This is a genomic window from Pengzhenrongella phosphoraccumulans (assembly GCF_045689905.1).
Taxonomy (GTDB): Bacteria; Actinomycetota; Actinomycetes; order Actinomycetales; family Cellulomonadaceae; genus Pengzhenrongella; species Pengzhenrongella phosphoraccumulans.
In genome coordinates this window covers 2796256-3026941 of sequence record NZ_CP144210.1, presented here as the reverse complement: position 1 = coordinate 3026941, position 230686 = coordinate 2796256, and the positions used below count along the sequence as shown (strand labels likewise).

Annotated in this window: 199 protein-coding genes, 1 tRNA gene and 2 pseudogenes (2 of these 202 running past the window's edge); 94 read left to right on the top strand and 108 right to left on the bottom strand. The window is 71.4% G+C overall.

Annotated features, from left to right (window positions below; translation table 11 throughout):
* Positions 1-663 carry the start of a bifunctional proline dehydrogenase/L-glutamate gamma-semialdehyde dehydrogenase gene (locus VTA80_RS13975; RefSeq protein WP_407341703.1) on the bottom strand. It extends 2631 nt beyond the left edge of the window, so only the first 663 of its 3294 coding nucleotides appear in the window; its start codon is at positions 661-663; its stop codon lies off the left edge, out of view.
* Between the two features lie 103 nt (positions 664-766).
* Between VTA80_RS13975 and VTA80_RS13970 the strand changes: the two genes are divergently transcribed.
* Together VTA80_RS13970 and VTA80_RS13965 are read left to right on the top strand one after the other, a co-directional pair.
* The gene (locus VTA80_RS13970; protein ID WP_407341702.1) at positions 767-1597 is read left to right on the top strand and encodes a helix-turn-helix domain-containing protein; all 831 of its coding nucleotides are present in this window, start codon (positions 767-769) and stop codon (positions 1595-1597) included.
* A 39-nt stretch (positions 1598-1636) separates the two neighbouring features.
* Positions 1637-2062 (top strand): type II toxin-antitoxin system VapC family toxin, encoded by a 426-nt coding sequence (locus VTA80_RS13965; RefSeq protein ID WP_407341701.1) that lies wholly within the window; start codon positions 1637-1639, stop codon positions 2060-2062.
* Here the strand turns inward: VTA80_RS13965 and VTA80_RS13960 are convergent.
* A pseudogene (locus tag VTA80_RS13960) lies at positions 2031-2546 on the bottom strand (SRPBCC family protein); the annotation flags it as partial. The gene VTA80_RS13965 and the pseudogene VTA80_RS13960 sit on opposite strands and share 32 nt — an antisense overlap.
* A gap of 115 nt (positions 2547-2661) precedes the next feature.
* Here VTA80_RS13960 and VTA80_RS13955 point away from each other — a divergent pair.
* From VTA80_RS13955 to VTA80_RS13935, 5 genes are all read left to right on the top strand, one after another.
* Positions 2662-3498 (top strand): M15 family metallopeptidase, encoded by an 837-nt coding sequence (locus VTA80_RS13955; RefSeq protein ID WP_407341700.1) that lies wholly within the window; start codon positions 2662-2664, stop codon positions 3496-3498.
* 125 nt (positions 3499-3623) lie between these two features.
* Positions 3624-4898: a Glu/Leu/Phe/Val family dehydrogenase gene (locus VTA80_RS13950; protein WP_407341699.1), complete on the top strand. Its 1275-nt coding sequence runs from the start codon at positions 3624-3626 to the stop codon at positions 4896-4898.
* A 132-nt stretch (positions 4899-5030) separates the two neighbouring features.
* Entirely contained in the window at positions 5031-8465 is a 3435-nt protein-coding gene (locus VTA80_RS13945) for a hypothetical protein (RefSeq protein ID WP_407341698.1), read from the top strand.
* Positions 8466-8611: 146 nt separating this feature from the next.
* Positions 8612-8797: a hypothetical protein gene (locus VTA80_RS13940; protein ID WP_407341697.1), complete on the top strand. Its 186-nt coding sequence runs from the start codon at positions 8612-8614 to the stop codon at positions 8795-8797.
* An 18-nt stretch (positions 8798-8815) separates the two neighbouring features.
* Positions 8816-10210 carry a recombinase family protein gene (locus tag VTA80_RS13935; RefSeq protein ID WP_407341696.1) on the top strand — a complete coding sequence of 465 codons (1395 nt, stop codon included), beginning with the start codon at positions 8816-8818 and terminating at the stop codon, positions 10208-10210.
* A gap of 188 nt (positions 10211-10398) precedes the next feature.
* Here VTA80_RS13935 and VTA80_RS13930 read toward each other — a convergent pair whose 3' ends face one another.
* Both VTA80_RS13930 and VTA80_RS13925 read right to left on the bottom strand, forming a co-directional pair.
* Positions 10399-11196 carry a hypothetical protein gene (locus VTA80_RS13930; RefSeq protein WP_407341695.1) on the bottom strand — a complete coding sequence of 266 codons (798 nt, stop codon included), beginning with the start codon at positions 11194-11196 and terminating at the stop codon, positions 10399-10401.
* Between the two features lie 40 nt (positions 11197-11236).
* Positions 11237-11638, bottom strand: coding sequence for a hypothetical protein (locus VTA80_RS13925; RefSeq protein ID WP_407341694.1), 402 nt, complete (start codon positions 11636-11638; stop codon positions 11237-11239).
* Between the two features lie 323 nt (positions 11639-11961).
* Here VTA80_RS13925 and VTA80_RS13920 point away from each other — a divergent pair, with 323 nt between their 5' ends.
* Positions 11962-12774: a hypothetical protein gene (locus VTA80_RS13920; protein WP_407341693.1), complete on the top strand. Its 813-nt coding sequence runs from the start codon at positions 11962-11964 to the stop codon at positions 12772-12774.
* A 56-nt stretch (positions 12775-12830) separates the two neighbouring features.
* On the opposite strand, the gene VTA80_RS13915 is transcribed toward VTA80_RS13920, so the two are convergent.
* Entirely contained in the window at positions 12831-14063 is a 1233-nt protein-coding gene (locus VTA80_RS13915) for a DUF222 domain-containing protein (RefSeq protein ID WP_407341692.1), read from the bottom strand.
* Between the two features lie 317 nt (positions 14064-14380).
* Here VTA80_RS13915 and VTA80_RS13910 point away from each other — a divergent pair, with 317 nt between their 5' ends.
* The gene (locus tag VTA80_RS13910) at positions 14381-15421 is read left to right on the top strand and encodes an LLM class flavin-dependent oxidoreductase (RefSeq protein ID WP_407341691.1); all 1041 of its coding nucleotides are present in this window, start codon (positions 14381-14383) and stop codon (positions 15419-15421) included.
* A gap of 149 nt (positions 15422-15570) precedes the next feature.
* On the opposite strand, the gene hemQ is transcribed toward VTA80_RS13910, so the two are convergent.
* Genes hemQ through VTA80_RS13895 form a run of 3 tightly spaced genes read right to left on the bottom strand, consistent with a single transcriptional unit; the run spans position 15571 to position 18108 of the window.
* Positions 15571-16296, bottom strand: a complete 726-nt coding sequence (gene hemQ / locus VTA80_RS13905) for a hydrogen peroxide-dependent heme synthase (protein WP_407345776.1) — start codon at positions 16294-16296, stop codon at positions 15571-15573.
* A 44-nt stretch (positions 16297-16340) separates the two neighbouring features.
* Positions 16341-17534, bottom strand: coding sequence for a ferrochelatase (locus VTA80_RS13900; protein ID WP_407341690.1), 1194 nt, complete (start codon positions 17532-17534; stop codon positions 16341-16343).
* 58 nt (positions 17535-17592) lie between these two features.
* A complete protein-coding gene (locus tag VTA80_RS13895; RefSeq protein WP_407341689.1) occupies positions 17593-18108 on the bottom strand; it encodes a flavodoxin domain-containing protein in 516 nt (171 codons plus the stop codon).
* Between the two features lie 215 nt (positions 18109-18323).
* Between VTA80_RS13895 and VTA80_RS13890 the strand changes: the two genes are divergently transcribed.
* Both VTA80_RS13890 and VTA80_RS13885 read left to right on the top strand, forming a co-directional pair.
* On the top strand, positions 18324-19367 hold the full coding sequence (locus tag VTA80_RS13890) for an LLM class flavin-dependent oxidoreductase (RefSeq protein WP_407341688.1): 1044 nt from the start codon (positions 18324-18326) through the stop codon (positions 19365-19367).
* A gap of 51 nt (positions 19368-19418) precedes the next feature.
* A complete protein-coding gene (locus tag VTA80_RS13885; RefSeq protein ID WP_407341687.1) occupies positions 19419-19988 on the top strand; it encodes an NYN domain-containing protein in 570 nt (189 codons plus the stop codon).
* A 43-nt stretch (positions 19989-20031) separates the two neighbouring features.
* Here the strand turns inward: VTA80_RS13885 and VTA80_RS13880 are convergent, their stop codons facing one another.
* The 6 genes from VTA80_RS13880 to VTA80_RS13855 all read right to left on the bottom strand — a co-directional run bounded on the left by VTA80_RS13880 (position 20032) and on the right by VTA80_RS13855 (position 23659).
* A complete protein-coding gene (locus tag VTA80_RS13880; RefSeq protein WP_407341686.1) occupies positions 20032-20691 on the bottom strand; it encodes a copper resistance protein CopC in 660 nt (219 codons plus the stop codon).
* A 9-nt stretch (positions 20692-20700) separates the two neighbouring features.
* On the bottom strand, positions 20701-21492 hold the full coding sequence (locus VTA80_RS13875; protein ID WP_407341685.1) for a sirohydrochlorin chelatase: 792 nt from the start codon (positions 21490-21492) through the stop codon (positions 20701-20703).
* Complete coding sequence (locus VTA80_RS13870; protein WP_407341684.1) at positions 21492-22211, bottom strand: ABC transporter permease; 720 nt, start codon at positions 22209-22211, stop codon at positions 21492-21494. The genes VTA80_RS13875 and VTA80_RS13870 overlap by 1 nt, the downstream gene beginning before the upstream one ends.
* An 8-nt stretch (positions 22212-22219) precedes the next feature.
* Positions 22220-22987 (bottom strand): ABC transporter ATP-binding protein, encoded by a 768-nt coding sequence (locus tag VTA80_RS13865; protein WP_407341683.1) that lies wholly within the window; start codon positions 22985-22987, stop codon positions 22220-22222.
* A gap of 67 nt (positions 22988-23054) precedes the next feature.
* Positions 23055-23324: a hypothetical protein gene (locus tag VTA80_RS13860; RefSeq protein WP_407341682.1), complete on the bottom strand. Its 270-nt coding sequence runs from the start codon at positions 23322-23324 to the stop codon at positions 23055-23057.
* Positions 23246-23659, bottom strand: a complete 414-nt coding sequence (locus VTA80_RS13855; RefSeq protein WP_407341681.1) for a TetR/AcrR family transcriptional regulator — start codon at positions 23657-23659, stop codon at positions 23246-23248. The genes VTA80_RS13860 and VTA80_RS13855 overlap by 79 nt, the downstream gene beginning before the upstream one ends.
* Positions 23660-23915: 256 nt before the next feature.
* Between VTA80_RS13855 and VTA80_RS13850 the strand changes: the two genes are divergently transcribed.
* From VTA80_RS13850 to VTA80_RS13835, 4 genes are all read left to right on the top strand, one after another.
* The gene (locus tag VTA80_RS13850) at positions 23916-24551 is read left to right on the top strand and encodes a hypothetical protein (RefSeq protein WP_407341680.1); all 636 of its coding nucleotides are present in this window, start codon (positions 23916-23918) and stop codon (positions 24549-24551) included.
* A 1-nt stretch (position 24552) separates the two neighbouring features.
* Positions 24553-27042, top strand: a complete 2490-nt coding sequence (locus tag VTA80_RS13845; protein ID WP_407341679.1) for a hypothetical protein — start codon at positions 24553-24555, stop codon at positions 27040-27042.
* 164 nt (positions 27043-27206) lie between these two features.
* A complete protein-coding gene (locus tag VTA80_RS13840) occupies positions 27207-28862 on the top strand; it encodes a DUF222 domain-containing protein (protein WP_407341678.1) in 1656 nt (551 codons plus the stop codon).
* Positions 28863-29107: 245 nt separating this feature from the next.
* Complete coding sequence (locus tag VTA80_RS13835; RefSeq protein WP_407341677.1) at positions 29108-30739, top strand: molybdopterin-dependent oxidoreductase; 1632 nt, start codon at positions 29108-29110, stop codon at positions 30737-30739.
* 43 nt (positions 30740-30782) lie between these two features.
* On the opposite strand, the gene VTA80_RS13830 is transcribed toward VTA80_RS13835, so the two are convergent.
* Complete coding sequence (locus VTA80_RS13830) at positions 30783-31430, bottom strand: hypothetical protein (protein WP_407341676.1); 648 nt, start codon at positions 31428-31430, stop codon at positions 30783-30785.
* A 132-nt stretch (positions 31431-31562) separates the two neighbouring features.
* Between VTA80_RS13830 and VTA80_RS13825 the strand changes: the two genes are divergently transcribed.
* Positions 31563-32132, top strand: coding sequence for a molybdopterin-dependent oxidoreductase (locus VTA80_RS13825; protein WP_407341675.1), 570 nt, complete (start codon positions 31563-31565; stop codon positions 32130-32132).
* Positions 32129-34564, top strand: coding sequence for a putative bifunctional diguanylate cyclase/phosphodiesterase (locus VTA80_RS13820; protein WP_407341674.1), 2436 nt, complete (start codon positions 32129-32131; stop codon positions 34562-34564). The genes VTA80_RS13825 and VTA80_RS13820 overlap by 4 nt, the downstream gene beginning before the upstream one ends.
* Here VTA80_RS13820 and VTA80_RS13815 read toward each other — a convergent pair.
* The 5 genes from VTA80_RS13815 to VTA80_RS13795 all read right to left on the bottom strand — a co-directional run bounded on the left by VTA80_RS13815 (position 34542) and on the right by VTA80_RS13795 (position 39684).
* Positions 34542-36164 (bottom strand): NAD(P)-binding protein, encoded by a 1623-nt coding sequence (locus tag VTA80_RS13815; protein WP_407341673.1) that lies wholly within the window; start codon positions 36162-36164, stop codon positions 34542-34544. The genes VTA80_RS13820 and VTA80_RS13815 overlap by 23 nt on opposite strands.
* Positions 36164-37162 carry a thiamine pyrophosphate-dependent enzyme gene (locus VTA80_RS13810; RefSeq protein ID WP_407341672.1) on the bottom strand — a complete coding sequence of 333 codons (999 nt, stop codon included), beginning with the start codon at positions 37160-37162 and terminating at the stop codon, positions 36164-36166. The genes VTA80_RS13815 and VTA80_RS13810 overlap by 1 nt, the downstream gene beginning before the upstream one ends.
* A gap of 13 nt (positions 37163-37175) precedes the next feature.
* On the bottom strand, positions 37176-38411 hold the full coding sequence (locus VTA80_RS13805) for a hypothetical protein (RefSeq protein ID WP_407341671.1): 1236 nt from the start codon (positions 38409-38411) through the stop codon (positions 37176-37178).
* Positions 38395-38976, bottom strand: coding sequence for a 2-oxoacid:acceptor oxidoreductase family protein (locus VTA80_RS13800; protein ID WP_407341670.1), 582 nt, complete (start codon positions 38974-38976; stop codon positions 38395-38397). Before VTA80_RS13800 ends, VTA80_RS13805 begins: the two co-directional genes overlap by 17 nt.
* Before the next feature lie 207 nt (positions 38977-39183).
* The gene (locus VTA80_RS13795; RefSeq protein ID WP_407341669.1) at positions 39184-39684 is read right to left on the bottom strand and encodes a flavodoxin domain-containing protein; all 501 of its coding nucleotides are present in this window, start codon (positions 39682-39684) and stop codon (positions 39184-39186) included.
* Between the two features lie 100 nt (positions 39685-39784).
* On the opposite strand from VTA80_RS13795, the gene VTA80_RS13790 reads away from it, so the two are divergent.
* Positions 39785-40252 carry a hypothetical protein gene (locus VTA80_RS13790; RefSeq protein ID WP_407341668.1) on the top strand — a complete coding sequence of 156 codons (468 nt, stop codon included), beginning with the start codon at positions 39785-39787 and terminating at the stop codon, positions 40250-40252.
* Positions 40253-40299: 47 nt separating this feature from the next.
* Here VTA80_RS13790 and VTA80_RS13785 read toward each other — a convergent pair whose 3' ends face one another.
* Both VTA80_RS13785 and VTA80_RS13780 read right to left on the bottom strand, forming a co-directional pair.
* On the bottom strand, positions 40300-41004 hold the full coding sequence (locus VTA80_RS13785; protein ID WP_407341667.1) for a hypothetical protein: 705 nt from the start codon (positions 41002-41004) through the stop codon (positions 40300-40302).
* A 136-nt stretch (positions 41005-41140) separates the two neighbouring features.
* The gene (locus VTA80_RS13780) at positions 41141-42853 is read right to left on the bottom strand and encodes a GAF domain-containing sensor histidine kinase (protein ID WP_407341666.1); all 1713 of its coding nucleotides are present in this window, start codon (positions 42851-42853) and stop codon (positions 41141-41143) included.
* An 85-nt stretch (positions 42854-42938) separates the two neighbouring features.
* On the opposite strand from VTA80_RS13780, the gene VTA80_RS13775 reads away from it, so the two are divergent.
* Positions 42939-43547, top strand: coding sequence for a response regulator (locus tag VTA80_RS13775; protein WP_407341665.1), 609 nt, complete (start codon positions 42939-42941; stop codon positions 43545-43547).
* Here the strand turns inward: VTA80_RS13775 and VTA80_RS13770 are convergent.
* Positions 43544-44707 carry a N(5)-(carboxyethyl)ornithine synthase gene (locus VTA80_RS13770; protein ID WP_407341664.1) on the bottom strand — a complete coding sequence of 388 codons (1164 nt, stop codon included), beginning with the start codon at positions 44705-44707 and terminating at the stop codon, positions 43544-43546. The genes VTA80_RS13775 and VTA80_RS13770 overlap by 4 nt on opposite strands.
* Positions 44708-45028: 321 nt before the next feature.
* Between VTA80_RS13770 and VTA80_RS13765 the strand changes: the two genes are divergently transcribed.
* The 9 genes from VTA80_RS13765 (at position 45029) to VTA80_RS13725 (ending at position 55391) form a co-directional block, all read left to right on the top strand.
* Positions 45029-46039: a LacI family DNA-binding transcriptional regulator gene (locus tag VTA80_RS13765; protein ID WP_407341663.1), complete on the top strand. Its 1011-nt coding sequence runs from the start codon at positions 45029-45031 to the stop codon at positions 46037-46039.
* 82 nt (positions 46040-46121) lie between these two features.
* A complete protein-coding gene (locus tag VTA80_RS13760; protein ID WP_407341662.1) occupies positions 46122-47411 on the top strand; it encodes an extracellular solute-binding protein in 1290 nt (429 codons plus the stop codon).
* 12 nt (positions 47412-47423) lie between these two features.
* Positions 47424-48386 (top strand): carbohydrate ABC transporter permease, encoded by a 963-nt coding sequence (locus tag VTA80_RS13755; RefSeq protein ID WP_407341661.1) that lies wholly within the window; start codon positions 47424-47426, stop codon positions 48384-48386.
* A 2-nt stretch (positions 48387-48388) separates the two neighbouring features.
* Positions 48389-49270: a carbohydrate ABC transporter permease gene (locus tag VTA80_RS13750; RefSeq protein WP_407341660.1), complete on the top strand. Its 882-nt coding sequence runs from the start codon at positions 48389-48391 to the stop codon at positions 49268-49270.
* A 5-nt stretch (positions 49271-49275) separates the two neighbouring features.
* Positions 49276-50343, top strand: coding sequence for a glycosidase (locus tag VTA80_RS13745; RefSeq protein ID WP_407341659.1), 1068 nt, complete (start codon positions 49276-49278; stop codon positions 50341-50343).
* A 52-nt stretch (positions 50344-50395) separates the two neighbouring features.
* On the top strand, positions 50396-51607 hold the full coding sequence (gene manA, locus VTA80_RS13740; RefSeq protein ID WP_407341658.1) for a mannose-6-phosphate isomerase, class I: 1212 nt from the start codon (positions 50396-50398) through the stop codon (positions 51605-51607).
* Positions 51608-51734: 127 nt separating this feature from the next.
* Positions 51735-53807, top strand: coding sequence for a hypothetical protein (locus VTA80_RS13735; protein WP_407341657.1), 2073 nt, complete (start codon positions 51735-51737; stop codon positions 53805-53807).
* Positions 53808-53997: 190 nt separating this feature from the next.
* On the top strand, positions 53998-54849 hold the full coding sequence (locus tag VTA80_RS13730; RefSeq protein WP_407341656.1) for an NAD-dependent epimerase/dehydratase family protein: 852 nt from the start codon (positions 53998-54000) through the stop codon (positions 54847-54849).
* A gap of 74 nt (positions 54850-54923) precedes the next feature.
* Positions 54924-55391 (top strand): methylglyoxal synthase, encoded by a 468-nt coding sequence (locus VTA80_RS13725; RefSeq protein ID WP_407341655.1) that lies wholly within the window; start codon positions 54924-54926, stop codon positions 55389-55391.
* Between the two features lie 100 nt (positions 55392-55491).
* On the opposite strand, the gene VTA80_RS13720 is transcribed toward VTA80_RS13725, so the two are convergent.
* Positions 55492-57126 carry a threonine/serine exporter ThrE family protein gene (locus VTA80_RS13720; protein ID WP_407341654.1) on the bottom strand — a complete coding sequence of 545 codons (1635 nt, stop codon included), beginning with the start codon at positions 57124-57126 and terminating at the stop codon, positions 55492-55494.
* Between the two features lie 145 nt (positions 57127-57271).
* Between VTA80_RS13720 and VTA80_RS13715 the strand changes: the two genes are divergently transcribed.
* The gene (locus tag VTA80_RS13715; RefSeq protein ID WP_407341653.1) at positions 57272-57580 is read left to right on the top strand and encodes a NifB/NifX family molybdenum-iron cluster-binding protein; all 309 of its coding nucleotides are present in this window, start codon (positions 57272-57274) and stop codon (positions 57578-57580) included.
* 7 nt (positions 57581-57587) lie between these two features.
* Here VTA80_RS13715 and VTA80_RS13710 read toward each other — a convergent pair whose 3' ends face one another.
* The 5 genes from VTA80_RS13710 to VTA80_RS13690 form a co-directional block, all read right to left on the bottom strand.
* A complete protein-coding gene (locus VTA80_RS13710) occupies positions 57588-58217 on the bottom strand; it encodes a response regulator transcription factor (protein WP_407341652.1) in 630 nt (209 codons plus the stop codon).
* A complete protein-coding gene (locus VTA80_RS13705) occupies positions 58214-59389 on the bottom strand; it encodes a sensor histidine kinase (protein ID WP_407341651.1) in 1176 nt (391 codons plus the stop codon). Before VTA80_RS13705 ends, VTA80_RS13710 begins: the two co-directional genes overlap by 4 nt.
* A gap of 97 nt (positions 59390-59486) precedes the next feature.
* Positions 59487-59747, bottom strand: a complete 261-nt coding sequence (locus VTA80_RS13700) for a hypothetical protein (protein ID WP_407341650.1) — start codon at positions 59745-59747, stop codon at positions 59487-59489.
* A complete protein-coding gene (locus VTA80_RS13695) occupies positions 59747-62308 on the bottom strand; it encodes an ABC transporter permease (RefSeq protein ID WP_407341649.1) in 2562 nt (853 codons plus the stop codon). The genes VTA80_RS13700 and VTA80_RS13695 overlap by 1 nt, the downstream gene beginning before the upstream one ends.
* Positions 62308-63141, bottom strand: a complete 834-nt coding sequence (locus tag VTA80_RS13690; RefSeq protein ID WP_407345775.1) for an ABC transporter ATP-binding protein — start codon at positions 63139-63141, stop codon at positions 62308-62310. Before VTA80_RS13690 ends, VTA80_RS13695 begins: the two co-directional genes overlap by 1 nt.
* A gap of 519 nt (positions 63142-63660) precedes the next feature.
* Between VTA80_RS13690 and VTA80_RS13685 the strand changes: the two genes are divergently transcribed.
* Positions 63661-64002, top strand: a complete 342-nt coding sequence (locus VTA80_RS13685; protein ID WP_407341648.1) for an S-adenosylmethionine decarboxylase — start codon at positions 63661-63663, stop codon at positions 64000-64002.
* A complete protein-coding gene (locus VTA80_RS13680) occupies positions 64002-64730 on the top strand; it encodes a hypothetical protein (protein ID WP_407341647.1) in 729 nt (242 codons plus the stop codon). Before VTA80_RS13685 ends, VTA80_RS13680 begins: the two co-directional genes overlap by 1 nt.
* Here the strand turns inward: VTA80_RS13680 and VTA80_RS13675 are convergent.
* The 6 genes from VTA80_RS13675 to purT all read right to left on the bottom strand — a co-directional run bounded on the left by VTA80_RS13675 (position 64707) and on the right by purT (position 74169).
* Positions 64707-67034: a putative bifunctional diguanylate cyclase/phosphodiesterase gene (locus VTA80_RS13675; RefSeq protein WP_407341646.1), complete on the bottom strand. Its 2328-nt coding sequence runs from the start codon at positions 67032-67034 to the stop codon at positions 64707-64709. The genes VTA80_RS13680 and VTA80_RS13675 overlap by 24 nt on opposite strands.
* Positions 67035-67162: 128 nt before the next feature.
* Positions 67163-68890 carry an ABC transporter ATP-binding protein gene (locus VTA80_RS13670; protein ID WP_407341645.1) on the bottom strand — a complete coding sequence of 576 codons (1728 nt, stop codon included), beginning with the start codon at positions 68888-68890 and terminating at the stop codon, positions 67163-67165.
* On the bottom strand, positions 68887-69921 hold the full coding sequence (locus VTA80_RS13665; RefSeq protein WP_407341644.1) for an ABC transporter permease: 1035 nt from the start codon (positions 69919-69921) through the stop codon (positions 68887-68889). The genes VTA80_RS13670 and VTA80_RS13665 overlap by 4 nt, the downstream gene beginning before the upstream one ends.
* Positions 69921-71030 (bottom strand): ABC transporter permease, encoded by a 1110-nt coding sequence (locus VTA80_RS13660; protein ID WP_407341643.1) that lies wholly within the window; start codon positions 71028-71030, stop codon positions 69921-69923. Before VTA80_RS13660 ends, VTA80_RS13665 begins: the two co-directional genes overlap by 1 nt.
* 107 nt (positions 71031-71137) lie before the next feature.
* Complete coding sequence (locus tag VTA80_RS13655; RefSeq protein WP_407341642.1) at positions 71138-72757, bottom strand: ABC transporter substrate-binding protein; 1620 nt, start codon at positions 72755-72757, stop codon at positions 71138-71140.
* A gap of 179 nt (positions 72758-72936) precedes the next feature.
* Positions 72937-74169 carry a formate-dependent phosphoribosylglycinamide formyltransferase gene (gene purT / locus VTA80_RS13650; RefSeq protein WP_407341641.1) on the bottom strand — a complete coding sequence of 411 codons (1233 nt, stop codon included), beginning with the start codon at positions 74167-74169 and terminating at the stop codon, positions 72937-72939.
* A 158-nt stretch (positions 74170-74327) separates the two neighbouring features.
* Here purT and VTA80_RS13645 point away from each other — a divergent pair, with 158 nt between their 5' ends.
* The 6 genes from VTA80_RS13645 to VTA80_RS13620 all read left to right on the top strand — a co-directional run bounded on the left by VTA80_RS13645 (position 74328) and on the right by VTA80_RS13620 (position 80073).
* Positions 74328-75329 (top strand): ATP-binding cassette domain-containing protein, encoded by a 1002-nt coding sequence (locus tag VTA80_RS13645; protein ID WP_407341640.1) that lies wholly within the window; start codon positions 74328-74330, stop codon positions 75327-75329.
* Positions 75329-76135 (top strand): hypothetical protein, encoded by an 807-nt coding sequence (locus VTA80_RS13640; protein WP_407341639.1) that lies wholly within the window; start codon positions 75329-75331, stop codon positions 76133-76135. Before VTA80_RS13645 ends, VTA80_RS13640 begins: the two co-directional genes overlap by 1 nt.
* A gap of 17 nt (positions 76136-76152) precedes the next feature.
* Complete coding sequence (locus VTA80_RS13635; RefSeq protein ID WP_407341638.1) at positions 76153-76752, top strand: TetR/AcrR family transcriptional regulator; 600 nt, start codon at positions 76153-76155, stop codon at positions 76750-76752.
* A 13-nt stretch (positions 76753-76765) separates the two neighbouring features.
* Positions 76766-77524, top strand: a complete 759-nt coding sequence (locus VTA80_RS13630) for a DUF429 domain-containing protein (RefSeq protein WP_407341637.1) — start codon at positions 76766-76768, stop codon at positions 77522-77524.
* A gap of 85 nt (positions 77525-77609) precedes the next feature.
* Positions 77610-79250 (top strand): diguanylate cyclase, encoded by a 1641-nt coding sequence (locus VTA80_RS13625; RefSeq protein ID WP_407341636.1) that lies wholly within the window; start codon positions 77610-77612, stop codon positions 79248-79250.
* Positions 79251-79275: 25 nt separating this feature from the next.
* Positions 79276-80073: a sulfite exporter TauE/SafE family protein gene (locus VTA80_RS13620; protein WP_407341635.1), complete on the top strand. Its 798-nt coding sequence runs from the start codon at positions 79276-79278 to the stop codon at positions 80071-80073.
* A 176-nt stretch (positions 80074-80249) separates the two neighbouring features.
* Here VTA80_RS13620 and VTA80_RS13615 read toward each other — a convergent pair whose 3' ends face one another.
* A complete protein-coding gene (locus VTA80_RS13615; RefSeq protein WP_407341634.1) occupies positions 80250-81758 on the bottom strand; it encodes a sugar porter family MFS transporter in 1509 nt (502 codons plus the stop codon).
* A 311-nt stretch (positions 81759-82069) separates the two neighbouring features.
* Between VTA80_RS13615 and VTA80_RS13610 the strand changes: the two genes are divergently transcribed.
* Complete coding sequence (locus VTA80_RS13610) at positions 82070-82819, top strand: GntR family transcriptional regulator (RefSeq protein ID WP_407341633.1); 750 nt, start codon at positions 82070-82072, stop codon at positions 82817-82819.
* A gap of 37 nt (positions 82820-82856) precedes the next feature.
* Here the strand turns inward: VTA80_RS13610 and VTA80_RS13605 are convergent, their stop codons facing one another.
* The gene (locus tag VTA80_RS13605; RefSeq protein WP_407341632.1) at positions 82857-83246 is read right to left on the bottom strand and encodes a tautomerase family protein; all 390 of its coding nucleotides are present in this window, start codon (positions 83244-83246) and stop codon (positions 82857-82859) included.
* Between the two features lie 165 nt (positions 83247-83411).
* Here VTA80_RS13605 and VTA80_RS13600 point away from each other — a divergent pair, with 165 nt between their 5' ends.
* Entirely contained in the window at positions 83412-84746 is a 1335-nt protein-coding gene (locus VTA80_RS13600) for a transaldolase family protein (RefSeq protein WP_407341631.1), read from the top strand.
* A gap of 47 nt (positions 84747-84793) precedes the next feature.
* Here VTA80_RS13600 and dhaK read toward each other — a convergent pair whose 3' ends face one another.
* The 5 genes from dhaK to VTA80_RS13575 all read right to left on the bottom strand — a co-directional run bounded on the left by dhaK (position 84794) and on the right by VTA80_RS13575 (position 90704).
* On the bottom strand, positions 84794-85789 hold the full coding sequence (gene dhaK, locus VTA80_RS13595; protein ID WP_407341630.1) for a dihydroxyacetone kinase subunit DhaK: 996 nt from the start codon (positions 85787-85789) through the stop codon (positions 84794-84796).
* A gap of 78 nt (positions 85790-85867) precedes the next feature.
* Positions 85868-86521, bottom strand: coding sequence for a dihydroxyacetone kinase subunit DhaL (gene dhaL / locus VTA80_RS13590; RefSeq protein WP_407341629.1), 654 nt, complete (start codon positions 86519-86521; stop codon positions 85868-85870).
* Positions 86522-86526: 5 nt separating this feature from the next.
* Positions 86527-87309 carry an HAD-IA family hydrolase gene (locus VTA80_RS13585; RefSeq protein WP_407341628.1) on the bottom strand — a complete coding sequence of 261 codons (783 nt, stop codon included), beginning with the start codon at positions 87307-87309 and terminating at the stop codon, positions 86527-86529.
* Positions 87306-88178: a class II fructose-bisphosphate aldolase gene (locus VTA80_RS13580; RefSeq protein ID WP_407341627.1), complete on the bottom strand. Its 873-nt coding sequence runs from the start codon at positions 88176-88178 to the stop codon at positions 87306-87308. Before VTA80_RS13580 ends, VTA80_RS13585 begins: the two co-directional genes overlap by 4 nt.
* 87 nt (positions 88179-88265) lie before the next feature.
* Positions 88266-90704, bottom strand: coding sequence for a TIM-barrel domain-containing protein (locus VTA80_RS13575; protein WP_407341626.1), 2439 nt, complete (start codon positions 90702-90704; stop codon positions 88266-88268).
* 105 nt (positions 90705-90809) lie between these two features.
* Between VTA80_RS13575 and VTA80_RS13570 the strand changes: the two genes are divergently transcribed.
* The gene (locus VTA80_RS13570; RefSeq protein WP_407341625.1) at positions 90810-92030 is read left to right on the top strand and encodes an EAL and HDOD domain-containing protein; all 1221 of its coding nucleotides are present in this window, start codon (positions 90810-90812) and stop codon (positions 92028-92030) included.
* A 68-nt stretch (positions 92031-92098) separates the two neighbouring features.
* On the opposite strand, the gene VTA80_RS13565 is transcribed toward VTA80_RS13570, so the two are convergent.
* Positions 92099-93508 carry a DUF222 domain-containing protein gene (locus VTA80_RS13565; protein WP_407341624.1) on the bottom strand — a complete coding sequence of 470 codons (1410 nt, stop codon included), beginning with the start codon at positions 93506-93508 and terminating at the stop codon, positions 92099-92101.
* 309 nt (positions 93509-93817) lie between these two features.
* Between VTA80_RS13565 and VTA80_RS13560 the strand changes: the two genes are divergently transcribed.
* Entirely contained in the window at positions 93818-95185 is a 1368-nt protein-coding gene (locus VTA80_RS13560) for an ISL3 family transposase (protein ID WP_407341623.1), read from the top strand.
* Positions 95186-95518: 333 nt separating this feature from the next.
* A complete protein-coding gene (locus VTA80_RS13555; RefSeq protein ID WP_407341622.1) occupies positions 95519-96592 on the top strand; it encodes a winged helix DNA-binding domain-containing protein in 1074 nt (357 codons plus the stop codon).
* A gap of 48 nt (positions 96593-96640) precedes the next feature.
* Here the strand turns inward: VTA80_RS13555 and VTA80_RS13550 are convergent, their stop codons facing one another.
* Positions 96641-97987 (bottom strand): 6-phospho-beta-glucosidase, encoded by a 1347-nt coding sequence (locus VTA80_RS13550; protein WP_407341621.1) that lies wholly within the window; start codon positions 97985-97987, stop codon positions 96641-96643.
* Positions 97984-98736, bottom strand: coding sequence for a DeoR/GlpR family DNA-binding transcription regulator (locus VTA80_RS13545; RefSeq protein WP_407341620.1), 753 nt, complete (start codon positions 98734-98736; stop codon positions 97984-97986). Before VTA80_RS13545 ends, VTA80_RS13550 begins: the two co-directional genes overlap by 4 nt.
* Before the next feature lie 166 nt (positions 98737-98902).
* Between VTA80_RS13545 and VTA80_RS13540 the strand changes: the two genes are divergently transcribed.
* The 4 genes from VTA80_RS13540 to VTA80_RS13525 all read left to right on the top strand — a co-directional run bounded on the left by VTA80_RS13540 (position 98903) and on the right by VTA80_RS13525 (position 103107).
* Positions 98903-99979, top strand: a complete 1077-nt coding sequence (locus tag VTA80_RS13540; protein WP_407341619.1) for a PfkB family carbohydrate kinase — start codon at positions 98903-98905, stop codon at positions 99977-99979.
* Between the two features lie 29 nt (positions 99980-100008).
* A complete protein-coding gene (locus VTA80_RS13535) occupies positions 100009-101382 on the top strand; it encodes an extracellular solute-binding protein (protein WP_407341618.1) in 1374 nt (457 codons plus the stop codon).
* Positions 101383-101461: 79 nt separating this feature from the next.
* Positions 101462-102295 (top strand): carbohydrate ABC transporter permease, encoded by an 834-nt coding sequence (locus VTA80_RS13530; RefSeq protein WP_407341617.1) that lies wholly within the window; start codon positions 101462-101464, stop codon positions 102293-102295.
* Positions 102292-103107 (top strand): carbohydrate ABC transporter permease, encoded by an 816-nt coding sequence (locus tag VTA80_RS13525; RefSeq protein WP_407341616.1) that lies wholly within the window; start codon positions 102292-102294, stop codon positions 103105-103107. Before VTA80_RS13530 ends, VTA80_RS13525 begins: the two co-directional genes overlap by 4 nt.
* Before the next feature lie 6 nt (positions 103108-103113).
* On the opposite strand, the gene VTA80_RS13520 is transcribed toward VTA80_RS13525, so the two are convergent.
* The 3 genes from VTA80_RS13520 to VTA80_RS13510 all read right to left on the bottom strand — a co-directional run bounded on the left by VTA80_RS13520 (position 103114) and on the right by VTA80_RS13510 (position 105790).
* A complete protein-coding gene (locus tag VTA80_RS13520) occupies positions 103114-103377 on the bottom strand; it encodes a three-helix bundle dimerization domain-containing protein (protein ID WP_407341615.1) in 264 nt (87 codons plus the stop codon).
* Positions 103378-103619: 242 nt separating this feature from the next.
* The gene (locus tag VTA80_RS13515) at positions 103620-104855 is read right to left on the bottom strand and encodes an ABC transporter permease (protein WP_407341614.1); all 1236 of its coding nucleotides are present in this window, start codon (positions 104853-104855) and stop codon (positions 103620-103622) included.
* 2 nt (positions 104856-104857) lie between these two features.
* Positions 104858-105790 carry an ABC transporter ATP-binding protein gene (locus tag VTA80_RS13510; RefSeq protein WP_407341613.1) on the bottom strand — a complete coding sequence of 311 codons (933 nt, stop codon included), beginning with the start codon at positions 105788-105790 and terminating at the stop codon, positions 104858-104860.
* A gap of 205 nt (positions 105791-105995) precedes the next feature.
* Here VTA80_RS13510 and VTA80_RS13505 point away from each other — a divergent pair, with 205 nt between their 5' ends.
* Both VTA80_RS13505 and malQ read left to right on the top strand, forming a co-directional pair.
* Entirely contained in the window at positions 105996-107126 is a 1131-nt protein-coding gene (locus tag VTA80_RS13505; RefSeq protein WP_407341612.1) for an EAL domain-containing protein, read from the top strand.
* A 311-nt stretch (positions 107127-107437) separates the two neighbouring features.
* Complete coding sequence (malQ, locus tag VTA80_RS13500; RefSeq protein WP_407341611.1) at positions 107438-109324, top strand: 4-alpha-glucanotransferase; 1887 nt, start codon at positions 107438-107440, stop codon at positions 109322-109324.
* A gap of 33 nt (positions 109325-109357) precedes the next feature.
* On the opposite strand, the gene VTA80_RS13495 is transcribed toward malQ, so the two are convergent.
* Positions 109358-110785 carry an NAD-dependent malic enzyme gene (locus VTA80_RS13495; protein WP_407341610.1) on the bottom strand — a complete coding sequence of 476 codons (1428 nt, stop codon included), beginning with the start codon at positions 110783-110785 and terminating at the stop codon, positions 109358-109360.
* Positions 110786-110964: 179 nt separating this feature from the next.
* Here VTA80_RS13495 and VTA80_RS13490 point away from each other — a divergent pair, with 179 nt between their 5' ends.
* From VTA80_RS13490 to VTA80_RS13475, 4 genes are all read left to right on the top strand, one after another.
* The gene (locus VTA80_RS13490; RefSeq protein ID WP_407341609.1) at positions 110965-111654 is read left to right on the top strand and encodes a hypothetical protein; all 690 of its coding nucleotides are present in this window, start codon (positions 110965-110967) and stop codon (positions 111652-111654) included.
* An 11-nt stretch (positions 111655-111665) separates the two neighbouring features.
* Positions 111666-112055: an ArsR/SmtB family transcription factor gene (locus tag VTA80_RS13485; protein ID WP_407341608.1), complete on the top strand. Its 390-nt coding sequence runs from the start codon at positions 111666-111668 to the stop codon at positions 112053-112055.
* Entirely contained in the window at positions 112052-112540 is a 489-nt protein-coding gene (locus VTA80_RS13480; protein WP_407341607.1) for an SRPBCC domain-containing protein, read from the top strand. The genes VTA80_RS13485 and VTA80_RS13480 overlap by 4 nt, the downstream gene beginning before the upstream one ends.
* Before the next feature lie 120 nt (positions 112541-112660).
* Positions 112661-114043, top strand: coding sequence for a chloride channel protein (locus tag VTA80_RS13475; RefSeq protein WP_407341606.1), 1383 nt, complete (start codon positions 112661-112663; stop codon positions 114041-114043).
* A 14-nt stretch (positions 114044-114057) separates the two neighbouring features.
* Here VTA80_RS13475 and VTA80_RS13470 read toward each other — a convergent pair whose 3' ends face one another.
* The 4 genes from VTA80_RS13470 to VTA80_RS13455 all read right to left on the bottom strand — a co-directional run bounded on the left by VTA80_RS13470 (position 114058) and on the right by VTA80_RS13455 (position 119206).
* Positions 114058-116016, bottom strand: coding sequence for a glycoside hydrolase family 127 protein (locus VTA80_RS13470; RefSeq protein WP_407341605.1), 1959 nt, complete (start codon positions 116014-116016; stop codon positions 114058-114060).
* A 65-nt stretch (positions 116017-116081) separates the two neighbouring features.
* A complete protein-coding gene (locus tag VTA80_RS13465) occupies positions 116082-116897 on the bottom strand; it encodes a carbohydrate ABC transporter permease (RefSeq protein ID WP_407341604.1) in 816 nt (271 codons plus the stop codon).
* Positions 116894-117841, bottom strand: coding sequence for a carbohydrate ABC transporter permease (locus tag VTA80_RS13460; protein WP_407341603.1), 948 nt, complete (start codon positions 117839-117841; stop codon positions 116894-116896). Before VTA80_RS13460 ends, VTA80_RS13465 begins: the two co-directional genes overlap by 4 nt.
* Positions 117842-117916: 75 nt before the next feature.
* The gene (locus VTA80_RS13455) at positions 117917-119206 is read right to left on the bottom strand and encodes an extracellular solute-binding protein (protein ID WP_407341602.1); all 1290 of its coding nucleotides are present in this window, start codon (positions 119204-119206) and stop codon (positions 117917-117919) included.
* Between the two features lie 299 nt (positions 119207-119505).
* On the opposite strand from VTA80_RS13455, the gene VTA80_RS13450 reads away from it, so the two are divergent.
* From VTA80_RS13450 to VTA80_RS13440, 3 genes are all read left to right on the top strand, one after another.
* On the top strand, positions 119506-120540 hold the full coding sequence (locus tag VTA80_RS13450; RefSeq protein ID WP_407341601.1) for a LacI family DNA-binding transcriptional regulator: 1035 nt from the start codon (positions 119506-119508) through the stop codon (positions 120538-120540).
* Positions 120541-120696: 156 nt separating this feature from the next.
* Complete coding sequence (locus VTA80_RS13445) at positions 120697-122310, top strand: methyl-accepting chemotaxis protein (protein WP_407341600.1); 1614 nt, start codon at positions 120697-120699, stop codon at positions 122308-122310.
* A gap of 92 nt (positions 122311-122402) precedes the next feature.
* Entirely contained in the window at positions 122403-122759 is a 357-nt protein-coding gene (locus tag VTA80_RS13440) for a zinc ribbon domain-containing protein YjdM (RefSeq protein ID WP_407341599.1), read from the top strand.
* On the opposite strand, the gene VTA80_RS13435 is transcribed toward VTA80_RS13440, so the two are convergent.
* The 6 genes from VTA80_RS13435 to VTA80_RS13410 form a co-directional block, all read right to left on the bottom strand.
* A complete protein-coding gene (locus VTA80_RS13435) occupies positions 122731-123993 on the bottom strand; it encodes an endo-1,4-beta-xylanase (protein ID WP_407341598.1) in 1263 nt (420 codons plus the stop codon). The genes VTA80_RS13440 and VTA80_RS13435 overlap by 29 nt on opposite strands.
* Before the next feature lies 1 nt (position 123994).
* On the bottom strand, positions 123995-125602 hold the full coding sequence (locus tag VTA80_RS13430; protein WP_407341597.1) for a glycoside hydrolase family 43 protein: 1608 nt from the start codon (positions 125600-125602) through the stop codon (positions 123995-123997).
* On the bottom strand, positions 125599-128022 hold the full coding sequence (locus tag VTA80_RS13425; RefSeq protein WP_407341596.1) for a beta-glucosidase family protein: 2424 nt from the start codon (positions 128020-128022) through the stop codon (positions 125599-125601). The genes VTA80_RS13430 and VTA80_RS13425 overlap by 4 nt, the downstream gene beginning before the upstream one ends.
* Before the next feature lie 64 nt (positions 128023-128086).
* A complete protein-coding gene (locus VTA80_RS13420) occupies positions 128087-128974 on the bottom strand; it encodes a carbohydrate ABC transporter permease (RefSeq protein WP_407341595.1) in 888 nt (295 codons plus the stop codon).
* Positions 128974-129954: a carbohydrate ABC transporter permease gene (locus tag VTA80_RS13415; protein ID WP_407345774.1), complete on the bottom strand. Its 981-nt coding sequence runs from the start codon at positions 129952-129954 to the stop codon at positions 128974-128976. Before VTA80_RS13415 ends, VTA80_RS13420 begins: the two co-directional genes overlap by 1 nt.
* Before the next feature lie 45 nt (positions 129955-129999).
* Entirely contained in the window at positions 130000-131292 is a 1293-nt protein-coding gene (locus VTA80_RS13410; RefSeq protein ID WP_407341594.1) for an ABC transporter substrate-binding protein, read from the bottom strand.
* A gap of 236 nt (positions 131293-131528) precedes the next feature.
* Here VTA80_RS13410 and VTA80_RS13405 point away from each other — a divergent pair, with 236 nt between their 5' ends.
* A complete protein-coding gene (locus tag VTA80_RS13405) occupies positions 131529-132527 on the top strand; it encodes a LacI family DNA-binding transcriptional regulator (protein ID WP_407341593.1) in 999 nt (332 codons plus the stop codon).
* Positions 132528-132573: 46 nt separating this feature from the next.
* Here the strand turns inward: VTA80_RS13405 and VTA80_RS13400 are convergent, their stop codons facing one another.
* From VTA80_RS13400 to VTA80_RS13370, 7 genes are all read right to left on the bottom strand, one after another.
* Positions 132574-133566, bottom strand: a complete 993-nt coding sequence (locus tag VTA80_RS13400) for a helix-turn-helix domain-containing protein (protein ID WP_407341592.1) — start codon at positions 133564-133566, stop codon at positions 132574-132576.
* 5 nt (positions 133567-133571) lie between these two features.
* Entirely contained in the window at positions 133572-134528 is a 957-nt protein-coding gene (locus VTA80_RS13395) for an oxidoreductase (protein WP_407341591.1), read from the bottom strand.
* 109 nt (positions 134529-134637) lie between these two features.
* The gene (locus VTA80_RS13390) at positions 134638-136179 is read right to left on the bottom strand and encodes an MATE family efflux transporter (protein WP_407341590.1); all 1542 of its coding nucleotides are present in this window, start codon (positions 136177-136179) and stop codon (positions 134638-134640) included.
* A 121-nt stretch (positions 136180-136300) separates the two neighbouring features.
* Positions 136301-136747 (bottom strand): cupredoxin domain-containing protein, encoded by a 447-nt coding sequence (locus tag VTA80_RS13385; protein WP_407341589.1) that lies wholly within the window; start codon positions 136745-136747, stop codon positions 136301-136303.
* Between the two features lie 54 nt (positions 136748-136801).
* Complete coding sequence (locus VTA80_RS13380) at positions 136802-137485, bottom strand: class F sortase (RefSeq protein WP_407341588.1); 684 nt, start codon at positions 137483-137485, stop codon at positions 136802-136804.
* Positions 137485-138249, bottom strand: coding sequence for a hypothetical protein (locus VTA80_RS13375; protein ID WP_407341587.1), 765 nt, complete (start codon positions 138247-138249; stop codon positions 137485-137487). The genes VTA80_RS13380 and VTA80_RS13375 overlap by 1 nt, the downstream gene beginning before the upstream one ends.
* A 118-nt stretch (positions 138250-138367) precedes the next feature.
* Positions 138368-139363 (bottom strand): SDR family oxidoreductase, encoded by a 996-nt coding sequence (locus VTA80_RS13370; RefSeq protein WP_407341586.1) that lies wholly within the window; start codon positions 139361-139363, stop codon positions 138368-138370.
* 75 nt (positions 139364-139438) lie between these two features.
* Here VTA80_RS13370 and VTA80_RS13365 point away from each other — a divergent pair, with 75 nt between their 5' ends.
* From VTA80_RS13365 to VTA80_RS13325, 9 genes are all read left to right on the top strand, one after another.
* The gene (locus tag VTA80_RS13365) at positions 139439-142510 is read left to right on the top strand and encodes a DEAD/DEAH box helicase (RefSeq protein WP_407341585.1); all 3072 of its coding nucleotides are present in this window, start codon (positions 139439-139441) and stop codon (positions 142508-142510) included.
* 115 nt (positions 142511-142625) lie between these two features.
* On the top strand, positions 142626-144674 hold the full coding sequence (locus tag VTA80_RS13360; RefSeq protein ID WP_407341584.1) for an FAD-dependent oxidoreductase: 2049 nt from the start codon (positions 142626-142628) through the stop codon (positions 144672-144674).
* Positions 144671-145054: a hypothetical protein gene (locus VTA80_RS13355; protein WP_407341583.1), complete on the top strand. Its 384-nt coding sequence runs from the start codon at positions 144671-144673 to the stop codon at positions 145052-145054. Before VTA80_RS13360 ends, VTA80_RS13355 begins: the two co-directional genes overlap by 4 nt.
* Before the next feature lie 3 nt (positions 145055-145057).
* Positions 145058-145510: a hypothetical protein gene (locus VTA80_RS13350; RefSeq protein WP_407341582.1), complete on the top strand. Its 453-nt coding sequence runs from the start codon at positions 145058-145060 to the stop codon at positions 145508-145510.
* Positions 145511-145523: 13 nt separating this feature from the next.
* Positions 145524-146279: an AmmeMemoRadiSam system protein B gene (amrB, locus tag VTA80_RS13345; protein WP_407345772.1), complete on the top strand. Its 756-nt coding sequence runs from the start codon at positions 145524-145526 to the stop codon at positions 146277-146279.
* Positions 146272-146853, top strand: coding sequence for an AmmeMemoRadiSam system protein A (amrA, locus tag VTA80_RS13340; protein WP_407341581.1), 582 nt, complete (start codon positions 146272-146274; stop codon positions 146851-146853). The genes amrB and amrA overlap by 8 nt, the downstream gene beginning before the upstream one ends.
* 5 nt (positions 146854-146858) lie before the next feature.
* Positions 146859-148001, top strand: a complete 1143-nt coding sequence (gene amrS / locus VTA80_RS13335) for an AmmeMemoRadiSam system radical SAM enzyme (protein ID WP_407341580.1) — start codon at positions 146859-146861, stop codon at positions 147999-148001.
* A 72-nt stretch (positions 148002-148073) separates the two neighbouring features.
* The gene (locus VTA80_RS13330) at positions 148074-148361 is read left to right on the top strand and encodes a DUF4287 domain-containing protein (protein ID WP_407341579.1); all 288 of its coding nucleotides are present in this window, start codon (positions 148074-148076) and stop codon (positions 148359-148361) included.
* A 117-nt stretch (positions 148362-148478) separates the two neighbouring features.
* The gene (locus VTA80_RS13325) at positions 148479-149108 is read left to right on the top strand and encodes a hypothetical protein (protein WP_407341578.1); all 630 of its coding nucleotides are present in this window, start codon (positions 148479-148481) and stop codon (positions 149106-149108) included.
* Positions 149109-149177: 69 nt separating this feature from the next.
* Here VTA80_RS13325 and VTA80_RS13320 read toward each other — a convergent pair whose 3' ends face one another.
* Genes VTA80_RS13320 through VTA80_RS13310 form a run of 3 tightly spaced genes read right to left on the bottom strand, consistent with a single transcriptional unit; the run spans position 149178 to position 152190 of the window.
* Complete coding sequence (locus VTA80_RS13320; protein ID WP_407341577.1) at positions 149178-149960, bottom strand: triose-phosphate isomerase; 783 nt, start codon at positions 149958-149960, stop codon at positions 149178-149180.
* Positions 149957-150424: a ribose-5-phosphate isomerase gene (locus VTA80_RS13315; RefSeq protein WP_407341576.1), complete on the bottom strand. Its 468-nt coding sequence runs from the start codon at positions 150422-150424 to the stop codon at positions 149957-149959. The genes VTA80_RS13320 and VTA80_RS13315 overlap by 4 nt, the downstream gene beginning before the upstream one ends.
* Positions 150421-152190, bottom strand: a complete 1770-nt coding sequence (locus VTA80_RS13310) for a dihydroxyacetone kinase family protein (RefSeq protein ID WP_407341575.1) — start codon at positions 152188-152190, stop codon at positions 150421-150423. The genes VTA80_RS13315 and VTA80_RS13310 overlap by 4 nt, the downstream gene beginning before the upstream one ends.
* A 189-nt stretch (positions 152191-152379) precedes the next feature.
* Here VTA80_RS13310 and VTA80_RS13305 point away from each other — a divergent pair, with 189 nt between their 5' ends.
* On the top strand, positions 152380-153084 hold the full coding sequence (locus tag VTA80_RS13305; RefSeq protein WP_407341574.1) for a GntR family transcriptional regulator: 705 nt from the start codon (positions 152380-152382) through the stop codon (positions 153082-153084).
* Between the two features lie 41 nt (positions 153085-153125).
* On the opposite strand, the gene VTA80_RS13300 is transcribed toward VTA80_RS13305, so the two are convergent.
* The 5 genes from VTA80_RS13300 to VTA80_RS13280 form a co-directional block, all read right to left on the bottom strand.
* Positions 153126-153803 (bottom strand): aspartate/glutamate racemase family protein, encoded by a 678-nt coding sequence (locus tag VTA80_RS13300; protein WP_407341573.1) that lies wholly within the window; start codon positions 153801-153803, stop codon positions 153126-153128.
* A gap of 117 nt (positions 153804-153920) precedes the next feature.
* Positions 153921-155291, bottom strand: coding sequence for an MFS transporter (locus VTA80_RS13295; protein WP_407341572.1), 1371 nt, complete (start codon positions 155289-155291; stop codon positions 153921-153923).
* Positions 155292-155656: 365 nt separating this feature from the next.
* Positions 155657-156622, bottom strand: a complete 966-nt coding sequence (locus tag VTA80_RS13290) for a 3-hydroxyacyl-CoA dehydrogenase family protein (protein WP_407341571.1) — start codon at positions 156620-156622, stop codon at positions 155657-155659.
* 74 nt (positions 156623-156696) lie between these two features.
* Entirely contained in the window at positions 156697-157617 is a 921-nt protein-coding gene (locus VTA80_RS13285; RefSeq protein ID WP_407341570.1) for a sugar phosphate isomerase/epimerase family protein, read from the bottom strand.
* A 49-nt stretch (positions 157618-157666) separates the two neighbouring features.
* Positions 157667-158437, bottom strand: coding sequence for an SDR family NAD(P)-dependent oxidoreductase (locus VTA80_RS13280; protein ID WP_407341569.1), 771 nt, complete (start codon positions 158435-158437; stop codon positions 157667-157669).
* Between the two features lie 222 nt (positions 158438-158659).
* On the opposite strand from VTA80_RS13280, the gene VTA80_RS13275 reads away from it, so the two are divergent.
* On the top strand, positions 158660-159742 hold the full coding sequence (locus VTA80_RS13275; protein ID WP_407341568.1) for an alpha/beta hydrolase: 1083 nt from the start codon (positions 158660-158662) through the stop codon (positions 159740-159742).
* A 22-nt stretch (positions 159743-159764) separates the two neighbouring features.
* Here VTA80_RS13275 and VTA80_RS13270 read toward each other — a convergent pair whose 3' ends face one another.
* The 5 genes and pseudogenes from VTA80_RS13270 to VTA80_RS13250 all read right to left on the bottom strand — a co-directional run bounded on the left by VTA80_RS13270 (position 159765) and on the right by VTA80_RS13250 (position 162934).
* Positions 159765-160097 carry an SDR family oxidoreductase gene (locus VTA80_RS13270; RefSeq protein WP_407341567.1) on the bottom strand — a complete coding sequence of 111 codons (333 nt, stop codon included), beginning with the start codon at positions 160095-160097 and terminating at the stop codon, positions 159765-159767.
* A complete protein-coding gene (locus VTA80_RS13265; RefSeq protein ID WP_407341566.1) occupies positions 160094-160522 on the bottom strand; it encodes a hypothetical protein in 429 nt (142 codons plus the stop codon). Before VTA80_RS13265 ends, VTA80_RS13270 begins: the two co-directional genes overlap by 4 nt.
* A 157-nt stretch (positions 160523-160679) precedes the next feature.
* A complete protein-coding gene (locus VTA80_RS13260) occupies positions 160680-161492 on the bottom strand; it encodes an MFS transporter (RefSeq protein ID WP_407341565.1) in 813 nt (270 codons plus the stop codon).
* A 67-nt stretch (positions 161493-161559) separates the two neighbouring features.
* Positions 161560-161763: pseudogene (locus tag VTA80_RS13255) on the bottom strand (MFS transporter); the annotation flags it as partial.
* Positions 161764-161917: 154 nt separating this feature from the next.
* Positions 161918-162934, bottom strand: a complete 1017-nt coding sequence (locus tag VTA80_RS13250; protein WP_407341564.1) for a zinc-dependent alcohol dehydrogenase family protein — start codon at positions 162932-162934, stop codon at positions 161918-161920.
* A 150-nt stretch (positions 162935-163084) separates the two neighbouring features.
* Here VTA80_RS13250 and VTA80_RS13245 point away from each other — a divergent pair, with 150 nt between their 5' ends.
* A complete protein-coding gene (locus VTA80_RS13245) occupies positions 163085-164011 on the top strand; it encodes a helix-turn-helix transcriptional regulator (protein ID WP_407341563.1) in 927 nt (308 codons plus the stop codon).
* 58 nt (positions 164012-164069) lie between these two features.
* Here VTA80_RS13245 and VTA80_RS13240 read toward each other — a convergent pair whose 3' ends face one another.
* From VTA80_RS13240 to VTA80_RS13230, 3 genes are all read right to left on the bottom strand, one after another.
* On the bottom strand, positions 164070-164558 hold the full coding sequence (locus VTA80_RS13240; RefSeq protein WP_407341562.1) for an SRPBCC family protein: 489 nt from the start codon (positions 164556-164558) through the stop codon (positions 164070-164072).
* Entirely contained in the window at positions 164555-164974 is a 420-nt protein-coding gene (locus VTA80_RS13235) for an ArsR/SmtB family transcription factor (RefSeq protein WP_407341561.1), read from the bottom strand. Before VTA80_RS13235 ends, VTA80_RS13240 begins: the two co-directional genes overlap by 4 nt.
* A gap of 181 nt (positions 164975-165155) precedes the next feature.
* Complete coding sequence (locus VTA80_RS13230) at positions 165156-167744, bottom strand: carbohydrate binding domain-containing protein (protein ID WP_407341560.1); 2589 nt, start codon at positions 167742-167744, stop codon at positions 165156-165158.
* 572 nt (positions 167745-168316) lie between these two features.
* Here VTA80_RS13230 and VTA80_RS13225 point away from each other — a divergent pair.
* Positions 168317-168691, top strand: coding sequence for a hypothetical protein (locus VTA80_RS13225; RefSeq protein ID WP_407341559.1), 375 nt, complete (start codon positions 168317-168319; stop codon positions 168689-168691).
* Positions 168649-169206: a tyrosine-type recombinase/integrase gene (locus VTA80_RS13220; RefSeq protein ID WP_407341558.1), complete on the top strand. Its 558-nt coding sequence runs from the start codon at positions 168649-168651 to the stop codon at positions 169204-169206. Before VTA80_RS13225 ends, VTA80_RS13220 begins: the two co-directional genes overlap by 43 nt.
* A gap of 164 nt (positions 169207-169370) precedes the next feature.
* Here VTA80_RS13220 and VTA80_RS13215 read toward each other — a convergent pair whose 3' ends face one another.
* Positions 169371-170048 carry a hypothetical protein gene (locus VTA80_RS13215; protein WP_407341557.1) on the bottom strand — a complete coding sequence of 226 codons (678 nt, stop codon included), beginning with the start codon at positions 170046-170048 and terminating at the stop codon, positions 169371-169373.
* A gap of 601 nt (positions 170049-170649) precedes the next feature.
* Between VTA80_RS13215 and VTA80_RS13210 the strand changes: the two genes are divergently transcribed.
* Positions 170650-172704 (top strand): hypothetical protein, encoded by a 2055-nt coding sequence (locus VTA80_RS13210; protein WP_407341556.1) that lies wholly within the window; start codon positions 170650-170652, stop codon positions 172702-172704.
* Positions 172705-173220: 516 nt separating this feature from the next.
* On the opposite strand, the gene VTA80_RS13205 is transcribed toward VTA80_RS13210, so the two are convergent.
* The gene (locus tag VTA80_RS13205; RefSeq protein WP_407341555.1) at positions 173221-173739 is read right to left on the bottom strand and encodes a hypothetical protein; all 519 of its coding nucleotides are present in this window, start codon (positions 173737-173739) and stop codon (positions 173221-173223) included.
* 225 nt (positions 173740-173964) lie between these two features.
* On the opposite strand from VTA80_RS13205, the gene VTA80_RS13200 reads away from it, so the two are divergent.
* Positions 173965-174087, top strand: a complete 123-nt coding sequence (locus VTA80_RS13200; RefSeq protein ID WP_407341554.1) for a hypothetical protein — start codon at positions 173965-173967, stop codon at positions 174085-174087.
* A gap of 131 nt (positions 174088-174218) precedes the next feature.
* On the opposite strand, the gene VTA80_RS13195 is transcribed toward VTA80_RS13200, so the two are convergent.
* The 9 genes from VTA80_RS13195 to VTA80_RS13155 form a co-directional block, all read right to left on the bottom strand.
* Positions 174219-175202 carry a glycoside hydrolase family 43 protein gene (locus VTA80_RS13195; protein WP_407341553.1) on the bottom strand — a complete coding sequence of 328 codons (984 nt, stop codon included), beginning with the start codon at positions 175200-175202 and terminating at the stop codon, positions 174219-174221.
* A complete protein-coding gene (locus VTA80_RS13190) occupies positions 175195-176517 on the bottom strand; it encodes a family 1 glycosylhydrolase (RefSeq protein ID WP_407341552.1) in 1323 nt (440 codons plus the stop codon). Before VTA80_RS13190 ends, VTA80_RS13195 begins: the two co-directional genes overlap by 8 nt.
* The gene (locus VTA80_RS13185) at positions 176514-177350 is read right to left on the bottom strand and encodes a carbohydrate ABC transporter permease (protein ID WP_407341551.1); all 837 of its coding nucleotides are present in this window, start codon (positions 177348-177350) and stop codon (positions 176514-176516) included. The genes VTA80_RS13190 and VTA80_RS13185 overlap by 4 nt, the downstream gene beginning before the upstream one ends.
* Entirely contained in the window at positions 177340-178266 is a 927-nt protein-coding gene (locus VTA80_RS13180; protein ID WP_407341550.1) for a carbohydrate ABC transporter permease, read from the bottom strand. Before VTA80_RS13180 ends, VTA80_RS13185 begins: the two co-directional genes overlap by 11 nt.
* 74 nt (positions 178267-178340) lie before the next feature.
* Positions 178341-179618 (bottom strand): ABC transporter substrate-binding protein, encoded by a 1278-nt coding sequence (locus VTA80_RS13175; RefSeq protein ID WP_407341549.1) that lies wholly within the window; start codon positions 179616-179618, stop codon positions 178341-178343.
* A gap of 34 nt (positions 179619-179652) precedes the next feature.
* Positions 179653-180666: a LacI family DNA-binding transcriptional regulator gene (locus VTA80_RS13170; protein WP_407341548.1), complete on the bottom strand. Its 1014-nt coding sequence runs from the start codon at positions 180664-180666 to the stop codon at positions 179653-179655.
* Positions 180667-180998: 332 nt separating this feature from the next.
* Positions 180999-181430: an SRPBCC domain-containing protein gene (locus tag VTA80_RS13165; protein WP_407341547.1), complete on the bottom strand. Its 432-nt coding sequence runs from the start codon at positions 181428-181430 to the stop codon at positions 180999-181001.
* A gap of 289 nt (positions 181431-181719) precedes the next feature.
* A tRNA-Met gene (locus VTA80_RS13160) sits at positions 181720-181793 on the bottom strand.
* Between the two features lie 82 nt (positions 181794-181875).
* Entirely contained in the window at positions 181876-184866 is a 2991-nt protein-coding gene (locus tag VTA80_RS13155) for a UPF0182 family protein (RefSeq protein ID WP_407341546.1), read from the bottom strand.
* A gap of 113 nt (positions 184867-184979) precedes the next feature.
* On the opposite strand from VTA80_RS13155, the gene VTA80_RS13150 reads away from it, so the two are divergent.
* The gene (locus VTA80_RS13150; RefSeq protein WP_407341545.1) at positions 184980-185600 is read left to right on the top strand and encodes a PPA1309 family protein; all 621 of its coding nucleotides are present in this window, start codon (positions 184980-184982) and stop codon (positions 185598-185600) included.
* A 13-nt stretch (positions 185601-185613) separates the two neighbouring features.
* Here VTA80_RS13150 and VTA80_RS13145 read toward each other — a convergent pair whose 3' ends face one another.
* Positions 185614-186828 carry a PDZ domain-containing protein gene (locus VTA80_RS13145; RefSeq protein ID WP_407341544.1) on the bottom strand — a complete coding sequence of 405 codons (1215 nt, stop codon included), beginning with the start codon at positions 186826-186828 and terminating at the stop codon, positions 185614-185616.
* A gap of 7 nt (positions 186829-186835) precedes the next feature.
* Positions 186836-187930, bottom strand: coding sequence for an NAD-dependent epimerase/dehydratase family protein (locus tag VTA80_RS13140; RefSeq protein WP_407341543.1), 1095 nt, complete (start codon positions 187928-187930; stop codon positions 186836-186838).
* A 78-nt stretch (positions 187931-188008) separates the two neighbouring features.
* Here VTA80_RS13140 and VTA80_RS13135 point away from each other — a divergent pair, with 78 nt between their 5' ends.
* Positions 188009-189415, top strand: a complete 1407-nt coding sequence (locus tag VTA80_RS13135; RefSeq protein WP_407341542.1) for a zinc-dependent metalloprotease — start codon at positions 188009-188011, stop codon at positions 189413-189415.
* A gap of 35 nt (positions 189416-189450) precedes the next feature.
* On the opposite strand, the gene VTA80_RS13130 is transcribed toward VTA80_RS13135, so the two are convergent.
* Positions 189451-190101: a M48 family metallopeptidase gene (locus VTA80_RS13130; protein ID WP_407341541.1), complete on the bottom strand. Its 651-nt coding sequence runs from the start codon at positions 190099-190101 to the stop codon at positions 189451-189453.
* Positions 190102-190423: 322 nt separating this feature from the next.
* Between VTA80_RS13130 and VTA80_RS13125 the strand changes: the two genes are divergently transcribed.
* A complete protein-coding gene (locus tag VTA80_RS13125; RefSeq protein ID WP_331955647.1) occupies positions 190424-190582 on the top strand; it encodes a DUF5679 domain-containing protein in 159 nt (52 codons plus the stop codon).
* Between the two features lie 163 nt (positions 190583-190745).
* A complete protein-coding gene (locus VTA80_RS13120; protein WP_407341540.1) occupies positions 190746-191834 on the top strand; it encodes a ThiF family adenylyltransferase in 1089 nt (362 codons plus the stop codon).
* Here the strand turns inward: VTA80_RS13120 and VTA80_RS13115 are convergent.
* The 3 genes from VTA80_RS13115 to VTA80_RS13105 all read right to left on the bottom strand — a co-directional run bounded on the left by VTA80_RS13115 (position 191831) and on the right by VTA80_RS13105 (position 194651).
* Positions 191831-192199, bottom strand: coding sequence for a WhiB family transcriptional regulator (locus VTA80_RS13115; protein WP_407341539.1), 369 nt, complete (start codon positions 192197-192199; stop codon positions 191831-191833). The two genes, VTA80_RS13120 and VTA80_RS13115, sit on opposite strands and share 4 nt — an antisense overlap.
* Before the next feature lie 166 nt (positions 192200-192365).
* Positions 192366-192515 (bottom strand): hypothetical protein, encoded by a 150-nt coding sequence (locus VTA80_RS13110; protein WP_407341538.1) that lies wholly within the window; start codon positions 192513-192515, stop codon positions 192366-192368.
* Positions 192516-192653: 138 nt separating this feature from the next.
* Positions 192654-194651 (bottom strand): ATP-dependent helicase, encoded by a 1998-nt coding sequence (locus tag VTA80_RS13105; protein WP_407341537.1) that lies wholly within the window; start codon positions 194649-194651, stop codon positions 192654-192656.
* A gap of 227 nt (positions 194652-194878) precedes the next feature.
* Between VTA80_RS13105 and VTA80_RS13100 the strand changes: the two genes are divergently transcribed.
* Complete coding sequence (locus VTA80_RS13100; protein WP_407345770.1) at positions 194879-195112, top strand: mycoredoxin; 234 nt, start codon at positions 194879-194881, stop codon at positions 195110-195112.
* Positions 195113-195224: 112 nt separating this feature from the next.
* Here the strand turns inward: VTA80_RS13100 and nudC are convergent, their stop codons facing one another.
* Entirely contained in the window at positions 195225-196193 is a 969-nt protein-coding gene (gene nudC / locus VTA80_RS13095; protein WP_407341536.1) for an NAD(+) diphosphatase, read from the bottom strand.
* A gap of 78 nt (positions 196194-196271) precedes the next feature.
* Between nudC and VTA80_RS13090 the strand changes: the two genes are divergently transcribed.
* A complete protein-coding gene (locus tag VTA80_RS13090; RefSeq protein WP_407341535.1) occupies positions 196272-197225 on the top strand; it encodes a phosphotransferase in 954 nt (317 codons plus the stop codon).
* 72 nt (positions 197226-197297) lie between these two features.
* On the opposite strand, the gene VTA80_RS13085 is transcribed toward VTA80_RS13090, so the two are convergent.
* Together VTA80_RS13085 and VTA80_RS13080 are read right to left on the bottom strand one after the other, a co-directional pair.
* Positions 197298-200666, bottom strand: a complete 3369-nt coding sequence (locus tag VTA80_RS13085; protein WP_407341534.1) for an ATP-dependent helicase — start codon at positions 200664-200666, stop codon at positions 197298-197300.
* Positions 200663-203983 carry an ATP-dependent helicase gene (locus tag VTA80_RS13080; protein ID WP_407341533.1) on the bottom strand — a complete coding sequence of 1107 codons (3321 nt, stop codon included), beginning with the start codon at positions 203981-203983 and terminating at the stop codon, positions 200663-200665. Before VTA80_RS13080 ends, VTA80_RS13085 begins: the two co-directional genes overlap by 4 nt.
* A gap of 164 nt (positions 203984-204147) precedes the next feature.
* On the opposite strand from VTA80_RS13080, the gene VTA80_RS13075 reads away from it, so the two are divergent.
* The 4 genes from VTA80_RS13075 to VTA80_RS13060 all read left to right on the top strand — a co-directional run bounded on the left by VTA80_RS13075 (position 204148) and on the right by VTA80_RS13060 (position 206544).
* Positions 204148-204804 (top strand): TetR/AcrR family transcriptional regulator, encoded by a 657-nt coding sequence (locus VTA80_RS13075; protein ID WP_407341532.1) that lies wholly within the window; start codon positions 204148-204150, stop codon positions 204802-204804.
* Between the two features lie 69 nt (positions 204805-204873).
* Positions 204874-205251, top strand: coding sequence for an ArsR/SmtB family transcription factor (locus tag VTA80_RS13070; protein ID WP_407341531.1), 378 nt, complete (start codon positions 204874-204876; stop codon positions 205249-205251).
* A gap of 1 nt (position 205252) precedes the next feature.
* The gene (locus tag VTA80_RS13065; RefSeq protein ID WP_407341530.1) at positions 205253-206164 is read left to right on the top strand and encodes a cation diffusion facilitator family transporter; all 912 of its coding nucleotides are present in this window, start codon (positions 205253-205255) and stop codon (positions 206162-206164) included.
* Between the two features lie 155 nt (positions 206165-206319).
* On the top strand, positions 206320-206544 hold the full coding sequence (locus tag VTA80_RS13060; protein WP_407341529.1) for a DUF3107 domain-containing protein: 225 nt from the start codon (positions 206320-206322) through the stop codon (positions 206542-206544).
* Positions 206545-206623: 79 nt separating this feature from the next.
* On the opposite strand, the gene VTA80_RS13055 is transcribed toward VTA80_RS13060, so the two are convergent.
* Positions 206624-207331, bottom strand: a complete 708-nt coding sequence (locus VTA80_RS13055; protein WP_407341528.1) for a ferritin-like fold-containing protein — start codon at positions 207329-207331, stop codon at positions 206624-206626.
* 246 nt (positions 207332-207577) lie between these two features.
* Here VTA80_RS13055 and VTA80_RS13050 point away from each other — a divergent pair, with 246 nt between their 5' ends.
* A complete protein-coding gene (locus tag VTA80_RS13050; protein WP_407341527.1) occupies positions 207578-209356 on the top strand; it encodes a DEAD/DEAH box helicase in 1779 nt (592 codons plus the stop codon).
* Between the two features lie 86 nt (positions 209357-209442).
* Here the strand turns inward: VTA80_RS13050 and VTA80_RS13045 are convergent, their stop codons facing one another.
* On the bottom strand, positions 209443-210069 hold the full coding sequence (locus VTA80_RS13045; protein WP_407341526.1) for a MarC family protein: 627 nt from the start codon (positions 210067-210069) through the stop codon (positions 209443-209445).
* Positions 210066-210908, bottom strand: coding sequence for a PHP domain-containing protein (locus VTA80_RS13040; RefSeq protein WP_407341525.1), 843 nt, complete (start codon positions 210906-210908; stop codon positions 210066-210068). Before VTA80_RS13040 ends, VTA80_RS13045 begins: the two co-directional genes overlap by 4 nt.
* An 85-nt stretch (positions 210909-210993) precedes the next feature.
* On the opposite strand from VTA80_RS13040, the gene VTA80_RS13035 reads away from it, so the two are divergent.
* The gene (locus tag VTA80_RS13035; RefSeq protein WP_407341524.1) at positions 210994-212526 is read left to right on the top strand and encodes an aminopeptidase P family protein; all 1533 of its coding nucleotides are present in this window, start codon (positions 210994-210996) and stop codon (positions 212524-212526) included.
* 32 nt (positions 212527-212558) lie between these two features.
* On the opposite strand, the gene VTA80_RS13030 is transcribed toward VTA80_RS13035, so the two are convergent.
* Entirely contained in the window at positions 212559-213230 is a 672-nt protein-coding gene (locus VTA80_RS13030; RefSeq protein WP_407341523.1) for a general stress protein, read from the bottom strand.
* Between the two features lie 78 nt (positions 213231-213308).
* Here VTA80_RS13030 and VTA80_RS13025 point away from each other — a divergent pair, with 78 nt between their 5' ends.
* From VTA80_RS13025 to VTA80_RS12985, 9 genes are all read left to right on the top strand, one after another.
* On the top strand, positions 213309-214631 hold the full coding sequence (locus tag VTA80_RS13025; protein WP_407341522.1) for a magnesium transporter MgtE N-terminal domain-containing protein: 1323 nt from the start codon (positions 213309-213311) through the stop codon (positions 214629-214631).
* Entirely contained in the window at positions 214624-215205 is a 582-nt protein-coding gene (locus VTA80_RS13020; RefSeq protein WP_407341521.1) for a DUF1003 domain-containing protein, read from the top strand. The genes VTA80_RS13025 and VTA80_RS13020 overlap by 8 nt, the downstream gene beginning before the upstream one ends.
* Before the next feature lie 75 nt (positions 215206-215280).
* On the top strand, positions 215281-216441 hold the full coding sequence (locus tag VTA80_RS13015; protein WP_407341520.1) for a P-loop NTPase: 1161 nt from the start codon (positions 215281-215283) through the stop codon (positions 216439-216441).
* Positions 216442-216666: 225 nt separating this feature from the next.
* Positions 216667-217527, top strand: coding sequence for a DeoR/GlpR family DNA-binding transcription regulator (locus VTA80_RS13010; RefSeq protein ID WP_407341519.1), 861 nt, complete (start codon positions 216667-216669; stop codon positions 217525-217527).
* Positions 217524-218711, top strand: a complete 1188-nt coding sequence (gene galT, locus VTA80_RS13005; protein WP_407341518.1) for a galactose-1-phosphate uridylyltransferase — start codon at positions 217524-217526, stop codon at positions 218709-218711. Before VTA80_RS13010 ends, galT begins: the two co-directional genes overlap by 4 nt.
* A complete protein-coding gene (gene galK, locus VTA80_RS13000; RefSeq protein ID WP_407341517.1) occupies positions 218708-219973 on the top strand; it encodes a galactokinase in 1266 nt (421 codons plus the stop codon). The genes galT and galK overlap by 4 nt, the downstream gene beginning before the upstream one ends.
* 106 nt (positions 219974-220079) lie before the next feature.
* Positions 220080-221114, top strand: a complete 1035-nt coding sequence (locus VTA80_RS12995; protein WP_407341516.1) for a secretion protein HlyD — start codon at positions 220080-220082, stop codon at positions 221112-221114.
* Complete coding sequence (locus VTA80_RS12990; RefSeq protein ID WP_407341515.1) at positions 221114-221887, top strand: ABC transporter ATP-binding protein; 774 nt, start codon at positions 221114-221116, stop codon at positions 221885-221887. The genes VTA80_RS12995 and VTA80_RS12990 overlap by 1 nt, the downstream gene beginning before the upstream one ends.
* Positions 221884-223083, top strand: a complete 1200-nt coding sequence (locus tag VTA80_RS12985) for an ABC transporter permease (protein WP_407341514.1) — start codon at positions 221884-221886, stop codon at positions 223081-223083. Before VTA80_RS12990 ends, VTA80_RS12985 begins: the two co-directional genes overlap by 4 nt.
* A 6-nt stretch (positions 223084-223089) precedes the next feature.
* Here VTA80_RS12985 and VTA80_RS12980 read toward each other — a convergent pair whose 3' ends face one another.
* Both VTA80_RS12980 and VTA80_RS12975 read right to left on the bottom strand, forming a co-directional pair.
* Complete coding sequence (locus VTA80_RS12980) at positions 223090-223884, bottom strand: exodeoxyribonuclease III (protein ID WP_407341513.1); 795 nt, start codon at positions 223882-223884, stop codon at positions 223090-223092.
* A 91-nt stretch (positions 223885-223975) separates the two neighbouring features.
* Positions 223976-228961, bottom strand: a complete 4986-nt coding sequence (locus VTA80_RS12975; protein ID WP_407341512.1) for an ExeM/NucH family extracellular endonuclease — start codon at positions 228959-228961, stop codon at positions 223976-223978.
* Between the two features lie 604 nt (positions 228962-229565).
* On the opposite strand from VTA80_RS12975, the gene VTA80_RS12970 reads away from it, so the two are divergent.
* Positions 229566-230686: the 5' portion of a DUF222 domain-containing protein gene (locus tag VTA80_RS12970; RefSeq protein ID WP_407341511.1), read on the top strand. 421 nt of this gene lie beyond the right edge of the window; 1121 of the gene's 1542 nt are visible here — the first part of the coding sequence; its start codon is at positions 229566-229568; its stop codon lies beyond the right edge, outside the window.

Below are 230686 nucleotides of genomic sequence, written 5' to 3'. Positions count from 1 at the left end.
GAGGTTGAGGAACGTGCCGTGGCGCGCGGCGGCCAGGTACAGCGGTCGCAGCTGGGCCACGACCCGGTCGCGGCTGCCCGCCGTGTCCCACGTCGACAGCTGGCTCGCGACCGCCGAGACCTTGATGGACACGTAGTCGACGTCGGGCCGCTCGATGATCGCGCGGACGCGCGCCAGGCGGCTCGCCGCCTCGCCCTCACCGAGCACGGCCTCGCCGAGCAGGTTGAGGTTGAGCCGGAATCCTTCGGCGCGCGCGGCGGCGATGTGCGCGGTGAGCCCGCGCCCGGCGTCGGCCACGAGGTGCCCGATCAGCTGGCGCAGGCGGATCCGCGCGGCGGGCACGACGACGCGCGGCAGCAGCGGGGCCGCGCGCGTGCCGAGCCCGAGCAGCGTGCGGTCGACCGGTCCGAGGAAGCTCCCGGCGGCGTCGGTGTAGGCGGCCAGCCCGGCCAGCTCACGGGCCGCGACCGCGATGTCCTGCGGCCGCGCGACCCGGTCGACGAACCGGACGGCCAGCTCGAGGCCCGCCGGGTCCGAGACGAGCGCGGCGAGCCGCCCGGTGGTGCGCTTCTCGCGCGGCGTCTCACCGGCGGCGGTGGACTCGACCCACCGGTTCGCCAGGGCGATGGCGGCGTCGGTGAGGGACACAGTGCTCGTAGTCATACTCCAGATCATCGGCGTCGATCGGCCTTCGTGTCTTGTATTCGTTGGGCGCCCCACCCGACACAAACCCACCGATCGCCCGACGGGTACTCTCTCGGCTGACATGGCATCACGACCCGCGATCACGATGACGACCGCCGGCGCGCGCGAGGCCGCTCCCTCGTGGCCCGCCGCCGTCGTCGTCCTGCGCGCCCTGGGCCCGGAGATGCTCCAGCTCATGAACGAGCTGTCCGCGACGCTGTTCTGCGCGAAGGACTCGGGCGGTCGGTACGTCGCGGTCAACCAGGCGTTCGTCGACCGCACCGGCGAGCGCTCGCGCCGCGGGGTGCTCGGCCGACGCTCCGAGGACCTGTTCGTCCCCCAGCTCGCCGAGCACTACACCGCCCAGGACCGCGCGGTGCTCGACCTGGGCAAGCCGCTGCGCAACGAGCTCGAGCTCATCCGGCGGCCCGGCGGGCTGCCGGGGTGGTACCTCACGGCAAAGCTTCCGGTCCGGGTCGACTCGGTCGTCGTCGGCCTCGTGAGCATGTCGCAGGACCTGCGCACCTACGACACGGCCGACGTCGCCGTGCACTCGCTCTCCCGAGTCGTCGCGCTCGTGCACGAACAGCTCGCCGAGCCGATCACCGTGGCGCACCTCGCCGCGGCGGCCGGCTGCTCGCCGTCGACCCTGGACCGGCGCATGCGCAAGGTGTTCTCGCTGTCCCCGCAGCAGTTCGTGCTGCGCGCCCGGATCGACCACGCCGCCGCGCTGCTCAGCTCCTCGGACCTGTCGATCGCCGAGGTCGCGACGCGGTCGGGGTTCTACGACCAGTCGGTGCTCACTCGCACGTTCGGGCGACTGACCGGCGACACCCCGGCGCAGTTCCGGCGGCGCGCGCTGCCGGACCGCGGCGTGACGGCGAGCAGAGCGCACGCCGTCCCCCTACCGTGAGGCGGGTCGTCCAGCCCTGACCCGGTGAAGGTGATCTCCATGACGAGATTCGTGATCGGACCGGATGTCGCCCTGCTCCTGGCCCGCGACGAGGCGGTGATCCCCGACGAGCACCAGGTCCTGGCCCCGACGCTCGTGCGCTCCCAGGTCCTGGCGCTGGCGTATCGCGCGGTGCGCAGCGGGGAGATGACCCGGGCGGACGCCGAGCACCACCTCGCCTACGTGCGCGGGCTGCGGCTTCGGCTGCTCGGGGACCGCGTCCTGCAGCGCGTCGCCTGGGACGTCGCCGACCGGCTGGGCTGGCCCGACACGCTCGACGCGGAGTACATCGCCCTGACCCAGCTCCAGGCCGACGCGTTCGTCACGCTCGACCCGGAGCTCGCCGTCGCCGTGCGGGGCCTCGTGCGGGTGGCGCCCCTCGAGGACCTGCTCGTCAGCCGTACAGCAGCGACCCGGGGGTCGTGAGCACCTCGCCGGTCTCGAGCCACGTCTTGAGCCCGGACAGGATCATCGGCCAGCCGCCGTAGAGCTGCTCGTTGGCGCCGTCGCGCAGCTGGTCGTGGGTGACCGTGAGCCGGCAGGAGTCGGCGACCTGCTCGATCTCCCAGGTGACCCGCGAGGGGCCCTCGCTCAGCACGTCCTCGCCCCAGCGCGCGACCAGGGTGTGCACGAGGCGCCGCGGCGGATCGATCTCGAGCACCTCACCGTCGCCGAGCAGGCCGGGCGACCTGGGGTTCGTCATCTCGATGCGCGAGCCCGGCGTCCAGTCGGACGCGATCGTGCTGCCGAACTGGAACTTGCCCCGGATCTCCGGGTCCGTGATCGCGTGCCACAGCGCCTGGGGGGTGGTGCGGATGTAGATCTCGAACACCTTCTCCATCGAACTCTCCATTCGGGTCTTGAGGTCCGTGAGCCCGGCGGCCCACGGTTCGGCGTACTTGCTCACCCACGGGGCACCTGAGGCTTGGCGACGGCTGACCGACGGCAGACCCGCACAAACCGACCGCAGGCCGTGGGTCATCATGGACCGGTGACACCCGCCCCGATCGCGCCTCGATGACCGGATGACCCGCCACCGCAAGGCCCGACGGCGTCCCTCGCGCCGGGTCGCGATCGCGTGCCTGAGCGTCGCGCTCGTCGCGCTCGTCGCGGGGGCCGAGCTCCGCGCGGAGCGCGCCGCGGCCGCCGAGCGCACGACGGCGATCGCTCTCGAGCACCGGGCCCGGGCCGAGGCGGACCTGCACGAGGTCGAGCGCGCCGAGGCCGTCCTGCTGGCCGCGGCCCGCCGCGAGCACTCCCGGTCCGCCGAGGTCGCCCTGCGCGAGGCCGCGACCGCGCAGGCGGCCGCAGCGGCGGCTGATGCTGCTGCGGCGGCGGCTGATGCAACAGCGCCGACCCCCGCGCCCCGATCGCCGTCGGCCAGCCCCGCGCCCGCCTCCCCCGGCGTCCCGGTGTGGGTGACGTCGATCCCGACCGCCGACGGCGACGGCTCGAACGGTCACATGCCGGCGTCGGCCATGTGCCTGATCGGCTGGGGAACGGACGAGATCGGCAGCCCGCAATACCTGCGCTGCGACGCCGCCGGAGCGCTGACCCGGCTCAACGACTCGTTCCGCGCGCAGTTCGGCGAGTCGTTGGCGATGGACCTCACCTACCGCTCGTACGAGGAGCAGGTGGCCATCCGGGCGTACTTCGGCGGCGTGGCAGCCGAGCCCGGCACCTCGAACCACGGCCTCGGCCTCGCGCTGGACGTGCAGGAGTGGCCGGACGTGTACGGGTTCGCCACGCCGCGGTACGCCTGGCTCGTGGCGAACGGCCCGGCCTTCGGCTGGAGCGCGCCCGCGAGAGCGCGCGCCGACGCCGCCTATCCCGAGTACTGGCACTTCGAGTACGCCCCGTAGCGCTCGGGCGGCCGCGCGCCGACCCGGCGCGCGCGGGAGGGTGGCAGGGTGGGGGCGCGGAACCCGTTCGACCGGTCGGCAACGGCGCCGACCACCCCATCCGCCCACCGTGGAGGTTGATCTGCATGACCGAGTCCGGCACTCCCCCCGAAACCCCCACCGCCACTCCCCTGGAGACCGCGCAGGCCCAGCTCACGAACGCGGTGGAGATCCTCGGGTACGACGAGGGGCTGCACGCGATGCTCGCCACCTGCCGGCGCGAGATCAACGTCGCGATCCCGCTGCGCCGCGACGACGGGACCACCTCGCTGTTCCGCGGCTACCGCATCCAGCACAACATCTCGCGCGGTCCGGGCAAGGGCGGGCTGCGCTACGCCCCGAACGTCGACCGCAACGAGATCCGCGCGCTCGCCATGCTCATGACCTGGAAGTGCGCGGTCGTCGACCTGCCGTACGGCGGGGCCAAGGGTGGCGTGACGATCGACCCGCGCGCGTACTCCAAGCTCGAGCTCGAGCGGGTGACCCGCCGGTACACCAGCGAGATCATGCCGATGATCGGCCCGGAGCGGGACATCATGGCGCCGGACATCGGGACCAACGAGCAGACCATGGCCTGGGTCATGGACACCTACTCGGTGAACAAGGGCTACACGATCCCGGCCGTGACGACCGGCAAGCCGCTCGCGATGGGCGGGTCGCTCGGTCGCGCGACGGCCACGTCCCGCGGCGTCGTGCACGCGACCCGCGCGACCCTGGCCGACGCCGGCGTGGGCCTCGACGAGGTGCGCGTCGCGGTGCAGGGGTTCGGCAAGGTCGGTTCGCACGCCGTGCGGTTCCTCGCCGAGGCGGGCGCGAAGGTCCTCGCCGTGAGCGACCAGTACGGCGGGATCTACGCCTCGGGCGGGCTGGACGTCGCCTCGCTGCTCGCGCACGTCGCGGCGACCGGCAGCGTCGTGGGCTTCGCCGGCGCGGACCCGATCGACAACGCCGCGCTGCTCGCGCTCGACGTCGACGTGCTCATCCCCGCCGCCGTCGAGGGTGTGCTGACCGACAAGACCGCCGCGACCGTCAAGGCGCGCTGGGTCGTCGAAGGCGCCAACGGGCCGACGACGACGGCCGGCGACCAGGTGCTCGCCGACCGCGGCATCGTGGTCGTGCCCGACATCCTCGCCAACGCCGGCGGCGTCGTCGTGTCCTACTTCGAGTGGGTGCAGGCCAACCAGGCGTACTGGTGGACCGAGCGCGAGATCGAGGAGCGCCTCGAGCACCGGATGCTCAGCGCCTACTCGACGGTCGCGCAGGTCGCGCGCGCCGACGGGCTCACCCTGCGCGACGCGGCCCTGACCATCGGCGTGCGGCGGGTGGCGGAGGCCCACCAGATCCGGGGTCTGTACCCCTGATCGACGCGGTGCGGCCGGGTCCTCGCCCGGCCGCACCGATCGGCTCTGCCTCCCGAGCGGGACGGCACGCCGGCGGGTGGATCTGCGCTACTGTGAGAGCGCTCCCACCGCACCGATGCAGAGGACCTCGCCGTGATCAACACCTCCGGTAGCACGCCGTCGAACCCGGCCTCGGACGGCCCCGAGGGCAGGCACGTCGATCTCGACGGGCGCCGGTTCTACCGGATCTCCGACTACGAGCAGATCCCGCCGTTCTTCATGACGATCGTCAGCGCGAGCGACGTCTGGCTCTTCATCTCGAGCACCGGGGGGCTCACCGCCGGCCGCACCGACGCGGGCCACGCGCTGTTCCCGTACTACACGGACGACAAGGTCACCGAAAGCGCCGGCCGCACGGGCGGGCTGAGCGTGCTGCACGTCGAGCTGCCCGGCGGCGCCGGCGCGACCTGGCAGCCCTTCGCCACGCTGCGCCCGGGCGACCCGCACGCCGAGCGAGTCCTGTACAAGGACGTGCTGGGCACGACCCTGGTGTTCGAGGAGACCCGGCCCGACCTCGCCCTGCGCCTGCGGGTGTCCTGGCAGGTCAGCGACCGGTTCGGGGTCGTGCGCACGTGCGAGCTCGCCTCGTCGTCGACCGACCCGGTGGAGATTGACCTGCTCGACGGCCTGCTCAACCTGCTCCCGGCGGGCGCGACGGTCCAGCTGCAGAACGAGTTCAGCAACCTGCTCGACGCCTACAAGCGCTGCGAGGTCGACCCCTGCGGGCTGGCGATGGTCTTCCTGAACTCGAAGCTCACCGACCTCGCCGAACCGAGCGAGTCGCTGGAGGCCAACGTCGCGTGGCAGGTCGGGCTGAGCGACACCAAGGTCCTGCTCTCCGCGCGACAGGTTCCGGCCTTCGTGCGCGGGACCGCGATCACCGCCGAGACGGACGTCCGCGGGGAGCGCGGGGCGTACTTGGTCAACGCCCGGCTGACCCTGGCGCCCGGCGAGCGTCGCCGCTGGCGCATCGCGGCCGACGTCGACCAGGACGCCGCCCAGGTGGTCGCGCTGCGGGCTCGGCTGCGCGACCCGGCCGTGCTCGCCGCGGAGCTCGACGCGGACCTCGACCGCACCCGCACGGACCTGACCGCGATCCTCGACGCGGCCGACGCGGCGCAGCACACCGGCGACGAGCTCGCCACGGCCCACCACCTGGCCAACGTCCTGTTCAACACCCTGCGCGGCGGCCTGCCCGCCGACGGCTACTCGGTCAGCGCGGCCGACGTGCGCGCCTTCGTCGCCCAGCGCAGCCGCCCGACGGCGCTGCGGTGCGCCGCAGTCCTGGCCGCCCTGCCGCCGCGCCTGCGCGCCGACGAGCTCGTCGCGATCGCCCGGGCCGACGGCGACGTCGACCTCGTCCGCCTCGCGACGGAGTACCTGCCGCTCACGTTCAGCCGTCGCCACGGCGACCCGAGCCGCCCCTGGAACCAGTTCCGGATCGCGCTGCGCGACGCCGCCGGTGCGCCACTGCTCGAGTTCCAGGGCAACTGGCGCGACATCTTCCAGAACTGGGAGGCGCTCGCCTGGTCGTTCCCCGAGTACGTCGAGTCGATGGTCACCGTGTTCCTCGACGCGACCACCGCGGACGGCTACAACCCGTACCGGATCTCGCGCGCGGGCATCGACTGGGAGGTCCCGGAGCCCGGCAACCCGTGGGCGAACATCGGGTACTGGAACGACCACCAGATCATCTACGCGCTCAAGCTGCTGGAGACCTCGCACCGCTTCCACCCGGGCCGCCTCGACGCCCTGGTGAACGCCGCGACGTTCACGCACTCCGACGTGCCCTACCGGATCGCGACCTACGACGCGATCGTGCGCGACCCGTACGAGACGATTGCGTACGACGTCGAGCAGGCGGCCGTGATCGCCGCACGCGTCACCGCCGAGGGCGGGGACGGCCGGCTCGTGCACGACGCCGCGGGCGGGTTGGTCCGGGTCACGCTGGGCGAGAAGCTGCTGCTGCTCCTGCTGGCCAAGCTGGTCAACCTCGTGCCCGAGGGCGGCATCTGGATGAACACCCAGCGCCCCGAGTGGAACGACGCCAACAACGCCCTGGTCGGCAAGGGGCTGTCGGTCGTGACGCTCGCCTACCTCGACCGGTACCTGCGCCGGCTGCGGGACCTGCTGATGGTCGACGTCGAGGTCACCGGCGAGCTGCGGGACCTGATCACCGGGGTACGCACCGCGCTCGCCGACCACGCGGGCAACCTCGCCGTCGGGTTCGACGACGAGGACCGCAAGCGCGCCATGGACGACCTTGGCGAGGCCGGCACCGCATACCGCAAGCGCGTCTACGACGGTTTCAGCGGCGAGCGCACCACGGTGCGCGCGGACGAGATCACCGCCCTGCTCGACGTGGCGCAGCGCTACGTCGACGCGGGGCTGCGGGCCAACCGGCGCACGGACGGGCTCTTCCACTCGTACAACGTGCTCGCGCTGATCGGCGGCGAGGCACGCATCGAGCGGCTCGCACCGATGCTCGAGGGCCAGGTCGCGATCCTCTCGAGCGGGCTGCTCGACCCGGCGCAGGCCGTAATCCTGCTCCGCGGCCTGCGCGCGAGCGCGCTGTACCGCGCCGACCAGAACAGCTACACGCTCTACCCGGACAAGGTGCTGCCGGGCTTCCTCGCCCACAACACGTTCGATGCCGCGGTGGCGGCGGCGTGCCCGTTGGTCGGTCTGCTGGTCGCGGCCGGGGACCGGAGCCTCGTGGTGCACGACGTCGACGGTGACTTCCACTTCGCCGCGCACCTGCACAATGCCCACGACGTCACCGCCGCCCTCGACGCGCTGGCCGCCGACCCCGCCTGGGCCGTCGCCGCCGAGCGCGACCGCGCCGCGATGCTCGACCTGTTCGAGGGCGTGTTCCACCACGCGCAGTTCACCGGGCGGTCCGGGTCCTTCTTCGCGTTCGAGGGCCTGGGCAGCATCTACTGGCACATGGTGTCCAAGGTGCTGCTCGCGGTGCAGGAGAACGTCGAGCGCGCGGTCGCCGAGGGCGCCGATCCCGCCACGGTCACGGCCCTGGCCGGGATCTACGAGGAGGTCCGCGCGGGGCTCGGGTACTGCAAGTCGCCCGAGGTCTACGGTGCGTTCCCGACCGACCCGTACTCGCACACCCCGGGCGGGCACGGTGCCCGGCAGCCGGGCATGACCGGGCAGGTCAAGGAGGAGATCCTCACCCGCCTCGGCGAGCTCGGCCTGCGGGTCGAGGACGGCCGGATCGCCATCCGCCCCGTTCTGCTCCGCGCCACCGAGTGGACGACGACGCCCGGGTCGTTCGCCTACCTCGACGTCACCGGGACGCCCCGGTCGATCGACCTGCCCGCGGGCTCGCTCGGGTACACGTTCTGCCAGGTCCCGGTCGTGTACCACCGCGGCGATTTCCTTGAGGTCGTCGCCTACCTCGACGATGGGTCGTCGGTAAGCGGTGCGGGCGGGGTCCTCGGCGCCGACGTGAGCGCGAGCATCTTCCGGCGCGACGGCCGGGTCACGGCTCTCACGGTCCAGATCCCGGGGTAGCCCGAGAGAGGGACTCCGACGCGGGCACGAGGGATCCGAGCTCGGGCAAGCCGCCGAGGCCGTTAGGCGACGAGGAAGTCGAGCAGATCCTGCTGGTCCGCCGAACCCGGGGGTTCTGCTCCGCCGCCTGGATTCCGACTCGCGTCTTGCTCGGGTTCGCGATCAGCTGTGGCCCAGACCGCTCGGCCACGTCGGTCGCGGAACTCGTACCGGACCCGGGCGAGAGTGGCGCTGCAGCGGCCGGTGTCGACGACATGTCGGGTGATCGTGAGGTCGAGGCGGTGAACCTCGTGATGGTGGAAGTTGCAGAGCAGGACGCCGTTGCTCGCTGATCGCTAATGTGACCCCTTGTGAAGACAGCCGCGATCTACGCCCGGATCTCCTCCGACCCGACCGGCCAGGCGCTCGGCGTCGCGCGCCAGGTCGAAGACTGCCGCAGGCTCGCCAAGGAGAAGGGCTGGACGGTCGCTGAGGAGTACATCGACAACGACCTGTCCGCGTACAAGGGCAAACCGCGCCCGGCTTACGAGCGGATGCTGGCTGACCTGCGGGACGGGTACCGGGACGCGGTGATCGTCTACAACCTGGACCGCCTGACCCGCCAGCCCATCCAACTCGAGGAGTTCTCCGCTCTGTGCGAGCGCGCCGGGGTGCGCCACGTCGCTACGGTCACCGCCGACATCGACCTGGGCAACGACGACGGGTTGTTCATGGCGCGGATCTTCGCGGCGTTCGCGGCCAAGGAGTCCGGGCGCAGGTCCCAGCGGATCCTGCGCAAGCACCAGCAACTGGCCGAGCAGGGACTACCCAACGGCGGCAACCTGCGCCCCTACGGGTACGCCGCGGACCGGATCACCGTGGTCGAGTCCGAGGCCGAGGTCATCCGTGCGATCGCGCTGCGCTACCTGGCCGGAGAGTCCGTGCGGTCGCTGGCGATGTGGCTGAACGCCCAGCACGTGCCCACCGTGACCGGCGCCGGGGAGTGGCGCACCCCGACCCTGCGCCGCATCCTGTGCAACCCGCGCACGGCGGGCCTGCGCGAGCACAACGGCCAGGTCGTGGGCGAGGCGGTGTGGGACGCGATCTTGACCCCGGCCCAGCGGACCCAGGTCCTTGCGATGTTCGCGGCGAAGAAGGTCTCCGGGCGTCGCGCTCCGCGCCGGTATCTGCTCTCGGGGATGCTGCGGTGCGGCAAATGCGGCAACCGGTTGTACTCCTCGGCGCGCGGCGAGCGCCGCCGGTATGTGTGCCTGTCGGGTCCCGACCACGGCGGGTGCGGGCGGTTGTCGGCGGTCGCGGAGCCGGTGGAGAAGTTGATTGCGGCGATGGTGCTGCACCGGTTGGACAGCCCCGAGGTGGCCGATGCCCTGGCGGGGCGCGCGAGCGTGGACGACCGGCAGGTGGCGCTGATGGGCGAGTTGGAGGCTGACCGCACGCAGATGGACGAACTGGCGTTGATGTACTCGGCGCGGGAGATCTCGGCGGCGGAGTGGCGCACCGCGCGCGAGCCGATCGACAAGCGCATCCGGGACACCGAGCGGCAACTGGCGCAGTTCGCCGGGAGCAGCACCCTGGCGGGCTTGGTCGGCAACGGCCAGGAACTAGCCGAAGGCTGGGCGGACCAGAATCTCGAACGCCAGGCGTCGGTCGTGGGCGCGCTGCTGGACTACGCGACCATCGGCGCGGGTGTCTCCGGGGCGCGCAGGTTCGAGCCGTCCAGGGTGCAGCCCGTTTGGCGGCTGTGAGGCCACGGCGGGGGCTGGCGTGCTCGGGGCTGGCGCCCCGTGCGCGCGCCTGCCATCGGTCGTGACCCCCAACAGGGCGCCCACCCGAGCCAGCACGACCGGATCAGTGATCTTGACCGCGAGGCCCTGCGCGTCGCAGGACGCCTTGACGAACGCGGCCAGCCAGACCGGATCGAAGCCCATCGAGATCATCCGGCCCACGCGGCCCAGATCGCCGGCGGACCGGACCAGCCCTCAACGTCCGCCGAGGACCACCGGTAGGCCGGCGCCATCCCGAAGATCTCCGACGCCTGCCCGATCACGTCGTCCGAGCTGCGGCCCCGCAAGCGGACGACCTGGGGCTGGAAGCCCTGGCCGACGTCGTAGCGGTGCAAGCCCTGGACCCGCGCGGTGTCGTCGGTGAACGTCTTGGTGACGTACTTGGACAGGTACCGAGCGGCCATGCGCGCCTCGGCGAGCGACCCCGATCCCACCGGCAGGTCTCCGAGCAGTTTGATGTGGACGAAGCCCCGGCCCCACGCCGCTTTGATCAGCGAACGAGGCACGAAGCGTCCGACCGCGAAGTGCGCGTGCAGACCGTGGCCGGTCTTGTGCCACTCGGGCACCCACACGTAGGCCAGCGGGTCGCCGCCCAGCCCCTCGCGCAGCGCCCGGAAGAACTCCCCGACGTCGGCGCGGATCTGGCGTGGGTCGTGGCACCCGGCTCCGGCGTAGGTGAGTGTGCCCAGCCGGTTCAAGCGGTTGGCCGCGCAGTACTGGCGCAGGCTCTTGCGTGCTCGGCGCCCGGCCTCTTCAGCGGCCCGCTGCGGGTCGTGGGCGTTCCCGCGAGCGACGTAGGCCGAGCGCTTGGGCGGAAGGGACGACACGAAGCAGCCGCCGCCCTCACCGGCTCGCGGCACCAAGGAGAGGACCCACCCCGCCGAGCGGGGAGTCAACGCAGGCAGGACAGCAACGTCGCTGCTCACCGTCCCCGCGTCTAGTCCCATGTTCCGGGACTATAGAAGACCCAAGCGCGCTAGTCCCGCATTACGGGACTACGGGTTCCGGCGTGTCGTTCGCCGCCTTCACCGCGGCGCTTAAAACTGCGTTCAGGTCGACGTCGACACCGGGGAACCGGTAGACGTCCGGGTGCTCGCCGAACACACGGCGGAACATCGAGATCCGACGGTAGATGGCCGACCGGCTCATCCCGGTCTGAGCCTGCATGTTCTCGAACCCGCCGCAGGTGTGCCAGACGAACCAGAACCCGATCAGGTCGAAGGTCGCCCCGCGAGCGATCGGCATGAGCAGCGGCGCGAGCGGCTTGGCGAGTGGATCAGTGAGAGGGCGCACAGCCTTGACGTAGCCGTCCCATGCCCGTTCCCACTTGCTCTTGGCGATCCCCTCGCCGTCAGGCGTCGGCATGCGCTGCGATCGGAAGTCAGTCACGAAGGCCTCCTCTAGTCCCGGAATCCGAGACTAGCGCAGTTGTCACGACACCCGAGGCACAACACGCTCCGCGGGGCTGCCGCGGACCGTTCGTCCTCGCCCCTGCGGGGCTCCGGGCGCTGCGTCCTTGCCACCGAGCCCCGCGGTTGGCTCGCGTAGACCCGCGTCAGGCCCGCCCGAGTTATGTTGCTACTTCAAGTCAAGAGCGCGGCTGCGCCGCGCCATCAGGCTCACCAAAGCCTGGGGACCCCAGGACAAGGACCGATTGCATTGGCCCCAGCAGAGTCCCGAATGCTGAGGGCGTCGAGGACTAGGCTCCTCACGTGTTCACCAAAAGCCACAGTTGGCAGCGCTGGTCCGGTCCGAGCTCGGAACTGACAGCAGCGATCGATCTTGCATCGACGGTCTTGTCGCAGTGGAGCGGCATTCGATCCAAGGTCGAGGTGCGCATCTCATACGCGAACAAGTTGACCGAGACCTCCAACGATCCTGCAGCGCTTGACGGACTTCACGTCAAAGATTTGCGCCGAGTAAGGGACGTCTGGGTAGACATTGATGTCGACCGGGAATGGTGGCTAGCGGAGACGAACAAGTACAATTCGCATGAGATCAACATGCGCTACGGCACCGACGACGGCAGCACTGCACCCCTCGTGAAGCCGCCTGAGTTGGTCCACGCGTCCGCATCGTTCCGGCTCGCCAGCGGGCTCTCGGCCGGAATCGAAGTAGACGTCCGCGGGCCCGACCGGACAAGCGTTGAAGGTCTTATGGCGAGGATCGTGGACGTTCTAGATCGATCGACGACAGGCCCGACAAGGGTCCCAGCCCAAGTCGGATTCGTCTTGCTTGCGCCCGTAATGGTGGCCGCCACCTACTTTGGCGGACGCATGGTGCATTTCCTCAATTGGGCACCAAAGGACAATCAGTATCAATGGCAAGAGATCCTCATACCGACACTTCTCTCGGTGGTCTCAGTTGGAATTCTCGCCACATTCATGTGGGCGTTCCCAACGCTAGAACTTCTCGGATTGGGTGAGCGTTCAAGATTCGTGCGGTATCGCTCGCTTTTCCTCTCGGGCCTCGGGGCCGTAGTTGCTGGCCTGATCGCGACGGCGCTTTGGACTCGGCTCGCCTGAGTGCTCAGTCGCCCGGGGACTGCCGCCCTGAGGACCGTGCAGCAGATCGGGGTGTATTAGCGACTTGTCGGGTTGTCGACAGAGGTAAAACCGCCATCGCGGGTCCACCAGTTGATGTGGTGGACGTTGCACCAGCGGGCGTGGGCGGAGCAACCAGGCACGGCGCACTCGCGGTCGCGGGCGATGACGGCCTTGCGTTGAGGTCCGGTGAACAGTCGCTCGGTGCGGCCCAGGTCCAGCGGGATGCCGTCTGCGTTCACCACGATGCGGGTCAGCTCGCAGTCGCACATCATCTGGCTCAGTTCGCTGTCCGGGACCGGGGTGCCGTCCTCGAGGGTGGCAGGTTCGTAGCTGGCGGGTACCCAAGCGGCCGGCGCGCTCGGCGCGTGGCCGTCGCACTCGTGCGCGGCGTCACTGTCTGCCTCCAGCGTCACGGGGAAGCCGAAGGTGGTCAGCGCAGCGCGCCGTCGTTCGCGGTCGGCCTGGGCTGCGATCCAGGTCGCTTCCGTCAGGATCAGCGAGATCTGCGGGGGGACGTGGGCGCCGGGCTTGATGGTCGGATCACCCAGAGCGGCGGTCGCCAACGAGGTGAGGGCATCGGCGTTGCGCTGGCCGAAGTCGCGGTCGTCGTCGACGCCCGGGCGTCCGGTGACGGCCTCCAACGCGAGGGTGAGCTTTCGTCCGGTGATCGTGTCGAGGAACCCCCGCAGGTGAGACCCGCCCGGGCCGGTGGTGACCTGGAAGTAGCGCTTGCGGTATTGGGCCTGGTGGTCGCGTTCCAGGCCCTCGGGGTCCAGGGTGGCGGCCCACCGGTCGGCGGACTTCTCGAACGTACCGGCGTCTTGAGTGGTGGCGAGCTCGACGAGGGCCTCTTGGCCGGCAGGTGAGGTGGCTGCTTCGCGCTGCGCGGGGGTGCCGGTGGCGGCGATCTTGGCGATGATCTTGGCGTGCTCCAGCGGGATGCGCCCGTGCGTGACGGCAACCACGACCTCCGGGACCGCGTCGAGCTCGGTGGCCTGGCGTACCTGGGCGGTGCCGCCACGTTTGCCCAGGCGGGTCACGCGCCCGGCCCAGCCGCTGAGGTCGGGGTCACCGTGGCCACGCCAGGTGTCCGCGTCGCGCTCGGCGATCAGCACGGCGGCCCGGGTCGCGGTCAGGGTGTCGATGGTGCGGGTCAGGTCAGCGAACACCGCGTGCCGGTCCGGGCCGGACCATTCCTTGGCGTCGGAGCTGTCAGCGGCAAGCAGCACGGCGGCGGCTTGGAGATCGGCCACACGCCGACGCGCCACGCACTGAGCAGTCGTGCTGCCCCCGCCAGTCGCGTCCACCGCTGCCCCCTCCCGCTTTCGAGCCGCATCGCGCGGAACTCGAGTGGTGATCGTCGTCGAACACCTGTGCTAATGCTACGCTGATCCGAGGGAACCGGTCAAGGGGTTCGGCCGAGCTTCTCGCCGGCAGTTTCGAGACGGAGCACCGGAAGCAGCCGGCCGGGGAGGAGCACCGGGCCGCTGGCACGGGAAGCATTCCGATGCAGGTGCGCGTTGGCCCTGGCGTGCCCGCTACCCGTGTTGCCCCGAGCTCCAGTCCCGACGCCACCCCCGATCCGATGACCCGGAGCGCACAGCCCCACCGGGTCCCGCTGTCCGTCCTCGACCTCTCCCCGCTGAGCGCGGGCGCGAGCAGCGGGGATGCCCTGACGGCGAGCACCCGGCTCGCCCGGCACGCGGACGAACTCGGATTCGCGCGCTTCTGGGTGGCCGAGCACCACAACATGCCGGCCGTCGCGTCGACCAGCCCCGCCGTCCTGATCGCGCACCTGGCCGCCTCGACCACCCGCATCCGGGTCGGCTCGGGCGGCGTGATGCTGCCCAACCACCCGGCGCTCGTCGTCGGCGAGCAGTTCGCGATGCTCGAGGCACTGCACCCGGGGCGCATCGACCTGGGGATCGGGCGCGCACCCGGCACCGACCCAGCGACCGCCGCGGCCCTGCGGCGCACCACCGACGGCCTGGGCGCCGAGGAGTTCCCGGCCGAGCTGCTGGACGTGCTCGGCCTGCTCGGCCAGCAGTCGGGGCGCGCACCGTCAGCGCTGGTCCGCCGGTTCTCGGCCACGCCGGCGCCGTCGTCGTCCCCTGAGGTCTGGCTGCTCGGCTCCAGCACGTTCAGCGCACGGCTCGCTGCGGCGCTCGGCATCCGGTTCGCCTACGCGCACCACTTCGGCGCGACCCAGACCCTGGCCGCACTGGCCGCCTACCGCGCGGAGTTCCGTCCGTCGCCCGAGCTCGCCCAGCCGCACGCGATGGTCAGCGCGTCCGTGATCATCGCGGACTCCGACGAGGAGGCGACCTACCTGGCGGGCCCCAGCCGGGTGATGGCGCTCAGCCTGCGCACCGGCCGGCTCGCTCCGATCGTCACGCCCGACGCCGCCGCCGCCACCCTCGCGGGCCTGCGCGGCACCGCTGCAGAGGAGGTGCTGGCGCAGCTGCCCGGCACCCAGATCGCCACGACCGCCGAGGCCGCCGTGGAAGAGCTGGACCGCCTGATCGAGACCACCCGGGCGGACGAGCTCCTGATCACGGCAACCACCCACGACGTCCGGACAAGACTCGACACTCTCACCCACCTGAATTCGGCCTGGCGGGCGTAACCCCCAGCCCCACCGCCCGCGAACTCGGAGGTTTGCCTCGAACTCGGACACCGCAGTGTCCTATCTCGAGGCAAACCTCCGAGTTCGCGGGGCCGTGCCGGCCTTACGGAGGTGGTGCGGGTGTTGGTGCGGGGGTGATGAGTAGGGGGTCAGTCGTCGAGGGGTTGGCGGTCGGACCAGTCGCTCAGGCTGACGCGCGGGCCCGTGTAGAACGGGAGCTCCTCGCGGACGTGGCGGCGGGCGGTGGTGTTGCGCATCTCGCGCATGAGGTCGACGATCCGGTGCAGCTCGTCCGCCTCGAACGCCAGGATCCACTCGTAGTCGCCGAGCGCGAACGCGGCGAGCGTGTTGGCGCGCACGTCCGGGTAGTCCTTCGCGGCCTGGCCGTGCTCGATGAGCATCTGCCGGCGCTCGGCCTCGGGCAGCAGGTACCACTCGTAGGACCGGACGAACGGGTACACGCACAGGTAGTCGCGCGGCGCCTCGCCGGACAGGAACGCCGGCAGGTGGCCGCGGTTGAACTCGGCCGGACGGTGCAGCGCCGCGACGGACCAGACCGGCAGCAGGTGCCGGCCGAGCTCGCTCTGGCGCAGGCGCTGGTACGCGCCCTGGACGGCCTCGATCGAGTCGCCGTGCCACCAGACCATCAGGTCGGCATCGGCACGCAGGCCGCTGACGTCGTACCAGCCGCGCAGCACGAGGTCTCCCCCGCCGGTCACGACGGCGGCCTCCGCCTCGGCGACCATCAGGCCGCGCGCGACGTCGTCGGCCGGCAGGGCCTCCTCGATCGCGAACACGGACCACATCGCGTACCGGATCTGGTCGTTCGGGTCACCCGCGGGCTGCTTCGCGTTCGCCGCCCGGGCCGCGCTCACGGCGTCGGCCGCGCTGATGATGCCGCCGGATGTCGGGTTGTCCGTCACTGAGCACTCCACTGGGTCGGGTTCGAGTCTTCGCCGCACGCGGCCGGGATCCCGCTGTCGACGCCCGCGCGCTGCCGGCAGCAGCCGGGACGGCAGACATCTGGCCAGGCACCGAGCGCACCGGTCGTCACGCGCTCGACGTCCTCGCCGCGTTCGGCAGCGGCCCGCTCGAGCACGAGGTCGATGAGCCCCGACACGAACGCGGGTCGGGTCGAGACAGTACCCGCCCGCACCGCCTTGAGGCCAAGCTCGCGCGCGGTCTCGAGCGCCTCGACGTCGAGGTCGAAGGCGACCTCCATGTGGTCCGAGACGAACCCGATCGGCGACAGCACGACCGAGCGCGTGCCGGCCCCGGCAAGGTCGCCGAGCAGCGCGTTCACGTCGGGCTCGAGCCACGGCTGGTGGGGCGGTCCGGAGCGCGAGCAGTAGGCGAGGTGCCAGGCGACCGGGTGGCCGAGCCGCTCGCCGACCTGCGCGGCGACGAGCGCGGCGACCTCCAGGTGCTGCGTGCGGTAGCTCGGCTGCGCCATCCCCGACGCCTCCTCCATCACGTCCGGGATGGAGTGGGTCACGAAGACGAGCGGCGCCTGCGGGCCGTCGCCACCGAGCTCGGCGTAGGCCTCGACGACGGCGTCGGCGTTGGCCTGCACGAAGCCGGGGTGGTTGAAGTAGTGCCGCAGCTTGTCGACCGCGAGCACGGTGCCCGGCGTGACGTCGCCACCGACCCGGTCCGCGAGCTCGGCGAGCGAGTGCGCGAGGTTCTCGCGGTACTGCCGGCAGCCCGAGTACGAGCCGTACGCGCTGGTCACGAGCGCGAGCACGCGGTGCGCGCCGGCGGCGCGCAGCTCGGCGAGCGCGTCGGTGGTGTACGGCTCCCAGTTGCGGTTGCCCCACGCGATCGGCACGTCGAGGCCACGGCTCGCCAGCTCGGCGCGCAGGGCGTCGAGCAGCGCGAGGTTCTGGCCGTTGATCGGGCTCCGACCACCGAAGAGGTCGTAGTGCGCGCCGACCGTCACCAGCCGCGCCTCGGGGATGTTCTTGCCCCGGGTCACGTTGCGCAGGAACGGCAGCACGTCGTCGGGCGCGTTGGGCCCGCCGAACGAGTAGAGCAGGATCGCGTCGTACGGCCGGGCTGCGTCTGCAGCCAGGCCGGGGCGCGCGGGATCAGGGTGCACTGTCTGGGGGGGCACCGACCGATCATCCCATCGACGCGGGCAACCCCGCACGCCCTTGGGCGCGCGAGCCTCGTCAGGCGGTCGCGGTGGTGGTCCCGGCGTCGGCGTCGAGCCGGTCCGCGATCTCGCGGGCCCATTCGACGACGGCGACCAGGTCGCGGTGGTCGCCCTCCTTGCCACGCGCGGCGGCGATGATCGCGCGCTCCGCGAAGTTGAGGACGCCGCGGTCGAGCTGGCCGCCGAACGCCCGGTGGTTCGTGGCGCCGATGGCCTGCATGAGCGCAAGGGTCTCTGCGGGCGAGTTCGCCGCGGCGGCGGGCGCCGTGGCCAGGCCCGAGGAGAACAGCCAGACCGGACGCGCCAGCAGCTCGGCCTCGAAACGCTTGGCGAACTCGCGCGCGGCGGGCATCCAGTGCGCGGAGTAGACGGCGGAGCCGATGACGACGGCGCCGTACGCGTCGATCGACTCCACGCTCTCCGGGTCCCGCACGTCGGCGTCGTACCCGCGCGTGCGCAGCTCGGCTGCCACGAGGGAGCCGATCTCCCGCGTGCCGCCGTGCCGGGAGGCAACCGCTACCAGAACTCGCATGACCTTTTCCTCTCACCGCTCCGGCGCGCGCCGGACCTGTCGCTCCATGGTGGCCGTGGTCCGCGCGATCCCTGCAGGTCAGAGGTCCCGACGAACCATGGCGCACATCCCCACCTGCGAGCACGATGGAGATGACGTCGCCAGCATGACCCACCGGGGCCCGACGCCGGACCACTGTCCACCGACTGCTCACCCACGAACCAGGAGGCACCGACGTGGAGCTGGGGATCACGACGTTCGCCGAGGTCTACCCCGATCCGACGACCGGAAAGGTCACGACCCACGGGGAGCGCCTGCGGGACGTGCTCGAAGAGATCGAGCTCGCGGACCAGGTCGGGCTCGACGTGTACGGCATCGGCGAGCACCACCGCGCGGACTTCGCGGCGTCGGCGCCGGCGATCGTGCTGGCCGCTGCGGCCGGCCGCACGACGCGCATCCGGCTCACGAGCGCCGTCACCGTGCTCAGCTCGGCCGACCCGGTGCGCGTCTTCCAGGACTTCGCGACGCTCGACCTGATCAGCGGCGGGCGCGCGGAGATCCTTGCGGGCCGCGGCTCGTTCATCGAGTCGTTCCCGCTGTTCGGCTACTCGCTGGACGACTACGACGCCCTGTTCGCCGAGAAGCTCGACCTGCTGCTCGCCATCCGGGACCACGAGCGCGTCACCTGGCAGGGCGAGCACCGCGCCGCCCTGCGGGATCAGGGCGTGTATCCGCGCCCCGAGCCCGGCCCGCTGCCGATCTGGGTCGGGGTGGGCGGCAGTCCCGAGTCGGTCGTCCGCGCGGCGTCGCGCGGGCTGCCGATGGCGCTCGCGATCATCGGCGGGCAGCCCGACCAGTTCGTCCCGTTCGCGGACCTGCACCGGCGCGTCGTGCTCGAGAGCGGGCACGACCCGGCGTCGGCCCCGATCGGGGTGCACGCGCACGGGTACGTCGCCGAGTCGAGCGACCGGGCAAGCGCCGAGTTCTACCCCTCCTACGCCGCGGCGATGTCCTTGCTCGGGCGCGAGCGCGGGTGGGGTCCGATGACGCGGCCGGCGTTCGATGCGGCCCGCTCACCGGCCGGGGCCCTCGTGCTCGGCGACCCGAGCGAGGTCGCCGGGAAGATCCTGCGGATGCGCACGAGGCTCGGCATCGACCGCTTCCTGCTCCACATCAGCGTCGGGACGCTGCCGCACGAGCAGGTCCTGCGGTCGATCGAGCTGCTCGGCACGCAGGTCGCGCCGCTGGTCCGCGCGGGGCTCGACGACCTCGCGGGATAGGCGTCGCCGGTTCATCCGTCGCACCGCTCTCCACGGCTTAGGCTGGAAGCCGTGCAAACCGAAGCTCCGCGCACCACCTATGTCCTGATCGACGGCGAGAACATCGACGCGACCCTCGGCTCGGCGATCCTCAACGGGCGCCCGACCCCCGAGCAGCGTCCCCGGTGGGAGCGGGTGCTCGAGTTCGCGGAACGGCGCTGGGGACAGCCCGCGAAGGGGCTCTTCTTCCTCAACGCATCCTCGGGCACCATGCCGATGGCGTTCGTCCAGGCGCTGATGGCCCTCGGCTACCAGCCGATCCCGCTGGCGGGCGAGTCGCACGAGAAGGTCGTCGACATCGGCATCCAGCGCACGCTGGCCGCGCTGGTCGACCGGCCGGGCGACGTCGTGCTCGCGAGCCACGACGGCGACTTCGCCGCCGACATCGAGAAGCTGCTCGGCGGCGACCGCCGGGTCGGCGTGATCGCGTTCCGTGAGTTCACGTCCGGCGTCCTCACCCAGCTCACCGAGCAGGGCCTGGAGCTCTTCGACCTCGAGCACGACGTGCTCGCGTTCAACGTGCACCTCCCCCGCCTGCGGATCATCCCGCTCGACGAGTTCGACCCGCTGCTCTACCTCTGACGCCTCTGACGCGCGCGCGGTCTCAGTCGCGCTCGGTGCGGCCTCACTGCGGCGCGCCCGCTCGCCGACGTCGCCACCAGTTCGCGCTGACGACGGCGAGCGCGAACGCACACACCCCGGCGATGATCGCCCCGACCGAGAGCCCGCGGGCGCCGTCGGACGCCTCGGTCGGCGGCGTCGCCTCGCCCGTAGGCCCGACGGCGGTCCCCTCGCTCGCGGACGGGGTGGCCGACGGCGTCTGGGGCGGCGAGGTCGGCGTCGGCGCCACGGCGGGCGGTGCGGTCGCCGGCACGACGGCGGCCGTCGCGGTGAACGTGAACCCGCCGGTCGTGGGGTGCCCGTCGGACGACGTCGCGCGCCACTGCACCGTGTACGCCCCGGCGGGCCGGTCGGCCGCGAGGTTCTGCGTGACGACCGTGCCCAGCACCGCGACCGGACCGTCGTTCATCGGTTGACCGGCGGGGCCCACGACCTGGACCTCGGTACCGAGCGCGACGACCTCCTGGGAGAAGGTGAGCACCACGGCGGCGGGTGCGGTCTCGACGGTCGAACCGTCGGCGGGGTCGGTCGCCTCGAGCACGTCGTGCGCCGAGGCGGGCGCGGCAACCGCCGACACGACGACGAGCGCGGTGAAGGCCAGGGCGACGAGGCGGGCCACCGCCGCCCAGGGACGGACCGTCGCGCGGGCAGGATCAGTGGTCATGGACGGAGCCTAGGTCCCGAGCTGCGCCGCCCCGGCGTCGTAGCGGTCGAGCACGATCTGGGCGAGGAGCGGGTCGGGTGCGAGCGGCGCCGTCACGATGTCGGCCCCGGCCTGGTGCAGCCGGTCGAGGAAGAACCCGGGCGCCAGCAGGTAGGACGCGATCACCACCCGCCGCGCGCCGGCGGCCCGGGCCGCGACGACGGCGTCGGGCACGCGCGGCGTGGAGCCTGAGCCGTACCCGACGGTGATCGGACCGTCCGGCCAGGCTGCTCGCAGGGCGGCAGCGACCTCGTCGACGGCGACCGCGGCCCGCGGGTCGGTCGAGCCGGCCGCTGCGAGCACGACGGCGTCGTCGGGGGCGGCCCCGGCGGCCACCAGCCGGTCGACGAGCATACGGACGAGCCGCGCATCGGGCCCGAGGGGCGCGGTGGCCACCGCGAGGTGATCATCAACCGCACGGTCGCTCGCAACCGCCGCAGCGATGTCGACGTGCACGTGGAAACCCCCGGACAGGAGCAGCGGTACGACCACCGCGGCCCGACCCTGACCCACGACCGCCGCGACGGCGTCGGCCACCGCGGGGCTCTGAAGATCGACGAAGGCCGCGCGGACCTCGAGGCCCGGCCGGGCCGCGCGCACGTCGGTGAGGATCGAGGCGATCGCGAGCCGACCGTCCACGCTGTCGGTGCCGTGCGAGCAACCGATGAGCACCGGCTCTCGCGACAGCGCACCGGACGGCGCCGCACCGGACGCCGGCGAGCCGGACGGCGACGGACCGGACGCCGTCGGGCCCGTCGCCATCAGGGCGTCCGGCGCCGGAGCGTCGTGGCGGCCACGGCGACCACCACCACGATGAAGCCCGCGATCACGCCGACGTCGCCCCAGATCGCGCTCACGTCGGTGTCGGTCGAGAGCACCTGCATCGCGTCGACCACGTAGGTCAGCGGCAGCACCACGGAGATCGCCTCCAGCACGGCCGGCATCTGGTCGCGCGGCATGATCAGCCCGCACAGGATCAGCTGCGGGATGATGATCACCGGCAGCATCTGGATCGCCTGGAACTCGGTGCGCGCGAGCGCCGACGAGGCGAGCCCGAGCGCCGTGCCGAGAACGGCATCGAGCACGGCGATCAGGATGACCGCCCAGAGCGGCCCGGCGACGTTCATCCCGTAGAGCCCGACGGTCACGGCCACGAGCACCACGCCCTGCAGCGCCGCGAGCAGCCCGAAGGCGAGCCCGTAGCCGACGACGACGTCGCCCCGCCGCATCGGCAGCGTCATGAGGCGCTCGAGCGTGCCGCCCAGCCGCTCGCGCAGCATGGTCACGCTCGTGACCAGGAACATCACGAACAGCGGGAACACGCCCAGGAGCAGCGGCCCGACCGTGTCGAGCACCGGCGTCCCGTTGAACATCCACGCGACCAGGCCCAGCAGGAGGCAGGGCACCACCACGATCAGGGCGATCGTGCGCGGGTCGTGGCGGATCTGGCGCAGCACGCGGGCCGCGGTGGCGAGGCTCATCCGCGGGCTCATCGGGCCGCTCCGTCCACGAGGGTGAGGAACGCTTGCTCGACGTCGGCCGCCCCGGTGCGCTCGAGCAGCTCGGGGAGCGTCTCGTCGGCGAGCAGGCGGCCGTCGCGCATCAGGAGCAGCCGCTCGCACCGGACCGCCTCGTCCATCACGTGGCTGGACACGAGGATCGTGACGCCGCTCGCGACCAGGCGCGTGAACAGGCTCCACAGGTCGCGCCGCAGCACGGGGTCGAGGCCGACCGTCGGCTCGTCGAGGACGAGCAGGCGCGGCGCGCCGAGCAGGGCCGCTGCCAGCGAGACGCGGGACAGCTCGCCGCCGGACAGGTTCGAGACGCGGCGCCGGGCGTTGGTGGTGAGATCGACCGCGGCCAGGACCCGGTCGACGTCGTCGGCCCCGGTGCCGAGGAGGGTGGAGAAGTAGGTCAGGTTCTCGACGACGGTGAGGTCCGGGTACACGCTCGGCGCCTGGGTCACGTAGCCGACCTCGTGCCGCAGGCGCGGGTCCCCCGCGGGAAGGCCGAGCACCTCGACCGTGCCGGCCTCGACGATCTGGACGCCGACGATGGCGCGCATGAGGGTCGTCTTGCCGCTCCCGCTGGGGCCGAGCAGCCCGACGAGGCGGCCGGTCGGGACCGTCAGGTCGATGCCTGGCAGGACGACGTTGCCGCCCCGCACGACCCGCAGACCGCTGACGGCGATCGCGGGGGCCGCGGGATCGGCGTGCGCCCCGGGGGATCGAGGTTCCGCACCGCTTGATTTCTTCATGTGAGGAATCCTCCTCTCCGAGAGCCCAGACCGCAAGGGACTGCGTGGATCCGCCCGGCCCCGATCCTCATGGACCGCCGTCGATCAGCCGCTGCACGTTGGGCGCGAGCCAGACCGCGATCTCCTCCTCGCTGGCCGACGCGATCGGCTCGAGCCCCAGCACGAACCGCGCCATCGCCAGCCCGACGACGTGCGAGGCGATGAGCTCGGCGCGCAGGTCCGGGTCCGGCCCGGTCAGTCGCGGCGCGATCGCGCCGGTCACCTCCGCGGCGATGAACTCCGCCAACCCCGAGCCCACCGGCTCGCGGGACGACGCCGCTGCGATGAGGGCACGCATGCGCTGCCGCCCCTCGGGGTATCCCAGAGAGTGAAGAACAGGGCGACCATGCGGCGACCGACGCCATCGGTGCCGGCGTCGAAGAGCGCACCGAGGATCTGTCCGGGGCGCTCCGGCAACCCGTTCAGCGCGACGAAGAGGTCGCTCTTGCTGCCGAAGTAGTGGCGCACGAGCGCAGGGTCGACCCCTGCGCGTCGAGCGACCGCGCGCACGCTCGTCGCATCGAACCCCGACTCGGCGAACTCGACCTGGGCCGCGACCAGGATCGCCGCGCGCGTGTCCTCGCCGGCGGGACGTGGCCCGCGGGACCGCGGGGTCGGAGTGCCGGTGCTCATCCCCGCACCGTAGCGCTGGTCGGGGCAGTGCCCTCGCGGTGGCCTCCCACCCGGCAAATATCACGGAATGGTAACGATGTACCTGATACCGGGACCAAAGTACCTAGTACTGCCTGTCCGAGGCGTCTTGGCCCTGGTAGAAAACGCCAGGCCGCCTCACGCAAGGTCAGACGAATCGGGACAAACACCCCGTCGTCGTCCCGTGGGACGCGGACGACCCCGCAGCATCCGCGCTTGTCACCACAACGAGGTGGTCATGAAACAACACGTGCCCGCAGGCATCTTCCTCGCGGTCCTCGCTTCCCTGCTCGTCCTGATGTCCGACACCCTGGGCCTCGAGGTCCAGTCGATCACGCTCCTCGGCGCGGGGATCGGCGGGGCGCTCGGGCTGGTTCCCGACCGGTCCCCGGGCGCACGGCTCGGGGCGTTCGCCGTCGGGTTCGGCGCCGCCTGGCTCGGCTACCTGCTGCGCGCGGCCGTGCTCCCTGACGCGACCAACGGCCGCGCGGCGGCCGTGTTCGTCGTGCTGCTCTGCTGCCTCGCGCTCGCGATGCTCACCCGTGGACGGCTGCCGCTCTGGGCGACCCTGCTCGGCGCCGCCGCGATGGCGGGCTCCTACGAATCCGTGTACGCGGCCGACCCGACGGCGTTCCTCACGACGTCGCCGACGTCTGCGAGCGCGGTGCTCCTGGCCGCCGGGGCGGGATTCCTCGCCACCGCGCTGCTCGCACCGCGGATCGAGCGGGACCGCGCGACCGAGGCGGGACGCGGCGCCCACGCCGAGCCGACCGCTGTCGTCCCCGCGTCCGTCCCCACGCACGCACTGTCCATCCAGGAGGAAGCGGCCCTGCTGTACCGCGAGCTCCCCCTCGAGCCCACCACGGAGGCCTGACGTGCGCCGCACCCTCATCCCGATCGCCCTGGTCCCGCTGCTGCTCGGCGCAATGGCCGCCCCTGCCCTGGCCGCCGGAGGCGACGCCGCCGGTTCGGGCGACGTCGTGGTCACGAACACCGAGACCGTCCAGGCCAAGCTCGATGCCAGCGGCAAGCTCCGCGAGGCGCGGGTGTACGAGCAGGTCGCGCTGACCGGTCACGGCACGGCCAAGGTCGTCAACCCGGTGTCGACGAAGAACCTGCGCAACCTCGACGGCTTCGGCCGCTTCGACGTGTCGAACGGTGACCTCGTCACCACGGTCAGCGTCGACGGCGAGCGCCGGCTGCGGTCGGTCAGCGACTACGACAAGAAGTTGCCGCTCGGGGTCGAGGTCACCTACCTGCTCAACGGCAAGGTCATCTCGCCGGAACGGGTCGTCGGCCGCTCCGGCACGCTCGATGTCCACTACAAGATCACCAACCTCACCGGCCGCCAGCAGGACGTCACGTACGACGACGGCACCGGCAAGCAGGTCACGACCCAGGCCGAGACCGTGATCCCGATGATCGGGCAGCTCGTCACCACCCTGCCGGCGTCGTTCACGTCCGTGACCTCGGGCGAGGCGGGCATCGCGGGCGACGGGCACGGCGGCACGCGCATGACGTACCAGATGACGCTCTTCCCGCCGATCGGTGCGCCCACGATCGAGTTCGGCTACACCGCGCAGGTGTCCGACGCCGTCGTGCCGTCGGCGTCGATCACGTCGCTCCCCGTCTCGCCGCTGACGTACCCATCCTTCAAGGGCGGCTCGGCGAGCTACCAGGCCGGTGCCACCAGCGGCGTCTCGCTGACCTCGGGTGCCATCGAGATCGACGCGAACCTGCTCAAGCTGCGCGACGGCGCCGCCCAGCTCCTCGACGGGCTCGTGCAGCTGCGAGCAGGGGCGGACAAGCTGTCCACGGGGCTCACGGACGACGCCGTCCCCGGAGCGAACCAGCTCGCCACCGGCGCGGGGCTGGCCAAGTCCGGCGCCGACAAGCTGGCGGCGGGCGCGGTCTCGGCCCAGAGCGGAGCGACCCAGCTGGCGGCGGGCGCAACGGCCGCACAGGTCGGCGCGACGCAGCTGACCGCCGGGAGCACCCAGCTCGCGGACGGACTCGCCTCGGCCGGGAGCAAGGCCCCGGCACTTCTCGGCGGGCTCAAGCTCGTCGACGGCGGTCTCGCCGACATCGATGCCGGCCTCACCCAGCTCTCGGGCGCGATCGGCACCCTGCCGGCGCAGTCGGACCCGCTGCACGCGGGGATCGCCAAGATGCGCACGTCGATCAGCACCCAGCTCCTGCCCGGCGTGACACTGCTGCACTCCAAGCTGCTCGAGGCCGCGACCGGGGCCGGCGGCCTCGCTGCAGCGGTCGACGGCACCTCGGCGCAGGTCGCCTGCGCTGCGGACAAGCTGACCCAGCTCGCCAACGGATCCGGCGGCGCCGGGGGTAGCTGCGACGCCGCGGCGGGCATCCCGGCCACCGATCCGCTGGTCGCGGCCGAGCTCGTCAAGGTGATCACCTCGCTCCGCACGAGTCAGTTCACGCTGGCCAACCCGACGGCCGGGTCGCCGTCCATCAATGCGAGCCTCGTCGGGCTGCAGGGATCGCTCGGGGCACTGGCCGCAGGCAGCCAGGCGGTGATGTGCGGCATCAGCGTGGCATCGTCGCCGTCCTGCCCGACGACGGACGCCAACGGGGCTCCCGTTCTGGGGCTGCTCGAGGGCATCAACCAGATCGACGGCGGGATCACCCTGCTCGTCACCAGCACCGTCGGCAAGGTGCAAGGGGCGGTCGGGGGCGCGACCGACACCAAGAAGCAGGGCACTCTGCGGGGCGGGATCCACTCGGTCCAGGCCGGGACGGGCGAGATCGCAGCCGGCGGCACGACGCTCGTGACCGGGCTCGGCCAGCTGAGCTCGGGTGCGGTGGCACTGCGCGCCGGTGCGGGCAAGCTCACCGACGGAACGGGTCAGCTCGCCACGGGCGCCGGTGCGCTGGCCGCGGGTACGGGTCAGCTCGCCACGGGCGCGGGATCGCTCGCCGAGGGCAACGGGAAGATCGCGATCGGGGCGGGCTCGCTCGCTCGCGGCCTCCGGGACGCCGCGGATGGGTCGGAACTGCTCGCCGCCGGGCTCGGCACAGCGGCCACCTCCGCACCAGGCCTGGTCGATGGCGCTCAGCGGCTGTCAACCGAGGGCACGTCGAAGCTCGTCACGTCGGGTGAGGCGACGGCCGCGGACTACGGCGTGAAGTACGCCGTCATCGCCGCGGGCGCCGACCGGGCCGCGACCGAGGGCATGGCCTACGGCGCACCCGACGGGGCGGCCGGGGCCACTGCGTACTCGATCGACATCGCCGGGGCCGACGACGCCGGGGTCAACAGCGCCGGCCGAGGTCTGGCCGCCGTGGCGTTGTTCGCGGGAGGAGCCGGGCTCGCAGGCCTGGTCCGACGCCGGCTGACGTGATCGCCGGCTGGGGCCGCTACGTCCGTTGCCTCGGACCTGCTGCCCACGGGTGACCGAAGAAGTAGGCAGGCCCCGCGGGGGATTCCAACCCGCGGGGCCTGCCGCATGCAGGGGGTGTGGATCGACGGGACCGGATGTCGGAGGGTCGAGACAGCGTAGTACACATGTTCGAGAGCGGGGTCGACGCGGCGGGGGCTGGCACGCCCGCGCCGCCGCGTGGGCCCGTGGCGGAGCCGGAGCCCCCGAGCCGGTCGGTCGCCCTGGCGGGGGTCGGCTCGAGCGTGGACGTGGTGTTCGCTGCGATGGTGGCGGAGCTTCTCGTCCGGCCGTCCGCGACCGCGGATCCCGGTGCCTCGTGGCCGGCCGCGCAGAGAAGCTTGCGCCTCCCGCCCGCCTCGGGGGCGGGCGACTGGGCTCCGAGCGGGATCGCGCGAAGCCTCGACGCGGCGGCTCCCGGTCTGCGCCTGGTCGCTCTGCTCGACGATCTGGAGCCCGCGCAGGTGTCCGACGCGGCACTGATCGAGCTGGTTGCCGGCTGGGAACGCACCGGTTCGTGGGTCGCGGCCCGCCAGGCCGACGCGATCGCCGAGCTCGCCCGGCGCCGGTCCACCGGCCGGACCATCGAGTTCACCGGCGACGAGATCGCCGCTCGCCTGGCGATGACCCGAAGCGTCGCCGAGGGCAAGGTGGTGCTCGCGCAGGGTCTGGAGTTGGCGCCCGAGGTCCGTGCTGCCCTGACCGCCGGGGTCATCGACACCCGCAAGGCGCTGGTGCTGACCGAGGACACCGCCCACCTGGGCATCGACGACGCCCGAGCGCTGCAGGTCGCCGTCCTGCCTGCGGCTCCCGACCTGACGCCACCGGCGCTGCGAGCCCGCCTTCGCCGAGCGGAGCTCACAATGAACCCGGCGGCAGGGGCTGAGCGACGCACGCGCGCCGCTGCCCGCCGACGCGTCAGCCTGACCCCGGCCGCCGATGCGATGGCCTGGCTCACCGCGTACCTTCCCGCCGCCGACGCCACCACCATCTACGAGGCACTGACCGCCCTGGCCACCACGACCGAACCCCGCCCCACCCCGGGCACCGGCACTACGAGCTGCGCCGACTCCCCCGGAGCACCCGGAGACGATCGCGGTATCGACGCGCGACGCGCCGATGCCCTCACCGACCTGTTCCGCAACGTCCTGGACACCGGCCTGACGCCCACCGGGACCCCGTTGTCCACCACCCACGGACGCCGCCCCCACCTGCAGGTCACCGCCGCGGCCACGACGCTGCTCGGCCTGGACGAGCTCCCCGGCGAGCTCGCCGGGTACGGACCGATCCCGGCTGACCTCGTGCGCGAGATCGCCGCCGACGCCACCTGGCGCCGCCTCTTCACTGATCCCGCCACGGGCAACACCCTCGCTGCCGGATCGTGCACCTACCGCCCGGGCGCCGACCTGACCCGCACCGTGATCGCCCGCGACGCCACCTGCACCTTCCCCGGGTGCCGCACCCGCGCCTGGCGCTGCGACCTCGACCACCTCGACCCCTACGACCACACCCGCTCGAGCGACGACGGGGGCGGCGGGGGCGGTGGCGAACCCCAGACCCGGTGCGAGAACCTGCACTCCCTGTGTCGTCATCACCACCGGCTCAAGACCCACACCGGCTGGAAGGTCACCCGTACCCCCGGCTCCGGCGACACGCACTGGACTGCGCCCACCGGGCACAGATACACCCGACCGAGCAGCCCGGCCGCACCGCACGACCCGCCGACACCACACCCTCGACCCGGCGCGAGCCCGCCCGTCGACCTCGGACCCCCGCCGTTCTGACGTGCGGGTCCCTCGTGACGCGCTGTCCTTCCTGGCGTGCAGTCACACCTGGCGTGCAGTCACACCTGACGTGCCGTCCGTCCTGACGTGCCGTCCGTCCTGACGCGCAATCCGTCCTGACACGCAATCCGTCCTGACACGCAGTCCCCCGACCGGCGGCGCCCCACCGATCAACGTGCCGAATCACTGGGCCGCCGTGGCCCAAAATGGGACTTTGGTCCGTGGCGTGACCGATACTCGACCGCATGACCTCATCCGCATCTCGGATCCCGGCGGCACCCGACGGCGCCGGCGAGCCCGGCCCTCCCCCGGCGGGCATCCGCCGGGGACCGAGTCCGAGCCCGACACTGCTCGCCGCCCTCGCCGGGATCCTGGCGGCAGCCGTCACCCTCGGCGTCGCGCAGCTGGTGGCCGTGGCGGTCTCCCCCGACTCCGCGCCTCTGGTCGCCGTCGGCGGCGCGTTCATCGATGCGACCCCGCCCTGGCTGAAGGACTTCGCGGTGTCGACCTTCGGCACGGCGGACAAGGCGGTCCTGCTGATCGGCATGGGCCTGGTGATCACCGCCCTCGCGGCCCTCGCAGGGATCCTCGGCCGCCGTAGGTGGTGGCTTGGCGCCACGCTCGTGCTGCTCCTCGCAGCGGCCGGCGCAGCCGCGGCAGCGCTGCGACCGGGCGCCGGCACGTTCGCGCCCCTGCCGAGCATCGTCGGCGCCGTCGCCGGGCTCTACGCGCTGCGGGAGCTCCTCGCCCGCATCCCCGAGGGGACCGAGCCGTCGTCGGGCACGGCAGCCGCGCGCCGCACCAGCGGGCTCGACCGGCGCTCGTTCCTCACCGCTGCAGTCCTCACCGCTGCGGTGGCCGCTATCGCCGCAGCGGGCGGACAGCTGCTGGGGCAGGCGACGCGGACGGTCCAGGCAGCGCGCGCCGCCATCCGGCTGCCGCGCGCCACCCGGAGCGCGCCGCCGCTCGCCGCCGGGGTCGAGCTAGAGGTCCCCGGGGTGGTGCCGTTCGTGACCCCGAACCAGGACTTCTACCGGATCGACACCGCCCTCCTGATCCCCCAGGTCGACGTCGAGACGTGGTCGTTGCGCGTGCACGGCCTGGTCGAGGAGGAGGTCGTCCTGACCTTCCAGGAGTTGCTGGACGCCCAGCTCGTCGAGTCGTGGGTCACGCTCACGTGCGTGTCGAACGAGATCGGCGGCACCCTCGCCGGCAACGCGAAGTGGCTGGGCCTGCCGGTGCGCGACGTCCTGGCCCGCGCCCGCCCGACGGCGGGCGCCGACATGGTGCTGTCGACCAGCGCCGACGGCTTCACGGCGTCCACCCCGCTCGGCGCCCTCACCGACGATCGCGACTCCCTGCTGGCGATCGGCATGAACGGCGAGCCGCTGCCGATCGCCCACGGCTTCCCGGTCCGCATGGTCGTGCCCGGGCTGTACGGCTACGTCTCGGCCACGAAGTGGGTCGTCGACCTCGAGGTCACGCGCTTCGCCGACCGGCGCGCGTACTGGACCGATCGCGGCTGGTCGGCCGAGGGCCCCGTCAAGACCGCGTCGCGGATCGAGGTGCCGCGGTCGGGCGCATCGGTCGCCGCCGGCCGGGTCGCCGTCGGCGGTACGGCCTGGGCCCAGCACCGCGGGATCACGGCAGTCGAGGTCCGGGTGGACGACGGCGACTGGGCGCCCGCCACGCTCGCGATCGAGGCGTCGGTCGACACCTGGCGCCAGTGGTCCTACGCCTGGGACGCGACGCCGGGAGAGCACACCCTCACCGTCCGCGCCACGGACGCGACCGAGGGCGTCCAGACCTCCGAGATCGCCGATCCCGTGCCCGACGGCGCCACCGGCTGGCACTCCGTCGACGTCCGGGTCACCTGACCGATTCCGCTGACGGGTCACCCGACCGGTCACCCGATCGGCGTCACCTGATCCCGGTCGGCTCCGCGGTCGCGACGTCACGGACCCAGGTCCCGCCGTCGGGCCGGAACCCGACCCGCGCGTAGTAGTCCTGCGGGTCGGCGATGTCGGGCGGCGCCACGAGCCGCCGGAACCCGGCCTTCGCGAACACGCCGCTGCGCCGGTACACGAACTCGCCCGGCGTGAAGTCACGGAAGCGCCGGGTGACGTAGTCCAGCTCCACCTGACCGATGCCGTTCCCGGCATCCCGCACGACGACGACCCCGACCGTCTCGTCGGCGCGCAGCACCAGGAACGCCAGTCGGCCTGGCAGGGTCGCACCCCACTCGAAGCTCGGCTGGAACGTGCGGATGTCCTCAAGGTTCACCCGCAGCACATGGGCGAGATAGCTGTCGGTCGGTTCGACCTCCACCACCTCGTAGGTCGCCTCGTCGTGGCGCTCGCGCTGCAGCCGGATCAACCAGTACGCGTCGATGACGGCGATCGCGCCGTTCATCGCCACGAACGGCCAGATGCCCAGCACCGCGTTGTACCCGGTCGCGAGCACGGCCCCGACGAGGTTGAGCACGCGGAACCGCAGGACCCTGGCCTGGGCGAGGGACGCGACCACGAGGGCGCTGCCCAGCCAGCCGATGACCTCTAGCCACACCATGCCTGAGAGCCTAGTGCGCGCACCGGAGCGAGCCGAAGCGCGAGCCGAGGCCACGAAGCTGGCAAATCCTCAACACGACGCCCGAATTGTCGATGTTGTTCCCGATAGCCAACGAGTCCCCGGAAGGTCCTCATGCCACGTCATCGTCGGCACCTCGCCGTCGTCACCGCCACGCTCGGCGCCGTCGGCATGCTCACAGTCGGCATGCTCGCGGGCTGCAGCGGCGCCTCCGACCAGAGCCCGGTCACGGTCGTCCACGAAGCGACGATCGACACGGTAGCGAACCTCGCGCGCCCCGTCGCGGCCGACGTCGCGCTCACGATCGAGCATGCCGACGGGACAACCGTTCAGCTGAGCATCGCCCAGATCGAGTCGCTCCGCACCGTGTCCGCGACGCTGCACGAGCCGTTCGTCGATCAGGACATCACGTTCGAGGGCGTCCCGCTGCGCGACTTCTTCGACTTCCTCGGGATCCCGAAGAGCGTCACGACGCTGCACACGGTGGCCCTCAACGAGTACGCGGTCGACCTGCCGACGTCGATCGCCGACGTCGAGGGTGCGATCCTCGCCACACGAGCCGACGGCAAGCTCATCCCGGTCGATCAGGGCGGGCCGACGCGGGTCGTCCTGACCGACGACCACCCTCAAGCGAAGGACGAGTCGCTCTGGATCTGGAGCCTGCAGACTCTCTCGGTCCCGTGAGCAACCGGACCACAGGGTGGATCCGACGTCAGCACCTGTCACCCCTCCAAGCACTCCTCGGCATCAGCCTGACCCTCGTGGTGTGCGCGACGCCCGTCCTCGTCCTGTGGGAGTACTCGTCTCTCGCATCCACGGTCGGCGACTTCGGCCTCGCCCAGAACGTCACGGGCGTACTCGCCGACAGCCAGCGGGACTCGCTCCTCACGGTGATCGCCGTCGACCGCCTGGAAGGCGGCGGCTCGACGGTCAGTGCGACTCAGGAGCAGGCCTCGTTCCTTGGGCAGCAGCTACGCATCCTCGACGCGCAGGTCCGCACGACGGCGAGCGAGCCGAAGATCCGCGTGGCAGTCGAGGCGCAGAAAGACCTCAGCACCCGGCTCGACGGTCTGCTCGCGGTCGACGCGACGCCCGAGCGGGCCGCCGTGCTGGACGCGCTCCCGGAGCTCAAGCAGGACGCCGCGGTGGCTCAGACCGCCTTGCACGGCATGTACGCGGTGTATGAGAACGCCTTCTTCGAGGACCTCTCCGCCCAGCTCAGGTCGGGGCGGGACCTACAGGTCCTGATCCTCGGGTTCGCCCTGCTCTCGCTGACCCTCGGGGCGACGCTGGGGTGGTCACTTCGGCAGAGCGTGCGCCGGGACTTCGGTCGGGCATACGACCTGCTCGCACGCGAGGCGGCCGAGCGCGAGCTGGCGCAGGGCGCCGTCGAGCAGAGCGAGCGACGCTTCCGGGCCCTGGTCCAGCAGAGCACCGACATGACCCTGATGCTCGACGGCGACCACCGGGTCACCTACGCGAGCCCGTCCGCCGAGACGCTGCTGCGCGCCACGCAGCTCGAGCCGATCGGGGCGAGCATCAGCGGATTCGTGCACCAGAGCGTGCGCCCCCTCGTCGCCGCGGCGTTCCGCGAGTGCATGGCCAAGCCGGGCCGGACAGTGCAGTTCGACCTCCCTGCGCAGCTCGACCAGGCCCCTGACGTCGGGAACGCGGCCGGGATGAAACCCGACCACTACTTCGCCGTCCAGCTGACCAACCTCCTCGACGACCCGGCGATCGCGGGGATCATCGTCAACGCGCACGACATCACGGAGCTCACCCGGCACGCCGCGGCGCTCGAGCACCTGGCTTACCACGACCGACTGACCGGCCTGCCGAACCGGCTCAGCCTCGAACGCGACCTCGACGCCCTGGGTACCCGGTCCACCGAGGCGACCATCATGGTGCTGGAGCTCGACGGCTTCCGCGCCGTCAACGAGCGGGTCGGGGAGCAGCGGGGCGACGACCTCCTCCGTGACCTCGGCTCACGACTGTCCGGTCTGGCGGGATCCGCCGCGTTCCACCTCGGCGGCGATGAGTTCGCTCTCCTGTGCGACCGCGCGCTCCACGGTGCGGGCGTGGCCGGCCTGGTCGTCGACGTGCGCCGCGAGGTGGCGGCGACCGCGCCTTACCCGCACGGGATCCCGCTCAGTGCCAGCATCGGGGTGGCGATGGGATCGCTCGGGACGATGAGCGGTCATGAGCTGCTGCGGCACGCCGACTCGATGGTCCACCAGGCCAAGCAGCAGGGAGACGGCAAGCTCGTGGTGCTGGATGAGGGCCGCACACGGGCGGCCGCCGAGCGGGGGGCCATGATCGACCAGCTGTCGCACGCGCTGGAGCGCGCCGAGTTCGAGCTGCACTTCCAGCCGATCGTCAGCGCGCAGAGCGGCACATGGGTCGCGGTCGAGGCGCTGCTCCGGTGGCGCTCACCGGACGGTCCGGTCCCACCGGCGGCCTTCATCCCGATCGCCGAGCAGACGCGACTCATCGTGCCGATCGGCCGGTGGGTCCTCGCGACCGCCGCACGCGAGATCGTGCGCATCCGGGAGCTGACCGGCCTGCCGTTGCGGGTCAACGTCAACGTGTCGTCGTGCCAGCTCCAGGAGACCGACTTCATCGAGCACGTCCTCGAGGTCCTCGCCGAGACCGGTCTCGATCCGGATGCCCTCGTGCTCGAGCTCACCGAGTCGGCCGTGCTCGAGGACCCCGACCTCGCCGTCTCCGTCCTGCTGCAGGCCCGCGGCGCAGGCATGCACGTGGCGCTCGACGACTTCGGCACCGGGTACTCCTCGCTCAGCTACCTCCTGCGTCTCCCGGTCGACATCGTCAAGGTCGACCGGTCGTTCTTGCGCGACGTGACGACCTCGGTCCGCACCCGCAAGCTGCTGCACGCGCTCGTCGACCTCGCCCACCAGCTCGACATGCGGGTGACGGTCGAGGGGGTCGAGACCGAGGAAGAGAACGACGTCGTCGTCCAGGCCGGCTGCGACACGATCCAGGGCTTCCTCCTGGCCCGCCCGATGCCGGTCGCTGCCCTGGTGGAGCGCGCGACCGAGGCCTTCCCCTTCCCGCGGCCGCGCTCCCGGGCGACTACCTCGACTCAGGCACCATGAGGATCGACCCCGACGGGCACTCGGCCGCGCAGATCCCACAGCCCTTGCAGTAGTCGTAGTCGACCTCGAAGCCCTTCCCTGTCCCGAGCTTGATCACGGCGTTGTCCGGGCACACCCCGTAGCAGTTGTCGCACTCGAAGCAGTTGCCGCACGACATGCAGCGTCGGGCCTCGTAGGCGGCCGTCTCGGAGTCGAGCCCCTGGACGACCTCCTCGAAGCCGGTGGTGCGCCGCGCCGCCTCGAGCCGCGGGCGAACGGCGTGCGGGGCGTCGGAGTAGTACCAGGTGTTGAGCGAGGAGAACTCGGCGAGCGCCGGCTCCTCCGGCTCGGCCGCCGCGGTCTTGCGCAACCAGGCATCGATCGCGTGGGCGGCCTTGGCACCATGCCCGACGCCGACCGTCACCGTCCGCTGGGCGGGCACGGCATCGCCCCCGGCGAAGATCCCGGGGTGCCCGGTCATGAAGGACGAGTCGACCTCGACGGAACCGTTCGTGACCGTGAGGTCCGAGACGCCGTCGAGCAGGGACAGGTCGGTCTCCTGGCCGAGCGCGAGCACCAGGGAGTCCGCCTCGAGATCCTCGAACTCGCCGGTCGGCTGCGGGAAGCCCGTCTCGTCGAGCTCCATGCGCTCGACGCGCAGGTGCCCGGCGTCCGCGTGGGCGACCGTCGACAGCCACTTCACGACGACGCCCTCCTCGATCGCCTCGGCCATCTCGGAGTCGTGCGCCGGCATCCGGTCCCGCGTGCGGCGGTAGACGATGATCGACTCGCTCGCCCCGAGGCGCTTGGCCGTGCGGGCGGCGTCGACAGCGGTGTTCCCGCCGCCGTAGACGACCACCTTGCGGCCGAGCATCGGCGGCTCACCCTGCGCGACGTCGTGCAGCAGAGAGACGGCGTCGACGATCCGCGCGGCCTCGGCCGCCGGCACGTACGCCCGCTTGCCGATCTGCGCGCCCACCGCGACGAAGACGGCGTCGAACCCCTCGGCGAGAGCCGCGGCCATGTCCTCGACCCGGGTGCCGAGCTCGAGCGTGATGCCCGTGGCGACGATCCGGTCGATCTCCGCGTCGAGCACGCCACGCGGCAGCCGGTAGGCCGGGATGCCGTACCGCATCATGCCGCCGGCCTGCGGCGACGCGTCCCGCACGACGACCTCGTGACCGAGGCGGCGCAGCTGGTACGCGGCGGAGAGCCCGGTCGGCCCGGCGCCCACGACAAGGACGCGCCGGCCGGTCGACGTCGACGGCACGGGCAGCGACCAGCCCATCTCGATGGCGTGATCACCGAGGAAGCGCTCGACGGCGTTGATGCCGACCGCCTCGTCGAGGAAGCTCCGGTTGCAGGCCGTCTCGCACGGGTGGTAGCAGACGCGACCCATGATGGCCGGGAACGGGTTGGCCTCCACGAGCGTGCGCCAGGCCGTCTCGTACGAGCCGTCCTCGGCCGCATACAGCCATTTCTGCGGGTCCTCCATGGCCGGGCACGCGTGCGCGCACGGCGGCGTGAGGTCCACGTAGACGGGACGCTCGACGCGCCAGGCGCCGGTGTGGTTGGCCAGGCTCGAACCGACGTCGAGCGTGATGGCGAACGGCTTTTCCATCAGAGCACCTCCTCCACGAGCCCGTACCGGGCGATGTTGCGGTCCGCCAGCGCCTGGAGGCGGTCGATCACGTCGTCGGCCCGGGTGGGCGAGAACAGGTGCTTGTACCGGCCCTGCAGCTTGAGGTACTCCTCGACCGGGACCTGGTGCCGGATCTTGCGCACGCTGGTCACCTCGCCGCGCTCGGCCTCGAACACCGGGAAGTGCCCGCTCTCGGTGGCGAGCCGCGCGATCTTGACGGTGTCCTTCGACTGCGAGCCCCAGCCCAGCGGGCACGGGACCAGCACGTGCAGGTAGCGGGCGCCGTGCATGCCCATCGCCTTCTCGACCTTCGCCTCGAGGTCGCGCAGGTCCGCGACCGTGGCCGTGGCCACGTACGGGATCTCGTGCGCCATCGCGATGCGGGGCACGTCCTTGCCCTGGCCGAACACGTTGCCCGGGTGAAGGCCGACGGCTTGCGTGGTCGACGTGCGGGCGGCCGGCGGGGTGGCGCCGGAGCGCTGCACGCCGGTGTTCATGTAGCCGCCGTTGTCGTAGCAGATGTAGAGCACGTCGTCGTTGCGCTCGAACATCCCCGACAGGCACGCGAAGCCGATGTCGACGGTCGCGCCGTCACCGCCCTGCGCGACGACGCGCACGTCGTCGCGACCCGTCGCACGCAGCCCGGCCGCGACGCCGGTCGCGACCGCCGGGGCGTTGCCGAACAGCGAGTGCAGCCACGCGACCCGCCAGGACGTCTCGGGATAGGGGGTCGAGAAGACCTCCAGGCACCCGGTGGCGTTGACCGTGACCATGCGCCCGTTCGACGCGCGCATCGCGGCGTCGAGGACGTACCGCGCACCGAGGGCCTCGCCGCAGCCCTGACAGGCGCGGTGACCGGAGGTCAGCGAGTTGGCGCGACCCTCCTCGGACTGCGCGCTGCGCAGCTCGGGATCGAGCAGACGGTTGCCGACCGCGAAACTGCCGACCTGGTAGAACTTCACGGGAGTGGCGCTCATGTCCGCACCTTCCTTAGATCTGGGGCACGACGTCGGCGAGGGCGTCGATGGTGGGAGCGCCGACGGCGGGGTGGAGCCGTTTCAGCTCGCGTTCGACGACTGTCGTGTCGAGGTCGAGGAACGTCAGGGCCGGCAGCTCGTCGCGCACCGCGCGGCGGAGCATCTCGCGCAGCGATGTCGTGGTGATGGGGCGACCGCCCAGGCCCGCGATCACGGTCCGCTGGCCGATCCCCGTACCCGTGAGCGCGATCCGGACGTCGCCGGCCACGATCCCGCCGGCTCCGACGGCCAGCGCCCGTTCGATCACGACGACGCGGCTCGCACCCGCGAGCGCGGCGTGCACCGCCTCGTACGGGAACGGCCGGAAGCTCGTCACGCCCAGCAGCCCGACGCTCACGCCCTGGGCGCGCTCGCCGTCGATCACGTCCTGCAGCGTGCCGAACACCGAACCCAGCGCCACGACGATCGTCTCGGCACCCTCGGTCCGGTACGGCCGGACGAGCCCGCCGGAGTCCCGGCCGAACTGCGCCGCGAACTCGGCCGCGACCCGCGGGATGACCTCGAGCGCCTCGAGCTGGCGCATGTGCGCGAGATAGCGGACCTCGGTGAACGCCTCGGGCCCGACCATCGAGCCGATCGACACCGGGTCGTCCGGGTCGAGGACCTGACGGGGTGAGTAGGGCGGCAGGAACGCGTCCACCGCCTCCTGCTCGATCACGTCGACCCGCTCGGTGGCGTGGGTCAGGACGAAGCCGTCCATGCAGACCATCACCGGCACCGAGAGCTCCTCGGCGATCTTGAACGCCTGGACGTGCAGGTCCGCGGCCTCCTGGTTGCTGGTCGCGAACAGCTGGATCCAGCCCGAGTCGCGCTGCGACATCGAGTCGCCGTGGTCGTTCCAGATGTTGATGGGCGCGCCGATCGCGCGGTTGGCCACGGTCATCACGATCGGCAGCCCCATGCCCGACGCGTTGAAGACCGCCTCGACCATGTAGAGCAGGCCCTGGCTCGCGGTCGCGGTGTACGCCCGCGCGCCGACCGCGCTGGCGCCGATGACCCCGGACATCGCGGCGAACTCCGACTCCACGTTGACGTACTCGCACCCGGTGAGCTCACCGGTCTTCACCATGCGGCTGAGCTCTTCGACGATGTGCGTCTGGGGAGAGATCGGGTAGGCGCAGATCACCTGGGGCCGGCATGCGGCGATGGCGACCGCGACGGCCTTCGAACCCTCAACCTGCTGCAGCATGCGCCGCCTCCTTGATGACGAGCTCATATGCGGCCTCGGCGGCCGCCGAGTTGGACCGGGCGAGCGGTCCGGCGAAACGTTCTTCCAGGGCCACGATCACGCTCTCCAGCGAGATCAACCCGGTCAGGGCGGCGAACGCGCCCAGGAGCGGCACGTTCGGGACGGGCCGACCGACGTGCTCCATCGCGAGCTCGGAGGCGTGGACGGTCACGAGGTGGCCAGGGGGCAGGGCCGCCGCTGCGGACCCCAGGCCCAGCTCCTGCGGTGTGCGCAGGGTGTTGAGCAGCAGGTACCCGCCGGGAGCCAGACCGTCGAGCACGTCCACCTGCCCGAGCAGGGAGACGTCCTGGATGATCAGCGCGTCCGGTGACGCGACCGGCTCGTGCGATCGGATGGGGGTGTCGGCGATCCGACAGAAGGACACGACCGGAGCACCCGTGCGCTCCGAGCCGAAGCTCGGGAACGCCTGCGCGTGCTTGCCTGCGCGGAATGCGGCCACCGAGAGCAGTTCGGCAGCAGTGACCACACCCTGTCCGCCCCGCCCGTGGATGCGTACTTGGAACATGCCAGATCACCGGCCCCTTCGCCTCTTCCAGAAAACTCCTCCGGAGCAGCGGGTAACCGGGACGAACGTCCCCCACCCTCCGCTCAGCGCGATGCATCCTGCGCGCGAGGTGGAACACGCCGATCGGCGCGGCCGCTCGGCGGGGTCATAGAGGTCAGACGGCGAGATCAGATGCCAGGTCAGAGGCCAGTTCAGTCGGCCCGCACATCAGCGCGTATCGGTCGTCCAGAGCTTCGTCTCGATGCTCCGGGTCCAGTCGGCGATCGCGTCCCAGTCCCGGAAGTCCCCGACCGCGGCATGCAGGGCACGCACGATCGCACGCTCGCCGAACGAGAGCCGCTCCTTGTCGATCCGGCCGGCGAACGTGCGGTGGTCCTTCGCGCCCGTCGCCGCGAGCGCCGCCGCGACGTCGACCGACTCCTCCGCGGGCGACGGCGGGTCTCCGATGGGTCCGGACGAGAACAGCCAGACGGGACGCGTCGCCAGGTCAGGCCCGAGCCGCGTGGAGAACTCGCGCGCCTCCTTGAGCCAGTGCCCCGCGTAGACCGCGCTCCCCAGGACCACGGCCTCGACCCCGTCGAGCGCGCGTACCTGCTCGGGTTCCCGGACCTCGACCTGGTGCCCCGCCTCGGTCAGGTGGCGGGCGATGGCCTCGGCGATCTCCGCGGTGCCGCCGTGCTTGCTGGCAGCAGCAACCAGGATCTTCATGGCTTACCTCCTTGAGGGCAGTTCTCAGCACCACGCTCTCAGGTGCAACGCCACCGCGCGAGCGGCTCGCGGACGCTCCCTGCCCGTCCTAGGCTCGAGCATGCTCAGCTCCCCCGCCCTGCAGGAGATCCGCACCGCGTCCCGACCGGGTCCGACCGATCGCCCCTATCCCCACCGGGCGATCCTCGTCGGCGCCGAGGCGCTCGTCGCGCTGGGCGGCGTCGCCGGGGCGGCGCAGTTGCTCACCGGCACCTCCACCCCACCGGTCGCGGACCTGGAGCCGCTCGGGCTGTCGAGCTGGGCCCTGCCGGGCGTCTGGCTGTTCGCCACGGTCGCCGTCCCGTCGGCGGCGGCCGCGTGGCTGGCGTGGCGGCGGGCACCGCTCGCCCCGGCGGCGGTGCTGGTCGCGAGCGGCACGCTGGCCGTCGAGCTCGTCGTGCAGATCCCGTTCGTCGGCCCGAGCGCGCTGCAGGCGGTGTTCGGCACGGTGGCCGTGGGCCTGGCCGGCCTGGCGGTCGACGCCCGCCGCGGGGGCTGGTGGCACACCGGCGGCCCAACCCGCCGCTAGATCCAGCCGCTAGATCCAGCCGCTAGACGACCTACCGGCTGGGCGACCTACCGGCTGGGCGACCGCACGCTGCGCGGGGGCCAGGCGGAGCACGTGTGCCACGCGCGGACCGCCTCGGCCGACAGCTCGGGGCAGGCGACGCCGACCCGCCAGGCCATGTCGAGCTCGGCGGGCGTGGTCGCCCCGTCGTCGCGCGCGCCGGACCGGTCGAGCTCGTGCTGCAGGGCGAGCCGGTAGCCGAGCCGCAGCCCGTCGCTGCCGGCACCGGCGTCCCGGGCGCCCCCAGCGTCCCGGGCGCCCCTGGCGCCCCTGGCGCCCCCAGCGTCTCCATCTCCCCCCACGGTCACGAGCCGGCACAGCAGGACCGCGGCCGACGGCGGCCGGTTGGCCGCGACGACCTGGCGCGCCACGTCCCGCGACGACACCAGGATCTCCGCGTGTGCCAGCTCGGGCCGCAGCTGGGCGCTCTGCCCCCACGGGAGGCTGAGCACGCTCGCCTCGACCCCCGGGACCAGGTGCGCCACGGCCAGCGCTCCGTGCCCGTACTCCTTCGCGCCCGCGCCGACCCAGGGGGTGGGCGCCTCGTCCACCGATCCGTACAGGTGCACCAGGCGAAGCCCGCGCCCGCGAGCCACGCAGGCGGCGAGGGCGGCATCGACCACCCGGGCGTCGTCGGCACCGCCGTCCAGGAGCGCGACGACCACCTTGCGGGCGCGAGTACGCACGCGCTGCGGCGGGGGCGCTCCGGTCACGACACGCGGAGACGCCCGTCCGCGCTTCATTGCGGCGGTTGCGATCATGTGCCCAGTAAACTGCCCACCCCCGGGGGTGCGAACAGGGACAAACGTCCCAGACGAAGATCCCGCACAGGGTGGTGCAGCTGACGCGTCACTCGGCTGGGGCTGCCGGTTCCCCGACTCCGAGCGGTACCCGCCAGGTCAGCACGGTCCCCCCGAGCGGGGCGGGATCGAGCCGCAACGAACCACCCAGGCGCGTGGCCCGCGCCTCGAGGTTGGCCAGACCGCTGCGCCGGGTCGCGCCGTCGGGCAGACCGATGCCGTCGTCCTGGATCTCGAGGACGAGCTCCTCGCCGACGCTCACCCGCACGATCGCGGACCGCGCCCGCGCGTGCCGCGCCGTGTTGGCCAACGCCTCCCGGACCACGGCGACGGCGTCCTCCCCGATGTCGCGCGGGACGACCGCCGTCACGCCGTCGGTCCGCAGCCGGGGCAGGAAGCCCAGGTGCGCGCGGGCGTGCACCACCTCGCCGTCGATCTGGTGCCGAAACCCGAATCCGTCCGAGCTCGGACGCGCGCCGAGCCGGAAGATCGTGGCGCGGATGTCCTTGATCGTCTCGTCGAGCTCGTCGACGGCGCTGTCGAGCCGATGGGCGACGTCGTCGCTCACCGCGTCCTGCGCCGTGGCCTGCACGGACAGTCCGATCGCGAACAGGCGCTGGATGACCATGTCGTGCAGGTCCCGGGCGATCCGCTCGCGCTCCTCCAGGACCGCCAGCCGTGCGCGGTCGGCCTGCGCCGCCTCGACGTCGAGCGCGAGGGCGATCTTGTCGGCGAAGCCCGCCACCATCGCCAGCTCGACGGGCGGGCTCGTCTGCCCGGTGTCCCGCGGCCAGCCGAGCAGCAGCCCCCCGACCCAACGGTCCCCGCTGCGCAACGGGATCGCGAGGAGCCACGCGCCACCGGTCACCGACGCCTCGGCGCCGTCGGCCACCGGGAACATGACGGGGCGCGTCCCGCGCAGGGCGGCACCCGCGCCGTCGGGCAGGTCGGCCGCGTGCGTGTTGAGCCCACCACCCACCGCTCCGGCGGCGTCGCGCACCCGGCTGAGGACCTCCTCGGCCGCCTGCGCGAGCGGGAGGTCCCCGGTGAGCGCGGACGTGCACGCCGCGGCTGCTTCGAGCCACCGCTCGTGCTGGCGGGCGAGGCGATAGGTGCGCGCGTGGTCGATCGCCACCCCCGCCGCGGTCGCCACGGCCATGACGATCTCCTCGTCCGCCCGCGTGAAGTCCACGACCTCGCCGTCCGGTCCGAGCTTGTCCGTGAGGTAGAGGTTGGCGTAGACACCGCTCGATGCGCGCACCGGCAGCCCGAGAAAGCTCCGCATCGGTGGATGGTGCGCGGGGAAGCCGACGAAGGCCGGGTGCGCCGTGAGGTCCGGCAGCCGCAGCGCGCGGGGGACGTCGATGAGGTGCCCGAGGAGGCCCCGTCCCTTGGGCAGCGCGCCGATCGCCCGTTCGGTCGGCGGGTCGACACCGACGCTGACGAACTCGCGCAGCGCGCCGGAAATGGCACCGCCCTCCCCGTCGAGGACTCCCATCGCGCCGTAGCGGGCGCCGGTGAGCCCGCACGCCGCCGTGACGAGCCGCTCGAGCACGGTGGCGATGTCGAGCTCAGAGGAAACCGAGACGATGGCGTCCATGAGGGGACGCAGGCGCCCGTCGGCCAGCGGTCCGGGTCCGGCAGCAGACTCGGTGGCAGCAGACTCGGTGGCAGCAGACTCGGTGGCAGCAGACTCGGTGGCAGCAGACTCGGTGGCAGCAGACTCGGTGACCGGGAAGAGCTGGGGCGTGCTGGGCTCCATTCTCGGAGCATAGGGTCACCGGGCCCGTCCGGTGGTGACCTTCGACTCTGTCGCCGTTCGCGGGCGCCCCGCCAGCATCGGTCAGATGAATCTCCCGAGGAGCCCCGTGCGGGTCTTCATCGTGGACGACCAGGAGGTCGTGCGCACGGGTCTGCGCCAGCTCGTCGAGCGGGCCGACGATCTCGTGCTCGTCGGCGAGGCCGGCACCGCGGCCGAGGCGGTCGCACGGATGCCCGCGCTGCGACCGGACGTCGCGATCCTGGACGCGCGGCTCCCCGACGGCTCGGGCATCGAGGTCTGCCGTCGGGTGCGGTCGCTCGAGCCCGCGATCCGCGCGCTCCTGCTCACGTCGTACGACGACGACGACGCCGTCCGCGCGACCATCCTGGCCGGTGCGGCGGGCTACCTGCTCAAGGACATCCGGAACCTCGACCTCGTGGCGAGCATCCGAGCCGTCGCTGCCGGCCGTCCCGTGATCGACCCCGAGAACCTCGTGAGCGCGCGGGCTCGTCTGGTCCGCGAGCGCGGCGCTCCCCACGGCACGACCCTGACGAGAGACGAGCGGCGGGTGCTTGCGCTGATCACTGCCGGCCGCACGGACCGGGAGATCTCCGCCGAGCTCGACCTGAGCACGCCGAGCGTGCACGAGCACGTCCACGCCGTGCTCGCCCACCTGGGGACCAACCCCGGCTAGACCAGACCACTCACGGGCCGGACCTGCAGGTGCGGGTACTCGGGCGAGCGGTGCTGGAACGACAGGATGTGCGGGTTGTGGATCCTGCCGCCCTGGATCTCGAGCGCGCGCCGGATCGTCTCGTCGGCCTGCCATGCCGCGGGTCCCGCCAGGACGGGGCGCAGGAACGGCAGGATCGCCTCGCTGATCTCCCAGGTGGCCGAGTCCCACAGGTACGACGGACTGTGGTCCACGGCGTAGTAGTGCACGTGGTGACCGAGGTCGACAGTCGGCTCCACGAACGTCGTCGGCTGCGCCCAGCTGAAGCCCATGGCCACGTCGCACGAGACGTCGATGATCAGGCTGCCGGGGGCGAACGCGCCCAGGTCGGCCGTGTCGAGGAAGACCAGCGGCGCATCGGTGTCCTGGAGCACGCAGTTGACGACGATGTCGTGCTCGGCGAGGAACGCGCTCACCGGCACGGCGCCCGCGGCCGTGAGCGCGATCGCGCGTCCGGGCCGAGACGCGTCCCGCTCGAAGTGCACGATCCGCGCCGAGTGGATCGGGGCAGCGACCGCCGTGACCCCGCGATGAGTGAGGACGTCGACGTCGTGCACGCCGTGCGCGTTCAGCGCCGTGACCGCTCCACGCGCGGTGGCTCCGAACCCGATCACGACAGCGCGGAGCCGGCGCCCGTAGTCCCCCGTCGTCCCGACGGTCGACAGGGCGTGCAGCACCGAGCAGTAGCCCGCCATCTCGTTGTTCTTGTGGAACACGTGCAGGTTGAACGAGCCGTCGTCGGTCCAGTAGTTCATGGCCTCGAAGGCGATCAGGTTGAGCCGTTTGTCGATGGCGAGCTGGGTGAGGGGCGCGTCCTGCACGCAGTGGGGCCAGCCCCACAGCGTCTGGCCCTCGTGCAGCTCGGCGACGTCCTCCAGCAACGGCTTGGCCAGCACGACGACGTCGCACCGGGCGATGAGCTCAGAACGCGACAGCAGACCCGCGACCCGAGGGGCGATCTGCTCGTCGGGCACGCCGAACGTCTCGCCGTAACCGCGCTCGAGATAGATCCGATCCCGCAGGTCAGGGGCGATCCGGTCCAGGTGCGCGGGGTGGATGGGCAGGCGCCGCTCGTCCGCTTTCCGGAACCGCGAGACCACTCCGAGGGTGAGCTGTTCCATCGGTCTGCCTTCGCTCGGGGCCTGCGTCGTTCGCCGGTGAACAGCCGCGCCGCGGAGCCGCAGGGAGAGTCCCGAACCTAGGACAAGGCGGGACAGATCGACCTCGGGCGTCCCCTCGGTCACTTCGGACCTTACTCCGCGAGTTGTTCCAATTTCCCAACTAAACCGGTTTGACAGAACGGAACCTCGGGGCGTCTACTGAAGTCAGCAACGGCGCTCGGGGACATTTCTCGAACGCCGACGACCTCGCTAAGGACATAGGCGATGCCAGAAATTCTCGAGCCCATTTCGCGGAAATCTCCGCGACCCACGATCAATGACGTGGCCACTCTCGCCGGCACGTCCAAGGCGACCGTCTCGTTCGTGATGAACGGGCGCCACAACGTGGCCGCCACGACGCGCGACCGGGTGCTGGCCGCCGCCGCCGAGCTGGGCTGGACCCCGAGCCATCAGGCAAGGTCGCTGTCGACCTCGCGGGCGTACGCCCTCGGCCTGGTCTTCGCCAGGTCCTCCCGCACGCTCGGGTCGGACGCGTTCTTCGCCCCCTTCATCGCCGGTGTCGAGTCCGCGCTGGCCGACGCCGACCAGTCGCTGCTGCTCCGCTTCGTGGCCGACCCCGCCGCCGAGCAGGACGCGTACCGCAAGCTGCAGACCCAGGGCCGGGTGGACGGCGTCGTGCTCACGGACGTGCGCCACCACGACTCGCGGCTCGAGTTCCTCGCGGGCCTCGGTCTGCCGGCGGTGACGCTCAACCAGACCGATGAGGCCTCCGCGTTCCCTGCCGTCACGCTCGACGACGAGCAGGGCACCCGGGACGCCGTCGACCATCTCGTCGCGCTCGGTCACCACCGCATCGCCTACGTCGGCGGCCCCGAGATCTACCTGCACAGCACCCGGCGCCGCCTCGCGTGGCGGGCCGCGCTCGACGCCCACGGCCTGGCACCGCACGTGTGCCTCGAGGCCGACTTCTCCGCATCGAGCGGGGCACGCGCCGTCCGGGAGCTCCTCGCCCTCCCCCGGCACCAGCAGCCCACCGCGATCATCTACGCGAACGACTCGATGGCGATCGCGGGCATGGTGGCTGCCCGGCAGGCGGGGGTGCGCATCCCCGAGGACCTGTCGATCATCGGGTTCGACGACGCCGAGCTGGCCTCGCACGTCAACCCGCCGCTCACCACGATCCGGTCCGACTCCTCCCTGTGGGGCCGCAGCGCGGCCGAGGTGCTCCTGCAGCTCGTGCAGACCGGCGTCAAGCCCGCCGAGCGGACGCTCCCCCCCGCCGAGCTCGTCCTGCGCAAGTCCACGGCCCCCTGCCTGGGGGGTGGCGGCTGACCCGACGGCACCATCGCGCCGCTCGCCGCCGAGGCCGCCAGCGCGTTCGATCTCCACGTTTGACCTCTCAAGAAGGTGCGCAATGAAGCGACCATTCCTCGTCCTGACCGCCACGCTCGCCGCGGCAGGCATGCTCGCCGCCTGTGGCGGCGGAACCGCCACCCCGAAGGCCGGTGACGCCACCGCAGCGACCGGCCCGATCAAGATCTGGTACTCGAACAACCCCAACGAGGTCGCGTGGGGCGAGCAGGCCGTCAAGGCCTGGAACGCCGACCACGCCGACGAGCAGGTCACCGGCCAGGAGATCCCCGCCGGCCGTTCGTCCGAAGAGGTCATCGGCGCCGCGATCACCGCAGGCAACACCCCGTGCCTGGTCTACAACACGGCCCCGGTGGCCGTGCCGCAGTTCCAGAAGCAGGGCGGGCTCGTGGACCTGTCCACGTTCCCGGACGGGGCCGAGTACATCGAGGCCCGCACCGGCGAGGCCGCGTCGCAGTACAAGTCCGCCGACGGCGACTACTACCAGATGCCGTGGAAGAGCAACCCGGTGATGTTCTTCTACAACAAGGCGATCATGGCGAAGGCCGGGATCGACCCGGAGAACCCGCCGCTGGCCACGTACGACGAGTTCCTCGCCACCGCGCGGACCATCGTGAGCTCCGGTGCGGCGCAGTACGCGATCAACCCGTCCCCCGCGTCGGAGTTCTACCAGTCCTGGTTCGACTTCTACCCGCTGTACGCGGCCGAGTCGGCGGGCTCGCTCCTCGTGGCGGACGGCGCCTCGACGTTCTCCAGCAAGGAGGGCACGGCGGTCGCCGACTTCTGGCGGACCATCTACGACGAGAAGCTGGCCGGCAACGAGCCCTACACCGGTGACGCGTTCGCCGACGGCATCACCGCGATCGCGAGCGCGGGACCGTGGGCCGTCGAGTCCTACGGCGACCTCGACTGGGGCGTCGTCCCGGTCCCGACGTCGACCGGTACCCCGACGGACGAGACGTACACCTTCGCGGACTCGAAGAACGTCGCCATGTACAGCTCCTGCGAGAACACCGGCACCGCCTGGGAGTTCCTCAAGTTCTCCACGAGCACGGAGCAGGACGGCACGCTGCTCGAGACGACCGGGCAGATGCCGCTGCGCGCCGACCTCACCACCGCGTACCCCGAGTACTTCACGGCCAACCCGGACTACACGACCTTCGCCGACCAGGCGAGCCGGACCGTCGACGTCCCGAACGTCTCGAACTCGGTCGAGGTGTGGCAGACCTTCCGGGACGCCTGGACCAGCTCGGTCATCTTCGGTGAGGACGAGATCGCGCCCTCGCTGAAGAAGGCGGCGTCGGACATCGACGCGCTCGTCGCGAAGAAGTAGGCCGGCGACCTCATGACCGCCGGAACGCAAGTCCGGGCGCCGGGCCCGCAACGCACTGTCGCTGCGGGCCGGGCGCCCGGCGGGCGGCGCCGCTCACGTCTGGAGCGCGCGCTCGGCCGGAACCCCATGGGCCTGCTGCTCTCGGCCCCCTACGCGCTGTTCGTCGCGGCGGTCTTCGTGTACCCGCTCGGGCTCGGGATCTGGATGTCGTTCCACGACTTCTACTTCACCGCTCCCGGCGTGGACGTCCCGAAGCCGTTCGTCGGGCTCGAGAACTACGTCACGGTCCTGTCGGACCCGGACGTCCGCGCCTCGTTCGCGCACGTCGCCGTGTTCCTGGTGATCAACGTGCCGCTCACGCTCGTGCTCTCGCTCGCGCTCGCCACCGCACTGAACAGCGCGATCCACTGGCGCGGGTTCCTGCGCGTGGCCTACTACGTCCCGTACATCGCGGCGAGCGTCGCGATGGTGACCGTGTGGATGTTCATGTTCAACTCCGGCGGCATCGTCAACCAGGTCCTCGGGCCGCTCGCCCCGGACCCGGCGTGGCTCGTCAACAAGGGGTGGGCGATGCCCTCGATCGCCCTGTACGTCACGTGGAAGCAGCTCGGGTTCTTCATCCTGCTGTTCCTCGCGGCGCTGCAGAACGTCCCCAAGGAGCTCAACGAGGCGGCGGCCATGGACGGCGCCACCCGCTGGCAGTCCTATCGCGCCGTCACGATCCCGGCCGTGCGGCCCGCGACCACCCTGGTCGTCCTGCTCGCCATCATCACCGGCGCGAACCTCTTCACCGAGCCCTACCTGCTCACCGGTGGCGGCGGCCCGAACGGCGCCTCGACCACGCCCGTCTTCCTGCTGTACCAGCAGGGGATCCAGCAGGGGAACCCGGACGTCGCCTCGGCGATCGGCGTGCTCCTGGTGATCGGCGTGCTGCTGGTCACCTACGCCAGCCGCAAGCTCACGGAGAGGGACTGATCATGGCCAGCACCACCACCAGCACCGAACCGCGCCCGACCGGAGCGCGACCCGCGCTCATCCGCCGGATCCTGCCGATGACGCTGCTCACGATCGGTGCGGTCGGCTTCCTGTTCCCCTTCTACTACATGATCGTCGGCGCGCTGCAGGAGAAGCGGGACCCGACGATCCTCGGCGCCATCCCGTGGCCGTCGAACCTCACCCTCAGCAACTTCACCGACATCAACGCGTCGATCAACCTCGGCCGGTCCCTGCTCAACTCGGGGATCTTCACGGGCGCCGTCGTGCTCTGCACGCTGTTCTTCGGCGTCCTGGCCGGGTACGCGCTCGCGACCCTGAGCTTTCGGGGACGCGGCCTGCTGTTCGCCGTCGTCATCCTGCTGCAGGCGGTGCCGTTCCAGCTCCTCATGGTGCCGCTGTACGTGCTGCTCGTGCGCGGGTTCGGGCTGGGCGACTCGTACCTGGGCATGATCCTGCCGTTCGCGATCAACTCGGTCGCGGTGCTGATCTTCCGGCAGTTCTTCCTGCAGGTCCCGCGGGAGATGTTCGACGCCGCCCGGATCGACGGTGCCGGGGAGTTCCGCATCCTGCGGTCGATCGCCGTCCCGCTCGTCCGCCCCGCCATCCTCACGGCCGCGCTCGTGACGTTCATCGGTCCGTGGAACGAGTTCCTCTGGCCGTTCCTCATCACCAAGCAGCAGGAGCTGCAACCCCTTGCGGTCGCCGTCGCCAACTTCACGCAGACCGGCGCGGCGTTCCATGAGAACCCGTTCGGCGCCATCCTCGCCGGATCCACCGTGCTCGCCGTCCCGGCGGTCGTGCTGTTCATCGTGTTCCAGCGGCACTTCACCGCCACGGACGCCTCCACCGGAGTAAAGGGCTGAATCCCATGCGCACTGACATCCTCGTCCCGTACACCTTGACGCGCCTGGGCGTGATCATGGCGCCCGAACCCGGCAACGAGCTCGAGGCCGAGGGAGTGCTGAACCCCGCGACCGGGCACACGCCCGACGGCGAGCTGTACCTCCTGCCGCGGCTCGTCTCGGCCGGCAACGTCTCGCGGGTCGGGCTCGCCAAGATCGTGCTCGACGACGGGGTGCCCGTCTCGGTCGTGCGCGAGGGCGTCGTCCTCGCGCCCGACGCCGGCTGGGAGCGCGGCACGAGCTCGGCCGGGACCGAGGACCCCCGGGTGACCTACGTCGCCGCGCTCGGGCTGCACATCATGTCCTACGTCGCCTACGGCCCGCTCGGGCCGCGGCCCGCGCTGGCGGTGTCCGAGAACCTGCGCGAGTGGCGCCGGCTCGGGCCGCTGCACTTCGTCTACCAGAGCGAGCTCGACCTCGACCTCAACCTGTTCCCGAACAAGGACGTCGTGTTCTTCCCGGAGCCCGTGCCCGGGCCCGACGGCGTCCCCTCGTTCGCGATGCTGCACCGCCCCATGTGGGACCTCGGCTGGGTCCGCGACGGTGAGGGCGTCCACCTCCCGGCCGGCGTCACCGACGACCGGCCCGGGATCTGGATCTCGTACGTCCCGGTGGCGGACGTCCTGGCCGACCTCGGCAACCTCGTCAACCAGCACTCCAGCACGCTCGTCGCCATGCCCGAATTCGCGTTCGAGGAGCTCAAGATCGGCCCCGGGCCGGCCCCCATCCGGGTCCCGGAGGGCTGGCTCCTCATCCATCACGGCGTGCGCGGCATGCTCGTCAAGGGCGTCGACCAGCAGGCGGGCGTCAACTACGCCGCCGGCGCGATGATCCTCGACGCCGACGACCCGTCGAAGGTGCTGGCACGCACGAGCGAGCCCATCCTGGCGCCGGAGACGGCCGACGAGACCGCCGGGATCGTGCCGAACGTCGTCTTCCCGACCGCGATCGAGGAGATCGACGGCGTGCGGTACGTGTTCTACGGCATGGCCGACAGCAAGATCGGCGTGGCGCGCCTGGACCGCCAGGTGTAGTCCTGCCCTGAGACCCCTCAGCCCGATTCGTGCTCACGAAGGAGAACCGACCGTGTACCTGCTCACGAACCCGTGGCTGCGTTACGCCTGGGGATCTGTCGACCTGCTGCCCGCCCTGCTGCACCAGCGCCCGGACGGCCGACCGGTCGCCGAGATCTGGATGGGCGCGCACGAGGCACTGCCGTCGTCGATCGAGGTCGACGGCCGGGAGGTCGGGCTCGACGTCTTCGTCGACGGGGCGCCGGACACGGTGCTCGGCGCCCGGACCGCCACCACGGCCGAGGGTCACCTCCCGTTCATGCTGAAGTTCCTCGCCGCCGGCCAGCCGCTCTCGCTCCAGGTCCACCCGACCCGCGAGCAGGCGGAAGAGGGCTACGAGCGCGAGGACGCCGCCGGGATCCCCCTTGGCGACCCGAGGCGCAACTACCGCGATCGTGCCCACAAGCCCGAGATGCTCTACGCGCTGACCCCGTTCGAGATGATGTGCGGGTTCCGGTCGACGGACGCCATCCGGGTGCTGCTCGGGGAACTTCAGGTCCCCGAGCTCGCGCCGATCCTCGCCCGGCTGGGCAGGGCCGACGACGCCGCCATCACCCCGGAAGGCGCGCTGAAGTCCTCCTTGACCGAGCTCCTCACGATGGCGCGTCCGGCGCAGCAGGACCTGATCCACGCCGTCGTGACGAGCGCTCGGGCGCGCCGGGAGGATCGGCCGGAGTACCGCTTCGTGGGCGAGCTGGCCGAGAACTTCCCGCAGGACGTCGGGATCGTGGCGGCCCTGTTCTTGCACTACGTGAAGGTGGAGCCCGGCGAGTCCGTCTACATCGGCGCGGGCATGGTCCACTCCTACATCGGGGGCCTCGGCCTGGAGCTCATGGCGACGTCGGACAACGTGCTGCGCGCGGGCCTGACGGCGAAGCACGTCGACATCCCGGAGCTGCTGCGGCTGGTGGTCTTCGCGCCCGGTGGCCCCGAGCGCCTGGAGCCGACGGCGACCGGCGGCGCATCGGTCTACGCGCCACCGATCCAGGACTTCGCGCTGTGGGCGTACCTGCCCCCCACGCCCGGCGATTTCGGCACCAAGGTGAACCTCGCTCCGCCCGCGGCGGGCGCCCGGATCGCCGTCTGCTGCGCCGGGCACTGCACGTTGAGCCGAGGCACCGAGCGGCTCGTGCTGCAGCCCGGTGAGTCCGCGTTCATCCCCGACTCGGACGGGCCGTTCGAGATCTCGGCCACCGGAACGGTCGCCGTCGCCTACGCGCCCTGACCGCTCGGCCACCCCACCCGCCCCCGACACATCCCCGCAGTTCCCCCGCACCTTTTCGTTCCGGACAGGTGAGGATCCGCCACGCCTGGCGGGTCCCACGTCGCGCACGCCCACCAGAAGGTCAACGATGACCGCACCGACAGGCACGACCCTCCGCACCCTCACCGCCCTCGGGCTCGCCGTGGCGGTGAGCGCCTCGCTCGCCACGTCCGCGAACGCTTCTCCCCCGCCACCCGTTCCACCGGCGCCAGCGGCCGAGCAGCTGACCAACCTGGCCCACCTGGACTTCCTCGGTGACACCGTCACCCCGCCGACGCTGGCCGACCACACGACCTACCAGCTCCAGCAGCAGCCGGACCTCGGCGTGCTGTGGACCTACGCCGACCGCCGCGACGGCGGGGTGTACGAGCGCGTCGGGGGCGGACCCCACGACGTGGCGACCGACACCTGGGCCCAGGGCGCCTACAACACCGACGACCTGGCCCGCGCGGCCGTGGTCTACCTGCGCCACTGGCAGCTCGACGGCGACTCGCACAGCCGCGACGCGGCCTACCAGCTGCTGCGCGCCGTGACCTACATGCAGTCCGCCACCGGGGCCGACGCCGGCAACGTGGCGCTGTGGATGCAGCCGGACGGTTCGATCAACCTCAACCCCACCCCGGTCGAGCTGCCCAGCCCGAGCAGCTCCGCGGAGTCCTACTGGCTGGCGCGCTCCGTCTGGGCGCTCGGTGAGGGCTACGCCGCCTTCGCCGACGACGACCCGGAGTTCGCCGCGTTCCTCGGCGACCGGCTCGACCTCGCCCTGGGCGCGCTCGAGCGCCAGTCGCTGAGCCAGTACGGGACCTGGGACGTCGCCGACGGCGCCCGGGTGCCCGGCTGGCTGATCGTGGACGGCGCGGACGCCACCGCGGAGGCCGTGCTCGGGCTGTCCGCGTTCGTCGAAGCCGCCCCGGCCTCGGAGCTCACGGCACGTGCCGGCACCGCCGTCGCGCGATACGCCGAGGGGATCGCCGCGATGTCCAGCGGCGACTCGACCACCTGGCCGTACGGCGCGATCCTGCCGTGGACCCACTCGCAGTCGATGTGGCACGCCTGGGGCGCCCAGATGCCCGCCGCCCTGGCGCGCGCGTCCGCCGCCGTCGACCGGCCGGACCTGCTGCGTGCGGCGGTCGAGGACACCGCCGCCTTCACGCCGTACCTGCTCACCGCGACCGGCCCGATCAACGGGTGGATGCCGTCGCCGTCGGACACGACGCAGATCGCCTACGGCGTCGACTCGCGCGTGCAGTCGCTGCTCGCGGTGTCCGACGTGACCGACCGCCCCGGGCTGTCGCAGCTCGCGGGGATCGCCGCGTCCTGGTACTTCGGGGCCAACCGCGCCGATGCGCCGATGTACGACCCGGCCACCGGGCGCACCTTCGACGGGCTCAATGCCGACGGCGTCGTGAACCAGAACTCCGGCGCCGAGTCCACGATCCACGGGCTGCTGTCGATGCTCGCGCTCGATGCCCACCCGGACGCCGCCGCGACGGCTCAGGCCGCGACCTCGCTGGTCGACCTCGACGGCGTCCAGGTGGTCGAGGCCGAGGCCGCGACGCTGACCGGCGCGATCGTCGCCCCGGCCGCGTCGGCGTGGACCGGGGAGTCGCTCTGGAGCGGTGGGAGCTACCTCGAGCTCGCCACCAGCACCCGCGCCGACTGGACGCTGACCGCGTCCGACCAGCCGCGGACCGTCCAGGCAGTCGTCGATCTCGCCGACACGCGCGGCGCGGCCCGGCTCGACTGGTCGACCGGTCGGCTCGCGCTCGGTCGCGTGGATTCCGGCGACGGCGGCGCCCAGGGCGTCACCGAGGCGCCCGGCGCCCTGACGCCCGTGAGCCTGGAGCACGAGCTCCCGGCCGGCGCCACTGCGTTGAGCGTGTCGGTGCGGGGCAGGGCGACCACCCCCGCGCACGTCGACTCGCTGCTGCTCAAGCCGCGCGTGTCGCACCTCGTGCTCGACGGGCCCGACGGCGGCACCGCGCTGGTGCAGAACGCCGGGATGCGGACCGAGACGGCCACGATCGCGCTGCCCGGCGACGGCGACGTCGTCGTGCGGTCGTACGACGCCTCCGGGGTGCTGCGCCGGACGCTGCACGCGACCGGGGCCACGATCTCGGTCCAGGTCCGGGCGGGAGGCTTCACGGTCCTGACCCGCTGAGCCACCGATCGCCCGGCCCCGCTCCCCCTCCGCCTTCGGGACGGCGTCGCTGGTGGAGGGCGGCGGCGGGTACCGTCGGGCCAGGCGGGGACCGACTCCCGCTCCACCATCCCTTGGGAAGCGGGCCACCGGCGTCGACGCCGGGCGTCCTGCGTTCTTGGCGATGGTCTCGAACCTGCTTGGGGGAATCGTGACGACCGTTGCCGTGACCGGGGCTTTTGGTAAGGCGGGGCGGGCCATCGTGGCCGACCTGCTCGCACACGGGTACGACGTCACCGCGTCCGACCTCGTCGGGCCCGCCGGGGGCGACGGCACGCTCGGCGTCGAGATGGTCCGCGCGGACCTCACCGACTACGGGCAGGCGATCGAGGTGCTGGCGGGGGCGGACGCCGTCGTGCACGTCGCGAACATCCCCGCACCCGGCCGCGCGACCGCGCCCGAGACCTTCACGCAGAACGCGACCATGAACTCGAACGTGTTCCTGGCGGCGCAGCGGCTCGTTCTCCAGCGCGTCGTGTGGGCCTCGAGCGAGACGACGCTCGGGCTGCCGTTCGACGTCCCGCCGCGGTACGCGCCCGTCGACGAGGCCCACTTCCCGCTGCCGACGTCGACCTATGCGCTGTCGAAGGTCATCAGCGAGCAGCTGGCCGAGCACATCTCCGCGTGGTCAGGTATCCCCTTCGTCGGGCTGCGGCTGTCGAACATCTTCCGGGTCGAGGACTACGCCCAGGTCCCGTCGTTCCAGCACGATGCGACCCTGCGCCGCTGGAACCTGTGGGGCTATATCGACGTGCGCGACGCCGCGACGGCGTTCCGGCTCGCGCTCGAGGCCGACGTGACCGGCTCGCACAACGTCATCATCGCCGCGGCCGACACGATCATGGACCGCCCGTCGGCGGACCTGCTCGCCGAGGTCTTCCCCGGCGTCCCGCTGACCCGCGAGGTCACCGGGTTCGAGACCCTGCTCGCGATCGACGCCGCGCGTGCGCTGCTGGGCTTCTCCCCGGCGCACTCCTGGCGCGACCACACCCCCACCGCCTGACCCGTTTCGCTACGGGTCGATTGCACCGCGAGTTGATTCAATGGGGAGGTAGCTGCCGCCTACGGAGGGTCCCCATGATCACCACCCGTCGACACATCGCCCTCGTGGCCCACGACAACAAGAAGGTCGAGCTGCTGCGCTGGGCCGAGTTCAACCGCGGCACCCTGAGCGACCACGAGCTGTACGCGACCGGCACCACCGGCACGATGATCGAGTACGAGCTCGGGCTGCCGGTCACGCGCTTCCTGTCGGGGCCGATCGGCGGTGACCAGCAGATCGGTGCCCGGATCGCCGAGGGCACTATCGACATGCTGATCTTCTTCTGGGACCCGCTGGAGCCGCAGCCGCACGACCCCGACGTGAAGGCGTTGCTGCGCATCGCCACGGTCTGGAACGTGCCGATGGCCTGCAACGTTGCCACGGCCGACCTGATCATCTCCTCGCCGCTGCTCGCCAGCGACTACGAGCGCGCCCGCCCGGACCACAGCCCGCGGGCGTGGGACGGCACCGTCCCGGTGGAAGAAGAGCCTGCCCCGTCCTGAGTCGGGTCCGCTCGACCGGGTTTCTCCAGCGTGCCAGCCTCGGGTGCCAGGCCTGCTCGCGTGAGGTCGGCGAACCGCTCGGTGAGGTGCGCCCGCGGGTTCACGACGACGCCGCCCTGGTCAGGTCACCGTCGGACAATCCCGGCACGGCGACCTGCCCGGCCGACGCCTCCCGGGCGCGCACGTCGAGCCCGGCAGCGGCCTCGGCCACCACGACCGCAGCCACAGCGCCGGCCTCGGCGGCGGTCGTCGCACGAACATCTGCCTCGGCGGCGGTCGCCGCGCGGTGCGGCCGGTGCGCGCGCCGCAGGAACACCCCCGGGACGTGGGCGCGCTGCCGGGTGCCGCGACGCAGCGGAGCGGCGAGGAACTCGCCGAGGGTCACCCCGGCGGCGAGACCGAGGCCGATCATCGCGGCGCCGAGCATGTCCACCGCACCGGGCCCGAGGGCCGACGTGGGTTCGTTGACGAGCTGGAACAGCGCGCGGTAGATGGCCATGCCGGGCAGCAGCGGCACGATGCCACTGACGGAGATCACGATCGGCGGCACGTGCAGGCGTGGGCCGATCCACTCGGCCAGGAAGCCGATCACGAGCGCCGCGGTCGCGCTCGCCACGGCCGGTCCGACGCCGACCTCGCGCACCACGTAGTAGACCGCCCAGGCCAGCCCGCCGGCGAGCGCCGCGATGCCCGCCGCGCGCGGCCGGGCGTAGGACGCGATGCTCCAGGCCCCCGCGATCACGGCCGACGCACCGACCTGCATGGCGAACGAGGTCGAGTTGACCGGGGCGACGCTCATAACGAGCTCGACCCCGGCACGCCGCGCGACGTCGAGCACGCCACCGACGCCGACGACGATCCCGAGGGTGAGCACGACCACCTCGAACGTCCGCCCGCCGGCCGTCACGGGGAAGCCGCTGATTGCGTCCTCGGCCGCGCCGACGAGCGAGGTCCCGGCCAGCAGCACGACGATGCCCGAGGCGACGACGAGCGACGGCGGGAAGGCGAGCAGATCGACCGACAGGTGCGGGACGATGGCGTACAGCGCGACCGCGACGAGCGTCGCGATCGCGGCACCGATGCCCTGCAGGAAGAACGGCGGCAGCCCCCACCGGTCGAGGGCCCAGATCACCCGGTCGACGAGCGCCGTCGTCGCCCCGGCCAAGACAGCGACACCGAGCCCCCCGCCAAGCAGGATGGCGACCGCGGCGGCGAGCACCGCGAGGACGACGGTGACGACCCAGCGGCCGTACGGGTGCGGCGCCGAGACGATGTCGTCGAGCGTGGCGTGCAGCGACTTGAGCCGGCCGAGGGCCTCGTCGATGGGGATCCGCTCGGCACCGATGTCCCGGCTGACCTGCATGACCCGTCCGAGCCGGCCGTAGTCGAGCCCCCCGATGCGGGCGACCCGCATGAGCGTGATCGGGAACGTCCCGGGCCCGCGGTCGTACGAGATGGTGATCGAGGTGAAGGTGACGTCGGCCTGGCACCCGAGCAGCCCGAACGCGCGGGCCGTGCGGTGGATGGCCGAGGTGACGTCGGCGGCCGACGCGCCCAGCGCCAGCATCGCCTCACCGAGGCGGAGCGCGAGCTCGAGCGCGCCCTGGACGACGGCCTCGTCCAGCCCGGCGTCCGTCGCGCGCATGCCCACCTGCGTGCTGGGAAGCTTGCCGAGAACCTGCCGGGTGAGCCGTCTGACACCTGCGGCGCCGAGCATCCCTCCGGCGATTCCCACGGGGCAAGCCTAACCGGGCTGCGGCGGGGAACCGCCGGACGCGAGAACGGGCGGACACTGGAGGCGTGCCATGGCGCCCCGACGCGATTCGCGCTGTCGGAGCCACGACGAGAGGCTCTTCCCCACCATGATCCTGTGCGTACCAGTGACGACCGACGGCCAGGTCGACCCCCGCTGGGGGAAGGCTGACCGGATCGCCGTGGCCGATGTCATCGAGGGAGAGATCAAGGCCTGGCGCGAGTTCGAGGTCTCGTGGAGCACGCTGCACGACGAGGGCACCCCGGGCTCGCACCACGCCCGTGTGGTCCGGTTCCTGAAGGAGCACCACATCGAGATCGTCGTCGCGAACCACATCGGCGACGGCATGGTGCGCATGCTCGCCACCATGAGCCTGCCGACCCACCTCGGCGCGACCGGGGACGCGCGCGCCGCGGTGCTCGTCGCGGCTCAGTAGCGGCTGGTCAGCCGCCCCCGCCGAGGAGCCACCCGTTGCGCTGGGCGATGCGGACCGCGTCCGCGCGATTGCGGGCGCCGGTCTTCCCCATGGCCGCGGACAGGTAGTTGCGCACCGTGCCCTCGCCGAGGCACGTGTCCCGGGCGATGTCGGACACGGTGCCGCCGTCGGCCGCGGCGACCAGCACGTCCTGCTCGCGCTCGGTGAGCGGGCTGTCGCCGACCATGAGCGACTCGACCGCCAGAGCGGGGTCGACGACGCGCAACCCCGCGGCGATCCGACGGACGGCATCGGCGAGCTCAGCGGCCGGGGTGTCCTTGACGAGGAAGCCGGAGGCCCCCGCCTCCATCGCACGGCGCAGGTAGCCGGGCCGCCCGAAGGTCGTCACGACGAGCACGCGGCACGACGGCACCGCGCGCCGCAGGTCACGCGTCGCGGTGATCCCGTCCAGCCCCGGCATCTCCACGTCGATCAGTGCGACGTCCGGGTGGTGCGCGACGGCGGCCGCGACGACCTCGTCCCCGCGGCCCACCTGGACGACGACCTCGAGGTCCGGCTCGAGCTCGAGCAGCGCGGTGAGCGCCCCGCGCACCAGGGCCTGGTCGTCGGCGAGCAGCAGCCGGATGACCCGGGTCACGAGGGCTCCCCCACGCACACGGTCAGCTCGTAGCCCCCGCCGGGCACGGGGCCGACGGCGACCTGTGCCCCGCGAGCGGCCGCCCGCTCGCGCAGCCCGATCAGCCCGTTGCCGACCAGGGGGTCGTCGTTCCAGCCGGGACCGCGCCCGTCGTCGCGCACGCTGGCCGACTGGGCGGTCAGCGTGATCTCGCAGCGTCCGGCCCCGGAGTGCCGGATCACGTTGGTCGTGCCCTCCCGCACCGTCCACGCGAACAGCTCGCGCAGCTGTTCGGGGACCTCGGCCGTGGCGCTCGGCAGGGTCGGGACGATCCCGGCGGCGCGCAGCGCCGAACGGGCCGACGCCAGCTCGCTCGCGAGCCCGACCTGGCGCAGCCCGGAGACGGTCGCGCGCACGTCAGCCAGCGCGGCGCGCGCGAGCGACTCGACGTCGGCGATCTCGGCCGTGGCGCGGTCGAACGCCCCCGCCGCCAGGAGCTTGCCGGCGAGCTCGGACTTCACGGTGATCACGGTGAGCGAGTGCCCCAGGATGTCGTGCACGTCCCGGGCCATGCGTTCGCGTTCGCGCGCCACCGCCACGTCCGCGAGCTCCTGGCGGGCCCGGACCAGCTCACGGTTGCGGGCGACCAGCTGCCGGTACCCGTAGATGGCCATCCCGGCCAGAGCGCACTGCACGGCGAGCCCGTTGAGCGAGTGCCACCCCGGGACGAGCACGGGCACAACCTCACCGACGACGGCGACCACTGCGACCAGCGCGAGCGCGGGCCGGGTCGTCAGGACGAAGACCCCCGTGACCGCGACGAACACCAGCCCGGCCAGCCCCGCCCCGTGTGCAGCCAGCGTCATCACACCGACGAGGGCGAGCTCCGCCGTCAGGAACCGCCACGCAAGCCGGGGCGGAAGGTGCCCGCCCCACCCATGGGCGGCCCCGAGCGCCCAGAGGTACACCGCGCCGAAGACGACGACCGCCCCCAACGATGCGACGCGAGCGGTGCTCGCCGGAGCGGCCCAGGCCTCGGCGAACGGGTACGCCAGTCCCACGAGCCACGCGGCGCTGAATGCGACCCAGAGTCGCCCTCGCACCCAGCTGCCGGCCCGACTCCGCGCGTCGGTGACGACCAGCCCGCCGCCGACGTCCGGCAGGCCGCCCTCGACGACCGGCACGGTGCTCACGGCGCTCACGGTAGTCCCGCCCGGACCCGTGGTCTGACGATTGCGCGCCCCCGGGCCGAGCCGCCCGCGGCCCACGCCACGGCGCCCACCCGGCGACTCACTTCGCGGAGCTGGCAGGCGCCAACGGTGAGCGCGACCGCCGCGCGCTGGTGCGGTCCCACATCCCGGCCGCGAGGAGTCCGCCGCCGAGGAGGTCGGCCACCAGGATCCCCGGCAGCCGCCAGTCGCCGAACGGGCTGCCCCCGAGCATCGCCGCGTCGAGCGCGAGCAGCGACCCGTCGGGGGCCGCGACCAGCAGCGCCCCGCCGGCGACGGCCACCACACCCGCGGCGAGCTCGAGAACGACCCGGGCGCGCATCAGTCGGACGCGACGGCGTCGAGCACGGGCAGGCGGGCGGCCCGGGACGCGGGCCACAGCGCGGCCAGGACCCCGACGACGGCGGCCATGGCCACCATCCCGGCGAGCTGGGCCCACGGGATCGCGAGCGTGGTCAGGCCGATCCCGGTGAACACGGTCGGCATCGCGGCCGCCACGCTCACCCCGACCACGACGCCCACGACGGTGCCGAACACCGCGGTCAGGACACTCTCGATGGTGATGATCCCGGCGAGCTGCAGCCGGCCCAGGCCGACGGCGCGCATGAGCCCGATCTCCCGGGTCCGTTCGATGACGCTCAGCGCCAACGTGTTGACGATGCCGAGGACCGCGATCACGATCGACAGCCCGAGCAGCGCGTACAAGATCACCAGGATCTGGTTGACCTGGTCGGCGAGCTGCGCGGCGAACTCCTCGGCGTCCAGCACCGAGAGCACGACGTACGGCGAGGCGGCGGCGACGAGGTCGGCGCGCAGCGCGACCGGGTCCGTGCCGGGTGCGGCAGTGATGAGCAGGTCCTCGACCGTGGTCTGGGCGGGCTCGACGACCGCGGCCAGGAGCTCGTCCGACGCGATGATCCCGGTGCCGATGATCGCCGTGTCGACGATCGCGCCGATCCGGGCCGAGGTGGTCCCCGCCGGGGAGGTGAACGTCACCTCGTCGCCGAGCAGCCAGCCGCGTTCGGTCGAGGTGTCCTTCTGCACGGCGACCTGGCCGTCCGCGAGGGTGTCGAGCGACCCGCTGACCGTGTCGATCTTGATGCTGCGCCCGAACGCGTCGGCAGGCAGGCCGACGACGAGCATCGCGTCCTGCGGCGAGGCGGTCTCGCCCGGGCCGGCCACCATGGTCGGCCCGTAGCTGAGCACGTCGACGGCGCCGACCGAGTCGAGCGCGCGGACGTCCGCGACCGCGCCGATCGGCACGGCACCGGTGGCGGACTGGATGGAGAAGTCCGAGGTCCAGCCGTCGTCGACGATGGATCGGGTGGAGGCGGTGGCGGAGGCGGCCAGGACGGACGCGGCACCCACCAGGGCCATGCCGATCATCAGCGCGCCGGCGGTGTTCGCAGTGCGCCTCGGGTGGCGGATCACGTTGCCGCGGGCCAGGCGGCCCAACGGTTTGACGCCCGCCACGAAGACGGCAGCCAGGACACCCAGGGTGTACCGGGCGAGGATCGGGGCCAGCAGGAGCACCCCGATCACCAGACCGCCGGCGCCGAGGCCGAGCATCGTCGACCCGTTGGTGTCCGGGGCGACGAGCGCGACGACCACGCCGACGACGCCGGCGACGGCGAGGAGCGAGCCGGCGATGGTGCGGTTGCGCAGGGACTTCTCGGTCCCGGTGGCGTCGCGCATGGCCTCGACCGGGGCGGTCAGAGCGGCGCGACGGGCGGGCAGGGCCGCGGCGACGACGCTCACGATGGTGCCGATGAGCAGCGAGATGACCACGGTGGACGCGTCCAGCGGGATGGACCCGGACAGGTCCATGCCCATCTTCTCGAACCCGACGCGCAGCAACGAGACCAGGCCGAGGCCGGCGGCGATGCCCAGGGCAGACCCTGCCAGGCCCACCACGGCGGCCTGGATCAGGATCGAGGCGAACACCTGGGTGGGGGACGCCCCCACGGCGCGCAGCAGGGCGAACTCCCGCATCCGCTGGCGCACCGACATCGAGAACGTGTTGGAGATGATGAACGCGCCCACGAACAGCGAGATCCCGGCGAACACGAGCATGAATGTCTGCACGAAGCCGAGCTGGCCGTCGATATCGGTCTGGGCCTCGGCGCGCATCGCCTCCCCGGTGAGCGCTTCGGCAGCGGCGGCGCTGTCGCCGGCCAGGATCGGGGTCACCTGGGCGACGAGGTCACTCTCGGAGACGTCCGGGTTGCCATAGACGCTGATGGTGGACACCATGCCGTCCGGGGAATACATGGCGGTCGCGGTCGCGACATCCAGGTACACGATGGTGGCGCCGGCCATCGGGCCGTCGAGGGACACCTCGCCGACCACCTGGACGTCCTGGATCACGCCGGCCACCACGGCCGTCGTACGGTCCCCGACGGACAGTCCGGAGGACTGGAGGGTCGCGGACTCCAAGGCGATCTCGCCGGACGTGGCCGGCGCTCGGCCGGCCACGATCGCGACGGTGGTGTCGTCCGGGTACAGGGCCAAGGCAAAGCTCGGTGCGCGGGTGGACTGGACCGCTGTGCCGTCCGCGCCGACCAGCACGATCGGGCCGGAGATGTCCGCGAACGCCTTGTCCACGCCGTCGACCCGCGCGAGCGTGCCCGCCAAGGACGCCGGAATGGTGTTGCGGTTCTGACCGGTGGTGCCGGTCGTGCTCAGCCCGGCGGCGGGCTCGGCACCGCGCACGTAGGCGTCGGCGGGCATGGACGACTCCACGATCCCGTCGAAGGTGGAGCTCATCATCGTGCGCAGCGAGAACGTGCCGGCCACGAACGCCACCCCGAGGGTGACGGCCAGGACACTCAGGATGAACCGGACCAGGTGCTCGCGGATCCCCCGCAGCGCGACGCGGCCCATCAGGCGCCGACCACGGCGGGAACAGCGGCGGGAACAGCGGCGACTGCGTCGTCGACGGCACTGAGGGACCCGAGGACCTCCAGGACAGACGCCTGGGTCGGGTTGGTGAGCTCGGCGACCAGCTTGCCGTCGGCGAGGAACAGCACCCGGTGGGCGTAGGCGGCGGCGCGCGGGTCGTGGGTGACCATCACCACGGACTGGCCCAGGTCGTCCACGCTGCGGCGCAAGAATCCGAGCAGCTCGGTGGCGGACTTCGAGTCGAGGTTCCCGGTGGGCTCGTCGGCGAAGATCACCGCGGGCCGCGCGACCAGGGCGCGGGCGCACGCCACCCGCTGCTGCTGCCCGCCGGACAGCTCCGACGGGCGGTGGTTCAGCCGCTTCTCCAGGCCGACGGCGGCCACGATCGCGTCGAACAGGGTGCGGTCGACCGGGCGACGCGCGATGTCCAGCGGCAGCGTGATGTTCTCCGCCGCGGTCAGGGTCGGGACCAGGTTGAACGCCTGGAAGATGAACCCCAACCGGGTCCGGCGCAGCTTGGTCAGCTGGCGCTGGTTCATCGACCCGACGTCCTCACCGTCGATCACGACGGTGCCCGCGGTGACCGTGTCCAGGCCGGCCATGCAGTGCATCAGGGTCGACTTGCCCGACCCGGACGGGCCCATGATCGCGGTCAGCTCCCCGCGGACGAAGTCCACGTCGATGCCCGCCAGGGCCTGCACCGCGGTGTCACCGGTGCCGTAGGTCTTGACCAGCCCCCGCGCCGAGGCGATCACGCGATCGACGAGCTGGCTGCTCGACCGGATCTCGCTGTCGATGAGTGCGCTGCTGTGCATGGTCATGCTCGTCCTGTCAGGTTCGGTGGGGTGAATCGGCACGAGGCCGAAGTGGTGTCGTCAACGAGCATGTCGGGTGACCGGTGGCCAGGGCATCGGGGATAGCCCTGACTCGACCCTGAACTCTCCCTGAGTGCCACCTGATTGATTGCTGAGGACCTTTCGCGCGGGGCACGAGGCGACGCGAGACAGGTCCATGACGACGATCGTCCGGGTACAAGGCTCGTCATCCACCAATTGGTGTCACCTTTTCGAGATGACAGATGTCATCGTCCGGCGCCGCCCGGGTCAGCTCGGAGAACCGGGAACGGGGCGCACGAATCCACACCGGATCAGCACGGCAGAATTCGACGGCTGAACGGGTGATAATTTCCACGCAGGCGCCCGGTTAATCCCTTTTGGTACCCCAGGGTCGGGATTTGTGCCTTGGATTCCAGAGCACCGAAACAATGGAAGGATTTGTCGCATCCCCCGGTGCCCACCTGCGCGTGGTCCCGCCTTGAGCAACTGGAGAAAATCGTGCGAGATCTGGCTCCTGAGATCTGCCGACAGCGGCTCGTGGTCGAGGGGTTGTGCAGCGCACCCATCGATGCCGCCGCCATCACGGCGTACCTGTCCACCCTGTCGAAAACTATCGAGATGGTGGCGCTCATGGAGCCCGTGACCCACCAGTCCCCGCTGTACGGCTGGGCCGGCTGGATCCATTGGGAGACCTCCGGGGCGCACTTCTACGCGTGGGACGTCCCGCGGTTGTTCTTCAGCGTCGACGTGTACGCCTGCAAACCGTTCTCCGCCGCGGCCGTGGTCGACCTGACCCGGGACTGGTTCGCCGCGACCGACGTGGTTTTCAAAGAGTTCTGATGTCCGTCGACACCTGGATGCACTTCGACGCCCAGGGGGATCTGCTCGAGTCCGCGCGGGAGTGCGAGGCCGAGGTGTTCCTGCGCTGGTTCGGCAACACGCGCCAGCAGCTCGACGAGGAGTACGGGCCGTACGAGGACAGCTCCGTCTTCCTGGTGCTCGCGGACGACCACGGCGAGGTCCTCGGCGCGGTCCGGCTCCTCGTCCCCGGCGGTCGCGCAGGGCTCAAGACCCTGGTCGACGTCGGCCAGGACCCGTGGGGCGTCGACGGCACCCGGGCCTCGGCCGCCGTCGGGATCGATCTCGGGTCGACCTGGGAGATCGCCACGCTCGGGGTCCGCCGCGGCAGCGCGGCCAGCGGCCTGCGGCTCTCCCTCGCGCTCTACCACGGCCTGATCACCGTCGCCCGGGCCAACCGGATGACCTCGTTCGTCGCGATCCTGGACGAACGGGTCCGGCGATTGCTCGGGTCGGTCGGGATCCTCACCCGGCCGCTGCCCGGGACGGCCCCGGCGCCGTACCTCGGCTCGGCCTCGAGCACCCCGATCTACGCCCACTGCACCCCGTTGCTGGAGAACCAGCGCCGCCAGTTCCCCGACTCGTACCGGCTCGTCACCCTGGGGATCGGGCTCGACGGCGTCGCCGTGCCGAGCCTGGACGCGTTCCGGCTCCAGAGCGCCGCCCCCCAGCTGTCGACGGCGCGGTCAGCGCTGGTCGGGCTCCGGTAGCAGGCGGGCCAGCGGCTCGGCGGGCACTCCGCCGAACGTGGACTGACCGGGGACGCTGTTCCCGGTCGACCACCCGCGCACCCACGCCTCGACCTCCGCCGCCGGCATCGGCCGGGCGAGGTGGTAGCCCTGAAACGCGTCCACGCCGAGCGGGATGAGCTCCGTCGCCGTCGCCGCGTCCTCGACCCCCTCGGCGACCAGGCGCAACCCGAGCGCATGTGCCATGTGGGTCGTGGTCTGCACGATCATCCGGCTGCGTTCGTCGGTGACCACCGTCGAGACGAAGGACCGGTCCATCTTGAGCTCCTGGACCGGGAGGTCACGCAGGTACGCGAGCGACGAGAAGCCGGTGCCGTAGTCGTCGATGGAGACCTGCACGTCGTGCGCCCGCAGGTCGTACAGCGCCTCGCGGGCACGCTCGGGCTCGGACAGGAACGAGTCCTCGGTGACCTCGATGAGCAAGCTGTCACCCGGCAGGCCCGACCGGTCAAGCGCCGCGAACAGCACGGGCAGGAACTGCTCCCCGATCAGCTCGGGCGGGGCGCAGTTCATGGCCACCCGGAACGAGAGCCCGGCGTCCACCCAACGCCGGGCGTCCACCAGGACGCTGCGCAGCACGGCCTCCGTCACGGCGGGCATGAGGCCCGACCGGCGGGCGTCGGGCAGGAACGCGATCGGCGAGAGCAGGCCCTCGGTGGGGTGGCGCCAGCGCACGAGCGCCTCGACGGCGACGACCTGCCGCGTGCGGGCGTCGACCTGCGGCTGGTACCAGACCACGAGCTGGTTCTCGGCGATCGCCTGCCGCAGATCCTCGCCGCGGCGCAGCCGCTGGCGCGAGAACCCGTCCTGGGACGTGTCGAAGTGCAGCACGCCCGAGCGGGACTGCTTCGCCTCGTACATCGCGATGTCGGCGCGACGCAGCAGCTCGGTGGACGAGGTGTCGGCGGCCTCGCGCACCGTGATGCCGACGGAGGCATCGATCGACAGGTCGATCGAGTCGACCCGGAGCGGCGCCTGCAGAACGGCCCGCACGCGCTGCGCGATCTCGAAGAAGCGCAGCTCGTCCTGCCCGGGCACGAGGAGCGCGAACTCGTCTCCGCCGAGGCGCGCGACCAGGATCTCCTTGTCGAGCGCGGTGCGCATCCGGTTCGCCAGGCTCTTGAGCACCTCGTCGCCGACGGCGTGACCGAGGCTGTCGTTGATGTCCTTGAACCCGTCGAGGTCGAGCAGCATGAAGCCCAGCGGCTCACCCTCGCGCAGCGCCTCGTCGGCAGCGGCGAGCAGGGCCCGCCGGTTCGGCAGGCCGGTCAGCTCGTCGGTGAGCGACAGCCGCATCGCTTCGGCGGCCCCCTGGGCCTCACGCAGGGCGAGCATCATGCGGGCACCAGCGCAGGCCAGGGTGACGATGGCGGGGGCCATGACGTAGACCCCGGTCGGCCCCGCCGGGTGCAGGACCAGGACGATCACCGCGAGCGCTCCGGCGACCGGCAGGGCGCCGATGTTCTGCCGCTCGATCGGCCGCGCGACCGCCGGCGTCGGCCGCGAGATCGCGCCACCGACGAGGGCGATGAAGCTCAGGCCCCAGACGGCGTCGAGCACGAGGCTCGAGGAGTAGTCCCCGTTCGACAGGGTCGCGATGAAGGTGCTGTCGGCCACGGCGAGCCCGAGGAAGCCGAGCGCGAGTGCGGCGGTGCGCCGCGAGTAGCCGCGCATCCGCAGCGTCGCCTGCGCCAGCACGAGCGTGGCCAGGATGAGGTCGATCAACGGGTAGAGGATCGCCAGCAGCAGCTGCAGCCCGCCGCGCGGGGAGGTGTCGGCCAGCGGGGTGAGGACGGCAAAGCCCGCCAGGCAGACCGCCGCGCCGCACACCACCGCGGCCTCGAGCCAGATCGCCGCGGTCGGTATCCCGCGCCGCGGCACGTCGAGCAGCAGATACCCCGCCATCCCCAGGTAGGAGGCGAGGAAGAGGGCCTCCCCCGGCGCGGGGAAGGTCACGACGGTCTGGGTCTGGCTCATGCTCACCATCGCGGCCCCGGCCGCCCACAGGAGCACGCCCGCCATGAGGAACCACAGCGAGAGCCCACGCCCCGGGAACGTCACGGCCGCCACCGCGAGCCGCGCGCACAGCACCACGAAGAAGACGGCCAGGGTGATGGCCACCACGGTCCGGATCAAGACGCCGTCGGCCGGGCCGGGAAGCACGAAGGTCAGCAGCGCGCCGAGCGCGATGATCACCCACGCAGCGATCCCGAGCAGGCGGATCACGCGGATCGGGGCCGGCGGGTCGACGCCTCGTGAACTCAACGTCTCACCTTCGTCGTCTGCGGCCTTGCGAATCAGGCTCGTGCAGTCGACGCGGACGCGGCAACCAACAGATACATCGGTAACCGAGACATCAACTTGAGCAGATGACGCATCCTACCGGCGGCGCCTCAGGCGACGGTCGACACCTCGAGGCCGGACCGGGCCAGACGGCGATCGCGCTGCTCGGCCGGGTCCGGGACCGGGACGGCCGCGAGCAGCGCACGCGTGTACGCGTGCTGGGGCGCGTTGAGCACGTCGGCGGTCGTGCCGACCTCGACGAGCCGACCGGCCCGCATCACCGCGACGTCGTGCGCGACCAGGTCGACGACGGCGAGGTCGTGGCTGATGAACAGGCACGCGAACCCCATCTCGTGCTGGAGCTGCTGGAACAGCGCGAGCACGGTCGCCTGGACGGAGACGTCGAGCGCGCTCGTCGGCTCGTCGGCGATGAGCAGGTCGGGGCCGAGCACGAGGGCGCGGGCCAGGCTCACGCGCTGGCGCTGCCCGCCCGAGAGCTCGTGCGGGAACCGCCGCGCGAACGACGCCGGCAGCTCGACCGCCTCGAGCAGCTCGGCCACCTTGCGCCGGCGGGAGGCGTCCGAGCCCACGCGGTGCACCGACAACGGCTCGGAGATCGCCGCCCCGACGCTCGCGCGCGGGTTGAGCGAGGCCGAGGGGTCCTGGAACACGAAACCGAAACGCCTCCGCAGGTCGCGCAGCACGCCCGGCGAGGCGGTGCGCAGGTCGGTGCCGAACACCTCGATGGTGCCGCTCGCGGCGGGCACGAGGCCCACCGTGGTCCGCCCGACCGTCGTCTTGCCGGAGCCGGACTCACCGACCAGCCCCAGGACCTGCCCCGGGGCGATCGTGAACGAGACGCCGTCGACCGCGCGCACGCGCGGGCTGCCGAGCCGGCCGGCGAACTCCACGACCAGGTCGCGGACGGCCAGCGCGGGTACGACCAGGGGCAGGTCGACCGCGGGGTCCGGCTCCACCGTCCGGACGTCGATCTGCGACCGGCCCTGGCCCAGGTGCGGGACGGCGGCCAGCAGCCGGCGGGTGTACGGGTGCGCGGGCTGCGCGAAGAGCTGCGCGACGGGGGCCTGCTCGACGATCTCGCCGCGGTACATCACGACGACCCGGTCGGCGAGGTCGGCCACGACGCCCATGTTGTGCGTGATCAGCACGATCGCCGTGCCGAGGCGGTCGCGCAGGTCGCGCAGCAGCTCGAGGATCGCGGCCTGGACGGTGACGTCCAGGGCCGTGGTCGGCTCGTCGGCGATGATCAGCTCCGGCTCGCACGCGATCGCGATGGCGATCATGACGCGCTGCTTCTGGCCCCCGGACAGCTGGTGCGGGTAGCAGTGGCTCCGGCTCTCGGCGTCGGGGATCCCGACGAGCTCGAGCAGCTCGACGGCGCGCGCGTGCGCGGCCCGCCGGGACATCCGGCGGTGCACGCGCAGCGACTGCACGACCTGCCAGCCCACGGTGCGCACGGGGTCGAGCGAGGTCGCGGGCTCCTGGAAGATCATCGCGATCCGGTCCCCGCGCACCCGGCGCAGCGCCTCGCCGCGCAGCCCGGTCAGCTCGACGCCGTCGAGCCGAGCGGAGCCGTCGACGCTCGCGGTGCCGGGCAGGAGCCCGAGCAGCGCGCGCGAGCTCACGGACTTGCCGGAGCCCGACTCCCCCACCACCGCGACGATCTCGCCGGGCGCGACGGTGAAGCTCACGTCGCGGACCGCGTGCACGGGGCCGGCGTCGGACGCGAACGTCACGCTGAGCCCCTCGATGGCCAGCACGGGCTCGATGGCGACCGGGGTCGAGGACGACGGGGTCGGGACGGTCGAGGCGCTCATCGGACCTCCTCCTGCGTTGCGGTTGCCGGCGGTTCGTCGAGCGCGAGCTCCGCCTCGTCGGCCGTGGTGGTGCCGCCGCCGCGCGTGCGGAGCATCGGGTTGAGGATGTCGTTGAGGCTCTCGCCGACCAGCGTGACGCCCGAGACGACGAGCACGATGGCCAGGCCGGGGTACACCCCGGTCCACCAGATGCCGTTGGACGCGTCCGAGAGCGCCTTGTTGAGGTCGTAGCCCCACTCGGCGGCCGACGACGGCTCGATGCCGAACCCGAGGAAGCCGAGCCCGGCCAGCGTGAGGATCGCCTCCGAGGCGTTCAGGGTCGCGAGCACCGGGATGGACTGCGAGACGTTCGGCAGCACGTGCCGGAAGATGATCCGGCGCGGGCGGGCCCCCGTGATCCGGGCTGCATCCACGAACGGCTCGTTCTTCACCGAGACGGTCTGGTTGCGCACGACCCGGAAGTACTGCGGCACGAACACCACCGTGATGGACAGCGCCGCGGCGAAGATGCCCCCCATCGGGGTCGAGCGGCCGCCCGTGATCATGATCGACACGACGATCGCGAGCAGCAGCGACGGGAACGCGTACAGCGCGTCGGTCACGAGCACGAGGGCCCGGTCGACCTTGCCGCCGACGTACCCGGACACGACGCCCAGCGGGACGCCGACGACCAGCGAGATGGACACCGCCAGCACGATGACCACGAGCGCGGTCCGCGCCCCGAAGATGACGCGCGAGAGCACGTCCTGGCCGCCGACGGTCGTGCCGAACCAGTGCGCGGCCGACGGCGCCTGCTGGGTGCCGAACACGACGCCGTCGGCCCCCCGGTCGGCGTTGAACCCGTACGGGGCGATCAGCGGCGCGAAGATCGCGACGACGACGAAGACCACGATGACCGCGAGCCCGGTCAGGAGCATCCCGCGCTGCAGCCCGTGCGTGGACCGCAGCAGCGCGAGCCCGGGCAGCGAGCGGCGACGGGTCGGCGGGAGGGACGCGACGCCCTCGGCCTCGGTGACGACCAGTGCACTCATCAGTACCTCACCCTCGGGTCGACCAACGCGTTGATGACGTCGATCAGGAAGCTCGAGATCGCCACGACGACGGCGATCGCGGTCACGACCCCCTGGACGGCGACGAAGTCGCGCGCCAGCAGGTAGCGCGAGAGCACGTAGCCCAGGCCCTGCCACTCGAACGTCGTCTCGGTGAGGATCGCGCCGCCGAGCATCATCGCGATCTGCATGCCCATGACGGTGACGACCGGCACGAGCGCGTTGCGGAACGCGTGCTTGCGGACCACGACCCGCTCGGACACGCCGCGGGCGCGGGCCGCGGTGACGTAGTCGGTGCGCATCGTCTCGAGCAGGTTGATCCGGATGAGCCGGATGAACACCCCCGCGGTGAGCAGGCCGAGGGCGAGCGCGGGCAGCACCGCGTGCTCCAGGACGTTGACGATGTAGCCGGGATCGCCGTAGAGGATCGCGTCGACGATCATGATGTTCGTCTTCGGCTGCACGTTCTGCAACGCGATCTCGACCGAGGCCGAGGCCCGGCCCGACGCCGGCAGCCAGCCGAGGGTCGCGGAGAACAGCAGCTTGAGCAGCAGGCCGACGAAGAACACCGGCGCCGCGTAGACGAGCACCGCGAAGATCCGGATCGACACGTCGGGCAGCCGGTCGCGGTAGCGCGCCGCAAGCCGCCCGAGCGGGACACCGACCGCGAACGCGACCAGCAGCGCCCACATCGTGAGCTCGAGGGTGGCCGCGCCGTTGGTGACCAGCACCTCGCTGATCTTGCGGTGATCGGTCAGCGCGGTGCCGAAGTCGCCGCGCAGCAGGCCGCCGAGGTACTCGACGTACTGCTGCAGGATCGGCCGGTCGAAGCCGGCCGCGGCCTTGCGCTCCGCGAGCTGCGCGGCCGAGAGCCGGCCGCCCTGCGAGGCCGTGATCGGGTCGCCGATGACCCGCATGAAGAAGAAGACGACCGTGACGAGGATCCACACGGTCGGGACGATCAGCGCGAGGCGCACCAGCAGGTAACGGACCAGCGGGGACCGGACCAGGGGGCCGCGCGGGGCCCGTGGGGGGCCGGCGTCGGGCTCGGCGGGTGCCTGCGGGGTGGGGGGAACAACGGTGACTGCCATGGGGTCCGTTCGTGGGGGCCGGATCCCGGGTACCCGTCAGGTACCCGGGACGAAGCCACGCGCGGGGGCCGCCGGTCTCGGCGGCCCCCGCAACGCGGTGCGGTGCGTCAGCCCTTGCTGAGGACCGAGTACCGGAACTGGAACGACGCGTTGAGCGTGTCCTTCACTCCGTTGACGCCGTCGGCGGCCACGGCCACCTGCGAGCCCTGGAGCAGCGGCACGGTCGGCAGGTAGTTCGTCGCCAGCTCGGTCTGGATCTTCTCGATCGTCGCGGCCCGGGTCGTCGGGTCGGCGTCGGTGCGCTCGGCGGCCAGCAGCGCGCTGATCTCGGGGTTCTCGAAGTGGTTGCCGAGGAAGTTGCCCACGTCGAAGAACGGCGTCAGGTAGTTGTCGGCGTCCGAGAAGTCCGGGAACCAGCCCAGCTGGTAGGCGGGGTAGGCGTCGGCCGTGCGCTCCTTGGCGTACGTGACCCACTCGGTCGACTCGAGCTGGACCTTGAACAGCTTGGTGGCCTCGAGCTGCCGCTTGACGGCGTTGTACTCCGCGTCGGAGCTCGTGCCGTAGTGGTCCGGGTTGTACTGCAGGTTGAGCTCGACCGGCGTGGTGACCCCGGCGTCGGCGAGGACCTTGGTGGCCGCAGCGACGTCGGGCTTGGTGCCGTAGAGGTCCTTGAACGGCGTCGCCGCACCCGGCAGGCCGGACGGGACGTAGGAGTACAGGGGCGTGTAGGTGTCCTTGTAGACGGCCGTCGCAATCTCCTGGCGGTCGATCGAGAACGCGAACGCCTTGCGCACCGCGAGCTTCTGCTCCGGGGTGCCACCGGGCTGGGTGTTGAGGTTGAACACGACGTACCGGATCTCACCGCCGGGGCCGGTCACGACGTTGACGCCCTTGGTGGTGCCGAGCGACTCGATGTCGGTCGGCGTGAGGCTGCGCGTCGCGACGTCGATCTCACCGCTGGCGATGTCGAGCTTGAGGTTGTTCGAGTCGGCGTAGTACTTGAGCGTGATGCCGTCGTTCTTGGCGGCGCCCTGGATCCCGGCGTAGTCGGCGTTCTTGGCGAACTCGACGAGCTCGTTCTTCTTGTACGAGGAGATCGTGTACGGACCGGCGAACGCCTTGGCGGTCACGATCGCGTCGTCGGCGAGCAGCGCATCGGCCGGGAACGACTTCTCGTCCACGATCGGCCCGGCCGGGGACGCGAGGATCTGCGGGAACGTCTGGTCGTTCGCGCCCTTGAGAGTGAACGCGACGGTCTTGGCGTCGACCGCGTCGACCGAGGCGAGGTTCCCCAGCAGCGACGACGGCCCGTTCGGGTCCGCGATCGCGATCTGGCGGTCGAAGCTGAACTTGACCGTCGAGGCGTTGATCGGGTTCCCGTTGGCGAACGTCAGCCCGTCCCGAAGGACGCAGGTGTAGACCGTGTCGGCGGTGTACTCGCAGCTCTCGGCCGCGTCGGGCGCGAGGTCGGCGCCGCCCGGCTTGAAGCTCATCAGGAACGGGAAGACCTGGGTCTCGATGTTGAAGGACCCGTTGTCGTAGGAGCCGGCCGGGTCGATCGCGGTGACCTTGTCGGTCGTGCCGACCAGGAGCGTCCCTCCGGCGGCGGCGGCAGTCCCGCTCGCGGCGGGATCGTCGGTGCGACCGGCGCCGCAGGCGCTCAGGGCCAGGGCGGCGACCGCGGCCGTCGCGACCGCGCCGACAAGGCGTTGCGTGCTGTTCTTCACAAGAGTCCTCTCGCAGGATGTCTCAGCCCGCCCCGGATTCCGGGGGGTCGGCGCGAACGCCGTGGTCGGAAGTTTGGCAGCGATTTGTTACCCGCGAGTAACTATTTGGTCACACCTTGGTCTCGATTGCTAAGAATCGAAGTCCACTATGTGAGACGGGCTCTCCGTAGGACCCTGCGTCAGGCCTCTCGCGGCCGTACCCGGGAGGCCGCGAGCTGGGCCTGCGCCCGGGCGACGTCGACGTCGTCGTCGTGCACGAGGACGACGCCCATGCGGCGCTTGGCGAAGCTCTCTCCCTTGCCGAAGAGCCGGATCTCGCTGCGGGGCACGAGCAGGGCGTCGTCGACGCCGTCGAACACGATCCCCGACGCCTCGACCCCGCCGTAGATCACCGCGCTCGCGCCCGCGGTGTGCAGCGAGGTGTCCACGGGCAGCCCGAGGATCGCCCGGGCGTGCAGCTCGAACTCGTTCTGCCACTGCGTGACCATGGTGACCATGCCGGTGTCGTGCGGGCGGGGGCTGACCTCGTTGAACCAGACCTGCTCGCCCGAGACGAACAGCTCGACCCCGAACACGCCCTCGCCCCCGAGGTTCTCCGTCACCGCGCGGGCGATCTCCTGGGCGCGCTCGCGCGCGACCGGCGGCATCGGGTGCGGCTGCCAGCTCTCGACGTAGTCGCCCGCGACCTGGCGGTGCCCGATGGGCTCGCAGAAGGAGGTTCCGACCTCGCCGTCGGCCCCGCGCGCGCGGACCGTGAGCTGCGTGATCTCGTAGTCGAAGTCGACGAACGCCTCGACGATCACGCGCCCGCCGGCGACCCGGCCGCCGGACATCGCGTGGTCCCACGCGGTGCGCACCCCGGCCGCGTCGTCGATCCGGCTCTGCCCCTTGCCGGAGCTGCTCATCACCGGCTTGACCATGCACGGGTAGCCGATCCCGGGCGCGCCGACGCCCGAGGTCAGGCCGTCGCCGTCGATCGCCGCGACGAGCTCGTCGAGCGAGTCGCAGAACCGGTACGGGCTCGTGGGCAGCCCGAGCGTCTCGGCCGCGAGCCGGCGGATGCCCTCGCGGTCCATCGTCAGCAGGGTCGCGCGGGCCGTCGGGATCACGCGCACCGCGCCCTCGGCCTCGAGCTCGGCCAGCACGGACGTCGCGATCGCCTCGATCTCGGGCACGACGACGTCGGGCCGTTCCGCGAGGATCAGCGCGCGCAGCTCGGCGGGATCGCTCATGTCGATCGTGCGCGCATGGTGGGCGACCTGGTGCCCCGGCGCACGCGAGTACCGGTCGACCGCGATCGTCTCGACCCCGAGGCGCTGCAGCGCGATCACGACCTCCTTGCCGAGCTCACCCGCACCCAGGAGCATCACGCGCGTGGCCGACGTCGAGTACGGGGTACCCAGGGGCTTCATGGTGGCTCAGGCCTGACTTTCTTCGATCGCTGCGGTGCGCGGGGGCTCCGTTGCCGCCCGCCTGCGGTCACCTTGCCACGGGTTTGACACGGAGCCGATCCGGCTGGCAATGTGAGCGAGCGCTCACATTGGTGCACTCCTCTCTCGAAAGGCCTCCCATGGCAGTCATCCGCACGTCGGGCCTGACCCGACGGTTCGGCTCGCTGGTCGCGGTCGACAGCCTCGATCTCGAGCTGCCCGCCGGCGGGGTGATCGGTCTCGTCGGCCCGAACGGGTCGGGCAAGAGCACCCTCATCCGCATGCTCGTGGGCCTGATCCGCCCGAGCGACGGGACCGCCGAGGTCCTCGGCGCCCCGATCACCCACCCGGCGCGGTACGCGGCCCGGGTCGGCGCGCTCATCGAGAGCCCCGCCTTCGCCCCGAACCTCTCCGCGCACGCCAACCTGCTCTCGCTCGCGCACCTGCGGGGGCTCGGCGTCGGCCGCGTCGATCAGGTGCTCGACGTCGTCGGCCTGCTCGGCCGGGATCGGGTGCCGGTCCGCACGTTCTCCCTGGGGATGAAGCAGCGGCTCGGGATCGCGGCCGCCCTCCTGCCCGACCCCGAGCTCCTGCTGCTCGACGAGCCGACCAACGGTCTCGACCCCGCCGGGATCGCGGAGATCCGCGCCTTGCTGCGCACGCTGGCATCGCAGGGCCGCACGGTCGTCGTCTCCTCCCACCTGCTGACCGAGATCGAGGCCGCGTGCGATCACGTCGTGGTCATCACGCTCGGCCGGCTCCTCTTCGCGGGCCCGATGGCGGACCTGCTGGCACGCACGTCCGAGCACATCGACGTGAGCCCCGAGAACCCCGACGACTCCGCGCGCCTGCGCGACGTGCTGACCGCCGGCGGCTGGGTCGTCTCCAGCGGGGTCGTAGCCGACGACGGGCCCGGCCTGCGGGTCGACGGCCCGGCGGACCAGGCCGCCGCCGTGAACCGCACTGCCATGGCCGCCGGGATCACGCTCGGCCTGCTCGTGGCTCGCCAGGAGACCCTCGAGGACGTGTTCCTGCGCCTGACGGGCTCCGCCGACGGCGATCTCGCCCGGCAGCGAGCCGCCCAGGCTCACCCCACCCGGCCCGCAGCCCAGCGGGTCCACGCCGTCGAGGAGACGATCTGATGCTGCGCGCGACCCGTTCCGAGCTGACCCGCCTCAACCACCGCAGCTTCCGCGTGGGCTGGTTCGGCCTCACCGCGCTCCTGGCGGCCATGTTCACCACCGTCGTGTTCCAGGCGGCCTCCGGCGGGACGCCGATCCCGACCTCCGCTCCCGGCGGGTCGTTCCCGTCCGTGGCCGAGCTCACCGGCCCGGACGGTCAGGTCGCCGGCCTCGGCGCGGCGGCCACGATCCTCGGCGTGGTGACCCTGGCCTACTGGGCGATCTCGACCGCCAGCGACTACTCCACCGGCCTCATCCGCCTGCTCGTGCAGGCGGAGCCCCACCGGCTGCGGCTGCTCGCCGGCAAGGTGCTCGCGCTGACCTGCTGGACCGCGGTCGCCGCGACCGTCGCCACCGTCGTGAGCGTCGCGCTCAGCCCGGTGATCGCCCGGGTCACCGACCTGCCGACCTCGGGGTGGCGGTCTGAGGCGGGCGACATCGTCGCGATGGTCGCGAGCACGTGGCTCAACACGTTCCTCGCGCTCGTCGTGTGGGGCGTCGTCGGGCTGGTCATCGCCCAGCTCACGCGGAGCGCGGCGGTGGCGATCTCGGTCGGCGTCGGCTACGTCCTGGTCATCGAGGGCGCCGTCCGGCTCGTCGCCAGCGACCTGGCCGATCGGCTCCCCGGCGCCACGCTCACCGCGCTCGCCGGCGGGGGGTCCGCGAACCTCGACTACGGCTCCGCGATCGGGCTCGCTCTGGCCTATGCCACGATCGGGCTCGGTGCGGCCGCGGTCGTGCTCGCCCGGCGCGACGTCGTGGAGTAGCTATCGAAGGAGTCGGCATGAGCGCACGCGGGGAGCGCACCCGCGCGAAGCTGATCGAGGCGACGACGGACGTCGTCGGCCAGGTCGGTTACGCGCGGGCCACCACGCGCGCGATCGCCGCGGCCGCGGGCGTCGCCGAGGGCACCATCTACCGGCACTTCCCGGACAAGCGACAGCTCTTCTTCGCCGCCGTGCTCGAGCGCAACGCGCCGATCCTCGACTGGGTCGAACGCCTGCCCGCTCTGGCCGGCACCGGCACGGTGCAGGCGAACCTGGTCGAGTCGCTGATCCGGCTCGGACGGCTGCGCGCGGACCTCCTGCCGCTCGAGCTGTCGTTGCGCGCCGACCCCGAGCTCGCGCAGAGCCTGCAGGAGGCCGCCTCGACCGCCGGACCGCTGCCCGGCCCGCCGGCCTACCTCGCCGCGTACCTCGCCGCCGAGCAGCACCAGGGCCGGATCCGGCCCGAGGTCGACGCCGAGCGGGCCGCCGTCGTGCTGCTCGCGATGCTGTTCGGGCTCGCGATGCTCCCCGGCGACGACGACCACGATCTCGACGCGGGGCTCATCGACGCCGCGGTCGCGGTCGTGCTCACCGGGATCGCGCCCCGCGCCGCATGAGCGGACTCACCGCATGACCAGCTACCTCGGCCTGGACCTTGCGTGGGGCCGGACCGCCCGGACCGGCCTGGCGGCGCTCGACCGCGACGGCCGGCTGGTCGCGTCGGGGGCCGTGCGGACCGACGACGAGATCGCGGACTTCGTCGCCGAGCACGCCGCCGGGGAGCTCGTGGCCGCGATCGACGCCCCGCTCATCGTGCCGAACCTGACCGGGCGCCGGGCCTGCGAGGCGCTCGTCGCCGCCGAGTTCGGCCGGTTCCACGCCGGGGCGTACCCCGCCAACCGGTCGCTGCCGCACCTCGACCCGCCGCGCGCGGCGACGCTCGCCACGCGGTTCGGCTGGGACCCGGACCCCGGGACGGTGCCGCGCACCGGCACGTCCGTGGCGATCGAGGTGTACCCGCACCCGGCCATGGTGATCCTGTTCGACCTCGAGCGGGTGCTGCCGTACAAGGCGAAGAAGGGGCGCGACGTCGACTCGCTCCGCGCCGCGTTCGCGCTGCTCCTCGACCACCTCGAGCGCACGTGCGAGGACCCTCTGCAGCTGTCGCGATCGCCACGGTGGGCGGCCCTGCGCCGGGCCGCGGCCACCGCCGAGCGCAAGAGCCAGCTCGGCGCGATCGAGGACGAGATCGACGCGATCTTGTGCGCCTACCTCGCGTGGCTCTGGGGCGGTCGGGACCCCCGCATGCGCGTGCTGGGGGACGTGACCGGCGGGTACATCGTCGTCCCCGGCACCGCCCGCGTGCCGCCGCCCACCGTCATGGGATGACCAATTCCTCAACCTCGCGCGCGTACGGCCGATGAAGTGAGCAACCGGTGACCCCGGAGGGGCTCCACGACGAATCGAGAGGGCGATGGTGCTGCACGACCCCGTCGGTCTTTCGTATGCGATCGCGGCCCTCGTGTTCGCGGCCGTCGCGCACGTCGCCTGGCGCCGTCGGGCGCACAACCCCACCCTGGCCGCCTCGCTCGTCGTCGTGATGCTGGCCCTCACGGTCGCCTCGGGCGCCGCCGCCATCGCCCTGTTCTCGGCCGACGAGACGACGGCGGCGGTCGCCTCGTTGGTGATCCTGCCGGCGATGTCGATCGCTGCCGGCGCGTTCGGATGCGTCGCCCTCGCGTGCACCTTCCCGCAGTGGACCCCGCCCGGCTGGCTGATCGCCATCCTGCTCGTCGAGCCGGCGATGGTCGCCGCCGCCGAGCTGGCCAGCCCGTGGCGCCGCTGGTTGTACGGCGGGTCGGGCGTCGCGGAGCTGACCGGCTCGGCCGGGTGGCTCCACACCCCTGGCTACTGGGCGCACACCGGGTACTGCTACCTCGCGTTCGGGATCGGTGCCGTGGTGATCGCGTGGGGCTGGTGGACGGCGTCGCCGGCCTTTCGGCGGCAGCGGCTCGCCTTCCTCCTGGCGACCGCGATCCCGATCGTCGGCAACGTCGTGTACATCTTGGGCGGCTTCAACGAAGCCCTGGACCCGACGCCCTTCTGCCTGGCCGCGACGGGCGTGATCATGACCTACGCCTTGGTCAAGCAGGACCTGATCACGTTCTCACCGGTCGCCCGCGCGCTGATCGTCGACCAGATCGGTGATGCTGTGATGGTCGTCAACCCGGCCGGTCGGATCCTCGACCTCAACGCGGCCGGGACCTCGCTGGTCCGTGCGATGCGCCCGGGCGCGCCGCAGGATCTCATCGGGCTCTCGTGCGAGGACCTGTTCGGCCGGACCATCGGCGCCGACGAGACGCACCTCGCGCTCGCCGTCCAGCTGCCCGAGGGGCCCGCCGAGTTCCAGGTGCGCACCTCGCCCCTGCTCGACGCGCGCGGGGGCGTCCTCGGTTTGGTGTTCGTCGCGCGCGACGTGACCGAGGCGAACGCGTTGGCCAGGAGCCTGATCACCGCGAACACCCGCCTGGTCCGGCAGGTGGACACCATCGAGCACCTGCGCGCCGACCTCGCCGAGCTGTCCAGCCGGGACGCGCTGACCGGGCTGCACAACCGGCGCTTCATGGTCGAGCGGTTCGGCCAGATGGTCGCGGCGGCCGAGGCCTCCGGCGCAGCGCTCGCCGTCGTCCTGCTCGACATCGACCGGTTCAAGGCCATCAACGACGTGCACGGCCACCTGGTCGGGGACGAGGCGCTGGTGGTGCTCGCCCAGCGGATCCGCGTGCACGCCCCGACCGGGGCGCTCGTGGCCCGCTGGGGCGGCGAGGAGTTCTTCGTCGCCATCCCCGGGGCCGACGCCGCCACCGGCCTCGCCTTCGCCGACGACGTGCGCGCGGTGTGCGAACGGGACGGGATCCCGGTCTCCGGCCGGGTGATCCCCTGCACCCTCAGCGGCGGCGTGGCCCTCTACCCGAGCTCCGGCACCACCCTGAACGAGCTGTTCCACGCCGCCGACGTCGCCCTGTTCGAGGCGAAGGACGCCGGCCGCAACCGGATCCGGCTCTACGCCCGGCACACCGGCCCGATGATCGACGACCTGCTGACGAGTCCCTGAGCGCGGTCGGCCTAGGCTTCCGGTCGTGCCCGAGCTCACCCCTTTGGACCTCTCGCTCCTCGCGGCCGCCGCCGCCCTGGTCGGGCTGAGCAAGACGGCGCTGCCCGGCGCGGGCACGATCGCCGTGGCGGTGTTCGCCGCCGTCCTGCCCGCGCGCTCGTCCACCGGCGCCCTGCTCGTCCTGCTGATCGTGGGTGACCTGTTCGCGGTCTGGAGCTACCACGCGCACGCCGACTGGGCGACGTTGCGCCGGATGGTGCCGGCCGTGCTCGCGGGCATCGGCGTGGGCGCACTGTTCCTCGCGATCGCCGACGACGCCGCCGTCCGCCGCGTCATCGGCGTGATCCTGCTCGCGCTGGTCGCCGTCACGCTGCTGCGCCGCGCTGGCGCCCGCCGCCGCGAGCGCCGGACGGGGGCGCTCGAGACCGGCGCACGCGATGCTGCCGGCGCTCCGATCACGTCCGGTGCGGGTCGCCGGGTCGACACCGGCGCGTACGGCGTGCTCGCGGGGTTCACCACCATGGTCGCCAACGCGGGCGGCCCGGTGATGTCGCTCTACTTCCTCGCCTCGAGGTTCTCGATCAACCAGTTCCTCGGGACGGCGGCGTGGTTCTTCCTCGCGGTCAACCTCGCCAAGACGCCGTTCTCGATCTCGCTCGGGCTGATCAGCGCCGGGTCCCTACGGCTCGACCTGGTGCTCGCCCCCGCCGTCGTCGTCGGCGCCCTGATCGGCCGCCGCCTGGCCCGCCGGATCAACCAGAAGCTCTTCGACCGCCTGGTCCTGACCCTGACGATCCTGTCGGCGTCCTACCTCCTCGTCTAACCCCGATCCCCACCCGCCACCCCGACCCGCAAACCCGACCCGCAAAAGCAGCCCGCGAACTCGGAGGTTTCGTTCGAACTAGGACACCGCGATGTTCGAGTTCGAGGCAAACCTCCGAGTTCGCGGGCCGGGTTGGGGCTGGGGTGGGGGGTGGGGGGGTGGGGGGATTCGGGTGGTCAGGAGAGGGTGCGTTGGAGCTCGGTCTCTAGCTCTTCCAGGGTGAGGTGGGCGGTCTCCGGCACCGTGCGCCAGGTGAACGCGAGGGTTCCTACGTTGACGGCGGCGAACACCAGGAACGTGCCGGCGCCGCCGAAGGTGTCGATCAGCACCGGGAAGCTGAACGAGATGATGGCGTTGATGATCCACATCGCGAAGACGGCGACGCCCATGCCGAAGCCGCGCATCCGCAGCGGGAAGATCTCGGACAGCATGACCCAGGTGACCGGCGAGACGGCCCCCTGCTGGAAGAGCAGGAAGAGCAGCATGAAGCCCAGGACGGTGTACGACCCGACCGTCGACGGCGTCGTGCCGGCCTCGAGACCGGGCTGCACGAGCAGGCGGAACGTGGTGCTGATGGCGATCAGGGACACGATGATCCCGACCTGGCCGGTGATCAGCAGCCGACGGCGCGGCATCCGACCCACGAGCCACAGCCCGACGGCGCTCGCGGCCACCGAGACGACGCCGTTCGCGATCGTCGCGGTCAGGGCGGTGTCGGTGCCCAGCCCGGTCGTGGTGAGGATCGTCGGCGCGTAGTACATCAGCGTGTTGATGCCGGTGAGCTGCTGAACCATGGCGATGCCGACACCGATCACGACGACGCGCTTGATCCAGGGGGTCGCGAGATCCGCCCAGCCACCCTTGGCCCGGCCCGCGGACTCCGCGGCGACGGCGAGCACCTCACCGAGCTCGGCGGTGATGTCGGCGCCGACGGGCCGGGTGCCGGTCAGCACGGCGGCCGCCTCGGCGAACCGGCCCCGGCCGGCGTACCAGCGCGCGGTCTCCGGCACGAAGTGCATCCCGATCCACATCGCGATGGCCGGCACGGAGGCGACCAGCAGCATCCAGCGCCACATCGAGTGCCCGTCCCACAGATTCGCCATGACCGCGTTCGTGGTGAACGCGAGCAGCTGGCCGGTGACGATCATCAGGGCGTCCACCGCCACCAGCCGCCCGCGCAGATCCTGCGGCGCGATCTCGGCGAGGTAGACCGGCACGGTCGACGACGCGCCGCCCACTGCCAGCCCCAGCACGATCCGCGCGGCGATCATGACCGCGATGCTCGGCGCGAACGCGGTCCCGACGGCGCCGACGATGAAGATCCCCGCGAGGCCGAGCAGGTTGTGCCGGCGACCGTACCGGTCGGAGAGCCGGCCGCCGTACAGGGCGCCGAACGCCGCCCCGAACAGCAGCGACGAGGTCACGAGGCCTTCGGTGACCGGGCTCAGCCCGAGCCCGCCGCTGGCCACCGAGTCGGTCATGAACGGCAACGCCCCCGCGATCACACCGGTGTCGTAGCCGAACAGCAGCCCGCCGAGGGTGACGACCGTCGCGATGGCCCGCATCGAGTACCGCGGGGTGGTGCTCGCCTGCGCATTCGCGTCGGCAACGAGCGAGTCGAGCCGGTCCGGGGAGATTGGTCCACCGATCGGGGTGGGTTCGAGCTGATCGTTGATCGCCGACACGGGCGTCCTCTCCGTCGCGGGGCGGCGCACGCCGCCTCGGCAGCGGCCGCCCGGCCGTGGGGCCGAGTCGCGCTGCGTGCCGCATTCTGGTCCCTGCGGGCTCGGGGTCGTCCCCGCGAGGGCACGGGCAGGGCAATGATGTGCGGAGGATCGGTTGAGATATCGGCCGAATGTCCGCACAAGAGGGAAGGTCAACCGCCGCCGTGCCGAACAAGACCCACGAGCCGACCGAACCCCCCGTGTCTACTGAACCCGCAGTGCCCACTGAACCCGCAGTGCCCACTGAACCCGCAGTGCCCACTGAACCCGCAGTGCCCACTGAACCCGCAGTGCCGCTGCGGATCGACCTCGACCATTCGAGCCCGGTGCCGCTGTACCACCAGCTGGCCACGGCGATCGAGGCCAGCATCGAGTCCGGCGAGCTCGCGGCGGGCGCGCGGCTGGAGAACGAGGTCGCGCTCGCGGCTCGGCTCCGGGTCTCGCGCCCGACGACGCGGCGCGCGCTGCAGGAACTCGTGGCACTCGGCCTGCTCGTGCGTCAGCGCGGGGTCGGTACCCAGGTCGCACCCGTGCGCGTGCGCCGCAAGGTGGCGCTCACCAGCCTGTTCGACGACCTCGCCGCCAGCGGGCGCGCCCCGGCCACGACAGTGCTCAGCTACGCCCGAGGGCCGGGTTCGCCCGAGGTGGCCCGGCTGCTCGAGATCCCGCCCGGGACGGACGTGGTCACGATCCGGAGGCTGCGCACGGCCGACGGCGAACCCCTGGCGCTCATGACGAACCACCTGCCGACGGGGCTGGCGCCCACCGAGTCGGAGCTCGGCGAGCTCGGCCTCTACGCCGCGCTGCGCACCCGCGGGATCGAGATCCACATGGCGCAGCAGCAGATCGGGGCCCGCGCGGCGACCGCGGCCGAGGCGCGCGTCCTCGGCGAGAAGCCGCAGGCGGCGCTGCTCACGATGGAGCGCACGGCGTACGACGCCGCGGGCCGCCCGATCGAGCACGGCCTGCACCTGTATCGAGCATCGCGTTACAGCTACGCGACCACTCTTTTCGCCCACTGACTTTCTCCCACTGACTTTCGCCCGCTGACGCAGGCCGCTACAGCTCGCCCGTGAGAAACTGCGCGCGACCGCCGGCGAAGCTCCAGTCCTCGCGCGTGTTCTCGACCATCGACACGATGAGGTCGCCCGAGGCCAGCCCGGTCCGCTCGGCCAGCACGCGGTACAGCTCGCCGTAGGCCCGGGTCTTCTGCTCCGTGGTACGCCCCTGGTGGAAGACCTGGATGATCACGAGCTCGTCGCTGCGCTCGATCCCGAGCCCCGAGCCCTCCGCGATGACGTGCCCGACGGGGTGCTCGGTGACGATCTGGTACCTGTCCCCCGGGGGCGCCGCGAAGACGTCGAGCATGACGTCCTGGACGGCGTCGGCGATGGCGCGGACCTGGTCGGCGGACCGCCCCTGCTGCAGGTCGATGCGGACGAGTGGCATGGGCGGGGTCTCTTCTCGATAGGTTCTCTTTGTCTTAATGTCCTAACATACTCTGCCGCGCGGTCTCGAACGGCAGCCCACCAGCCAGCCCGCGCGCGGACCGCAGCGGCGGTGGACGATGAGAAGGCAGCACCCGGCCCACGACCCGCGGCCCAAGGAGCCACCATGAGCACCCGAACCGAGGTCCCCGCCAGTGCACCGGCGTACCGCGTCCGCACGCTCGACCTGCACCCGGTCATCGGCGAGGAGCCCTACGTCCGGCGAGTGCTCGACCAGCCTTTGACCTCGACGGCGTTCGCCGAGCTCGGCACGATCTCGCGGCATCTGGGCGTCACCGCCGAGTTCAAGGCGGTGATCGACTACTTCGGCACCCCTGAGGGCCACACACCGCCGGGTTTCCGCGTCGGGTGGAACGTCGAGCCGGGCGGGCTGCTCGAGGCGGACCTGATCCGGGACATCTCCTACGACGCCGACGGCGCCCTGCGGCCGACGAACCTGCTCTTCTCGGCCGACAGCGCCAACCCGTACGAGATCGCGCCGATCGCGGGTCTCGTGGCGAACCTCACCTGCAACCCGGGGATCATCTACGACCTGTTCCTGAAGAACCCCGAGGCCAACGTGGGCGGGCTCTTCAAGGACCGCGACGAGGTGATGGCCGAGATCGGCCGCGTCCTGGGTCCGGGGTGCGACATCAGCGTGGAGCTCAACAACCCGTTCGACCCCGACTTCGGCCGGATCCTGGCCGAGGTCGAGAAGTTCCGGGAGATGCTGTCGCGCTGGCGGGTGGTCATCAAGGTCCCGCACACCGGCCCGGTCAACGCGGACAACGTCGGTCAGCTGCTCTCCGGCGACAAGCACCTCGACCGCCGGTGGTGGCAACCCGCCACCGTCGACGCCTTCCGCGGGCACAACCTGGCCCTGCGCCTGCGCGAGCAGGGCATCCGCGTCAACTTCACGCTGATGTTCGAGCCGCACCAGGCCCAGCTCGCCCTGCAGGCCCGGCCGTACTTCATCAACGCCTTCATCCGGCACCGCCTGCTCCAGTCGACGCGGCTCGCGGGCCTGCTCGACGACTACGCGGCCACCGAGGACCCGAACGTGCTCGCCTCGCTGCGCAGCTACCTGATCGAGCAGGACTACCTGGCCCGCACGGACACGGACTTCGACCTCACCGAGGCACGCCGGATGGCCGAGCAGATCGTGGCCTACCGCCAGGTCAGGACCCCCGCGGGCGCCGACGGACTGGACACCGTCCGGCACAACCTGCGCGCGCTGCGCTCGGCCAACCTGCCCGAGACGCGCCTGATCGTGTGCTCGATGGAGGGTGACCGCAACTACCCGGACATCGACCGCCTGCTCGCGAGCGACGAGTTCGCGGACATGTCCCGTCGGCTGGTCCTCACCGCCGAGCCCGGGTACCTCGCCCGCTTCGCCTCGGCCAACCAGGTCGTGGGCTACCAGCGCCGGTTCATGACGGCCGCCCAGGGCCAGACGATCTGACCCTGGGCGGAGGTGTCGCGCGCGGCATCGCGGGTGGGCGGGCCCCTCTAGAACACCCGGTACGCGATCTCCGCCGGAGCGGCGAGCAGCTCGTCGATCTCCGGGTCCAGCTTGACCAGCGTCAACGACGCGCCGGCCATGTCGAGCGAGGTGCAGTACTCCCCCACGTAGCTCCGCGTGACGACGATCCCCCGATCGGCGAGCTTGCGGTGCGCGATGCCGTACAGCAGGTACAGCTCGCTGATCGGCGTGCCCCCGAGCCCGTTGATCATGAGCGCGACGTTGTCGCCCTCGGCGTACGGCAGGTCGCCGACGACGGCGGCCAGCATCTCGTCGACGATCTCGTCCGCCGAGACGAGCTTGGCCCGACGGCGGCCCGGCTCGCCGTGGATCCCGACGCCCACCTCGATCTCGTCGTCGCCCAGCGCGAAGAGCGGCGACCCCTTGGCCGGCGGCGTGCACGCGGTCAGCGCGATCCCGATGGTCCGCGTCACGGAGTTGACCTTCTCGCCGATCCGCACGACCTCGTCGAGGTCGGCCCCGGCCTCGGCCGCGGCGCCGACCGCCTTCATGACGAAGAAGTTGCCCGCCACCCCGCGCCGCCCGACCGTCCAGGTGGAGTCCTCGACCGCGACGTCGTCGTTGATGAACAGGGTGCGCACCGTCATGCCGTCCGCTGCCGCCATCTCCTGCGCCATCTCGAACGCCATCTTGTCGCCGGTGTAGTTGTTCACCAGAAGCAGCACGCCCTTGTCGGAGGCGAGCAGCTTGACCGACTCGTACACGTAGTCCATCGGGGGCGCGGCGAAGACGTCGCCGGGGCAGGCGCCGTCGAGCATCCCCTTGCCCACCGTCATCACGTGCGCCGGCTCGTGCCCGGAGCCCGACCCCTGGATGATCGACACCTTGTCGTGGCGGGGAGCGTCGGCTCGCATGATCAGGTTGTACTCGGGGACGTACTTGAGCGTGTCCGGGTTGGCGAGCGCGATCCCCTGGAGCATCTGGGGGACGAACTGCTTCGGGTCGTTCACGAACTTCTTCACGGCTTCCTCCACGACGGTGTGATGGGTTGGGTTCCTTGCTGTGAAACTCGTGAGCGACCGATCGGGCGGGTCGCGGTGCTAGCTCGTGCGAGCGGCCTCGTGCTCGGGCCAGCGGGCCGCGATCTGCTCGGTCAGGACTGCGACGGCCACCGCTCCGGCGTCCGGCGAGCCGATGCTGCGCTCCCCGGTGTAGCTCGCGCGGCCGCGTCGGGCCTGCATCGGGGTCGTCGCCTCCGCGGCGGCGCGGGCGGTGACGGCGGCGTCGTCGAGCACGGTCTGCGCCCCGGCACCCTGCGCGGCGAGCGCGGCGACGCGGTCGCGCACCGGCACGAGCGCGTCGAGGAGCGTCTTCTCGCCGACCTCGGCGCCCCCGCGGGCCTTGATCCCCTCGATCGCCCCCGTGAGCATCTCCACGCAGGCCGCAGCATCGAGGACGTCGTGGGACTTGGCTACGGTCGCGGCGCGCAGGAACGCGGTCCCCCAGAGCGGACCGGACGTCCCGCCGGTCCGACCGGCGATGATCATCGCGACCCGCTGCAGGAACGCGCCGACGTCGGAGCGGTCGATCGAGTCCCAGTGCTCGAGGACGATCTCGAACCCGCGCGCGAGCGAGTAGCCGAAGTCGCCGTCGCCGACCACCGAGTCCAGCTCGCCGAAGTAGGTCTCGTTCTCCACCGCCGTCTCGGCGATCACGCGCACCACGAACTCGATGTCGGCAACGTCTGTGGCCATCCGTCTCACTCCTTCGGTGGGTTGATCAGCCGGGCCAGGTCGGCAAGATCGACCTGGTCGCCGATGTCGAGCCGGTGCGGGTCCTGCAGCACCCGCGTGATCTCGTCGGGCGCGTCACCGAGGCTGGAGACGACGAGCGCCGCTCCGGTGAAGTCCTCGCTCGCGGTGTAAGCGCTCACCGTGACGACGGTCGTCAGGCCGGCCGCGAGCGCGGCCGCGAGGCCGTTCGCGCTGTCCTCGATCACGACGGCGTCCTGGGCCGCGACCCCCAGCCCGCGCAGCGCGAGCAGGTAGATGTCGGGCGCGGGCTTCTTGTGCCCGACGACGTCCCCGGCGAACACGGCAAAGTCGGCCGCGCGCTCGCGCCCGACGACATGCTCGAGGACCGCGCGCACCGACGGCTCGGCCGACGTGGACGCCACCGCGAGCGACCAGCCAGCTGCAGCGGCCTGCTCGACCAGACGGGCCACGCCCGGCCGGGCGGGCAGCACGCCCGCGGCGACCTTCGCGGTGTACTTGGCCGTCTTGAGCCGGTGCCAGAGCGCGATCATCGACTTGCGGCCCTCCTCGTCGCGGGGCAGGCCCTCGCGCGCGATGAACTCGGGGGTGAGCAGGCTCGCCATGCGCTCCTTGCCGCCGCCGATCGTGACGACCCGCGCGTAGTCCTCGTCGCTCCACCGCACGCCGAGCCCCACCTCGGCGAAGGTCTCGTTGAAGGCGGGCAGGTGCCCGTACCGCTCGGTGTCGGCCAGGACGCCGTCGCAGTCGAAGATCAGCGCCGGGCTCATCGCGGGACCAGCGCCTCGGCGCGACCGGCCGAGCCGAAGATCTGCAGGTACCGGGCGACCTCGGCGGTGACCGCGCGCGAGATGTCCGCGAACATCGACGGTGGGTCCCACTTGCCGGTGACCTCGGCCCGCTGGGTGTGATCCCGCGCCGCGTGCATGTAGGCGAGCTTGAGGCCGGTCGAGATGTTGATCTTGGACACGCCCGCGTCGATGAATGTCCGGAAGTCGGCCTCGCTCAGCCCCGTCCCGCCGTGCAGCACGATGGGCCGGTCGGACAGCCGGGCGAGCGCCCGGACCCGCTCGGGCAGCAGCACCGGCAGCCGCGTGTAGCTGCCGTGGGCGGTCCCGAGCTGGGGTGCGAGCAGGTCCGCCCCCGTCCGCACGGCCACCTCGGCGAGGACCTCCACGGAGTAGGCGTGCAGGGCGGTGTCCGACCCGACCCCGTCCTCGACCCCGATGATGTTCTCGATCTCCGACTCGACGTCGACACCCGCAGCGTGCGCCAGCGCGACCACCTCGCGCGTCTCGGCCTCGGCCTGGTCCAGGTCCCTGTCGGAGGCGTCGAAGAGCACCGAGGACCAGCCGGCCGCGACGACGGCGGCTATCAGCTCGCGATCGGGGCAGTGGTCGAGGTGCAGCGCGACCGGCACCGGCGCCGGACCGGCCGCGGAGACGAAGGTCGTCGTCATGAGGTCGACGCCGATCGCGCGGGCCGTCTTGACCGAGACCTGGATGATCAGCGGGGACGACAGCTCGACCGCCGCGGCGATCGCAGCACGCAGGCTGAGATCGTCGAGGATGTTCACGGCGGCGACGGCGTACCCGTGGGCCTGACCGTGACGGGCGAGCTGGACCGTCGACTGGATCATGCCTCGATTAGACGCCCAAACCGGGCGTCGCGCCCGTCGCACGGCGCCGATCGAACCCGACCGCAGCGGGCCGGGTCCGGTGGGCGATCAGCGCTCGGCGGTGGCCGAGATCAGCTCCACGAGCGCCCCGTAGAGGTTCCCCGCCAGGCCCAGCGGGTGCAGCGCACCCAACAGCTCCGTGCCACCCGACGAGAGGGTCAGAGCCATGACGCGCTCCTTGTCGTCGTAAGCGATCTCGGCGTCGTCGAGCAGGGCGAACACGGCCGCTGCGAGGTCCGCCGCGCGAGTCCGCACCCCGTCGAGCCGCACCTCGAGGCCGCGCGCGAGATCCACGGAGCCCAGCTCGACGCGCGTCGGCCCGGTCGCGTCGGCCGGCACGACGACGGCGTCGACCTCGCGCTCCCCGGTGCGCGCCGCGGCCCCGGCGACCCGGTCCACCCCGACCAGCTCGATCGTGAGGATGCGGACCGTGCGTACGCCCGGCCCGGTCGGCGGCTCGATTCGGAGCACGACCGACGCCGCCTCGGCGCCGTCGGGACGGCCCGTATCGCCGCCGTGCCAGGTCAGGGAGATCGCGGTCTCCTGGCGGTCGGCCACGTCGGGATCGCCGCGACCGTCGTCCTCCAGCAGGACGCAGCCGCCGTCGGCCCCGGGGAAGACCCGGAGCACGAGCGCCGCCGGGTTCGCGCCGGCGTCGGCCAGCGGGTCGGCGGCCAGGGGCACGACGGCGCCCGCCGGCGCCAGCACCGGCATCTGCGCGATCGACCGGTGCAGCGCGAGGCGACGACCGCCGTCGTACCGGCGGCCGGTGAAGAAGTCGAACCAGGTGCCCTCGGGCAGCCACGCGGTGACCTGACCGAGGTGGGTGCCGGCGTCGACCGGCGTCGTGATCGGAGCCACGAGCAGGTCGGGGCCGAACAGGAACTGGTTCGGGACCTCGTACGCCTCGGGCGCGGTCGGATGGTCGTGGTACATCGGCCGGACCGGCGCGACCCCGTCGGTGTGCGAGACCCACATCGCCGAGTACAGGTAGGGCACGAGCTGGTGCCGCAGCCGCAGGAACCGCGCCATGATCCGCTCGGCCTCGGGGCCGAAGTGCCACGGCTCTTTGGAGGTGAACGGGCTGCTCGTGGAGTGCAGCCGGTTGATCGGGGAGAACACCCCGAGCTGGAACCACCGGGTGGTGAGCTCGATGTCCTTGGCGCCGCCGAGGTGGCCACCGATGTCGTGGCTCCACCAGAAGTAGCCGACGTTCGCGGCGGTGGCGGTGAAGTACGGCTGGAAGTCCAGGGAGGCCCAGGTCGTGATCGTGTCCCCGGAGAAGCCGACCGGGTAGCGGTGGCTGCCGAGCCCCGCGTACCGGGACAGGATCAGCGGGCGCTTCCCCTCGCGCCCCGAGTCGAGGTAGTGCACGCGGTTGAGCATCCACAGCGGGTCGAGCCCCGGCACCCGCGTATGCGTCCCCGACTGCCAGTCGAGCCACCAGAAGTCGACGCCGATGCGCTCGTGCGGGTGGTGCAGGCGCTCGAGGTAGGCGCGCACGAACTCTCGCGAGGAGATGTCGAAGCCGATCTCGGTGCCGTCGGCCGGGTCGAGCCCCAGGTCGCGCGCGACCTCCGCGTAGGCGGCCTCGTGCCGGCGCACGCCGTCGGCAGGGTGGACGTTGAGGGTCACGTGCAGGCCACGGTCGTGCAGCGCGGCGAGGAAGGCCGGCGGGTCGGCGAACAGCTCGGGGTTCCACGTGTACCCGGTCCAGCCGCTGCCGAGCGACGGATCGATGTCGACCAGGTGCCAGTCCATGTCGAGCACGGCCACCGAGAGCGGCACGCCGGCCGCCGCGAACCGGTCCATGAGCGCGAGGTACTCCTGCGCCGAGTACCGGTGGTAGCGGCTCCACCAGTTGCCGAGCGACCAGCGCGGCAGGATCGGGCTCGGGCCGGTGAGCCGGAAGAAGTCCCGCAACGCCCCGCGGACGTCCGTGCCGTACCCGAAGAAGTACAGGTCCTCCTCGGTCCCCGCCCGCGGGGCGACCCAGCCGTCCTGCGTCACCTCGAGCGTCGCGGAATCGTCGACCACGGCAAACCCGTGCCGCGAGAGCAGCCCGGGCTCGAGGGCGACGGCGCCGTCGACGTCGTCCAGGGTGCGCGCGGTCCCGCCGAGGTTGCTCTGACGCCCGTCCTGCCAGTCGACCGGGTCGCCGTGGTGCCAGGTCGTGCGGTGGGCGGCCTGCGAACGCGTGCGCATCGAGACCGACAGGCCGGCACCGCTGAACGCTGCGAGGTCGTACCGCACGTGCAGGTGCTCGGTCCACAGGTCGAGCGACTCGGCCGTCCGGGCGACGGTGAACTCCGGCACGTCGAACTGGCGGCGCACGACGAGCTGGGTGGGTCCGTCCACGAACGCATCGCTCTCGCTGCGCTCCATCCGGATGAGCCTGCTGGTCAAGACGGTGAACCGGTACCCCGGCCCCTGGACGACGGCGAGCGGGTCGGGCGCTGCGGACGAGGTACCACCACGGGGAGTCACCCCCCGAGCCTCCTCCACGAACGAGCAAAGCCTCACACCGCGCCCGGCCCGGTCGATCAATCCGCTGACCCCACCGGGCCAACCAGAGTGACGAGGAAGTCGACGATGACCGATCCCCGGAACCAACCCACGAGCCTGCTCACCGCGCGCAGGATCGACGTCACCGTGCACCGCCAGCCCGTGGTGCACCCTGACCGGACCGTGCACGGCTACGCGGTGAGCGTGCAGGTCCGCGCGCCGATCACGAGCGCCCACCTTTCCGATGAGCTCGACGCACTGGTGCACGCGACCCACCGCGACCTCGACTTCACCCTGCTGGCGAACCAGGACGTCGTCTTCCTGCGGGCCACCACGGGGATGCTCACCGGCGAGGTGCCTCTGCCGCGGCCCGGCGGCGGGCTCGTGCTCGAGGTCCCGCACCACTTCGCCGCGGTGCCCGACGCCGCCGCACACATCGACCGGATCCGCGACGACGGCGTGGGGATCGCCCTCGCGGACTACGTGGCCGGCGGCGACCAGGACGCGCTGCTCGCGCTGGTCGACTTCGCCAAGATCGACCTCGGCCGCGGACTCGACACCGCGCTCCTCGGCATCGCCCGGGCGCACGAGCTCGGCATCGCGGTGATCGCCGAACGCGTCGCGAGCGAGGCTGCTGTCCGGTTCTGCCTGTCCCACGGGATCGAGCTGCTCCAGGGCCCGCTGTTCCAGCGCGACGCCCCGCCGCAGGCCCACGAGTTCACCGCGGGCCAGGTCCAGTGCCTCGAGCTGCTCCAGCTCCTGCACCTCGAGCACGTCGACCTGGACCGGGTGATCCAGCTCGTGGACGCCCACCCGGAGCTCGCGATCCGCGTGCTCGGGCTCGTCAACTCGAGCGCGAACGGGATGCGCCACCGGATCGACTCGGTCCGCCAGGCGATCCTGCTCGTCGGTCCGCAGCCGCTCACCGCGCTCGCGGCCGCCTCGCTCGTCGATGCGAGCAGGCTGTCGATCGCCGGTCTGTGGTTCGTGCTCAGTCGCGCCCTCGCCTGCCGGACGCTCGGGGGCGACGACGTCGCGTACACCGTCGGCCTGCTGTCGGCCGTCGCTGCACAGCTCAGGGTCGACCCCGCCGACCTCATCGCGCGCACCGGGGTGTCCGACGACGTCGCGGACGCGCTGCTCACGAAGTTCGGGCCGTACGGGGCGGTCCTGGGCGCCGTGCTCGCGCACGAGGAGAACGACGCGACGGCCGTCGAGGCCACCGGGTTCGGCACGGTCGAGGTCGCGAATGCCTACCTCGTCGCGGTCGCCGAGGCCCTCGCGATCACGAGGTCGCTCGCGGGCTGACGTCAGGCCTGGGTTCGTCCGGTCAGCAGTGCGTCAGGTCAGCAGTGCATCGGCGTGGCGCGGTGGGTTCAGCGGCGGATGACGGTGCCGTGGCGGTCGGTGAATTGCCAGCCGGCGGGTGTCCAGGTGATCTCGATGCCGTGGTCGTGGGTGTGGTCGTGGTGGTGCCAGCACAACAACACCCCGGTGGTGGCATCGGTGTCACCGTGATCGCGGAACCATTGAATGGAGTGGTGGCATTCACACATGCGCGGGGGCGCGGTGCAACCGGGGTATTGGCAGTGTTTGTCGCGGGCGATGATCGCGCGGCGCAATTGGCCGGTGAAGGTGCGTTTGGCGCGGCCGATATTGATGAGCTGTGAGTCCGGGCTGAACATGAACCGGCTGATCTCCGCGTCGCACAACAGTCGGTCCAGCACCTTGCGTGAGACTAGTTGCCCGTCCTCGAACACCGCCGGACGCAGCACCTGCGGGACCAGCGGCGACCCGTGGGTTCGTGCAGGGTCGAGCACACCGGGAACGTGCCCCGCGGGGTCGAGCACGCCTTGGTCGAGCGGACCTTGGTCGAGCAGTCCGCCGGGTGCGGGGGGCGGGAACAGCAGGGCCGGGTCCACCCGACCGCAGTCGGTGGGGCGCAGGGTGGGGTCGAGCAGGTGGGTCACCCCGGCGCGGGTGGTCATGGCGATCAGGGTCGGGTAGTCCACCAGCACGCTGATGTGCGGGCGTACCGAGGAGCCTTTGCCGGTCAGGCCCTGGTCCAACGTCAACCGGGCCAGGTCCGACAACGCACCCGCGCGACGCTGCGACGCGGTCCGGTCATCACCGGCCGCCGGCACGCCTTGCACGGCCTGCAGGGCGACCAGCAGCCCTTGGCCGTGCTCAGTGGTCAAGAACCCGGACAGGTGACAGCCGCCGGTGGTGGCGGAGATGTCGAAGAACTCCCGCTCGGTGGCGTCTTTGTATCCCCGCTCGTCCGCCTCGGGGTCGGCGGCGGCGGCCCACCGGCGGGCGAGCATGCGCAGGGTGTCGGCGCTGACCTGCACTGCCTGGTCCAGCAGGAACCGTTCCCCCACCGGCGCGTCCGGGTCCGCCAACACCGCCCGGCGCACCTCGCTGGTCGCCGCCGCGGTGGTCAGGATCTCGGCCTGCTCCACACTGACCCGCCCCTCACCCCCGGTGACCACCGCCGCCGCGGTCAACGGCAGCTCGTCGCGCAACGCGTGGGCCAGGCGAGTCATCCGCTTGGCCTTCGCATAGGTCAGGTGCGCCCGCCGGGCCAGCCACGTCGGGAACGTCCGCGCCCCGCTGGCGTTCCACGGCACGTCGGACTCCACCACGGGCAGCGCACGGGTGGCGATGGCCTGCAACCGGTCCGACAGCTCAAACACCCGGTCGAACAACTCCAACGCCCCCGCCCCGTCCAGATCCCGCGGAGACAGGGCAGCCAATGCGTCGACCTGCGCCTCGATCACCGCCACCCGATCCGCCAACGACACCCGTGACGCAGGCGTGGCCGGCGAAAGCGTGGGCGGCTGCGACGGACCTTCGCCGAGCGGAGAGGTGGGCGAGGGCGTCGACTGCTGCGGGGATGGCGGCGTGGACGCAGGCGGACCGGCGGCAGGCTGCACGGGCGTTGGCGCCTGCGACGACGCGCGGTCGTCCTCGTCAAACGGGCTCTACGAAGTTAACCGGGCAACGGTGGGGTGGGTCGTGGACGTAGTGGGCCCGTGACCTCGGTGATCATGGCTGTATCGAGCAGGACATGGTCATAGAGCGAGGTCACGGGCTTGGTTCAGGGTACGCATGTGCAGGGGGTCCCTCCGGTCGTGGTTTCGGGGGTGTCGCGGTTGTTGGACCTGGAGGGGTTGGCGGTCCGGGAGATCACGGCGGACGGGTGCGGTGGTCGGGTCGTGCACGTGGTCACGGCGGACCTGGCGGCGTCGGCGTGCCCGTCGTGCGGGGAGTTCTCCACCGCACTCAAGGGCCATGTGACCACGAGGCCGCGGGACATCCCGTATGGGACCAGGCCGCTGCGCCTGGTGTGGCACAAGCAGCGGTGGCGGTGCGTGGACCAGCGGTGCGCGCGGGGCTCGTTCACCGAACAGGTCCCCGCCGCGCGGCCCGGGGCGCGCCTGACGCGGCGGTTGCGGGCCGAGCTCGCCGACGCGGTCGCAGTCCAGCACCGGTGCGTGGCCGAGGCCGCGGAGTTCTACAAGGTGGGGTGGTCCACGGTCCACGACGCGTTCGTCGCCCGCGTCGACCCGGTCCTGGCGAAGCCCCTGCCCCTCGTGCGGGTACTGGGCATCGACGAGACCCGACGTGGCAGACCGGTCTGGGCCCACGACCCCGACACCGGCCGGTGGGTGCTGGCCTGCGACCGGTGGCATACCGGGTTCGTGGACGCGGACGGCACCGGCGGGCTCCTCGCGCAGGTCGAGGGCCGCTCAGCAGCCTGCGTGTCGGGGTGGTTGCTCGCTCAGCCGGCGTCGTGGCGGGCCGCGATCACGCACGTGACCATCGACTTGTCCGCGTCGTTCGCCAAGGGTGCCCGCGACGGCCTGCCGGGCGCCATCCAGGTCGCCGACAGGTATCACCTGGTCCAGCTCGCCAACGACACCACGACCGCGGTCCGTCAACGCACCGTGCGGGAGGCCACCGGGCGTCGGGGCCGCAAGATCGACCCGGCCTGGCAGGTCCGGCGCCAGCTGCTCACCGCACACGAGCGGCTGCGTCCGGCGAAGTTCGCCACGATGTGGAACGCGCTGCTCGACACCGGCGAGGCGGGCGTGGAGATCCTGGGCGCCTACATCGTCAAGGAGGACCTTCGTGCGTTGCTCGCTCTGGCCGGGACCCATCCCGAGCGGGCCGTGATCTGTCGGCGGCTGACCACGTTCTACGAGCACGCCGCCGCGTCGAGCGCACCCGAGGTCCACCGACTCGCCGCGACCGTCGACCGGTGGTGGCCGGCCGTGCTGGCGGGCCTCGAGACGGGGTACTCGAATTCACGGTCGGAGGGCTACAACCGCCTGGCCAAACACGTGGGAAGAGACGCTTTCGGGTTCAGAAACCCGGTCAACCAACGCCGCCGCATACGCTGGGCATGCACCCGTCAGCACCGACGGGCGGCAGCCGTGAAAACCCCGCTGCCCGGCTAACTTCGAAGAGCCGTCAAACGTCATCTCACACCCCCACATCGCTGCGTTGTCAGGAATACCCCTGCTGCCTCAGGGCCGGAAACTCGCCGTTTCCGATGCAACCCACACTAAACGGGGCCACTGACATTCACCGCCCCGTCGTCGGGCAGGGGATGTGGACAGAGAAGACCACACCGAAATCTGTGAATAAGCATTCGTGAAAGCAGCCCTGGGGGCGGCTCGCCGCCACAATTCGCGGGTCCTTCTACTCCGCAGCGCGACTCGTGGTGGACCGACGTGTGCTCGACCGCGGCGAGGAGCCGAGTGTCCTGCCCCACCCCTACGGTGGTGAGCGTGACGAGCCAGCGCCCCGACGTGCAGCACCCGGTACCCGACCTCATTGCTCGGCGGCTGGCCGCCCAGCTGCTGGCCGGCCAGCCGGCCCGCAGCACCGTGGACGTGGTGCGGCACCTGCTCGCGGTGCAGGCCCAGGACCTGCGCGGCGCACGCCTGAGCATCCGCTGCCGGTCGACGGGCCTGACGGTCGAGGACGTCGACCGCGCCCTCACCCACGACCGGTCCGCGGTGATCACCTGGGTCAACCGCGGGACGCTGCACCTCGTCGCCGCCGAGGACTACTGGTGGCTGCACCCCCTCACGACCCCGCAGCTCGTGACGGCGAACGCGCGGCGGCTCGAGCAGGAGGGCGTCAGCCCCGCACAGGCCGACGCGGGGGTCGACGTCGTCCGCGGGGCGGTCGCGTCCGGGCCGCAGACCCGCGCACAGCTCCGGGTGCAGCTCGACGCCGCCGGAGTCCCCACGGCCCGGCAGGCCCTCGTGCACGTGCTCATGGCCACGACCCTGCGCGGGCACGTGGTCCGCGGGCCGATGATCGCCGGCGAGCACGCGTTCGTCGGGGTGCGCGACTGGCTCGGCGAACCGCCCGACCCGCTCGACCGGGCCGAGGCGCTGGCGCTGCTCGCGCGGCGGTACCTCGCCGGGCATGGGCCGGCCGATGCGCGCGACCTCGCCAAGTGGGCGGGGATCACGCTGGGCGACGCCCGGCGCGGGATCGCGGGGCTCACCGCGGAGCTCGCGGACGCAGGCGACGGCCTGGTCGATCTAGCCGACCGGGAACCGGTGGCCGACCTGCCGGGGCCCCGGCTCCTGGGCCCGTTCGACCCGTTGCTGCTCGGCTGGGTCTCGCGCGAACAGATCGTCGGTGCCTACCACCAGATCGTGACGAGCAACGGGCTGTTCCGCCCGTTCGCCCTCGTGGATGGCCGCGCCGTGGCGACCTGGGGCCTGGCCGCGGGGGTCGTGTCCGTCCGGCCGTTCGAGCCGCTGTCCCGCACCGTGACGCGGGCGCTCGACCAAGAGGCCACGGACGTGCTCCGGTTCCTGCGCGGGGCGGACGTCGACGACTGATGCCGGGCACCCGGCGGGTGCCCAACGGTGCGGCCGACCGACCGCGGGTCAGCCGTCGAGGGCCGCGCCGACGCCCGGGATCTCCTGGCGGTACCGCTCGAGCAGGTCGCGCCCCACCCCGACGGAGTCCACGAGCGGGTGCAGCGCGATGGCCTTCCACGCGAGCGTCGCCGACCGCTCGACGACCGCCTCGATCGTCAGCTGCTCGACCGCCTTGACGGACTGCATGAGCGCCAGCATGTGCCCGGTGACCGGCGCGATGCGGTGGGGGTGGATGCCGTCGCCGTCGACCGTGCAGGGCACCTCGACGACGGCGTCCGCGGGCAGGCCGGGGACCACGTCGCCGTTGCGGACGTTGAGGATCATGGTCGACGGCGTGCCCAGCGCGAGAGCCGCCATGAGGTTCAGCGCCACCTGCTGGTAGCCGCCGTCCTCGAGGTCGGCCTCCTCGCGCGCGCTCTCCTGACCCTTCGGGCGCCCCTCGGCCATGTAGGTGGCCTCGCGCTCGTGCTTGGTGACCTCCCAGAGGTTCAGCGCCAGGTCGGGCCGCCCGGACGCGCGGTCGTAGAACGTCGCCTGCTGACGCATCAGGAACTCGCCGCGGGTGGCCTCGTTCGAGCGGATGCGATGCACGGCCTCGCGGCCGTAGTAGTAGTAGTAGAGGTACTCGTTGGGCAGCGCCCCGAGGGCCCGCACCCAGTCCAGCCCCATCAGCCGGGCCTCCTCGATGCCCTGCAGCCGGTCGGTGTCCGCGAGCAGCTCGGGGAGCCGGTCGCGGCCGTCGACCTCGAGCGAGCGGAGCCAACCGAGGTGGTTCAGGCCGACGTAGTCGAACGTGTCGACCGCGGGCGTGCCGGTGATCGCGAACGCCGCGCGGCGCATCAGGCCGATGGGGGTGTCACAGATCCCGACGACGCGGTCCCCCAGCACGCGACGCAACCCCTCGGTGACGATGCCCGCAGGGTTCGTGAAGTTGATGAACCAGGCCTGCGGGGCCAACGTCTTGACGCGCTCGGCGATGGCGAGCATGACGGGCAGCGTACGGATGGCGTAGGCCAGACCACCGGGCCCGGTGGTCTCCTGGCCGAGCACCCCCAGGTCGAGAGCGATGCGCTCGTCGAGCGTCCGACCCGCAGCGCCGCCGACGCGGATCGCGCAGAACACAAAGTTCGCGCCGGTCACGGCCTCATCGAGGTCGGTCGTCGCCGTCACGCGGGGCGGGTGCGCGAAGGTGCCCTCGAGCCGGGCGATGACGGCCCGGATCGCGCCGAGGCGCGACGCGTCGGTGTCGTAGAGCACGAGCTCGTCGATGCGCACCACGGCGTCATCTGCCGCGATCGCCGCGTACACCTGCGGGACCCGGAAGCCCCCGCCGCCAAGGATCGTGAGCTTCATACCGTGATGACCTCCGTACCTGCTGCCTGGAACGTGCTCAAGGTCGCGGGGTCCGCGCCCTGGTTGGTGACGAGGACCGCGATCCGGTCCGGCCCGCAGACGCCGAGCAGTCCGGTCCCGGGGAACTTCGTGCGGTCGGCGAGCAGGATCGTGCGCTCGGCAGCGGCCAGCATGGCCCGCTTGACCGGCACCTCGATGCCGGTCGTGTCCATGACGCCGCCGTCGGCCCGGATGCCCGAGCCGGACAGGAAGCAGAGGTTCGCGCGCAGCTGCCCGAGCGCCTGCTCGGTCAGCATCCCGACCAGCGACAGGTAGTTGGTCCGCAGCACGCCGCCGAGGACGATGAGCTCGATCTGGTCCTCGTCGCGCAGCTGGTCGACGACGGCGAGGCTCGAGGTGATGACGGTCAGCCGGCGCCCGCGCAGATGATGGGCGAGGCGCGCCGTCGTCGTCCCGATGTCGATGACGACGACGGAGCGTTCCGGCACGAGGGCGGCGGCCCGGATCGCGATGGCCTCTTTCTCGGCGCTGGCCTGGTGGGCGACCTCGCGGAAGCCCGTCGCGTCGGACTCGACGCTGCTCCCCCCGCCTCGCACGCGGCGCAGCAGGCCGTCCTGGCTGAGCACGTCGAGGTCCCGGCGGATCGTGGACGCGCTCACCCGGAGGTCGTCCACCAGCGCCTGCACGGAGACCTCACCATCGTGGCGCAGGCGCTTGAGGATCGCGTCGTGACGCGTCGCAGTGAGCACGAAACGACGCTAGCACGCAAGATGCGTCAACTTCACGCATTGTTTGGGCGAAGGTCCGTTGTACATTGATCCGTGTCCGGGCAGAACTTCGTCAAGGACGCGACAACAGGCCGGCATCACGCAGAATGCGTCATTTCGGTGCACGCAGGAGCGAGCAGGAGATCGGGTGGGCAGCGCAGCGACGCCAGACGGCTGGGACTTCGACGTCCTCGTCTCCGGCATGGTCTTTCTCGACATCGTGTTCACCGACCTGCCATGCGCCCCGACGCCCGGCACCGAGGTCTGGACCGGAGGCATGGGCTCGTCCCCGGGCGGGATCGCGAACCTCGCCGTGGCGACCGCGCGGCTCGGCCTGCGCACCAGCCTCGCCGCCGGGTTCGGCGACGACGGCTACGCCGACTGGTGCAGGCGCGTGCTCGCCGACCAGGAGGGCGTCGACCTGAGCCTGTCCCGGACCTTCGAGCACTGGCACACCCCGGTCACCGTCTCGATGGCGTACGACGGCGACCGCGCGATGGTCACGCACGGGCATCCCGCGCCGCTGACGTCCGCCCAGATGATCGGGACCGCGCCGCGCGCGCGGGCCGTGGTCGTCGAGCTCGAGGACGACCCGTGGTGGCTGCAGGCCAAGGCGGCCGGCTCGCTCGTGTTCGCCGACGTCGGCTGGGACCCGAGCGGCGCGTGGGACCGGAAGGTGCTGGACCGGCTCGACGGCTGCCACTCCTTCATGCCGAACCATCTCGAGGCTCAGGCCTACACGCGCACGGCCACGCCCGAGGCCGCCCTCGCCGCGCTGGCGGACCTCGTGCCGCTGGCCGTGGTGACCTCCGGGTGCCGCGGCGCGATGGCGGTCGACGGCTCGACCGGCGAGCAGGCGTCCGTGCCCAGCGTGCCGGCCACCGCGCTCGACCCCACCGGGGCCGGGGACGTGTTCGGCGCGTCGCTCGTCGTCGGGACGCTCGCCGGCTGGCCGCTCATGCACCGGCTGCAGTTCTCGGCGCTGTGCGCCTCGCTCGCCGTTCGGCAGTTCGGCGGCGCCCTGGCCGCACCCGGCTGGGGCGACCTGGCCGACTGGTGGACGACGACGGCGGCGCAGGCCGCGGCAGGCGATCCGGCCGCTCGCGCCCTGCGCGAGGCGTACGGCTTCCTGCCCGACATCCTGCCGGCCGAGCCGGCCAAGGCCCTGCGGCGCGCGGAGGCCACGATCGCGCGCCTGTCGGACCTGCACCCCACGAACCCTTGATGACCGATGCGCACCACGATGGAGGACGAATGAGTACCCCCCGCCTTTCCCCGGCTCGCCTGCTGGCGGCCACGGTCGCCGCGGCGACGCTGCTGCTGACCGCTGGTTGCGCCCCAGGCGCGAACACCGCGACGACCACCCCGGGGGCGACATCGTCCGGCACGGTCGAGACCGACGCGAGCAAGCTCGGCGACGTGACCCTGACGGTCTGGGACCAGGAGGTGCGCGGCAGCCAGAACGACGAGATCGAGGCTCTCAATGCGGCCTTCCACGAGAAGTACCCGAACATCACGATCAAGCGGAACGCGCAGTCGTTCGACGACCTGGGCAAGACGCTCCGGCTCGCCCTGAGCGGCTCGGACGCGCCCGACGTCGTCGAGGCCAACAACGCGCGCAGCCAGATGGGCGCGTTCGTCGGCGCCGGCCAGATCACCTCGCTCGAGCCCTACGCCGAGGCCTACGGCTGGCGCGACCGGTACCCCGCATCGGTGCTCAACCTGTCCTCGTACTCGGCCGACGCGAAGACCTTCGGCTCCGGCGACCTGTACGGGCTGCCGCAGATGGGCGAGATCGTCGGGGTCTACTACAACAAGGCAAAGCTCGCGGCGCTCGGCCTGGGCGTCCCGGCGACGTGGGCGGAGTTCAACTCCCAGCTCGCCGCGGTCAAGGCGAGCGGCGAGACCCCGCTCATGCTCGGCGACCTGGAGAAGTGGCCGGCGATCCACGTGTTCGGCCCGATCCAGGGCGCGCACACCGCCGCCGACCAGATCCAGGCGCTCGCGCTGGGCAACCCGGGCGGCGACTGGACCGATGCGACCAACACCGCTGCGGCCACCGAGCTGAGCGACTGGGTCAAGGCCGGTTACCTCAACGAGGACGTCAACGGCTCCAAGTCCGACGACGTCGTCGCCAAGTTCGGTGCCGGGACCGGCGCATTCCTGCTGGCCGGGTCGTGGAACACCGCGGCGCTCGACCCCGTGATGGGTGACAACCTCGGCTTCTTCGCGCCGCCGCCGGCCGTCGCCGGTGACGCGCCCTCGACCACGGGCGGGACCTCGCTGCCGTTCACGATCACGAGCGCGAGCAAGAACCCCGAGGCGGGCGCGGCCTACATCAACTTCCTCACGACCGACGAGGCGATGAAGGTCATCGCCGAGACCGGCAACCTCCCGGTGCTCGGCAGCGCTGCCCTCGCCCCCGCCACGGGCGGCGGCAAGGACGTCTACGCGGCGTACGAGCAGGTCACCACGACGGGCAACCTGCTGCCGTACCTCGACTACGCGACGCCCACCTTCTCCGACACGCTCGGGGCTGCGCTGCAGGACCTGATCGCCGGCAAGCAGACGCCGGCGCAGTTCACCCAGACGCTGCAGGCCGACTATGGCGCGTTCGTCGGCAAGTAGGGCCCCCGGTTCTGCGCGGCGTGGTGGCAGCAGCCACCACGCCTCGCGGGGCCACGGCCCCCTCACCCCGTACCTGTTCGTGCTGCCGGCGTTCCTCATCTACGGCGCGTTCCTGCTCTACCCGCTCGTCCGGTCGGCGCAGTTCTCGCTGTTCGCGTGGGACACCATCTCCCCCGCGGTGTTCGTGGGGTTCGGCAACTACGTCGACCTGGCGCGCGACGACGTGCTGCGCAGCTCGTTCGCGCACGCCTTCGTGCTGATCTTCTTCTACGCGGTCCTGCCGATCGCCGTCGGCCTGGTGCTCGCGGCGATCCTCAACCGCGCCAAGGTGCGCGGCCTGACGTTCTTCCGGACCGTGATCTTCCTGCCGCAGGTGATCGCGATGGTCGTGGTCGCGGTCGCCTGGACCCGGCTGTACTCGACCGACGGCTCGATCAACGACCTGTTGAACCTCGTCGGCCTCGGCGAGCTGTCGCGCGCGTGGCTCGGTGACTACCTGTTCGCGCTGCCGGCCGTGGGGCTGATCGGCTCCTGGGTCGAGACCGGGCTCGTGACGATCCTGCTGCTCGCCGGCATGGGACGGACGCCCCTGGACCTGTACGAGGCGGCGCGCCTGGACGGCGCCGGCGCGGTCCGGGAGTTCTTCGCGATCACGCTGCCGTCCGTGCGCGGCGAGATCGCCGTGGCCCTCACCCTGACGATCGTCGCCGCGCTCAAGACGTTCGACCTGATCTACATGACGACCCGCGGCGGGCCGGGCACGAGCACCACCGTGCCCTCGTACCAGGTCTACTACCAGGCCTTCCAGCTCGGACAGGTCGGCACGGCTGCCGCGATCGGCGTGACGCTCACCGTCCTCATCTTCGGCATCAACGTCGTCATCACCCGCTTCGCCGACCGGGCCACGGCATGACGTCGCGGCGCGAGCGGTCGCTCAACTACCTGATCCTCGTGGTGTTCTCCGTCGTCGCGCTCTGGCCGGTCGTCACGATCCTCACGGGGGCGTTCGGGGCGTCAGGCCCCGCGGCCGGGAACGGGATCGCGGGCCTGCACCCGGAGAACTTCGCGACTGCGTGGCGCGAGGGCCACTTCTCGCAGTACATGACCAACTCGGTGCTGGTCTCCGCGGTGGTCGTCGTGCTCGCGGTGACGTTCTCGGTCCTGGCGGGCTACGCGTTCGGCACGATGACGTTCCGCGGGAGCGGCGTGCTGTTCTACCTGTTCCTGCTCGGGATCATGGTGCCTGCCGAGGCGATCGTCGTACCGCTCTTCTTCGACCTGCGCCAGCTCGGCCTGATCGACACGATCTGGGCGGTCGCCCTGCCGCAGGTCGCCCAGTCGATCGCCTTCGGGACGTACTGGATGCGCACCTACTTCCGCTCGAGCAACCGCTCGATCGCCGAGGCCGCCCGCATCGACGGCGCCGGCACGGTGCGCTCGCTGTGGTTCATCCAGCTGCCGATCGCGCGCCCCGCCGTCGTGACGCTCGTGGTGCTCGTGTTCATGTGGACGTGGAACGAGTTCCTCATCCCCCTGGTCATGTCCCCCAGCGGGGCCATGCGCACCGCCCCGCTCGGGCTCGCGTTCTTCCAGGGCCAGTACTCGACGGATACCGCCCTGATGGGGGCCGCGGCCGTCCTGGTCGCGCTGCCGGTCGTGGTCGTCTACCTGTTCCTGCAGCGGCACTTCATCCAGGGCATGGTCGACGGCGCGGTCAAGGACTGACGGCGGCTAACGGACCTGCTGCGTGGACGTCAGCGGCTGGTGCGTGGACGTCGGTGCAGGCCGGGGTGCGGCAGCCGCGGGGAGGTCGCCGAGCTTCTGCCGGGCCTCGCGCTCGACCAAGATCGGAACATAGTCGCGCACACGCCCGTCGAAGCGACGGTGGACCTCCTGGACGGTCTGCTTCACCACCTGCCCGGGCACGTCGGGGAACTGCTCGGCCAACCGGGCGGTCACGTGTTCGAGGGCCCGGAGCTCATCTCGGGGGTGCATGGAAAAACGATGCCCGAAACACGCGAATGTGACAAGTAGAACGAATGGGGCAACTGCGGCGACCCGGGCGCGCACGCGGGGCCCTGCACCCCCCAAACGCGCCGACGCCCCCGCACTCCACTCCGGAGGACGGGGGTCTTATCAATCGGCGGCGCCATGCAGGGGATGCGCAACGCCTGTTGTGACGGTAACGGGTTCGGCGACACCGCACCGCGCTTTCGGCGTCCGCGAGGTGCCGGGTTTCAGCGGACGGCGTCGACGTTGCGGCGGGCCAGGGTGTTGCGCAACGAGAGGCGCTTGGAGTATTCGATCGAGCCGTATCGAAAGAGATAGACCGCCAGGCGCAGGGCGAGGATCCCCAGGGCGAACAGCTCGACGATCACGATGCCGGCCTCGAACGCGGTCAACGAGCCGAAGCTGTTGCGCAGCATCGCGGTGACGGGGGCGGTGTACGGGAAGTACGTGAAGATCTGCACGATCAGCGACCGGGGGTCGGAGACGACGAGGCTGACGACGTAGAACGGGACGAAGATCATGATCATCAGGGGGGCGAAGAACGTGCTGGCTTCCTTCGCGGTCGGGACCATCGCGCCGATCGCGACGAGCGTGCCGGTGAACAGGATGAAGCCGCCGAGCAGCAACAGCGCCCCGACGAACATCGGTCCCGGCTCGAGGCTGAGGTGGGACAGGTCGACGTCGGGCAGGGCCAGGTTCTCCCGGAAGAACACGTACCCGATGACGACCGGCAGCGCGAAGGTGAGCAGCTGCACCAGGCCGACCATGAACAGCGACACGACCTTCCCGACGATCAGGGTCGTCGGGTCCATGGTCGTGAGGATCATCTCGGTGACCCGGTTCTCCTTCTCCTCGAGCGTGCTGTTCAGCATCTGATTGCCCAGCAAGATGATGCTCATGTAGAAGATCACCAGGAACAACAAGGGTGGGATGACCGCATTCAGCCCGCCCGAGACCAGCCCGTTCTTGTACGTCTGCGTCGTGATCTTCACCTCACCGGAGCTGACCGCGGTGAGGTCCGGCGAGCCGATCTTCTCCTGCGCGCCCGTGACGAGCATCTGTTTCGCGACGGCGTCGTACGTGCCGTTCTCGAAGATCCCCTTGTCCGCGCCGTACACCCGGACGGGCTGCGTCGAGGGGCTGGCCGGATAGGCGAAGTAGGCATCCACGCTGCCGTTGCGCACGGCGGCGATCGCCGCGTCGCCGGCGGTGACCTCGACCCCCCCGAAGGCCGCCGCGACGTCGTCGGTCACCAGGCCGGAGGCGTCCGAGTAGGTGAACTTCAGCTGCGCGTTCTTCTGGGCCTTGGCCGTCTGGTCCGTGCTCGAGTTGCTCACGAACACCAGCACGAACACCACCGCGATCGCGAGCGGGACCGCGAGCGACGTGAGCCAGAACCGCTTCTTGCGCACGACCCGGAAGAATTCGAAGCCGATGACGGTGCCGAGATTGTGCTGCGCCATGTTCAGGCCCCCACCAGTTCGGACTGCGTCCCGTAGACGCGCAGGAAGATCTCTTCGAGGGACGTGCGCGCGGTCGTGAAGCTGCGCACCTCGACCCCGTGCCGGACGAGCTCACGCAGGATCTCCGCGTCGTCGACCCCCGCCCGCGGCACCAGGTCGGCCCGGTTTCCCTCGACGAGCACGACGTCGAACAGGTCCGAGTCGGGGAGCTGGCCGGAGAAATTCACCCGCACCACGGTGCCGCCGTACTGATTCTGCACCTCCTCGACGGTGCCGTACGCCTCGGCCATGCCGTCCTTGAGGAGGATGACCCGGTCGCACAGGCGCTCCACCTCGTCCATCTGGTGGGTCACCATGATCACGGTCGCCCCGGCGCGCTTCTGCTCCTCGATGATGTCCATCAGCAGCCGCCGGTTGACCGGGTCGAACCCCTGGGTCGGTTCGTCGAGGATGAGCAGCTCGGGCGAGTTCATGATCGTCACGCCGAGCTGGATCTTCTGCTGCTGCCCGCCGGAGAGCTTGTCGAGCCGGACCGCAGCCTTGTCCGCCAGCGCGACCCGCTCGAGATAGGCGCGGGACCAGTCCTCGGACGCCTTGCGGGTCAATCCCTTGAGCCGGCCGAAATAGACCATGACGTCCAGGACCGACTCCTTCTTGTACAACCCGCGCTCCTCGGGCAGATAGCCGAGCCGGACACCGTCGCCCGGCTCGAACACCTTGCCCCCGATGTGCAGCACTCCCGCCGTGGGCTGGTAGATCCCGAGCAGGGCCCGGAGCGTGGTCGTCTTGCCCGAGCCGTTGCTGCCGAGGAAGCCGAAGGTCTCCCCCGCAAACACGTCGAACGACAGGTCCCGGACCACCGTCTGGCTACCGAAGTCCATGCGGAAGTTCCGGATGTGCACCAACGGCTCGGCCGCGGCGGCGCCTGTATTCATGCCAGTCACCCTAACGCGATGAGGACCGCCGGATTCACCCCGAACAAACGCTCACGCGTCACCACAAATGCACGCGCGGAATGCCGGTAATGACCGCATCCCCGAGGGCCGCTCGCGCCCCGCGCGCGGAGCTCACGGCGGAACCCTCATGGACGTGCCGCCGGTGCCGATCTCACAGACAAGAGTCGAACGGGGCCGGGGGAAAATGAATCAGCGCACGTTCGGTCCGTTCGTGGTGCTCACCGGAGGCCTCGCCTTCGCGCTCTTCATCGGGCTCTCCCTCGACGAGCTGCGGCAGCTGTGGTCCTCCGGCGCAAGCGGGCACCTGTTCCGGGCGGTGGGCTACTTCGGCGCGTTCCTCCTGCTCGGTGCGGCGTCCGCCGCGTTCTGGTCCGGCTTCCGGGCCGAGGGCCGCACCGCGCACGAGCTTGCGGTCCGAGCCGAGGCGGAGCGCGAGGTGGTCGACCGGCTCGCGGAGCGTCGCGACGCGGTTCGCGCCCTCATGGTTCCCGGCGGGATGCACATGGTGTTCCAGCCCATCACGTCCTTCGACACCGGGCAGGTCCACGGCTACGAGGCGCTCGCACGCTTCCCGGTCCACGGCCCGGACTTCTGGTTCCCCGAGGCCGGCCACGTCGGGCTGCTCAAGGAGCTCGAGCTGCATGCGATCGCGCTCGGCCTCGAAGGGCTCGACCACACCCGCTCGGACCAGTACATCTCGGTGAACCTCTCCGCCCAGACGCTGCTCGACCCGGCCCTGCTCGACCTCATCGGTTTCGACGCTGGCCCACGGGTCGTCATCGAGCTGACCGAGCACACCCCTGTCGAGGTCTATGCCGACGTGGTCGCCGCGCTGACCGTGCTGCGGTTCCGGGGGGTGCGCCTCGCCATCGACGACTTCGGCACCGGCTACGGCTCGCTCAACCACGTCGTCCTGCTCTCGGCCGACCTCGTGAAGATCGACCGGTCGCTCGTCTCCGGGATCGCCGACGACCCGATCCTCACCAGCCTCGTGGCGGCCATGGTGGCGTTCACCGCCGCCATGGGGATCTCGCTGCTGGCGGAGGGGGTCGAGACGAGCAGCGAGGCCACCTGCCTGCGCAATCTCGGCGTCGAGCTCGCGCAGGGCTGGCTGTTCGGGCGTCCGGGTGACCTGAGATCGATCCCGCGGCACGCCTCGGCGGGTGAACTTTCGACTGCCCCGCGAGGTCGTGGCCCGGGGCCGTTGCCGTCGTTCCTGAGCGTGAATCCACCGTGGAAGTCGCTCGCCAGCCCAGCTGGCGGGGTGAGATCGTCCACGATCTGGGAGGTACCACGCCAATCCCCGCCGCCCTGACACTATGCGTGGTATGTACGGTGTGGACGCCTGTGGGAGTGCTCCGTCTTGCTTGACCGAGACGGTCCATCCCCTCGGTCCAGAGTGCGCAGTCCCGCAACCGCGGTTCGTCGGCACGCTAGATTGACGTCTGCAAGGGCTTGCAGAGAATTACGAAGACACCTCGTCTTGCGTCTCGCAGTCCCGGTGAAGACCCCGTTCCCCGGGGCCTACCGTGTGGCTCGACCTCGGCCAGCCCGTGGAGCACCGCCCGTTCGCCAAGTGGCCTCGACCCTGACGAGTCGGCGTGCTCGAAGCTAAGGAGTCCTACCGTGCGTGCAGCACCGAACAACTGTCGCCCCGAGTCCCGCGTGGGCGCTGCCGACGCGCCCGCGACGGACGTGCTGGCCACCTTGGGAATCCCGGCGACCTACGTCGACGCGCTCGGCCAGGTCCAGACCCCGCCCGCGGCGACGCTCGCTGACCTCGCCGCCGCGATCGGCTCCGGGCTGACGGCGGAGCACCCGCTCGTGTGCGTGCCCGGACAGCCGCACCCCGAGCTCGTGGGCGCCCTGCGCCACCTCACCGGGAACCTCGTCGAAGGGCCGCTGGGCGTCGCGCCGGCCGCCGGCTACTACCACCAGCGCACCTCCGACGGCCGCAACCGGCTCGTGATCAGTGCCCCGCCGCGCCTCCCGCAGCCCGCCCGCGGCTGGGGCTGGGCCGTGCAGCTGTACGCCGCACGCTCACGCGCATCGTGGGGCATCGGCGACTTCGGTGACCTCACCACGATCACCCGCGCCGCCCAGGCGGCCGGGGCGACCACCGTGCTGATCTCGCCCGTGCACGCCGCCGCGCCCGTGCCCGAGCAGCAGTCCTCCCCGTACTCCCCCACGTCCCGCCAGTGGCTCCAGCTGCTCCACATCGCGGTCGAGGACGCGCCGGGGGCCGACATCGTCGACCTGTCCGACCTCGCCGCGTCCGGTCACGCCCTGAATGCGGTGCGCAAGATCGACCGCGACACCGTCTGGACGCTCAAGCGTGCTGCGCTCGAGCGCATCTGGGTCGCGACCCGCGACCACCTGCCCGTCGCGCACGACGCCTGGGTCGCCGAGCGCGGGCAGGACCTCACCCGGTTCGCGACCTGGTGCGTGCTCGCCGAGACCTACGGCACGAGCAACTGGCGCGAGTGGGACGAGGTCGACCAGCACCCCGACACCGCGCTCGAGCTCGCCGCCAGCCGTGCCGGCCGCGTCGCCTTCTACGCCTGGGCTCAGTGGGTGGCCGACCTGCAGCTCGCCGCGGCCTGCCGCGCCGGCGACGGGGTCGACGTCGTGGTGGACATCGCCGTCGGGTTCGACTCCTGCAGCGCAGATGCCTGGGCCAACCAGGACCAGGTCTGCTTCGACTTCGAGGTGGGCTGCCCGCCCGACGGGCACAACATCGACGGCCAGAAGTGGGGCCTGCCGCCGCTCAACCCGGTCGCGCTCGCCGCCACGGATCTCGATCTGTTCATCAAGATGGTCCGCGTCGCGCTCCGGCACGCCGGCGCGCTGCGGATCGACCACGTCATGCAGCTGTGGCGGCTGTTCTGGGTCCCCGCCGGCGCCTCCGCCAGCCAGGGCGCCTACGTGACGTACCCGACCGAGGCGATGCTCGCCGTCCTGCGCGTCGAGGCCGGCTGGACCGGCGCGTGGGTCGTGGGCGAGGACATGGGCACCGTCGCCGACGGTGTCCGCGAGACCATGGCCGAGGTCGGCATGCTCGGCTACCGCGCCGCGCTGCGGATGTCGGTGGACAAGTTCCCCGAAGCCGTCATGGGCGCCTCCTCCACCCATGACCAGGCCACGATCGCGGGCACGCTCAGCGGTTCGGACACCGCCGACCTGCGCGCCATCGGCAAGCCGTCGAACTTCGACGCGCTCGACAAGGTCCGCCGCGAGCTGGCCGCCGCGGCCGGCGTCGACCCCGACGGACCGATCGGGCCCGACGAGATCCATCGCGCCATCCTTGCCCAGTACGGGCGCCTCGCCGCGTGCAAGGCCCGCGTCGTGCTCGCGTCGATGGACGACGTCGGCGCGGTCGCCGAGCGACCCAACATGCCCGGCACGGTGGCCCAGTGGCCCAACTGGTGCCTCAGCCTGCCCCGGCCGATCGAGGACATCCTGGCCGAGCCCCTGGCGCACGACCTCGCCCAGGTGCTGAACGCGCGACTCTGATCTGACCGCCAACCGACCGAGGCCGGACGTCGGTCAGATCAGGACCGGCTTCGGCCCGGCCGTGCCCAGACCCGCCGCGACCGCGGCCGCGCGAACCGCGCCGGCCACCGCGGGGACCACCCGGGCATCGAAGATGGACGGCACGATGTGGTCCGGGGCGACGCCGTCGTCGGCCACGATGGCGGCGATCGCCCGCGATGCCGCCAGGTTCATCGACGGGTCGACCGACCGCGCCCGACCATCGAGCAGCCCGCGGAACATGCCAGGGAACACGAGCACGTTGTTGATCTGGTTCGCGTAGTCGCTGCGGCCGGTCGCGACGACGGCGACGTTGGCGGGCATCTCCTCGGGCATGATCTCCGGCACCGGGTTGGCCATCGCGAACACGATGGCGTCCTGGGCCATGGTCGCCAGCCACGCCGGGCGGACCAGCCCGGGGCCGCTCACGCCGACGAACACGTCGGCTCCCGCGAGCGCGGCCTCGAGGCCGCCGCGCCGTCGCTCCGGGTTGGTCGTCTCCGCGATGTAGCGCTTCTCGCCCGTGAGGTCGTTGCGGTCCGCCGAGATGATGCCGCGCCTGTCCACCCCGATGAAGTGCCCGACGCCGGCGTCCTGCCACAGCCGCACGCACGCGACCCCGGCCGCGCCCATACCGAGGAACACGACGTTGAGATCGGCCAGCCGCTTGCCGACCACCTCCGCCGCGCCGTACAGGGCCGCGAGCGAGACGATCGCCGTGCCGTGCTGGTCGTCGTGGAACACCGGGATGTCGACCTCGTCCTGGAGGCGCCGTTCGACCTCGAAGCACACCGGCGCGGCCACGTCCTCGAGGTTGATGCCGCCGAACCCGGGCGCGATCGCCTTGCCCACCGCGACTAGCTCGTCGACCCCCGAGGTGCGCACGCAGATCGGGTAGGCGTCGATGCCGGCGAGCTGCTTGAAGAGCATCGCCTTGCCCTCCATCACGGGCATCGCTGCCTCGGGCCCGAGGTTGCCCAGCCCGAGGACGGCGGTGCCGTCGGTGAGCACGGCGACCGAGTTCGACTTGATCGTGTAGTCCCAGACGAGCTCGGTCTGCTCCGCGATCGCGGTGCACACGCGGCCGACGCCCGGGGTGTAAGCCATCGACAGGTCGTCGCGGGTGAGGACCGGGAACCTCGGGGTGACCTCGATCTTGCCGCCGCGGTGGCGGTCGAAGACTCGGTCGGTCACCGACAGCAGCTCCACGCCGTCGACCCGGCGGACGGCCGCGACGACCTCGAGCCCGTGCTCCTCGCCGCGGGTCTCGACCTGGATCTGCCGGACGATGACGTCGCCGTGATGCTCGATGATGTCGATGGCATCGACGAGTGCGCCGGCGGCGCCGAGAGCCGAGGTCAGCTTCCCGAGGGTGCCCGGGATGCGCTGCAACGACACACGCAGGGTCAGCGTGTTTCCCGCGGACGGTTGGATCGTGACCATGGAAGCACGCTCTCAATCAGGTCGCCCGGCTATCGCCTGCGACCTCGTCGTCGCGGGCAAGGAGGCTGAGGGTGCTCAGTCGCCGGGCCGGTGGTGCCATCTTAGGCGAGCGCGCCGGCGACACCTCGCCTCGACCCGTCTCGACCCGTGGGACCCGCGTGAGGTCGTAGCCTGCGGTCATGGAGCAGGACACGACAGTGGTGGAGCGGGTGGACGGCTGCTGCGGCGAGCTGGCACTACGGCACGTCGACGAGCACTTCGAGATCGTGGCGAACGGGGTCTTCCTCATGGACACCCGGTCCGGCGGGTCCGAACGACTGCACATCACCGCCGCTGCCGACTGCATGCCGTCGCCCGGACGGATGATGGTCGGCGGGCTGGGCGTGGGGTTCTCGCTGGCCGCAGCGCTCGCGCATCCCGGCGTCAGCGAGGTGCACGTCGTCGAGCGGGAACCGGCCGTGCTGCGGTGGAACCGCGGGCCGCTGGCCGCCCTGAACGGCGACGCCCTGCGCGATCCGCGCGTCCGCGCGCACGAGGCCGACGTCGTGGCGTGGCTCGCCCAGGCGCCGTCGTCCGGGCTCGACGCGATCTGCCTCGACGTCGACAACGGACCCGAGTGGCTGGTGACCCCGGGGAACGCGGCGCTGTACACCGGTGCCGGGCTGCGCACCGCCGCCCGGGTGCTCTCGCCGGGCGGCGTGCTGTCGATCTGGAGCGCGACCCGCCCCTCCGACGCCTTCCTCACCCTGGCGAACGAGCACTTCGCCACGGTCGAGATCCGCGAGGTCAGCGCGGCGCGGGGCGAGCCGGACGTCGTCGTGCTGGCCCGCTCACCGCGGCCTCTTGCCCTGGGCGAACCCCGCGGGTAACGTACAACCACATGGTTGTAGGACAGCTCGAGCGCGAGGCGGCGGACCAGATCTTCGGCGCCCTGGCCGACGCGACCCGACGCGACATCGTCACGCGGGTCCTGCGCGGCGAGGAGTCGGTGTCCGCGCTCGCGCGGCACTACGACATGAGCTTCGCCGCGGTGCAGAAGCACGTCGCCGTGCTCGAGCGGGCTCACCTGGTGGGCAAGCGTCGCCGCGGCCGCGAGCAGATCGTGTCCGGCGACGTCGCCACCATCCGCTCGGCGGCACTCCTGCTCGACGAGTTCGACCAGATCTGGCGCGGCCGCATCGCCCGCATCGACGAGCTGCTCGCGGCACCAGCCCCACCCACCGCAGCCCCACCCACCGCAGTCCCACCCACCGAAGGAGACTCACCATGACCGTCATCAGCACCGTGCCCGACACCGCAACGTTGACCATGACCGTGGTAGCCGAGCTCGCCGCCCCGCCGAAGCGCGCCTGGCAGCTCTGGGTCGACCCGCGCCAGCTCGAGCGGTGGTGGGGCCCGCCCACCTGGCCGGCCACGTTCGAGCGGCACGACGTCGCCGTCGGCGGCGGGTCCAGCTACTTCATGACCGGGCCCGACGGCGACCGGGCGCGCGGCTGGTGGCGCTTCGTCGCCCTCGACGAGCCGCACTCGCTCGAGTTCGAGGACGGCTTCGCCGACGCGACGGGCGCGCCGGACCCCACGATGCCGATGACCAACGCCCGGGTCGACCTGGTGGAGACCGCCGAGGGCACGCGCATGACCGTGACCACCCGGTTCGCCTCGCTCGAGCAGATGGAGCAGCTCGTCTCGATGGGCATGGTCGAGGGGATGACCGCGGCCATGGGCCAGATCGACGGGATTCTCGCCGACCGCTGAGAACCCCGCGCTGACGGCCGGGGGCAGGTCCGCTATGTTCGGAAAACTGAGCAGGAATCAGCGGGCCTGCCCCGGCTCTCGACCGGCCGGGACGGCCCACGGCAGCCCGAGGGGGCAACCGTGGACGGACGCCTGGGACACCAGTCAGCGCCATCGGAGTCGCCGGAGTCACCGGAGTCACCGCAGTCACCGCAGTCACCGGCCGCTCCGCCGACCGACCCGCTCGCCCTGGTCCGCTCGCGTGCCTACGTCGGTGCGCTGCTGCTGGCCGCGCTCGTGGGCGTCCCGGTCGCCGCTGTCTCCTACGGGTTCCTCGCGCTCGTGTCCTGGCTGCAGGAGTACCTGTTCACCGAGCTGCCCGGCGTGGTGGGCTTCGCCAGCACCCCGATCTGGTGGCCGTTGCCCCTGCTGGGGCTCGCCGGGCTGCTGACGGCGCTGTGCATCCGGACCCTGCCCGGCACCGCCGGGCACTCCCCCGCGGACGGCCTGCACACCGGTGGCGCCCCGGCACCGATCGAGCTGCCCGGGGTGGCTCTGGCCGCACTGGCCACCCTGAGCCTCGGCGCCGTGCTCGGTCCCGAGGCACCCCTGATCGCCCTCGGCGGCGGGCTCGGCGGGCTCGCCGTGCGGCTGCTCAAGAAGGACTCCCCGCCGACCGCGATCGCCCTCATCGCGACCGCGGGGAGCTTCGCCGCCATCAGCACGCTCCTCGGTTCGCCGCTCCTGGGGGCCTTCCTCCTCATGGAGGCCGCGGGCCTCGGCGGCGCGATGCTGACCGTGGCCCTGCTCCCGGGACTGCTCGCGGCGGGGATCGGCTCGCTGGTGTTCGTCGGTCTCGACTCCCTGACCGGCCTGGGCACCTTCTCCCTGGCCATCCCGAACCTCCCCGCCTTCACGACGCCGACCGGCGCCATGTTCGGGTGGGCGATCGTCTTCGGCCTGGTGACGCCGCTGATCGCCTGGGCCACGCGCGCGCTCGCGCAGGCGGTCCGCCCGGCGGTCCACGCCCACCGGGTCCCGGTCACCACGCTCCTCGGCCTGGCCGTCGCCGCCCTCGCGATCGGCTTCGCCCAGCTCACGGGGAAGGGCACCGACCAGGTGCTGTTCTCCGGGCAGGACGCGCTGCCCGCCCTGATCACCCAGGCCGGGACGTGGTCGATCGGGGCGCTGGCAGTCCTCGTCGTGTGCAAGGTGCTCGCCTATGCCCTGTCCCTCAGCGCGTTCCGCGGCGGCCCGATCTTCCCCAGCATGTTCATCGGGGCGGCGCTCGGCGTCCTGGCGGCGAACCTGCCCGGCCTGTCCCTGGTTCCCGCCGTCGGGATGGGGATCGGTGCGATGTGCGTATCGATGCTCGCGCTGCCGTTCACGTCCGTGCTGCTGGCCACCGTCCTGCTGACGAGCGACGGGTACGCCGTGATGCCGCTGGCCATCGTCGCCGTCGTGGTCGCCTACGTGGTGGGCCGCTGGCTGCCGCCGGTCCCCGTCCCGGTCGGCCACACCTGAGCCAGCTGGCGGGGTCAGTCCGCGACGGGGATCCACACCCGCATGGTCGACGGTCCGCGGTTGGCCCACCGGTGGTAGGGCACGAGCGCGACGAGCCCGTGGTCGACGTCGGCCCGGCCGTCGCCACCCGGGTCCTGGGTCGCGACCCGGTACGGCCACGGCCCGTCGCCCGGCTCGCGCGTGGCGGCGGGCACCCGCACGACGCCGTCGTGCTCGACCGGCGGGACGTCGATCCGTGTCTGCGCGGTGTTGACGCTCGACCCGAGATCGGCCGACTCCAGGCACAGCACGATCGGGCCGCGTTCGACGGCGACCTGCCCGCGCAGCGCGTCGATCCGCGGATCCGGCAACGTCCACCGCGGGGCCATCGGCAGGTGCAGCATCACGACGTCGCCGGCCGTAAAGACCCGGGTAACCGACGTGTAACCCGGCGCCACGGTCCGCCGGATCACCCCGGCGGCCAGCTCGGCCCCGTCGGCCCAGGCCGGCACCCGCAGCGTGAGGGTCCAGGGAACCTCCGGGCTCCGGAGCACCGTGACCCGCACGCTCCCCTCGTCCGGGTACGCCGTCTCCACCCGCAGGACGACCTCGTCGCCGGCGCCGATCCGGGTGGCGATGGTGGCGCCCGCGTACTGGTGGATCTGGACGCCGTCGTCGTCGGCCGTGGCGAGGTAGGCGCCGAGCGACGCGATCGTGCGGGTCACGTTGGTCGGGCAGCACGAGACCTCGAACCAGGGCGCCCGCAGGCTGGAGGACGCCCGCGCGCTGGCGACGTCGGCGCTCGGGACGCTGCCGGGGGTGCGCTGGTGCAGCGTGTTGGTGTAGTAGAACGCGTTGCCGTCACGCGCCGGGGAGGTCGCCACCACGTTGTACAGCGTGCGTTCGACGGCATCGGCGTGCAGCGCGTCACCGGTCGCCAGGAGCAGCCGGTGGTTGAGCATGACCGAGGCGACCCCGGCACACGTCTCGGAGTAGGCCCGGTCCGGCGGCAGCTCGAAGTCCTGCCCGAACGACTCGCCCTCGTGGTGCGCGCCCATGCCGCCGGTGAGGTAGGTGCGCCGGGCGAGCGTGGTGGCGGTCTGGAGCCTGATGGCGGCGAGCAGCTCGGCGTCGTCGTCCTCGACGGCGAGGTCGGCGGCGGCGGCGGCGAGGTAGAGGGCACGGACTGCGTGCCCGGCCATGACCGTGGTCTGGCGGACGGGCTGGTCGTCCTGGAAGTACTCCGGACCGAGCTCGATGTCACCGAGCACGCCGTGCCCGCGGCGTTCGACGAACAGGCGCGCCTGGTCGAGGTAGCGGCGATCCCCCGTGAGCCGGAACAGCTCGACGAGGGCGACCTCGATCTCCGGGTGCCCGCAGACTCCCGGGTTGGCATCGACGCCGAAGGTCGCGCAGACATGGTCGGCCGCGCGGACAGCGACCTGCACGAGCTCGTCGTCGCCGTGGGTGCGCGCCCGGGCGACCCCGGCCTGGATGAGGTGGCCGAAGCAGTACAGCTCGTGGCCCCACTCCAGGTTGCTGTAGCGGGGATCCTGCCCGGGGCGACCGAACTTGGTGTTGAGGTACCCGTCGGGCTCCTGCGCGGCGGCGACCCGCGCCACCACGGCCCGCAGCCGCGCGTCCATCCCCAGGTCACCGGTGCGCCCGACCTCCCAGGACATCGCCTCGAGCAGCTTGTAGATCTCCGAGTCGGAGAACTCCCGGCCCCGCCGGTCCTGCGGAAGCCGCCCCTCGATCGCGGCGTCGAAGTTGCCCAGCCACCCCATGGTCTCGATCCACGCCTCGCAGTGCGGAATCATCGTGGCGGCGTTGAGGGCTTGCCGATCGGCCCAGAAGCCGCCGTCGATGGTGACCTCGCCGAGGCCGAGCGGGCTCCAGCGGCCGCTCGACGGGGCGACGGGCCGGCCACGGTCGGTGCGGTCGGCGGATACCAGGAGTCCCGGTCGGGACTCGGCGTGAACGGTGGCAGGCATGGGGATCTCCTGGTCATGGCGGTGCACGGTACGCGGACGGGACGAGTTCGGGGTGAGCGGGGGGCTCACTTGACCGCGCCGACGGTCAGGCCGTCGCGCAGCAGGCGGTACGTCCCGGTGAAGACGATGAGGATGGGGATGGACGTCAGGACGGCGAGCGCCATCAGACCGGGCCAGTTGATGCCGAAGGCGGAGACCTGTTGGGCGAGCAGGGCGCTCAGGGGGTAGCTGCCGGGGGCGAGGAAGAAGTTCACCGCGTACAGGAACTCTCCCCAGGAGAGCAAGAAGATCAGGGTCCCGACGGTGAACACCCCGTTGCGGGCCACGGGCAGGACGATCGAGAAGAACGCCCGCAAGATCGAGGCGCCGTCGATCGACCCGGCCTCCTCGAGCTGGGGTGGCACGGCCCGGAAGAACGGTCGAAGGAGCAGCGTCGCGAACGGGATGAGCAGCGCCGTGTCGGCGATGATGACGCCCAGCGTGGAGTCGAGCAGCTGCCAGTTCCCGAAGATCTGGAACATGGGGATCACTGTCGCGGTCTGCGGCATCATCTGGAGCACGATGAGCAGCCCCAGGCCGATGGTGCTGATGCGGCCGGTGGTGCGGGCCAGTCCGTAGGCGGCCGGGACCGCGACGAGCAGGGTCAGCGCGGTGGTGCCGGTGGAGATGAGCAGGGACTGGCGCAGCGCGGTCAGCAGGGCGCCGTCGAACGCCTCGACGTAGGCGGTCGTGACAGGGCGGAACGCAAAGGACGACTGCGATCCGAAGACGTCGGCCGAGCTCTTGAACGACGTGAGCACGATCCACAGGATCGGCACCCCGTACATGAGCGTCAGCAGCGCCTTGATGAGGTTGGTGGCGGGACCAGCGGTCTGCTTCACGACTCCGACTCCTCTCGGCGGATGCTTCGGGCGTACACGGCGGCCAGGACCAGGACGCCGAGGACGGCGACGACGGACGTGGCCGAGCCGAGCCCGAAGTCGTACCGGACGAAGGCCTGGAGGTAGCCCAGGAACGGCAGGGTGTTGGTGGCCGTGCCCGGGCCGCCATACGTCATCACGTAGATGAAGTCGAAGCTGCGGAACCCGTACACGATGGTCAGGACGAGGAGCACGAGCGTGGTCGGGCGGACCGACGGGAGCATGATGTGGCGGATCTCCTGCCACTTGCTGGCGCCGTCGAGCGCGGCCGCCTCGAAGGTCTCGGGCGAGATGTTCATCAGCGCGGCCCGGAAGACAAGGGCGTTGAACGGGATGACCACGAACGCGTTGACGAAGGCCACGGACATCAGGGCCCAGTACTGGTCGTAGAGGAACGGCAGCGGCGTGTCCCGCAGCCCGCTGGTGAGCAGGAGCGTGTTGAAAAGCCCGGAGTCGCCGAGCAGGAACTTCCAGACGCTGCCATTCACGACCGGCGGCAACGCCCACACGAAGACCATGAGGGCGAGCAGGAAGCCGGACCACCGGCCCGTGGTGCGCAGGGCGATCGCCGCGGCGAGCCCGCCGACCATGCCCAGGAGGGTCACGATGAGCACGAAGACGCCCGTGCGGTAGAGCGCCTCGGTGCTCTGCCCCGAGGAGAACCCGGCAGTGAAGTTGTCGAGCCCGACGAAGTCCCACGTCCCGTTCAGGGTCGCGGCGGTCACCTTGCTCACGCTCATCCGCAGGAGCTGGACGAGCGGGAAGAAGCTGAACAGGCCGAGGAACACGACCGCCGGCAGGAGGAAGAGCAGGCGGACCTGGGGTGGGCGCCGCCGTCGGGCCCGACGTTGCCGCGGTGCGGGGGCGAGGTGCGGGGCGGCCGCCGGCGCCAGTCGTGCTGTCATGTCGAGGATCTCTCTCGTCGAAGTGACTTCTGGCGCCGGCGACGCCGAGACGGCGGGCCGGGTACCGGGCTGAGGTCAGCCCAACAGCTTCTGCAGCGCCGTCATCGCGGTAGCGGTGGCGTCGGCCGGTGAGCTCTGGCCGCTCAGGGCAGCGCTCCAGGCCTGGCCGATGGTGAGCTGCACGTCGGCGACGGCCTCGGGCGGGATGACGGCGGCCGGGTAGTTCGCGCCGTACGTGGCGATGGACTCCGCGAACGGCTTGAGCAGCTCGTCGCTGCTGACGGCGACGTTCTGGGCAGAGTCGAGACGGGACGGGATGGAGCCGACCAGGGTGACGGGCAGGATCTGACCGTCCTTGTCGAAGTACGTCTCGCTGAGGTACTTCCACGCCAGGTCGGGGTTCTTGCTGAACGCACCGATGCCCTCCCCCTCGCCGCCGAGGTAGACCTGACCGCCGTCCCCGAGCGGGAGCGGAGCCACGCCGTAGGCGAACTTGGCGTCGGACTTGGCGGTACCCATCTGCCAGTTGCCGTTCTCGGCGAACGCGACCTTGCCGGCGGCGAACTGCTGGAACGGGACGGTCTGGTCCCAGGTCACCGACTCCTGCGAGAGCCAACCCTTCTCGACCCAGCTGCGAGCGCGGGTCAACGCGGTCTCGAGCGCCTTGGCGTCGGGCTTCGTGTAGTCGAACCCGGCGGCCGACAGCCACGGGTAGGCCTGCCACTCGCCCTGCGACTGGGGCAGGCCGCTGAGCGTGATGCCCGCGTAGCCCGCATCCTTGGCCGCGGCCATCGCGGTCTCGAGTTCGTCGAGGGTCGTGGGCGGCTGGACGCCGATCTCTTGGAGGATGTCGGCGTTGTACCAGAGGCCGAGCAGGTTCACGTAGCCCTGGACGGCGTACGTCTTGCCGTCGATCTTGTGGATCACCGAGTCGGGGAACTGCGCGGCGTCGGCGAACGAGGCCCACTGGTCGTCGATCGGCGCAAGGGCACCACCGAGGGCGAGCGTGGCGGCCTCGGCGCCGTTGAACACGACGACGTCAGGACCGGTCTTCGCGCCGGCCGCCGAGATGAGCTTCGAGTTGAGCTGGTCGTACGGGACGAAGACGTTCTCGACCGTGACGTCCGGGTGGGTGGCCTGGAACTTGGCCCCGAACTCGTCCATGAGCTTGACCTGGTTCGCGTCACTGAAGTAGTGCCACACGGTGAGGGTCCCGCTGTCCCCGCCGGCACTAGCACCACCGCCGGCAGTGTCGGCGGCGGACCCACCGGAGCACGCGGCCAGGGCGAGCACGCCCGCCATCGCGACGGCCGTCAGCGCGGCTGGCCGAACTCGACGACTGCGGGGACCGGCATGCTGCCGCATGCCCCTGATGCTCTTGATTCTCAACGGGACTCCTCAGGTGGGTTCTGGCCAAGGACCGCGTTCGCCCGGCATCCTTGCCGTGCGTCGATCCTCGTTGATGGATTGCACAAACTCTGACGTGCTCGTCCTGCTCGCCACGGTGCCGGCGTGCGACGGTGGACATCTGCTGTGATGTCTCCCGCTGAACGAAACGTTCCGAAACGGTTTTCTGGACGCTAGCACCGTGCGGACGTGGTCGTCAACAGCACTACGATGTAGCAACGGTTTCGTGATCTAGCTGGCGCACACGAGGGGGCCTCATGAGTGGGATCGAGAGCACGGGCGCACGGCCCCGGGCTGCGACGCTTCGGGACGTGGCCACGCTCGCGGGCGTGTCGGTCGCGACCGCGTCCAAGGCCCTCAACGGGCGCGCGAACGTTCACCCCGACACCCGCCGACGCGTCACCGAGGCGGCCGAGCGCATCTCGTTCACGCCGAACACGCTCGCCCAGGCGATCCTGGCGGGGCAGACCGGGACGGTCGGCCTGTTGACGAACGACCTCGAGGGGCGGTTCAGCCTGCCCATCCTCATGGGGGCGGAAGACGCGTTCGGCGCCGGGAAGATGTCGGTCTTCCTGTGCGACGCTCGCGACGACACCATCCGCGAGCAGCACCACCTCCGGGCCCTGCTCGGACGCCGCGTCGATGGGCTGATCGTGGTCGGGAGCAACACGGACCCCCGCCCGACCCTGGGGCGCGAGCTCCCGGTCCCCACCGTCTACGCCTACGCCCCCTCGACCGACGAGCAGGACTGCTCGGTCATCCCCGACAACGTCCACGCGGGCGGGCTCGCCGTCGAGCACCTCGTCGCCACGGGGAAGCGCCGGATCGCGCACATCTCCGGCGACGTCCGGTACGCGGCCGCGCGCGACCGCGCCGAGGGAGCCCTCGCGGCCCTCGAGACCGCGGGCCTGGCCCTGGCCGGCGACCGCGTCCGGTTCGGCGACTGGACCGAGTCGTGGGGCCGCGCGTCGACCCACACGCTCCTGGACCAGGTCCCCGACCTGGACGCGATCCTGTGCGGCAGCGACCTGATCGCCCGCGGCGCTCTCGACGTGCTCCGCGATCGGGGGGTCAGCGTGCCCGCTCAGGTCTCCGTGATGGGCTTCGACAACTGGGAGATCCTGACCTCGGGCGCCCGCCCACCGCTCACCAGCATCGACATGAACTTCGAGATGCTCGGCAGACGAGCAGCCCAGCGCGTGTTCGACGCGATCGACGGCCGGTCGGCGGTCGGCGTCGAGATGATGCCGTGCCGGCTGGTCGTCCGAGGCTCGACCGCGCTCGGCGCCTAGCCCGGCGGCCGGTCAGCACAAACGGCCGGTCAGCGCGGCGGCCACGGGTGATCCGCGGGCGTCGGCCAGAAGTAGGTATTACTTGTCTCACGTTTCTCGCTCGTCGGTCGATGGGACGCCGGTACACCCTGTGTCAGCGAGCCAGAGGAATCGACGATGGCGTCCACCCGCACGAACAAGACCGCCCGTGGCGCCTCGGTGCGCGTCAAGCTCCTCGCGCTGGCCGGCGTCGGGCTGGCCGCGACCGTGCTGGCGAGCGGCGTCGGGTTCCTGGGGCTGGCCGCGATCGATGCCGACGTCGTGACTCTCGACCGGCAGGTGGCCCGGCCGCTCGCCGACTTCGCGCAGCTGCGCGACGCCGAGGGCGACAGCCGGGTCAACGTGTGGGCCTACCTCGCCGCCGAATCGCCACGCGAGCGGATCGGCATCACCGATGACATTGCGATCTCCGACGCCGCCGTTGCGGAGGCCGTCGCGGCGTACCTGGCCGATCACGGCAGCAGCAGCGACGCGCGCGGGACGGCGATGACGACGTTCGAGGCGAACTTCGCCCTGTGGAAGGGCGTGCGTGACTCGAAGATCCTGCCGGCCGCGGACAGCGGCGACCTCACGGCGGCGTACGCCGCGGTGGGCGGCCCGCTCTCGGCGGCGGACGAGGCCATGGGCGGGCCGCTGGACGAGCTCTTCCGGGCCGAGGCCGCGGCGGAGCAGGTCACCGCGGACGGGGCAGCCGCGACCTACTCCCGGGCACGCGTGCAGCTGATCGCTGTCACCGCGCTCGCCGCCTTGCTGTCCCTCGGAACGACGCTGTGGCTCACGCGCCGGATGCTCGGGTCGATCGCCGTCGTGCGCACCGCGCTGGAAGCGATGGCCCGGGGCGATCTCACCGTCGCGGCCGAGGTCGGGAGCCGCGACGAGATCGGGCAGATGGCGGACGCCCTGGCCGAGGCTCAGCGATCGCTGCGCGCCACGTTGACCGAGGTCGGCGAGACGGCAGAGCTCGTCGCCGCGGCGGCCCAGGAGCTCTCCACGGCCAACACCCAGGTGACCTCGAGCTCGAACGAGACGAGCGCCCAGGCCGGGGTCGTGGCGTCGGCGGCCGAGGAGGTCAGCCGCAACGTGCAGACCGTCGCGGCCGGGGCGGATCAGATGAGCGCGTCGATCCACGAGATCGCGCAGAACGCGAACGAGGCAGCGAAGGTCGCCCAGCAGGCGACCTCCGTCACCTCGACGACGAGCGACACCATCGCCCGGCTGGGGCTCTCCTCGACCGAGATCGGCAACGTCGTGGCGTCGATCACCTCCATCGCGGAGCAGACCAACCTGCTCGCCCTCAACGCGACGATCGAGGCGGCGCGCGCGGGCGAGGCGGGCAAGGGGTTCGCGGTCGTGGCCGGCGAGGTCAAGGAGCTCGCCCGCGAGACCGCCCGGGCGACCGAGGAGATCACCCGCCGCGTGGAGCTGATCCAGCTCGACACCGCGGGCGCGGTCCACGCGATCGGCGAGATCGGCGAGATCATCGCGTCGATCAACGACTACCAGGCCACCATCGCGAGCGCGGTGGAGGAGCAGACGGCGACGACCAACGAGATGTCCCGGTCCGTCTCCGAGGCCGCGATGGGCTCCGGGGAGATCGCGGCCAACATCACCGGGGTCGCCTCGGGGGCCGCGACCGCGAGCGCGGTGCTCGCCCAGATGGGCCGGTCCGTGGAAGAGCTGGCCCGCATGTCGTCGGACCTGCGCGAACGCATCGCGGGCTTCACCTACTGAGCCACCCGCTGAGCCACCCGCTGAGCCCGGTCCTCGCCTTTGTCGGCGCCCTCCGCCTGGCCGGTGGCGCGTCGTCGCCTATCCTGACCCCCGTGACTGACACCCTGCCCCCGTGCCCCGAGTGCTCCAGCGAGTACACCTACGAGATGGGTGCGCTGCTGGTCTGCCCCGAGTGCGCGCACGAGTGGGAGGCCGGGTCGACGGACGGACAGTCGTCGGCCGACGAGGACACCGTCATCAAGGACTCCGTCGGCAAGGTCCTGGCCGACGGCGACACCGTGACCATCGTCAAGACCCTCAAGATCAAGGGCAACCCCACCGCCATCAAGGCCGGCACCAAGGTCCGCAACATCCGCCTGGTCGACGGCGTGGACGGCCACAACATCGACTGCAAGATCGACGGGTTCGGCGCGATGCAGCTCAAGTCGTCCGTGGTGAAGAAGGTCTGACGCCGCCCAGCGCGCCACCCAGCGTGCAGGCAACGACGCCGTCGGCCCCGGTCAGCACGAAGGTCGCGGTGCTCCCACCGGCGCTGACGTCGTAGTCGCCGAGCCAGCCGCGCACGGTGATGCGGCCGGCGTCGTCGGTGCGCAGCACCGTCGGGCCGAGCCACCACTCGTCCTTGACCAGGTGGCGCAGGGCGTCGTAGGCGGGCTTGGGGGTCCCGTCGGCGCGCACGAGCCCGCCGGGCGCGCCCAGCCACGCGCCGTCGTCGGTCAGGCCCCAGTAGGTGACCGCCTGGACGGCGGGGTGGGAGGCGAGCGTCGTGTAGTGGCGCACGATCTCGTCGGCCTGCCGCGCCTCGCCCTGCGGCGTCGAGGGCCACTGCGCGAGCTGGTAGTCGTTGAGGTCCTCGATCTCGGGCGGCATCAGGTGCCCCGAGAGCAGCGTGGACTCGGTGAAGTGGATCGGCAGGCCGAACCGCGCGAACCGGTCGAGGATCGCGAGGGTCTTCTCCTCGCCCCAGTACCCCTGGTGCATGTGGCTCTGCAGGCCGAGGACGTCGATCTGCACCCCGGCCTCGAGCACGTCCTCGATGAGGCGCTCATAGGCAGGTGACAGGTCGAAGTCGTTGAGCAGCAGGGTGGCGCCGGGGTTCGCCCCCCGCGCCTCGTCGAACGCGAGCCGCACGGTGGGCACCCGGCCGAGCCGGCGGCACAGGCGGGTGATGCCGTTGTCCTCCTTGTCGAAGACCGGCATGATCACGGCCTCGTTGATCGCGTCCCAGGTGTCGATCAGCCCGGCGAAGTCGCCGACGTCTCGCCGGATGCGCTCGCGCTGCACCCGCTCGACCTCCTCGGGCGGCAGGCCGAGCAGCCAGGGCGCGGTAACGGTGTGCCACACCAGCGGGTGACCCTTGAGCGCGACCCCACGATCGGCGAACCACTGCGCGGTGCGCCGCAGCCGCAGCGTGTCCGGCTGGCCGCGGTGCGGCTCGAACCGGCCCCAGTAGAAGGGCAGCGTCGCGGTGTTGAAGACGTCCAGCCACAGGTCGGCGAGGGACTCCAGCGCCTCGGGGTGGGCACTCTCGGCGTTGGCGAGCGGGATGAGGTCGAACCCGATGTTGCCGAACCCGAACGCGTGGCGGCGCTGCGCGACCGTCACGTCGAGGCCGGGCAGGGGGCGGCCGTCCGCACCGAGCACGGTGAGCGTCGCCGCGCCGAGGCGGTGCGCGAGGGTCATCTCACACCGCCGGGACGTACTCGAACCGCTGCACGTGCGCGACCGTCGTCGTCGGACGCCCGTTGCTCGTGGCGTACACCCCGATCCACAGGCCGAGGAACCCGCCGGTCGCGACGCTCTCGAGCGTGCGGCCGTCGACCACCGCGACGGTCTCGGGTTCGGCGCCTGCGGTGTTCTCCGTGCCGGCCGTGCTGGCGAGCAGGGCGTAGTCCTGCCCCCGCGCGCGCACGGTCAACGTCACGCTCTCGTCCGGGCCGCCCGCGAGCGGCAGGTCGCCGAGCGTGGTCTCGACCCCGCCCTGGCGATGCACGACGACGACCCGGCGTCCCGGCGCGCTGTGGCCCCCGGCACCTTCCGAACCGTCCGAACCGGTGACGAACAACCGCACGTGGTCCTGCTCGGACTGGCGCACGGTCAGGCCGACGTCCTCCCCTGCGGCGAGGTCCACCGTGAAGGTCACCTGCACGTCGACGTCGATGTGCTGCTGGCGGACCCCGAGGAACGCCGGGGTGACCGGGTCGACCAGCGTGCTCGGTCGCATCGCCAGGTCCCACCCCTCGCCCCGCGGCGTCGCGAACTCGGCCGCCGGTCGGCGCAGCGACGTCCACCGGAGGTCGTCGGGGCCGACGACGCCCGAGGCGGCGCCCTGGGCGACGCCGAGCCGCGCCGGTCCAGCGAACGGCACCTCGACCTCGGCCGGGACCCTCCCCTGCCCCGGGGCGAACACCGGCCAACCGTCCTCCCACCCGACGGGCACGAGGAACGTCTCGCGGCCGAGGTTGTAGTGGTACCCGCCGTACGGGCGCATCCCCAGGGCGAGGGCCCACCAGCTGCCGTCCGCGGCCTGCACGAGGTCGGCATGCCCGACGCCGACGACGTCGGAACCGCGGCCGAGGTGCCGGTGGGTGAGGACCGGGTTGCCCTTGCTGCCGACGTAGGGCCCGGTCACCGAGTCGGCCCGCGCGACCGAGACGGCGTGGTGGAACTCGGTGCCCGCCTCGGCGGCCAGGAGGTAGTAGGTGCCGTCGACCTTGTACAGGTGCGGCGCCTCCGCCCAGACGACGTTGCGGAGCGCGCCGTTCCAGATGAGGTGCTCGGGCCCGACGAGCTGCCGCGTCGCCGGGTCGAGCTCCCGCACCCACACCTCGGTCTGGTCGTGCCACTGCGGCGTGGGCGCCAGCCGCGTGCCGTGCACCCAGATCCGGCCGTCGTCGTCGAAGAAGATCGACGGGTCGATGCCGTCGACGTCGAGCCACACCGGGTCGGACCACGGGCCGGCGGGGTCGGTCGCGGTCATCAGGAAGTTGCCGCCGCGGGCGGCGTCGTGCTGGTCCACGAGGGTGCAGACCAGCCAGAAGACGCCGTCGTGATGGCGCAGCGTGGGCGCGTACAACCCGCCCGACGAGGCGATGCCGTCGTAGTCGAGCTGGCCGGGCCGGTCGACGACGTGCCCGAGCTGCTCCCAGCTGACCAGGTCGACGCTGTGGAAGACCGGCAGGCCGGGGACGTACTCGAAGGTCGAGGTGACGAGGTAGAAGTCCGCCCCGACGCGGCAGATCGTCGGGTCGGGGTAGCACCCCGGCAGCAGCGGGTTCGCGACGACCGTCACGAAGCCACGACCTTGACCTCGACCCAGCGGGCGTCGGACGTCGAGACCCGGTGCACCTCGCCCGTGATCGCGACGACGGCGCGTGCAGTGGCGGTACCCGGGAGCTCGCGCGCGCCGGCGGGCCTGCCGTTGGAGATCACGCCGCCGGTGGACTCCGTGACGCTCGTCCCGACGTGCGAGGCGCCGGCGTGCGAGCCGACCCAGACCTCGACGTCGCCCGGCTCGACGATCCTGACCAGCTGTCGACTTGCGAACGCGAACCGCGTGGTCGGCACCGTCAACGTCACCCGGCTGGACGCGCCGGGCTCGAGGTCCGCCCGCGCGTAGCCGAGCAGCGCCACCACGGGCCGCGGCAGGCTGCCCTGCACGTCGTGCCCGTAGAGCTGCACGACGTCGGTTCCCGCGACGGTCCCGGTGTTGGTCACGGTCACGGCGGCGCTGAACGTGCCGCCGGCCGCCACCGAGGCGTCGACCACGAGGTCGCTGTACGCGAATGCGGAGTACGACAGCCCGAAGCCGAACGGGCGCAGCGGGGTCGGGTCGGTCGACGTCACGTCGGACGGCCCCCCGAGGATCGGGTGCAGGTAGGAGTACGGCTGCGCCCCGGTCGAGCGCGGCATCGACACGGGCAGGCGGCCGGACGGGTTCACGACCCCGGCCACGACGTCGGCGATCGCCAACCCGCCACCCTCGCCGGGGAAGAACGCCTGCAGCACCGCGCCGGGACGCGCGCCGGACGCGTCCAGCGCCCAGCCGATCGCGTAGGGACGACCGGTCAGCAACACCATGACCACGGGCGTGCCGGTCGCCAGCAGCGCCTCGACGAGCTGGCGCTGGACGCCCGGCAGCTCGAGCGACTCGCAGTCGTTGCCCTCACCGACCGTGCCCCGGCCGAACAAGCCGGCCTGGTCGCCGACGACGACGACCGCGACGTCCGCACCCTGCGCGGCGGCGACGGCGGCGGCGAACCCGGCGGTGTCCTCGCCCTCGACCCCGCACCCCTCGGCGAACACGAGCTCGGGCAGCGGCAGCCCGGCGGCGGCGAACGCGGCGGGGAGCGCGTCGACGACCGTCGGGATCTCGATGCCGAGCGGGAACTCGGGATGGTGGGCCAGCACGTGGTTGGCGAACGAGTAGCAGCCCATGAGCGCCTCGGCGCGGTGGGCGTTGGGGCCGACGACGGCGACGCGCACCGGGGCCGACGCCCACGCGTTCAGCGGCAGCACGCCGTCGTTCGACAGCAGGACCACCGACTCCTGCGCGAGGTGGCGAGCGAGCGACTGGTGCCGCGGGGAGTTGAGGTCGATCGCCTGCGGCGGTTCGTCCTCGAACGCCTCGGGGTCGAGCAGGCCCAGCTCCTCCTTCTGCGTCAGCGCGCGCAGCACGGCCCGGTCGACGAACGCGACGTCGAGCGCGCCGGCGCGGACCCGGTCCGCCAGCGGCTGCAGATAGGCGTCCCCGGTGGGCAGCTCGATGTCGATGCCGGCCTCGAGCGCGAGTGCGGCGGCCTCGCCGCGGTCGGCGGCGATGGCGTGCATGACCTGCAGGAACGCAACCGCGAAGTAGTCGGCGACGACGACGCCGTCGAACCCCCACCGCTCGCGCAGGACGGTGGTGAGGTACTCGGTGTTCGACGCCATCGGCACGCCGTCGACGTCGTTGTAGGAGTTCATCACCGACCAGGCGCCGCCGTCGAGCACCGCCATCTCGAACGGCGGGAGGTAGACGTCGGCGACCTCGCGCGGACCGGCGCTCACGGGTGCGTGGTTGCGACCCGACTTCGAGCCCGAGTAGCCCACGAAGTGCTTGAGCGTGGCGTGCACGCCGGCCGCCTGGAGCCCGAGCACGTAGGAGGTGCCGATCGTGCCGACCAGGTACGGGTCCTCGCCGATGCACTCGTCGACGCGACCCCAGCGCGGGTCGCGCACGACATCGAGCACGGGCGCCAGGCCCTGATGGATCCCGAGCTGCCGCATCGAGTCACCGATCGCACGCGCCGCCTGCTGGACCAGCTCGGGGTCGAACGACGCGCCCCATGCGAGCGGCGTCGGGTACGTCGCGGCCTGCCACGCGGCGAGGCCGGTGAGGCACTCCTCGTGGACGAGGGCGGGGATGCCCAGGCGCGTGGTGCGCTTGAGCCGGCGCTGCTCGGCCCACAGCCACGCCGCGCGCTCGACCGGGTCGACCGGGCGGGTGCCGTAGACCCGGGTGTAGTGCCCGATGCCGTGACGGGTGATCTCGCCGAGCTCGGCCGAGCCCTGCTGGCCCGCGGCCATCTCGGACTGCATCGGCGCGACCGTGCCGTTCTGGTCGAGCCAGTAGCCCACGAGCTGGGCGAGCTTCTCTTCGAGCGTCATCTGGGCGTGCAGCGCGCGCACGCGCTCGGACGCGCGGGGCAGTACGGGGGCGTCGTCGAACACGTCGGGTCCTTCTCTTGATACGTCGTGACGCAGGGGGGTCCAGCGGGAGCAGCTCGAGGGGCGCTCAGCCCTTGACGGCTCCCGACAGGCCGCCGATGATGCGGCGCTCGAAGAGCGAGAAGAACACCAGGGCCGGGATCATCGACAAGGACGTGAACGCGAGCACCCGGGCGGTGTCCACCGAGTACTGCGACGCGAACGCCTGGACGCCGAGCGGCAGCGTGTACATCGACTCGTTGTTGAGGATGAACAGCGGGAGCATGTAGCTGTTCCAGCTCGCGATGAACGCCAGGATGCCGACCGTCACCACGCCCGGGAGCGAGAGCGGGACGACCATCCGGAAGAAGAAGCCGAGCCGGCTCGCGCCGTCGATCGCAGCGGCCTCCTCGAGCTCCTTCGGGATGGCCCGCAGGAAGGGCACCAGGATGATGATCGTGGTCGGCAGGGCGAAGGCGATCTGCGGCAGGATGATGCCGGCCAGGCTGTCCGTGAGCCCCAGGCCCCGGATCATGATGTACAGCGGGGTGATCGCGACCGTCATCGGGAACATCAGCCCGGCGGCGAAGAGCGAGTACATCGCCGTCCGCCCCGAGAAGTTGTAGCGGGCGAGCACGAAGCTGGCCGCCACGCCCAGGACGACGACGCCGATGGTGGTGAAGAGGCCGCAGATGACGGAGTTGGTGACCTGGCGCCAGAAGATCGAGCTCTGCAGGACCTCGGAGTAGTTGACGAACTGCCAGCTGGTCGGCCACCCGGCCGGGTCGAGGGTGATCTCGGCGTTGGTCCGGAAGCCGCCGATGATGATGTAGAGCACCGGCCCGATGCAGATCCCCACCAGGGCGAACGCGATGACGTAGGTGAGCCAGCCGGCCCGGTTCAGGCTGGGCCGCTTGCGGGCGGCCCTCGCGGGCGGGGCCGTCGGGCTCAGGGGAGGTGCGGTGATCGTCGCCATCACTTCTTTCCTTCCGTGAGGGCACCCTCGGTGTCGCGCTTGAGCACGTACCGCTGATAGGTGAGAGCGAGGACGAGCGAGATGAGGAACAGGACCACGGCGACGGCGTTGCCGAAGCCGTAGTTCCCGGCGTTGCGGCCGTTGACCACCATGTAGGTGGCCATCGTCGAGGTCCCGGCCGTCGCGGCGACGTACTGGCCCCAGATGATGTAGACGAGGTCGAACAGCTGCAGCGCGCCGATCATCGACAGGAACGCCCAGATCCGGATCGTCGGTCCCAGCAGCGGCAGGGTGATGCGGCGCTGCGTCTGCCAGTAGGAGGCGCCGTCGATGGCCGCCGCTTCGAAGAGCTCGGTGGGGATGCTCTGCAGGCCGGCCAGGAAGAGGATCACGGCGAAGCCGATGTACTTCCAGGTGATGATGAGCATCAGCGACCAGATGGCGATCTTGGGGTCGGACAGCCAGTCGACCGTCCAGCCCGGCAGCCCCGCCTTGATCAGCAGATCGTTGATGGCGCCGTTGGTCTGGAGCATGAGGCTCCAGCCGGTGCCGACGATCACCTCGGACACGACGTAGGGCACGAAGATCAGCACCCGCACGAGCGAGCGGCCGCGCATGTTCTGGTTGAGCAGGAGCGCCAGCAGCACCGCCGCCGGGCCCTGCAGCGCCAGGGACAGCACCACGATGACCGCGTTGTGCTGGAGCGCGTCCTGGAACGTCGAGTCCTGGAAGATCGTGAGGTAGTTGTCGAGACCCACGAAGTTGGTGGGGGGCCCGAAGCCCTTCCACTTGAAGAATCCGTAGTACGCGGCCAGCACGACCGGGAACATCACGAAGGTGACGAAGAGCGCGATGGCGGGACCGGCCAGGAGAAGGATCTCCAGGCGTTTGCGCCAGTCGGCTCCCCGGGGCCGGCGGCGCGGGGACGGCGTAGTGCGGGCACCGTCCCCGGTAGCCGAGGGGCCCTCGGGCGGGGACATCACGGCGAGCTTGCCCTCGCCCGAGGAATCACTCATGGCTGGTGACTACTCCTTGGCCGCGGCGTCGACCACGGACTTGACGATCGCGGCCGAGTCGCCCTGACCTGCGAGCAGGTTGACAACTCCGGCGTTGAGCGCGTTGCCGACGTTCTGGCCGTACAGCGTGTCGAGCCACAGCGAGACGTAGGGCGCCTTGTTGTAGGTCGCCAGGACGTCCATCAGTGCCGGTGTGGTGACGACGCTCTGCGCGTCCTTGCTGGCGGGCAGCGTCTGGAAGGCAGTGGCGTAGCCCTCCTGGTACTTCTGCTGCATCGCGAAGTTCAGGAACTGCGAGCACTCCTTCGGGGCTGCCTTGGAGCAGGCGTAGCCGTCGAGGCCACCCATCATGGCTCCGGCCTCACCGGCGCCGCCGCTGATCTCCGGGAAGGGGAACCAGCCCAGGTCGGCCAGCGGCTTCTTGTCAGGCGTCAGGGACGCGATTACTCCCGGGTCCCAGGCACCCATGAGCTCCATGGCCGCCTGGTGGTTGGCCAGCAGGCCGGCCGACGAGCCGGCACCCTGCTGGGCGGAGGTGGTCAGGAAGCCCTCGTTGAACGGGTTGGTCGCGGAGAAGGCCGCGAGGTCGTCGCCCGCCTTGGTCCAGCACTTGTCGTCGAACTTCTTGTCGGCGGTCGCCTTGTCCAGGGTGTCCTGCGAGCAGGCGCGCAGCGCGAAGAAGTAGTACCAGTGCGCAGCGGGCCAGGCGTCCTTGGCTCCGAGGGCGATCGGGGCGATCCCGGCGTCCTTGAGCTTCTGCACGTCGGCCTCGAGGTCGGCGATGGTCGTCGGCGTGCCGGTGATCCCGGCCTGCGTGAACAGGTCCTTGCTGTAGTAGATGCCGCCCGGGAGGATCGACATCGGCATGCCGTAGACCTTGCCGTCCACGGTGAAGGCGCTGAACGCCGCGTCGCCGACGGCGGCCTTGGTGGCGTCGTCGACCGTGATCTCCTGCGCTTGACCGGCCGTGACGACGTCGGACAGCTTGCCGCCGCCGCGAGCCATGAAGATGTCGGGCGCATCGCCCGAGTTGAGCGCGGTCTGGAGCTTGCCGTCCATGTCCTCGTTCTGGATGGCCTGGATGGTGATCTTCACCCCCGGGTTCGCCGCCTCGAAGTCGGCAGCCGTGGTTGCCCAGAACGCCTTGCCGTCGCCGGTGGTCGAGTTGTGCCAGAACGTCATCGCCACGTCGCCGCCGGCGGAGGCCGTGTCGCTTCCGCTGTCGCCGCCGCCGCAGGCGCTGAGCCCCACGACCCCCATCGCCATGGCGGCCGTGACCGCCAGGATCTTCCGAGCATTCATCAGATCTGTCCTCTTCGTTGAGTTAGCCAGAGTGAAGGTGGCCCCTCGCGGGGCGAACCAGGGACCGCAGCCGCCACCGGTTCGTCAACCCGTGCCCGCCGTGCCATGCCTTCCGTCACTTCGTCGCTGCCGCCCCGTCGTCGTCGACAGTGGGGCGCAGTCGTCACTCTGGCAGACGAAACCGTGCGTCGTCAATCGATATCGATAACGTTTTCCTAACGGGTAGTCTTCCTCCTATGACACGCCGAGCGACGATCACCGACGTCGCCCTCGCGGCCGGCGTCTCCGTCTCGACCGTGTCCAAGGTGATCAACGGGCGGTACGGGATCGCGGTGGGCACCGCGCTGCGGGTGCAGACCGTCGTCAAGGAGCTCGCCTACGAGCCGAGCCTCGTCGCCCGTAGCCTGCGCTCGCACCGGACGCATGTCATCGGCATCCTCGTGGCCGAGTTCGAACCGTTCAGCGCCGAGATCCTCAAGGGGACCGCGGCCGCCCTGGCCGACACCGACTACGAGCTGCTCGCCTACACCGGGAGCCGCCAGAGCACTGGACCGGGGTGGGAGCGGCGCAGCCTGTCGCGGCTCAGCGGCACCCTCATCGACGGCGCGATCATGGTCACGCCGACCGTGGTGGACGCCGACGCGGGCGTGCCGCTCGTGTCGATCGACCCGCACGCCGGGCCGGCCGGGCTGCCCACGGTCGACGCCGACAGCCTCGGCGGGGCCGTGCTCGCGACCCGGCACCTCATCGAGCTCGGTCACCGGCGCATCGCCTTCCTGGCCGGCCGCGCGGACCTGGAGTCGTCCATCCTGCGCGAGGCGGGGTTCCGGCAGGCGCACGCCGAGGCCGGGCTCGAGGTGGACCCGGACCTCATCCGCATCGGCGCTTACCGCCGCGACGCCGCCCGCTCGCCCGCCATCGCCCTGCTGTCCCTGCCCGACCGCCCGACCGCGGTCTTCGCCGCCAACGACCAGTCCGCGATGGGGACCATGGACGTGGCCCGTGAGATGGGCCTCGACGTGCCGGGCGACCTGTCGGTCGTGGGCTTCGACGACATCCCCGAGTCCATCCGGACGAGCCCCGCGCTCACCACCGTGCACCAGCCGCTGCAGACGATGGGCGCGGCCGGCATCACGATGCTGATCGCGCTCATGGACGGCGCACCCGTCGAGCAGACGCACGTGCGGCTGCCGACGTCGCTCGTCGTGCGGGGGTCCACGGCCCCACCGCGCTGACCCGCCACAGCGCGACCCTCAGGCGGACGAGGTCAGGTGGACAAGGTCAGGCGGACAAGGCCGCGCGCACGCGTCTCGGCGTCTGGCCGGTCCACCCGTGGAAGGCCCGGTAGAAGGAGTTGGCGTCCTCGTACCCGAGCAGGAACGAGATCTCCGCGGCGGGCATGGCCGGCTCCGCGAGATAGTGCCGCGCCAGCGCCTCCCGGGTGGCGGTGAGCACCGCCTGGAAGGTCGTCCCCTCACCGTGCAGGCGCCGCTGCAGCGTGCGGGTGCTGACCCCCAGGCGGTGGGCGACCGGCGGCATCGTCGACTCTCCCGCCGGCAGCAGCTCGAGGAGCGCCGCCCGGACCCGATCGGCCGCCGTGGCCCTCGCGTCCAGCTCCCCCAGGCGCCGGCGCAGCTCGGGCTCGAAAGAGCGCCACATCCCCTCGTCCGCCGTCAGGAACGGCCGGCCGGCGTCGAGCAGCGAGAAGGTCACCGCCGGCACGCGACCGCGGCCGACCTCGATCCCGAGGTAGTCCCGGTAGGCGTCGTGGTCCGCGGGCGGCCGCGGGACGGTGAGCTGGATCGGCTGGACCTGCACGCGGGTCGCGAGCCGCGCCAACGCCACCCAGAACAGCAGCTCGAACAGCACGAACCCGTCGTCGACCGGGGCACCGGGCGGCCACCGGGGTGTCAGTCGCAGCCCGTGCGCGGAACGGTCGACCACGACCCGCAGGGGGCCGACGAGCCGCTTGTGGGTCGAGATCCGCTGTGCCGCGACCTCGAGGTTCGGGCTGCACAGGGCCGCGAAGATGGGCGGCTGAAAGACCTCGACCCGCAACGCCCGGGCGAGCGTGATCGGCAGGTTCGGGTCGCCCGACTCGTCCTGGATCGCGGCCCAGAACGCGGCGTGCTGGGCCGGGGTCACGGACACCGGCGTCCGGGCGAGCAGGTCGGCGGGCAGCGCCGCTCGGCCCAAGACGTCTGCCGGTGACAGCTCGAGGTCGACCAGCAGCGCCCGCACGCCGGGGTCGAGGATGTAGTCGTCCGAGCTCATGGCGCTCAGCGCTGGACCGGGCCCGACGTCGGCCGGGCGCCGTCGACGTCGAGTGCGAGGCCGGTCTCCCGCTCGGACACCTCCCACAGGGTCGCGATCGCCTTGTCCAGGCCGATCCGACGCAGCACCGGGCGACGGACCGGCACGCCGTTGTTGATGAACCGCGGCGCGTACAGCTCACCGCCGGTGGCGTGCGGGTCGGTCGCCGCGCGCAGCTGCGGCAGCGCCCCCTGGTCGGCCGGCATCCCGGTGCGCGCCGCCAGGGACTGGAAGAACGGGCCGGACCGACCGACGCCGCCCTCGCGGACCGTGCGGACCTGCAGATCCGTGTGCGACAGGCCCGGGTGGGCCATCAGGCTCTGCGCGCTCAACCCGCGGCTCGCGAACTCTCGCTGCAGGCCGAGGGCGAAGTGGTAGTTCGCCAGCTTCGACTGCCCGTAGGCCTTCCACGGCGAGTAGGTGCCCCGCAGGTGCGGGTTGGCCGGGTCGAGCGCGCGCCCGGCATGGTGCGCGGTGCTCGTCACCGAGACCACGCGCGCGCCGTCGGCCCGCAGCAGGGCGGGGAGGAGCCGCGCCGTCAGCGCCCAGTGACCAAGGTGGTTGACCCCGAGCTGCATCTCGAAGCCGTCCTCGGTCCGGGCCTCCGGCATCGCCATCAGGCCCGCGTTGTTCACCAGCAGGTCGATCTGCTCGTGGCCGGCCAGGATCGCCTTCGCCGCCGTCTCGATCGAGGCAAGGTACCCGAGGTCGAGCCGCACGACCTCGACCGACGCGGCGGGGAAAGCCGCAAGGATCTGCGCCCTGGCCGCGGCGGCCTTGTCCTGGTTGCGCGCCGCCATCACGACGTGCGCGCCCTTGCCTGCCAGGGCCTTCGCCGTCTCCAGCCCGAGTCCGCCGTTCGCGCCGGTCACGACCGCGACCCGGCCGGTCTGCGCAGGGATGTCATTGCTGGTCCACGCCATGGTGAGGCCTCACGAGGGTGTCGTCGGGGCGAGGTGCTGCCTCGTGGTTCGAGGCGACCTCGCTGGGTCCGGGAGCACACCACGCTAGGGCGTCATCACGCGATCCGCACTAGCGATACGTGCCAGAAAACTTGCAGGATGCGCCAGTCGCTCGCTCGCCGGATCCGTCAGCGCGTGGGGCCCCGGACGCGAACTCGAGTCGGGTCGATTCGTGGACGCCGTCGCCGAGCGGGACCAGCACGACGGCGTCGAGGACGACGGAGCCCACTGTCGGCCCCTCGGACACGAGGACCTCGGGCAGCGGACCGGCAACCGGAGCGGGCGAGGCCGCCAAGCGCCGTTGGGCCCGCAGGTACGCGGGGACGAGCACGACCACCGCGCCGACCCAGGCGAGCGGGTTGCCCCACACGACCCCGCTGAATCCGAACGCCGCGCCGAGCACGACGGCGGCACCGACCCGCATCGCGAGCTCGATGACCCCCGTCAGCGTCGGGATGAAGGTGTCCCCGAGCCCCTGCAACGCGCCACGGAGCACGAAGAGCACACCGAGGAGGAGGTAGCAGGCGCCGTTCGCCTGGAGGTAGAACGACGCCATCGCGACGACCTGCTGCTCCCCCGGCCCGACGAAGAGCCCGATGATCGAGCTGCCGGCCGTGATGAGCACCGCGGCGAGCAGCAACGCGCCGACCACCGCCATCCCCGCGGCCTGGCGTACGCCGAGCCGGATGCGGTCCGGTCGCCCGGCGCCGTAGTTCTGCGCGACGAACGTCGACACCGCGAGGCCGAGCGAGGCGAGCAGCGCGACGGCGAGCCCGTCGACCCGCACCGCCGTCGTGTAGGCGGCGACCGCCTCGGCCCCGAGGCTGTTGAGGCGCACCTGCACCGCGAGCGCTCCGATCGCGATGATCGATGCCTGGAACCCCATCGGCAGCCCGATCCGCAGGTGGCGGGCGACGTCGTCCCGGGTGACCCGCCAGTCGTCGTGGTGCGGGTGGAGCACCTGCACCCGGCGCTGGACGTGCACGAGGCACAGGCCGACGGACGTGGCCTGCGAGATCACGCTCGCGAAGGCCGCGCCACCGACGCCGAAGCCGAGCCCCGCCACGAGAGCGATGACGAGCGCGATGTTGAGCAGGCAGCTCAGGGTGAGGAAGACCAGCGGGGTCCGGGAGTCGCCGATGGCCCGCAGGATCGCCGCGAGGAAGTTGAACGACATCATCGTGCTCGCGCCGAGGAAGCTGATGACCGCGAAGGTCGTGGCCTGCGGCACGAGCTCGGCCGGGGTCTGCATCAGGCGCAGGGCCGGGGCGGCGAGCAGGGGCGCGAGCACCGTGAGCAGGACGCTCGCCGCCGCCGTCAGCACCGTGCCGGTCGCCACCGAGCGGCGCACGGCCGCGGCGTCGCCCGCGCCGAAGGCCTGCGCGGTCGGGATCGCGAACCCCGACGTCATGCCCCACGCGAAGCCCAGCAGGAGGAACAGCAGGCTCCCCGTCGCGCCGACCGCGGCGAGGGCGTCCACGCCGAGCACCCGCCCGACGACGATCGCGTCGACCACCTGGTACAGCTGCTGCACGACGTTGCCCACGAGGAGCGGGACGGCGAACGAGAGGATGACGCGCCAGGGCGGTCCGGCGGTCAGGATCTTGGGCATGGCGGTGCGGGTCCTTCAGGAGGGGATGGGCAAGGGGCTGCGTGGGGCTCGAATCGCAGGGTCCCGTGCCCGTGAATCGTATCGTTCCGATCCGCCCGGGGTCGAAGCCTTTTTCGCGTCCCTACGTCACAACGAGCGTGCCCGTCATGTTGCCGTGAAAGCTGCACACGAAGCCGTACGAGCCCGGCGTGGACGGCGCCCTGAACGTCGCGGTTGCACCGCCCGCCAGGGTCACGTCGAACGCACCGGCCTCGCTCGAGGTCACGGTGTGCGACATCGCGTCCTCGTTCGTGACGGTGACCATCGATCCGGCCGGGACGGTGGCGGGAACCTCGAACGCGAAGTCCTTGATGGTGATCGCGACCGCGGACGCTGCAGGCGACGCGGGCGAGGGCGAGGGCGAGGCGTCCGGCGACGGCATGGTCGCCGTCGTCGATGCCGGAACCGGCGGGACTGCTGGATCTGCGGCAGGCGTCGAGCTGCAGGCGGCAGTCAGTGCCACGATCGTGGCCCCGACCAGCAGGGCGCGAGCGCGGAGGCCGATGGTGCGTGCGGGCGATGCGGACATGGTCGTCTCCTGGTGCGGGATCGGGTCGAAGGATCTGGGCGGTGGGCCCCGTCGTCAGCCGACGAGGTGACCGAAGGCGATGACGTTGTCGACGTAGTGGCCGGTGGTGCGGTCGTACGCGCCGCCGCACGTGATCAGGCGCAGCTCGGCGCGGTTCGTCGAGTTGCCGTAGACCCGCGAGGTGGGGAACTCCGCCTTCGCGTAGCTCTCCACGGTGTCGATGGTGAACGTCGCCACGGTGCCGTCCTCGCGGGTCACGGCCACCTCGGCCCCGGCGGCGAGCTCGCCGAGCCGGTAGAAGACCGCCGGCCCGTCTGGGCCGTCCACGTGCGCGGCGATGACGGCCGGGCCGAGCTGGCCGGGCGTCGGCCCGCCGGTGTACCAGCCCGCCGTGGCGTAGTCGGTCGGGGCGGGCAGGACGCCGTCGGCCCCGACGCTCAACGGGACCAGGCCGGTGGTGTGCACGTCGATGCTCGGGATGTCGACGGCGATCGGCGGCGAGGCGGCCAGCAACGGACCGAGGTCGCTGACCGGCGCCACGGGTGCCACGGGCGCCGTCGTCGGGGATGACTCCGGCGTCGAGACCCGGGCGTCCGCTGTCGCGACCGGGTCGGGTGCGGGCGGACCGTCCCGCCCGACCAGCCCGACGGCGACCGTCAGTCCCCCGGCGAGGGCCAGCACGCCGGCCGCCGCGGCGAAGATGCCGCGGCGGCCGAGGTGCTGCAGGGTGTCGCGCACTACGCCTTGGCGCGGGCGCGCCGCGCGGCGAAGACCCCGGTGCCCGCGGCGGCCAGGAGCAGGCCGGTGCCAGCGACGAGGAAGCCGGAGTTCGTGTCCATCGGGGCCGCCCCGCCCGCACCGGTCGCCATGGAGCCGGACGGCGCGGCCGTCAGGACCCCGCACAGGGCCGGGTCGGTGGCCTCGGTCGGCAGGCTCGGGTCGAGCTCGGACTTGACGTCGCCGTCGTACGAGCCGTTGTGGTTGTGGTCGACCCCGTGGATGACGACGACCGACTTGCCGGCCGCGATGGCCTCGGCCTCCGCCGGGGCCACCGTGATCGAGCCACGCTCGTAGGAGAGCTTGCCCCCCGGCGCGGTGTCGAACCGGTCGACCGCGAGCGCGCTGGACGGGCTCGTGTCCCCGGTCTTGGTGAGCGAGACGATGATCGGCCCGTAGGCCGGGCCGCCCTCGGTGGTGTTCAGGGTGCCGTCCGCGCTGGTGTCGTCCGCCGCCGCGGGGCACTCGTGGCGCGCCTCGGCGCCGAAGTGGATGTGGGCGGCATGCGGGGAATCCGCGAGCAGTCCGGTGGCGGCCATGGTGACCGTGATCGTGTTCCCGGTGACCTTGACCATCGCGGTGCCCGAGCCCTCGACGCCGTTCAGCGCGACGGGGGCGAGGTTCGCGTTGACGTCGCCGTCGGCCGCGAAGGCCGAGCCCATGGACATCGGGAGCAGGAACGCGGCGCCGAATGCCGCGGTGGCGAGCTTGTGACTCGTACGCATGAGAACTCCAGTACCGGCGGGCTGTGTGCCGCCTCGTGTCGGGATGCTGCTGACACGGGTAGTTCGGAGCCCCCGACCGCCGGATGGGTCCGGATCGGGACGAGTTCTGACCGGGTTCTTACAGGGCGCGCGGCCGGTAGGTCTCGATCAGCGAGTCGAAGAGTCGGTTCATCCGAGGGTCGACCACGCGGCGCGCGGCGTCGGCGTCGTGCCAGGCGACGATGTCGCGGGCGCCCTGGGCGAACGACACGACGGGCGCGAACTGCGGGACGACGCTGCGGATCTTCGCGTTGTCGAAGTACATCGAGTGCGACTTGTCGCCGAGGATGCCCGCCCCGAGCGCCGGGTCAGCCGCAGCGATGGCGTCCGACGCGACATGGACGAGGCGTGCCGAGACCCCCGCCGCCTGGGCCACCAGCGCGAAGATCTGGTTCCAGGTCAACGCCTCCTCGCCGGTGATGTGGAACGCCTCGCCGATCGCCGCGGTCGCCCCGAGCAGTCCGACCAGCCCGACCGCGACGTCGCTGCTGTGCGTGATGGTCCACAGTGAGGTGCCGTCGCCGGGCACGACGACCTCCTGGCCCCGGCGCATCCGGTCGACCACCGTCCACCCGCCGTCGAAGGGGACCAGCGTCTGGTCGTAGGTGTGGGAGGGCCGCACGATGGTCATCGGGAAGGCTCGCTCCCGGTACTCGCGCACGAGCAGGTCCTCGCAGGCGATCTTGTTCTGGGAGTACTCCCAGAACGGGTTGCGCAGCGGGGTGGACTCCACGATCGGCAGGTGGGTGGGCGGCGTCTGGTAGGCGGAGGCCGAGGAGATGAACACGTACTGACCGGTGCGTCCGGTGAACAGGTCGATGTCCTGGCGGACGTGCTCGGGCGTGAAAGCGACGAAGTCGACGACGGCATCGAACTCGAGGTCGCCCAGGGCCGCGCGAACCGCCTCCGGATCGCGCACGTCCGCGCGGAGCACGTGCGCGGCGGGCGGAGCGGGGTGGTTCGCGGACTCCCCCCGGTTGAGGAGGTAGAGCTCGTGTCCCTGGTCCAGGGCGCGGCGAGCGCACGCCGAGCTGATGACTCCGGTTCCACCGATGAAAAGCGTTCTGAGCGACACAGCAGAAAGGTAGCGCTACTTCGCCACCGCGCCGCACGGTCGTGACCACGGGCGGCGCAGTGACAGGATCGGCCGATGCCCACGCAGGAGCCGGACGGAGCACGCGGCGCCGCCGACGAGCAGTGGCGCGACGTCCTGCGCGGCCTGGTCGCACCCGGGGACGAGCCGCCGGCCGAGCGGGCCCGCGGCCTGGGGCTGGCCCTGCAGTTCGAGCTGCGCGAGCTGACGCCGCACACCCGGGAGCGCTGGAACGGCCCGACCTCGCGCACGGTCGGGGGGCGCGGCCAGGAGCTGGTCGGGCGGGGCGAGTACCGGCTCGGCGTGCGCCCCGTGGTGCGCGCGGCGCGCGGCTGGACCCGCGGCAGCGTCACGTGGTCGAACATCGCCCAGCTGCGTGGCCGGCTCGACCTGGATGCGGATCAGCACCGGTGGTTCTGCCAGTTCGGCGCGCTGCACCGCGCGGCCGGCCCCGCCCTGCCCGACGGCGATCTCGCCTGGGTGTACCTCGACGAGTTCGTCAACCCGGTGCTGTGGGACCTGCTCGCCCAGGCCCGGGCGATCGGCATCGTCTTCGTCGGCTCGGGCGCCGGCGCCACCGTGCGCGTCGCCGACGGTGCGCACCTGGGCCTCGATGCCGCCCGATCGGCGCAGGGCATCCGCGTCAGCGCGCGGCTCACGGTCGACGGCGTCCCGGTCGAGGTGCGCGACGGCCACGCGATCGGCACGCACGGGATCTACGTCGTCGACCTCGCCCGGCCGCGGCAGGTCGTGCTCGCCCCCACGCACGCGCCGCTCGGGGCCCCCCAGCTCACGCTGCTCGGCGCGCGGGGCGGCCGCACCGCCACGGACGCCCTGCGAGACACGCTCGGCGAGGGCGTCCTCGTGCCCGCGGACCACGCCCAGGACTTCCTGCGCGAGCACGTGCCGGTCCTGCGCGCCGCGGTCGACGTCGAGAGCGCCGACGGCACCGTGGACCTGCCCGCGCCCGCCCCGCCGACCCTCGTGCTGACCGCCCGGCACGGGCCGCGCCACACGGTCGACCTCGCCTGGCACTGGGACGGGCACGCCCGCTCCGGGCCCACGCCCCTGCCCCGCGCCGTGCTGCCCGACGGCTCGCTGCCCGGCAGCTGGTGGCCGGACGGTGACGGGCTCGACCTCCCCCTGCCGGTCACGCTGCACGACCTCGAGGCCGCCGAGTTCGTCGCGACCACGGTGCCCCGGCTCGCCGCCCTGCCCGGGGTGCGGGTCGACACCGTCGGCACCGCGCCGCTCTACCGCGAGCTGACCGGCACCCCTGTCTTAACGGTCACCGCTCAGCCCACCGAGACGAACGACTGGTTCGACCTGGGCGTCACCGTCACGGTCGACGGCCGCACCATCCCGTTCGCCCCGCTGTTCCGCGCCCTCACGAAGAAGCGGACCAAGCTGCTGCTCGTCGACGGCAGCTACCTGGCGCTGACCCATCCCGCCCTCGGGCCGCTGGCCGCCCTGATCGCCGAGGCCACGGAGCTGACCGAGTGGCGCACCGGGCCGCGGATCAGCCGGCACCAGACCGCCCTGTGGGCCGACCTCGTCGACCTTGCCGACGAGGCGGTCGCGGCGCCGCAGTGGCGCGACCTGCTCGCCGAGGCCGGCGACCAGACGCCCCACGCCACCCCGCTGCCCCGCGGGCTGAACGCCGACCTGCGGCCCTACCAGGTCGAGGGGTTCGGCTGGCTCGCGTTCCTCTGGCGGCACCAGGTCGGTGGGATCCTCGCCGACGACATGGGGCTCGGCAAGACGCTCCAGTGCCTCGCGCTCATCGCGCACGTCGCCGAGCAACGCGCGCCCGGCGAGCCGCGGCGCCCGTTCCTGGTGGTCGCCCCCACGTCGGTCGGGCCGAACTGGGTCGCCGAGACCGCTCGCTTCGCCCCCGGACTGACCGTGCGCCGGCTGTCGTCGACCGACGCCGCGAGCGCCACGTCCGTGGCCGAGGCCGCGGCGGGCGCCGACATCGTCGTGACCAGCTACGCGCTGCTGCGCCTCGACTTCGACGCGTATCAGGCGATCGCGCAGAGCACCGGGTGGGCGGGACTCATCCTCGACGAGGCGCAGAACGTCAAGAACGCCTCGTCCCGCGTGCACGAGTGCGCGCGCGACCTCGAGGTGCGCTTCACGCTGGCGGTGACCGGCACGCCGATGGAGAACTCCCTGACCGAGCTGCACGCGCTGTTCTCGATCGTCACACCCGGGCTGCTGGCCTCCGTGCGCAGCTTCGGCGAGCAGTACGTCAGACCCATCGAGGGAGTGCGCGCCGGGATCACGACCGGGCGCGGCGCCGGCGACGCGCCCGCCGACTCCGCCCAGGTGCGCGCCGTGAGCCTCGATCGCCTCCGGCGGCGGATCCGGCCCTTCATGGTCCGCCGCACCCGGGACCTCGTCGCCGCCGACCTGCCCGACAAGCAGGAGCAGACGCTGACCGTCGAGCTGGACCCCGACCACCGCCGGCTGTACGACCTGTACCTGCAGCGGGAGCGCCAGAAGGTCCTCGGCCTGGTCGACGACCTCGATCGCCAGCGGTTCATCGTGTACCGGTCCCTGACCCTGCTGCGGATGCTGGCCCTCGACGCCTCGCTGATCGACCCGGAGCACGCCGGGCTGCCGTCGAGCAAGCTCGATGCCCTGCTCGAGCAGCTCGACGAGGTCGTCGCCGAGGGCCACCGCGCCCTCGTGTTCAGCCAGTTCACGTCCTACCTGACGCTGGCCGCCGACCGCCTCACCGCCGCCGGTGTGCCCTTCGCGTACCTCGACGGATCGACCGTGCGCCGCGCCGAGGTGATCGACGAGTTCCGCACCGGCACCGCCCCGGTCTTCCTCATCAGCCTCAAGGCCGGGGGCACCGGCCTGAACCTCACGGAGGCGGACTACGTCTTCCTGCTCGACCCGTGGTGGAACCCCGCCACCGAGCAGCAGGCGATCGCCCGCTCGCACCGGATCGGGCAGCGCCGCAACGTGATGGTCTACCGGCTCATCGCGGCCGACACCATCGAGGAGAAGGTGATGGCGCTCCAGGCGCGCAAGGCCGCGCTCGTGGACGCGGTCATCGACGACGGCGACCTGTTCGGCTCCGCGCTCACCGCGGACGAGGTGCGCGAGCTCCTCGGCTGAGCGCGGCCCCTCCCGCGAGCGCAGGCGTGCTCAGCCCCACGTCGCTAGGGTGGAAAGTGCCAGTGCACGAGTTCTTGCTCGACCGATTGCGTCACCTCATCGGGAGGTGAGGGTAGTGACTGCAGGCGTCCCGTCTGATCGACCGCACGTCATTGTCATCGGGGGAGGCGGGACGGGAGGCGCGGTCGCGCACGACCTGGCTCTCCGCGGGATGCGGGTCACGGTGCTGGAGCGAGGTGAGGTCACCTCAGGGACCACCGGACGCCACCACGGTCTGCTGCACAGCGGCGGGCGCTACGCGGTGGGCGACGCGGAATCCGCCGTCGAGTGCATCACCGAGAACATGATCCTGCGCCGGATCGCGCGCGGCTCGTTCGAGGAGAACGACGGGCTGTTCGTGGCGATCACGGACGAGGACATGGACTACCTGCCGGGCTTCGTCGAGGGTTGCCGGGCGTCCGGGATCGCGGCCACCCTGCTCACGGCGGACGAGGCGCTGCGCCTCGAGCCGGGGCTCACCCCGTCGCTGAAGGCCGCCGTCCGGGTCCCCGACGCCACGATGGATGCGATGCGGCTGCCCCTGCGGTTCTTCGCGACCGCGCAGCGCAACGGCGCCGTCGTGCGGACCTTCACCGAGGTCGTCGGGCTGCGTCGTACGAACGGCGCGGTCACCGGCGTCGCGATCCGCGACTACGTGAGCGGCGAGGAGTCCGAGCTGACCGCCGATCTGGTCGTCAACGCCTCCGGCCCCTGGGCCCAGCGGATCGCCGAGATGGCCGGGGTCGAGGTCCCGCTGCGATGCTCCCCCGGCGTGCTCGTGGCCGTGCGCGGGCGCCTGTGCGACATGGTGATCAACCGGCTGCACCCCTCCGGCGACGGCGACATCGTGCTGCCCCAGCGCGGCCTGTGCGTGCTCGGCACCAGCTCGTGGGTCGTCGACGACCCCGACGAGCTGCACGTGCCCGAGGACCACGTGCGCACGATCCTCGAGCAGGGCGCCCGGCTCATCCCCGCCGTGGCGGACGTCGAGGTGCGCGCGTCCTGGTCCGCCGTCCGGCCCCTGATCGGCAGTGCCGGCAGCCAGACCGGGCGGGAGCTGTCGCGCACGTTCAAGTGCTTCGACCACGCGGAGCAGGACGGCGTCCGGGGCTTCGTGACCATCTCCGGTGGGAAGGCCACGACCCTGCGCGCGATGGCCGAGGCCGCGGCCGACGTCGTGGCCCGCAACCTCGGGGTGGACGCGCCGTGCCGCACCCGGGACTACCCGCTGCTGGCGCACACGGCGTACTACACGGCGCGCAACGAGCGGCGGCGCGGATCCGTCGTCCCGGCCCGGCGGCACCCGGTCGCCACTCCCCCGGTCGCCACTCCCCCGGAGGCCAAGACCGCCCCTGCCGACCCGTCCGCACCGACCCGCGAGCTGAAGGTGTTCCGGTGGAAGCCCGGCTGGCCGGAACCGGCGATGTCGGACTACCTCGTGCTGACCGAGCCGAGCACGACAGTGCTCGACGCGCTGCGCAGCGTCCGCTGGCACACCGATCCGACGCTGACCCTGCGCCACTCGTGCTGCCACTCGTCCTGCGGCGCCTGCGGCGTCCGCGTGAACGGCGCCGAGGTGCTCGGCTGCGTCACCGCGCTGGCCGACCTGCCGCCCGGCGTGGTCACGATCGAGCCGATCGAGAACGCCCCGGTGGTCAGCGATCTCGTCGTCGACATGGCCAAGCTCTTCACCCGGTTCGAACGCACCGGCCGCCCGCTGATCCGCGCGAGCAGGGACGTCCCCCGGGCCGGCAACCCGCTGACCGTGCGGCTCGAGGACTGCGTCGAGTGCGGGCTGTGCGTGTCGGCCTGCCCGATCGCGTCGACCGATCCCGACTACCTCGGACCGGCCGCGTTGGGCGCCGCCTGGCGGGTGGTCACCGAACCGCGCGGGACGGATCCGCGGCCGGTCCTGGACTGGGTCGACGACTACCAGGGCTGCTGGCGCTGCCACCTGAGCTTCGCCTGCAGCGAGGTCTGCCCGACGGGCGCCGACCCCGCGGGCGGGATCATGCACCTGCGGGGCGCGCTCACCCGTCGGACCCTGACCCGCGGCTGGCGGGTCGATGTTCACGACGACGCGACGCCGTCGGGCGATCGCGTGGAACGGACGGCGCCACGATGAAGACGGAAGAACGCCGCGGGCTGCGCGGCTGGCTGGGCGGGCCCGGCAGCGGGACCGGCAGCTGGGCCTTCGTGGCCAACCGGGTGTCGGCCCTGATCCTGGTCGGCTACCTCTACGTGCATCTCACGGTGCTCGCCCTGCTCGTGCACGGGCCCTCGACGTGGGACGCGTTCCTCGCCATCGCGGGGAACCGGGCCTTCATCGCCGTCGACCTGGTGCTGTTCCTCGCCGTGATCTACCACGCGGCCAACGGCGTCCGGGTGGGTCTGGTGGGCACGGGCATCGCCGTGCGGCGGCAGCGGGCGCTGCTGGTCTCGGTGGCCGCGGTGAGCGTCCTGGTGCTCGGGGCGGCTGCCGTGGCCCTACTGACGGAGGGTTGACCGGTGACGGCGGACGTGCGGAGCAAGAGTGAGGCGCCGGTCCCGGAGCGGGGCCCGCGGAGTCGGCAACGGGACCGGCAACGGCAGCAGGTCGCGCGCCCGGCCCGGCCGGAGCACGGCGGCTGGGGGTGGATCCTGCAGGTGTTCACCGGCGGCGCCCTGCTGGTGCTCGTGATCGTGCACCTCGTCGCCCAGCACTTCATCGTGGACGCACCCGGCGGCCTGCGGGACTACGACAGCGTGCTGAGCTACCTGAACAGCCCGGTCATCATCGTGATCGAGTCGCTCTTCCTCATCGCGGTCACGTGGCACGCCATGCTCGGCGTGCGGTCCATCCTGTTCGACCTCGGGTTCGGTCATACCGGTCGGCGTCGGGCGACCACGGGCGTCACCGCGCTCGGCGTGCTCACGCTCGCCTACGGGTTCTGGATGATCGCGGTGCTCGCCGCGAAGTGAGCCCCATGCGCTCCTGGCTCGTTCGCGAAGCTGCCGTCGACGGACTGTTCTACCCGGACGATCCGCAGGTGCTCCTCGCCACCGTCGATCGGCTGCTCGCGGACACGCCGGCTACCTCTACTCCGGCTCCACCGCTGCCCTGGCCTACGCACGCGTGGCGCGAGGCAGGGACTCGATCCGCCGGGTGGTGCTGATCGGTCCGACGCACCACGTGCCCGTGCGTGGCGTGGCGCTGCCCGGGGTCGACGCCTTCCGCACGCCGTTGGGGGTGCTCCCCGTCGCGGAGGCGTGGGCCGAGGAGCGCCTGGCCGGCGACCCCGCGGCGTGCGTCGTCGCCGAGACCCACCGGCCCGAGCACTGTCTCGAGGTCCAGCTCCCGTTCCTGCAGCGCGCGCTCGGCGACGTGGAGATCGTCCCGCTGCTCGCCGGGTTCGCGACCGGCGACGCGGTTGCCGACGTGCTCGACGAGCTGTGGGGTGGGCCGGAGTCCCTCGTCGTGATCAGCTCGGACCTGTCGCACTACCTGCCCTACGACGAAGCACGGCGCGTCGATGCAGGCACGATCGCGCAGATCAGCGCCCTCGACGGTTCGCTGGACCACACGCAGGCGTGCGGCGCCACGCCGGTCAACGGGATGCTCGTCGCCGCCCGCCGGCACGGCCTGCGCCCGGTGCTGCTGGGCGCGTGCAGCTCCGGGGACACCGCCGGCGGCCGGACGCGGGTCGTCGGGTACTGCGCCTTCGCCTTCGAAGGGGACGACGATGCCTGACCTGCCCGACGACGCGGGCGAGGTGCTGCTGCCCGCCGCCCGCGCGGCCATCGCGCGGGAGCTCGGAATGACGACCGTCCCCGGTGAGAGTCCCCCCGCCTGGGCGCAGGAGCCGGGGGCGACCTTCGTGACCCTGACCGAGAACGGACGGCTGCGCGGCTGCATCGGCTCGCTCGCCGCCCGGCGCCCCGTCCTGGACGACGTGCGGGTCAACGCGGTCGCCGCCGCGACACGCGACCCGAGGTTCGCCCCGATGACGCCGGACGAGCTTGGAGTCGTCGCGATCGAGGTCTCCGTCCTGACCCCTCCCCGGCCGCTGCGCGTGTCCGGCCTGCGCGAGGCCTGCGCCGCGCTGCGCCCGGGCGTCGACGGCGTGATCCTGACGACCCGCGCCGGCCGCCGGGCGTCGTTCCTGCCCCAGATGTGGCGGAGCATGCCGGACCCGGCGCAGTTCCTCTGGCACCTGTCGCTGAAAGCGGGCGTCGCGCCCGGCGTCTGGCACGAGGGCATGACGCTGCAGACGTACACGGTCAGGGCGTGGTCCGAGGTACCCGACCCCCTCGAAGTGGAGTGAGCGCCGTGCGGGACGACAGCACAGCGCCTGCCCCGGGCGCGGCACCCCCCGAGGCAGCGACCTGGCCCGACGCTCCGACCGCCCGGTGGTGGTCCGAGCTGGACGACGGGCGGCTGCAGTGCGACCTGTGCCCGCGGCGCTGCCGGCTGCACCCGGGACAGCGCGGGTTCTGCTTCGTGCGCGCCCGGGACGGTGACCGGATGGTGCTGACCACCTACGGCCGGAGCTCGGGGTTCGCCATCGACCCGGTGGAGAAGAAGCCCCTCGCGCACTTCCACCCGGGCACCGCGGTGCTGTCGTTCGGCACCGCGGGCTGCAACCTGAACTGCCGGTTCTGCCAGAACTGGGACATCTCCAAGTCCCGCGAGCGGGACCGGCTGACCGCCGTCGCCACCCCCGACGGCATCGCCCAGGCCGCCCGAGCTGCGGGGTGCGACTCGGTGGCGTTCACCTACAACGACCCCGTGATCTTCGCCGAGTACGCGATGGACACCGCCCTCGCGTGCCACGAGCTCGGCCTGCACGCCATCGCCGTCACCGCGGGATACATCACCGCGCCGGCCCGCGCGGAGTTCTTCGGTGCGATGGAAGCCGCGAACATCGACCTCAAGGGCTTCACCGAGGACTTCTACTGGAAGGTGACCGGCGCGCACCTGCGCGACGTGCTCGAGACGATCGCCTGGGTGCACGAGCACACCGGCACGTGGATCGAGCTGACCACCCTGCTCATCCCCGGCCACAACGACGCGACGCACGAGGTGGAGCGCATGTGCCGGTGGATTCTCGCCGAGCTCGGCCCCGACGTGCCGCTGCACTTCTCGGCCTTCCACCCCGACTTCAAGATGCTCGACGTGCCGCCGACCCCGCCCGCCACGCTGCGCATCGCGCGGGCCACGGCGCTCGAGGTCGGCCTGCACTTCGTCTACACCGGAAACGTGCGCGACCCGGCGGCCGAGACGACGTCGTGCCCGGTGTGCGGGCGCGTGCTGGTCGAGCGCGACTGGTACGCGGTCTCGCGGTACGACGTGACCACCGACGGCCGGTGCCCGGGGTGCCGCACAGCGGTGCCGGGCCGGTTCGGCGACGCCGTCGGGCACTGGGGCCGGCGCTCGATCCCGGTGCGGATCGAGTCGTCGCCCGAGCGGTAGCCGCGCCTGAGCAGGATCCTGCACGATGGACCCTTCCGCAGCGGCAAAGAACGTGACCGAAGGGACAGGCAGATGTCGTTCCAGGCGTACCTCGACACGATCGAGGACAAGACGGGCTTGACCCCTCGCCAGTTCATCGCGCTGGCGCACGAGCGCGGGTTTGACGAACCCGGCACCAAGGCGGGCCCGATCATCGAATGGCTGGCGACCGACTACGGGCTCGGGCGAGGACACGCGATGGCGCTGGTGCACGTGTTCAAGAACGGGGCGACGATCGACAGCAAGCACGTCGGCTCGCAGGGGAGCCACCGCGACGCCTCGAACGAGCTCTGGCTGGACGGCAAGAACAATAAGCCGTAACCGACCCCGAGATTCAGCAACTGCATCTCGGAAAACGGTCGGTTCGTTTCTTTTGGGTAGCTCCTGGGACAATAAGTGTAGCAGATCCCAAGGATTCCCATAGAAACGGTTGAATCGATGAACCGCAGATTGCTTTTGTTTTCCCGAAGTGTTTGGGCCGCCTACGCCACCACGGCGGTGTGCCTTCTCCAGGCCGGCCTGTATTCCAGCACGACCCATCAGATCGGCGTGGAGGCCAGCGCTCAGAGCGCCGATGAGTGCCTCACAAGAATGGCTGCGCCGGTACTTTCCCGTCTGGGCCTTACCGGGGTTGACGTGGTGGTGGACCCGGTGATCTCGGACAATCACAGCACCATCGGCGTCGTCACCTCCTGGCAACCGAATGTCATTGTCTTGAGCGGCGCCGTGGCGGGGTGGTGCAATCAAGACGAGAAGACCAACACGTCCGTTGAAGTGGCGGTCGCGCATGAGGCGGCGCACGTCGCGCAAAGGCGCCTCATCGGCGCTATCGACGGCCCGGGGACCAATACCGTTGCGGGCGTGCCCTCGCTGGTTCGCCGGGCCTGGTTGCAGCACGAGCTCGGTAGCGGTTCCGGCGAGGTGAGCGGTGTCGAGCGGAGCGCGGACTGCACCGTCATCGCCTTCGGGTACCCGAGCCCGGCCGAGCTGGGCCAGGGGTATGGCGTCGAGTGCTCGGCGGCCGACCTGGCGGCGTCCCGCGCCGTGATGGCGGGACGGTGGCCCTGAGGCAGAGACGCGCAGCGGGCGCCTCGACTACGAGGCTGTGCGCGCCGGCCAGGCCGTCAGCTCTTCCTCTCACGGGCGGGCAACAGCCGCGCCCACCTGGTCCAGGAGGGCGATGAAGGCGCCTACCTGCCAGGCCGCACGACCGATGAACAGCCCGCCGACGCCATGGACGCCGAGCGTGGCGAGCGCATTGCCGGGGGTCACCGAACCACCGAACAAGACCCCGCGCACCGAGTCGCCGCAATCGGCCGCCAGCGCCGCGAACACGCCGGCGATGTCCGACGGCGCCGCCGACCGCCCGCCCGACCCGATCGCCCAGATCGGCTCGTAGGCGAGCAGCACCTCGCTGGCATCCGCCACACCGTCAAGGGCGGCGCGCACCTGCCGGAGCACGTGCGCGACCGAACCGCCGGCGGCAAACACGTCCCCTGGTTCGCCGACGCACACGAGCGGTGTCAGGCCGTGGCGCAGGACCGCCTTGACCTTGAGATTGACGGTCTCGTCGGTCTCCCCGAAGTACGCCCGCCGCTCGGAGTGACCGATCTCCACGATCTGCGCCCCGGCGTCGGCCACCTGGGGCACCGAGACCTCGCCGGTCCAGGCGCCGTCGTCCGCCCAATGGGCGTTCTGCGCCCCCATCAGGACGTGCGACCTCGGTCCGAGCTCGGCGCTGACGGTCGCCAGGGCCGTGGCCGGCGGCAGGATGAACGGCTGCACGCCGGGCCAGCGCCCGGGGTCGGTGGCCGCAAGCGCGCGCGCATAGCTGCGCGCCTCGGCCAGCGTCTTGTTCATCTTCCAACCGGTGCCGACCCAGACCGTCGCCGGTGGACCAGAAGGTCGGGTCGCGGTCATGTGGCGATCAGGTCCGGCTCGTACGAGCAGATCGCGGCGACGTTCGCCGCGGAGTGCGACGTCTCGTCGAACTCGTAGCCGAGCCACTCCTGCGCGAGCCGCCGGGCGAGCTCCAGTCCGACGACCCGCTGCCCGAACGTGAGCACCTGGGCGTTGTTGGACATGACGGCGCGCTCCACGGAGTAGCCGTCGTGCGCCGTGACCGCCCGGATCCCCGCCACCTTGTTCGCGGCGATCGCCATCCCGAGCCCGGTCCCGCACACCAGCAGGGCACGGTCGGCCTCCCCGCCCGCGACCAGCCGCGCGGCCTCGACGGCGACGTGCGGGTAGGCGGTGTCTCCGCCGGCGCCCACGCCGACGTCGATGACCTCGCTCACGCGGTGGTCCGCCAGCAGGTCCTGCTTGAGGGCCTCCTTGTACTCGTACCCGGCGGAGTCGGACCCGATGGCGATGCGGAAGGTCATGAGCGCGCTCCGGTCACTGCAGCTGGTTGGGGGATTTCGGTGTGGTCCGGGCCTTTCGGTCCGGGCACGACGGCGGCCATGAGCAGGACGAACGAGGTGGCACCCGGGTCGGCATGACCGAGGCTGTGCTCGCCGTGCGTCCGGGCACGCCCGCGCTTGGCGGTGATGAGCGCCGTCGCCTCGGCGGCCGCACCCGCCACCTCGGTGGCTGCGGCCCAGGCCGCACGGAGCGACGCGCCCTGCGAGCGAGAGGACCGCAGGGTCGCGATGAACGGGACGATCGCGTCGACCATCGTCTTGTCCCCCGGGGTTGCGCCACCGAGCCGAAGGATCGCGTCGGTGCCGGCGCTGACCGCGGTCACGAGCTCGTCCGGGCAGGCACCGGCGCGGTCGCTCAGACAGTTGCCCATCGCCGCGAGCGCGGAACCCCAGAGCGCCCCCGACGTGCCACCGGCACTCTCGGACCACGCCTCGCCTGCCTTCACAAGAAGCGTTCGCGCGCCGGCGCCGGCGCCCAGGGCCCCGTGCGCTGCCGCCGCGGCGCCGGTGGTCCCCAGCACCATGCCTTGACCGTGGTCGCCGTCACCGGCGACGGCGTCCAGGTCACCGAGCCGCTGCTCGTTCTTGGCGGCGCAGGCCACCATCGCGTCGATCGCCAGGCTGAGCCGGGCGGCCAGCTCCTGCGAGACGGGCAGCCCGGGCACGATCGCTGCCTCCTCGTCGACGGCGACGCGCTCGACCCGGGGCGCACGGTGGGACGAGGCGCCCCGCCGGAACGCCGGGGTGTCGACCGGTGCGGTCCAGTACCTCTCGAGCTCGGCGTCGAGGAACGTGAGCGTCAGGGACAGCCCCTCCATGTCGAGGCTTGTGACGTGCTCCCCGACCTCCGGCTCGACGACGGTGATCCCGAGCCGCGCCAGGCGATCGGCGATCCGCGCGTAGACGACGAACAGCTCCTCGTACTTCGTGGCGCCGAGGCCGTTCACGAGCACGGCGACCCGCCCGTCATAGCCGTCGACCCCGCGCTCCGGCGCCTCGGCCAGGATGCCGTCGAGCAGCGCATCGGCGACGTCGTCGGCCGTGCCGAGCGGAGCGGACGAGATCCCGGGCTCGCCGTGGATCCCGAGCCCGATGGCCATGGTGGCCTCCGGCACCTCGAAGAGGGCGTGATCGGCGCCGGGCAAGGTGCACCCGCCGAACGCCATGCCGAGAGAACGGGTGTGCGCGTTCGCCTTGCGCGCGACCCGCTCGACCTCGTCGAGGTCGCAGCCCGCCTCCGCCGCCGCACCGGCGATCTTGACCACGAGGAGGTCGCCGGCGATGCCGCGGCGCAGCAGCGAGTTCTCCGCCGTGTCCGACGCGATGTCGTCGGTGACGGTCACGATGCGGACGTCAACACCCTCCGCCCGAAGCCGATCGGCGGCCTGGCCGAAATGCAGGACGTCGCCGGCATAGTTGCCGAAACCGAGAAGCACTCCCCCGTGATTGTCGGCCGCGCGCACCACGGAATGCACCTGGGAGGCCGACGGGGAGGCGAAGATGTTCCCGCACACCACCCCGTGCGCCATCCCGGGACCGATCCAGCCGGCGAATGCCGGGTAGTGGCCAGACCCCCCGCCGAGCACGACCGCGACCTGGCCCGACGGCGACTCGGTGGAGCGGACTACGCCGCCGTGCACCTGCTGCACGTACCGCGGGTTCGCGACGGCAAAACCGTGCACCGCCTCGGCGGGGAAGTCGTTCGGGGCGTTGAGCAGGCGCGTCATGACTGCCACCTGGACTGTGTCGGGCTAGACATGCGGACTCCTCAGACGTTCGACGACGTTGTCTCCGTTCCGTCATCCTATAGGATGTTTGCAGTACGATCAACCGTCTACGAAGTTGGGTAACATTCAGGTATGAACGATTCGGTCCAACTCGGGCGCGCTCCCTCACGAGTTCAGATTCAGCGCAAAGTGCTCCGCGATGGAGTATTCGACCGGCTCGTCGAGATGTTGCTGGGCGATTCATTCGCTCCCGGAGCGAACCTCAACATTGACGGTCTCGCCCGCGAGCTCGGTGTCTCCCCCACCCCGGTGCGCGAGGCCCTCGTCCAGCTCGAGCACACGGGCCTCGTCTCGCGAGTTGCCCTGCGTGGCTACCGCGTCTCGGCTCCGCTCACCGCGGACGAGATCAGCCAGCTGAACGACGCGAGGCGGATAGTCGAGCTGGGTGCGCTCGAGATCGCGCTCCGCCAGCCCGACACCCTCAAGCCGTTGCTCGGTGAGGCGCAGAAGCAGCACCTCGAGGTGGTGGCCCTGATCACTCAGGCACCGTCACCCGACCACGAGGTCGACCGGATCGCTGCCTACCGCCGCTTCTACGACGCGGACTGGGCCTTTCACTTCACGATCATGCAGCACGCGAACAACCAGTACATCTTGCAGATGGCCGGTCTGCTGGGGTCCCACATCCACCGCATGCGCCAGTCGGTCGAGCTCGGCCTGAGGGACATGACGGAGGCGACGCTCGAGCACGGGCGAATCCTTTCCGCCCTCCAAGAAGACGATCCCGCCAAGACGTTGCAGGCGATGCGCGACCACCTCGACGCGGTCCGGTTGCGGTCGCTCGCAGACGGTGCCGCCGAACAGCTGCGGCACCCGGTGAACGAGCGCGAGTAGTCCGGCGGGGTCGCCGCGCGCGACCCCGCGACCTCAGGGCGCTACGGCGCCGCCGTCTGGGCCTGGACGACGCGCGCGAGGTGCTCCACCCCCGAGCGCGGGCTCGACAGCACGCGCAGGCCGGTCTCCTTCTCGAGCCGCGGGACGAGCCGCTGCATGGATGCCTGGGCGAGCACGATGACGTCCACCTCGGCCGCGAGGCCTGAGGCCTGCGCGGCCACCAGGCCGTCGTGACGCTCGCGATCGCCGGCCAGGAGGATGTCGAACGCCCCGGGGCACAGCCGCTGCACGATCCGCACCGATCGACCGGCCGCGCGCGCCTTGCCGGCGATGAGGTCGCTCGTCGGGCCGAGCGTCGTGGGCACGGTCGCGAGCACGCCGATCCGGTCGAAGCGGGCGGCGTCGTTCGCCATGGCCTCGTCGATCTTGACCACCGGGATGCCGACGGCGCGTCCGGCCGCATCGAGCGTCGGCCCGAGCGACGAGCAGGCGGAGAAGATCACGTCGGCGCCGGCGACCTCGGCGGCCCGCGCCATCAGGACCATCCGCTCCTCGCTGCGGGCCGAGATGCCCTTCTCGCGCACCACGGTGGCGAGGACGTCGGAGTCGACGAAGTGCAGGATCTCGACGTCGGGAACGAGCTCGGTGATCAGGTCGGTGATCACCGGCTCGACGGTCACGAACACGAGGCTCGTGTGCAGCACTGCGACCTTGGGCATGAGGCCCTCTCTCTCATCGTGCGGGGAATCAGGGGTGACGAGCGATGCCCCGCCGGAGGTGCCGACCGTCCCGGAGGGACAGATCGACCGGCCCGGCGGGGCATCGAAACGCGGCGGTCAGGAGACGAGGGCCTCCGCACGGGCCTCGACGTCGAGCAGGTCATCGGCAGTGGTCCGAAGCCTTCTGGTGCCGTACATGAGCAGCGCGGCGACGAAAGGCAGCACCCCGAGGGCGTAGACGCCGGCGGAACCGGTCGACGAGTCCATGAAGAGGTTCACCTGCGTCCGCAGGATCGGCGCCACGAAGCCGCCGAGGTTCCCGAGCGAGTTGATCAGACCGATCCCTGCGGCGGCCGCGGTGCCCGTGAGGAACGCCGTCGGGTACGACCACGTGATCGGTCCGACCGCCAGGAAGCTGCAGACCGCGAGGGTGATGAAGATCAGGCCGATGACGGGCAGGTGGTTCGTGCCCGCCCAGGCCGAACCGAAGATGCAGACCCCGGTGGAGACGAACAGCCAGACCCCGAGGTTGCGGCGGCGAGCCATGGTGGTGGCGGCGCGACCGATGAAGTAGGTGCTGAAGATCGCGAAGAACCAGGGGACGGCGACCAGCAGGCCGACCGTCAGCCCGACCTTCTGTCCGGTGAGCTCCGCAACCTGCTGCGGCAGGAAGAAGGTGACGCCGTAGACGGCGATCTGCAGGCAGAAGTAGACGGCGGTGAAGTACCAGACCCGCCCGTTGCGCATGGCTGCCCAGACACCGGAGGGTCCGGCCTCGACCCGCACCGTGTCCTCGAGCGCCATGATCTCCTGCAGCGCGGCCTGCTCTTCATGGGTGAGGAACTTCGCATCTTCCGGTCCGTTGATCAGGAAGAAGAACGCGGCGATGCCGGCGAGCACGGCCAGCACGCCCTCGGAGGCGAACATGAGCTGCCACCCCTCGATGCCGGGCAGCTTCTCGCCGATGTTGATGAGCATCCCCGACAACGGGGCACCCACCATCTGCGAGAGCGGCTGCGCGAGGTAGAAGATCGCGAAGATCTGCACCCGGACCTTGTTGGGGAACCATGCGGCCAGGAACATGATGACGCCGGGGAAGAGTCCGGCCTCCGTCACGCCGAGGAGGAACCGCAGGGCGATGAAGGACGACTCCCCCTGCACGAACGCGAAGCACGCCGCGACGATGCCCCAGGTGATGGCGATGCGCGCGAGCCAGAACTTGGCACCGACGCGCTTGAGCATCAGGTTGCTGGGGATCTCAAAGATCGCGTAGCCGATGAAGAAGATCCCGGCGCCGAGCGCGAACGCCCCCGCGGAGACGCCGCGGTCCGCGCCGAGCCCGGTCTCGGCGAAGCCGACGTTCGTACGGTCCAGGAAGGCGATGACATAGAGAATGATGAGCATAGGCAGGAGACGACGTACAGCCTTCTTTATCGCCGATTTCAGGACCGGCGATTCCAACAAGTCGTTGCTAGTTGCGGACGACATCAACACTCCTCTTTGAGTATCTACTGTTCTTGTGCCAAGGCGAACAACGTTGAAACGGCTGAGCTTTTTCCGATCAGGGCTTGAAGATGAGGTAAAGACCGATGAGACAGATGACGACGCCGGCCGCGAGATAGAGGCTTCGCGATCGGTCCAGCTGGGCTCGCCTGACGATTGCCATGAAGATGATCTTTCTGCTCTGGATCTCACACGAGCTGTCTTTGGTCGAGGATTGACGCACCGTCGCGCTCTCCGCATTGAGAGCCGTTGATGGGCAGCCGAAGTCGACCCCTGCCGCTCCGCGGTGCGCGGATCACCCGGAGGTGAACCGCGCCCCGCGCAAAGTTCCTCGAAAAGCTGTTCCGGCGCTACTTGCCCTTGGGTGCCGGGCCGAGCTCGCGCAGGAGGTCGCCCATGCGCGAGTAGGCCTTGTTCCGGTACGCGATGAGCTTCGCCTTCGTCTCGTCGTCGAAGTCGCCCGTCAGGCCCTTGCCGTTCTTGGTGCCCTTGCGGTCGGCCGCGACCGCGTCGGTGAGCAGCGCAGGAGTCGCGAGCCGGGGCCCGTACGCGTCCTCGAACGTCTTGAAGCAGTTCTTGTAGACGTCCAGCCCGGCTTGGTCGGCGATGGCGAACGGCCCGAAGAAGCCGAGGCGGAACCCGAACGTCGTGCGGACGATCGTGTCCACGTCCTCGACGGTGGCGACGCCTTCTTCGACGATGGCGGTCGCTTCCTTGAGCAGGACGTACTGCAGACGGTTGAGCACCATCCCGGGGGTGTCCGCCACCTGTGCGCCCTGGCGGCCGGCACGCACGAGCAGGTCCTTCACGGCATCGATGACCTCGGGCGTCGTGGTCGTGCCGGCGACGAGCTCGACACCCGGGATGAACGGGGCCGGGTTGGAGAAGTGCACCGTGAGGAAGCGCTCCGGGTGCGTGACCGCGGGCACCAGGACGTTGACCGGGATGGTCGACGTGTTGGTGCCGATGATGGCGTCGGGGCGGGCGTACTGGGAGATCGTGGCGAGCACGGCCTGCTTGACGGCGAGCACCTCGAACACGGCCTCCTCGATGAAGTCAGCGTCCGCAACGGCTTCCTCGATCGGCTTGCCCGCGCTCAGGTTCGCCCGGATGAGCTCCGTGCTGCCGGGCTTGTACAGGCCCTGGTCCTCGAACTCCTGCGCCTCCTGGAGCAGGCGTTCCAGCCCCTTGAGCGCGGCGGCGACGTCGACGTCGGCGATCTGGACGGTGAATCCCGAGAGCGCGAGGCTCTGCGCGATCCCGCCGCCCATGTAACCGGCGCCTACGACGGTCACGCTGTTGATGGTCTTGCTCATGGCTCTTGCTCCACTCGTAGCGGTGCGTTGATCGTGCCGTGCGTTGTCTTAGCGGTGCGTGGTCGTTCGAACCGTCAGGCCATGGCCGACGAGAGCACCTGCTTGATGTAGTCACGGTTCTCCGCGCAGACTCCGAGCGAGTCGCTGCCGTAGTGCTCGCAGCAGAACGGGCCGGAGTAGCCGAGCTCGAGGGCGCGGCGGATGACGTTGCGGTAGTTGATGATCCCGGTCTTGAGCGGCATCGGCGCCGACGCGTAGGAGCCGGTCTGGGGGTCCTCGTCGCGGAAGTAGTTCTTGATGTGCCAGAAGTTCGAGAACGGCAGGACCTTCTCGAACATCTCCATGAACGCCGGCATCGGCCGGTGCAGACGGACGAGGTTCCCGATGTCGGGGTTCAGCCCGACCGCCGCATGGTTGACGTCGGTGACGAACGAGACCGCGTCGTCCGCAGTGCCCACGTAGGTGTCCTCGTACATCTCCAGGCTGAGCTGGATGCCGTTCTGCTCGGCGTGGTTGCCGAGCTCGCGGATGCGCTCGATGGCCAGCGGGCGCAGCGCCGGGTCGTCGTGGTGACCCTCGGCGAGCCAGAACCACAGCGCCTTCTGCTGCGCGGGGGTGACTGCCTGCATGAAGCCGGTGTTCACGATCGTCGCGCCGAACTCCGGCGCCAGGTCGATCAGCCGGTGCGCCATCGCGAGGTTCGCCTCGCCGTTCTTGAGGTCGACCACGCTGTTGCGCGTCATCGAGATCGAGGAGACAGCAAGTCCCTCATCGGCGAGGACCGTGTGGAACTCCTTCACGCGCACGTCGTCCAGCGCCCCCAGGGGCACCCAGGCATCGGTCGGATCGATGAAGTCGAAACCGAGCTGGCGCACCTGGCGCAGCTGCCCGGCCCACACCGACGCGGGCGCGTCCTTGAGGGGAGTCCCATCCGGGGCCGTGCTCCCGAACGACAGCATGTTGCACGCGATTGGCCAGTCCTGAGCAGTGAACATCAGTGTCCTTTGATCCTCGTCGTTGAAGTTCCTATAGGATATACCCTCGCTAGTGCATGTACTTCCCGCCATCGACCTGGTAGGTCGCGCCGGAGATGAAGCCCGCCTCCTGAGACAGCAGGAACGAGACGATCGCGGCGATGTCCTGGGGCCGACCCACGCGCCCCACCGGGATGTCGGCGGCCATGCCTGCCTTGCGCTCGTCGGTGAGCCTGCCGCCCATGATGTCCGTGTCGATCGGGCCGGGAGCGACCGTGTTGACCGTGATCCCGAACCTGCCGAGCTCACGCGCCCCGCCCCGAGACAGCCCGAGCACGGCGGCCTTGGCCGCCGCATAGGCGCCCTTCGAGAACGTGCCGCCGCCGTCGAAGGCCGTGATGGAGGACGTGTTCACGATGCGTCCGACGCCGGTCGTGACCATGCGCTGTGCGGCGGCCTTCAGCATGAGGAAGGAACCGGTCACGTTGACAGCGAGCACCCGGTTCCACTCCTCGAGGGACAGGTCGAGCAGCGCGGTAGGGCACGGGATTCCGGCGAGGTTCACCAGGCCGACGACGGCCGGCAGCTCCTTGTCGATGAGGGCGAAGGCCGCGTCGACCGACTCGGCCGAACTGATATCCGTGGGGATCGCGACGACGTTCTCGAATCCTTCTGCGTCCAGCTCCTTCTTGAATGCCGCGACCCCGAACTCGTCGATGTCGATCAGGGCAAGGCTCCAGCCTTCCGCTGCGAGCCGGCGGGCCACGACGCGGCCGATGCCGCGCGGGGCGCCGACCCCCGTGACGATGGCGGTCCGCTCGACGGGGAACTCAGTAGACATGGGGTGCATCTCGTTTCCTCGTGATGATTCGCTCGAGATCTGGGCTTCATTGCCGTCTCGGTTGTCGTATCCTAGATAATATAGGATAGACGCTAGCACGCCGGGTAGGAAAGACACGCCGTCGCACCACCGTGCGAGGTCGCGGCGCGGGAACGGGATGATGGCTGATCGAAGGCAGCCGATCGGCTACCCGGAGGTTCGCGTGAAGGGCTCGGCGTCGTCATGCTGACCGCAGCTTCGATCGTGCTGGTTCCACTGCTCGCCCTTGTCGGGGTCGTGCTGAGGTGGAGCCCCGGACGGCCGACGCCGTTCCTGGATGCCGGCGGAACGGTGGTGCCGGGGAGCATCTCGGAGAAGCTCCACGTCACCATCAACGGCGTCGAGCAAGGCATGTTCATCAAGGGCGGGGACTCGAGCAACCCCGTGCTGCTCTACCTCCACGGGGGCATGCCCGACTACTTCCTCACCCAGGACTTCCCCACCGGCCTGGACGAGCACTTCACCGTGGCCTGGTGGGAGCAGCGCGGTTCGGGACTCTCCTACCGCTCTGACGTCCCGCCGGAAAGCGTCAACCCGGATCAGCTCGTGGCCGACACCGTGGCGGTGGCGAACTACCTCCGCGAGCGCTTCGGGAAACAGAAGATCTACCTCATGGGGCACTCGGGCGGCACCTTCATCGGGATCCAGGCCGCCGCGCAAGCCCCGGAGCTGTTCCACGCCTACATCGGCGTGGCCCAGATGACGAACCAGCTCGCGTCCGAGAAGCTCGCGTCCGCCTACATGCTCCAGACGTTCAACGACGACGGCGACGCGAAGATGGCACGGAAGCTCGAAGACGCGCCCGTCACCGACGCGGTCCCGCTGCCCAAGGGCTACCTCGCGGTTCGCGACTCAGCCATGCACCGCCTCGGGATCGGCACGACCCACGAGATGACCTCGGTTGTCACCGGGCTGCTGCTGCCGTCCTTCCGGAACCGGGAGTACACGCTGGGCGAGAAGCTCAACCTCTGGCGCGGCAAGATCTTCTCCGGTGACGGCTACTGGAACGCCCAGCTCTCGACGGACCTGACCACGACGGTCACCCAGCTCGAGATCCCCGTCTACTTCTTTCACGGGGTCTTCGACTACACGGTCTCCTACCCCTTGGCCCGGTCCTACTACGAGGAGCTGGCCGCGCCGGTGAAGGGCTTCTACACGTTCACCGAATCCGCGCACAGCCCCCTGTTCGAGGAACCGCAGAGGCTGTGCACGATCATGCAGACGGATGTCCTGACGGGCGGGACCGGGCTGGCGGACCCGGCATAGCTGCCCTCCCCGGCCGCTCGAATCACCAGGGGTGGGGCTGCCCGTCGCGGAAGAGGCCGCCGCGGGGGCCGTCGTCGGGCAGGGTCGCCGCCCAGACCACGCCGGGCACGCTCTCGCCGATCGGACGGGCGCCCATCGACTGCGCCCCCGGCCACGTCGCCGTGAGGCCGGGGTCGACGGCATTGACGACCACCGGCGTCCCGGCGAGCTCGGCCGCGAGGGTTGCGGTCAGGGCGTGCAGGGCCGCCTTGCTCACGCCGTAGCTCGCGGCGGCGCCGTGGCGGTGCGCCAGCCCGAACTGGGGATCACCGTGCGAGCCGCCTCCGCTGCCGACGTTGACGCGTGGCTCGATCACTGCGTAGCGGCGACGGAATCCAGGCGCTGCGGCACCGGCGCGTGACCCACAGCTGGGTGCCACGCCAGCACGACGACCAGCACCCCGGCGAGCAGGTACACGCCCTGAAGCCAGCCGAAAGCCCCGATGATCGCCGTCTCGGCCACGATCGAGCCGATCAGGATGACTCCGGCCGCACCGCTGAGATGCAGCGACCTGCGCGTCTGCGCCAGCGACGTCGCCGCTGCGACCGCCGCGCTGCCCCCCACCACGATGCCGAAGAACAGCCCGGGCAGAAAGTAGTTCCCGACCGAGGTGTTCCGGAGCAGGTACTGGGGTACGGGCAGCATTCCGGTCGCCAGACTCAGCCCCCCTCCGATCGCCGTGAGCGAGTTGAAGAGAAGCGTGGCCGTGAGGATGCTGCGCGCGCGTGACACCAGTTCCATCCCGATTCCTTGTGGGTTGCGTCCCGTCCCAGCTGGTCACCGAGATTTCGACGGCGCCCAGACGCAACCGATGAAGGCTATCGGGATAGCGGACCCTTCGTGGGCTCGATGGTGACGGCGGTGCCGTCGGTGAGGTGCGACGCGAGCTGGTGAGGTTTCATCTGCCCGCCGGGAACGCCGCACGCCGCGCGACTGCGGCGATCGCCAGTGCCACGAGGGCGAGGGCGATCATTGCGGTCGGAAGCATGAGCCCGTCGCCACCGCTGACGAGCAGGGCCCCGACGACGCCGGCGGTGAAGATCGCGAGGTTGAAGGAAACCCCGACGAGCGCGTTGGCGACGTCGGCGTTCGCACCGCTCGCGTCACCGATCGCGGTCTGCACCTGCGCGGCCGCGCCGCCGAACGCGACGCCCCACACGGTGATCGCGGCGAGCACCGCGATCAAGGAGCCGTGCCCGAGCAGGAGAATGCCGCCCGCGACCGCGAACAGGGCGATGCTGGCGAGCACGAGCGGACGCAGCGCCCGATCGACGACGGCGCCCGTGATCCAGATCCCGACCAGCGCGGCGGCTCCGAAGACGACGAGCGCGGCGTCCACCGTCAGCCCCACGCCCGCGGTGCGCAGGTAGACCGAGATGTAGGTATAGGCGGTGTTGTGCGCGAGCATCCACACGAAGATCACCGCGAGGATCGCCGCGACCCCCGGGATCGCGAGCACGCAGCTCAGCGGCATCCGTGTCTCGGCGCGCTGGCTGGGCGCGTCCGGCACGAGCGCCGCGATCAGCGCGAGCGTGATCAGGGTCAGGATCGACAGCGCCCCGAACGACCACCGCCAGTCCAGCGTCGTGCCGAGCCAGGACCCGAACGGCGTGCCGACCGCGAGCCCCACCGGGGTGCCGAGCGAGGCGATCGACAGCGCCCGCCCGGCCAGCTCGGGGGCAGTGATCCGGCGGGCGTAACCGGCGAGCATGGCCCCACAGCAGCCCGGAGAACGCCCCGGCCAGGAACCGCGTCGCCAGCGAGAGCACGAGGTCGGGCGACAGCGCGGTGATCGTGTTCGCGACCAGGAACCCGGTGAGCGCTACCAGCAGCAGCGGCTTGCGGCGCAGACCCCGGGTGAGCGTGATCGCCGGGATAGCCGCGATCACGGTGCCGAGGGCATAGGCGCTGACGTAGAGCCCCACGGCGGGTTCGGTGATGCCCATACCGACGGCGATCTGCGGCAGCAGACCCGCCGGCATCGTCTCGGTCGCGATCAGGAGGAACCCCGTCAGCGCCATCACCAACAGCGCCGCCCACGGGAGCGGAAGGCTCCCCGGGGTGAGGGCGGGGGGCTTGCTCAGGGTGGTGGCGCTCACGGCACGGTTCCGTCCGGGGTGTCGGGGCGATCGAAGGTCACGGCTGCAGGAGGACCTTGATCGCGCGGCGCTCGTCCATCGCCGTGTAGCCGTCCGCCGCCTGGGCGAGCGGGAGCGTCAGGTCGAAGACCTTGCCCGGGTTGATCTGGCGCGTCCACACCAGGTCGATGAGCGCGGGCAGGTACTGGCGCACCGGGGCCGGCCCGCCGTGCAGGTGCACGTGGGAGAAGAAGAGCTCCTGGCCGGGCAGCTCGACCCCGTGGGAGACACCGACGTAGCCGACCGAGCCACCGGGACGGGTCGAACGGATGGCCTGCATCATCGATTCCTGGGTGCCGACGCACTCCAGGACCGAGTCCGCGCCCAGCCCACCGGTGAGCTCCTTGATCCGGGCCACGCCCGCATCGCCGCGCTCCTCGACGACGTCGGTCGCGCCGAAGTCGCGCGCGAGCGTCTGCCGGGACGCGTGCCGGCTCATCGCGATGATCCGGCCGGCGCCCATCTGCTGGGCGGCCAGGACGCCGAGGAGGCCGACGGCGCCGTCGCCCACCACGGCGACGGTCCCGCCCGGGCGCACATTCGCGGCGACCGCAGCGAACCAACCGGTCCCCATCACGTCGGACAGGGTGAGCAGGCTCGGGATGAGGTCGTCGTCGGGCATCCCGGGGGTGGCCACGAGGGTGCCGTCGGCGAGCGGGACGCGCAGCAGCTCGGCCTGGGAGCCGGACATGAACTGCCGGTGCACGCACGAGGTCTGGTACCCCGCCAGGCAGTTCGGGCAGGTGTTGTCGGAGGCGACGAACGAGCCGATCACGAACTGGCCGGGCTTCACCGTGGTGACTGCGCTACCGACCTGCTCGACGACGCCGACGTACTCGTGTCCCATCGGCGTCGGCTCGGTCACGGCGTCGGCGCCGCGGAAGGGCCACAGGTCCGACCCACACACGCACGCCGCCGTGATGCGGATGATCGCGTCGGTGGGTTCGAGGATGGTCGGGTCCGGGCGTTCTTCGACGCGGACATCACCGGCGGCGTAGATGATCGTTGCGAGCACGGGGGGCTCCTTCGGGGCTGAGGGGTTGTCGCGGTCCAGGACCGCGGTGCGAGACGAGTCAATCCCGGTCGCACTCGCCGGGAAAGACCCTGACGGAGCGTGTACTGACAGGGCATCCCTGAGCCGCGAAACGCCCCGTAGCGTGGTCGCATGGACAACAGGGACGAGGTCAGAGACTTCCTGGTCACGCGACGCTCGAGGCTGACGCCGGCGCAGACGGGGCTGATCACCGGATCGAACCGGCGGGTACCCGGGCTACGCCGCGGCGAGGTCGCGACCCTGGCCGACATCAGCGTCGAGTACTACGCGAAGCTGGAACGCGGAAACCTGGCCGGCGTCTCGCAGTCCGTCCTGCACTCGGTCGCCCGGGCCCTCCAGCTCGACGACGCCGAGGCGGCCCACCTGCTCGACCTGTGGAGCGCCGCGAACGCCGCACCGACCCGGCGCACGCGCCACAGCCCGCGCAAGACCGAGGTGCGCCCCGGGCTGCAGCAGACCCTCGACGCGATCGTCAACAGCCCCGCCATCGTCCGCAACGGCCGGATGGACCTCCTCGCGGCGAACGTGCTCGGTCGCGCGCTCTACTCCGACGCCTACCTCGACCCGCAGCGACCGCCGAACTTCGCCCGCTACACGTTCCTCGACCGCGAACGGTCCGAGCTGTTCTACCCGGACTGGGACGGCGCCGCGGACGTCGCCGTGGCGATCATGCGCACCGAGGCCGGCCGCGACCCCCACGACCGCGATCTCCAGGACCTCGTCGGCGAGCTCTCCACCCGCAGCGCCGACTTCCGGCAGCGCTGGGCCAAGCACGACGTCCGCCTGCACTCCGCCGGCGCGAAGAGCTTCCACCACCCCGTCGTCGGCGACCTGACACTCACCTACGAAGCGCTCGAGCTGACCGCCGACCTCGGCCTCAACCTCACCATCTACACGGCCGCAGCAGGATCAGCATCGGACGACGGGCTCCGCCTCCTGGCGAGCTGGGCCGCCACGCAGGACGAACCCGCGACGGAGCCCGCCGGCACGTCCGGTGCCGATCCTGAGACGCGCGCCAGGCCAGCGACTCCGCGGTGAACCGGATCGGGCTGCCTCTCTCGGGAGCTCCTCGATTTCCTGGCGGTTCCCCGCTGCCTCACCCCACCCGCAGGCCCGTCACGACCGTGTCGAGCCGTTCGTACCCTTCGGTGATCCCCTGGGCCTGGCCCGCCGCGACGATCCCGTCGCGCGCTTCCTGACTCGGGTAGACGGCGTGGCCGGACAGTCGCGTGCGTCCGTCGCCGAGGTCCTCGAAGCGGAGATACTCGATGCTCACGACGTCCGGGAACCCGTCGAACTCGAACGTCTGGACGATCAGGTCGCGCGGCCGGGCGACGTGGAAGACGCCGGTGAAGCCGTACGACCGGCCCGCACCGTCGGTGTGGACGTAGCGGTAGCCACCGCCGGGTCGCAGGTCCCAGCGTTCGATGCTCATCTCGTAGCCGTGCGGCCCGAGCCACTGGCGGACGAGCTCGGGGTCGTGGTGGGCGCGGTAGACGGCCTCGACGGGGGCGTCGAACTCGCGCGTGAAGTCGACGAACGGCAGGCCCTCAGGCGCGGTGATGGTGACGGGGTTGGTGCTCATCTCTCTACTCCCTTGTCCGGGGTTCCTTGCGATGGGTTGTCCGCCCGGTCGTGATCGGACCGGGCGCGGTCGGGCCGGTCGGCGGTGGCGAGCACCGCGTCCAGGCGCCGGAACTGCTGCTCGTGGAGCAGGCGGTAGGTGTCGATCCACGCGGTGAGCGACTCGAGGGTCCGTGGGTCCAGGTGCACCGGCCGGCGCTGCGCGTCGCGCGTGCGCGTCACGAGACCGGCCTGCTCGAGCACCTGGATGTGTCGGGACACCGCCTGCTTCGAGATCGCGAACGGCGCGGCAAGGTCGTTCACCGAGGCCGGGCCGCGACTGAGGCGCGCGATCAGCCGCCGTCGGACCGGATCGGCCAGGGCCAGGAAGGCCCGGTCGAGCTGGTCGTCCGCGTCGGGATCGTTGGCGGGCTCCACTAGTCAATCTCCCCGTTGATCAACAATGTTGTTGATCAAGGCTAGGTCTGGCGCCCAGGACTCGTCAAGACCCTGGCGCGGCGGGATGGATCGGGGCTCCCCGTCGGCTAGTTGCTGACGGAGAGCCCCGATCCGGGTCCTGCGATCTTTCTCGACACGCCCGTTGAGGGGCTGTTCGAGGCTAGGGCGCCGGATAGGCGGTGATCGAGTCGACCAGCAGGGTCCCGGTGCCCGAGCTGCCACCGAGGTAGAAGCCGAACTGCGACACCGACGTCAGGTCGAGAGTTCCATCCTGCGGAGCCCAGGGCGGCGGTGCGAACTGGCTAAAAGGAATGGTGACGAACCGGGCGTCAGTACCCGTCGGGGTGATGCTCGTCTCCCAGTAGCCGGTGCTCGTCAGGAACTGCACCAGGACGTCACGGCCGCTGCCGTCGGGCTGCAGCCATATCCGCAGACCCGCCGCGGAGCTCCAGTTCTGCTCGATGGTGCGGGTGAGTCCGGCGTAGCCCTTCGATCCGAGCGTGTAGGTCAGCAACATGCTCGAGCCGAACCCGTCCGCGACACTGCTGAGCGTCGGGGTGATCGGGTCTCCGCCGCCGTTGCGGACGTAGGCCTCCTGCAGCGCGGCGTCGGAGGCGTAGCCGTCGTAGTCCTCGACGAGGACCCCGACGACCGGTGGCCGGGTGGTGAACGACGCCGGTGAGCCCGTGGCGGTGGTGGTCCCGGCAGCATTGACTGCCTGGACCTGCACGAAGTACGTCGTCGACGCATCAAGGGTGGCCGGCGGGCGGTATGACGTCGTGCGCAGGCTCGTGGCCTGGACCACCGGTGAGCTGAGGTCGGCGTTCTTCGACACGAGGATCGAGTAGTACGCCGCGCCGGCCGAGGCCGACCAGGAGATGGACGTCTCGGGGCTGACTTCGGTCGGCCCGGAGGGCGGAGCCGTCACGGCGAACGGACCCGGGATGGCCGTCGCGAGCGATTCGGCGGTCGACGTGAGCGACACGCCGGTCACGGCCGCGTGGCTCCCGGATGGCCAATCCACCCGGACCCCGCCGACGTCGGCCAGCCCCGTCAGGCTCAGGGTGACAGCGTCCCGTCCGGCGTCGACCGTGCGAGGTTTGACGGTCTTCCAGTTCGTGGTGCCGTCGGCCGAGACCTGGAGACGAACGCCCGCGCGGTCCCTCGGATGCGCCAGAGTCACGGCCGCCGAGGTGATCCCCGGCCGCGCATACGTCAGCGTGGCCGGCTCGCCCCCGTCGGGGCCCACCCGCACACCCCGCTCTGTCGGGGTCCGCTGCAGGTTCGCCCTGTGCTGGGAGGCCACGAACCAGTCCTCGAGGGGATCGGTGACGGCGTCCTCGGTCGCACCCGCACCCATCGGCGCAGAGACGTCGATCTTCGCCCCGGAGGCATCCAGCGCGACCACCCGATACTGCGCGGCGCTCGTGGGCGTGCTCAGGTCGAGCCAAGGCGTGTCGTTGTCGGTGAGTCCGGTGCCGATGACCGACCAGGATCTGCCTGTCGCGCGTTCGACCCTGTACGACCAGGCGCCCGCGGTGCCGCGCCAGGTCAGCAGGTTGACGCCCTGGGTCTTGACGATGCTCGTGAGCATCGGGGCGTCGCCCACCGGCTTCACGCACCCGGTGCAGGTGCCCATGACGTCAGCGAAGCGGGTGATCGCGGAGACGGCGGTGCGCATCGCCGCCGTGTCACCCGGGTAGTGAATCGTGTATCCGTCCGAGTGCTGCACCAAGCCGTAGTGGTCGGCGTGCGGGAAGGTCGACCAGAAGAGCGCGCCGTCGACGTCCTGATTGGCGGCGACCGCGTCCATCAGGGCGTCATTCGCCTGCCCGCTGCCGTACTCGCCGGTGATGTAGGCCTTACCCGCCGCCTTGGCCGCTGCTGCGTCGGTCGCGATCGCGTTGGCGCTCGGTGGGTAGTAGTGAGCGTCGACGATGTCGACGTCCGGCGACGCGAGGACACCCGTGTCCGTACCGGACTGGGCGCCCGCGGCGACGAGCTGCTTCGGGGCAAGGCCCGAGATGTACGACGAGATGTCGTTGATCCACTCGGGCGTCATGCCGTTGAGCTCGTTGCCGAGCTCCCACGCCATCACCGTCGGGTCGTCGACGTATCGCTTACCGGTATACGGGTTGACGTGCGTAAGGACTTCCGAGATGTACTCCTTGAATGCGGCGCGCACTGTCGGATCGGTGAAGAACGCGGCCCCGTCGTCGGCCGTGCTCACACCAAGCCAGCGCAAGAACGTGTACTTGCCACCGTGGTAGTAATCCCAGTTGTCCGTGAGAGGCACGATGAGCTTGAGACCAAGACGACCGGACTCGGCGACCGCGTAGTCGGCAGCGGCGAACGCATCCTCGTTGAAGTGACCAAGGGTCGGCTCGAAACTGTTCGGGCTCCCAAGATTGGTGCCAACAGTGTGCGTCCGCACGACGCGCGATCCCATCGTTCGGGCGGTAGTCAACCCGTCACGGATGCGGAAATTCGTGGGAAGGTCGACGGCGCCTGGGTCATCGGGGTTGACTCCACCGACGTTCTCATCGAGCCCTAGCCAGTATTGGTTGTCACCTCCGAATCGGAACCGCGTGCCCCCGAGCATCAACTGGTTGCCGCTCTTGGTGACAAACTCGCTCGCCGGCGGTGCTGGTTTGCTCCTCGAGGCGGCTGCCGCCGGGAGGGTGAGGGGAGCAGCAAGGCCGGTGCTGGCCGACGCCGTCGCCAGCAGGACGAGGGCGGAGGCAAGCATCAGTGCCCCCCATCCCAAGGTCCTGCGAAGAACCACTGGGCTCGTGGTTGCCCTTCGGGCCGGCGGGCGCGGCGAACTCAGATGGAAGTCTCGGAACATCAGTGGTCCTCTCGACGAGGCGGCACATCGTCGTGCCACGCGCTGATCGCTCTAGGCCGATCGGGCGATCCAGGAGCCAACTTAGGTAGATGAACAAAGAAAGTCAAAAGGGGGTGAGGCGTTGCGCCACTCCGCCCCGCGCGGATATTCGGCACGACGCGCACCGGCACTGGGCGACGAAGTGGCTGCACTGTTGCGCTCCCGCGCGCATTCAATCGGGAGTGAGCTCCTCCACTTTCACAAGAAGCGCGAGTGGTTCGTTTCTGAATCCGCGACCTCTGGGTTATGAGCGGTACTAAAGTCGTTTTCCAGGGCTTTCGCTTGAGCGCGAACCGGGGTATCTTGGGTATGTCACCGCAGGTCAGAGGCACTATCTAGTCCACCAGCGTCCGCACGAATCCATCGCCATTTAGCGACGTATGCGGTCACCTGGCGGTCATAGAAGAATGTCTCGAAAGAATGGGAGGCACCCCATGGCGTGGACCCGCAAGCACGTCGCCATCAACGGCACGGTGACCTCGCGGGGATACTACCGAGACCCCGACGGACGCACCCGATCCGCCGGCACCTTTCCCTCGACCCGGGCTGCGCTGCGGGTGGCGAACCGGGAGCAGGTCAAGGTCGACGAGGGCTGTTGGCTCGACCCGTTCCTCGGGAAGATCACCTTCCGCGAGTACGTCGAGACCATCTGGTTCCCCAGCCGTCACATCGAAGCCACCACCAGCGTCTCCTACCGGTCCTACCTCGACAAGCACTTCCTGCCCGCGTTCGGCGTCCGCCCCGATGGCGAAGATACGAGGAGCTTGTGGTCACCGACATCGAGACAGGCCTGCGCTGGGGTGAGCTGATCGCGCTGCGCCCCCGACACATCGACTTCCTGCGCCGAACGGTCACGATCCACGAGACGGTCGTCGAGGTCTCCAAGAAGCACTCCCCCACCGGCCAGCGCATGATCTTCAAGCCCTACCCGAAGAACAACAAGCCGCGCGTGCTGGGCGTACGTCAGGAGCTGATCGACATCCTCGCCGCCCGGATCGCCCGTCTCGGCCTGGCCCGCGACGACCTGCTGTTCCCTTCGAACGACCTCGCGGGCGGCAACCCGCTGTCGCGCAACACGTTCCGGACCCGAATCTGGCTACCCGCGGAGGAGAAGGCCAACATCGGCTTCCACATCCGGCCCCACGACCTGCGCCACGCCCACGCGTCCTGGCTCCTCGCCGGCGGCGCCGACCTCAAGGGCGTCATGGACCGCATGGGCCACGCCCAGATCATGACCACCCAGAAGTACCTGCACGCCCTGCCCGATGCCGACGAGAAGAACCTCGCCGCCTTCGACCGAACCCTCAACCGCGGACGAACGTAGCGAGCGATCAAAGGCCTGGATATCGCCCGTGCTATCCAAGATTGCCCGACCAACTTTGGATAGCGGGTGCGCATCAGCCCGTGCACGCGACAGTCCGCAGGACCCCCACCAGCCTGTTCGCACTCCGAGTGCAACCGACCGAGGATCAACTATCGCTCCATCGGCTATTTGGGCCACGGTTTCCGCTCGGCAGTCAGGTCATGCTTCTTTCGGAACTGTGCCTGCTCGTCCGCACTTTCCTGGATTTCCGGTGCGAATTCGTCCGAGAGTTCTTCGTTACGATCATCCGTGGCAAGTTCGTACTCGATGATCACGTCCGGCTTCAGCGGCTGGGTATCGCGCCGCAGGTAGGCACTGAGTATTTCGGAGCCATATCGAGCAGCGTTGTCACCGATTGTGACCGCCGAATCTGGGTGCCACCCAAACCTACCCATTCGCGATCTCTCATAGGGAAGGTCATGTGCATATTTGAGGATCGAGGCCAACACGGTGAGGGATGCCCGCAATTCTTTCGGGAGCAATGCGCTGTGCGCCTCGAGGGTTGCAACGGAATCTTCTAAGTGACGACGCGCGGATTCTTTGTCCTGAGCCTCTTCGCGATCGATGACAGCTCGATGAAAGACCGAATAGTCCCGAATGGCTATCTTCGCAAGGGACAGATCTCTGAGGCACGCATCGGCCGCCGCGTCGGCTCTCGTCTCGATGATTTCAGCCTTCTTCTCACGCCTCTTGAACGTGCCAGCAACGAATTGATCCGTCAGGGTCTTAACGGAGGGCGCGACCAGGCCCAGCAGGAAGATCCCCGCGGAACCAAGGTATGAAGGCAGAGAATCCCATGGCATGCATTGATCATGCCACCCGAAGAGCCTGCGCGTGTTTCCGGAGGGTCGCTGAGTCGCCGACAGGTGACGTGTTGGTCGCGATCGAGCCATGGATCCACTGCCCGAGACCGACACGCATCTGAGCTTCCGCTGGCTGGTCGGAGTCTGAGTCTCATGCGTGCTGGGGACGTCGGCAAAGGCGAAATTGACGTACTCGGGCTACTCGCTCGCCACGTCAGCCGGCATGTCATGAACTCAGTCGTGGAACCTCCCTCTTGCCAGTCGTCATCGGCAAGGCCGATGACAAGGTCATCTGGATAGCGCACGACCTGACCGCCATCACCGCCGACCAACCGCGGCCCACGCTTGATGAGCGCGCCACGGCATCACGGAGAATCGAGATTCGCAAAACGCCCATTTCCACCGCATGTCCGACGAATTGTGTCATAAGAGTATCTCTGGGCAAGAAATGAGACGCGACTCTGGGTCCTTGTGGCACCAACCCGTCGCTCTGCCGGTACCTTGACATGCCGGGATAATCGATGAACACGGATCGGTACCAGATGCATCCTTGAGTTCTTGAACAAGATTGCACGGACCGATCGGCAACTGGGAGCGATGTGTGAATCAAGCCACGAGCGCGTTGATAGGCTACGCAGTTCTGCGCGCAAACTTTGACGCCGCTGCTCCGAGTTACTTGGACAATTTTAGCCCCTACGTGCTGGACGTGCTCGACCAACGCTTTCCCGAGTCAATTGATGAACACAAGGCCGCGGCCGAAGTTCGGGAGAATTTCGGCTTTGGTATACCCGACCGCGTAGTTGGTGTTCTGCTTAAGCGTGCAGTAAAGGCTGGCTACGCCCAACGCTCGAGCGGCCCGCACGGGCGATTCGTAGCTACCGAGAAGCATGCGCACGCGGCTGGAAGCATCTCCGCCGATATCGCGCGCTTCAGTCGGAGGCAAGCGGAGTTAGTCGAGAAGTATCGGGCCTTCATCGAGGGGACGCTTAGCAGTTCTAGCGAGTTACTCGCGGGAGATCTCGTCGCTCAGATTGACGGATTCATCGAGTCTCACGCCGTGCCTTTGCTTCGGCAAGCACTCAAAGGGGGACCTGGTTCCGATTCGACGGAACTGCGGGGATCAAACTACGCGGTCTCGAGATTTGTTGCACATCTCGCCGAACAGGACAACACTGCTTTTGGTTATGTCGAGGAAGCCGTCAAAGGCGCGATCCTTGCCGCCGTTGTGGGTTTGGACACGTCCCGATTCAAGGAGTCACTAAAGAACGTCACTGGATTCCTTGACACTCCGGTTCTGCTTAAGGCGCTCGGCTATCAAGGTGAGACGCAAGAGCGCGCCGTCCTCGAGACGCTTGAACTTGCGCGTTCACTTGGCATGAAGATCTCATGCTTCCAACATTCGGTGCGTGAGGTCGACGGGGTGCTGCTTTCGGCACAGGCAGCGATTAGAGCTGCAGGTCGACGGTCCGGTGCTCTCCGCGAGGTTGACGTGTACTTTCAAGACGCCGGCATGACGGCTGCAGACATTGAGATCGAACGCGCAAAGATTGACAATTCGCTAAAGGTTATCGGAATTAGGTCACAGTCAAAACCGGACGGCTATTATTCGTACGGCCTAGATGAAACCGCGCTCGATGCACTGCTCGCACACCACATCAACTACAGCAACGCAGGTGCGCGCCGATATGACGTCGACAGCCTCTCCGCGATCCATCGACTCCGCGAGGGTTCGTCGCCGGAGGCTTTTGAGCGCTGCGGATTCGTTCTCGTGACCGACAATGCAGCGGTCGCAAGGGCGTCCCGTCAGGTCGATGAGCGGCACGGCTGGCCGCTCGCGATGGTTGATGGCGACCTGGCAGCATTCTTGTGGGCTCGAAGCCCAGGAGTTGCCGACGACCTTCCCCGCCGCCAACTCTTGGCAACTGTGTACGCCGGAGTGCAGCCCGGCCGACACCTCTGGACGAAGTACCTCGCCGAGATCGAGCGACTCCAGGAGCGGGGAGAGATCAGAGAGGATGAGGCGATCGTCCTGCGGTCGCGCCCCGAAGCGCGCCAAGCGCTCATGGACCTCACCCTTGGAGAGGAGGACGTCGTACTCGACTCAGCTGCCGCAGTTCTCGTGCGTGTCCGCTCGGATTTGGAGAACCCTCTTCTCGAACGACTAGGCGCGGAGCAGGAGGCTCGGCAAAAGGCTGAAGATCGGGCGCACGCGGACGCGGAGTCTGCAGAATCGTCGCAGCGCCGACTGAGCGCTCAGGTGGCCGAAGCAACCAGGACCGTCGAGGATCTGATGCATGACCGTTCTCAACAGGACCACAGAATTCGGGTGCGTGCAGGGGTGAACTCTCGGCGTATTCTAGATATACCCGTCATCATTGGTGCCGTGATCGCAATTGGATTCGCGATGGTGTATTTCTTCGCACCTCCTTGGCTTTCCGGTGCACCTCGCTGGATGGGCCACGCGGTCTTCTGGGGGGCGGCTCTTGTCTTCGTTGCCGCCGCCCTCCAGCCGTTCACGCCGGGAACGGTTCTTGATTGGATCGGCCCAATCAGAGTCCGTGTCGCGGCCAAGCTCGAGCGAAGATATCGGCGAACTGCCGGGCTCCCAGCAGCATCTTCGGAAGTCCCGACTCAGCCACAGGCGAACACCCCATAGGTAGTGCCATCCGGGGGTGCGGCACTCAATCCTGACGCGGCGCCGCCTGCCCTTCCCCGAACCGGCTAAGCGAGCGTTCCCGAAGCAGCCCCGGCAAAGGTGGCAACGACACGCGCCTCCGTCGAACGGCGTATCCGGCGGGGCGGTCTGCTTGCCGTCTGTCGTTGGGCACGCCGCCGTGGGACAGGGGTCTCGCGAAAGGCCGCCGCAGCGGTGGTGACACCCGGCACTCCGGAGCACGCAGCCTCCCCGACTGCACCATGCGAAGCCGAAGGCGAGCCACGACCCGCGCCAGGGAAGCCAGGAGGCGCTGACCGGCGCGCAGCGAGCCGTGCCGCTTGGACCTCGCACCGCTTACCGGCGTGGATTTTCGTTGTTGATCGTCACACGGGTCACGGCTCAGACTGCACCTCTCTACGGCAGGCCAGGCCTCAGGGCGAAGAACCAAGATGGGCGAACATGACTCCTCTGGCTCTTAGGGTTCTGTCAGAGGTCCAGCCCGGCAGATCGGGCCAATCAGGGGGCTGCCGCAAGGGTGATTGCGGTCTCGCAGGACGGGCCGCTCGCGTGGATCATGCGCCGCGTAATCGGGTAGCCGTCCGGCGTGAGCGGCATTACCAGTTGGGTCTGTGGGGCGGCGGGAAGGGCCACGGCGACGTCGCTGCGGGCTTCCTGGAGGCGCCGCCAGTCGGCGATCCAGGCGGCGCTGGGCTCGTCCCCGGCGAGGACGCAATGTCCCAGAGCGTTCATCGCGTTGACCAGTTCTTCGATGGCGGCGTTGCCGGCGGTGATGCGTTCGGGCCGGCTGAGCCCTTCCGTCGCAGACAGTGCTGTGCTGAGGGTGGCGCAGGCTCGGTCGGCAGTGTTCCCGACGGCGGGGTCGTCGAGAAGGTCGATGTGGTCGTGGATTGCGAAGGGCCACAGGCTGACAAGCCAGCCCACGATGAGCAAGCCGGGGATCGCGACGAGCCAGTAGGCGGGGTGAGGTCGGCGACTATCGTGACGTTCGCCCACGAGGATGTCGGGGTCGACCATCGGCGCCTTGGGGAGGTCACGCGGACCAGAGGTGGGCTGCGTTGACATCACCAACACAGCCTCCCCGTTCGTGCAGCCGGCCGAGTTGATCAGTGGGGTGAAATCAACTCAGCGACAACCGTCCAGCAGACGACCCGGAGGCAGGGTCCCCGGCCATTCACCAAACACGCGTCGGAGGCCAGCCGCCTGGACTAGGACCCGCCTGCGTGGCCCTGTGTCGTCGTCTTGCACCCGCACTGGGGCAACGACTACGCCGCAGCGGCTACGTCCGCCGGCGTCGCGGTCCCGTTCGACGACGCCGTCACCACGGTCGACGTCTGGGTGTGCCCGATCGCGGCGGCGCGGTAGCTCCGGCGAAACCACAGCGTCCCTATTGCCAAAACCCTGACAGTTGTCGGCAGCCTCGCTCGCCGCCACAACTGTCAGGGTTTTGGCAACCCGTCTGTGCTAGCGGGCCGCGGCAGAGTCCGAGGGATAGCTCACCCTCGCTCCGGAGGTTCGCCTTCTGGGAAACCGTCAGCCCGTGGGCCATCCACCGTCCACGTCATGATCGAGAGGTGGAGTTGCCGGGCTGTGGGGGGCCAGTTCCACGCGTGGTACACAATCACGTCCTCACCGTGGGGGCCCACGGTGATGCTGTTGTGTCCCGGGCCGACGACGTCGGTTCCAATGGTCCACAGGATTCGCGGGGTGGACGATCCTCGGCGCCACGGGCCGAGTGGGTGATCGGCTTCGGCCCAACTGACGCCGTAGCTGGCGTCTTTCCAGGATCCGCCGGAGAACAGGCAGTAGTAGCGCGCGTTGTGACAGACAACTGAGGGGCCTTCGAGCGTGTGCCAGTCGACCGTGCGGCCGTACATCTCTCGGCTTCGTTCGTAGATCTGCCAGTCGGCGTCGGGGCGCACGATGGTTGTCGCCTCACCGGCAAGAGCGGTCGCCGCGATGAGGCGGTCGACGGCGAGCATGGTTCCGATCCGCGGTCCGGTCAGGACGTCGTGGGCGTAGAACAGGTACCAGGTTCCGTCGGTGTCGCGGTAGGGATGGGCATCGATGGCGAACCGCTCCCCTGGCGTGAGGTTAACGCCGGTGTCCTGGAACGGGCCGGTGGGGTCGTCGGCGACGGCCACGCGGAGGTGGTGGCCGTGGTCGCCGTGCCCTAGCGAGTAGTACAGCCAGTACCGGCCGTCACGGTGGGCGACCTCGGGGGCCCAGTAGTCGGTGCCCAAGGAAGTGGGCACTGGGACGAGTGCTCCCCCTGCGTCTGACCAGTGCACGAGGTCGGGTGAGGTGAGCATCTGGAACTGGCGTCCGTCGTCGGGCGGGTGGGCGCCGGGGGTCGCTGCCGGCACGGTGCCGTAGGCGATGTATCCGGTCGCCGTCCGCAGGACGAAGGGGTCTGCGAAGTACTCGGGGTACGCAGCGGCGTGGGCAGCGCCGGCTTGCACCGAGACCGAGTCAGGCATCGTCGCTCACCACACGGAATGCGTGGGCACTCGGTGTGAGCAGGCGATCAAGCACGCCGTCGGGACCCGCCTCGAGGCGGATGAGGCCCATGCGGCGCAGGAAGGGTTCGACGCCGTCGGCGGGGTCTCCGAGTGGCTGTTGGACCGTGTAGCTCTCTTGCGGGGTCTTGGCGTTGGGGATGAGGAACTCTTCGACGCTCGATCCCCCCGCGGTGAACGACCAGTCGACGAAGTCGAGCAGTGGCCACCAGGTCAGTCCACGTAGGTCGATTCCCTCGCCGCGGAGCTGCTTGGCGCAGTCGACGGACTCGTGCAGCCAGCTGGACCGTGTGGCGTCGTCTCCTTCGATGCTGGTCTCGGTGATGGCCAGCGGTAGGCCGTAGCGCGCGGCCAGGGCGCTGAGCACGTCGTGAAGGCCGTTGCGTCCGCGATCCACGGCAACTTGGGCGGGCGATTCGTTGTGGATGACGAGTTTTCGCGGGGAGAGGTTCGGGTAATAGTTCACGCCCAGGACGTCGATCCGGGCAGGCCCGTCGACCAGAACGGCCAGCCGCTCCGGGTCCGCTCCGTGGGCGAGCATCCAGGGGTAGAGCGGGTGGTCGTGGGCGACCCGACCAGTGGTGAGATCGAGCGGGAGTTGCGCCAGCTGGGTCAGGTGGTCGACCTCGGTGCAGAGCGTGGGTTCGTCGGTCTCGTAGAGCAGGGCAGCTTCAACGTGCACGACGACGCCGTCGGGGTTGGCTGTGTGGATTTCCTGCTCGGCGAGGACGACGGCCTCGGCGATGTTGAGAGTGACCGCGACCCAGGCGTCCCAGCCGCGACCGTAGGGCGGCCAGACGCCGCGCAGCCCGCTGAACGACGCGGTCGTGATGGGTTCGTTCAGTGGGGTGATGTGGTTGACGCGTCCGCGGTAGCGGGCCGCGAATGCGCCGGCGAATTGCCCGAGCGCCGCAGGGAAGTCTTCGGCCAGGAAGGACTGGGGCAGCCAGGTCGGGCAGCCGTAGTGGACGAGGTCGGCAATGAGCGTGAGGCCCAGTTGGCCGGCGTAGTCGACCACCTCGTCCAGGTGCGCCCAGTCGTACGTTCCAGGGGCGGGATGAACGAGCGGCCAGGAGGCGCCGTACCGGACGGCTGAGGCACCGAGGCTGGCCGCGAGGTCCAGGTCATGACGCCAGTTGCTGTCGTGCTGAGTGAGTGCGTGCTCGTCCAGGGGAGGCGTCGGGTCGTCGGCGGCGGGGTACACGCAGGTGTCTTCGATGCCGAGCGCCCAGGTGAAGGCGCCGGCATCGAAGGCTCTGGGTCGGTGGGGGCTCACTTGATTCCTGTCGTTGCGACGCCGTGCACGAAGTACTTCTGGGCGAGCGCGAAGGCGACGGCCAGGGGAATGAGGGAGATGGTGGCCCCCGCGAGGAGCACCGCGTGGTCGGTGACGTGTTGACCACCGAACAGGGTGAGGCCGGCGGGAAGCGTGCGCATGTTCGTCGTCGTCGTCATGACCAAAGGCCAGAGCAGGTCGTTCCACAGGTTCATGAAGTGCAGGACGGCGAGGGTGGCCAGCGCCGGCTTGGCCAGGGGAAGGACGATCTGCCAGTAGATGCGCAGGTGACTGGCACCGTCGATGCGGGCCGCTTCGTCGAGCTCGCGGGGGATCTGCATGAAGAACTGCCGCAGGAGGAAGATCCCGAAGGCACTGGTGGCGCGCGGGATAATCAGGCCTTGGTAGGTGTTGAGCCAGCCGAGGTTGAACAGCGTCATGAAGACGGGGACCAGGGTGATCTGGACGGGGACCATGAGCGTGGCGATGACGAGCCAGAACGCGACGGTCTGGCCCTTGAACTTCAGCCGGGACAGCGCGTAGGCGGCCATCGAGTCGAAGAGCAGGCACAGCGCGGTGGTGACTCCCGCGAAGATGAAGCTGTTCGCGACGAGCCGCAGGAACGGGAGCTGGGTCCAGATCTCCCGATAGCCGTGCAGCGTCCAGGTGGCGGGAAGGATCCGGGACGGGTCAGCGAACAGGTCTGCTTCGCTGCGAAACGAGCCGCCGAGCATCCACAGGAATGGGATGACCGCGATGACTGCACCGACCAGTACGACGGTCCAGATCGCGCCTCGGCTCAGGCGCGCGGGCAGGGTGGGGTTAGTCGACATCGTTGTACCTGAAGAATCGGAGTTGGAGCGCGGAGACGATGACGATGACGAGGAAGAGGGACCAGGCGATCGCGGAGGCGTAGCCAAAGTCGAAGTTCTCGAACGCCTGGCGGTACATGAACGTCACCAGCGTCTCGGTGGAGAACAGCGGTCCCCCATGGGTCATCGCGAAGATGAGGTCGAACATCTGCAGCGATTGGATGGTCAGGATGACCGCCGCGAACAGGAGCGTCGGCCGCATCGCGGGCAGAGTGACGTGGCGGATGAGCTGGAGCGAGTTCGCCCCGTCGAGGCGTGCGGCTTCGTACTGCTGCTCGGGCACGCCCAGGAGCCCGGCAAGGAGCAGGATCATCGTGAATCCGAGGGTCTTCCAGATCCCGACGGCGATGACGGTCGGCAGCGCCAGCGTGGTGCTGCGCAGCCAGGCGACCGGGTCAAGGCCGAGGTTCTTCATCACCCCGGCGACCAGGCCGATGTCCGGGTCCAGCATGAAGCGCCACACGATGCCGATGGTGGACAGCGCGACGACGGTCGGGAAGAAGTAGACCGAGCGGAGCGTACGGCTGAGCAGATTGGTCCGCTGGAGCCAGTAGGCGAGCAGGAACCCGAGCACGAGCAGCACAGCGACCGTGACGGTGGTGAAGATGATGGTGATGCGCAGCGCGTTGAAGAACTGCGGGTCGGAGAGCAGGCGGGTGTAGTTGCCCAGGCCCACCCAGGGCTGCACGTCGGCTCCGATGCGCCACTCGTGGAAGCTCATCCACAGGGACTGGAAGATCGGGAAGATGACGAACGTGCCGAGGATGAGCGCGCTGGGGAGCAGGAACAGAACCGCGGGTTGAATCCGGATACGTCGCCTGCGCTGGGGTGGGGTGACCTGCAGGGCAGGTCGCCTGAGGTCAATCTGCGTGGTCATGCGCTTTCCGTTCTGGTCAGGGGCCCGGGAGGCTTCAGGGAACCTCCCGGGCCCCGAGATCTGAGTTGCTCGGCCTACTTGGTGCAGCCGGTCAGAGCGTTGATGTCACCGGCTGCGGTCTTGACCGATGCCGCGACGTCAGCGCCGCGGGTGATCTCACCGATGAGCGGCACGTAGACCTCGGTGTCGACCTTGGTGGCATTGGGCACGCCGGGCAGGTAGAGCCGCGCGCTGGGCAGGGCGGACGCGAAGGCCTGGACGACCTCGTTCTTCATCAGCTCAGGGTCCGACGCCATGTCGGTGCGCACCGGCGGGAAGCCGGAGGCGAGGGCGAACTGGCGCTGGGCGTCCTGGCCGGTCCACCACGACAGGAACGCAGCAGCTTCCTGGGGGTGCTTGGTGCCCTTGCCGATCATCAGTGGCACGGTCGATGAAAGGGTCACTGGGCCGGCGCTCCCGACGGGGACGCTGACCACACCGAAGTCCACACCCGCTGCCGCGTAGCCGGCGGCCGCCCATGGGCCGTTGATCTGCATGGCGGCCTTACCGGCGGAGAACAGGGAGTCCGACTCCGCGCCGGTCAGTCCGACCGGGCTGATGCCGTCCTTGATCACGAGGTTGGTCCATTCCTTCAGACCCGCGACGCTCGCGTCGTTGTCGATGACGGCGCAGCCGTCCTCACCGACGATGTCGCCACCGTCCATCCACTGCAGCACCGGCCACATCTGGATGGTTTCGTGGTCAGCCAACGTGAGGCCGTACACACCGTCGGCGGCGTTGGTCAGCGCGACGGCGTCGGCCTTGAACTCCTTGCTGGTGGCGGGCGGTGTGGCGATGCCTGCGGATTTGAAGAGTGCCTTGTTGTAGTACAGCTCCAGGGTGGCCACGTTCGCCGGGACTGCGTACAGGGTGTCCTTAATCGTGAACGCGCCGATAGCTGCCGGTCCGAGGTTCGCGGTGTCGATCTTGTCGGCGCTGGCGCCGGTGAAGTCGTTGAGCGCGAGCGCTGAACCAGTTTCAACGTACTTCGCGACCACGCTCGGGTCGAAGTTCGGGGTAGCCACGTCGGGCCCCTGTCCCGTACCCCAGGCGGCGGGCAGAGTCTGAGCGATCGTGTCCCACGGCTGGATCTCCATCGTCACCTGAATGTTCGGGTGCGTGTCGTTGAAGGTCTTGACCAGGCCCTCGTACGCGGCGCGGTCACCGCCAGTGAAGCCAGCTGTCATCGTCAGGGCGACGACCCCGTCGGCGCTGGTCCCCGGCGACGAGCCGTCGGCAGCTCCACCGGAACTGCAGGCTGTGAGGAGGAAGATGCCGGCTATGGCAGCCGCACCCAGTGGGCGAATTCTCATGGCGATGTCTCCTTTGACGTGGCGTTCACTGTGGTCATTTCGCGTTCTGGTCGGGCACGGTGCAGCCGCATGACTCGCGGACGATGAGTTCCACCGGCAGGGTCGTTCCCGCAGGGGTGGGCTGGTTACCTGCCAGGAGCTCGAAAAGTTGGGCGGCCGCGTGGCGCCCGATCTTCTCGGCAGGTACGCGAATGGTGGTGATCCCCGGCGTGGTCACCCGCGCCAGACCGAAGTCGTCGAAGCCGACGATCTTGACGTCCTGCGGTGTCCGGTGGCCGCGCCGCCGCAACTCACACATCGCGCCGTAGGCCATCTCGTCGTTGGCGGCGAAGATCGCGTCGAAGGACTCGTCCAGGGCCAGGAGCATCCGAGCGGCTTTGGCACCGGACTCTTCGCTGTAGTCCCCCTGGACGACGATCGGCTCGGGCTGCGCGGAGGCACGAAGTGCGGCGCGGCAACCCTCGAGGCGGTCGAGCGAGCTCTGGTGGTCGAGCGGACCGCTGATGTGGGCGATCCGCCGCACGTGATGGGTCTCGAGCAGGTGGCTGGTCGCTGTCCTGGCCGCCTTGACATCGTCGATTCCTACCCAGATCGAGCCTGGGAGCGTGGGGGTGCGGCCGATGAGTACGACCGGGAGGCCCGAGCGGACCAGGCTCTCCAGGTCGCGGTCATCCGCTGCCGCCGAGGCGACGATTGCGCCATCGGCAACCTGGGAGCGCAGAAGTCGTTCGTAGGCGGTGACCCCGTGTTCCTGTTCCGCCCCGGTGGAGATGATCACCGGCGCGCCCTGCTCATCACTGATCGCGCTGACGCCCACAAGCAGGTGCATGAAGTAGGCATGACCGAAGACGTGCTGGCTCGTGTTCGGCACCACCAGTGCGATCGACCCGGACTTCTGCGCGCGCAGAGCGCGTCCGGCGGTGTTGGTGACATAGCCGAGGTCGCGAGCGGCGGTCTGGATCCGCGCCGCCGTCTCCTTGCCGATACGTGGGTTGCCCCGCAGCGCCATCGAGACCGCCGACGGGGTCACTCCGACCAGGTCAGCCACATTGCGTAGCGTGACCCGACCGCGTCCGACTGACTTCTCCTTCGCCACAACAACCTCCTGGTCCTGGGAATGCTTCATCGTTGAAGCAAGATCGCCGATCGCACCGATGATCCGCAACTCCACCAGCCGCCCTCGGTTAGATCAGGGGAGGTGGCGGGAGTTGCTTTATCGTTAAAGCAGATGCTGATATGAGTGTAACCCTGGACGATGCGTGCTTGTCAAACCGCTGTGCCGTCGCTGCCCGCCACGGCCGGCAGGGTTGTGACAACACCTCGGTGCTAGCGGGGCGCGGTGGTCACACCCGAACCGACGTCGTCATCATCACGTGGGAGTCAGGCCTGCGACTCCGCGACGGTCCTGAGCTCGATCAGCACCGGGTTCTCGGCACCCTCGTCCGCCTCCGCCTCGCCGGCGCCAGGGCGCGGATCGTGCTGCGTGATCGACACCCGTGTGCCGCCATCCTCCAGCGGCGTCAGCAGGTACGTCATCGTGAAGTAGTTCTCCGGCGCGTCCGCCAGATCCGGGCGCGGCGCGAACAGCGAATACGACAGCTGACGCGGGCGATCGAACTCGAGGACCGTCCCCCACTGCTCGAACCGGCCGCCCTCCCACTGCACGGTGAACCGGATTGGGCTGCCGACGGCCCAATCGGTGACCAGGTCGCTGCCGTACTGCCAGCGCTTGACGAGCGCGGGAACGGTCAGCGTCTCCCACACGGCTGCGGGGCTGGCAGCGACGTCGATCTCGGAGACGGAGTCAGACATGGCGACACCCTAGCGACGGGCGCCCGCACCGCGGTCGACGACGACCGGAAGTGTCAGGGTTTTGGCAACCCCCGTGTGCTACCGGGACCGGCCGAATCCCCGACACGTTAACCAGGGAGGCGCCCCTGACGCCCGGCGCTAGAGCTCTGTGACCCGCGCAACATCCGCCCAAGTCCCCCGCGCTCCACTCAGATCCGGAGGCAAGGTCTGCGGTCACCGCGCGGTCACGCACGCAAGAGGCCCTCTCTCCCCGAAGGAAGAAAGGGCCTCTGACCTGCACTTTCATAAGTAGCGGGGGTAGGATTTGAACCTACGACCTCTGGGTTATGAGCCCAGCGAGCTACCGAGCTGCTCCACCCCGCGCCGCTGAAAGCAACCCTACGTCACCCGGGCCGACCCTCCTAATCGAGGGCCGAACCGAGTGCCCGCAGGGTGCTTTCAGGTCCTATCCGAGCTCAGCCTCAGCAGCGACTGCCGCCTCCAGCGCGGACTGCAGCTTCTTCTGCGACTCCCCGTACGCGGCGAAGTCGTTGGCTGCAAGCGCCGCCTGACCCTCCTGGATCGCCTGGTTGGCCGCGGTCAGGGCCGAGTCGAGCCGCTCGCGCGCCGTCCCGACAGCCGTGCCCGAGGTCGCACTCGGAGCGGGGGTAGGCGAGGTCGCGGACGGCGTCGGCGTCGGTGTGGCCGTGCCGTCGGGGGTATCCGTCGAGGGCGCCGTCGGGCCGGTGCTCGGCGCGGTGCCGTCCACGTTGGCCCCGGAGCTGCCGCCGAACACCTGATCCAGCGCCTCCCCGAGCGTGTCGGCGAAGCCGATCGAGTCACCGAAGGCGACGAGCACCTTGCGCATGAGCGGGATCTGCGTGCCGCTCGACGACTGCACGTACACGGGCTGCACGTACAGCAGGCCGCCACCCACGGGCAGGGTCAGCAGGTTGCCGTGGATCACCGTCGAGTTCCCCTGGGCGAGCAGGTTCAGGGTCGTCGAGACGTCCGGGGAGGCGTCGAAGTTGTTCTGCACCTGTCCCGGTCCGGGAACCGTCGAGTTGCGTGGGAGCTCGAGCAGCCGCAGCTTCCCGTAGCCCGCCGCGGGTTTACCCGCCACACTGCCGGCCTCGGCATCCGCCGCCAGGAAGCCGGTGAGCACGTTGCGCGTGCCACCCTGCGGGATGTAGGTCGACGTGAGCGAGAACGCCGGGGTGTCCTGACCGGGCATCTTGAGCGTCAGGTAGTACGGCGGCTGGGCGACCGGCGCGGACTGCGTCGGGTCGTTCGGCGAGGACCAGAAGTCCTGGCTGGTGTAGAAGTCGCCCGCGTCGCTGACGTGGTAGTTCGACAGCAGCGTCCGCTGGACCTTGAACAGGTCCTCCGGGTACCGGATGTGGCTCATCAGGTCGCCACTGATCGAGGAGAGCGGCTTGAGCGTGCCGGGGAAGACCTTCTGCCATGCCCGCAGCACCGGGTCCTTGGGATCCCACGCGTACAGGGTGACCTCGCCCGTGTAGGCGTCGACGGTCGCCTTGACCGAGTTGCGGATGTAGTTCGCCGTCTGCGGGGCGAGCTCGGTGACCGTGGACGACCGCTGCGTGAGCGAGTCCACCGTCGCGTCGGCGAGCTGCGCCGAGGCGGAGTACGGGTAGCCGGCCGACGTCGTGTAACCGTCGACCATCCACACGACCTTGCCCTCGACGACGGCGGGGTAGACCCGACCGTCGACCGTCAGGTACGGCGCGACCTTCTGCACGCGATCGCGCGGGTTGCGGTCGTACAGGATCTGGGAGTCGGAGGTCACGCGATCGGAGAACAGGAGCTCCTCGTCGCCGAACTTCAGCGCGTAGAGCAGCTTGTTCCACGGGTTGCCGACGCTGGGGCCGGCGTTGATCTTCGACGTCGGGAAGCTGGTGTTCTTCTGGCCGCCGGACGCGTCGTCCGGGTAGTCGAGCTCCCAGGCCTTCTTCGTGTCGGGCGCGCCGACGATGGAGTACGTCGGCGAGTTCTGACCGAAGTAGATCCGCGGCTCGTAGTCGCCGAGCTCACCGGTCGACGGGATCCCGCCCTCGAAGTAAGCCGGCTGACCGTCGGAGCTCGTCGTGTTGCCGTACGCGGCCACGACGCCGAACCCGTGGGTGTAGACCGTGTGGTCGTTGACCCAGGTGCGGGCGCTCGTCCCGAGGCCGCCGAGGTTGAGCTCGCGCACCGCGATCACGGTGTCGCGCTTCTCGCCGTTGATCGTGTACCGGTCCACCGACAGCGTGTCCGCGAAGTTGTAGTACTGCTTGTTCTGCTGCAGCTGCCGGAACGACGGGCTCACGATCGCCGGGTCGAGCAGCCGGATGCTGGCGGCGGTCTCGGCGTCCTTGCGCAGGGCGCCGGCCGCGGCGTCCGTCGTGGCGGAGTACGGCGTGACCTCGATGTTGTCGAGGCCGAAGGCCGTCTTGGTCGCGTCGATGTTGCGCTGGATGAACTCGGACTCGAGCTCCTGCGCGTTCGGGACCACCTGGAAGCGCTGGACGACGGCGGGGTAGATCCCGCCGATGGCGATCGCGGAGACCACCATGAGCCCGACGCCGATCGCGGGGATCCGCCAGTTGCCGCGCCGCGCGGTGACGATGAAGAGCACCGCGACGACGATCGCGACCACGGCGAGGATGCCCTTGGACGGCATCACCGCGTTGACGTCGGCGTACGACGCGCCCTCGAACTTCTCCCCCGCCTTCGTCAGCAGCGAGTACCGGTCGAGCCAGTAGTTGGCCGCGATGAGCAGGAAGAAGATCGCCGCCACGATGGAGAGCTGGACGCGGGCAGCCTTGGTGGTGCGCGGGCCCTCGCCGCCGATCCGGATCCCGCCGTACAGGTACTGCGTGGCGAGCGTCGCGATGGCCGACAGGAACACGACAGCCATGAGGAACGAGACCACGAACCGCAGGCCGGGCAGCGTGAAGACGAAGAACGAGATGTCCAGCCCCCACTGCGGGTCCACGGCGTCGAACTTGACCGCGTTGAGCCACAGCTGGATGGTCTCCCACTGCTGCGAGGCGGCCGCGCCGGCGAACACGCCGAGCAGCGCCGGGCCGGCGATCATGACGAGCTTGCGCAGCGGCTCGACGGCCTCGCGGTACTGGTCGAGGTTCGCCTGCTCCGGGGTCGACGGCGCATACACGGGCCGCGAGCGGTAGGCCACGTTCAGGCAGGTCGCGACGGCACCGGCCATCAGCACGAAGCCGGCGACGAACAGCAGGCCACGGGTGAGCCACTCGGTGCGCAGCACGCTGAAGAACCCGACCTGGCTGTACCAGAGCACCTCGGTCCAGACCTGGGCCAGGATCAGGGTCAGGACGACGATCGCCCCGAGCACGATGATCGTGGGACCGAGCGCACCCCGGCGCTTGCGCGCTCGCGGTGGGCCGGAGGGGCGGCGGGGCGGGGCAGGAAAGCTCACAGCAGTGGGTTCCTCGTCTTAGGCGATACGTTGCCCGGCACGCAACCGGGTCTCCCCCGTGAACGCCCCGGCGTGGTCTGAGGTTCCCACACCTCGATGCGACGATATCCCCCATGACCACAGAGCCGACCGGAACCTCAGAGCCCGCCGGAACCCCAGAGCCGACCGATCCCGTCACCCCGCCCGACCTCCCGGTCCTGGCCCCCACCCAGATCGCCCTGGCCGACGCCGTCCGCGAGATCGAGCGGCACGTGGCCTCGGGCGGCTGGGACGGTCCGGTCCGCGTGTTCGCGCTGGTCGGCACCGCGCGCGCGCTCGACGCCTCGCCCGAGCTCGCCGACCAGCTCACCGCCGACGTCGTCGCAGCCGCCCGCAAGGACGACGCGCACCTCACCTCGATCGAGCAGGAGGGCCTGCCGTCGGCGGCCGATCTCGAGGAGCTCCTGGGCGGGATCACCTGGCCGCCCAGCGTCGAGGGCGCGGCGATCACGGTCGAGCGGGTCATCCTGCCGCCGGCCGCCGAGGAGGGGATGCCGGCCGACCCCGAGGAGGCGCTCGCCTACCTCATGGGCCACCCGGACCGTCAGGACGTGCGGATCGCCGTCGGCGCGCTGCGCTCCGGCGAGTCGTGGTCGGCCATCCGCACCCGCGCGAACGACGACGACGCCTCCGTCGCGATGGGCCCGAACCTGGTCCCGGGCCTGCTCGACGCGCTGTACGCGACGCTGGACTGACCGAAAGGGTTCCTCAGCCCGCGGCCGCGGCCGCCGCCGCCGTGCAGGTCGGCAGCGATGCGCCGTCGCCCGCCCCGATGGCCTCCATCGCGGTCCGCGCGCTGTGCAGGGTGTCGATCTTCGCCACGTGCAGCCCGGCCGGGATGTGGCCGACCACCTCGTCGCAGTTGTCGGCGGGCGCGAGGAACCAGGTCGCGCCGTCGCGCTTCGCCCCCGCGAGCTTCTGCCGGATGCCACCGATCGGCCCGACCGTGCCGTCCACGTCCATCGTGCCGGTGCCGGCGATGGTCACGCCGTTGACCTCGTCCTGCGGGGTCAGCTTGTCGATGATCCCGAGCGCGAACATGGTGCCCGCGCTCGGGCCGCCGATGTCCTCGATCTGGATCTTCACGTCGATGGGCAGGTCGAACGAGGGGTCGATGAAGACCCCGAGCTGGCTGCCGCCGCTCTCGCGCTGCCCGGTGACGATCTCCACCTCGAGCGGCTTTCCGTCCCGCTCGATCCCGAGCGTGACGTGCTCCCCGGGCTTGATCTGGCCGAGAGCCTCGACCAGGTCGGTGTACGTCGTGATCGCCGTGCCCTGCAGGGACACCACGACATCACCCTCCTGCACGACGCCGACCGCGCCGGTGCCGTCGACCGTGCCTGCAACCACGAGCGTGGCGGGCACGGTGTAGCCGAGCTCCTCGAGCGCGGCGACGGTGGCGTTCTCCTGCGAGGACACCATCTCCGCCTGGTTCTCCTTGTCGATCTGGTCCTGGCTCCGGTCGGTCGGGAACACCGTCTCGACGGGGCTGACGATCTTGTCCCCGGAGATCCACGCGCTGAGCACGGACGGCAGCGTCACCGGGTACCCCGGTCCGCCGGAGTACGACACCGTCGTGAGCCGCAGCTGCCCGGTCGACTCGTACGTCGGCGCGCCGGTGACCTCGATCAGCGGGGTGCCCTTCTCCTCGCCGAGCGTGTCCTTGGTCGGCCCGGGGCCGCCCACGGCGTACGGCACCGGCACGAGCACCATCACGGCGAACAGCGCCATCGTCGCGAGGGCCGCGATCGTCAGGGTCACCGAACGTGGGGACTGCGCGGGCGGCGCGTCCAGCTCGCCGTCGGCCAGGTCGCCGTCGGGCAGGTCACCGTCGGGCACAACAGGCTCGGGCAGATCGCCGTCGGGCAGGTCAGCGGGGAGATCGCCGGGGTCGGCGTCGGGTCCAGTCAGCTTCTCGGGCACCGCACGATCATCCCCTACCCCGTCCGCGCGACTGCCTCCAGATGGCGGCCGTGCCAAGAAACGCGACGGCCGCACCGGCCGCACCGAGGGCCGCGGCGTCCCGGGGGCCGACCCGGCGGCCGGCGACCGCGAGGCGGCCCGACCCGCTCTGCAGCAGCACGTCCAGGCACGCGGCACTAGACCAGGTCGGCTCCCAGCCGCCGGCCCGCAACCGGTCGCTGGCCACCGTCCACGAGTACACCGTGTACGCGAGCTCGCTCGACGGGGTCGGCAGCACGCCCACCCGGTGCAGCCGCTCGGCGGTGCCGAACGCGGTCACCGCGGCGAGCTCGATCCGCCGCAGGCCGGACGCCTTCTCGACCTGGGTCGGGCTCAGCACGTCGCTCGCCCCGACGGTCAGCGCGCCGGCGAGCCCGGACCGAACCGCGTGCTCGGCCGCGGACGCGAGGTCTTCCACGTGCACGAACTGCCACTCGCGGATTGCCCCGCGCACGGTCAGCAGCCGCGGCGCCTCGAAGTGGCGCGTGATGATCGTGTCGATGCCCGGCCCGACCAGCGCGGCCGGGCGCAGCACGGTCACGATCGGGCCGCGCCGCCGATGCCCCCGGGCCAGCACGGCCTCGACCGCGAGCAGGTCGCCCACCAGGCCGTCCTCGGTGCTGATCAGCGGGGTGTCGTCGGTGCTGACCGGCTGCTCGGGCACGGCGCCGTAGACCATGGCGGAGCTGATCACCACGACGTGCCGGACGCCGGCGGACCGCGACGCCGCGATCGTCCGCTCGGCGTGCGCGACCCCGCCCGCGCGGCGCTCGACCACCGGGGTGCGCACATAGGCGGCGAAGTCGGCGTCGTGCATCACCAGGACGACGACGTCGGCCCCGGCGACCGCGTCCTGCGGTGCGACGACCGGGACCTCCTCGGTCACGCGCACGTCCCAGGTCGGGGCACCGTCGCCGTCGGGGCGGGCGAACCAGGTGGCGATCGCGCTCGCCACCGCGCCGCGCCCCGCGACGACCACCACGTCACCCGGACCGGGAGGGGTGGCCCGGCGCCCTCGGCCCGCGACAATGCTGCGCCGTGAGCGAACCCCGCCTGCTGCCATGCCGCTGCGCACCCTTCTGCGTCGCCCGATGTGGTTACCGTGGACGCACCCGCGCCGGCCATTGTCCCAGGAGTCACCATGAGCAGCGAACCCCCGACCGGATCCAGCGACGAGCAGCCCCCCCAGTGGGAGGCGCTCATGCGTCAGATGTTCGGTGCCGACGCCGACGACGCGATGCGTGAGCTGCGCGAGCGCGGCATCGACCCGGCCGCCATGGCCGCCGCCGCCGGGCTCCCCGACGATCCGCAGATGCTCGGCGTCGTGCTCGGGCAGGTCCAGAAGATGCTCGCGACCACGGGCACGGGCCCGGTGAACTGGGACGTCGCGCACGACGTCGCCCGGCAGGCCGCCGTGGCCGAGGGCGACCCGTCGCTCACGCCCGGCCAGATCCGCGCCGCGACGGAAGCCCTCTCGGTCGCCGAGCTCTGGCTCGACGTCGCGACCGATCTGCCGCCCGCCGGAGGGAAGGCCCAGGCCTGGAGCCGGTCGGAATGGGTCGAGCACACCCTGCCGACCTGGCACGCGCTCGCCGAGCCCGTGGCGTCGTCGCTGTCGGCGGCCCTCGTGCGGGCGCTCGCGGACCAGCTGCCCGAGCAGCCCGACGGCGGCGCCTCGATCGACCCGGCGCAACTCATGCGCCAGCTCGGCTCTGCGGTGTTCGGGATGCAGGTCGGCCAGGCGGCGGGCACGCTCTCGCGCGAGGTCTTCGGCGCCACGGACATCGGGCTGCCGCTGCTCACCGAGGCCGCGACCGTGCTCGTCCCGACGAACCTGGCAGCCTTCGCCGAGGGGCTCGACGCCCCGCTCGAGGAGGTCCGGCTGTTCCTCGCCGTGCGCGAGGCCGCGCACGCCCGGCTGTTCACGCACGTCGCGTGGCTGCGAGGCCACCTGCTCGGCATCGTGGGCGCGTACGCGCGCGGCATCACGATCGACGTCGACAGCCTCGAGGAGGCGGTCAGCGCGATCGACCCGACCGACACCGCCGCGCTACAGGGCGCGCTCTCGGGCGGGGTGTTCGCACCCCAGGCGACCGACGACCAGAAGGCGAACCTCCTGCGGCTCGAGACGGCCCTGGCGCTCGTGGAGGGCTGGGTCGATGAGGTCAGCACCGTCGCCACGCTCCCCCACCTTCCGCACGCGGTCGCGCTGCGGGAGATGATCCGGCGTCGCCGCGCCGCGGGCGGGCCCGCCGAGCAGACGTTCGCGACGCTGGTCGGGCTCGAGATGCGTCCCCGCCGCTCGCGCGACGCCGCGGCACTGTGGGCCGAGATCACCCGGGTGGCCGGACGCAGCGCGCGCGACGCCGTCTGGGGTCACCCGGACCTGCTCCCCACGACCGAGGACCTCGACGACCCGACCGGCTACGCCGCCCGGCGCACGGCGGCCGCGGACGAGAGCGCCGAGGTCGACCGGGCGCTCGCGGAGATCCTGGGTGAGGATCCCGGCACCGCCGGCGACGAGCCCGAGAGCGACCCGCGGGGCTGACCGGACCTGGCTGACCGGACTCTGGCTGACCGGGCTTACGCGCCCGCGGCGTCCAGCACGTCGTCGGCCGCCAGGGCCGCGGCGGTGTCCGCACCGTCCTCGGCTGCGATCTCGTCGTCCGGCAGGTCCTTTGCCACATCGCCGTGCGCCGACACGTCCGGATCGGGGTTCGCGAGCCGCTCCTCGCCGAAGGTGACGCCCTCGAGGAAGCCGCGTGCGCGCTCGGTGCGCGGGTAGGACTCCAGCGCGGCCCAGAACTCCGGGCCGTGCCCCGCGTGCAGCAGGTGCGCGAGCTCGTGGAGCAGCACGTAGTCGATCACCCAGCGCGGCATGCCGCGCACGCGCGTCGAGATCCGGATCGTGCCCTCGGTCGGGGTGCACGACCCCCAGCGCCGACCCTGGTTGCTCGACCAGTTCACGCTCACGGGTTTGGCCTCGCCCCGCAGGTAACGCGTGGACAGCTCGGCGGCGCGCACGGCCAGCTCCTCGTCCGAGGGTCGCCGCCGGCGCTCCTGCTCCGCGAGGCGCCCCACCATCCGGCGCACCCACTCGCGCTCCTGCGCGCGCGTGAACCGGGCCGGGATCGCCACCACGATCCGATCGCCGTCCCGGTAGGCGGTGACGGTGCGGAGTCGTTTGCGGCTCCGGCGGACCTCGACGGGACCGACGGGATCTTGCGGGTTCACCCGTCGCACGCTAGCGCGGGACCGAGGCGTTCGCCCGCAATTCACCCATCCGTCGGCACGCCGAGGACCCCATAGTGCCGCACATCGCCGCAAGCGGTTCATCCACCGCGCCGCGCCGACGACCCGATACGGCCCGATTGAGCCCCTGAACAGGGGTTGAATCGGCGATTCGAGCGGCGCGCCGCGCCGGTTGGGGCTCGAACCTGCTCGCGTGGCCACTATCGTGGCCGTGCACGGGAGCGTGCGGCCGCTCAGGCCGCTCGGCCCTGCCGTCGGTTGGCGAATCCTCGAGCTGACGCACAGACATCGAACGGAGAACATCATGGCCGAGACATACAAGGGCGAGTTCTACTGCGTGAAGTGCAAAGAAAAGCGTGAGGCCGAGGGCGACGTCGTCGTCTCCGAGTCTGGCCGCAAGATGGCCAAGGGAATCTGCCCCGTCTGCGGGACCAAGCTGAACCGGATCCTCGGCAAGGCCTGACCAGCACGCGCCGCAAGGGGCGGCCCGCGCGTCACACGACGCCGCGGGCCGCCCCTTTGCGCTTTTCCGGGGGTTCCGCGCGCGACGCACTTTCCGGTCCTGTGGACGACGGCGACCGCACGCTCGGCGCTGTCAGGGTGGGGACAGGAAGGGCGGTGGCTGCGTGCGGCTTCGGGCGGGTCTGCGGGTGCTCTGGCGAGCACGGGACGAGGTCCAGATCGGGACCGACCCCCGCTGGGCCGTCCGGCTCACCGGCCTGACCGCACCCGAGGTCCACCTGCTGCGCGAGCTGGACGACGGCGTCGGCCCGCGCGAGCTGCACGCGCTCGCGGGCGAGTGCGGGGTGAGCGCCGCGCGGCTCGACGCCCTGCTGGCCCTGCTCGACGAGGCCCAGCTCACCGCGCCCGACGGCGCCCGGCGACGGCTGGCGACGCGAGCGGCCGCGCCCGGCACGGGACCCGACGCGGCCACCTGGACGCGCCTGCTCGACGACGGCGCGGGGGCCGCCCATGTCGCGGCCCGCGACGACCGGACCGTCGGGCTGCACGGCGCCGGCCGTCTCGGGCTGAGCATGGCGGTCACGCTCGCGGCTGCCGGCGTCGGCACCGTGCTGGTCGACGACGACCTGGCGGTCACCGCCGCGGACCTCGGGGTCGGCGGCTACACGGTGCGGGATCTGCAGGCCCCGCGCCGCGAGGTCGCCGCTCGCCTGCTGCGGGCCGTCGCGCCGGCCGTCCGGACGACGGGTCCGCCCGGCACCGTGCCCGACGTCATGGTGCTCGTCGAGCACGGAGCCGCGGACGCGACCCGGGCGCGGATCCTCGTGTCCACGTCCGTGGTGCACCTGTCGGTCGTGGTCCGCGAGGCCGACGTGCTGGTCGGCCCGCTGGTGGTTCCGGGCGACTCGGCGTGCCTGCGCTGCCTGGACCTGCACCGTGCCGACGCCGACGACCGGTGGCCGGTGGTGAGTGCCCAGCTCGCGGGCGCCCTGGCCCCGGTCGGGGCGGGCGAGGAGTCGGTGCTCGCAGCGATCGGCGGCGCCCTCGCCGCGGGTCAGGTGCTCGCCCACCTCGACGGGACGGGGGCGCGGACGCGGGGGGCCGCGTTCGAGGTCGCCCTGCCCGACGCCGTGCCGCGCCTGCGCGAGTGGCCGGTGCACCCGGAGTGCGGGTGCACCGGCCTGCCGGGGTCGGGGCCGGGGTCAGCGCTGAGACCACGGCCGCTGCGGACCTCGGCGACGGCGCGGACCTAGGCGACGGCCGCCTCGCGGTCGCCGAGCGGCGTCTTGCGCGGGCGACCGCGCCCACGCTTGGCCGCGACCACCTGACCGCCGACGAACACCTCGCCGCCCCACACGCCCCACGGCTCGGCGCGTTCGAGGGCGCCCTCGAGGCACCCCGCCCTCAGCGGGCAGCCGGCGCACAGCTGCTTGGCCAGCTCCACCTGGTCGAACTGCTCCGCGAACCAGAGCTCGGGGTCGCCCATCCGGCAGGGGATCAGGCGCGCAACCAGTCGATCGAACTGCGCGCGGTCGTCGGTGACGTCGACCGTGCTGGTGGGGGGCCAGGGACCGGATCCGCCCTGGTTCACCGCGTCGAGCAGCGTTGTGAGCCGCACGATGTCCTCCTGTTGACCTATGTCGTTCGGGTGCAATGAGCTGCGTCTGACCGACGCGTTCCGCGACCGGCCGCTCATCGCCCCGACGTGCACAGGGGCTCAGGGCAAAAGAAAGGCCGCGGTTTCCGATGTGGACTCCGCGGCCTGGTGAGATCTGATCAGTTCGTCAGGTCTTCCAGATGTGCGGAGCGGTTCCGGCGCCGAACTTGTCCGTAGACACAGCTCCGCCGAGGGGTCGCACCGAGGTGGGCGCGATGGCACGCAGTGCGAGGCCCGCGGTATCAGCCGCGTACGCCATCAGGTTCTGGTTCTTCACTTTCGGTCCACCTCCTCTTGCGCTTGTGGGCTCACACCTCGCGGCGTTGCCCTGTCGACCTTCCGAACGGGTACCAACCTAGGGGCACCTCGCGCGGCGACACAACCTATTTAAAAACCCGACCGGTTTGGTGCAGTTTCAGGCCCCCGGACGGCCCGCGACCAGCGCCAGGAGCGCCGGCCCGAACCGGTCGATCTTCGCCGGGCCGATGCCCTTGACCTGCGCGAGCTCGGCTGTCGTGGCCGGCCGGACCTCCGCGATCGCGGCCAGCGTGGCGTCGACCAGCACCGTGTAGGCCGGCTTGTCGGTGTCGAGCGCGACCTCGGCGCGCCAGTCGCGCAGGCGCTCGAACAGCACCGGGTCGTACTGGCCCGAGAGCGCCGGGCTCGTCGACCGCGCGGTGCCCGCCGCGCGACGACGCTGGCCGGCGTCGTCCGGCCACAGCCCGTCGAGGAACCGCGTGCGGCGCCGCGAGGCACGCCCGCCGGGGTTCCGCGAGCGCGCGTACGACAGCTCGAGGTGCTCGCGAGCCCGGGTGATGCCGACGTAGAGGAGCCGACGCTCCTCCGCGATCGCCTCGTCGGACTCGGCCAGCGAGATCGGCATGAGGCCCTCGCTCATCGACGCCAGGAACACGGCGTCCCACTCGAGGCCCTTGGCGGCGTGCAGCGAGGCGAGCGTCACCCCCTCGACCGTCGGGGCGTGCTGGGCCGACGCGCGCTCGTCCAGCTCGACGACCAGGTCGCGCAGGCTCGCCTGGTGCCGGGCCGCGAGGTCGTCCGCGAGCGCGACGAGCGCCTGCATCGACTCCCACCGTTCGCGCGCAGCCCCCCGCGCGGCCGGTGGCTTCTCGGCCCAGCCGACGGAGAGCAGGACGTCGCGGACGACGTCGGGCATGGGGGTCTCCGCGTCGGCGGACCGACCGGCGCCGCGCAGCAGGACCATCGCCTCGCGGACCTCGCGGCGGGCGAAGAACCGCTCGCCCCCGCGGACCAGGTACGAGATCCCGGCGGCCGCGAGCGCCTGCTCGAACCCCTCCGACTGCGCGTTCGTGCGGTAGAGCACGGCGATCTCGCTCGCGTGCGTGCCGGTCGCGAGCAGGCGCCCGATCCGCGCTGCGACGCCGGCGGCCTCCGACTCGTCGTCGTCGTAGATCGTGAACCCGACCGGCGGGCCGGCCGGGCGCTGCGCGATGAGCTCGAGGGCCTGGGCGTTGCGCCGGCCGCGCTGGGCGATCAGGCGGTTGGCGAGGGCGACCACCTGCGGGGTGGACCGGTAGTCCCGTACCAGGCGGACCACCTGCGCGGTCGGGTGGGTCTTCGAGAACGTCAGCAGGTGGTGCGGCGAGGCGCCGGTGAAGGAGTAGATCGTCTGGCTCGGGTCGCCGACGACGCACAGCTCCTCGCGGCCTCCGAGCCACTCGTCGAGCAGGAACTGCTGCAGCGGCGAGACGTCCTGGTACTCGTCGACCACGAACCGCCGGTACTGGTGGCGCACCTCCTGGGCCACGTCGTGGCGCGTGTGCAGCATGTCCGCGAGCATGAGGAGCACGTCCTCGAAGTCGATGACGCCGCGCTCGGTCTTCACGTCCTCGTACGCCGTGATCAGACGCGCCACGGTCTGCCGGTCGAACCCGGCGGGGGCGGGGCGGTCGATCGCCGTTGTCGCCCGGACGTAGTCGTCCGCCGAGACGAGCGAGACCTTGGACCACTCGACCTCGCTGGCCAGGTCGCGGACCGAGACCCGGTCGACCGACACCGACAGCATCCCGGCGGCCTGCGCGATGACGGGCGCCTTGTGCTCGAGGATGCGCGGCGGGGCGCCGCCGACCACCTTCGGCCAGAAGAAGCTGAGTTGGCGCAGCGCGGCAGCGTGGAACGTGCGGGCCTGGACCCCACCGACGCCGAGCTCGCGCAGCCGCGTGCGCATCTCGCCCGCGGCACGGGCGGTGAACGTCACGGCGAGGACGGAGGTGGGCGGGTAGACCCCGCTGCGCACGCCGTAGGCGATGCGGTGGGTGATCGCGCGCGTCTTGCCGGTACCCGCGCCGGCGAGGACACACACGGGCCCGGTCAGGGCAAGGGCGACGGCGCGCTGGTCGGGGTCGAGGGCTTCGAGGATCTCGTCTGCAGACATCACCGATGATTCTCCCAGCCCCCACCCACACCCGCTGCGCGGTGGGGGCACGGCGCTGGGGGCAAGGCACCGCGGGTCGCCCGGGGAACAGCAGCGGCCGGTCCGCGGTTCCAGACAGTGCACGACCGGTTCCACGATCGTGACCCGGGGTCTCGAACTCCCGGCCCGCCCGACGACCTGACGAGGATCCCTTGACCACCCAGAGCCCGCCCGCCGGCGCCGTCACGATGTACTCCACCACCTGGTGCGGCTACTGCCGCCGGCTCAAGAGCCAGCTGGACGCCGCGGGGATCGGCTACACCGAGGTCAACATCGAGGAGCACCCGGACGCCGCGGCGCTCGTCGAGCAGGCCAACGGCGGCAACCAGACCGTACCGACCCTGCAGTTCCCCGACGGCTCCTGGGCCTCCAACCCGTCCCTGCGCGAGGTCCAGACCCGCCTGGCCGTCCCCGCGAGCTAGCGGAAGCCGCCGAGTTCGCTGGTTCCGCTCGAGTTCGCCGGTCTGGATCGGCGAACTCGCACCGGATCAGCGAACTCACCCGCGGAACAACCTGGGGAACCGACGCGCCGGGTCAGGCGCCCGGGAGATCCGCGCCGAACCACTCCTCGATGAGCACGCGGGCGATCGAGGCGCGCATGGGGATCAGGACCTCGCCCGAGGCAACCTGCGCGCCGAGCTCCGCGCGCGTGAACCAGCGGGCCTGCGTGATCTCCACGCCGTCGACCGTGATCTCGGTGGTCAGCGCGCGGGCGCGGAACGCGAGCATGAGGGACGCCGGGAACGGCCAGGGCTGGCTGCCGCGGTAGCTCACCTCGCCGATCCGGACGGCGACCTCCTCGCCCACCTCGCGGCGCACCGCCTGCTCGATCCCCTCCCCGGGCTCGACGTACCCGGCCAGGGTCGAGAACCGGTTCTCCGGCCACTGCACGGCGTGCCCGAGCAGCAGCCGGTCGGCGTCGTCCACCACAGCCATGATCACCGCCGGGTCCGTGCGCGGGTAGTGGTCGCTCGCGTCCGCGGGGCAGTGGCGCACCCAGCCCGCCTGGACGACGTCGGTCAGTCCCCCGCACCGCGGGCACCGCGGGTGGGTCTCGTGCCAGGCGGCGAGCGCGAGGGCGGTCGTGGCCAGCCCGGCGTCGCGTGCGCTGAGCACCGCACCGATCTGGCGCAGCTTGGACCAGTCGCGGCCCGCGACGAGATCGGCTCCGGTCTCGAGCACGAACCCCTCGACGTCGACCACCTCGCCGCCCCGGTCCGCGAGCACGAGGCCGAGGTAGGACGCGTCGTCGTCGGCCCCCAGATAGAGCCAGCCGTGGGCCGGGAGGCCGGGACGCAGCACGGCCGACGGCGCCAGCAGGTCCAGCCCGATCTGGTCCCCGGCCGCGCTCGACGTGGTGCGCGTGGCCACCAGGCCGCTGTGCACGAGGAGGATGCGCGTGGTGGCGTCGGCGAGCAGCTCCTCGACCAGCCCGGGACGTGGCCGGCGCTCCGAGGCACGATCGACGGTTGCACGGGCGAGGGGAAGATCGGTCCAGTCCACGGCCCTCACGGTACGCGGACCGGCGGACACGCCCGCCGCAACCCGGCGATCACCGGGCCGGACACCTAGGCTGGTCGGGTGTCTCGTTCACCCCTCGCGCTCGCAGCGCTCGCGACCGTCGCGATCCCCGGTCTCGACGCCATCAGCGTGCTGCGCCCGACGCCCCCCGGGGCGGACTTCGACGTCGCCATCGTCACCGACGCGGCCCGACATCGCTGGGTGGTCCGCGCACCGGTCCGGCCCGCCGCCGGCGCCGCGCTCGAGGCCGAGGTCGCGCTGCTCGAGCAGATCGCGGAGCAGGTCGACGCAGGCAAGCTCCCGTTCGCCGTGCCGCGCCCGGTCGGCTTCGCGCACCTGCCCGAGGGCGGGCGGGCCGTCGTGCACGCCGAGCTCACCGGCCGGCCGCTGCGCCTGGAGGCGCTCGTCCCCGGGCCCGGGCTCGCCGCCTCGCTCGGCCGCGCGCTCGCCGCGCTGCACCAGCTGCCCGTCGACCTGGTGGACCGCGTCGGCCTGCCGACCTACGACGCCGCGGCCTACCGCGAGCGCCGCCTGTCCGAGGTCGACGAGGCCGCCCGCACCGGCAAAGTGCCGACCACGCTGCTGCGCCGGTGGGAGGCCATGCTCGAGGACGTCGCGATGTGGCGCTTCCAGCCGACCGTCGTGCACGGCGACCTGTCGGCGGAGCACGTGCTCACCGACGGCCGGACCGTGACCGGGCTGCTCGGCTGGGGTGACGCCAAGGTGGCCGATCCCGCCGACGACCTCGCCTGGCTGCTCGTCGCCGCCCCGCAGGACGCCGTCGAGTCGATCCTGGAGGCCTACCACCTGGGCCGCACCGAGCTGACCGACCCGCACCTCACCGATCGCGCGCTCCTCGCGGGCGAGCTCGCCCTGGCGCGCTGGCTGCTGTACGGCGTGCGCTCGGGCGACCGCGAGGTCATCGACGACGCCGTCCAGATGCTCGAGGACCTCGACGCCCACACGCTCGAGGACGACCTCCCGGCACCGTCCGACGAGGCACTGCCGTCCTGAGCCGGCCCACCTGAGCCGGCCGGCCTGACTCGACCCGCCTGACCCGGCGCGCCTGACTCGACCCGAACCGGGTCAGCCCGTCACGCCGCGCAGCAGGTCGTCGATCCCTGCCTCGTCGAGCAACCGCTCGGGGGTCACGGTGGTGCCCGCCCCGACGTAGCAGAAGGCGGCGTCGACCTGGTCGAGGGCGAGCCCCGACCAGCGTGACCACGCGAGCCGGTAGACCGCGAGCTGGACCTCGCGCGTGCGGGCCGCGGCCTCGTCGATCGGGGGCCGACCGGTCTTCCAGTCCACGACGACGACGCCGCCACCGGGCTCCGCGAACACCGCGTCGATCTTGCACCGCAGCACATACCCGGCCACCGGGGTCTCGATGTCGACCTCGACGGCGATCGGCGTGCGTGCAGCCCACTGCGTGGCGAGGAACGCCGTGCGCAGGTCCGCGAGGCTCGCGTCGACCGCGACCGAGTCGTCGTCGGCGCCCGGCAGCGACTCGACGTCGACCAGGCTGGCCGAGCCGAAGTACTGCTCGACCCACGCGTGGAACGCGGTGCCGCGGCGGGCCTGGACGGAGGGTTCGAGCGGCACGGGGCGACGCAGCGCGTGCGCGAACGCCTGCGGATCGGCCGCGAGCCGCACGACGGCCGAGGCGGACAGGTGCGCGGGCAGCTCGACGCCGACGTCAGGCGTGGCCACCCGGGCACGCTCGGCGAGCAGGAGCTCGGCGGTGCGGGCCAGCGGGGAGGCGACCGGGTCGGGGCCGACGGCGACGCCCGTCAATTCGGCGGTGAGCTCGGCCCGCACGGCGACCGCCGCGGCCGTGACGTGCGCCCGGCGGGGTCCGGGCCCGAACGGGTCGAGCGGCCACACCTGGGTCACCGGCTCGGCCGTGCGCGGGTTGACCGTGCCGTCGGCGGGCCGCTCCGGCCAGTCGTCGTCGCGCACGAGGCCGGCCTCGACCAGCTCGGCGAGGAACAGGGACGGCGGCTGGGGGTCCTTGCGGTCGAGCCACCACGACCCGGTCAGGAACAGCGCGCGCCGGGCGCGCGTGAACGCGACGTAGGCGAGCCGACGCTCCTCAGCGACCTGGTGCGCACCGATGTCGCGGCGCAGCTGGTCGCGCCGCTGGTCGAGGTCCTTCTGGTCGACGGCGTCAGCCACGTCCCACACCGGCAGCTCGGCGGCGTCGCCGCGCAGCGGGTACGGCAAGGTGCCGAGCCCGGTGAGCCAGCCGCTGTCGCGCGGTCCGTGCGGGCCCGAGGTCGCGATCGACGGCAGCACGCCGTCGGTGAGGCCGGGCACGGCGACGACGTCCCACTCGAGGCCCTTGGCCGCGTGCACCGTGATGAGCTGGACCGCGTCCGGGTCGGGCTCCGCCAGGGGCCGCTCCAGGCCCCGCTCCTCGCTCGCGGCCGCGTCGAGCCAGGCGAGGAACGCGCCCAGGGTCGGCACGTCGGCCCCGTCGGAGAACTGCACCGCGACGTCCCGGAACGCGTCGAGGTGCGCGCGGGCCCGGCCGGGGCTGACCCCCGGGCGCGACGCCACCTCGATGTCGAGCCCGAGCAGACGCTCCGCCTCGCCGACGAGCTCGGACAGCGACAGGTAGGTGTGCGACCGGAGCGTGCGCAGCAGTCCGGCCAGGTCCCCGAGGCGGTCGAGCGCGGCGTCGGTGAGCTGCCGACCGGTCCGGCTGCGCCACCCGCGCGACGGCAGGTCGTCGAGCGCGTCCACGATGCTGCGCTCGTCGACGACGTCACCCTCGACGACGGTGTCCTCTGGGACAGTGTCCTCAACGGCAGTGCGCCCGACGGCAGTGCCGGGCGCGGCGCCACGGCCGGGACGCGGCGGCCCGCCGCGCGAGTCCGCGAGCTCGCCCGCCCAGGCCGCCAGCGCGTGCAGGTCCGCGATCCCCAGTCGCGTCCGGGCGCCGGTGAGCAGGCGGATCAGCGCGTCGCCGCGCGACGGGTCGTGCGCCGCGCGCAGGGCGGCGACCAGGTCGACCACCTCGGGGGTCTGCAGCAGGCCGCCGAGCCCGACGACCTCGACCGGTAGCCCGACGGCGCGCAGCGCGGTCTCCAGCGGCCCGAACTGGGACCGCTTGCGGCACAGGACGGCCGCGGTCACGCGCCCCGCCGCGCCGTTCGGGCGCCAGTGGTCGCGCACGAAGCGGGCGACCACCTCCGCCTCGAGCTCGACCGTGCTCACGTAGCTGCCGTACACCGAACCGAGACCCGCGCCGGGGCGCGCACCGAGCTCGGGAACCTGGACCCGGGACGCCGGGGCGTCGACCTCGCCGACAGGCGCCGGCGAGCCACCCGGGCGCGCGCGCAGGGGTCCGGCCACCCGGTTCGCGACGGCGAGGATCGCGCGGTCGTTGCGCCAGGACGTGGCCAGGAACCGCACGGGGGCGGGTCGGGCGGTCCCGTCCGTGACCACCGGGAACCGGTCCGGGAACCGCTCCAGCCCGCCCGCGCTCGCGCCGCGCCAGCCGTAGATCGACTGGTGCGGGTCGCCGACCGCGGTGACCGGATGTCCCCCGCCGAACAGCGCCGAGAGCAGCTCGAGCTGCGCGTGCGAGGTGTCCTGGTACTCGTCGAGCAGCACCACCCGGAACCGCTCGCGCTCGGTCGCCCCGACCGCCTCGACCTCGCGTGCAAGCCGGGCCGCGATCGAGACCTGGTCGCCGAAGTCGATGACGTCGGCGAGGCGCTTGCGGTCGCGGTAGGCCGTGACGAGCTCCAGGAGCCGCGCCCGCTCCGCCAGGGACCCGAGCACCTTGGCGGTGGCGGCGTACGGACCGCGCTTCGACCCGGCATCGGGGACCGCCACCATCTCCTCGATCAGCTCCTCGATGCGGTCCCCCGCCGCGTCGGGCTCGAGCAGGTGCTCGGCGAGCGCCCCGGAGAGCGAGAGCACCGCCTGCACGATCGACGACGTCGCCGCGTCCGTGGCGAGGTCACCCGCCCACGACTCGACGACCTCTGTCGCGATCTGCCACTGGCCGGCCTCCCGCAGCAGCCGGGACGTCGGCTCGATGCCGAGCCGCAGCGCGTGGTCGGTCACGAGCGAGGCGGCGTACGAGTTGTAGGTCGAGACCGTCGGGCGGGCCAGGTCGAGCCCGAGGCGCGGCGCCCGCGCCCCGGTCGCGCTCGACACCGGCACGGCCCTCGCCGACCCGAGCCGGCGCAGCCGCAGCCGGATCCGGTCGCCGAGCTCGCCGGCGGCCTTGCGCGTAAACGTCAGGCCGAGCACCTGCTCGGGCGCGACGAGCTCGTTGGCGATGAGCCACACCACGCGCGCCGCCATCGTCTCGGTCTTGCCCGACCCGGCCCCGGCCACCACGAGCAGCGGGCTGAGCGGTGACTCGATGATCTCGACCTGGTCGGGGGTCGGCGCGGCCCGGCCGAGGAGCTCGGCGATCCGCAGCGCGGAGAGGGTCACTCGACCACCTGGCGTCCCTCGCCGTGCAGCGGGCAGCTCGTGCGCACCGGGCACATCGGGCACAGGTCGTTCAGGCACGCGGTGAAGGCCGACGACGCCATGGTGGTGGCCACTCCCTCGATCATCGTGCGGGCCCAGCTCGGCGTGTCCGTCTCGGGCCCGAGCCCGCCCTGGCCGCGGACCGTCGGGCCCTTGGAGATGTCGCCGACGAACACCAGCTGGGCGCCCGCGCTCCGGGTGCCCGGCGCGAGCCCCTCGAACGCCCCGCCGTCGACGGCGAGCTGGTAGGCGCCGAGCTGCGGGTTCTCGGCGGTCTCGGCGGCGCTGGGCGCGCGCTTGCCGGTCTTGAGGTCGACGATCTGGACCGCACCGCCGCCGACGTCCTCGATCCGGTCGACGACGCCGCGCAGCAGCGCCCGGTCGAGCTCGAGGCTGAACGGCGCCTCGCGCAGCACAGCCTCCCCCGCCCCCTTGAGGTACTCCGCGAGCCGGCCGATCATGCGCTCGGCCCGGCGTCGCTCGGCGACCGCCGGCCAGCCGTCGTGCAGCCCCAGCTCGCGCCACCTCCGGTCGAGCTCACCGAGGAGCTCGCCCTCGGTCCCGGCCGGGAGGTCCTGCGCGATCGAGTGCACGAGGGTTCCGAGGGTCTGGCTGGTGCCGTCCGCGGCGGTGCCGCCGGCCGCCTCGAGCGCCCACCGCAGCGCGCACGTGCTCACGGTCTCCGCCTTCGACGGCGAGACGGGCACCAGCTCGTCCGGGCCCCACAGCACGGTCGCGCTCGACTGGTCCGCCAACCCGTACCACTCGCGCGGGTCAGCGCCCGCGACGCCCTCGCGCGCCAGCCGGGCGAGCAGCTGCGCGGCGCCGCGGTCGGGCGATGCGATCGGGTCCGACGGCGATTCGCCCGGCCCGCCGGGCGTCTGCGTGCTCGCCTCGAGCTGCGAGCGCAGCGCGCCCACCAGCCCGCGCAGGTCCAGCGGGACCGGCGCGGCCACGAGCCGCGAGTCGCGGTCCTCGTCCGAGGGCGCGGCCGGGTCGGCGTCGGGCCCCTGGACCAGGTCAACGAAGGCCGAGGGGAGCTCGTCGGCGTCGGACACCGCCGTCACCAGCAGCGCGCCGCGGGCGCGCGAGGTCGCTACCGCGAAGGACCGCAGCTCGTCGGCGAGCACCGCGGCCCGCGCCTGCGCGCCGGTCTCGGCGGCGTCCGGCGACCGGCCGGCGAGCAGGTCGGCCAGGGACTGCGACCCGAGCAGGGAGTCCCGCAGCCGCAGGTCCGGCCACGTCCCGTCCTGCACCCCGGCCACCACGACGACGTCCCACTCGCGCCCCGCCGCGCCCGCGGGGGTGAGGACGGCGACCGAGTCGCGGCTCGCGGCGCGGGCCGCCAGGCTGTCGGCGGGCAGGTCCTGCGACTGCAGGTAGTCGAGAAAGGCGCGCGCCGGGGCCTGCGGCAGCCGGTCGACGAACGTCTCGGCGGCACGGAACAGCGCCAGCACGGCGTCGAGGTCGCGATCGGCGCGCGCACCCGCCGCGCCCCCCGCGAGAGCGGACCGCCGCCACCCCTCGGCCAGGTCCGCGGTGGACCACAACGCCCAGAGCACCGTCTGCGCGCTCGCGCCCGGCGCCACGGCGGCGTCGCGCCCCGCGGCCAGCACCCGCGCGAGCCGGCTCGCACCCCGCCGGACGCTCGCCGGCAACGAGCCCGTGCGGGCCGGGTCGGCCAACGCCTCGACGAGCAGGGCGTCGCTCGCGCGGCCGCCGCCCCCGAGCAGCTCCTCGGCCCGCAGGGCGCGCCGCAGCCGGCGCAGCCCGACGGCGTCGGTCCCCCCGAACGGCGAGGTGAGCAGCCCGACGGCTGTCTCGGCGTCCAGGTCGGCCGGACCGAGCGCGCAGCGCAGCGCGAGCAGCAGCGGTCGCACTGCCGGCTCCTCGCGCAACGGCAGGTCGCTCCCGAGCACCGCGACGGGCACGGAAGCGCCCGCGAGCGCGCGCCGCAGCGTGGCGACCTGACCGCCCGTGCGCGCGATGACCGCCATCTGCCCCCACCCGATGCCGCGCTCGAGGTGCGCGGTGCGCAGCGCGTGCGCGACGTACGCGGCCTCCTGCGCCGCGCTCGGCAGGAGCGCGACCCGCACCGTGGCGAGGTCCGGCCCGCCGTCGACCGCGGGGGTCTGCACAGGGTGTTCCAGCTCCGGTCGCGGTGCCGGACGGCGGTGCCGGACGGCGCCGACCGAGCCGATCTCCTGGGTGACGGCCGCCGTGACCGCGCGCAGGTCTGCGCCTTGCCGCCAGGCCGTGCCGAGCACCAGCTGCTCGGCCCCGAGCTCGCCGAGCCCGTCGCCGTCGACGACGGCCCGCCCCACGAGCGCGGGCGCGGCGCCGCGGAAGGTCTGGACGGCGCAGTCGGGGTCGGCGAACAGCGCGAGCCGGGCCCCGTCCTGCGCCAGCACGCGCAGCAGGCGCGCCGTGGCCGCGGTGCTCTCCTGATGGTCGTCCACCACCACCAGCCGCCACCGCGGTCGCGGGACGCCGGGGACCTCGTCCTCCCAGGCCGCGAGCGCCTCGGCGGCCTCGTCGACCACGACCGCGGGGTCGAACCGGGCCCCGGCGTCGGGGGTCGTCTGGCGCAGCAGCGTGACGTCGAGGTACTCGCGGTACAGGTGCGCCGCGGCCACCCACTCGGGGCGCTCGGCCCGCGCCCCGAGCCCGGCCAGGTCGGCGGGGGTCAGCCCGCGCTCCGCGGCGCGCATCAACAGGTCGCGCAGCTCGTCGCGGAACGCGCGCAGGCCGAGGACGTCCGGGGGCACCGTCACCGGCCAGTCCAGCGGGACGCCGTCGCCCGCCGCGTGCCCCGCGAGCAGCTCGCCGAGCAGCAGGTCCTGCTCCGGTCCGGAGATCAGCGTCGGGGGCGGCTCGCCGAGCACGGACGCCCGCGCGCGCAGCACCGCGAACGCGGCCGACGCCGCCGTGCGGACCATCGGTTGACCGGCGGTCCGACGGATCCGGACCGAGAGCCGGTCGCGCAGGTCCGCCGCGGCCCGCCGGGTCGCCGCGATCACGAGCACGTCCGCCGGCACGAGCGCGAGGTCCTCGATCGCCGTCGCGACGGCTTCGATGACCGTGGTCGTCTTGCCGGTCCCGGGCGCCCCGAGCACCAGCACTGCCGGCCCGCCGGACGCCGACGCGATCCGCTCGACGACGACGCGCTGCGACTCGTCGAGCACGAGATCGCCGTCGGCCATCCCGCCGCCGTCGCCGCCCATCACGGGGGCGACCAGCCGCAGCAAGCCGCCGTCGGCCGGGCGAGATCGATTCACGCAAGGAATCCCACCACACCCCACCCACACCCCATCCCCCCTCCTCCCCCACCCCCACACCACCACCCCCCGCGAACTCGGAGGTTTGCCTCGAACTCGGACACCGCGGTGTGCGAGTTCGACGGAGACCTCCGAGTTCGCGGGGGGTTGTTAGGGTTCCGTGGATGGGTGAGGTTCCGATTTCTCGCGGGCGGCGGATGCCGCGCGATGCTCGGCGGGCGCAGGTGCTCGCCGTCGCGCAGGAGCTGTTCGCCACCGAGGGCTACCACCACGTGTCGATGGACGACATCGCCGATCACGCCGAGGTCTCCAAGCCCGTCCTGTACCGCCACTTCCCCTCGAAGCTCGACCTGTACCTCGCGGTCGTCGACGAGCGCGGGTCCAGCCTGCTCGCCGCAGTCGAGGCGGCGCTCGCACCGATCGAGCACGGCCCGGTGCTCCGGGGCGACGGGCGCGCGGTGGTGCACGCGATCGTGCGTGCGTACTTCGCGTTCGTGGAGGGGGCCGGCGAGTCCGCGTCGCTGCTCTTCGAGTCGGACGTCACGCACGACGCCGCCGTCCGCGTGCGCGTCGACGCCGCCGGGGCCGAGGCCGCCCGCGGCATCACGCGCGTCCTGGTCGAGTTCAGCGGGTTGCCCGCACCCCACGCCGCGCTGCTCGCGACGGCGCTCGTCGGCCTGGCGCAGAGCGGCGCGACGGGCCGGATGCGCACGGAGACGGGTCTGTCGATGGACGAGGCCTCCGACCTGGTCGCGCGCCTCGCCTGGGGCGGGGTGGCGGGCCTGATCCGCGCCGACTACGACTACGACGCCGCCCACTGATCGCTGGTCCCTCTTCCCCACCCGTGGCGTGGCGTAACATCTGCACAAGTACACATACGTGGAGGTGTCATGGCGCAGGTCGTGCCGTGGGAGTCCTGCGAGGTCGTCGCCGTCGATCCCGACAAGGTGGCGCTCGCCCGCGAGGGCATCCCCGACCGGGGTGAGGCCGGGGCGCTCGCGCAGCTGTTCAAGCTCCTGGGCGACCCCAACCGCACCCGGATCCTGTACGCCCTGCTCGGCGCGGGCGAGCTGTGCGTGTGCGATTTGGCCGCGGTGGTCGAGGTGCCGGAGACGACCGTCTCCCAGGCGTTGCGGCTGCTGCGGACCGCCGGGGTGGTCGCCAACCGCCGGTCGGGCCGGATGGTCTTCTACCGGCTCGCCGACGCGCACGTGCGGATGGTGCTGGACCTGTCCCGCGAGCACGCCCACCACGACGGGGGCCTCTGACATGGGGACAGGTCACGATCACGGCCCGGTTGCCGAGCATGCCGGGGGGCGGTATCGGACCCGGCTGGCGGTCGCGTTCGCGCTGACGGCAGCCTTCTTCGTGGTCGAGCTCGGGGCCGGGCTGGTCTCGGGGTCGTTGGCGTTGATCTCCGACGCGGGGCACATGGCGGCCGACGTCGTCGCCCTCGGGGCAAGCCTGGTCGCCACCCGGATCGCCACCCGGCCGGACCGGTCCGGCCGGCGCACCTACGGCTCCTACCGCGCGGAGGTCTTCGCCTCCGGGCTGACCGTGCTCATCATGGTCGGGGTCGGCCTCTACGTGCTGCTCGAAGCGGTCAGCCGGATCGGGCAGGCGCCGCCGGTCGCCTCCCGGACGATGATCGCCGTCGGCGTGGTCGGCCTCGCGGTCAACGTCGTGTCGATGCTCGTGCTGCGCGCGGGCTCGCAGGAAAGCCTGAACGTGCGGGGGGCGTACTTCGAGGTGGTGGCCGACGCCGCCGGCTCGGTCGGGGTGATCGTCGCCGGTGCGCTCATAGCGATCACGGGCAACGGCTCCTGGGACCTCGTCGTCGCCGTGCTCATCGCCGTCTTCGTCCTCGTCCGAGCCGTGACCCTGGGCAACCAGGTGCTCGCGGTGCTCGGTCAGCACGCGCCGGCGGGGATCGACCCCGATCAGGTCGCCGTGTCCCTGGATGGCATCGAGGGCGTCGCCCAGGTCCACGACCTGCACGTATGGGCCCTGACGTCCGGGATGAACGTGGCGACCGCCCACCTCGTGGCCGCCCCGGACGCGGACCACCACGACGTCCTGGACCACGCTCGCGACGTCCTGCGCGACCAGTTCGGCATCGCCCACGCCACGCTGCAGGTCGAGCCGATCGATCACCACGGCTGCCACGACCTCGCCTGGTAGGCCCTCGGCACGGTCCGTCGCGACATCTGGTGGCGCCGGCCGCGGCCAAGGCACCGGGCAGCCCGGGATCGCCCTATTAGGATTGGCGCCGAGCCTGCGAACCGCGGGGCGCACCGCGCCCGGGACGCCGGATGGACCGAGGGAGAGAAGTCACCGTGGAGATCACGATCGGCGTGCAGAACCTGCCCCGTGAGCTAGTCATCGAGTCCGACCAGACCCCGGAAGAGGTCGGCGAGCTCGTCACCGCCGCGCTCGCCGGCAAGAACGCGCTCGAGCTGCTCGACACCCGTGGACGGCGCGTGATCGTTCCCACCGCGTCGATCGGCTACGTGGAGATCGGCTCCGAGGAGCAGCGCCGGGTGGGCTTCGGCACGCTGTAACCCGCAACCCTGCAGACAAACGACCGAGCGGTGACATCCTCCGGGATGTCACCGCTCGGTCGTTGCAGGTCGGGAGGACTCAGGCCGTGAGGCCCAGCCGTTCCATGCGGTGCGTGTGCTCGGCGGTGAGCCGGCCGAACAGCCGCGCGGCGGCATCGATGTGGTACGTCCCACCGTTCGCCTCGTCAGCCGGGGCAGCCTCGCCGTCGGCCACGAGACGAGCGAGACCGGGATGGGACTGCACGAGCGACTGCACGACGCCGAGCGCCTCGCCCACCATGCGCCGGCCCCAGAGCGCGAGGCGGGACACCAGGACGGCGTCGTCCTTGCAGCCCTTGGCCAGCTCGCCGATGACGAGCTCGGCGTGGCTGGTGCCGTCGAGCGTCTCCATCACCAGCGCGCACGTCGCGTCGTCGAGCCCGGCCGCGGCGGCCTTGCAGAAGTCGTCGGCCACGCCGTACCCGACATACGCCTTGAGCAGGCGCTCGGACCAGTTGCTCGACGGCGTCCGCGAGTCGAAGTCGTCCATCACGTTCGAGAACCTTGCGATCTCGTCCTGCGGGTTGCCGCCGAGCTCGCGGATCCGGTCGAAGATGCGCTCGAGCCTGCCCACCGCGCCGGCGGAGAACCGCGCGAGGCGCAGCTGCGGCTCGAGCGTGGGGGCCAGGGCGGAGTCCGCGGCGAGCCGCGTGAACGCGATGAGCTCGAGCTGACCCACCAGACCGAGGAGCGTGAGCTCATCAGAACGGTCGGCAGCGAGCGTGGAAGACGACGTCACGGCGGTCATCAGACAAGCCTAACCCCGGTATTGCGGGCGGTCGGATAGCATGGGTGCGTACATCGGTTGCCCGGTCGTCTCGACCGCATCGCCCAGCGGCTCACAACTTGCCCGCCGAGGCAGTGAATATTCACGTCCGGCTGCCGGCCAACCTCAGCGATGAGGCCCGCTCCTCGACGCGGCTGCGTCCACCATGGACAGTCAGCCCGAGGCAGCGCGCGGCCTACATCGCTGGCGACCACGTGAGGCATCGACGTGACCACGACCGACATCCAGCCTGAGAGCGCGGCGTCCAGCAGCGTCCAGGCCACCAACGCATCCTTCGCGGACTACGACATCAGACCCGAGATCGTCGCGGCGCTCGCGGAGCAGGGGATCACCCACCCGTTCGCGATCCAGGCCATGACCCTCCCGGTCGCCCTGGCCGGCCACGACATCATCGGCCAGGCCAAGACCGGAACCGGCAAGACCCTCGGCTTCGGCGTCCCGCTGCTGCACCGGGTGATCTCCCCCGGCGAGGTCGGCTACGAGGACCTGCCCGCCCCCGGCAAGCCGCAGGCGCTCGTGGTGCTCCCGACCCGCGAGCTCGCGATCCAGGTCGCGCGCGACCTCACGGCCGCCTCGACCAAGCGCTCGGTACGCGTGCTCGCCGTCTACGGTGGCCGCGCGTACGAGCCGCAGGTCAACGCGCTCGCCGCGGGCGTCGACGTCGTCGTCGGCACCCCGGGTCGCATGATCGACCTGATGAACCAGGGCTTCCTCGACCTGACCCGCGTCGAGTGCGTCGTGCTCGACGAGGCCGACGAGATGCTCGACCTCGGCTTCCTGCCCGACGTCGAGAAGCTCCTGTCGCGCACGCCCGTCTCGCGCCACACCATGCTCTTCTCCGCGACCATGCCCGGCGCCGTCGTCGCCATGGCGCGCCGCTACATGACGCAGCCCACCCACATCCGGGCCAACGACCCCGACGACATGGGCGCGACCGTCAAGAACACCAAGCAGGTCGTCTACCGCGCCCACGCGATGGACAAGGTCGAGGTGCTCTCCCGCATCCTGCAGGCCCGCGGCCGTGGCCTGACGATCGTGTTCGCCCGCACCAAGCGCACGTGCGCCAAGGTCGCCGACGAGCTCGTCGCCCGCGGCTTCGCGGCCGGCGCGATCCACGGCGACCTGGGCCAGGGCGCCCGCGAGCAGGCGCTGCGCGCCTTCCGCAACGGCAAGGTCGACGTGCTGGTCGCCACCGACGTCGCCGCTCGCGGCATCGACGTCGACGACGTCACGCACGTCATCAACTACCAGTGCACCGAGGACGACAAGATCTACCTGCACCGCACCGGCCGCACGGGCCGCGCGGGGAAGAAGGGCACCGCCGTCACGTTCGTCGACTGGGACGACATGCCGCGCTGGGGAATGATCAACAAGGCCCTCGGCCTCGGCATCCCGGAGCCCGTCGAGACGTACTCGAACTCGGAGCACCTGTTCACCGACCTCGACATCCCCGTCGGGACCAAGGGCACGCTGCCGAAGTCGCAGCGCGTGCGTGAGGGCCTCGACGCGGAGAAGCTCGAGGACCTCGGCGAGACCGGCAAGCGCCACGCCTCCGGGCACGACTCCGGTCACGGCGGCTCCAGCCACGGCGGCGGGCACGACGGCGGTCGCGGCGGCTCCGGTCGGTCCGGTGGCACCCGCGGCGGCGGTCGCACCGACCGGCCCGAGCGCACCGAGCACGCCCCCAAGGAGCGGTCCAGCGAGGCCCGCTCGGAGGAGCCCCGCTCCGGCGAGGCCCGCACGGGCGCGACCCGCACCCGCACGCGCCGCGGCGACTCGACGTCGGACGCCCCGCGCAACCCGGTCGCAGCGGCCGGCGCCTCGAACGCCGGCGTCCCGAGCACGGGCCCCTCGACCGGCGCCCCCAAGACCGAAGGCAGCGACGGCGGGAGCGACCGCCCGCGCCGTCGCCGCAACCGCCGGACCCGTGGCGGCGCCGCCACGACGCCCGACGCGGGCGCGCCGACGTCGGCCCCGCAGGTCTGACCGGGTCTGGACCCAGTACGACGACGACCGCGCACCCACCGGTGCGCGGTCGTCGTGCGTTCGGGTCTCTTTCGGGGCCCCAGCGCTTATGCGGTGGTCTCGATGAAGGCGCGCACCGCGTCCGCCACGAGCTGCACCGCGATCGCCGCGAGCAGCAGCCCGGCGATCCGGGTGAACAGGATGGTCCCGCTGTCGCGCAGCACCCGGCGGATCACGTTGGAGAACCGCATCGCGATCCAGAGCGAGATGTGCACCGCGACCACCGCGAGCGCGATCGAGACCCAGTCCGAGGTCGACTCGTCGGACGCCTGGACGGCGACCATGATCGCCACGATCGCACCCGGGCCGGCGAGCAGCGGCGTGCCCAGCGGGACCATCGCGACGTTCACGCCGGCGTTGCCCGAGGGCTGCGGCTCCTCGGACTTGCCGGTGAGCAGCTCCATCGCGATGAGCAGCAGCAGCAGCCCGCCCGAGGCCTGCAGCGCCGCCATCGAGATGTGCATGTAGTTGAGCAGCTGCTGGCCGAAGATCGCGAACGAGCAGATCACGCCGAACGCGACGAGGATCGCCTGCCGCGCGGCCCGGTTGCGCTGCTTGGCGGTCATCGCGCCGGTCAGGCCGAGGAAGATCGGCACGATCCCGGGCGGGTCCATGATGACGAACAGGGTGATGAATACCTCGGTGAACAGCCGTGCGTCGAAGATCTCGCTCACGGCCGCACCACCGCCGTGCGGCCCTGGCCCTCGATCGCCTCAAGCACGCCGGGGTCTGTCACGTTCTCACCCATCCGATTCGGTTTTCCTTGTCCGTGGTAGTCGCTCGATCCGGTGATCAGCAGGCCGAGGCGGACGGCGATCGCCGTCAGCCGGGCCACCTGAGCCGGTGAATGGTCCCGGTGGTGCACCTCGAGGCCCGCGAGCCCGGCGTCGGCCATGGCCTCGATGGTCGCGTCCGACACGACCCGGCCGCGCTCGAGCGCCCCGGGGTGCGCGAACACCGGCACCCCGCCGGCCGCCCGCACGGCGGTGATCGCGTCGAGCACCTCGGGTGCGTAGTGCGGCACGTAGTACGCCGACCGCGCCGAGAGCAGCGAGGCGAACGCCGCGCTGCGGTCGGGCACGACGCCGCGCGCGACGAGTGCATCGGCGATGTGCGGGCGGCCGACCGTCGTGTCGGCCACGGTCTGCGCGACGACGTCGTCCCAGCTGAGGTCGAAGTCCGCGGCGAGCAGGTCGACCATCGTGCGGGCACGGCTCAGGCGCGCGATCCGGGTGCGCTCCAGCTCGGCCACGAGCGCGGGGTGGGTCGGGTCCTGGAGGTAGCTGAGCAGGTGCACGCTGATGCCGCGCGCCCGCGTCGAGACCTCGGTGCCGAGCACGACGGCGACTCCCGTGTCCGACGCCGCCCGGGTCGCCTGCGCCCACCCGACCGTCGTGTCGTGGTCCGTGAGAGCCACGACGTCCAACCCGACCAGGGCCGCCGCGGCGATCACTCCGGCGGGGGTGTCGGTGCCGTCAGAGGCACTCGAGTGGGTATGGAGGTCGATCAGCACGTGCCCAAGGGTAGATGCTGGGCGACGCGGCCCAGCCCGGCGCCGACCCGTACGGGCCATCCCGCGCCGGTGGCAGGATGATTCGATGAGCGAACCCCAGAACGCACCCGCGACCGACGGTGATGTCCAGCCGATCGAGAGCCGCGGGGACAACCGCTCCCAGCGCCCCCGTTCGGACGCCTTCAAGCGCTTCATCACCACCGGCTGGGGACCGCACGTCGACCTCGCGCTGACCGCGGGCCCGGCGGCGGCCTTCACCGCGGACCGGCGCGCCCGCATCTCCGCGCTCTTCCCCGGGGAGCGCCTCGTGGTGCCCGCCGGCGGGTACAAGGTCCGCAGCAACGACTGCGACTACCCGTTCCGGCCGCACTCCTCGTTCGCCCACCTCACCGGTCTGGGCGGCGAGCAGGAGCCCGACGCCGTCCTGGTGCTGCACCCGGTCGCCGACGGCGCCGGCGACGACGGCAGCGGCCACCACGCCGTGCTGTACTTCCGCCCGCTCGCTGGCCGCGAGACCGAGGAGTTCTACTCCGACTCGCGGTACGGCGAGTTCTGGGTCGGCGCGCGTCCCACGCTCACCGACATCGCCTCCCTGACCGGGGTGGCCACCGCGCACCTGGACGACCTGCGCGACGCGCTGGGCAAGGACGTCGGCACCGGCGGCGTGCACCTGCTCGTGGTGCCCGGCGTGGACGACGCGGTCGAGTCCGTCGTGGAGGAGATCCGGGCCGTCGAGGACGCCGGCGAGCGCGATGAGCTCCTCGCCGAGGCGCTCTCCGAGCTGCGCCTGATCAAGGACGCGTACGAGATCGACCAGATGCGCCTCGCGGTGGACGAGACGATCGACGGGTTCGCCAAGATCGTGCGCGACCTGCCGATCGCCGTCGAGCACGAGCGCGGTGAGCGCGTCATCGAGGGCACGTTCGGCGCGCACGCGCGGCTGCGCGGCAACGCCGTCGGCTACGACACGATCGCGGCCGCGGGCGAGCACGCCACGACCCTGCACTGGACCCAGAACGACGGCGCCGTGCGCCCGGGCGAGCTCGTGCTGGTGGATGCCGGCCTCGAGGTCGACTCGCTGTACACCGCCGACGTCACGCGCACCCTGCCGATCGACGGGACGTTCACGGACGTCCAGCGGCGCATCTACACCGCGGTGCTCGACGCGGCCGACGCCGCGTTCGCCGTCGCCGTGCCCGGGGCGAAGTTCCGCGACGTGCACACCGCCGCGATGCAGGTCATCGCCGCGCGGCTCGGCGAGTGGGGGCTGCTGCCCGGCACCGTCGAGGAGTCGCTCGACCCGGAAGGCCAGTTCCACCGCCGGTGGATGGTGCACGGCACGAGCCACCACCTCGGCCTCGACGTGCACGACTGCGCGCAGGCGCGGGCCTCGATGTACCTCGACGGGGTCCTCACCCCGGGCATGGTGTTCACGATCGAGCCCGGCCTGTACTTCAAGAGCGACGACCTCACCGTGCCCGCCGAGTACCGCGGGATTGGGGTCCGGATCGAGGACGACGTGCTCGTGACCGTGGACGGCAACGAGAACCTCTCGGCAGCGCTCCCGCGCCGCCCGGAGGCCGTCGAGGCCTGGATGGCCACCCTCCTGACCGACTAGCCCGGCACCCGACCCCTTGTACTACCGGGGGGTCAGGACAGCGGCGGGGCCGGGGGCTGCGTCGGCGGCTCGGTGGGGTTCGGCGCCACCGGCGGGGTCGTCGGCGCGCCCGACGGCGGGGTCTGCTCCGTCGGCGGGCGCACCGGGTACGCGCTCGGGTCCGACGGCGACGTCGCGGCCGGGCCGCGCGTCGGCGTGGCGCCCGGCCAGCCGGAGACCACCCCGCCGAGCTCCTGCAGCAGCGCACGCGCCTTGTGCGCCTGCTCGGCGGCGCACAGCACCGAGTACGACCCGGCGACGATCTGGCTCTGCGAGGTGAAGTCGCGCTTGCCGGCCGTGAACGAGTACGTGATCACCGAGAACAGCATGCCGAACGCGGCGCCGATGAGGATGGCGGCCAGGAGCGGGAAGGTCTGCGTCGTCGACGTCGAGAACATCAGCAGCAGCAGCCCCACGAACAACCCGAACCACGCGCCCGAGGCCGCCCCGGCCATCGCGACCCGGGGGTAGGACAGCCGGCCGGTCACCCGCTCGACCATGCGCAGGTCCGTGCCGACGATCGTGACGAGCTTCACCGGGAACTGCTTGTCGGCGAGGTGATCGACGGCGCGCTGCGCCTCGAGATAGGCGACGTACGTGGCGACCTGCTCACCCTTCGGGAGCGTCGGGACACCGGGAACACGGGACCTGCCTGTGAACGACATGCCCCGATCCTCTCCCACACCGGGTCCCGATCGCCAGGCGTCCCCATCGAATGGCGCAAGCGGCATTAGGCTGACCGCGTGAGCAGCGCAGGGACCCGTGTCTTCGTCGCGCGCCTAGCCGGGACCACTGTCTTCGACCCGCTCGGGGACCAGGTCGGGCGGGTGCGTGACGTCGTGCTGCTCCTGCGCCCCAAGGGCCCGCCGCGCGCGGTCGGACTCGTCGTGGAGATCCCTGGCCGACGGCGGATCTTCCTTCCCCTCACGCGCGTGACCAGCATCGACGCCGGCCAGGTCATCACGACCGGGCTGCTCAACATGCGCCGGTTCCAGCAGCGCTCGCTCGAGACGCTGGCCGTCAGCGAGCTCCTGGACCGCACGGTGGAGTTCGTCGACGGCACCGGCAGCGCGTCGATCGAGGACCTGGCGATGGAGCAGCAGCGCACGGGCGACTGGCTCGTCACGCAGCTGTTCGTGCGCCGGCACGGCGCCGGCAAGGGCGGGCTGCTGCGCCGCCGCGGCGGGACCCTCGTCGTCGACGTCGGCGAGGTCAAGGGCCTCGGGCACGGCGTCGGCACGCAGGGCGCCGCGCTCCTGCTCGCCGCCTACCTCGACCTCAAGCCCGCGGACCTCGCCGACGCCCTGCGTGACCTGGGCACGGTGCGCCGCCTCGAGGTGGCCACCGCGCTCGACGACGAACGGCTCGCCGACGTCCTCGAGGAGCTCCCCGAGGACGAGCAGGTCGAGATCCTCTCGAACCTCGAGCGGGGCCGCGCGGCCGACGTGCTCGAGGCCATGCAGCCCGACGACGCGGCCGACCTGCTCGGCGAGCTGCCGATGGCGCAGGCCGCCGAGCTGCTCGCCCTGATGGAGCCCGAGGACGCCCGCGACGTGCGCCGCCTGCTCGCGTACGAGGAGAACACCGCCGGCGGGCTGATGACCACCGAGCCCGTGGTGCTGCCGCCCGAGACCTCCGTCGCGGCGGCGCTCGCGCACGTGCGCCGGCAAGACCTGACCCCGGCGCTCGCCTCGATGGTGTTCGTGACCCGTCCCCCGGCGGAGACCCCGACCGGGCGCTTCCTCGGCGTCGTGCACCTGCAGCGCATGCTCCGCGAGCCGCCGCACGAGGCGATCGGCGGGCTCGTCGAGTCCGACATCGACGTCGTGACCGCCGACGCGCCGCTGCTGCAGGTCAGCCGTCTGCTCGCGACGTACAACCTGCTCGCGCTGCCCGTCGTGGACGCCGAGCGACGGCTGCTCGGCGCGGTCAGCATCGACGACGTCCTGGACCACCTGCTCCCGGAGGACTGGCGCGAGGCGGACGACGAGGACGACGCCGCCGTCGGGCAGGGCACGGTGCCTGTCACTGGAGCGCAGTCGGCCGGTGGAGCGCAGCATGGCTGAGCGCCTCGACACCCCGAAGGAGACCCGACGGTCCCTGATCCCCCGGATCCAGGTGGAGCGGGACACGTTCGGCAAGATCGCCGAGGGGATCGCCCGGTTCATGGGCACGCCGCAGTTCCTCGTGTACATGACCGCGTTCTGCGTCGCGTGGCTGAGCTGGAACTCGTTCGGTCCGGAGAGCCTGCGCTTCGACTCCCGGATCTTCGGCTTCACCCTGCTCACGCTCATGCTCTCGCTGCAGGCGTCCTACTCCGCCCCCCTGATCCTGCTTGCGCAGAACCGCCAGACCGACCGCGACCGGGTCGCCGCCGAGCAGGACCGGCAGAGCGCCGAGCGCAACCTCGCCGACACCGAGTACGTGGCCCGCGAGATGGCGGCGCTGCGCATCGCGATCGGCGACGTCGCGACCCGCGACTTCGTCCGCTCCGAGATCCGCAACCTGCTCGAGGAGCTGGCCGCCGCGGACCGCGGCTCGGACAAGGAGCACCGCGACCGGCGTGGTTCACGGTCGCGCGAGTCCCGCGACAGCAAGGCGTCCGAAGAGCGCCACCCGAAGAAGAGCACCCCGGCCTGACCCTGCCTGACCCTGCCTGACCCCCTGGGGCGCTGCTCCTCGGGCCCGTCAGGCGACGCCATCTACGATGGGCCCATGCCAACAGCCGTCGATCCCACCGCCCTGACCGCCGCCGTGCGTGCGGCACTCACCACGGTCCAGGACCCCGAGATCCGCAAACCGATCACCGAGCTCGGCATGGTCCGGTCGGTCGACGTCGGCCCCGATGGTGCCGGCGGGACGCTCGTGACCGTGGGCCTGGACCTGACCACGCAGGGCTGCCCGCTCAAGGACACCCTCACGCGCGACATCACCGCGGCGGTCACCGTGCTCGACGGCGTCTCGGCCGTGCGCGTCGAGATGGGCGTCATGAACGCCGAGCAGCGCGCCGAGCTGCGCTCGATGCTGCGCGGCGGCGTCGCCGAGCCGGAGATCCCGTTCACCAAGCCCGGGAACCTCACCAAGATCTACGCGATCGCGTCCGGCAAGGGCGGGGTCGGCAAGTCGACCGTCACCGCGAACCTCGCCGCGGCGATGGCCGCGGACGGCCTGCGCGTCGGCGTGCTCGACGCCGACGTGTACGGCTTCTCGCTGCCGCGGATGCTGGGCGTCGAGCTCCCGCCGACCCGCGTGGACGACATGCTGCTGCCGCCCGTGTCGCACGACATCAAGGTCATCTCGATCGGCATGTTCGTGCCGGCCGGGCAGCCGGTCGTGTGGCGCGGGCCGATGCTGCACCGCGCGCTGCAGCAGTTCCTCACCGACGTGTTCTGGGGCGACCTGGACGTGCTCCTGCTCGACCTGCCGCCCGGCACGGGTGACATCGCGATCTCCGTCGGCCAGCTGCTGCCCACCGCCGAGCTCGTCATCGTCACCACGCCGCAGGTCGCGGCGGCCGAGGTGGCCGAGCGCGCCGGGTCGGTCGCGCTGCAGACCCGCCAGCACGTGGTCGGCGTCATCGAGAACATGTCGTGGCTCGAGCAGCCGGACGGCACGCGGCTCGAGCTGTTCGGTGCGGGCGGCGGCGCGACCGTCGCGGCGAACCTCACCAAGATCACCGGCGGCGACGTGCCCCTGCTCGCCCAGGTGCCGCTGGACGTCAACCTGCGCGAGGCCGGCGACGCCGGCACCCCCGTCGTGCTGACCGCGCCGGACTCCCCCGCCGCGATCGCGTTGCGCGGCGTCGCCCGCACACTGGCGGCCCGCACGCGCGGCCTGGCCGGCCGCCCCCTGGGTCTGTCTCCGGTCACCCGCTGACCCAGAACATCCGGTGAGTTCGCTGGTTCGGGCGTTCGACAACCGGTGAGTTCGCTGGTTAGGGGGTTCGACAACCGGTGAGTTCGCTGGTTCGGGCTGAGTTCGCCGGTCTGGAGCAGCGAACTCGCGCCGAACCGGCGAACTCACCCCGCACGCGAGCGAGAAACGGCTGCGCAGGTCAGCAGGCGTGTTGGTTTTTGTTGAGTTTTGGTGGATACTGTTTGCATGCTCGCGCTGCAGCGTCAAGAAGCGATCCTGGCCGGGGTGCGCGCGCACGGCGCCGTCCGGGTCACGGATCTGGTCGCGTCGCTCGAGGTGTCCGACATGACGGTCCGGCGCGACATCGCGGAGCTCGAGCGCCAGGGACTCGTGCACCGCGTGCACGGTGGGGCCGTGGACGCGCACCACACCGCGCACGAGCCCGATTTCGCGGTCAAACGCTCGCTCGCCGCCGACGAGAAGGCCGCGATCGCTCGCGCCGCCCTCGCCTGGATCACCCCCGGCTCCTCGATCGCCCTGTCCGCCGGCAGCACCGCGCACCTGCTCGCCGAGCTCATCGCCGCCGACCCGACCCTGCGTCCGCTCACCGTCGTGACCAACTCCCTGCCGGTGGCCGACACGCTGCATGCCGCCTCGCGGCGGGACGGCGACCTCGGTCTCGACGTCGTGCTCACCGGCGGCGTGCGCACGCCGTCGGACGCACTGGTCGGCCCCGTCGCGGACGCCTCCCTGGGCCAGCTCCGGGTCGACCGCGCGTTCCTCGGCGTGCACGGCCTGGGCCCGGACGGCCTGACCACGCCCAACCTGCTCGAGGCGCAGACCGACCGCGCCCTCATCGCCTGCGCGCGCGACGTCGTCGTGCTCGCCGACCACAGCAAGTGGGGCGTCGTCGGCCTCGCGCGGATCGTCGCGCTCGAGGCCGTGGACGTCCTGATCACCGACGGTGGCCTGCCCGACGCCGCCCGCCGGACCGCGCAGGCCGCCGTCGGACAGCTGTTGATCGCCCCCCACCACCACACCGCATCCACCCGCACCACCACCCCCACCACCCGCACCGCACCCACGCCCGAACGAGGAGCACCGTGAGCACCGCAGCCGTCCGACGCACGTCGACCACCCTGGCCGACGGCCGCGAGCTGATCTACTTCGACGACTCGGAGCCCTACGTCTCCGGTGCCGCCACCCGCCGGCTCGACGACCCGCGCCCGCTACCGGACCGGTTCGCGCCGATCGTCGGCGACGACGGCGTCGCGCTGCCGATCGAGAGCCCGGAGCTGCGCCGCGACGCGCTCACCGGCGACTGGATCCCGATGGCCGCCAGCCGCATGAACCGCACGTTCCTGCCGCCCGCGGACTCCAACCCGCTCGCGCCGGCCAAGCCCGGGGCGGCGTACTCCGACGGCGAGATCCCGGCCGAGGACTACGACGTCGTCGTGTTCGAGAACCGCTTCCCGTCCCTGCTCACCGTCCCCGGCTCCGTCGACGAGGTCGCGCTCGGCGACGGCGAGCCCCTGTTCCCGGTGCGCCCGGCGAACGGGCGCTGCGAGGTCATCTGCTTCAGCGCCGACTCGACCGCGTCGCTCGCCTCGGTCACCCCGCAGCGCATGCGCACGATCATCGAGGCCTGGGCCGACCGCACCGCCGAGCTCGGTGCGCGCCCGGGCATCGAGCAGGTGTTCTGCTTCGAGAACCGCGGCAAGGAGATCGGCGTCACGCTGCACCACCCGCACGGCCAGATCTACGCGTTCCCGTACCTCACGCCGCGCACGCTGGCGATGCTGACCCAGGCGCGCGACCACCACGCGCGCACCGGCCGCCTGCTCGGCCGCGACATCCTGGACGCCGAGCTGCGCTCCGGCAAGCGGATCGTGCTCGAGACCGAGCACTGGGTCGCCTATGTGCCGTTCGCCGCGCGCTGGCCCGTCGAGGTGCACCTCGCCCCGCGCCGCGACGTGCCCGACCTGCCGGCCCTGACCGACGCCGAGCGCACCGACCTCGCCACCGCCTACCTCGAGCTGCTGCGCCTGCTGGACCTGTTCTTCGTCGGGCCCGACGGTGAGGCGATCCCGCTGCCGTACATCGCCGGCTGGCACCAGGCCCCCGTCCGCGAGGGCCGCGAGCTGTCTCGCCTGCACCTCGAGGTCTTCTCGGTGCTGCGCGCGCCGAACAAGCTCAAGTACCTCGCCGGCGTCGAGTCCGGCATGGCCGCGTGGATCAGCGACACCACGCCCGAGCGGATCGCCACCCGCCTGCAGGAGGTCGCCAAGTGACTGCGCCCGAGGCAACCGCACCGCAGGCCGCCGCACCGCAGTGGATCACAGCCTGGGCACCGGCCGACGGCGCCGACCGCGCCACCGCGGCCTTCCGCGCGCGCTTCGGCGCCGAGCCCGACGGCGTCTGGTCGGCCCCCGGGCGCGTCAACCTCATCGGTGAGCACACCGACTACAACGGCGGCCTGTGCCTGCCGATCAACCTGCCGCACCGCACGTACGTCGCGCTGCGCAGCACCGGCTCGACGCTCAGCGGCGCGGTCGTCAACCTCGCCTCGGCGCAGGAGGCCGCGGCCGGGCTGTGGACGGCCGCGCTCGTCGAGGTCGCCCCGGGCAACGTGTCCGGCTGGCCGGCCTACGCCGCCGGGGTCGCGTGGGCGCTGGCGCGCGACGGCCACGCGGTCGGCGGCTTCGACGCCGTCGTGGACTCGTGCGTGCCGTACGGCGCCGGGCTGTCGTCGTCGGCCGCGCTGGAGTGCGCGGTCGCCGTCGCGCTCGACGACGCCTTCGCCCTCGGCCTCGGGGCCGACGACGACGGCCGCGCGCGCCTGGCCGCGGCCTGCATCCGCGCCGAGAACGAGGTCGCCGGCGCGCCCACGGGCGGCATGGACCAGTCCTCGTCCCTGCGCGCCACGGCGGGGCACGCGCTGCTGCTCGACTGCCTCGACGGGTCGGTGCGGCACGTGCCGTTCGACCTCGAGGACGAGGGGCTCGCGCTGCTCGTCGTCGACACGCGCGCCGAGCACCAGCTCTCCGACGGCCAGTACGCCGCGCGCCGCGCCGCGTGCGACGCCGCCGCGGCCCAGCTCGGGATCACCACGCTGCGCGAGATCGACCCGGTCGGCCTCGCGGACGCGCTGGGTCGACTGACGGACGGCGTCGTGCCGGCCGAGGTCGCCCGGCGCCGGGTGTGCCACGTCGTGACCGAGATCGCGCGGGTGACCGAGCTCGTCGCCCTGCTCGACGCAGGTCGCGCGCGCGACATCGGGCCCGTGCTCGACGCCTCGCACGCCTCGCTGCGCGACGACTACGAGGTGAGCTGCGACGAGCTGGACCTCGTCGTCGAGGCGGCCCGGACCGCCGGCGCGCTCGGGGCGCGCATGACCGGCGGGGGCTTCGGCGGGTCGGCCATCGCGCTCGTCGAGGCGGATCGGGCCGAGGCGGTCGCCGAGGCCGTCGCGCGCGCGTTCGCCGAGCGCGGGTTCACCGCGCCCGCGTTCCTCGTCGCGCGCGCCGCGGGAGCCGCATCCCGGACGCGGTGAGCCCCGCACGCGACAGCCCGAACTCGTAGTACCTTGCCGAGCACGGCAGCGGAGCGCCGTTCCGCGTGCCTCCGTGCTACGTGGGCGAGGGAGTCGCACGGTGGGCGTGACACGCAGGATCATCTTCCCTGCCCTGAGGATCCTCCTCTGGGCGATCATCGCCGTCGCACTCGTGAAGATCGCGTTCGCGGGCACCGCGCTCACGGGTGCGGACGGGTCGGCCCAGCCGTCCGCGGAGATCGTCGAGCCGGCCGTCCCGGTGACGACGGGCTCGATCACCAACACCGTGACCGTGCAGGGCTCGGTGGTCGCGGACGCCGCCGTCGGGGCCCGCGCCACGATGGCCGGCACCGTGACCTCGCTCGTGGCCACCAACGGGCAGCACGTCGACGTCGGCACGCCGATCCTGGTGGTCTCGCTCGAGACCCCGGTCGCGCCGACGGTCACGACCAACGCCGACACCGGTGAGCAGACCACCCGCGAGAACAAGCCGAAGGTCACCCGGGCGACGGTCACGGCGCCCGCGGCGGGCACCCTGACGCTGACGGCGCTGAAGGACCAGCTCGTCTCGGTCGGCGACGCCGTCGGCTCGGTGGCCCCGGGCACGCTGTCCGTGACCGGCACACTCACCCCCGACCAGCAGTACCGCCTGCTCGCCGCACCGACCGAGGCCGAGGTCACCCTCAAGGGCGGCCCCGCACCCTTCACCTGCACCGGCCTGCGGGTGGGCGCCGCGCCGCAGGGAGAGACCACGACCCCGGGCGCCGTGGACCCGTCCACCGGGGCACCCGTCGCGACCGCGTCCGGCGTGGTCACGTGCGCCGTGCCGGCCGGGGTCACCGCGTTCGCGGGGCTGGGCGCCGACCTCGCGATCACCAACGGGGTCGCCGATGGCGCGCTCGTCGTCCCGGTGACCTCCGTGCAGGGCTCGGTCCAGACCGGCAACGTCTGGGTCGTGGCGGCGGACGGCACGCAGGAGAAGCGCTCGGTCGGGCTCGGCCTGACGGACGGCGAGATCGTGCAGATCACCTCGGGCCTCGTCGAGGGCGACCAGGTGCTGCAGTTCATCCCGATCGGCGACGTCGTCAACCCCGACCAGAGCAACCAGGGCGGAGTCATGATGTCGGGGTTCGGCGGCTGATGGCGCTCCTCGAGCTGACCGACGTCACGCGCTCGGTCCGGCTGCCCGACGACCGGATCCTGTCGATCCTCAAGGGCGTGACCCTCTCCGTGGACGCGGGCGAGCACGTCGCCGTCATCGGGCGCTCCGGGACCGGCAAGTCCACGCTGCTGAACATCCTCGGCCTGCTCGACTCCCCGACGTCGGGCGAGTACGTGCTCGACGGCACGCCCATCGGGCGCCTGTCCGGGCGGACCCGCGCGCGCCGCCGCGGGGACGACTTCGGCTTCGTCTTCCAGCAGTTCAACCTGCTCACCGGGCGCACCGCGCTCGAGAACGTCGCCGCGCCGCTCATGTACGCGCGCGGCCGGTCGTTCTGGCGGCGATTCACGTTGGCCGCCGAGATGCTCGACCGGGTCGGGCTGGGCGACCGGCTCGAGACGATGCCCGACAAGCTCTCGGGCGGTGAGCAGCAGCGCGTGGCGATCGCGCGGGCCCTGGTCCGCCGGCCCCGGGTCATCCTCGCGGACGAGCCGACGGGCGCGCTCGACGTCGAGACCGGCGGCGAGGTGATGACGCTGCTCGACGAGATCGCGTCGGAGTCCGGCGCCGCCCTGATCGCCATCACGCACGACCTCGCGGTGGCCGCGCGGGCCCAGCGCCACTACCGGCTCGCCGACGGCGTGCTCCTGCCGATCGTGCTCAACGCGCCGGGCCAGGTCACCGAGTGGCTCGGTGACCTGCCGGTCTCCACGCCCGCGGCGCCACGCCACGCCGAGCAGGCCGACGCATGACCGGCCTCGTGGGCGCCGTCGTCGAGGCCTGGGACGAGCTGCGGATCCACCGCCTGCGCGTGCTGCTCGCGCTCATCGGGGTCGCGGTCGCCGTCTGCGCGATCACCGGCATCACGGCCGCCGCGCAGATGATGAACCAGGTCGTCAAGGAGCAGACCGAACGCAGCTCCGGCCGCGAGACCACCCTGATGGTCTCGGCCTACCCGATGGGCTCGGTCGCCCCCTCCGGCGCGCAGTACGACGCCGAGTTCGCCAAGGTCGTCGACCGGTACGGGATCGAGTACGCGAGCCGCGAGCTCGGCACCCAGCTGACCTTCCGCTTCCCGACCGGGGCAATGGGTGTCCAGGCCCAGGCGGTCGACGTCGACTACGGCGTCATGCGCCGCGTGCAGCCGATCCAGGGCACCTGGTTCACCGCGGCCGACGCCGACCGATTCGCCCCGGCCCTGGTGGTCAACGAGGCGTTCCTCGCCCAGCTCGGCGTGAGCGACCTGCGCGGGCATCCCACGATCATGCTCGGCGGCACGACGCCGGTGCTCACGACGATCATCGGGGTGGTCGCCAACCAGTGGGAGGGCGAGACCCCCTCGACCTTCCTGCTCTACGACCAGTTCAGCCGCTGGGCCAGCCCCGACCCGATGTACGGGCCGGCCGTGCCGAGCCTGAGCCTGTGGGTCCCGCCCGAGATGGCCAAGGAGCTCACCTCGCTCGTGCAGCGCGACCTGCGGGCGGCCCTGCCCGGGACCCAGGCCGACATCTACCAGCAGGGCGGCGGGTTCAACGCGCTCGAGGGCGGGGCGCGCTGGGTCATCACGGGCATCGGCGGCGTCGCGCTCCTGCTCGGCGGTCTCGGCCTGGTCAACATCGCGCTCGTGACCGTGCGCTACCGCATCCGTGAGATCGGGATCCGGCGCAGCTTCGGGGCGACGTCGGGCCGGGTGTTCTTCGGCGTGCTGATGGAGTCGGTCGTCGCGACCGTGCTCGCCGGCGTGGTCGGTGTGATGGGCGCCATCGTCATCATCAAGAACATCCCGATCGAGCAGATCTTCGGCGTCGCCCTCCAGGACACCCCGCCGTTCCCGCTGTCCGCGGCCCTGGTCGGGATGGCGTGCGCGACGGCGGTCGGGGCGCTCGCCGGGCTGATCCCCGCGATCGTCGCGGTCCGCGTCAAGGTGATCGACGCGATCCGGTACTGAGGTGGGCTACAGGTCGTACGTCACGACGACGGGCGCGTGGTCGCTCCAGCGCTGGTCGTAGGCGTCCGCCCGCTCGACCTCCGCCGTCCGCGCCAGGTCCGCGAGCGCGGGGGTCGCGAGCTGGTAGTCGATGCGCCAGCCGGCGTCGTTGTCGAAGGCCTTGCCGCGCCAGGACCACCACGTGTACGGGCCGGGGCCCTCGCCGCCGAGCTCACGCCCGAGGTCGCGCCAGCCGAGCTCGCCGAGCCACCGGTCGAGGTAGGCGCGCTCCTCGGGCAGGAACCCCGCCGCCTTGAGATTGCCCTTCCAGTTCTTGATGTCGACGTTGTGGTGCGCGATGTTCAGGTCTCCCCCGACGACCGTGTACCCGCCGGCGGCGGACAGCTCCGCCAGACGCGCGGTGGCCAGGTCGAGGAACGCGTACTTGTCGTCCATCGACGGGGTACCGGCGGTGCCCGAGTGCAGGTACGTCGACACGACGGTGAGCAGGCCGCCGTCGGGCAGGTCGAGATCCGCCTCGACCCAGCGCCCGGTATTGGTGGCAATTCCCTGCCCGAGGCCGATCCGGACCGCTCTCATCGGCAGCCGCGAGGCAATTCCCACCCCGGCCCGACCCTTGAATTCCGAGGGATGACTCGCAACGTCCCAACCGGTGGGCAGAAAATCCCGAAGAATCTCGTCGGGCGCGCGAACTTCCTGCAGCAGCACCACGTCGGGCTTGCGATTGTCGAGCCACCCGCCCATCCCCCGCTTGAATGCAGCGCGAATCCCGTTGACATTGGCGGTAGCGATGGTCAGCACCCGCACATCCTCCCCTACCGGACGCACCAGGCCCGGCACCCGGGTCGCTGCCCCGGGTGCCGGGCCTGGCACTGCTCCTAGCGGTCAGCGCCTAGTGGCGCCCCCACCGCTTCACCGTGAGCTTCTCGGTATCGGACGACGGCGCCGTCGTCGGGTTCCCGAGGTAGCTCACGGTCACCCGGTGCGAACCCACCGCCAGGTCGGACGGCAGGACCACCACGGCGCTGCCCCACCGCAGGTCCTGCGTCGCGATCAACGTGCCGTCGACCGTGACCGTGACCTGACCGGTGGTGGCCCGGTCGGCGGACCGGACCGAGGCGAACACCACGGCCGGCATCCCCTCGCGCACGGTCGTGGGCACGAGGGTCGCGTGCACGTCGGACGTGCGTCCCGTGACCGTCAGCGTCACGCTCGCGGAGGTGCTGGGTGCCGTCTCGGCATCACCGACGAAGGTCGCGGTCACCGCGTACGTCCCGGCGACCAGATCCTTCGGCAGCTTGGCCGTGGCCACGCCCTTGACCAGGGGGACCGTCATGCTCCCGGTGCCCCAGCTGAAGGTGACCGAGCCGGTCGTCGCGCCGGTCACCGTTGCCTTGGCCTGGACCGCCGAGCCGTACCGGACCGAGGTCTTCGACAGGCTGAGCGTCGTGGTGGTGGCCGTGAGCGTCTTGGTCACCGTGATGGGCACCCGCACCGTCGTACCCGACGGGGAGGCGACCAGGACGAGCGTCGCGTTGCCGACGACGTCGTCGGGCACGGTGACGACGACGTTCGCCGCCCCCGCTGCCACGGCCAGGGTGGTGGGCGCCGCGGCGCTCCCCTCCCAGGTCGCCGTGAGCCCGGTGTTCGCCGGGCTGCCGAGCGAGGTGAGGTCCAGCTTGGCCACGCCCAGCGTGACCTGTGCGCCCGTGCCGACCGACGCCGGGATCCCGGTGACCGCCACGGCGTGGCGGGCGAAGTCCGGGCTGGCGGGGGAATTGGCCGTGAGGTAGGCGGTCCACGCGTCCCGGTCGACCAGACCCGAGTCCCTCGTGTTCGTGCCCTGCGTGAAGATCCGGAAGTTGTCGCCGCCCGAGGTCAGGAAGCTGAACGTCCCGATCCGGTAGCTCGCCGCCGCATCGATCGGCGCACCGTTCACGCTGATGCTCGTGATCCGGCTGCCCTCGGCCAACGTCGCGTCGTAGGTGTACGACACGTTGTCTGACAGCCCCAGCTGCAGGTACGGCCGCGACGGGATGTTGCCGGCCGCGTCCCGCTGCCACTGCTGCTCCAGCAGCACCTTGAACTGCGCGCCGGTCAGGCTCGTCGTGTAGAGGTTGTTGAGGAACGGCAGCACCGCGTTCGCCTCGGCGTAGGTGACGACGCCGTCGGGGCTGTAGAGGAGCTCGGCCCGCAGACCACCGGGGTTGACGACGCCGATCTCGGCGCCACCCCGCACGGGGTCGGCGAGCGAGGACCGCAGGGAGTTCGCGACCAGGTTGCCGAGCGTGGACTCCGACGCGCGGTCGTCGCGGATCGGCGGCTTGGTGGGATCCGGGTTCGGGGTGTACGCGGTCGTGATGTCCGCGAGCACCTTGCCGACCTGCACGTTGCCGGTGATGGCCGCGGCCGCGAGCGCCGCGTCCGTGATGGTCTTCACCGCGGCGACCCGCGGATAGGCCGCGACGAGCGTGGCGTCGGCGTCGGTCGTCCGCTTGAGGTTGCCCTCGGTGTGCGCGACGACGTCACCGGTGCCCTGGTCGACGGTGAGGACGACCTGGCCGATGAACTCGCCGTAGCTGCCGGTCTGGAGCACCGGCCGGGTGGCCCCGGTGGTGGTCCCCGGAACCGGTGCGGCCCACGCGTACTGCTTGTGGGTGTGCCCGGTGAAGATGGCGTCGACCGTGGCAGACGTCTGGGTGACGATCTTGGCGAACGCGCCGCCCGCGGCGATCTCCTGCTCGAGCGTCGCGCCGTCGGGGGTGCCGGCTCCGGCACCCTCGTGGTACTCGGCGATCAGCACGTCGGCCTCGCCGTTGGTGGCGTCGCCGTCGCTGAGCTGAGCAGCCACGCGGTTGACGGCGTCGACCGGGTCACCGAAGTCCAACGTCGAGATGCCGGCGGGCGTCACGAGCGTGGGAGTCTCCCGCGTGATCACGCCGATGACGCCGACCGTCACGCCGTCGACCACCGAGAGCGAGTACTCCTTGAGCACCGGGTTCGTGGTGCCCTTCGCGTACACGTTGGCGCCGAGGTAGTCCCATTTCGCGTTCGGCGTCGCGGTGTTGATGACCCGGTCGGTGAGATCGGTCAGGCCCTGGTCGAACTCGTGGTTGCCGACCGCCGAGCTCGCGAGCCCGAGGGCGTTGAGCACGTCGATCGTCGGCTGGTCCTGCGCGGACGACGACGCGTAGAGCGTCGCGCCGATGTTGTCCCCGGCGGACAGGAAGAGCGAGTTGTGCGCGCCGCCTGCGGCCCGCAACTGCTCGACCGTCCCGGCGAACTTCACGGTGTTGGCGTCGATCCGGCCGTGGAAGTCGTTGATGTTGAGCAGGTTCAGCGGGACCGTGGCGTTCGCCTTGATGCCGACGACGACCGGGTCGTGGTCGGACGCGCGGTACGCCGTCGAGTCGTAGAACAGGGTGCCGTGGTTGTTGTAGCGGCTGTACTCCAGGGCGATCGACTCGGGCGAGTTGATGTTCCAGATGTCCGCGCCAGTGGTCCGGGCGAGGAAGCCGTCGTTGAGGAGCACGTGGTCCAGCGAGCCGGACAGCCCCGAGAAGCTGTACGAGTACTTGCCCGCCGCGAACCGGCTGCCGGCGTCGGTGTACCCGGCCGCGTACAGGACCTGCAGCGGGTCCTCCTGGGTGTACGAGTTGAAGTCACCCAGCAGGGCGACGTCGGTGATCGGGTCGGGGTAGGACGCGAGCACGGTGGGGACCCAGTCCCGCAGGGCGGTCGCCTGGGCCACGCGCGAGGCGTTCGAGGCGCCCTGACCGTCACCCGTGTCGGCGTCGCCCGGCAGCGGGCCCGCCGAGCCCTTGGACTTGAGGTGGTTGACGGCGACGAAGAACGGCTCGCCGCCGGTGACCGGCGCGAACGCCTGCCCGATCGGCTCGCGAGCATTGACGAACGGCTGCCCGACGCCGCTGGCGTCACCCAGCGCGCGGGAGTCGCCGACGCGCGCGACCGAGGCGACCTGGTAGATCAGCGCGTTGGTGATGACGTCCTGGCCGGCCGGGTCCGGCAGATCGGTCGACGACGGGACGTAGGCCCACTTCGTGGAGCCGGCCCCGGCGTTGAGAGCGCCGACCAAGGTCGCGAGCGCCTCGTCGGTGCTGGCGACGCCGTCGACGGACGCGGAGTTCTCGATCTCCATCAGGCCGGTGACGTCGGCATCGGTCGCGTTGATCGCGGCGACGATCTTGTCCTGCTGGCGCTGCAGGTTGGCGGCGTCCCAGGCTCCGCGCGGCCCCTTCGGGTTGGTGCAGGAGTTGGTGGTGATGCCGTTGCCCGCGCGGTCCTTGTAGGAGGTGCAGGTGCCGTCGTCGACCCCGAGGGTCGTGAAGTAGTTGAGCACGTTGAACGAGGCGACCGTGAGGTCGGCGCCGGCGAGCGCGGCGGCGTCGGGCGCCGTCGTGCGGGTGTTCTTGAACGTCGTGCGATCGGCGTCGAGGGTGGCGGACGTGACCTGCGCGGTCGGGTTGAACCGCCAGGTGCTGAAGCTGTAGCCGACGACGACCGGCTTGTTGAACTCGGCCAGCGCCCCCACCCGGACCGGTGCGGTCAGGGAGACGTACGGCGGCGTGAGCGCGGTGTTCGCGGCGCTGAGGTAGTTCGTCGAGGCGCCGTCATCGAGCACGACGGCGCGGGCGGCGTTGCTCGCGAGCGCGGCCACGGCCTCGGCCGAGCCGGGTGCGCCGACCTCGGTGGACTGCAGCAACGGCGTGTCGCCGAACGCAAGCCCGACCTCGCCGTACTGGTTGGTCGAGTAGGTGTTGGTGACCGTGTAGCTGCCGGTCGGCGCGAAGAGCATCGACTCGAGCTTCTCGCGGTCGGCGTCCGTCGTCGGCCAGGAGGCGGCGACCGGGACGGCCGGAGCGGCGGCCGCGGGGAGCGGCGTGTACCCGCTGGCGTCGGCGACCGTGAGCTCGGTGAGGCCGTTGAACTCCGTGACGGTCCCGGTGACGCTGAGGTGATCGCCGATCGCGGCGGTCGGCGCGCCGCCGGCGGCCTGGTAGACGAACACGGCGTCGGACCCGGTCCGGCTAGCGACGTCGGTGTCGCCGCCGGTGCCGGGGGTCTGGATGGTGAAGCCCAGCAGGCCGCCCGTGGGGTACGCCGCGGTGACGATCCCCTCGGTGACCACGCGCTGGCCGACGATCGGGCTCGCCGCCCCCGTGCCCTGGATCTCGGCGATGGTCGCCGGAGTGGCCGGACCCGGGTCGACCGGCGGGACGGCGTCGCCCGCCGGGGTCGGGGTACCGGCGGTGAAGTCCGCCGCGTTGTTCGCGGTGTTCACAAAGCCGGTGCGCGAGACCGAGGTGGTGTTGCTCGGGGCCGGGGCGGCAGCGCCCGCGAAGGCCAGGCCTGTGCCGAAGCCGACCAGGTCGACGACGGCGGCGTCGGCGGCGCACGTCGTGGTGACGCACGCCAGCTTGGTCGCGACCGAGGCCAGCGCGACGTTGCCGTTCGTGCCGCTCAGGTTCACGTTGCCGGTGGCCTGCGCGGCGGGCAGCGCGGCCCCCACGGCCCCGCCGGAAGCGCCCTGGACGAGGTAGTAGCTGTGGGCGGCGATCGACCCCGTCAGGGGGATCAGGCCGCTCCAGTTCGTGCCGGCGGCGGAGGCGTACTGCACGGAGTACGTAGCGAGGTCGACCGCCGTCGTGCCCGTGTTGTAGAGCTCGATGAAGTCGTTCGCGAACGGGGCACCCGCGTTGCCCCCGCCGCCGTAGACCTCATTGATGATCACCTCGCTCGTGGGGGACACCGCACCCCACGCCGGACCAACACCCGCGAAGCTCACCGCGACGGCGGTCAGAGCGGCTGCTGTGACGGCCCCCGACCTTCGCGCCAGACGACTCGTCACTGCATGCATTTGTCGATCCTCCGTTCGCAACGCTCGTGGCGTCGCGACTTGTTTTGGCCGGGGGTGCCCCCAAGAAACAACTTGGCCCCCGTCTCACCTGGCCGTCAAGACTTTCGAGCACTCGATTTCTACCCGACACAAGCGCCATCCGTGCAAGCAGCGGATGAATTCTTGACGACGTGCCGGTCAAGAATGATGAGATTCCCGACAAAGCACGCAAATTGCTAGGCAGCACACGCGACCCCCTCGCGGCGGCCAGCGGAGCCCCAGGACGACCGGGACAGGCGAGGTCGATCGCGACGAACGCGTCGGTCCGCCCGGGATCGAGGTCCTCGAAAGCACCCGCATCACAGCACGGCGAGCGGCCTTGTCGCCACGAGCATCAATACCGGCAACCCCCATCCAGCACGATCAATGAACCACCCCCAGGCGGTCCCGGCGAATGCCTTTCCACAGATTTCGGTGTGCTGTTCTTTGTCCACATCCCGTGCCCGACGACGTCGCGGGGAATGTCAGTGTCCCCGGTTAGTGTGGGTTGCATCGGAAATGGTGAGGGTTCACCGGTTCTGAGGCAGCAGGGGTATTCCTGACGAGCAGCGGCGGGGGGTGTGAGATGACCTTTGAAGAGGACGAGCGTGCGTCGGCGCAGCCGCCCACACCCGCCCCGCCGGCCGCCCAGCCGCCCACGCCCACACCTACGCCGTCGCTCGGCCTGGGGCCGTCGTCGCAACCACCCACACCCACGCCGCCGCACTCGTCCGCGCGGCTGGCGTCGTTGTCGTTGGCGGATCGGGTGGCGGTGATCGAGGCTCAGGTCGACGCGCTGGCTGCCCTGGCGCCGCGGGACCTGGACGGGGCGGGCGCGTTGGAGCTGTTCGACACGGTGTTTGAGCTGTCGGACCGGATGCAGGCCATCGCCACCCGCGCGCTGCCCGTGGTGGAGTGCGAGGTGCCGTGGAACGTGAGCGGGGCGCGCACGTTCCCGACGTGGTTGGCGCGCCGGGCGCACCTGACCTATGCGAAGGCCAAGCGGATGACTCGCCTGGCCCACGCCCTTCGGGACGAGCTGCCGTTGACTGCCGCGGCGGTGGTCAGCAGGGGTGAGGGGCGGGTCAGTGTGGAGCAGGCCGAGATCCTGACCACCGCCGCGGCGACCAGCGATGTGCGCCGGGTGGTGTTGGCCGACCCGGACGCCCCGGTGGGGGAACGGTTCCTGCTGGACCAGGCCGCGCAGGTCAGCGCGGACACGTTGCGCATGCTGGCCCGCCGGTGGGCGGCGGCTGCGGACCCGGAGGCGGACGAGCGCGGGTACACCGGCGCGACCGAGCGGGAGTTCTTCGACGTGTCCGCCACCACCGGTGGGTGCCACCTGTCGGGGTTCCTGACCACCGAGCACGGCCAAGGGCTGCTGGTCGCGTTGCAGGCCGTGCAGGCCGTGCAAGGCGTGCCGGCGGCCGGGGATGACCGCACCGCGTCGCAGCGTCGCGCGGGGGCGTTGTCGGACCTGGCCCGGCTCACGTTGGACCAGGGCCTGACCGGCAAAGGCTCCTCCGTACGCCCGCACATCAGCGTGCTGGTGGACTACCCGACCCTGATCGCGATGACCACCCGCGCCGGGGTGACCCACCTGCTCGACCCGTCCCTGCACCCGACCGACTGCGACCGGGTGGACCCGGCGCTGCTTTTCCCGCCACCGGCACCCGGCGGTCTGCACGAGCAGGGGCTGCTCGACCC

Excerpts from the sequence above, each read along its gene's own strand:
- VTA80_RS13420 (WP_407341595.1), bottom strand. The coding sequence starts at position 128,974 with ATGGCGACGATCACCGCACCTCCCCTGAGCCCGACGGCCCCGCCCGCG.
- VTA80_RS13195 (WP_407341553.1), bottom strand. The coding sequence starts at position 175,202 with ATGCCTGACTCGGTCTCGGTGCAAGCCGGCGCTGCCCACGCCGCTGCG.
- VTA80_RS13860 (WP_407341682.1), bottom strand. The coding sequence starts at position 23,324 with ATGCGTGCCCTCATCGCAGCGGCGTCGTCCCGCGAGCCGGTGGGCTCG.
- VTA80_RS13375 (WP_407341587.1), bottom strand. The coding sequence starts at position 138,249 with ATGCGTACGAGTCACAAGCTCGCCACCGCGGCATTCGGCGCCGCGTTC.
- VTA80_RS13165 (WP_407341547.1), bottom strand. The coding sequence starts at position 181,430 with ATGTCTGACTCCGTCTCCGAGATCGACGTCGCTGCCAGCCCCGCAGCC.
- VTA80_RS13750 (WP_407341660.1), top strand. The coding sequence starts at position 48,389 with ATGGCCAGCACCACCACCAGCACCGAACCGCGCCCGACCGGAGCGCGA.
- VTA80_RS13265 (WP_407341566.1), bottom strand. The coding sequence starts at position 160,522 with ATGGAACTGGTGTCACGCGCGCGCAGCATCCTCACGGCCACGCTTCTC.
- VTA80_RS13510 (WP_407341613.1), bottom strand. The coding sequence starts at position 105,790 with ATGAATACAGGCGCCGCCGCGGCCGAGCCGTTGGTGCACATCCGGAAC.
- VTA80_RS13230 (WP_407341560.1), bottom strand. The coding sequence starts at position 167,744 with ATGCTTGCCTCCGCCCTCGTCCTGCTGGCGACGGCGTCGGCCAGCACC.
- VTA80_RS13100 (WP_407345770.1), top strand. The coding sequence starts at position 194,879 with ATGTACTCCACCACCTGGTGCGGCTACTGCCGCCGGCTCAAGAGCCAG.
- VTA80_RS13455 (WP_407341602.1), bottom strand. The coding sequence starts at position 119,206 with ATGCGGCAGCATGCCGGTCCCCGCAGTCGTCGAGTTCGGCCAGCCGCG.
- VTA80_RS13300 (WP_407341573.1), bottom strand. The coding sequence starts at position 153,803 with ATGCCCAAGGTCGCAGTGCTGCACACGAGCCTCGTGTTCGTGACCGTC.
- VTA80_RS13790 (WP_407341668.1), top strand. The coding sequence starts at position 39,785 with ATGCTCAGCTCCCCCGCCCTGCAGGAGATCCGCACCGCGTCCCGACCG.
- VTA80_RS13625 (WP_407341636.1), top strand. The coding sequence starts at position 77,610 with ATGGTGCTGCACGACCCCGTCGGTCTTTCGTATGCGATCGCGGCCCTC.
- VTA80_RS13505 (WP_407341612.1), top strand. The coding sequence starts at position 105,996 with ATGAATCAGCGCACGTTCGGTCCGTTCGTGGTGCTCACCGGAGGCCTC.
- VTA80_RS13325 (WP_407341578.1), top strand. The coding sequence starts at position 148,479 with ATGAACCGCAGATTGCTTTTGTTTTCCCGAAGTGTTTGGGCCGCCTAC.
- VTA80_RS13275 (WP_407341568.1), top strand. The coding sequence starts at position 158,660 with ATGCTGACCGCAGCTTCGATCGTGCTGGTTCCACTGCTCGCCCTTGTC.
- VTA80_RS13855 (WP_407341681.1), bottom strand. The coding sequence starts at position 23,659 with ATGAGCACCGGCACTCCGACCCCGCGGTCCCGCGGGCCACGTCCCGCC.
- VTA80_RS13280 (WP_407341569.1), bottom strand. The coding sequence starts at position 158,437 with ATGTCTACTGAGTTCCCCGTCGAGCGGACCGCCATCGTCACGGGGGTC.
- VTA80_RS13870 (WP_407341684.1), bottom strand. The coding sequence starts at position 22,211 with ATGAGCCTCGCCACCGCGGCCCGCGTGCTGCGCCAGATCCGCCACGAC.
- VTA80_RS13320 (WP_407341577.1), bottom strand. The coding sequence starts at position 149,960 with ATGACCGCGACCCGACCTTCTGGTCCACCGGCGACGGTCTGGGTCGGC.
- VTA80_RS13775 (WP_407341665.1), top strand. The coding sequence starts at position 42,939 with ATGAATCTCCCGAGGAGCCCCGTGCGGGTCTTCATCGTGGACGACCAG.
- VTA80_RS13865 (WP_407341683.1), bottom strand. The coding sequence starts at position 22,987 with ATGAAGAAATCAAGCGGTGCGGAACCTCGATCCCCCGGGGCGCACGCC.
- VTA80_RS13630 (WP_407341637.1), top strand. The coding sequence starts at position 76,766 with ATGACCAGCTACCTCGGCCTGGACCTTGCGTGGGGCCGGACCGCCCGG.
- VTA80_RS13605 (WP_407341632.1), bottom strand. The coding sequence starts at position 83,246 with ATGCCACTCGTCCGCATCGACCTGCAGCAGGGGCGGTCCGCCGACCAG.
- VTA80_RS13840 (WP_407341678.1), top strand. The coding sequence starts at position 27,207 with ATGTTCGAGAGCGGGGTCGACGCGGCGGGGGCTGGCACGCCCGCGCCG.
- VTA80_RS13125 (WP_331955647.1), top strand. The coding sequence starts at position 190,424 with ATGGCCGAGACATACAAGGGCGAGTTCTACTGCGTGAAGTGCAAAGAA.
- VTA80_RS13515 (WP_407341614.1), bottom strand. The coding sequence starts at position 104,855 with ATGGCGCAGCACAATCTCGGCACCGTCATCGGCTTCGAATTCTTCCGG.
- VTA80_RS13400 (WP_407341592.1), bottom strand. The coding sequence starts at position 133,566 with ATGAGCTCGGACGACTACATCCTCGACCCCGGCGTGCGGGCGCTGCTG.
- VTA80_RS13810 (WP_407341672.1), bottom strand. The coding sequence starts at position 37,162 with ATGAGCGCCACTCCCGTGAAGTTCTACCAGGTCGGCAGTTTCGCGGTC.
- VTA80_RS13035 (WP_407341524.1), top strand. The coding sequence starts at position 210,994 with ATGAGCGAACCCCAGAACGCACCCGCGACCGACGGTGATGTCCAGCCG.
- VTA80_RS13745 (WP_407341659.1), top strand. The coding sequence starts at position 49,276 with ATGCGCACTGACATCCTCGTCCCGTACACCTTGACGCGCCTGGGCGTG.
- VTA80_RS13020 (WP_407341521.1), top strand. The coding sequence starts at position 214,624 with ATGGCTGAGCGCCTCGACACCCCGAAGGAGACCCGACGGTCCCTGATC.
- purT (WP_407341641.1), bottom strand. The coding sequence starts at position 74,169 with ATGAAGCCCCTGGGTACCCCGTACTCGACGTCGGCCACGCGCGTGATG.
- VTA80_RS13225 (WP_407341559.1), top strand. The coding sequence starts at position 168,317 with ATGGCGTGGACCCGCAAGCACGTCGCCATCAACGGCACGGTGACCTCG.
- VTA80_RS13950 (WP_407341699.1), top strand. The coding sequence starts at position 3,624 with ATGACCGAGTCCGGCACTCCCCCCGAAACCCCCACCGCCACTCCCCTG.
- VTA80_RS13175 (WP_407341549.1), bottom strand. The coding sequence starts at position 179,618 with ATGAGAATTCGCCCACTGGGTGCGGCTGCCATAGCCGGCATCTTCCTC.
- VTA80_RS13410 (WP_407341594.1), bottom strand. The coding sequence starts at position 131,292 with ATGAATGCTCGGAAGATCCTGGCGGTCACGGCCGCCATGGCGATGGGG.
- VTA80_RS12975 (WP_407341512.1), bottom strand. The coding sequence starts at position 228,961 with ATGCATGCAGTGACGAGTCGTCTGGCGCGAAGGTCGGGGGCCGTCACA.
- VTA80_RS13405 (WP_407341593.1), top strand. The coding sequence starts at position 131,529 with ATGACACGCCGAGCGACGATCACCGACGTCGCCCTCGCGGCCGGCGTC.
- VTA80_RS13760 (WP_407341662.1), top strand. The coding sequence starts at position 46,122 with ATGAAGCGACCATTCCTCGTCCTGACCGCCACGCTCGCCGCGGCAGGC.
- VTA80_RS13480 (WP_407341607.1), top strand. The coding sequence starts at position 112,052 with ATGACCGTCATCAGCACCGTGCCCGACACCGCAACGTTGACCATGACC.
- VTA80_RS13295 (WP_407341572.1), bottom strand. The coding sequence starts at position 155,291 with ATGTCGTCCGCAACTAGCAACGACTTGTTGGAATCGCCGGTCCTGAAA.
- VTA80_RS13640 (WP_407341639.1), top strand. The coding sequence starts at position 75,329 with ATGCTGCGCGCGACCCGTTCCGAGCTGACCCGCCTCAACCACCGCAGC.
- VTA80_RS13550 (WP_407341621.1), bottom strand. The coding sequence starts at position 97,987 with ATGAAGCTCACGATCCTTGGCGGCGGGGGCTTCCGGGTCCCGCAGGTG.
- VTA80_RS13825 (WP_407341675.1), top strand. The coding sequence starts at position 31,563 with ATGCCACGTCATCGTCGGCACCTCGCCGTCGTCACCGCCACGCTCGGC.
- VTA80_RS13075 (WP_407341532.1), top strand. The coding sequence starts at position 204,148 with ATGGGTGAGGTTCCGATTTCTCGCGGGCGGCGGATGCCGCGCGATGCT.
- VTA80_RS13140 (WP_407341543.1), bottom strand. The coding sequence starts at position 187,930 with ATGGCAGCAGGCGGGGTTCGCTCACGGCGCAGCATTGTCGCGGGCCGA.
- VTA80_RS13680 (WP_407341647.1), top strand. The coding sequence starts at position 64,002 with ATGTCCGTCGACACCTGGATGCACTTCGACGCCCAGGGGGATCTGCTC.
- VTA80_RS13245 (WP_407341563.1), top strand. The coding sequence starts at position 163,085 with ATGGACAACAGGGACGAGGTCAGAGACTTCCTGGTCACGCGACGCTCG.
- VTA80_RS13385 (WP_407341589.1), bottom strand. The coding sequence starts at position 136,747 with ATGTCCGCATCGCCCGCACGCACCATCGGCCTCCGCGCTCGCGCCCTG.
- VTA80_RS13450 (WP_407341601.1), top strand. The coding sequence starts at position 119,506 with ATGAGTGGGATCGAGAGCACGGGCGCACGGCCCCGGGCTGCGACGCTT.
- VTA80_RS13065 (WP_407341530.1), top strand. The coding sequence starts at position 205,253 with ATGGGGACAGGTCACGATCACGGCCCGGTTGCCGAGCATGCCGGGGGG.
- VTA80_RS13185 (WP_407341551.1), bottom strand. The coding sequence starts at position 177,350 with ATGTCGACTAACCCCACCCTGCCCGCGCGCCTGAGCCGAGGCGCGATC.
- VTA80_RS13660 (WP_407341643.1), bottom strand. The coding sequence starts at position 71,030 with ATGGCAGTCACCGTTGTTCCCCCCACCCCGCAGGCACCCGCCGAGCCC.
- VTA80_RS13435 (WP_407341598.1), bottom strand. The coding sequence starts at position 123,993 with ATGACCCTCGCGCACCGCCTCGGCGCGGCGACGCTCACCGTGCTCGGT.
- VTA80_RS13365 (WP_407341585.1), top strand. The coding sequence starts at position 139,439 with ATGCCCACGCAGGAGCCGGACGGAGCACGCGGCGCCGCCGACGAGCAG.
- VTA80_RS13635 (WP_407341638.1), top strand. The coding sequence starts at position 76,153 with ATGAGCGCACGCGGGGAGCGCACCCGCGCGAAGCTGATCGAGGCGACG.
- VTA80_RS13930 (WP_407341695.1), bottom strand. The coding sequence starts at position 11,196 with ATGGGACTAGACGCGGGGACGGTGAGCAGCGACGTTGCTGTCCTGCCT.
- VTA80_RS13850 (WP_407341680.1), top strand. The coding sequence starts at position 23,916 with ATGAAACAACACGTGCCCGCAGGCATCTTCCTCGCGGTCCTCGCTTCC.
- VTA80_RS13460 (WP_407341603.1), bottom strand. The coding sequence starts at position 117,841 with ATGACAGCACGACTGGCGCCGGCGGCCGCCCCGCACCTCGCCCCCGCA.
- VTA80_RS13180 (WP_407341550.1), bottom strand. The coding sequence starts at position 178,266 with ATGACCACGCAGATTGACCTCAGGCGACCTGCCCTGCAGGTCACCCCA.
- VTA80_RS13215 (WP_407341557.1), bottom strand. The coding sequence starts at position 170,048 with ATGCCATGGGATTCTCTGCCTTCATACCTTGGTTCCGCGGGGATCTTC.
- VTA80_RS13815 (WP_407341673.1), bottom strand. The coding sequence starts at position 36,164 with ATGGAAAAGCCGTTCGCCATCACGCTCGACGTCGGTTCGAGCCTGGCC.
- VTA80_RS13395 (WP_407341591.1), bottom strand. The coding sequence starts at position 134,528 with ATGGCGTGGACCAGCAATGACATCCCTGCGCAGACCGGCCGGGTCGCG.
- VTA80_RS13205 (WP_407341555.1), bottom strand. The coding sequence starts at position 173,739 with ATGGTCGACCCCGACATCCTCGTGGGCGAACGTCACGATAGTCGCCGA.
- VTA80_RS13965 (WP_407341701.1), top strand. The coding sequence starts at position 1,637 with ATGACGAGATTCGTGATCGGACCGGATGTCGCCCTGCTCCTGGCCCGC.
- VTA80_RS13070 (WP_407341531.1), top strand. The coding sequence starts at position 204,874 with ATGGCGCAGGTCGTGCCGTGGGAGTCCTGCGAGGTCGTCGCCGTCGAT.
- VTA80_RS13755 (WP_407341661.1), top strand. The coding sequence starts at position 47,424 with ATGACCGCCGGAACGCAAGTCCGGGCGCCGGGCCCGCAACGCACTGTC.
- VTA80_RS13570 (WP_407341625.1), top strand. The coding sequence starts at position 90,810 with ATGACCGATCCCCGGAACCAACCCACGAGCCTGCTCACCGCGCGCAGG.
- VTA80_RS13390 (WP_407341590.1), bottom strand. The coding sequence starts at position 136,179 with ATGCCCAAGATCCTGACCGCCGGACCGCCCTGGCGCGTCATCCTCTCG.
- VTA80_RS13970 (WP_407341702.1), top strand. The coding sequence starts at position 767 with ATGGCATCACGACCCGCGATCACGATGACGACCGCCGGCGCGCGCGAG.
- VTA80_RS13585 (WP_407341628.1), bottom strand. The coding sequence starts at position 87,309 with ATGAGCCCGGCGCTGATCTTCGACTGCGACGGCGTCCTGGCCGACACC.
- VTA80_RS13800 (WP_407341670.1), bottom strand. The coding sequence starts at position 38,976 with ATGTTCCAAGTACGCATCCACGGGCGGGGCGGACAGGGTGTGGTCACT.
- VTA80_RS13795 (WP_407341669.1), bottom strand. The coding sequence starts at position 39,684 with ATGAAGATCCTGGTTGCTGCTGCCAGCAAGCACGGCGGCACCGCGGAG.
- VTA80_RS13880 (WP_407341686.1), bottom strand. The coding sequence starts at position 20,691 with ATGACCACTGATCCTGCCCGCGCGACGGTCCGTCCCTGGGCGGCGGTG.
- VTA80_RS13780 (WP_407341666.1), bottom strand. The coding sequence starts at position 42,853 with ATGGAGCCCAGCACGCCCCAGCTCTTCCCGGTCACCGAGTCTGCTGCC.
- VTA80_RS13150 (WP_407341545.1), top strand. The coding sequence starts at position 184,980 with ATGACCACAGAGCCGACCGGAACCTCAGAGCCCGCCGGAACCCCAGAG.
- VTA80_RS13310 (WP_407341575.1), bottom strand. The coding sequence starts at position 152,190 with ATGACGCGCCTGCTCAACGCCCCGAACGACTTCCCCGCCGAGGCGGTG.
- VTA80_RS13580 (WP_407341627.1), bottom strand. The coding sequence starts at position 88,178 with ATGATCCAGTCGACGGTCCAGCTCGCCCGTCACGGTCAGGCCCACGGG.
- VTA80_RS13670 (WP_407341645.1), bottom strand. The coding sequence starts at position 68,890 with ATGAGCGCCTCGACCGTCCCGACCCCGTCGTCCTCGACCCCGGTCGCC.
- amrA (WP_407341581.1), top strand. The coding sequence starts at position 146,272 with ATGCCTGACCTGCCCGACGACGCGGGCGAGGTGCTGCTGCCCGCCGCC.
- VTA80_RS13770 (WP_407341664.1), bottom strand. The coding sequence starts at position 44,707 with ATGGAACAGCTCACCCTCGGAGTGGTCTCGCGGTTCCGGAAAGCGGAC.
- VTA80_RS13290 (WP_407341571.1), bottom strand. The coding sequence starts at position 156,622 with ATGAGCAAGACCATCAACAGCGTGACCGTCGTAGGCGCCGGTTACATG.
- VTA80_RS13600 (WP_407341631.1), top strand. The coding sequence starts at position 83,412 with ATGAGCACCCGAACCGAGGTCCCCGCCAGTGCACCGGCGTACCGCGTC.
- VTA80_RS13470 (WP_407341605.1), bottom strand. The coding sequence starts at position 116,016 with ATGCCTGCCACCGTTCACGCCGAGTCCCGACCGGGACTCCTGGTATCC.
- VTA80_RS13490 (WP_407341609.1), top strand. The coding sequence starts at position 110,965 with ATGGAGCAGGACACGACAGTGGTGGAGCGGGTGGACGGCTGCTGCGGC.
- VTA80_RS13665 (WP_407341644.1), bottom strand. The coding sequence starts at position 69,921 with ATGAGTGCACTGGTCGTCACCGAGGCCGAGGGCGTCGCGTCCCTCCCG.
- VTA80_RS13315 (WP_407341576.1), bottom strand. The coding sequence starts at position 150,424 with ATGACCTTCCGCATCGCCATCGGGTCCGACTCCGCCGGGTACGAGTAC.
- VTA80_RS13055 (WP_407341528.1), bottom strand. The coding sequence starts at position 207,331 with ATGACCGCCGTGACGTCGTCTTCCACGCTCGCTGCCGACCGTTCTGAT.
- VTA80_RS13735 (WP_407341657.1), top strand. The coding sequence starts at position 51,735 with ATGACCGCACCGACAGGCACGACCCTCCGCACCCTCACCGCCCTCGGG.
- VTA80_RS12985 (WP_407341514.1), top strand. The coding sequence starts at position 221,884 with ATGACCGGCCTCGTGGGCGCCGTCGTCGAGGCCTGGGACGAGCTGCGG.
- VTA80_RS13015 (WP_407341520.1), top strand. The coding sequence starts at position 215,281 with ATGCCAACAGCCGTCGATCCCACCGCCCTGACCGCCGCCGTGCGTGCG.
- VTA80_RS13105 (WP_407341537.1), bottom strand. The coding sequence starts at position 194,651 with ATGTCTGCAGACGAGATCCTCGAAGCCCTCGACCCCGACCAGCGCGCC.
- VTA80_RS13535 (WP_407341618.1), top strand. The coding sequence starts at position 100,009 with ATGAGTACCCCCCGCCTTTCCCCGGCTCGCCTGCTGGCGGCCACGGTC.
- VTA80_RS13910 (WP_407341691.1), top strand. The coding sequence starts at position 14,381 with ATGACCCGGAGCGCACAGCCCCACCGGGTCCCGCTGTCCGTCCTCGAC.
- VTA80_RS13645 (WP_407341640.1), top strand. The coding sequence starts at position 74,328 with ATGGCAGTCATCCGCACGTCGGGCCTGACCCGACGGTTCGGCTCGCTG.
- VTA80_RS13485 (WP_407341608.1), top strand. The coding sequence starts at position 111,666 with ATGGTTGTAGGACAGCTCGAGCGCGAGGCGGCGGACCAGATCTTCGGC.
- VTA80_RS13010 (WP_407341519.1), top strand. The coding sequence starts at position 216,667 with ATGCTCGCGCTGCAGCGTCAAGAAGCGATCCTGGCCGGGGTGCGCGCG.
- VTA80_RS13445 (WP_407341600.1), top strand. The coding sequence starts at position 120,697 with ATGGCGTCCACCCGCACGAACAAGACCGCCCGTGGCGCCTCGGTGCGC.
- VTA80_RS13805 (WP_407341671.1), bottom strand. The coding sequence starts at position 38,411 with ATGCTGCAGCAGGTTGAGGGTTCGAAGGCCGTCGCGGTCGCCATCGCC.
- VTA80_RS13875 (WP_407341685.1), bottom strand. The coding sequence starts at position 21,492 with ATGGCGACGGGCCCGACGGCGTCCGGTCCGTCGCCGTCCGGCTCGCCG.
- VTA80_RS13955 (WP_407341700.1), top strand. The coding sequence starts at position 2,662 with ATGACCCGCCACCGCAAGGCCCGACGGCGTCCCTCGCGCCGGGTCGCG.
- VTA80_RS13415 (WP_407345774.1), bottom strand. The coding sequence starts at position 129,954 with ATGTCCCCGCCCGAGGGCCCCTCGGCTACCGGGGACGGTGCCCGCACT.
- VTA80_RS13725 (WP_407341655.1), top strand. The coding sequence starts at position 54,924 with ATGATCACCACCCGTCGACACATCGCCCTCGTGGCCCACGACAACAAG.
- dhaL (WP_407341629.1), bottom strand. The coding sequence starts at position 86,521 with ATGGCCACAGACGTTGCCGACATCGAGTTCGTGGTGCGCGTGATCGCC.
- VTA80_RS13135 (WP_407341542.1), top strand. The coding sequence starts at position 188,009 with ATGAGCAGCGAACCCCCGACCGGATCCAGCGACGAGCAGCCCCCCCAG.
- VTA80_RS13495 (WP_407341610.1), bottom strand. The coding sequence starts at position 110,785 with ATGGTCACGATCCAACCGTCCGCGGGAAACACGCTGACCCTGCGTGTG.
- VTA80_RS13285 (WP_407341570.1), bottom strand. The coding sequence starts at position 157,617 with ATGTTCACTGCTCAGGACTGGCCAATCGCGTGCAACATGCTGTCGTTC.
- VTA80_RS13030 (WP_407341523.1), bottom strand. The coding sequence starts at position 213,230 with ATGTCGTTCACAGGCAGGTCCCGTGTTCCCGGTGTCCCGACGCTCCCG.
- VTA80_RS13695 (WP_407341649.1), bottom strand. The coding sequence starts at position 62,308 with ATGGGCCGCGTCGCGCTGCGGGGGATCCGCGAGCACCTGGTCCGGTTC.
- VTA80_RS13700 (WP_407341650.1), bottom strand. The coding sequence starts at position 59,747 with ATGCGCGCCCGGGTCGTTCTCGAGCTCGCCGCGGGTGTGGTGGCCGTC.
- VTA80_RS13895 (WP_407341689.1), bottom strand. The coding sequence starts at position 18,108 with ATGCGAGTTCTGGTAGCGGTTGCCTCCCGGCACGGCGGCACGCGGGAG.
- VTA80_RS13525 (WP_407341616.1), top strand. The coding sequence starts at position 102,292 with ATGACGTCGCGGCGCGAGCGGTCGCTCAACTACCTGATCCTCGTGGTG.
- VTA80_RS13260 (WP_407341565.1), bottom strand. The coding sequence starts at position 161,492 with ATGCTCGCCGGTTACGCCCGCCGGATCACTGCCCCCGAGCTGGCCGGG.
- VTA80_RS13240 (WP_407341562.1), bottom strand. The coding sequence starts at position 164,558 with ATGAGCACCAACCCCGTCACCATCACCGCGCCTGAGGGCCTGCCGTTC.
- VTA80_RS13520 (WP_407341615.1), bottom strand. The coding sequence starts at position 103,377 with ATGCACCCCCGAGATGAGCTCCGGGCCCTCGAACACGTGACCGCCCGG.
- VTA80_RS12990 (WP_407341515.1), top strand. The coding sequence starts at position 221,114 with ATGGCGCTCCTCGAGCTGACCGACGTCACGCGCTCGGTCCGGCTGCCC.
- VTA80_RS13690 (WP_407345775.1), bottom strand. The coding sequence starts at position 63,141 with ATGCACAGCAGCGCACTCATCGACAGCGAGATCCGGTCGAGCAGCCAG.
- VTA80_RS13830 (WP_407341676.1), bottom strand. The coding sequence starts at position 31,430 with ATGGTGTGGCTAGAGGTCATCGGCTGGCTGGGCAGCGCCCTCGTGGTC.
- VTA80_RS13835 (WP_407341677.1), top strand. The coding sequence starts at position 29,108 with ATGACCTCATCCGCATCTCGGATCCCGGCGGCACCCGACGGCGCCGGC.
- VTA80_RS13330 (WP_407341579.1), top strand. The coding sequence starts at position 148,074 with ATGTCGTTCCAGGCGTACCTCGACACGATCGAGGACAAGACGGGCTTG.
- VTA80_RS13355 (WP_407341583.1), top strand. The coding sequence starts at position 144,671 with ATGAAGACGGAAGAACGCCGCGGGCTGCGCGGCTGGCTGGGCGGGCCC.